The organism is Priestia sp. YIM B13489, assembly GCF_042787645.1.
GTDB lineage: Bacteria > Bacillota > Bacilli > Bacillales > Bacillaceae_H > Priestia > Priestia megaterium.
In genome coordinates this window covers 1374196-1604881 of sequence record NZ_JBHZOQ010000053.1, presented here as the reverse complement: position 1 = coordinate 1604881, position 230686 = coordinate 1374196, and the positions used below count along the sequence as shown (strand labels likewise).

The window sequence follows — 230686 nt, the reverse complement described above, 5'->3', positions numbered from 1 at the left end:
TAGAAACGGGTCCTTTTTGATTTGAGTATATAAATTCTTTTACTTCTACAATTGAGAGACCTAATGGATAAGCTTCTTTCATAAGACTTATCCATTCCTGATCAAGCCTACTATCTTCTTTTCTTAGCACTCACGATTCCTCCAACTTTCCTAATCGGAATTAATTAGGATCTAACATTTAATAACAAGCCATTAGAAATTGATACTATTAAATAAAGAAGTAGAAGAGATGGCTAAAAAACGAATTGAAATCCATAAAAAGCGAATGAAGTTATCTGAAGAGTTGGAAAGTAACTGGGATAATAAAGAACTCCAAGATAGAATCATCGAGTTAGAGGAAGAAAGCCAAAAACTCAAGAAAAAAATTGAAGATTTACAGGCTAACTTTTAAGTATTCTTTCAGGGTGCTTTTTTAGATGGGTTCTGGAAAGATATATGTTATACAGTAGAAAAGAGGTGACCTGTTAATCTTTGGCGAATTAAGGAGAGGAAACAAGTAGAGAAGGAGGACTTAATAGTGAAAGAATTAGTCATTAATGATGTTGTATTTGATGTAAAATACCTTACTACGTCTACAGCCAGCAAAGAAGAAGTGGGACTTGAAAAAAGAATTATTAATAATGGAAAAATGACTAAGGGAAGAGATCAAATTAAGTTTTCATTTTCTGTTTTAGGTAAACAAGATTATCAATTATATGATAACTTTTTTGAGAATACTCATTATACTGTTGTGATCCCGGAAACGAGTGAAATATTTATAACTCATAGTGTTTCGCATAGTACATTTTATCAAGGAGCTGAAGTAACGGATAACACAGAAGTGGTATTTAAAGTTACACTTACCAAATAAAGTGATTACCTATGTTTAAGCTCTCGCTCTAACATTTTTTAAAGAACTTGTTTAAGATTAAAATCCAGTTTGATTAAGTTCTATTTATTAGAAACACCTGTATGCCTACAATGTTTTTCTAAGGGGAGATCTCAGTGAGTAAGTGCAGTGGTTTTGCAATAATTTGCTTAAATAATAAAGATGAATTATTAATGGTCTCCCAAGAGAAACCCAACACACCAAAGCGTTGGTCTGTTCCTTCTGGTGCTATTGAAGACTATGAAAGGCTTGAAGATTGTTGTGTCCGAGAAATGTGGAATCAAACGGGTTATCAAGTAGAGATAGTAAAAAAGATACAAGAGAATAGGACAACTATCTATAATGTTGAAGTTCTCATGACCTATTTTGAAGTTAAAGTATTAGCTGGAGAGAAGAAAGTTCAGATCGTAGACTCATATTGCTGGCAACCGATATCTAAAATTAATCATTTAAACATGTTATTTGAAGATGAACGTAAGGTCGTACTAAATTATATAAAAAAGAGAAAACAGTTCATTTAATCTTGCTCAAGTATATTATTTTACCTCTATACACATGTATGGAGATTCGTTGTCTTTTGGAACAACTACAAAAATATATAGAGAGGAGGTCAAATAATTGATTGATACAACCATTAATTTAATGAGAATTGTCATGAATACTACTATGAGGAATAACTTAATCTTTATGAATCATTACCTTAAATCCAAGGACATTTTTTTATCTAGATCTAAGACACCATAAAAACTCCCCTCCATCGTAGGGAGAATAGGTTGCTTTCTTTTATTTGTCTACTATGGAGGGAACATCACCTCTTTTAAAATATTGTTTTTATAGCTAGGTACACTGCAACAATCGATGCAACGACTATTAGTTCATATTTGTCCTGAGTAACTATAAATAGTAAAACCTTAATGATAATTTAAATACTTTAAGTATTTACTTAACGAATTAAAAAACACTGATAAATATTTTTTCGGAAAAATAGGGTCGATTAAAACATATATTTTTAAAAGTATATGAATCTACAAATCTGGCCAGACTAATAATGTATTCCCCCTATTCCGATAAATTTAAAAACCCTTTGCCTATATAGGCAAAGGGTTCTTTTTTATGTAAATATTTCCCAAGGTGCACACCCTTGAAAACTGATAGTAAGATAGATACCAGATGAAAGTTCAGATATCGCTCTTTCGAAAGGGTTATTTGTTCAAGCCTCTTATATTTCTTACCCCACCCAACCGGATACTGTAGACAGCAAAAGCTATCTTAGTAGCTTTTCATTTTTTAGTAAAGATCCTCCTTTGGATGCCATTGAAATATCGCATTTATATATGAACATCCAAACCCATATCAGTGGCAGTAAGCTAGCTCTTAGTTTTGCTCAAACATCTCAAAGAGAAAAGATTCAAAATTGGATGTGAAGGGGGACTGAAATCTCGGAAAAACATGCGCAGATATTTGGAAAAGCACTTCTAGAAAATCATATTCAGCTACCGGTTCCCCATGATATTGCGATTAGTGACTTAACGACATCTATCTTCTCGGATCGACTAGCGATGTTTCAAATAAATTTTTTGAGCGCAGCAGGAACAGGTAACTACGCAACTGCAGCAGCTGCAAGTTAACGAAGTGATCTCGTTGTCACTCATGAAAGGCTATCAATTGAGATCGGTCGATATGCGAAAGATGGAGCTGATATTATGATCCATCATAAATGGCTTAAACAACCACCTCGAACACAAGATAAAGAACAACTCGCTAAGAAAAAAGAATAATCTCCAACCAAAATTATTAGTTTTTATCTAACAATTGAGTTGTAGTTCATTTTTTAGTAGCTTTTTTGTCTTTTTATTATGTACCTTATACAGATTTAGCTCCACTTGTATATAAATCCCATTATTATACATAATAATAAAAAATTACTTTCTTAAAAGGGGCTTTCGATAGTGAATAAAGAACAAGTCATAGAAATTTATCAAGATGTTCTAGATAAGAGGAGAAAGCGATTTCCAAATTATTTCTTTGTAGGAAGTGAAGGAAAGAAATACATGTGTTATATGACACGTTATCTCCTTGAGAAACACTTAACAATTCCCATTGATGAAATCCCTTCTCAAGTTGGCGCAAATACATTATGGTCCCATCGTCTAAGGCCACCTGCTATGCTATATGGATGGAATTATTACGAAGTTATTGATAATGCCTATCCAGGAAAATTTAAACCTTGGCAATTCCCACAAGCGCCTAATAAATATTGGAATGGAGAAGAAGGTAAGACAAGAGCTATTGAAGCAGTAAAATACGTAATAGAGGAGAAGTTAGAGCTCCCTATGAAAGAAATACCTTTTAAGGTTAATTTCCATTTTTTTAGACAGCATGGTTTAGGTGGTGCCTTTACCCTTTTAGGCTATTCTCCTTTTCAAATAGTTGAAGCAATTTATCCCGGTATTTTTAGGCCTTGGCAATTTGCTCATGTTCCTATGAATTGTTGGAAAAACGAAGAATATATTCGAGAGGCTATGGATCATTTTTTATTTAAACAGCTTCATTTTTCTTCTTATGAGGAGGCTTTTCTCCAATTAAAAGGAAATGATTTCACTGATTTTCAGTTAACAGGTCTTTTTCAAATGGCGTTTGATTCCAGAATGAATAACGTAAGGGAATGGATAAAAAAACAGCTAAAGAATGGAGATGCTGAATTATTTTATATGAATCTTGATTAATGAAAAAAACGATTGAAATGAATAACCTGTGAACTACATTCCTATTATTTTTATCTCCTATTTAAAAAATAGCGATTTATATGTATGTAGTTACTTGCTTTTCTTTTTCTTCTTCATAAAAAGATATAAGGATTCAGCAAAAAAAAGAAAAAGAAGAAAAAAGAGCACAAATAATTCAGCAACTTCCATTACTCGAAAAGGACTCACGGCGTTATACAACGCCTGAGAAACATCAAATCCTTGAAGAATATCAATACCTAACGAAAAGCCCATTAAGCATCCCATCATTAAAAGGCTAATACCTATGATTTTCATATCAATCACGCTCCATTTAATAGGTTTTTCTTTTTCTTCTATGATGATACATAAATATTTATTGTTAATTTTTACATAAAAAGTTTCTATATGGTTAAATTAATAAAAATTTAAAGAAGGGTGCTTAGATCTATGCCTTCGTTTTTTAAAGATCGCAAACCAAAAAAGAAACGATCACAGGGTGAAGAGAATCAAACTCCTGATCATCAAATAGAACGGATACAAGTTTCATTATCAGACAACCTTAATATGATTAAGCAGAAAACCGGAAATAGTTCAGATGTCGTTATTCGTGAGATAAAAATGGGAGGGGATTCCGACATAAAAACAGCAATTGTCTATGTAGAAGGAATTGTAGACAATCAGTCGATTCAAGAGTTTTTACTGCAATCTATGATGAAGGATGATCATAAAGAAGAATTAAATCAGTACAATGCGATAGACCTGCTTTCTAAAGATATAATGACAATTGGAAACATATCTTTTGTCACTAACTTGGATGATCTGTTTGCATCTTTAATGGCAGGAGATACTCTTATATTAGTGGATGGAGTAGATCAAGCACTGAGTGCTAGCACTAAAGGGGGAGACAAACGTTCCATCGCGGAATCTACTACTCAAATGGTGGTGCGAGGACCAAAAGGTGCCTTTACCGAGTCTCTTGGGACCAATACAGCTATGGTACGCCGCATCATTAAAACCCCTGATTTATGGATGGAGTCTTTAAAAGTGGGACGCGTAACAAAGACAGATGTGACATTTATGTACATACATGGCATTGCCAATGATAAAGTCGTTAAAGAGATTCGTCAGCGATTGAAGCGAATTGATATTGATAGCATTTTGGAATCAGGTTATATTGAACAACTAATAGAGGATCAAACATTCACCCCTTTTCCAACTATGTACAACACGGAAAGACCTGACGTTGTAGCAGGAAACCTACTAGAAGGGCGGATTGCTATATTTGTGGATGGAACGCCCTTTGTACTGATTGCACCTGCTGTGTTCATGCAATTCTTCCAATCAGCTGAAGATTATTATGCGCGTTTTGACATTGCAACCTCGATTCGGCTTTTGCGTATTTTTATGTTTATGATTTCGCTTATTGCGCCAGCTACCTATGTCGCTGTTACAACCTTCCACCAGGAAATGGTGCCAACAACGCTTATTGTGGCCATTGCGGCACAAAGGGAAACTGTTCCCTTTCCAGCATTTGTGGAAGCTCTTCTCATGGAACTAACCTTTGAAATTTTACGAGAAGCAGGGATACGCTTACCTAAAGCTATTGGTTCAGCCGTATCCATTGTCGGGGCCCTTGTAATTGGTCAAGCAGCCGTTCAAGCAAGTATTGTGTCACCAGCAATGGTTATCATTGTATCGATCACAGCCATTGCCAGTTTTGCCACACCTTCTTTTGATATGGCGATTTCAGCTCGCTTAATTCGGTTTTTGTTTATGATTGGCGCAGCAACATTTGGTTTCTATGGCATCATTTTATGCCTTTTAATGATGGTTGTACATTTATGCAGTTTACGTTCGTTTGGGGTACCTTATATGGCTCCATTTGCTCCCTTCATCCCTGTAAACAATGGAGATACCGTTATAAGATTACCGTGGTGGACACTGAGACAAAGACCGCGATTAATTACTGCTAACACGGTTCGAGAGGGAGCAAATCAATACCCACACCCTCCTGCATCTCGGGGAATGGTGAACCGGGACCTTGAAGAAGGTGACAACAATGAAGCGTAAGGGATTTTTTCTTTTGGTGATGATAACGATAACCATCTTGCTCACGAGTTGTTGGAGTAAAAAAGAGTTAACTGACCTTGCTATTGTCGCAGCCATGGGTATCGATGAAACGAAAGATGGAAGATTTCACATAACACTTCAGATTATCAATCCAGGAAACGTGGCAGGAGGTATGCAAGGAGGGGGAGGCAGTCAAAGTCCTCCTGTTACCATCTATTCGGCTTCTGGAGATAATATAGTAGAAGCAAGTAGACGGGCTTCAGGCAGAATCTCTCGACGATTGTATTATGCTCATACAAACTTAGTCGTAGTTGGAGAAAGACTGGCCAGAAAAGAAGGGCTTAATACGTTAATCGATGCTTTAGATCGGGATCCAGAATTTCGAAATACTTCCACTCTTGTGATTGCGAAAAACTCGACCGCAGCTGACCTTGTTAAAACATTAACCCCAGTTGATAAGATTCCAGCTAATAAGGTGCTAAAAACCTTAGAATTTACAGAAAGAAAATGGGGAGAGAACGTAAAAACATCACTCCAAGAAGTGATGAAGAGCATTGAATCTCCTGGAAGAGGAGCTGTCGTATCAGGATTCCGTCTAGTTGGGAATTCTCAGCAAGCACAAAAGCTGGATAACCTTCAGGAAAGTGCACCTGCAGCAACGCTTCGTGCTTCCGGAATTGCCGTCTTAAAACAGGGAAAGCTAGTGGATTGGCTGTATGGAAAACCAGCCAGAGGAACGGTATGGATTCTTAATAAAATTCAAGGAACGAATATTAATATTGATTGGGCAGGAAAGAAAGAAGCTATTGCTTATCAAACCGTACGACAAAAAACAAGTGTATCAGCCCAAGTGAAGAATGGGAAACCACATATTTCTGTTTATACACGTGTTGAAGGAGATATCGGTGACATGGAGGTACCTGTTGATATCACCAATCCGAAGGTTATTACAAAGTTCGAACAATCCTTGAGGAAAGAAATTAAAAAAGAGCTAAGGGTAGCTATTGAACGTGCACAAAAAAACAAAACGGATATTTTGGGATTTGGTGAAGTAGTTCATCGTACTAGGCCAAATCAATTTAAGAAATTAAAAAAGGAATGGAACGATGTGTACTTTCCCAAGTTAGATGTAGATATTAAAGTGGAAGCCTATATACGTCGAGCTGGCTTACGAAATAAATCGTTTCTTTCAGGGGTAAAAGAGAATCAAAAGTAAAAAAAGGAGGTGCCAGTGAATGGAGAAAGCTAAAATTAGTGCTAGTCAGCTCTTTATTTTAATGGTCCTGTTTGAACTGGGGAGTGCTTTACTGGTACCACTTGCAATAGATGCCAAACAAGATGCGTGGCTTGCGATTCTGCTTGGAATGGTATGCAGTTTCATTCTCTTATTAGTCTATCATAAGCTTTATACCTATTATCCCAACCTTTTGCCTACAGAATATATGCAAAGGATTCTAGGCAAAGTACTTGGAACCGTACTAGCCTTTGTTTACATTCTTTACTTTATGTATGATGCCTCAAGAGTTCTACGGGATTTTGGTGAGATGTTGTTAACTTTTGCCTATGCTGATACCCCTTTATTCATCGCGAATGCATTGTTAATGCTTGTCATTATTTATACCATTAGAAAAGGAATTGAGGTCATAGCTCGATCCGGAGAACTGCTTTTTATTTTTATGTATGTCCTTGCGGTTGCTGGTTTTATTTTAATTGTATCTTCTGGATTAATCGAGATTAAAAATTTACAACCTATTTTGGAAGAAGGTTTATTTCCTGTCCTAAAAGTGGTATTTACTCAAACTTTGTATTTTCCATTTACAGAAGTCATTGTATTTACCATGATTTTACCGTATTTAAATAATCCTAAGAAAGCAAAGGTGACCATGCTATGTGCAAGTGGATTAAGTGGAATCAATTTAATTATTACAATGCTCATTAATGTTTGTGTGTTGGGAGTTGATTTAACTGCACGTTCACAGTATCCACTTCTTAGCACAGTGGAGAGCATCCAAGTAGCTAATTTTTTAGAACGGCTTGATGTATTTTTTATGCTTGCCTTAATCATCACTATCTTCTTTAAAATCTGTGTACTATTTTATGCAGCTGTCGTAGGAACTGCTAGTCTGTTCAAGGTTAAATCACCTTCACGGTTATCGTATCCTTTAGGGCTCATCATTCTCTTTTTGTCCATTACCATTGCGAGTAATGTTCAAGAACATAACCATGAAGGACTGAAGGTGGCAATGCTTACTATCCACATCCCTCTAATTGGAATTGTTCCTCCTTTACTTCTTCTTGTAGCTTTCTTTAAAAATAGGAAGAAGCATGGGGAAAATACCTTTAACTAGCTAATTTTCATATGGAATATTGTCATCTCTGTTAAATTCCCCAGTAAAGTTCTTACCCGTGGAAAGAATACTTTTAGCCTAGAGTTAACCTTAAAGTAAATCTAGTATCTATTACATAACGTTCGAAAAATCGGAAGTGGTGAAAACAGTAAAGGCTAATCCAAAAAAATAAAATATTTCCTTAAATACAGTTGAAAAGGAAGGCGGATTGAATGGAGAAAGCTAAAATTAGTGCCAGTCAGCTTTTTATCTTAATGGTTTTGTTTGAGCTGGGTACTACTCTATTGTTACCTATTGCCATGGACGCAAAACAGGATGCTTGGTTTGCAATTCTGCTCGGAACAGTATTTAGTTTTGTTCTGTTTCTAGTCTATAATAAACTTTACTCGTACTATCCAGATATTTTACCTACAGAGTACATGCAAAAAATTTTAGGTAAATCCATAGGAAGCGTACTGGCCTTTCTTTATATCTTTTATTTTATTTATAATGTAGCAAGGGTTCTACGTGATATCGGCGAGATGCTGTTAACCTTTGCCTATTCTGATACCCCTTTGTTCATTGCCAATGCTTTATTGATTCTTGTTATTATTTACACAGTTCGCAAAGGTATCGAAGTAATAGCCCGATCAGGAGAAATCTTTTTTATAATCATGTATATCCTAGCCATTACTGGCTTTATTCTGATTGTATGTTCGGGGTTAATCGATATTACGAACTTACAACCAGTACTTGAAGAAGGGATATTCCCACCCTTGAAAGTTGTTTTTACTCAAATCTTGTATTTTCCTTTTAGTGAAGCAATTGTGTTTACAATGATTTTACCGTATTTAAAAAACCCAAAGAAAGCCAAAGTGACCATGTTATGTGCATCAGGATTAGCTGGCATCAACTTGACTATTGCCATGCTGATTAACATTAGTGTACTTGGGGTTGATTTGACTGAACGTTCCCAATTTCCTCTTCTTAGCACCATACAAAGCATCCAAGTAGCTGACTTTTTAGAACGTCTTGATGTGTTTTTTATGATTGCTTTAGTTACCGGTGGCTTCTTTAAGATAAGTGTGTTGCTTTATGCGGCTGTCATAGGAATGGCCAACTTATTTAAGATTAAATCACCTTCACGACTTTCATATCCTATAGGGCTTATGATTCTATTTATGTCAATGACGATTTCTAGCAATTTTCAAGAACACCTCCATGAAGGATTGGGGATAGAGATGTTTGTTTTGTATATTCCCCTCTCTGCGATTATTCCTCTTCTGCTACTTCTTGTTGCTTTTTTGAAAAATAGAAAGAAACAGAGAGGATAAAAGGTTCATTTTCCTGATTTTTCTTATGATGAAATAACTCTTACAATCCGTTGAATCCTTCTAAGCTAATGTTTATTAATGTGATTTTAAACTATGGGAGGTGTTTTTTTGTATACTTGGTTTTATGATTATTTCATCAACACAATTCTATTTCCTCTTACTTGTATAGGGATGGTAGCTATCATGTTGAGTGCGTATGCGTACTTAAAATTGAGGAAAGAAAATAATCAATAGTCTCTAGGAATTGTTGATTTTTAATATCGACTTTCTTCCCCCTTTAAAAAAGCTGATTATGTTTAGTTTACTTTTCGTCATATTATTAAGTAAAACTAAACGTATTTTATTAAAAGTAGTGTTACTGATTTTACTCCATGTAGACAAACACTATATTTTTTCCAATATAAGTAATATACAAAAATCTTTTTAAGAAAATACTTTAAACATTACTCAAGAATAGTGGATGTTTATGTGCAAATTAATAACTTGCAAAAGAGATATTTTTTATATTCCCAATAAATTTTATATTCAAAAAATTTTGTTGACAAATCGATTAGATAGATATAATATTGCATGTAATCAAATAATAATAAGCAAAGATTGGAAATATTAGAAGGATATATAAACTTGTCAGAGAGCCGGTGGTTGGTGAGAATCGGTAGTTATTACCTTTGAACTCATCCAAGAGCTACTCCCTGAACATTATAAGTAGGGGATGTCGGTTTTCTACCGTTATGAAGATAGGTGGTGATAGCTGCCGAAAATGAGTGGGTTAATTATGTAATGATTAATCAATTAGAGTGGTACCGCGAGCAACGCCTCGTCTCTATATTTTTATAGAGGCGGGGCTTTTTTTATACATTAATATGACAAAGGAGTGTTTCTGAAATGACGAGAAAAATTTGGATGTTTGATACGACTTTAAGAGATGGCGAGCAAGTTCCAGGGGCTAAGCTGAATCTGTATGAAAAACTAGAAGTAGCGCAGCAACTAAAGAAGATGAAAGTTGATATTATTGAAGCTGGTTTTCCCTCGTCTTCAGCTGGTGATTTTAATGCTGTGAAAGAAATTGCTATGAAAATAGGAAATACAGAAGACATGATCATCACAGCGTTAGCAAGAGCAGTAAAGGCTGATATTGAAGCTGTTTATAATAGTGTGAAATATGCTAAAAAACCGTTAATCCATATAGTTTTAGGCGCTTCAGACATTCATGTGGAAAAGAAGTTTGGGAAATCGAAAAGTCAAATTTTAGATCTCGGCGTTGATGCAGTAAAATATGCAAAAACATTTTTACCAGATGTACAATATTCAACGGAGGATGCGTCTCGCTCCGATTTTGAATATTTATGGGCAACGATTGAAGCCGTTGTAAAGGCAGGGGCTACCATTATTAATGTACCCGATACAGTTGGCTATGCCGAGCCGGAAGAGTTTGGTGAACTAATCTTTAAAATAAATGATCGCTTGAAAAATTTGAATGATAAAGTGCTTTTAAGTGTCCATTGTCATAATGATCTTGGTATGGCAACAGCGAATACGTTAGCTGCAATAAAAAATGGGGCAGATAAGGTTGAATGTACGATAAATGGCATTGGTGAACGTGCAGGTAATGCTGCACTAGAAGAGGTTGTTATGGCAATTAATACGCGTTCATCAGTTTATAACGCGTACACAAATATTAATACAAAAGAAATCATGAATACATCTAGGTTGGTAAGTAGTTTAATGGGACTTGAAGTACAAGTAAATAAAGCCATTACAGGTGATAATGCTTTTGCTCATTCTTCAGGTATACACCAAGACGGTTTATTAAAAGCAAGAGATGCTTACGAAATCATTAGTCCAATTGAAGTTGGTTTAGATGATATGGAACTTGTTTTAACCGCCCGTTCTGGACGTCATGCGGTGAAAAACGCGCTTGAGTCATTAGGTTTTAATGAGATGACTAATATACAATTTGAAGGGGTATTTGAAGGTTTTCTTGAATTGGCAGATGCAAAAAAGGAAGTATATAATCATGATTTATATGTCATCGTTGAGAACTATTGTGCAAAAAATGATATTCATAATCAGGATATGACGCATTATAGCGATCACTTTTATGAACTAATGGACTTGCAAGTGATTAGTAATACAAATTTCCCGTCTGCAAGTGTGAAGATTAAAAAGGGCGATCAAATATTGAAAAACAGTGCAATCGGGTCTGGCCCGATTGATGCTTTGTATTCTGCTATTACAGAAATTAGTGATTTAGATATTAAATTGATTGAATATAATATTAGCAGTGTATCAAGAGGTAAGGAAGCATTAGGGAAAGTGAAGATTCAAGTGGAATACAGAGGAGAAAAGTATGTTGCCAAAGCAACAGATACGGATATTATGAAAGCAAGTGCATTTGCGTATATCAATGCTGTAAACAGTATTGTGGTTGATACTTTACTTCCGATTGAATAGATAAAAGGTAATATTTAAGGGAATGTGCTTAGTTTGTTTGGGTAATTACTTCGGTCGACTTACATCGTTAACAGAAGGAGAAAAGGGATTAAATTATTGGTTAGATAGTTTTGCAGATGATTTTTCCTGAGTTTCTAAGTGGAAAAATAAAATAAATACCAATCTATATAAAGATGGTATATGGGTAGCTGAATATAAACGAATTCGAATTGTCGCCTTTAAGAAAAAGTAGGGATTTATTAATTAGGAGGTCTACCATATGGAAGGGAATATTGCCCGCAATCGGGCTGAATTAGCAGGGAAGTTAACAAACGTATTAGATTCCCGGTCACTAACATACTCCCATAAAAGGCTTGTAAGTATACTTAAGGAAGGTATGAAGGTTCTTGATTTAGGGTGTGGAACAGGAGCAATTACACGTGGAATAGCAGAATCATTAGGTCCAAAGGGGTGGGTCGTAGGAATCGATAGCAATCCCAATCTAATCGAAAAAGCTCGTCAAAATCATGGTAAAACTCCAGGATTAACTTTTGAAACAGGTGATATCTTTAATCTTACCTATGAAGGAGAATTTGATATTGTTACCTGTGCTAGGGTGTTAATATGGCTGTCCGACCCTTTGAAAGCATTGCAAATGATGAAATCTGCTGCCAAAATTGGTGGTCGTATTTTGGTCGTAGACTATAATCATAAAAAGATATCATGGGAACCGGCCCCTCCTTCAAGTATGACTTCTTTCTATTCTACATATTTGAAATGGCGTTCTGACGCAGGTATGAATAATGCAATTGCTGATGACCTTACTAATATGTTTCGGGAAATTGGTATTCAAGACATCATTATAACCCCTCAACACGAGGTATCTAACCGAACAGATTCTAATTTTAATACAAATATTGGGATATGGGCAGATACTGCTTCAAGTAGAGGAATTCAAATGGAAAGGGATGGGTATATTACTGAAATAGAATATATAACGGCGGAAAAAGAATATCGCGAATGGATGACTAAAGAGGCTCAATCTTTAACAATGTATATGTTAGCTGTAGAGGGTGTAAGAACTTTGTAAATGTATCTCTCATAAAACCTCCAATTTATATTAATAGATTGGAGGTTTTAGCTACCTATAAAATCTATTTCTCGGAAATAATATACGAAAATGATCTTTATGGAAAAATAAATAAGTACCTTGATAAAATAGGAGTACTTTTACGTATTTATTTCTTCTTTACCCTAAAGTAATTCTTTCTTTAACTTGTCAAAATCTCTTTTAGCTACTTTTTCAATCTTATCAAATAATTCATCACCTTTGATTAATCCTTTTTCTTCTAGTATTTCTTCTAAAGCTTTAAATCTTACTCTAGATAAAACAACCTCATTTACGGCATTAACCATCAACTTCTGATCTTTTGTAAGTTCTTTTTCTTTGGCTGGTTCTTGTTGTAACTTAATTCTAAATACGATTTTTGTGTCATCTGTTATCTCTGCTGCTTGATAAAAAGTACTGTGTGAAATATTTTTCATTTTAAGTTTCTCATTTGTATCAACAATAGTAAGTTCAAAATCGGGGCTCTCGAAAAATAAGTCATATAAGTTATAATCTTTTTTTCCTATAATCGAAAACGCAAAACCAATCTTTTTTAGCTGCTCACCTGTAGTGGAATGTGTAATTGTTTTTTCTTCGAAATTTTCAACGTTAAATTCAACATTATTGATAATTAATTGTTTCAATTCAACCACCTCTTTATCTATATGAATACGACGAGTCTTAAAAGATTCCCTGTTTTCTCAAAATAAAAAAGGAAACTGATGAATCAGTATCCTTAAAGAATTATTTAGAAAACCTTGCGCTTGGTAGGATAATTAATGAAGGTTGGTTGTAACGTCATATTCAAAGAAAAAAATTATACTGTTTTGTGGTTATATAACAATGGTACATATGAAATCAAGGAATAAGATTCATTAGGAAAAGTTAAATTAGTATCAGTTTCTAATTTTAAAGTGCTTAAAAAAACATCAGTTTTTTCTAATCCGATGTTTTTTAAGTATTTATACATTTAGTTTAAAGCGTTAGAAAAGATAGATTTTCACGAATGAGTTGTTAACTTTCGTAAATTTTGAAGGGTAACAAAACCTGCTTTAGTTCCATTACCAACTAGAACTAAAGCAGTACATACTCCAAATGTTGCTAGATTTGAATGAGCAATCAACTGGGCAGAACAAAAACGAATATTACTTCTTGCAAGCTCAACGGCTTTTACCTCATATTTAAAATCACTACCTTTACGATTACCATACGAGTGTCTCGTTCTAGGTAGATCTCCTCCGTAATCTAAAAACATGTTAGTTGAACTAGAATAAGATTTCATATGCAAATTTATAAGCTTGTCCAAATCTTGACTACACTTAATTGTTTTTTTATCTAAAAGTCCATAATTATTACCTAGATCAATTAATTCTTTCCTTTTTTTTGCAATACACTTTCGTAAGTCCTTTATTTGACCTACTGAATTGATTACCATTGACATAGCTTTTTCTCACCTCATCGCAATTTTTCAGTTTCTAGGAAATTTAGTAGGTCTATAATAAAAAGATAGAGCCAATAAAAAATATTATGAGCAATATAAGATAGAATGAAAACGGTTTCTACAAAAGATATCAAAAAATTACAAGAAAATACAAAAATTATAGACATTAATGAGCTATCCCATTCGAAAAAGTATACTTTTTCGAATGGGATAGCTGTTTTTCAAGTCATTTTTTCACGGTCTAAAAGGTGTACTTTTTGGGACTATCTATATTGGACAACCTTAATCATAAATTAACTATACATAGTTAAGGGGATTCTGGTGCATAAGTGTTGAAGTGTTGTTACTGAGAAGCTACCAGAAGAAAATATCCTTTATTTCGCGGGTCATTGTCCATTCATTGCAATTCTGAGCGTTTCTCATAATACTGTTTTAGTGAAGGAGTTGAGAAGATTGAAAAAAATCATATACTGGATTATTTTTATTTTGTTGATTTTAGCTTATGTGACTGACGTAGAAAACATTGACTTAAAGGATTTATTCTCTTCATCACAAGAGAGTAACACATCCTATGATAGATAAAGTGATTTATTTTCCGACTGATAAATACTCTAAAACTGCAGCACATATTGAACATACCATTAATAAAGGTAAGTCAGCTATTTGTACAATTAATCCTTATGGGGCAGAAGAGAACAGAAGCCAATCTTTAAAGAGGCTTCCTACTAAGTAAGGTTATGATAGAGATGAATTTTCAATGACATTTTGTGATGAAGGAGGAACAGGTGCAGAAATTGAGTATGGTAAGCCTGCTGATAATCGGAGCGCAGGTTCTTTGATATCTTATCAAGTCGATCAATTGCCGAGTGGAACAAAGGTTTTAATTCAGATAAAATAAAAAGAACAGGTATTGTAAGGGAATTAGACAAATTGGGATGTGTGAAAATTCAATATGAATTATGTAAAGCTTTTGGGATAGAAAATAATACAACACATTTAAAGCTACTTGTTACGGGAGGGTTTGTACAGGTACAGGAGAAATTAAATGATCAAACATTCTTATTCTCGAAGAAGAATTGAAAAGAAGGGCTCTACCCTTCATTACTAAAACAGATAGGAGTAATTAATTCAGAATTACGCTTCTATCTGTTTTTCCTTTTTTACAACCCACATCAGGAATTCCTTTTCTTGATTAGTTAGCTTTCTATTTAAGGATTGTTCAAACTGTAAAACTAATTCTATAAAGCGCTGCATGTTATCCATTTATGCTATAACTCAACTCCTTGAGTTTATCTTTAAGTATAGAATAAGGTTAAGTTTTTTATTTTGTCAAATTTTGTTGTGTCTTAATACTATAATTTATGAAGATGCATAAAGAAGCCATTATAAAGATATTTCAACTAGACGATTAGCTCTTTTCTTTGGATGTTATATTGAGGTTAACTATGAGAAGGAATGGAAGAGATATAAGCGTGAATTAACTTTTGTAGATCAAGTAATCTGGACCATCAAAAATTTATTTTGGAAATGAAACATGTTGATTTAAAGTAAATAGCGATTAATGGAATCTCATCATAAAACATACATACATAGATAGAACTGAATTAGATAAAAAGAGAGTAAACCATCTTTTTTATTTGTTTGCTCTGGGAGAAAGTCTTAATCATAGATAGGTGGTTCTGAGGCAAAAGTACTAAAATGTTGAAAAAGCACCCCTGAACGGGTGCTGTGAATTAAAGTAGTTCATCGTTCTGGTTTTTTAGGTACTTGCTTTCTAACTCTAATTGTTTCATTCGTCGTTGCAATCCTAAGTTCTCTAAGTCCTGTTCTAATTCAGAAGATAAATCAGTTTGTTCTTTAGCATTCTCCATTTGTTCTCTAGTAGTTGCCAACCTCTTTTGTTCTTTTGAATTCATATTAACAGCCCCTTTCTTATGACTTGCTAGATTCGACATAGCAGATGAAATATCCTGTAAAAAGCCATTTACCTAGAAATGCAACAGCAGCACAATACAAAAAAACATCCGTTTAGATAGGATGTTTTTATTCTACTCTTATTTCATTTTCATCTTTATAGCCTGCTCCTGGCGAGCTTCAATTTTTTCTTCAATCTTTTCCATGACCTTTTTATCTTCTAGTATTTTATGTCTGTTTTCATTGACTAGGTTTTGAAAAGAGGGTTTTAACTTTCTCATAGTGGCACTTCTTTCTTACTGTTTAATTTAGTCCGTATACAAGTATGATTATAACGGTTAAATGGAAAAAAGCAATTATTTGCTATCAATATCCCTATGTGTTAAACTATATTTAACTTGTTTTTGTTCGGTATAAGATTGAGAGAAGAAAAAATCTTAAACAGAAGTTTTTATCTTGAAATAGTATGATTGAGCAAGAGAGGTAATACATTTGTGGAGCNTTGAATTAATGATCGGTCTATGATAATATTTAAAACAGTAAATCATATATAAAATTTAAAATCACATATGTGATTCAGAAAGGATTTCTTCATGTCAGTAAAATCAGCAGAACGTGTATTAAGGGTATTTGAATTGATTGCTCAACACCCTGAGGGATTAACAGTAAAAGAGGTTAGTGATTTACTTTCGCTTCCGCAAAGCAGTACGTTTAACCTTGTGGGAACACTTCACAATGAAGGATATTTAAATCAGGACTCATTAAAGAGGTACAAGCTAGGGCCAAAGCTAATTCAAATTGGAACAGCGGCTATGGAATCATTGGATATATCTTCTGAAGGAAAGCCGCATTTAAAGAAACTGATGGAGGATGTTCAGGAAACTGTATTTATGGCTTTGTTGTCAGATGGGGAATTAGTCTATGTCGTTAAGATTGACAATAACCGTTCTATCAGAACAACAGCTCAGCCTGGTAACCGTAAGCCGCTCTATTGTACAGGGTTAGGAAAAACCTTTTTAGCTTTTCTTCCTAAAGATCAGCGAGAGCAGCTGCTTGAACATATAGAGCTACTGCCTATTACGGATTATACAATCACAGATAAAAAAGTGCTTAATGACAATCTAGATTCTTTTATTCAAATGGGCTATGCAATTGATGATGAAGAAAATGAGGAAGGGTTATTTTGCCTTGCTGCACCTGTATTTGGAGCAAAGGGAAGCATTCAAGCTGCTATTAGCGTAGCTGGCCCTAAGGAAAGAATGCTGAAACATAAGGACTTTATAGTAGAAAGGCTGCTTCAAACGTCAGCTAATATATCTTTTATCGCTGGATATGAAGAGGCAAAGAGATAAATGAAAAGAGGGGTAAGATGGATGTGATAAGCATGGGGGAAACAATGATTCTGTTTACCCCACACTCGAATGGAAAAATGAGATATGCTAAAGATTTTTCTTCGAAAATTGCAGGGGCAGAAAGTAATACGTTAATTGCCCTTTCAAAACTAGGTTATCAAACGGGATGGTTTAGCCGATTAGGCAAAGACGAGCTAGGAGAGCGGATTCTTTCAAGTATTAAAGGAGAAGGAATAGATGTAAGACATGTAATATTTGATGATAATGCTCCTACAGGTCTGTTTTTAAAACAAAAAACAAATGAAATGAATAGTAAAGTGTTTTATTACAGACAAGGTTCAGCAGCAAGCTTTATGAATCCGCGTGATATGAATGAAGAGTATATCTCTTCTGCAAAATACTTATATGTGACAGGAATTACACCTGCGCTGAGCGATTCCTGCCACGAAGCTATTTTTCAAGCGATGAAAGCTGCTAAAAAAAATGGTGTGAAAATAGTGTTTGATCCAAATTTGCGAAAGACGCTTTGGGATGAATCAGCTGCGCGCCAAACACTCATTAAAATGGCTACATATGCGGATATTGTCTTACCAGGAATGAATGAAGGTCAGTTTTTATTTGAGAAGGATAATCCTGAAGATATTGCATCAGCGTTTCATCAATTAGGTGCAGAACTAGTTGTTATTAAGCTAGGTGAAGAAGGAGCTTATTATTCAACTAAAAATGAATCCGCTTACGTAGAAGGTTTTAAAGTTGCTAGAGTGATAGATCCAGTAGGAGCTGGTGATGGGTTCGCCGCGGGGATACTATCGGGACTAATAGATAAATCCTCTTTAAAAGAATCGGTCAGAAGAGGGTGTGCTATAGGAGCTATGGTCGTAACCGTAGAGGGTGACATTGAAGGCTTGCCGGATAAAAAAGAGCTTTACGAATTTATGAATGCGATTACAAAAGAAGACGTTATACGATAAAAGAAAGGGGCTTACCAATGACGGATAGTTTATCACATTTACTAGAGCATAAAATCGTTGCGATTATTAGAGGAGCCAAACCGCAGGATGTAGTGAAAATTGCTTCTGCGCTTAATGACGGCGGTGTAAAAAATATAGAAATTACTCTAAATTCGCCGGACGCACTTTCAGCCATTAAAGAGGTTTCTACAGAGCTGGGTGATCAAGTGTTAGTAGGAGCAGGTACAGTGCTTGATCCTGAAACAGCACGTTCAGCTATTTTAGCAGGAGCAAAGTTTATCCTTTCTCCAACTGTTAACACGGAAACGATTAAACTAACGAAAAGATACGGTGCGGTGAGTATTCCAGGGGCTTTTTCACCTACTGAAATTCTAACGGCATATGAAAATGGGGGAGATATTATAAAAGTATTTCCTGCTAGGCTGGGTGCTAGCTATATTAAAGATATTCGAGGGCCGCTTCCCCATATTCCACTTCTTCCAACAGGAGGAGTGAGCTTAGACAATATTCAAGAATTTGAAGAAGCAGGTGCTGTAGGGTTTGGTATTGGAAGTTCTTTAGTTGATACAAAACGTGAAATTACTCATGCATACCTGCAGGAGTTAACACAAAAGGCTAAAGCATACGTAGCCGCAGTAAATCGTATAACGAAAGGGGAAAAAGTACATGAAAATTACTAATTATGAATTGTTCCAAGTGCCGCCACGCTGGTTATTTTTAAAAATAGAAACAGACGAAGGAATTGTTGGATGGGGAGAACCTGTTATCGAAGGAAGAGCCTCTACCGTTAAAGCTGCAGTAGATGAGCTGATGGAGTATCTTATTGGCAAAGATCCATTAAATATTGAAGATCATTGGAACGTTATGTACCGAGGCGGCTTCTATCGAGGCGGACCTATTTTAATGAGTGCCATATCAGGGATTGACCAAGCTCTGTGGGACATCAAAGGAAAATATTACGATGCTCCTGTACATCAACTGTTAGGCGGAAAAGCAAGAGAATCTATTAAAGTATATTCTTGGATTGGAGGAGACCGGCCTTCAGATGTAGGTGAAGCAGCAAGAGAAGTTGTTTCACAAGGATTTACAGCAGTAAAAATGAATGGAACAGAAGAGCTTCAATATGTGGATTCATATGAAAAAATTGATCAAGTAGTAGAACGTATTGCTGCTGTCAGAGAAGCAGTGGGACCTTATGTAGGAATAGGTATTGATTTTCACGGACGTGTACATAAGCCAATGGCAAAGATTTTAGCTAAAGAACTAGAGGTCTATCGCCCAATGTTTATCGAGGAGCCGGTTTTGCCGGAAAACAATGAGGCGTTAAGAGAAATTGCCAATCACGTATCCATTCCTATCGCTACAGGAGAAAGAATGTTTTCAAAATGGGAGTTTAAAAAGCTCTTAACGGACGGATACGTCGATATTATTCAGCCTGATTTATCACATGCAGGAGGAATTACAGAATGTAAGAAAATTATTTCAATGGCTGAAGCCTTTGATGTAGCGGCTGCACCTCATTGCCCGTTAGGACCAATTGCATTAGCTGCGTGTCTTCAAGTAGATGCAACGTGTCACAACGCATTTATTCAAGAGCAAAGCTTAGGCATTCATTACAACCAAGGCAGTGATTTACTAGATTATATTGTTGATAACCACGTATTTAAATACGAAGAAGGCTTCGTGAAAATTCCTGATGGACCTGGTTTAGGTATTGAGATTAACGAAGACCATGTTAGAAAAATGGCTGATATCGGCCATAATTGGCGTAATCCAGTATGGCGTCATAAAGACGGTTCTGTAGCGGAATGGTAAAGGGGAAACCATTTTAGTACAAAAGATCTGATTGGCAAATGACCGTCAGTCAGATCTTCTTCTTAAACTATTATATACAGGGGGATAAGGGAATGAAGGGGTATAGCGAAAAGCCGACTCGCATTAGATTTCGTGTTTTAGCATTTATTTTCGTAAGCGTTGTCATCAACTATATGGATCGAAGTAATATTTCTGTAGCTGCCACAGCCATGTCCAAAGATCTAAAGCTATCATCAGTAGAACTGGGTCTCATATTTTCAGCCTTTGGATGGGCTTATGCTGCTTTGCAAATACCAGGAGGGGTAATGGCTGACCGTTTTGGTGCTCGTGCTACGTATGCCTTTAGCTTAATTACTTGGTCTATAGTTACGCTGTTGCAAGGGTTTACTAAGGGATTTGTGAGTCTTTTTGGTCTGCGTCTAGCTACAGGAGCATTTGAAGCACCAGCTTTTCCGACCAATAATAAAGTAGTCACCAGCTGGTTTCCAAATCAGGAAAGAGCATCAGCTATTGCTTTTTATACTTCAGGACAGTTTGCAGGGCTAGCATTTTTAACACCTACACTAGTTACCATTCAGCACTTTTTAGGGTGGAGAGGTCTGTTTATTACTACCGGGATTATCGGTATAGCGTGGGGCATTATATGGTATATCTTTTATCGTGATCCTTCTCAGCATAATAAAGTAAATAAAGCAGAATTACAGCATATCGAAGAAGGTGGAGGCTTAGTTAAAGCTGCTGATACGAGAGGAGAAAGAGCAAAGTTCGAATGGGGAAATCTTAAAGAAGCCTTTTCTCACAGAAAGCTATGGGGCATCTACTTAGGACAGTTTGCCGTCAACTCTACTTTATGGTTCTTCCTTACATGGTTTCCAACGTACCTTGTGGAATATAGAGGGTTAGATTTCTTGAAATCAGGATTCTTAGCATCAGCCCCGTTTTTAGCAGCGTTTGTAGGAGTATTATTATCTGGCTTTGTATCTGACGCCTTAGTGAAAAAAGGAGTATCACTAGGGATTGCAAGAAAAACACCTATTATCGTAGGTCTGCTTTTATCAACTTCAATTATCGGAGCCAATTATGTAAATAGCACATCTCTCATTATCATGTTTATGGCTATTGCGTTTTTTGGAAATGGCCTAGCTTCTATTACATGGGTGTTTGTCTCAACGCTAGCACCTAAACACTTAGTCGGTTTGACAGGTGGAGTCTTTAACTTTATTGGAGGTCTAGCTTCTATCATCGTTCCAATTGTTATTGGTTTCTTAGCTAAAGGAGGAAACTTTGCTCCAGCGCTAGTATTCATAGCTGCATTGGCTCTTTTAGGAGCACTTTCGTATATCTTCCTTGTAGGAAAAGTGGAAAGAATTAAAGTGATTAAAGATAAAGAATTGAATCGAGATATTGTGTAAGGTTGTTTATAGTTTTATAGGAATCATACATCTGAAATTATTTGTGGCTGGATTAAAAGAGAATTCGTAAAAGTTTTATTAAAGATAGAGCATAAATTTTGTTGGAGACCAACGGGTTTATGCTTTTTTTACTTATAAAAAAGGATTTCAGTCCCTACAAGAATAAGATTATTAGGTTAGGTAGTAGTGATATTCATGAATACAAAAAACATGATAAAATATACAAAGTTTCTACCTTTTATTAACAATAGTCAAAGAATAATAGATAGAAAATGGTTATTAGAGAATGGAAGGTGTATTTATGAAAAAGGTTTTAACAACTTAAACTGTATTATTGCTAGCATTATCAGCTTGCAGCAGTAATCAAAACAAGTAAATAAGAGCAGACCTTCCTTATAGTAGGGCCTGTTTTTTTCTTTTTCTAAAAAGGAGCCGATGTTGTTTGTCCATGTGTCAAAGTCAACAGTATAAGCAGTCTTTATTCATAGATGATTGTTACAATACTAACAGTGCAGGTTCGATTAAAAGCCTAAGAAAGAAATAAAATCGGAGGTAGCAAAATGGGGAAGAGTGGAATGTTTAAAGATTTTAATTTTAAACTAGTGGTTGTTGAAGCTTTATTAGATCAAGACCCGTTATTTCTAAAAGAATTAACCGACTTAAAAGATAAGTATATGAATAATTTTGAATGGTATTCTGGAGCTAGACTCATTGTTGAAATTAAAGATTATTTAGAAGAGTTATCCTTGGAAAAAAGTGATTTGGAAAAGGTTGAATCCCTTTGCTTTGATGGAGGTAATGAAATTTATCATATTCTAAAGCCAGATTGGGATGGAGAAGACAGCTTATTTGACGTACTATCTGTTGAAGGATTTCAGAACTTAAAGAATCTAAAAACAGTGGACTATATTTCAATGTGTCATCTAGGAGTATTAGAACCATTCAAGGAAGCCGGAATTAAGATTGAGGATTAATGAGAAGGACGTTATTGTAGTAAGGGAAGCAATTCGTCTTTATGAAGAATAAAGAGAGAACCAGTAATGAAATATAATGTTCAAATTTATGAAGATAACCAAGGAATGCTTATGATAGATGTTCCTGATGAAATTTTTTTAGTTATAGATTTATTATTAAGTGATGTACAAGAAGATGGATCGAAAATATGGATAGATGTAATTAATAAAGTACTTTCAAAGCAATCTTCTTATGAAGAATTAATTGGAAATGCCTGTACTATAGAAATTAAATATGATGTAACAAAAATTGTGAATGAATATGCTGAAGAGGACCAAAAGCCGTATTGTCTAATTGAAACAGCTGAGCTAAAACAGATTCTGCTTAAATGGGATGATGCTGTTAGAAATAAATATGCGGAATAGAAATTAATTAATTTAAAAGTATGGTGGAGCCTTTATAGGAGATGAAGAAAAAATAAATCTCTTATAAAGGCTTCTTTTTATTTCTTTCTAGCTCACATAAAACGTATTATCGGCAGAAAAAGAGTACCTAATCACTTGTCGGTACTTTTTTCAGATATTAATACAGATTCATAGACAAACCAATAAACTAATGGTTATACGATAATCAAAATAAATCCATTTTCAAAAGAAATTTGTTAAGATTACAATATATGTATGGAAAGATTAAATGTTCATGTAGATACATTTGGCATACACAGAAAGGGGAAAAAATTTTGTCGATTTACCATAAAGTAATTGGAGATGGATATCCCATCATTATGTTGCATGGTTGGACACTTGACCATCAAGTGATGTTAAATGCAATGGAACCGTTATTCGAGAAACGAAGCCATTGGAAGAGAATATACATAGACTTACCAGGGATGGGGAAATCCGAGCCTCAATTGTCTATTCAGAACTCTGATAATATGTTAGAAGCGATATTACGTCTTTTGGACGAAATTATTCCTGACCAACAGTTTATTGTTTGTGGCAATTCATATGGAGGGTACATTGCGAGAGGTATAGTTCGTTCACGCCAGGACAAAGTTCGTGGATTACTACTAATGGCACCATTGATTATACCTGAATATGATGAAAGGGTGGTGCCCCAACAGACTGTTCTAAAGAAAGACAACGACTTGATATCAAGTCTGTCTTCAGAGGAAGCTGATGAATTTTGTTCCATGGGGGTAGTCCAAGGTCAAACTGAATGGGAGAGGTTTCAAAATGAAATTTTACTTCCTTCTAAACAAACAAATCATGAATTTGTAAATAACATTCGTCAAAATGGATATGGCTTTACATTTGATATTTCATTTAAACTTGAGCATCCCACACTCATTATAACAGGGCGTCAGGATAATGTAGTGGGATATCAGGATGCGTGGCAACTGATCGAAGATTACCCAAGGGCAACTTTTGCAGTGCTTGATATGGCTGGTCACAACCTACAAATTGAACAAACTGATGTATTTAACGTATTAGTGCATAACTGGTTAAACAGACTTGAACTGGACAACTTTTGATTGGTATAAGTTATCTTTATACTCATACTTAACATAACCAACATTATAGAAGCCAATTGAATAAGTAGAAAGCTACAACTAAAAATGAATGAAACAAACACCCTCAAGTTCTCTATACTGTTGAATTTGAGGGTGTTATGTCATATTTAAAGTATTAACTATTTTTCATTAATAGTAGAGACATTAATAGAAAACTCCTCAATAACTTAACCTCTATAAACACTAGCACATGTATCAGGTTTTGGTTCATAATAACAATGATTTTTAAATTGACCAGATGCAGGTTGACCGTACCATGTTGGAGGGCACGGAGCATGTGGATTAAAATACCACAGAGCAAATTTTGCTGGGTGTTGTCTCCAATAATCCAAATTCTGCTTTGCTAATCTTTTTTCAACACCTCTTGCTCTTTGATAAAACACATTGCCTTTTTGAACAGCTTCAAACGAATAATTCCCCCCCTGGACTTGATAAATGACTTGTGAAACGGTTCTTAAATTTTTAAAGTCTATACAATTTGCTGCAAGACGATTAACAATTACATTTCCCACATATAACATTCCTTGTCTTCCTTCACCTTCAGCTTCTGCTCGCATCATCCTTGCCATTAAGTTAATGTCTGAATTACTGTACTTTACTCTTGCCATTTATTCACCCCCAAAACATAGTATGAAAAAAAGCCTATATTGATGTCATTGTTTATAAGCTAGCAATGCTTAGCTTTCACATATCATCGCGCATATTTAATCATTACCATTAAATAAATTGATACTAATTGGCTAACGCAGTAGGTGATCGTTAGATGCTTATCGAATACGTTATAGGCAGTAACATTGTAAATCGAATGCCTCAAGTTTTAAAAATATGCCTTCGCAATAAATATCATCTCTCAGCCTGTACTAGTTACAAATCTGGCACTGATTCATTTGTGCAATTTACTAATATTAAAATTTTAAGGAGAGAGAAAATGGGAACATTATTTAATCAACCAACACGAAAAGATTATTTTGATAATGATGCTGTTAAATTTCTTGATACAGTAAAAACTCTTGCAAGAGATCATGGCCTGACAGTTGAAGAGACCTGTCGTGTTTTAGAACTATCTATGAAAATTGATGATTATGATCGCAAAGATGAACACATAGTAGCGTTAGAACGATTAATAAAAGATTTAATTAATGAAATTTCTATGTTAAGAGAAAAGTTATAACATATAAAGTAGAAAAAACATCTAGAGAGTAAGACGTTTCTTCTACTTTAAGATGGCTAAAACACAGTTAAATCAAAAAAGAGAAGGTTTTTAACCTTCTCTTTTTCTATATCATCTATGTTTAAATACTCTTTTTCATCCCGCATTCTCGACATTCACGTAAGAATACGCCACCCTTTACAGAACTTTTGAAGTAAGATGAATTGCAGTTATCGCATCNACCGTGTCAAACAAAGTACCGTTTTCTTTTATAGTAATCATTGGTTTAATGTTATTTGCATTATTTTTTGGAGCTGGAAATTTAATATTTCCTGCCATGCTTGGCCAGTCAGCGGGAGCAAATATCTGGTCAGCAAATGCAGGTTTTTTAGTTACTGGAGTAGGCTTGCCTTTACTTGGTGTACTAGCTTTTGGATTCTCTGGAAAGGAAGATTTACAATCATTAGCAAGTCGCGTACATCCTATCTTTGGTTTAGTATTTACAACTGTTCTTTATCTAGCTATTGGACCTTTATTTGCTATCCCACGAACAGGTAACGTCTCTTTTGAAATCGGACTTAAACCTTTCATTTCTGAAGGCTCTAGTTCTATAGCTTTACTTGTGTTTACTATTATATTTTTCAGCATTACATGCTTTTTTTCTCTCAATCCGGCGAAAATTGTCGATATTGTCGGAAAATTCTTAACGCCAATTAAATTAACATTCATTGGAATTCTAGTTCTAGTAGCTTTTATTCATCCTATTGGAAAATTTCAAGCACCCACAGAAAAATATGTAACAAACTCTTTTTTTAATGGGTTCCAAGAAGGATATCTAACAATGGATACTCTTGCATCTTTCGTTTTCGGAATCATTATTATCAATGCAATTAAAGAAAAAGGCGCTAAAACAAAGAAGCAAATTATAACTGTTTGTCTAAAAGCTACAGGAATTGCTGCTATTATTCTTGCAACTATCTATTCTGCCCTTTCGTACATGGGCGCTTCAAGTGTAGAAAAGCTTGGGCATTTAGATAATGGTGGTACGGTGTTAGCGAAAGTTTCTGATTATTATTTTGGAGAATATGGAGGATTACTATTAGGCTTAATGATCACAGTAGCTTGTCTGACAACTAGCGTAGGGCTTATTACTTCATGCTCTTCTTATTTCCATAAATTATTACCTTCTATTTCTTATAAGAAAATTGCGATTAGCTTATCCGTGTTTAGCGCAATCATCGCAAATGTTGGATTGAATCATTTAATTTCTTTTTCAGTACCTGTTTTAACAGTGCTCTATCCATTAGCAATCGTTCTAATCTTTTTGACTTTCCTTCATTCTTTATTTAAAGGATGTGCTGAGGTATACCAAGGCAGCCTATTCTTAACATTTGTTGTAAGCCTGATAGATGGATTAAATGATTTTGGTTTACACATCCCTGGTATTGACCAATTATTTACTTACTATCTTCCTCTTTACCATATTGGATTAGGTTGGATATTCCCTGCAATTATTGGAGGTCTTGCAGGTTATGGAGTTAACTTGTTTAAAAATAAAGAGCAATTTACTTCTAAATCAACAAGGTTAAATAAATAAATTCACTTTAATTCTTTGATTAAATTAAAGCATTTAGATGAACACTTTGAAGCCTCCTTTTATTACTATTTCGCACTTAGTATAAAATGAAGTTTCAATTAACTTCTAAATAAGGGAGTATAACTATGAAGAAAACGTCACAAGCTTATAGCTGTATGGATGCGTTAGTATTTAGATAAGATTAAAGAAGATTTAATGGAAGAAGATGAATTACTTAAAAATTCTCTTAAATAATAAAGCAAATGTAAAAAGAGGCTTTTACTTATACGAAGTAAAAGCCTCTTTTTACGCGTTTCTCTTGTTATATATGTTTTTGATAAAATATTATTAGATTCCTGTTCTTAGATATAAAAAAACTTCTATATCTCCCTTTTTTGATTTTTATAACATATACAATATCTAAAACTGATTAACATAAAACGATTTTATAGGAATAAATAAAACCTCAAGAAGTGTTACATACTTCTTGAGGCTTTATTGTAGTTATGTATTCTTTAACTTATTACTTGGTCATCTTGGTCATAGATAACGATTTTGTAAGAATCACCTTTAGAACGTTCCTTTATTTCTTTAGTTTGAAGAAAAGTATTTACTTCTCTTTTAATTTTTTCACTATACTCTTGAGAGCTGTCATCAGATTTACTGATAGGAGTAACAATAGCAACTGTAACAGGTTGTTTTAACGTAACCTCAGTCTTTTTATATGTTACATCTTTGTATTCTTTATTTTCTTGTAAATGTGCAAGAGCTTCACTTTCAATATCCAGCCATCGCTTCTCTTTTTCTACTTGTTTAACATTTCTCTCACGAACGTTAACTTTATAGGCGTTCAAACCGTTCTCTTTTAATTGACGTTTAATATCTGCTTTTACCTTGTTTACATCTTCAGTATCCTCTACCTCGACTTTTACATCTTTTGAGTCTGAACCAACACTTAGAACGGCATATTTATCAGATACATCCCTAAGAAGAGCATCTAAATCCTTATCTTTAGTGTTTGAAGTTGTATCAGCGTTCTGACAAGCTCCAAGTAATAATGCGAAACAACTAAGAAATACAATATTTTTTATTAATTTCATTCTTTCCTCTCCTTATAGATTTAATTGTTCTGTCTTAAACGAGCCATACGATTATTTCATAAAATAGAAAAAAATAGAAATATAATTTTTACTTATAAGTGAATACCATATACATCGCTAGTTTACATAAATACTCTTCCAGAACCCATAATAAAAAAGAACTCTTGATACAGGACAGAGGACTTCACCCTGTTTTTGAGACAGGAATCAAAACACCTTTTATACATATTCTCTCCTCTCTCAAAATAGTATTTTTAGGAAAAATATGATATTGTTTACATATGGTTATATTTTGGTACTTTATAATTGTGAATTCTGATAAAAAGCTACCTCGCTTGCCAATGCCGGGGGAGCTTTTTATTTTTGCTACAATTCTTCGAAAGGAGTATTTGATGTTATTAAAAACGCTAGTTACAGCATTTATTGGAGGTATTCTTTTTCCTTTGTCAACAAAATTATTTATGCAAAAAAGATCACTAACAAAGACATAAGTTATATTACAATGAGTTTGTCATTCGCTATTATCTTCTTCATTGTGCTTCTATTTACAAACACCTTCACTTAAAAAGAGCAGAAGACCTAAATATTTTCAGTCTATTAAGGAGTTTTTCAAATGAGTAATCACGAAAAAACTAAGAATAAAAAAAATATAATTTTAGGTATTATATATGCTCTAATTGTAATATTTGTATATGCATTTAATTTACCTCTACAGATAGCTTTATCTATACTTACTCTTGTCATAATCTTTGAACTTGTAACTTCAATAAAAGAAGATGACAAAGCTAAGAATGTTATAAACATTATTACTCTATGTTTATTTATACTTGGAATTGTTTTTCTCTAACTAATACTTACTAAAAAATAATAATAAAAACAGAACGAAGACTTCTTATAAATTAAGAAGTCTTCGTTCTGTTTGATCTTTCCAACTCTTGTTCCTTGCGTTTATCGTGCTTTTGAATATCTCCAACGTGTTTTAATTCAATATTGATATTGTCTGATATAGATAGTTCAAAAGGGTACAGCCTTTTGGACGCAAGAAAAACGAATGAGAAAACGTCTATTTGTCGTCACCTAGAGTAAATAGTAAAGCTATATTTTTTAGAATAAAGTTTATATATTTACTCTTTCATGCGAAATAAGTTTTTACTGTATTTTTGATTAAATTTACCTTATCAATCTTTAATAACTTCCCTTAGTTTCTTCTGACTAAATCGAAGGAAGCATATACTTTTAAAATGGTTCTCATCTATTTCATTTGGTTTGTTATCTATTGAACTATAAAAACCAGTTAATCCATTAGGAAAATGCATTAAGTAAATAACTCCTTTCAAAATGCTTAGATACATGTATTTTAAATCTATAAAGCATTCAATTCTAGCTACCATAAGGTCGTTTTCTAGAAAATAAAAAGCTGAAAGAGCCCCATCGTTGGTCTTTCAGCTTTTACTTTTATTAACTAAGTCAATATCCAAGGAACGTAACATATAAATACCGTTTCTTCTAATTCTGGTCGTGCAGTAGCTTCTTCATGAAAAAAGTAACCATGTTTATATACTAAACCTAGCCTTTTCTCGCTTAAAAAATTAAGTATTCCACCTGCTGCTTTATTTCTCCAAAGATGTAATTCCTCATTTTTTAAATAATCAACTATTAAATTTTTAGAAATGTCTTCTTCAGAAAATAAAATAACAGTATCTAAACTTTCAATTAGATATCTATTTACTAACCGCATTGCTTCAATACTATTATCAAACTTGTAGTCCCACTTATAAGCACCTACTTTGGATGCTGGCTCATACTTAGCTAAAAACCATTTTTTATTTACATTCATCTCTATATTTTCCTTTATAACCTTTATGTTTTGCCATCTAAATAGACTAAATCACAGGTTTATTCTATTTTAATTATATATCAAAATTGAGTTGGGAAACTTGAATATCATATACAAAGTTAGTTAACATAATCACTCTTTCCAGAAAACATATAAAAAACGATCCCTTGATAATCAAGGGATCGTTCACTTTTTGTTTTTCTTTTTTATCTTTGAAATACCATTGGTTATTGTACATTTTTATCACTTCTAGCTTAAACGAGATTGTAAAAGATCGTCCTTAGTGACCCATAAAAAATTCCCCTCCACGTACAGTGTCATCCTCACTCTTAAAGAGTAATTTTTTCACACTATATTTAGAGGGGGTAATACCAAATTTTACTTATTTTCTCGCATTACTTGAGCTACTTCAGTAAAAATTACGCCTAAGCCATGTGCACCTGCGTCCGGATAACCAAGACTTCTTTCTCCAACCGTACCAGCACGTCCCATACGTGCAACAATCTGTTCGGTTGATTTTGCTCCTTCAACAGCAGCTTCTGCTGCTTTGACAAGAGCATGTTTCATGCTTTCACCTTCAGCAGCACTTGATGTTAACGTATCTGCATAAGGTACTAAGGCATCGATTAAAGTTTTATCTCCCACAACAGCTCCACGTCCAAAAGAACGTTCTCCTGTTGCTTGAATTCCTTTTACAGACGCTTGGATCATTTCAGCAAATTCTGTTAAATTCAGTTCGGTTTTAGATTCGGCGTTCTTTCCAGCCGCGCGAAATGCTGATCCCCAAATAGGGCCTGATGCTCCGCCACAGTGCTCCATGATAACGATAGAACACGCCTCTAAGAAGTTTCCAATATCATTTGATTTATTTTCGAGAATTTCGTGCCATTCAGCTTTCAGCTGTTTGAACCCTTTAGCAACACTCATACCAAAGTCTCCGTCACCAGCATGGGAATCTAATTCACAGAATGGTATTTCATTTCTAATAATACATTCACTCATTTGGTCAACCATAAAAATAATATTATTCAACGTCAATCGATTTTCGGTTACTACGGAATATTCTTTGTTGGTTTGCACCTCATAGGACACTTTCGGGGCCTCCGCGGTACCGATGATTTCATTATAAGTGACAGCTGGTATTTCACCTTTGATTTTTAGCGCAGGAGTATCGCACTCTTCAGATAGGAGACTCTTTAAGTGTTCATCTAATTTCATAATTGAAATAGAAGCACCGGCCATATCGATGGCTGTCATATAGTTTCCGACAAACGTTCTTGCAATCGTTACGTTTCTACGTGACAATTCACGAATGACAGAATGATTTAATAAATATAGTTCTTGAAGAGGTGTGCTTCCAAATCCATTAATTAGGACAGCCACTTCTCCTTTCCCATCTTCTATCCCTACTTCTTTTAATAATGAAGTTACCGTACGCTCTGCGAGTTCGTCTGCTGAAATAATTTTTTCACGACGGATACCAGGTTCTCCATGAATACCAACGCCAAACTCCATCTCATCTTCTGCAATCTCAAAAGTAGGAGTTCCTTTAGCAGGAACTGTGCAGGAAGTTAGTCCAAAGCCAATGCTTTTAACATTCGCAATAGCGTTTTCTGCTGCCTCTTTCACTTTTGGTAGATCATAGCCGCGTTCTGCTGCAGCACCTGCTATTTTATGAACAAGAACAGTACCAGCTACTCCGCGTCTTCCAACTGTATATAAACTGTCCTGTACAGCAATATCATCATCTACTTTTACATAATCCACTTGAATTCCATCTTCTTCTGCTAGATAAGCAGCATTCTTGAAATTCATCATGTCACCACTGTAGTTCTTAATCACTAGTAAAGTTCCCTTATCGCTAGCTGTTTCTTTAATAGCTTGATAAATCTGTATTTGAGAAGGTGAAGCAAATACATCACCACAAACTGCTGCATCTAACATGCCCTTTCCTACATATCCAGCGTGAGCAGGTTCATGTCCACTTCCGCCCCCGCTAATTATACTTACTTTACTTTTATTAATTTGGTCTTTTTTAATGACTTTATATTTTTCAATTAAATTCAGTTCAGGATGTGCTAGAACCATCCCTTTACACATCTCAAGTACAACATCTTCCGGTTTATTAATAATTTTTTTCATTTTATATCAACCTCTTCTTATAATCATTTCCAATTTGATCTGCTGCAAGAATAGCTGCAGCTACTGACTCTGGATTAACAGGGAATGGCATAGAATAGATAGATTCCTCTGGAATACAAGCTTTATTAGCTACTTCCATTAACTCTTCTTGTGTAATTTGTTCCACTCCAATATCAGCGAGACAAACTGGAAGTCCTACTGCTAAACAGAAATCTAACACTTCTTCTATTTCCTCAGTTGGCGCATTTTCCAATACCAATTGTGCTAATGTACCAAAAGCTACTTTTTCACCGTGGAAGTAATGGTGCGCACTTTCTAAAAGAGTAAGCCCATCATGAATCGCATGTGCTCCAGCTAATCCACCACTTTCAAACCCTAATCCTGATAATAAGATATTGGCTTCAATAATGTTTTCTAAGGCTGGAGTAACAACATTATGATCGCTTGCAGCTTTTGCTTTAACCCCGTCCTCTAATAGAGTGTTGTAGCAATGTTCTGCTAACACTAATGCTGCATTTGTACCTTTTGCTGGTGAACATAAGTCCTCACGTACTCCACAAGGTAATCCAGCATTTACATTAGAGAAAGAACGTGCTGTTGCTCTTGCTTCGAAATAAGTGGATAACGCATCCCCCATACCAGATACTAAGAATCTAGTAGGTGCATTAGCAATGACTGTTGTATCAATTAATACAACACTTGGGCTTTGCTTAAAGTATGCGTAATCATCGAAAGCACCCCCTGGTGTATAGATAACTGCGGAATGACTTGTAGGTGCATCCGTAGCAGCGATTGTTGGGACGATAATTAATCCCTCTCCCTCAGCCACACATTTTGCTGTATCAATTGCCTTACCGCCACCTAAACCAATTGTACAATCACAGTTGTTTTCTTTCGCTATTTCCTGCAATCTAGAAATTTCTGGTCTTGAACATTCGCCATTGAATCCGCCTTCAAAAAATGTAATACCATATTTTTCTGCTGTTGCATCTAATTTGTCTTGTACACGTTTAATATCTTGAGGATGTGCTATTAAAAGTGCAGAAGTACCAAATGTTTTCACAAAATAACCTAAATTTAAAATTTCATCTTCGCCTTGAATATATTTTGAAGGACTAATAAATGCTTTTCTCATAAATAAAACCTCCTAATTAACTTTGTAATCCCTTACAATCGGAATTTTACTATCTTTTGTATAAGATTACATTAGTCTTAAGTGACGAGTTTTTACAACTTTTTATCGTATTTTTTTGCTCTCTTCATTTAATATGGTATTATTATGACATTATTTTAGGTAAAAATACTACTAAGTTCACGTTGAAAAGAGGTTACCTTTATCGCTGAACAATCTTTTATTTTACGAACTCAGGAATAAAATAAAGATATTCTCAAATAGGTAATCCAAACTACCGCACGGAAAGTAGAAGCAAGGGAGATAAAACATCATTGAAAACTACTTACATGAATTTAGATAAAATACTAGATTTAAAGAAATGGCGAAACCTTCAAGATTCGCTTGCGCTTGTTACAAAATTAGCGATTGTCACGGTTAACTATAAAGGAGTGCCCATTTCTCAACACAGTGGTGTACGTCCGTTTTGTGAGACTATGCGTAAAGATCCTAATACAGCAAAGCTTTGTGAAAAGTGCGATGCGCGGGGAGGATTAGAGGCAGTCAGAACCAATGCTCCTTATATCTATTTATGTCACTGGAATATTATCGATATTGCCATTCCCATTATAATTGATGATAAATATGTAGGTGCCATCATGGCGGGAGAAGTGAAAATTAAGGACGGTGACAAACATCCTCCCTTGGAACAAATGCTTACTGTTCCATCAAAGGGATTTGAACAAAATTTAAATAATAATGAGGAAATACAGCGTCTATATGATTCTATTCCTACTCTATCCTATACAGAAATTAACGACGCTGCTCAAATGTTATATAGGCTCTGTAACTACATTGTAGAGGAAGCTATGAATAAAAACTTAATTTTAGAAGTATATGAAAAGATGGCTCCAGTAAAAGAGGACCTTTCTACTGAAGACATTTCTTACGGTTATTCTCTAGATAATATTCAAAATATAAAAAAGGAATTAGCCAACACCGTTACTAATGCTTACGTAAAAACGTCTATTAACGATCACTTAGTTTGTAAAAACAAAGTATTACAGCCAGCCTTTGACTACATTTATAAGCATAAAAGAGAAAAAATATCTCAACAAAAGATGGCTGATTTATGTCACATTAGTACAGGTTATTTCAGCCGTGTATTTACCAAAGAAACGGGTATGAATTTTTCTGTTTTTATTTCTCTCAAAAAAATAGAGTGGTCTAAACAATTATTAGAAAAAACGGATTTGTCTATTGCACAGATTAGTGATGAATTGGGTTTTAACGATCCCGGGTATTACATCAAGACATTTAAAAAATATGAAAATATAACTCCTAACGTCTATCGGAAATATTATCAAGAAAAGCTGTAGAATTTTCAGTCCTGATGTAAGAAATGTATATAACTTTTCCATACTGATACTATTACTCTAAAAAGGGATACTCTCAGTATGGAAAAGCAAAATCTCTTTAAGTGGAAACACGATTGATTTTTATCTGAGTAAAATAAGAAATAAACAAGCAGCATAGTAAATAAACAAATTTTTTATTTACTCCATAGTTTTAATAAAGTAGTTTAATCATTTACTTCTCATTAATAATAACGTTTATTACGTATTCGTAATAAACATTAAAGTGATTTGGTCGTTTTGTTGTGAAAGAAACAAAAACTCGTTATACTGTATACAAATTAGGGAGGAGTTATTATGGATAAACGACAGCAGTTAATGAGTGAACTTATGGACTTGTGTAATGAGATAATCTGGCGTAATAAACCTGAAGTAGAATTGGCTTTAAAGGACTATACGTTGAGTGAAATAGAATTAATTGAAAATATCTCTCTAATACCAAATGCGAATGTAACAAGACTTGCAGCTGCAAGCTACATGACTCGAGGTGCTATAAGCAAGCTTACCAAGAAGCTAATAGCTAAAAATATTATAGAGAGTTATCAAAGTGTCGAAAATAAAAAGGAAATATATTTTCGACTAACAACCAATGGACAAAAAATAAATGATATCCATCAAAAATTACACCAATCTTTTCTTGAACGTGATAAAGAAGTATTTAAGCACATGCCCGATGAAGAATTTGACACTATTTTTCGTTTCATTGGTCGATATAGACATCATCTGAAAAATATCACTGAGTAAGTGGTATTTTTTTATGTTGTTTTATTGTTGACGAGGAAACAATAAAACGGTAAACTTGTGTTTGCTTCCTAAGAAACAATAAATTTAAAGGAGAATTATCGTGGATACTTCAATAAATAAACATCCCCTAACGTTTGGGTTTATCACTGTCTTCTTAACTGGTCTTGGATTGACTATAGTTAGCCCCGTTTTACCTTTTTTAGTAAAGACTTATACTAGTAGTCTCAGCAGTCAGGCTACTGCAGTAACATTACTTACGTCTATATACGCTCTTTCTGTCTTTTTGGCTGCACCAGTTTTAGGTGCGTTAAGCGATAGGTATGGTCGTCGTCCAGTATTAATTATTAGTCTTATCGGCTCTGCCTTTGGTTATTTTATCTTTGGACTTGGAGGTTCACTTTGGATTCTCTTCCTTGGCCGTACCATTGAAGGTTTGACAGGTGGCGAAGTTTCAGCGATTTTTGCTTACTTTGCAGATATTACCTCTTCAAATGAACGCACTAAGTACTTTGGTTGGATTAGTGCTGTTGTTGGGGTTGGCACTGCTCTTGGCCCTATAATTGGAGGTGCACTTGCGACTTTCGGAAACAGTGTTCCTATGTATGCTGGTACGGTTATCACATTGCTTAATGCCATATATGGCTATTTTTTTATGCCTGAGAGTCTTGAGAAGTCCAGACGCTCTTTCAGTATTTCTGTTAGAGAGCTTAATCCATTTATACAATTATCCAAGGTTTTTTCCTTTAAATCTGTTAAATGGCTGTTAATTGCTGGGTTCCTAGTTTGGATTCCTAACGGATCATTACAAGCTATCTTCTCTCAGTTTTCAATAGATACCTTTGCATGGCAGCCTATATTTATTGGTCTGACATTTTCTATAATAGGTGTACTTGATATCTTTTCACAAACAATCATTATGCCACGATTACTCAAATTCTTGACAGATAAAAAAATTGCTCTTTTAGGCATGATAAGTCAAATTATTGGTTTTATCCTTATTTCAATTTCAGCCCTTACAGCTTTTTATTTCGTCTTTATTGTTGGGATGATTTTCTTCGGGCTGGGTGATTCGGTCTTTGGGCCATCATTTAATGGTATGCTTTCAAAATCAGTTAGTGACAGTGAGCAAGGGCATATACTAGGGGGAGCCCAAAGCATTCAATCTCTAGCTCGGTTCATTGGACCAATTATTGGCGGTCAGTTGTATTCAGTAGTTAGCCACACTACTCCAGCCGTCATGGGTATGGTATTGATTGGTATCTCTACTCTCGTTTTATCAAAAAAGCATCGTTATAGTTAATAAAAAACAACCCTTAAACAAGAACAGAAGAACTGTCTCTTAACCGATGGGAGTTTTTTCTGTTTTATAAGTGTATACCTTATAAGCAGTTAGTTCACATAAACACTCTTTCCGGAACACACGCAAAAAGAGAATACTTGGAAATGAACTGAACCCAAAAAGTTAGACAATTTATATTTAAGCANCTCGTAGAGAGGTATTCATAACAGCACGCTCCTTTTCGTTAGAAGATAGCCACAAATTTATTTTCGTGTTGAAGACCAGTGAGAAGTGGGCGCTCTTTCGAGCCTGTCATTGTCTATAAAGACGACAGTATCCGTCCAGTTATACAATATTCTTGTTTTTCTGTTCTCTTTCGAGATAACGGCTTTCGCTTTTTCTCACGTCCCATACCCTCTGCCACTTCGTTTGACTTTACAGTCATCCTACTGCTTATGCAGATGACATAGGGCTTACCAAGTTCCACATTCCACAGATACGATAGGGGTAGGCAGGTTCTTTACTCCGGGTAAGATGCGGGACGCATCAGAGCAGCCTTATGATTCTACTTTTCCTCTTACCAAGACCCAAGCGAGACTTATGCATTATCTTGAGCTAACACTGACGAAGCTTACAAACCTTCACTTTCGTTTACCATACCTATCTTCTCCTAGCAGTATTCTGGACTATGCATTTGTCCTCTGGTTCCGCATTTCCTCATGCAACCGACAGGCTCGTTACCAAGAATGCCGTTTCGGATGGAGATCATCTCTGCGTCTAGATGAGTAGCGTTAGCTACACTGTAAGAAAGCGACTTCTTGTCGCACCATAAGTCGTGTTCTAGGTATTAACTAAAGAGTTATATATTATTAAGTTAAGCTGCTTACACTCTATTTACCTTAATGTCGTTTTTATATTTCTCAGCCCATTCATTAAAAGAAGTTAATTTAATATTATAAGGTTTCAATGAATTAATATTTACTGTGTATCCAACTTTATTATTCCATTCTTGAGATCTTACTAGACCATGCAAGATACCTTGTTCTTCAGCTTCTTGAGGACTAAGTGAAACAGATATAATACTTTCTCCTGTAACACTTGCCAGTATTTCTGCTACTTCTTTCATTGTCAAACTCTCTGAAGCCAACTCAATACTTTTTTTGTTGAATTTCTCAGAGTTGTCAAATGCAGCAATAGCATCTGCTGCAATTAAATCTAAACTTGTCTCTGCTAACATAGCCGTTCTTACTTCTCCTTGTTGTAAATGAGGAAACATAAAAGTAGATTTAGGTTGAGCAAAATTATCCATAATGAATGCTGGCTTTAGTATTGTCCAAGATGAAAATCCTTCTTTAAAACCTTTTCACAATGTGAGGGAGGAATGGAGATCACAACAAATGTATAGGTAGCTATTCGATAGATGAATGTTAGAGGTTTTCGTGTATAAATTTATAATATATTAACAAGAAAGCGCAAGACACAGTGTCTAGCGCTTTTTATTACAAAACTGTCATTTCTAAGTTTTAAAAGTCTTCAATTAATCCTTTTTTTATTCCTTTTACTACTGCTCCTACTCGTGAATCTACATCTAGTTTTCTAATAATAGAAGAAATATGATATTCTACTGTTCTTTTGCTAATCGAAAGATCCATACTAATTTCGTAATTAGTCTTATCTTTGGAAATTAAAAGAAGTATCTTTTGCTCTGCAGAAGTAAGGGCTTCAAAATCCTTTGTACTAATTTGGTTTTTAGAAAATAGTATATAACCCATATTGCTTTGACGGATAGCATTAGCTAGATCGAAAGCAGATCTTTCTTTTGTAATATACGCACTAGCGCCGGCTTTGAATGCTGCATTGTAGTATTCTTCATGATCATACCCTGATAAAATAACAACTTTTGTTTCTGGAAATTTAGATAATAGTTCTTTTGTTAACTCAATTCCGTTAAATTCTTTCATACGAACATCTGTAACTACTACATCAGGGGATGTAGTTCCTACAACTTCAAGTAAAGAAGAAGGATCACTGACCGTATCTATAATCTCAATGTCTTCTTCACTTTCTAGTAATCTTCTAATCCCTAACATTACAAGTAAATGGTCATCCACTAGTAGCGTACGTATACTCATCTTTATCCCCCCAGTCCAATGGAATAGTGAATGTGACGAAAGTACCTTGTCCTTTATCAGAAGAAATTCTTATACTCCCATTTAATTCGGCAATTTGGCGATGAATAGTTAATAAACCAAGGTGGTTACCTTTACTAAAATCAAAGAAATTGTCCGGGACATCAAATCCTATTCCATCATCTTTTACACTGCACTGGTAGAAACCATTCTCTTCTAAAATAAGAACCGTAATGTTTTTACCTTTTGAGTGTTTAACAGCATTGTTTAACAGCTCTTTTATTATACGATAAACTTGTATTTCATGATTTTTGGAAATGATTTTGAACTCACAATTAAATTGAACATGAATTAAAATACTATAGTTTAATTCAAATTCCCGTTTTAAAGACTGTAAACTTGGCTCTAGGCCCAAATCTTCTACGATGATAGGGTGAAGGTCATGACACATCTTTCGAATGTTATAAATCATTCCTTCAAGTTGATCATCCATTTCATCTAGTAAAGTCACTGAGAAATTTCTTTTTGTTTGCATTATTCTAACTTCATTTAATTGTAAAATCAGACTCTGAAGGATTTCATCATGTAAGAAGATAGACAATCTTTTCCTCTCGTTTTCTAGAGACTGAATTACTTGATGGTTAAATTGGTTCCAGTTCTTAACTCTTGTCTTGGTTCGACGTAGTTGCTTTTCATTAATATTGAGAATAGCTGCACTTGAAAGTATATCTGCTGATTCACATATTAGTTCTTTAAGCTCATTGAACTCTTTCCCTTGGAAGAGGGTATGGTTGTTTTTCTCACCTATCACAATAACACCTTGAACTAATTGGTTTATTGCGATTGGAAAACAGATTAAGTGATATTTTTCAAAATGCATATGTATATTCGGGGTTTGATCTTCAATAAGAAGTATATCTTTTTCAAGCTTATTTATTTCATTAAGAAAGTTAAATTGATTCATGGTTTGGAAAATGCCCGTCTCATGTAATGAATGATATATATTATTAGAATTCCATACAATGCATAAACCATTGATATCAAACTTCTGATGAATAACTTTTCCTATAATTTTTGCAAGGTTTTTAGCATGCTTTTCTTTGGACAATGTTTGGAAAAGTTCAATTTCATTTAGGTCCGTAGTCTCTTTATTTTTTGTCTTTTTATGTATAAAAGTGTTAATACCTAACTTATAAAGGAAAATCGAGGACCATGCAGACAAAAGGCCTACACTACATATCACAAATAATTCTCTATTAGAAAGATGCATGAATTGTTTAATTAAAATACTAAAAAGTAAAAAGTTAAGTATGTAAAAAAGCAATATATTAATCCACTTAGTAATTTCCAATTCGACTTCAATAATTTCATGTTTCACCAGTAGATAAGAAGTCGTCAGTGGAAAGACTACAATGCTGGGCAAACAATAGACAAAAGGTATTTGAGATTCTCCAAAAATTAATCCAGGTATTAAGTTGAATAAAAAAAGTGGACCAAAGCTAAAAACAATTCCGAAAATCAAGATATATAACTGATTTCTTACTTTTAATGAATTGGTTTTTAGATGCAAAGATATAAAGAAAATACATCCAGAAATACTAAGAAACAAGTTACCAATTAATAACACTCTGTATATGTAAAAAAAATTAGAATGCTCTACATAACCAAGGTAATTGCAAATTAAGTAAACTACAGATGATAGAGTTGAGAAAATTAACGATAAAAAAATTATAATTTTCACATACTTAGGTTTAGTCGAAACTGGGAAGTGAGCAAAGAAACTTAGTAATAGGTAAGAGAGCATAAATACACTAATGATCTCTATACTTTTGAAAACTGGTATATCTTGACTGGACAAAACAGAGGTAGAAATAGCAATACCAGAGACGGATGTTAATAAGAAGAAATTTTTGATTACGATTGATTTTTGTTTCTTAAAAAAGCTAAATAATCCAATGCTGAAAAATATCAGACTAATAACACTTACTACATAAAAAGAATGTAAAGTTGGTGAATCCACAAATTTTCTAAAATCACTTAGATATAAATAATATCCGTTCACTATAAAAATTATTATGTACAAAGTGCCTAAAGGCAAACAAATTAATAAATTATGTTTGTTCATGCTGTTGACTCCTTTGTAGAAATAAAGATTTGAAGTATTTCATTTCTGTCTTTGAAAGCTTAAAATGCTCTTCTAAAAGCTTAAATGCTTTCATGTAGTAAAACCTAGATAAGATATGACAATAATCGATAGAGCCTGATTGTTCTATGTACTCCCTTATCAACTGTCTTTTTAAAGGAGAGGTCATGATTTCTTCATCTTTTAACTTATGAAAAAAATCATCTTGTGTATCACAGCTATACTCATAAGCTTTTAAAAAAGGAAGATACGCTTTTAAATCTCGAAGATCACTTTTCTCGTCATTCAGTACGTCTGCAGCATCATTTCTCAATTGACCAGCTACACCTATATAATAAGTGATTTTTTTTAATATAACGTGTGAAGGATCGATAGCTTGGGCAATTATCTCTGTAAGTTTACCAGATTTTTGTTTAATCAGTTTAAAGTAATCTTCTTCAGTAGGTATAACTCGTTTATTTATAGAGAAACGGAAGTGAAGGTCTTGCCACTCGCCACTTCCCGACTCCATTATAAGGTTAAAGAGGCAATTGTCTTCATAAGAGGTTGAGATAGGTCTGAGGTAGGAGAAGCCTTTTGCCAGTAGATATTGAGAAATAAGTATAAGGTATCGATCTTCATTTTGAAAGGTTGGAAGATTTGGATCGTCACAATCACATATATCATCTACTATGTCTGCAGATAAGAATATACATTCGATACCAAAAGCCCTTTCAAAATCTTCCTTTGTCATTTTTCTTCTTTTCAAAAAATAAGAGAGAGTAAGGTATAATTCTCCCCATGAAAATCCTGAAAGTTCTTGGTTTAATAATTTTCCTCTTTTAGAGAGCTGCTTTAGAGCAAGAAAGTCTACTTCTGCTCTTCCATTTTGCTTATAGCTAGAAAGATGTTGTTTAATGTGGTCAATTAAATCACTTCTAAACCCATTCATTCCCAGCCTCGTTCCCTAGAACTATACTTCTTGCATATTCATTTAATATAACTTTTTCTTCAGATGATAGGGCATTCAAAGATGGACATAACTCATAATTTTCAAAGGTAAGGTTATTTTTTTTCATTTCCATTAAAAAACTCCATAGTGTTTTAGTCATAAGAAAAACCCTCTTTCTAGAAAATGGTTATTAAACTACTATAAGTAAAAATCTACAATAGAACTATTTATTTTTCAATACTATACTTTTATGTATTTTTTTGCATATGCGGAAATTTACAAAATCTTATTGCGGTATATACGGATTCTTTATAAAAAAGCGTCTGGTAAATTAAATGTATAAGACATAACGTCTTAATAAAAACTTTCTGGAGGAATANTTCTAATGATTTAAAGCCTTCACCTTGAATAGAGCTGAAATGTACGAATACATCGTCTCCGCCTTCAATTTCGATAAAGCCGAAGCCTTTGTCTGCATTAAACCATTTCACTGTACCTTGTTCCATAATTGTTGCCTCCTGGTGTGGAATACTCCACGCTTGTATTACTACCCTTGTCCAACCATACTATCTTAAGATAAAAAATTCTATGGAAGACATTTCTCTTCTCTCAATCTTATACCGAACAAAAATAATTAACTTAATCGTAACATACAGAATCAAAGATAGCAAATACAGGGAATGGGATAAATGATTGAATCATAAAAAGAGCCTTCTCTATGCGATACAAGGAGAAGGCTCTTTTTAAGTGTTCATATTTTGCGCAGCAGTTAATGCAGCTGCTGTTTATTTACTTTATTTTTCTGTTTGCTCTGTATTCCACCATAATGAATCTTTTGGATTTTCAACCGCTTCATTGTATTCAGATTTAGAAGCAACCGTTGGGTATGAACCTTTGAGTGATTTTCCTGCCGTGTTCGCAAACAAGAATAAAATCACGAAAAATCCGATGATGCTCACAATCGTTAAATAGAACGCTGGAGCCAAGTGATTGCCCGTTGCGTGAACTAACCATGTCGCAACCAATGGCGTCGTTCCTCCAAAGATAGACACTGAAACATTAAACGTGATCGCTAATGTACGGTAGCGAATATCTGTGTAGAACATTGTTGGCAGCGTTCCTGGCATTGTTCCTTCATACGTAGCAAGTAAAACACCTAGAATAAGAATACCGATTGAAACAAATACTAAACCATTTAAGTTGATTAAATAGAACGAAAAGGCTGACAGTAAGCTCAATCCGCCTAAACCGATTAAGAAAACTTTCTTGTTTCCGATTTTGTCGCTCAGTTTTCCAAACATAAGAGCAAGCGGCACCATTAAAATCATAACTGCCGTAATTAATACCGTACCAACTGTGTTTGATAAACCAATAATTTCATTCAAATAAGAAGGCATGTACGATAATAGCATATAGTTTGTAATGTTAAAGAAAGCCACGGCTACGAAACAAACAAACACATCTTTTTTGTGATTTTTTAAAATAGAGAGGAAGCTTTCTTCTTCAACTTCGTCTTCGTTGGAAAGTTCATTTTCAAAAATAGGTGTTTCCCCTAAACTTCTTCGTAAATAAAAACCAATAAGTCCTAAAGGCAATCCTAATAAGAAGGGAATTCTCCAGCCCCATGAGGCCATTTGTTTATCCGACAGAATAAAAAATAGTAAGCTAGCTAGCAGTGAAGCAAGAATATAACCAACAAGTGTACCGATTTCTAGTCCACTTCCAAGCACATTTCGCTTGTTATCTGGAGACGATTCTGCAATATACACCATCGCACCAGCATATTCACCACCAGTTGAAAAACCTTGAATAATTCGTGCAATTAATAAAAGGATGGGTGCCCATATACCGATTTGATCATATGTAGGTAACAACCCAATGAGTAATGTGGAAAAGGCCATTAAAATAATGGTAGTGGTTAAAACGACTTTCCTTCCTAACTTGTCCCCAATTCTACCGAATATAACACCGCCTAATGGACGCATTAAAAAGGCAATCGCAAATGTGGCAAATGTGAACACTAATTTGAGCTGATCATTTTCAACTGCACTAAAAAAGTTTTGACTAATAATTACGGCTAAATATGAGTACAAGCCAAAGTCAAACCATTCCATCGCGTTTCCTACTCCTGTAGCAAAGACGCTTTTTTTAGCTTTGTCAATATCTACGACGTTAATTTTTTTCTTATTAAACTTCATTTCATTACGTCACCTCCGCGGTATACGATTATACAAGACTGAGTAGCAAAGTCAAATTTGACTTACTGTATTTCACACTTAAATGTGTTGTAACTCTCTTTATTTTTAAGTAAAAAACAAAAACTATTCATGTGATGTTAAATATTAAAAAAGGTTATGGCTAAAGGGATTGAAGCCAAAAAATGCTGAGGAAGGAACGCTAACAAATAAATGAATTAAAACCAAAATAAACTTTTTTTATTTCAACGTACAATTCATTGCTATTTAAAAAACGATTTTCGCCTAAAATAGGGATCGTTTTCGATGGAATTACAGTCGCTGAAATAGTAACTTGTCGTTAAAGAGAGCGCATCTGGTTTACAATTTATTGGTATCAATTTCCACTCAGGTTATCTGACAATTATTGTTACAACCCATTAGATATAAGCTTTATTTTGTAATAGATACTCTGTTTCTATTACAAAAATTATGTAGCCTTAAAAATAAATATAAAGCTCGTTCTAACAAGTGAAGCAATGGATGATTCGGTCCATAGAATAAAACTTTAAGAGTTGGCTGGGGTCGAGGGATAAAAATTCAACTCCTTTCTCCGTATAATCGTTCGTGGCTTCAAGTAAGTTTTCTACTGTAAAAGCAAGCTGGTTTACAGTGCTACTTTTGGCATATTCTTCAACTTGCGTAATATGCCAGCTCCACTCCCTCACCACGCTGTTTTTCCGGATAGAAAGATACTCTCTTTCTTCTCTTAGATACCCTATAAGACGAACTTTAAACCTAAATACACCCATATAGTTTTGAACATAAAGATTCACACTTATTACATTTTTTTACATTTGGTAAACGTTTTATCTGCGTTAACATAAAAAAATAGACCTTCGCTTAGAAGAAGATCTATTTTTTTACTCGCTTTATTTTTTAGTAAGGCTGCCATTTTGCTCTAAAACAGGGACTTCAATATCTACCGTGTTTGGATATTTAACTCCAAGCCCTGTATTTAAAGCCACAACCGTTTCATTTTCTTTGATCCATCCTTCTTCTCGCAAACGGCGTGCAGCTAGAAATGTAGCCGCGCCTTCAGGACAAATAAACGAACCTTCAAGCTGCGCAACCTTTTTTTGTTCCTCCACAATCTTATCTTCATCCACCGCAATCGCACATCCATTTGTATTGTATACGGCTTCTAAAACTAAGAAGTCTCCAATTGCTTTTGGTACGTTAATACCAAAGGCAATGGTTGAAGAATCCGGCCAAAATTCAGATTCTTGTTTTCTTTCATTCCATGCTTTTACAATAGGCGCACAGTTTTCAGCTTGTACCGCAACTAAACGAGGAAGATCACCTTTAATCCAGCCAAGCTCTTTTAATTCATTTAACGCTTTATAGATGCCGATTAAACCAACCCCTCCTCCTGTTGGATATAAAATCACATCAGGAAGATTCCAAGAAAACTGTTCAGCAATTTCCAGGCCCATTGTTTTTTTACCTTCGATTCGGTACGGCTCTTTAAGCGTAGAAGCATCATATAGACCCCCGGCTTTAATAGCTTCACCGACAATTTTACCCGCATCGCTGATGAGTCCATCTACTAAGTAAAGGTCGGCGCCAGCGACAGCACACTCATTTCGTGTAATAACAGGCGCATCTTTTGGCATCACAACAGTTGCTTTTATGTCAGCGCGTGACGAATAAAGCGACCAAGCGGCTCCGGCGTTCCCATTTGTAGGCATCGCTAACTGTTCAACGCCCAGTTCTTTTGCTTTTGACACCCCTACAGCGGCGCCTCTAGCTTTAAATGATCCCGTTGGAATAATGCCTTCATCTTTCATATATAAGTTTGGAATGTCCATTTCTTTACCTAGCTTAGGCATTTTTATAAGCGGAGTCATCCCTTCTCCTAAGGAAACGACGTTTTCTGGATCTTCTACTGGAAGCAATTCATGATATCTCCATAGATTCGGTTCTCTGCTTTTGACATCTCCTGGACTTAGATTGTCTTTCAGTCTCTCTAAATCATACGCTACTAATAAAGGTGAGCCACATTCACATAATTGATGTTTTTCTTTTGGACTATATTCTTTTTTACATTTAGGACAATATAAGTGAGAAACATAACTAAACGGCATCATACACACTCCTTTAAATTCTGTAAACATACTACCCTATATATATTATAATTTATATTATTTTTATCAGAATTGTAAGGTATGATTTATCCATCATTTTATTGAATATTAATAAAAGCCTAAAAACCCCTGTTATAGTAGGGTTTTTAGGCTTCTTTCCACTTTGTTTATATTACTTTTTTAGATTTCCCCATCATTACCTCATCTGCGGATATGAACTTTTGATAGTTCTCTCCCTGTTCCTAAACAGATTTATTCATACTTTCTTTCTTAAAGATTCCTATTAACAGCGTAACAAGTCCTATTAAAAAGAAAAACGGAAACAATAACATCATTAATGCAACTCCCGCAAAACCTTCTTCCTGGCTAATCGCAAACAAAATCGAAACGACCCATGAGAAGAATGGAGCTATGATCAATATGGTTGTTGTTCCCCACACTATATATTTTCTTTTTGCTGATTTTCCTTGACTTAGTCCGCTTGCAAACATCAGACCTACTACTAAAACCGTTAACGCAACTCCAATTGCCATTTCATCACCGCCTTTAGCAGCTATTTTATTTCTGACTTTAGAGAGTTTTCTTTTTTGCCTCTTGGACGGAAATGAATACACTTGTAATAACGAGTAAGATCAAACCTTCTCCGATAATCATCAAACCTTTTATTTGAATGTCTAAAGCATCAAATCCGCTTATTTTGGCAAAAGAGTAAAGAAGTAAAAATAAACCGAACAACACCGTAACAAAAGAAATAACAAGGGCAACTATTCTTTTGTTAAACGCAATACTTATAAAAAGGAAGACCGTAAATACGATACTAATGGCCATACAATTAGTTAGAATAAAAGACATAAACACCCCCTTAAATACCTTTTTATTTCATTAATCTTACTCAAACCTAAACCCAATTCCACCATCTACAATAATGTTTTGACCCGTAACAAAAGAAGCGTCATCCGAAAGAAGCCACTTTACTGCTTTTGCCGCTTCAAGCGGATCACCAATTCTGCCTAGCGCGTTTAGCTTTTGATAGGATTGATTGAGCTTTGCTTTTTCACCTGAAGATAGATTTGAAAATCTTTCTTCTAACATAGGCGTACGAAATGCACCCGGGCAAAAAGAGTTAATTCTTATATTTTGATGGCCATATTCCTGAGCAACTGATTTCGTTAAAGCGATCACACCGCTTTTTCCAGCCGCATATACGCCAGTCCCCGCTGAACATAAAATCGCGTCCATTGACGATGTATTCACAATGATACCGCTGTTTTGTTTGGTCATTACCTGCAGCTGATACTTCATACAAAGCCATACACTTTTTAACGTAACGTTAATTAAATGATCAAAGTCCTCTTCTTTGAATTCATGTGTAGCACTAGAGGAAGCCTCAGTGTTAGCCGCATTGTTAAAGCCCACGTCAATTTTTCCAAATATAGAGTATGTTTGGCTAACAAGGTTTTTAACATCTTGACTATTCGTTACATCGGTTTTGATAAAAAGAGAGCGAGGAGACCACTTTCTTAATCTAGAAAGAGCTTCTTCTCCTTTTTCACTATTTCTAGAAGCGATCACAACATGCATGCCCTCTTTTGCGAGTAATTCCGCTGTTGCTAAACCAATCCCCGACGTTCCACCCGTAATAATACCTACCTTTTCTTCAAACATATCTTTCTCCCCTTTTGCGTTTAATAAGATCTCAACCAATTAAATTTAGCAACATTAGTCATAAGAGTTATTCAGCTTTGGAGAGATTAATACCTGCTTCGGAACTCTAAAAAGAGAGTGAGACCACAACTAAAGCAATTCAATCTAAAGGCGAACGAATTGGAGAAAGGAGCTAGTATAGGTCACTTGCTACACCGCTGTTGATTTCCGTGCAAGGCTTCGCTTTCCGCGGGCGGCCGGTGAGCCTCCTCGTCACTTACGTTCCTGCGGGGTCTCACCTATTCCACTTTCCCCGCAGGAGTCTTCGCCTTGCCCTCCAATCAACCGCTAGAAGCACCCACCCACATAAACGAAACCTACGTTCATCACAACAACAAAAAATCCGAACGAGTTTGATTCTCCATCAAGAATCTCCATTCATCGTTCAGATTTTTCTTTAACTAAAATACTGTTGTTGCAGTCTCTTTTGATTAGCTACTAATCTGATGTTGAGAAACTGATAAAGTAGATTTTCGATTCCATAAATAAAAGGCATATCCGCTTAAAAATAAAAGCAGCGCGTAATTAACAAGGAAAGAATCGTTAGCGTCGACAGGGCTTGTAAACTGGAGAAAATTATTTAAGCCGTGGAATGCAATCGTAATTCCAATCGATTGACCGTTAACGATCAGCAAAGCCAGCACCAACCCAATAACAAATGCAAATAAAATTTGAAAAATTGTATTTGCTACCGATTGACCGCTTAGTATATTCAAACTGTGCGTAAAGGCAAATAGAAACGATGATAGAAGAACCGCCACTTTATAGCTTTTTGCTAACAGCAGATTAAGGATAAATCCTCTAAATACCATCTCTTCTACAAATGCTATGACTAGAGTTTGGGTAAGCAAAATAAGAACAAGATCAGCAATGGAACTTCCGTGTACACCTTTGTTTCCAATGAGGATAATAAGCAAATACAAAAGAAGCGGAGAAAGAAACAGGATTCTCGTTCTAAACGACATGTTTTGTTGAAAGGAGAAAAAATGCGGCCACTTTTTTGTTTTTGTTAGATAAAATACTATTGCAATCGCCAAAGGGACGATTCCTAAAAACTGAAGATAATGTGCAGCAGGATGCGTCATGCTCACGTATGCACCGTTTACCACAAACCAAAAGATAACTAAGATTTCTAGGCCAATAACTTTCCACAAAAGCTTTGACTTGATCATCACTACGCCACCTTTCTGCTTTAGGCTTCATTGATAACCTATACTATTCGTTTTAAGGATTTTATATGTTTTCATCCTTTTATCATTTGAGCTCAAAGGCCATGTGAAGCAACGCTTTTTCCTTTTAAAATAAGAAGGTAGTTCCTTACTTTTTTAATGTAACTACACAAGGTACAAAAATACACAAAACCCTGCCCACGTGACATAATCACTGAACTCCATTTTTTTACCGCCTCTAACAAGTACACTAAGTACCCAATTGGAAATACTTCCTTCAGGCGTTTTGTGTATATATCTGCTGGCTAAAGCGTATGCTCCCACTCGAAATAAGTAATAGCTTACTAAACATAAAAAGGATATGGTCATAAAATTTAAATTTAACTCTTTCACCTGGTACACCTCATTATTTTTCTACTATTTCATAGGATAGCTTACGCAGCTTGTTCTTTTACCCTTGTTCGTAAAAGTCCTTTTTGATATCTCGCAAAAGTTTTAAGATACCTTTATAAAAACAAGCAATTAGCATTCCAGCCATGTTGGTTACCATCGTGATTGTAAGATTGCCGATAATCAGGCTAAGAAAAGTACCAAGAAACATGATGCCTATTCCGATATAAAAACCTGGGTGAAGCAGTTCATCGTCGTCTTCTTTTTCCTCTTCCCGAATATTTATTCTGCTTTGTAATGCAACATCACTTTTAATAAATTCATCAATGGTTGTTCCATAGATGTCCCCTAACTTTAAAAGATGCTGAATTTCGGGATAGCTCTGATTATTTTCCCACTTATGTATGTTTTGTACAGATACCCCCACTTGCTTAGCAACCTCTTCTTGAGACATTTTTTGTTCTTCTCTTAGTTTTTGTAACTGATTTCCTAACCTCAACCCATTCACCTCTATGACTATAGCAGCGTGTAAACAAAATTTGCTTGCACTACATTTTCTCGTTTCCTACAATTCTAACATATTGTGGTAAAAATGAAAGAAACAGTTAATAAGGCGTATACCAAAAACTGAAATGCCGGTAATAAAAAATAGTGAGAATTCTCATGTGTAAAAAATGAAAGAATGCACTTTTATCTCCATCCTTTTATTGTTTATACTAAATAGTGGATTGTACGAACGTAGAAATAAAAAAGGAGGCAAAATAACGATGGAAATGCTGCTTATTTATATATTTGTTATGGCTCTTATTGGACTCATTATTTGGAGAAAGATGAAAAAGAAAAATAAGCCCATTAAAAAGAATGGACTTGGTATATTAGCACCTATTTTTTTCATATTGATTGCATTTTCCCTTAGTCTAAGTCAGCTGATGCACATACCGGGCCAGCCCTTTCACTTACCACCCTACTGGGAAATGCTGATTGCTGGTGTATTAGGTGTTATATTTGGACTTATTATGCTTAGCCAAACGGACTATGAAGTAAGAGAAGACGGCTTCATTTACTCAAAGCCAAATAAAAATTTTAAATATGTGATTATTGCTATTATCTTCATAAGAATGGCTTTGAGCCAGTACTTTAAAGGGTTAGATTCGATAGACTTCGCGGTCTTAACGATGACGCTAGCCTTTATATATATTGTTATTTGGAGAGTTGGCAGCTATCTAAAATTTCGTAAATTAAACGGTGATAATTACAGCGTAAATGCTGGGTAATCATCAATATGAATGGTCCTTCTTTCTGCTTGGAAAGAAGGATTTTTTGTCATAGGGAGTAAAAGTACCGCCTGTTGTGTAAGACAATAAATATGTTGTATAATGCAATATGTGTTTTTTATAACGGTAGTCTATATATAAAAATAAAACAGATTAAATTAAAAATGTACCTGGTCATCCACTGTTTGATTTACAGGTAGATTATGAAAGGAATCATACTATGACATTTATCAATTCTGTAACAGGCCCAGTCAACGCGTCAGAACTAGGGCTAACGTTAATCCATGAGCATATGCGCGTTCGTTCTGAATCTGTTCACGCACAGTTTCCTCATTTATATAATGAAAAAAAAGAAATCGCAAAAGCAGTCGAACAAGTAAATCGCGCAAAGAAGCTCGGAGTCAAAACCATCTGTGATCCTACGGTGATGGAACAGGGGCGAGATATTCGTTTTATTGAAAAAATTGCCCGTGAAACGGACACTCAAATCATCGCAGCTACGGGAATTTATACGTATAACTACATCCCTACCCATTTTCAAACTCGTAGCATTGACTATATGGCAGATCTGTTTGTTCGAGATATCGAAGTCGGCATTCAAAACACGTCGATTAAAGCAGGCTTTTTAAAATGCGCTACAGATGCACCTGGCGTAACGGCCGATGTAGAAAAAGTAATGCGTGCCGTCGCACGCGCTCATAAAAAAACGGGCGTGCCGATTATGACCCATTCACACCCTGCAAGCGGCACAGGCTTAAAGCAGCTTGATATCTTACTGGATGAAGGCGCTAATCCGAATCAAATTCTGATTGGACATACGGGAGATACGGATAACCTTGAATATATTTCAAATATTTTAAAACAAGGGGCTTTTATCGGAATGGACCGCTACGGTTTGACAAGAGAATGTTCAACTGAAAATAGAAATAACACGGTCATTGAGTTAGCCAAACAAGGATACTCAAACCGCATGTTTCTATCACAAGACTACTGCTGTACAATGGACTGGTTTCCAGAAGGCGTAATTGAAGAACGTTTTCCAAAATGGTCAATGAGCTTTGTGTTAGAAGAAGTCGTGCCGGAATTAAAAAGAAAAGGCGTAACCGAACAGCAGATTCAGCACATGCTTTTTGATAACGCCCGCTGTTGGTTTGAAGGAAAGTAATTGAGATAGTCTTTTTCATTACTACTAAAACCCCCACTGTCTAAGCCTACAGCGGGGGTTTTTACGCGTATTATTTTATATGCTTACATTAACCAGTTTTTCTTAATAGCTTTTGTTTTTCTTGACTCTTTTTCACCATAAAGTGTACACCACACAGGCATAATCCAACGGCTATTCCTACTGTCAAATTTGTAAATACCGTTAACAAAAAAGTCGTGAGTAAAACCAGCGAATGAAATGATCTTTCTTTTATTACTTTTGCAAACTGTTCTTTTTTACTTATATTCCACGCTACGACCATCAAAACTGGAGCGAGACTGGCAAGCGCCACGTATGAAGCGTACGGAGCGAGCACTAGCAGCACAATCAACACAAAGATAGCGTGCGTGATTCCTGCAATTGGAGAGGAAGCGCCGTTTTTAATATTGGTAACCGTTCTTGCAATTTCTCCTGCTGCGGGAATACCTGAAAACATCGGCGTTACCATGTTTACGATTCCCTGGCCAATCAGTTCTTTTTTGCTGCTGTGCTTTGATTTTGTCATTTCATCTGCAACGCGAGCTGTCAGTAAAGATTGTAACCCTACAAGTATAGCAATGACAAATGCAGAAGGTAAAAGAGTGACCACCCTCTCCACTGTTATATCTGGAAACGCTGGCGCCGGGAAATGACGAGGTATCTCTCCGTAAATGGAACCAATGGTTTCAAACTGATTGGAAAAGAAAAAAGATGCCAAGCCCGTTGATACAATAATTCCAAGTAAATAAGACATTCCCAGCGACTTAGGCGAAAAGTAAAGAACAATTAAAATCGTAGCTAAGCACAATCCTGCTGTAGCGATACTATAGATGCTGATGAAGTGTAAATTACCAAAGATCTCTTTTATATTCAAATGAAAAAACTGAAATTTGTCAATCGCGTGCAGCCCAAGGAAGTTTGGTATCTGCCCGCTAAAGATAATCAGCGCAATTCCCGACTGAAATCCTATAATAATAGAGGGCGGAAAATACTTGATTAAAGCTCCTACTTTACATAGCGCAAAGATAATGAGGAGAATTCCAGACATAAAGCCGGCAATTAATAAGTTTTCATAGCCATATTGCAACACAATCCCTAATAAAACAGGAACAAATGCACCGGTAGGTCCCGCGATTTGAAACCTACATCCACCTAAAATAGCAATTAGCAAGCCCGCTACAATCGTTGTATAAAGTCCTGTAACAGGCGATATTCCAGAAGCTATCGCAAATCCTAACCCTAAAGGTATAGCTATAATGCCAACAACAATACCCGATAGTATATCTTTCTTCAAATGCTGCAAGGAGTAATTTCGAAAAACCTCTAGATTCATAAGTGTACATCAGCCTCCATTTTAAGTAGTGAGGTTACCCATTCGTATTTTCGTCATACAACCTTATTGAGCTTTCAACCATTCAAAATAAGGTGGGCTACTCGATTACTTTTATTTTAAAGGAGACAACTTACAAAAAAATAAAGAGGAAATTAGAAGTTTCTTAGCGAGTTATTAAAATTTTCTTAAAAATTTGCGTTATTTATTCTTTTAGTTATTTTTTTAGATGAAATTAGGTAAAACCTATATTTCTATATATCAGCCAAGACAGTTAGACCCTATAGTAGCTATAGAGTCGATGTGGCTAGACTGTACTTAGTTGGGGAGAATTTTTAAGGTCGAATAGACGACAGCGCTACCTCCATTGGTTTAACTATATTCGAATCCATAGGGCGCTTGGTTGCATAAGTCGTATTGATCACAAACTTGAACACTTTAAAAAAGTTGTCTCGTTTAGTGTTGACATATCATAGTTACTATAAAACACGTTATCGGAATCCTAAAAAGATATATAATACCAGTTCTTGTGGATCTTTTCTATTTCATCAAACTTCAGACCAAAATCGCCTGATGAAGGTTTACGGTTGTGTGGGTCATACACAAAACCTGAGAAATGGCCGAAGAGCCCAAGATTTGTAAAGAAAAGTACGGAGGTTGCCTTTCCTTTGGTTTCTACTGCGACCTCATCTCGACCTCTAGATACGCTCGCATACTCTTTCGGTAAATTAACTAGTGATGAGAGGTCGGGTTCATTGGGTAAAAAATTGAACGATGGGTAGTTGGCTTCATCCGGTTTCAGGATACCTTTTTGTATTTTAGCAGCCACTTCTTCTCTCTTCTGCTGATGGAGTTTAAAGTTTATGTCTAAATTAAGCTGCTCAAACGGAATGAAGAACCACAGCACAACGGTTATCACTTGAATGACTAAAGGCAGCCACTTTCTACTGCTAAACAGATAAATTCCTGTCCACAGCGTTAGTAGTAAAAAGAAAGGAATGACAAAGAATAACCATATATACGGACTTACGTATTTCCCTATCCGATCATCTAAATCCCATTGAAACAGTGACAATAAAAAAACAAGTAAACTACTACATAACGATAAAATTAAGGTTAAATGACGTTTCACATATTTCCCTCTCTCTGAAATAATTCTTTTTTAACCTTCATTCTTTATAATTCGTTATTTACTATAGTTCTATGAATCCGCTTTAAGAATTCTCTTATTATTCTAGAAAGACCATTATTAGCGTTATAAAAGTAGCCAAAAGAATAAGTTTTGTAATGCGGAGGAGCAAAGTTAACGACTACATATTGATCACTTCTAGATAAGCCGGCATCTGTTTTAAATGCGTAGTCAAATCCTATATTTATTGCCGTATTATTTTCCAATGTATTACGAATTGTATCTACATTATTGGTAGTAAACAAGATATCAAATGGTAATGAACTAAAACCTTTCATAAATTCCTGAATATATTTATCGTTATATAAAACAATTGGCTGGTTGAGCAACATCTCTTCAGTAATGAGTGTTTGTTTGGCTAATGGCGACTTCTTATTTACTGCAGCTACCATATGGCCATCTAATAACTTTTTAAATACCAAGTTCCGATACTTTGTTTCTTCTTTTTCTGTATAAGTAATAAAACCTACATCTACCTCCCCCTCTAGAACTTTATCTATAATATACTCGGTGCTATTTTCATAGACAGAAGCCTTTATGTTCGGATATTCTCTTTTAATTTCTGTTATTAAGTGAACGAGAATCTCCATTGGTCCTGGGTAGGTTGCAATCTTTATTTCACCATTCATTGTATTTGTATACGCTTCTGCTTCATCCATAAATTCTTGAATTTTCAATAAAGCAGAATTGGCCTTTTCAATTAACCTATGACCTTCTTCAGTTGGAATAGATCCTCTTCTAGAACGATGAAAAATCATTATATTTAGTTCTTTCTCTAAATTTTTTATAGATTGGCTTAGTGCAGGTAACGTAATATGCAGATTATTAGCTGCTTCTTTTAGTGAACCCGTTTTATCTATTTCCACCATATGTTTTAACTGTTCAATATTCATAATGCCCTCTTTTTCTTTTAGTTAAGTATTACTTAACAATCGTTAATATTAACTAAATTTACCATAAGGATATCTGATTGTATACTTATAGGTATAGTACTTATAGGTATAGTAAAAGAAATGACACAAGGAGATGTAGTATATGAAGGCGCTAAGATGGCATAATCAAAAAGATATTCGTCTTGAAGAAATAAATGAACCGGTTGTACAGGCTGGTCAGGTAAAAATGAAAGTTAAATGGTGTGGAATTTGCGGTAGTGATTTGCATGAATACTTAGGCGGTCCCATCTTTATTCCAGTTGATAGACCGCACCCTCTCACTAATGAGGTTGCTCCAGTGACGCTTGGACATGAATTCTCAGGTGAAGTAGTAGAGATTGGAGAAGGTGTAACTCGTTATAAAGTGGGTGATCGTGTGGTAGTTGAGCCAATCTTTGCTACACATGGACACCAAGGTGCTTATAACCTAGATGAACAAATGGGATTCTTAGGTTTAGCCGGAGGCGGTGGAGGTCTTAGTGAATATGTTGCTGTAGACGAAGAACTTTTATTCAAACTTCCAGATGATTTATCTTATGAACAAGGTGCTCTAGTAGAACCAGCGGCAGTAGCTCTTTATGCAATACGTTCAAGTAAAGTGAAAGCAGGAGACAAAGTTGCTGTATTTGGATGTGGCCCCATTGGACTTCTTGTCATTGAAGCGTTGAAAGCAGCAGGTGCAACCGATATTTATGCAGTTGAATTATCTCCAGAAAGACAAGCGAAAGCAGAAGAATTAGGAGCAATCATCATCAATCCTGCTGAAGTTGAAGATACGGTAGCTGAAATTGGTAGATTAACTGACGGTGGCGTAGATGTATCTTTTGAAGTAACAGGCGTACCTATTGTATTACGTCAAGCAATCCAATCTACAGGAATTGGTGGAGAAACTATTATCGTTAGCATATGGGAAAAAGGAGCAGAAATTCTACCAAATGATATTGTAATTAAAGAACGAACTGTTAAAGGAATCATTGGCTATCGTAACGTGTTCCCAGCGGTATTATCTCTTATGCAAAAAGGATACTTCTCAGCCGAAAAGTTAGTAACGAAAAAGATAGCTCTAGACGATGTAATTGAAGAAGGATTCGAAAGCCTGATTAAGGAAAAAAACCAAGTTAAAATTTTGGTTGAATCAGAACAGCGATAATAAGGATTTCTCTAGGCCACTGATAGTAATTAGTGGCTTTTCAGCTCTTTAATAGGATTCAGCCGAGATTTGTGCAGAGTTCCATCCACATAATTTGACAGTGTAGAAGAATTAACGAGTGAACTCCAGGACTATCCCCGTTGATTTAATTACATTCGAATCCATGGGATGCTTAGTTACATGAATTTCATAGATTACAGACTTTAACACCTAAAAAAGTTGTTTCATCTAATACTAACATATCAATAGGTTAGTTCATGAGGACTAGACAGATATAAAATACGCCACCTTTTCCAACAAAATAAAGAACTAGGGGCCATTCCGTAAACAACTTAGCTATGAAACTTTTTATTTTCTTTGTTCTTTTGATGCTCTACAAAAAATGAGACTGGGACTGTACCAATGCATATACCAATTGAAATAAACAGCGCCTGGTTCAGCTGAAAACTCGTATTTTCTACTGCTTTACTATAAATCATAAAACATACAAAACTTAAAAATCCTATGGCGAAAGGAATGAGCGCATGTTTGTACCATTTCATTGTATTAATCTCTCCTCTTTTATAACAGGATAAAGTTAGAAAAACCCCCAGCTTCCAAGGTTATGATCATTTCCAAATTATCACATCTTCTTTTCCTTCCTTTTCCTTCTTATATTCTTCTTAAACAAGTTTAGCCAAATAGTCAACAGTGCCTCTCCAGAACTTACGAGTCCTCTTGAAATCATACGAAAATAAAAAAAGCAGGATTTCTCCTGCTTTTGTGCATATGTAATTTCTCTTCACTATGTCAATTCAGCGCTTTTAGCGAGCATAAAAGCAGAGATACTAAACAAAACAATAAATAAAGAAGCGGCATGTAACAGGAAAAAAAGAAATTTTTGACCGCCTTTAATGAAGAGCGAATAAATCATTCCAAAGATTGTTACTAAGATTAAAAGTGCTGCTGCTATTTTAATTACTATAGCAAAGAAAGCTCCCGCAAATACAATTGACGGAATAAAAGATGCTGCAATAATGATATACAAAATCAGTGTAGCAATAAAAGCGTTTTTTGATACGTTTGAAGCCTGTTTAAACAAATTCCCCATATAATCCCCTTTCTCATTTTAAAACTGCATCTTTTACTATAATACATGTGCATAAAGGACACAATTAACTTTTGTAAAAGTGCTTATCACTTAAGCTTGATCACCAATCATATCCGTTATATTTTTGAGATCTTGTTTACTTAGTTTATCAAATGTTCTAGCTGTTTTTTTGTTTGAATTATTTGTTGATAAATAGCCTTAAAGAACGTTTCGTAGTCTTTACTTCAAAATCAATTCATACTAAAATTCTCTCTTCCGGTAGATAGACAGCGCAATAAAGTAAGAAGCAATATACATTACCATCCCAAAAAGAGTATATAAGATAGGAACATACAAAGAAGAAGCAACCGGTAAGCTTGATGCCGCTAATATCTCGACGAAATAGCCAACAGCTCCCTGTAAAGCAATCGCAACGAAAAGGCCTCCCATGCCCCCTCCAAGTACTATTCCGTCAGATTTCTCTGCTCCGAATAGGTAAAGAAGCGGATAAGCAATTGCACCAGCAAAAAGTACGATAAATGTACCAAACGAAACGATATTTATTATATCCTCTACTGCACTCTGGGAAATAAGCGAATACATTGAAAAAACACCATAGGATAAGATGGTTCCGCTGACGACAATTAAAAAATAAAAAACATAGTGACTCTGCACCACATTTTTTCGACTAATCGGAAGAGTAAGCACGTATTTGTCATAGCCGGTCTTACTTTCTAATTTGATCACTTCAAGCGCTGGCATTGCCATTAATAAAATAATTAACATCGCTATAATACGGTAAAATGAAGGATCCGCAAAATAAAAGATGACCGCAGAAATAACTATCGCAAGCCCTGTGTACGTCAAAAAGCTTCGGTGAATGAGGTAGTAGTTCGTTAACAATAGACCTCTCATTTACGTTTCACTCCTCGTTAAAAGCACACTTAGTTCTTCCATAGACATCGGTTCAGTTATAGTTTCATTTGGCAGCTGATGCTTATCTGATACTAATACGCGGATAGACGTATCATACGTTCTTTTTGCCACTATTACATCTTCTGGAAGTAAGTTCAGCTGTTCTTCATTCATAACGGCAATTGCATACTCCTGAAAAACTTTCTCTTTTTCTTCATTTAATAAAACCTCACCGTTTTTAATCACAACAAGGTGGCTCGCTATTTTTTCGACATCGCTCATAATGTGAGACGAAAGCAATATTCCGCTGTTTCCATCGCTGACAAATGCTTTTAATTCATCTAGTATTTGCTCTCTAGACGAAGGATCCAATCCTCCTGTCGCTTCATCTAACAGCAATAATTTAGCACGATGAGACAGCGCTACCGCTAGAGATAATTTCATCGACATGCCGCGTGAAAACGTATGTATTTTTTTATCTTCCGGCAGTGAAAAAGAATGAATCAACCGGTAAAAATCAGCTTCTTCCCAAGAATTAAATAGTTTCTTAAAAACGTTGTTTAACTGTTTTATCGTTAAAGAAACCGGCAGATTAATCGCATCAAACACGACGCCAATATCTTCTTTAATCGCGGCATCTGTATTCAAATTGTCTTCACCAAATATTTCTACAGTTCCGCTATCTCTCGAAATTAATCCTAGTACTGCTTTAAACGTCGTAGATTTCCCTGCTCCGTTATCACCAATAAATCCCACAATCGATCCAGGAGGTACATGAAATGAAACATCTTTTAAAACCTCATTTTGGCCAAACGATTTTGCCATGTTTCTAACTTCTAAAAGATTTGTCATTTGCTCACTTCACTTTCTCTATTAGTAGTTAGGTGTAATCATAGAAAGTAACTGATTTAGCCATTTTGACGGCACACGAAATCACCTTTTATTTACAAAAATGACTATTTAATACCAATTATAGCTAGTAAACTATAAAAAGTCGATGATAACATAAAGGTTTGCTGCCCCTTCGTTTGTTTTTGATGACCGTAATATGTATGACAACATCTGCCTGTACTATTATATTCACTTATTGAAAGCACAAATAAAAAAAAGGATCTGCTATATAAGATCCTTTTTTCTTCACTATAATTGATGACCCTGCTTTTTTTCTTTTTCACTTAATACGCAGTCGGTTATAAAACCAAGAATAAGTCCAAGGGCTACCGGTATTAAACCGCCTTTTGCTTCCATTTGAAAATTTTCCGGTTCATTTACATAAATCCACTGAACTGACAGTAACGAAATATGAAATGTGTTTCCGATAAAAAACAAAAGTGCTATCGTGCCAAATGTTACGCCGAATGAAATGATGTATTTCTTCACTGTACCCCCTCCTTTCATTAAAAGGCTAATCCCAACGGAGCAACCTCTTAGTTTCTTTATTCCACTTCAAACACTGCCTTTTCTTGAAAAAACTTCTTTAATACAAGAGACTGAAAAATCATAAACAAACTTCCCGTCATCCAGTATAAAACGAGACCGGACGGTGAAAATATTCCAAATGAAAGCACCATGAGGGGCGAAAGAATTCGAGATAACACCACGTGCGATTGATTCATTCCTTCTACATCACTTTGCATAACTTTTGACTGTAAGTACGTAGCAACTGCCGCCGCGATTGGAAGAATAAAATACGGATCTGCATGTCCTAAGTCAAGCCACAAAAAAGATGATGCGCTAATTTCATCTATTCGTCTAATCGCGTAGTACACGATTGAAAAGACAGGAAGCTGAACAAGTAAAGGAAGGCATCCCATAAGAGGATTGGCTCCATTTTCTTTAAGCAGTTTCATCATTTCACGCTGATATTGCTGCTGACTCTCAGGATCTTTATCTTTGTACTTCTCTTTTAGCTCTTGAAGCTGAGGCTGTATGCGTTTATTGCTCAGCTGATTTTTATATTGAAGAATGTTTAAAGGCGCCAGCAGCATACGTACGCCAACCGTCACAAGCATAATTGAAAAACCAATACTTTGATGAAGCCACGTATTTCCTATAAACAAAATGAGCAGTGAAAAAGGATAAATAAAATAGTGATCAAAAAAGTGAGTGTGCGAACTTTGAATCACGTTTGATGAATCACAGCCGGCAAGTAGAAAAATGGAAACAAAAATAAAGAAAAGCTTGTTTTTATGTTTTAACATTTGTATTCCTCCAGTATTTTTTTAGTTAAACGAAAAAAAATACTGGCGAATGAGGACCTTCATCATCTTGTTCACCTATTGCTTCTTGTCTGTGAACAGAATATACAAATTTAAATTTGTAATACACGCAGCATATGAGATCCTGAGCGCGTAAAAGATTCACGTTTTGTATAAGATACATGTCCTTTTGCTGCAGACAAACATGCTTATGTATTGTTTGAAATGTAGCTAATTTAATAGCAGCATGCACAAAGAATGCCGTCATAATCGCAAATGATAAATACAGAAAAGCATCCGGTATAAAAAATTCCATTTTTTCACATCCTTGTGGATTATTGTATCATATTTTCCTTAATTTAGGTTAAATGTTTTATGAAGCAGATTTAATCTAAGGTAGCCCGCAAAATCGATTTCCTTATAGGAGTCAAAAAATAAGTTTCTTTTTGTAGCTGTCATTATACGGTTGATGAAATGACGTATAGACAATATACCGGGGCACATATAATTCTAAAAATTTCTACTTTTATTAGCAAAAAGGATATTATTCCTTTTTATGGTATAATCAAAAATATCATTTATAGGGAGTGAATCTATTGGAAACTAATACAAAACCTCAAGTAAACACCCACTCTATTGTTTCTCTAACTCTAGGTATCCTATCCATTTTTATTCCAATCATCGGGTTTATTACAGGTATTATTGGCATTATCTTCTACAAAAAAGCATCAAACGAAATAGCTGCTTCCAATCAAGGCGGTAAAGGACTCGCAATTGCCGGGCTGATTTGCAGTATAGTCGGCGTGATTTCTCAGCTGTTCTTTGTATTAGGGATTATTACGTTTATGTTTGCGGGAACGACGGTGGGCTATGAATAAAACAGGTAAATTAAAAAATGTAAGAAAATCGTGATTTAGACAGGATTATTGGAATTTCTATATAAAAGAATAAAAGCTTGATTTTCCACTATCCGAAGATCAAGCTCTTGAAAGCTAAACATTTATTATGATTTATTGTTACTACACCTATAGCTTTTAATGTAAATTGCAAAGGAGAATAAAAAATTAAACCCATCGTTGAATCCAAAATAAAAGAAATCATAATTGTTCTACTTACTTTACTGCTAGTAATCTCTGTGTTGATTAACTGTTCTAGCTATTTTAATAGTACAGAGATAAAAACTTTGACCTCAAGATGTTATGATAACGGCGGAGAAGCCATGGTAGAAATACATAATCCAATTACCAATGACTATTCTTTTGAATGTAAATAACTGAGTTATAAAACAGCTGGTCACTTAACAAGCTTACTTAAAAGAGGGCTAACGATTTAGCCCTCTTCTATACGTTAAAATATAACTATGGTCTTAACCTTATAGGAAAGGTGCTAACCCTGTCCGTTTTAACTGGAGTTACGTATAAGATTATTGAAAAGATATACGAGAAACAGAGCAGCTACACCGAAGGACGAAAGGTAATTTTGAGCGGGCTTACTAGTCTGAATATTTATTCCTGTAGCCTGCTCAATAGAGAAGTATTTATAAAAAGAGAAACGTTTAAGTCCGTACATGTATTAGTAACTTTATATGTACTTGTAGACTACTTCTCCAACCAACTTTTAAGGGTGTTACTAAAAGCAGTTCATTCATTTGTCTATAGCATCTATCAGAAAAGACTTGGATAATTGACTTAGTTTACTATTTAGAATATAACTTAACTTTCAGCTGTTTCCCCCATTAACTTTTGTTCCTTTATACAACGAAGTACACGGAAACTATTTAATAGTAAGAAAGCGTTTGTATAGGAACAAATTGTTACATTAGAAGAGCATAATACACCATATGGAAATTGAGTGAGTCTTTAGTTACCTATATGTGGTATATTATTACTCGTTGAAAAAACATATAAAAATATTCGGGGGAAGTAAAATTTGAATAACTTATTAGCAAAGAAAGACTTAACAGCCGAGCAACTAGCAATGGTTCAATCAGAAATGAATAAAAAAAGTAAATCAAAAGGAATTGCTTATGCTTTATGGTTCTTTCTAGGTGGCCTGGGCGGACACCGTTACTATTCAGGAAACATTGGAATGGCAATTGCAATGACTTTAACGCTTGGTGGATTCGGAATCTGGGCTTTCATTGATGTGTTTATGATTGGCGGAGCAATTGAAAAGAAAAACGAAGAGATTGAATTTGAAGCTATTCAATTAGTGAAAACACTAAATAACTAATTAGAGGCGCACTAGCTCTCTTTTTTTAATAGATCAATGTATTTAAATTGAGTTCATGTAAATATAATACTAGAATAAACATCACAAAGAACAAACGGCAGCTGCTGTTTGTTCTTTTTATATGCTATTAAGAAAATTTATCATTAAAAATCCTCTGCAACGGCTACTCCATTTGCGTACGAGTAAGTAAACTGCAAGAGTTTTTGTCCATATCGATTCATAATTTCATCGTTGTACTTCTTATATACGTGCTACGAGAAAAGGTAGCCGGTAAAGAGAATAAACCCCGTAACGAGGATTAATACACCGCTAATTACCACTGTTAGAATACTTCTCAGAGCCGATATCCAATTGTTTATGCCGAAGAAACCTGCGATGCCGATGAAAAATAGAATAATTGCTAAACATAAATTTATATTCAATAATAATGAATGATAAAATGCGATGAAAAAGAACGCAACACACAGTAGTGTCAAGATAAATGACCAAAAATTGATAACTCGTGCCACTTCAACTAACCTCCCCTACTTTTGAAACTTTCACGTTTAACCACATTCTTAAATCATTTATTTCGAACCTGGCTTTAAACACTGCAAGAAAAAATCGCAAACTGCAGTTTGAATAAACTGCTTCTTTAAACTGCACAATAAATACTCTAATTCAAATTCCTGATAAAAGATCTTAGCAACAACCGATTTTAATTCTTCTACAGTTGGTTGTTCTGACACATATAGTTTATCTAACGCAAGGTTAAATGGAGAAAACAGCTGATCATCTTGATACCAGACGGAAATATCTTCACCTTTTATTCGGCAGCTAAACACACCTAGTATTTTTAAAAATGCCTGAACTTGATTTTCTTCAAACTCATGATCAATCGCAAACATAAAAAAAGGATGTTCCTCAGCGTTAATCATATGTTTCATCAAACTCATTTGATATTTTAATAGCTTTACTTCTTTTACTACGTCCAACTTCTTCACATCTTTCTTAAAAAAATCATCATACTATAATGCTATACTCTGTGAATTTTACCATAATATAGTAGTTACAATAAACCATTCATAGTACTTTTATCTATTTGTAATTAATTGGATAACAAGGTATATTGTTATAAATAGGAAATTACTTCATAAACTGAAAGCGAGGATACATATGGGCCTATTAATGATTGCTGCTATTATCACGTTATCCGTCATTTTGGATTACTTCATCTTTGACCATGATGATAAGCATTGGGGCTGGCTAAAAAAAGCTTCTAAACCAGTTAGAAGAAGTGTTATCGGCTGCTACTTGCTTATGTCATTTGTTATTTACGTCGGTTTAAGCCTTCCATATATCAAGCCTTTTTTATAAATATTAGTCTGCTTAAACTGGTTAGCCTGTAATTCTTACCCAGAAGTTACAGGCTAACCAACTCACTTCACCACCACTACAAATTGTTTATCTTCAAATGTAAACATTTCTCCTAATTCATAGATGTACTTCTTTTTATCTAATTTATAATGCTTTCCAAAATAAAGCGTTTTTAAGTTAATACACGTATCTAGACTTGAATCTTTTTCTTCCGCTTCATCACCGTCCAAGCAAGAATATAATTCAATGTGACAGCCCTCTATCAGGTGTTCTTCAATATAAGTAAACAACTCTCTTATTGATTTAGAATGTGCATCACAAGATACTTCGTAGATATATGGCAAGGTGAATGCGTGCTCTATGTCACTGTACCCGTCGGTTAAGTGATTGATACTAATACCGTACGCATCTTCTTCTTTCTCGTAGATTGTAATTAGCTTATCTTTCTTTTGATTTTGATTAAAAGGAGAAACTTCGGATAAAGGCACCGGCGTTTCTTTTGTGCCAAAGCTTCCTGTAGGCAATTCATAAGGAGAACCTATATAATGATGTATCGTCATATTGGTCACTTCGCTTTCTCTTTGCTTATGTAAAATACTATTATTCTATCACTCTTATTAAGATTACATACAAATACAAGAAAAATATGTATAATAAAACCAGGAGGTGACAACATGAAGAAACTACTGCCTTTTCTATTTTTAGCCGTTCTTTATTTGTATGACTCTTCATACAATCATACTGCTTTTTTACATAAACCGGTTGTTTCTACGTTTTTATACGTGGGTGCTATTTTAATCTGTGCGCTATTACTTGTAAATGTAAAAAAAGATAGAGCTGTTTAAGCAAGGAGATTACTATGAACTATAAAATTTTATTCTTTGACGTGGACGGAACTCTTACTCATCACGAAAACGGGATTATTTCCACCAAAACTCGAGAGATTATAAAAAGTTTAAAGCACAAAGGATTAAAAATCGTAGCCGCTACCGGAAGGCCTTTATCTCTGTGTGAAGAAGTTAAAGAATTAGGTATAGATACCCTCATTACAGCAAACGGAGCGTTTACTGTACATAATGAAGAAGTCATTCATAAGCTGTCCATGGATAAGCACGTCGCGCGCGAAGTCTTTGAATACGCGGCATCAGAAAAGCACGGACTTTCATTTTACACAAAAGAGCTCAGCATGAACGGTGTCAAAGATGATAACATCTTAAAAGCCCTGAAGGAAACATTATCGCTCAGTGAATATCCTCAAATTAATGAGCGTATTTATGACGAAGATATTTATTTAATGTGTCTGTATGGTGATGATAAAACCGTTGAGCAGTATACGCAGCGATTTCCTCAGTTACTATTTAAAAGATGGCACCCTTTTACCGTAAGTGTTCTTCAAGAAGAAATTACAAAATCGGTAGCTATCCTGAAGGTCTTAGACTATTTTAACATCGATCAATCCGAGGCTATCGCATTCGGAGACGGAGAAAATGACATCGATATGATAGAATTAGCCGGCCTTGGAATTGCGATGGGCAACGGATCTGATAAGTTAAAAAACGCCGCTGATTTTGTCACGAAGGAATCGGGTGAAGACGGGATTGAGTTTGCCCTTAAAAAATTTAAAGTCCTATAGAAAAGTGGCACGCCTAGACAACTTATCTAAGCGTGCTTTTTTCTTTCCATAAATGTTTCAGGATGTAGCTCCTCCGATTGAATGACAATGGCCGTCATACCGGTTTCACTTCCCGACGTATGCCACTCTCCTTTTTCCCACAGTGCTGCTTCTCCACGTTTAATGGGTATTCGTTTTTGATTCTCTCCTGTTACCCACCCTTCACCTTCGACTACGATAAATAGCTGAGAGATAGGAGCTTGATGATACCCTACCGTTCCTTCTCCGTCTATATACATAAAACCAATGATAGCTGCTTCATTTGTTTGACTCATTTTTACGTAAGTGGCTAAATGCGACTGATATTTTTCTACTTTTTTGCCATGTTCTTTACTGAATTTGTAGATTTTCAATATACATACCCTCTTTGTTTATTACGTTTTCTTATTTATTTTTATTGCGTTTAAGATACTCGGGCGGAGAAACAGACTCAACAAGTAAAGCACCGTCTAGCTGGTCACGCGGTACAAATAAAGTTGGCATGGTACCACTTTCTAAAAAGATAGTTTTAGTGAATATCCACTTGGTTCCTGAAGTTTTTTCAAGCTGTGAAAAATCTGTAAATAAAGCTGGTGACTGCACTTGATGCATATAGTCCTCTAGACTTTTTTTAGGCGGCTTCTCTATTTTATATGGCTGTCCCGTGTCCGTATGTATTTCACCTTCATACATAAATAACCCTAAGTAATAAGACTGTTCTTTTATTTCATTAGAAACGATTGCTCCTAGTGGTTCAAAGCCTGTAAACGTTTTATATTGTTTGAAAATATGAAGGTTATGTGCCCAGATAATAATCTTTTCATTAGGGTACAGTTCTTGACAAATCCATTCTAAATTTTCCTTCATTCGTTTTTCTCTTAGTTTTTTATACGTCCGGTGATTATGGTGAATATAATTGATAAAATACAAACGGTTTTGCAGGCATCGAATAATTATTTTAACTTTACATACAAGCTCTTGATTTTCAAGATGCAAAACGTATTCTTCAAGTAGATAAGCTTCTAAATCTCCTATTACTACGCTTGCTTTTTCTTTAAACTCTGCAAACTCACGTAGCATTTCTGCTGGAACTTTTTTTCTTCTCGCTTTATATTGCCCTAGCTGGTAATACCATTTATACACGCCTGCTTCAATGTATTCTATCTTTTCTATCATGTCTTCAGACACTACGGAACTCAGCTGCTGAACGAATTTTAGGAAAAGGTCAGGATTAGAAGAGGGATTAATATCTATTCCTATTAAACTTAAATCTGATTTTTTCATTAGCTGAAACAAAGACAGATTTTCTTTTGTTGCCCATAAAGAATAAATCGCGTTTTTTAAAAAGTCTTCATCTGTAAACTCCTTCTTTAACTCATTAGCGCTGAAGCATTCGGCTAAGCCGCTTTCAAATGTCAGTACGGTAAAATTCATTTCTTTATGTAGAAATTCTATTATTTTTGACTTCATCATATTATGTTCTCTTATGTTGTGACCGTTTTCTCCTAACCACACAATTCTCTTATCTTTTACTATATGACGGAGAAATTCAAACTCTTGAGGCGTACATTCAGCCGGTTCGCTTAAATGGATTGAGTTTTTAGATAGCCACTCCACAGAGTTTAAATACCTCTCTTTTCCTTTTGAAAAAATCCCCATATTCTATCCTCCTTCACCACGTTACCTATTACTTCCATTTTACTAAAATACAGCTAACACTTCACTATTTATGTCCAATAGCTGATCAGCAACAAAAAGAACTTATATATCTATAAGGTCCTGGCTTTCTAGAATCCTAGATTAAGCCCTTCTGAGCTTTCTCCAAATGCTCTTTAACTATTTTTTTAAACGCATGAGGATCATCTACGCGAATAGCGACCTGCTGGTATTTCTTTTTGATTCCCATAAAAAGCGTTGCTTCAATTGGAGACTTTAATGTTAGTAAAAGATCAGGATGAACGGTTTCAAAATCGCGTGCGATAAATTCAATCGTGGTGTTAGGGATTTTTTGCTCAAGAATGTTAGCGTCTTCTACTATCTCAGCAATGTCTCTAAATGGTAGCTCCATACGCTTAGCTAAACCAAATGAAATGTATAGATGATCATCATCGACTCGTAAAGGGTTAAGCCTTAATGCTTGAATGTCTCCTAAAAAGAAAACAATGCTATAAATATTAAGGATCAGTAAAACGACTGAAAGAATGATAGACGTATTGTGCAGCAGCCAGTGAAGCCCTAATGTTTCAATGACAATCGCATGAATAATCATAATTTGAAACGTAATAAAACTTGAGCGTTTATACAGAGTAAACGTATTCCCTTCAGTACTCGGCTGCTTCTTCCACGTTCCAAACGCATAGTAAAACATCAGCATTTCTGAACAAAGGATGTGTATAAAAGTTTGTTTGGGGAACTTTTCGTTTACAGCCCGCGAAAAAGAAAATAAAAGCGGCAAAGAGCTTGATTTGATCCTTCTCAAAATAGGCGGTACGTTTTTAACTAGCATAAACAGCAGTGAAAGTTCAAATAAAATGAGTACTCCTTCTATTCCAACACCGAGCCACATAACCGACTGAAAAGAAGCCAAGTATTCACTCGGAATGATAAAACGCGCCGCAATAAGGCCTGTGGCCATTAATACAATAAAATATTTCACGCTAAACCTACGCTGCCAGGCTAAAAACAAGAGCGGAGCGACAAGGCTTAAATCTAAAATAGAACCTACTACCACTCCGGTTAGATTAGCAGACAAAGACTGAAGTCCAAAAGAAGAATGATACAGCACGTAATTTGAGCTTATTACTAACAGCAGTAAGAAAAGAGCGACAAAAGAAACTGTTTTTTTATGAAGAACCAAACAACCCACCTCACTTTTAGTTGGCGAAACACAAAAATTCCTGTTACTTCCATTTTACCAATGGAGTTGATTTAAGTCACTTCATAACATGACTTTGTGTTATAAAATCCATTTAAAGATATCCACTCTTCTATAGCGGTTCTTATATACAAATAATTAACAATGTAAAAAGAGTTTTACATTTTTGGAACTGATGATACAATGATAATGTAAAATACTTTTTACATTTTTAACAAGGAGGAGTAAGAATGGATTGGGTTAAAATTGTGTATTCATTCATCCTGTTAGTTTGCGGAATTTTGATTTTTGTTTCATCATCTTCTCCAAAAGGTGATGAAAGGAAGAAGTTTATCAGCAAGAAGGCTCAATCATACGCATTTGTGGTAGTTATAGGTATGCTGATTTTAGAAGTTATAGAGTCCATTTATCGGACTTTTCAAGGGAAAAGTTCTTATGATGGCATTGGCATTTCGCCGCTAATATTTCTGACGATGATTTCAGTTATATATTTAATAACGTTTCTCGCGTACAGAAAAAAATACGGTGATTAAATGAACGATCACAAGTAAGAAATAAAGAAATTGAGCTCATATTTTCTGGTGAAACGATAAATATAACCTCACTTTATAATTAGCTTTTAATACAGCCTCTAGATGACATCCGACAGTAAATGAGCTTGTTATAAGTGCTTTTAAAAGTAATAACTAGACCTCCTACTGAGGTTTTTTTTATGCACTCTTAAAATAAAACATCTCCCGTAGCTAAAGTCAGGAGATGATATCATAAACGTTGAGTTCATTAGTGTTTTCTTACTTTCTATTCTGTTTCTCAAGTAAATCAATGATTCTATCATTTTGCTTAACGATTGTTTTTAGCTTTGCTTCTAATGAACACAACGTGATAAAGACGGCTATAAATCCTATAACGCCATAAAACATAACGGCTTCTCCCCTTTTTAAAACAATTAAGCATATACGCCCTACATCTCAAAAAAGCTATGTCTTTCCACTTTACAAACTCTAAGCGAAAACTTTTGATACCATTCTTTTTTTCCTTTGTGCTGGGCTGCGCGGTGGGCTGAGTTTTTTTTCCACATTTTGATTGATTTTAAGGAATCCCAATATGAAATGGTAATGCCTAAGTCTTTGTCCCTGGCACTTTCTATTCCTAGAAAGCCTTTTTGTTTAGATGCAAGCTCTACCATTTTGTCTGCCATGATTCCATAACCCTTCTCACCTTCTGTTCTTTCAGAAGCAAAAATAACGGCATAATAAGGCGGTTCGGGGGTTTTAGCAATTCTAGACATATTGATTTCCTCCTTTAAATAAAGTCAAATTAATAACAAAAAGAGTCTGATGTGAAGACTCTTTTACTCTTGATACGTAGAAGCTACTACTTTATATTTTTTCACTTTTGCTAGTTCTTTATCAGGGATTTGTGATGAAGTAGCGTCAAAAGGAATGGATTTTCCAGGAGTCAGCTGCGCTTCTTCGGATTGAAATATAGTTCCTATAAACTCATTTTGTTTTCCATATAAGGCTCCACCAACCAGAATGTATTCAGTAGGTTCTTTGGTATTGTTTGTAGCTGTTCCTTTGATATGTAGGATGTGATTCTCTTTTTCCTGACTCATTGCGTCGCCTTTAATTTTCAAGCTCTGTACATTACTTGCAGGCTTTATCGGATTAATCTTGACCTTTACATTATATGTATCTGGTTCTTTATTAATAATTCCTTCTGCTGAAATGTACCCTTCCTCGCCCGGCTTTAGTACATAGGGAGCAAGATGAACGTCGGGGTCACTTGGAATAATATGCGGATCAAGGACTTTTCCAGTTTTGTTTACATATTTTATAGTGGTATCATTCACATTAAGCGTTTTGTCACTTTCATTTTTTATAACCGCAGAATAGCTCAGTACGTTATCATGAGTGATGGAATCTACAAGTGTATAACTTTTTTCTTCTACTATTTTTATTTTTTTATCCTTTTTTTTCTCTTTCTTATGCTGGGCAGTGTCCGTCTCCTTGCTGCATCCAGCCAGAATGAACAAGAATGCTAGGAGTATTCCTAGCAGCAGTCTTACTTTCATGATGATTCCTCCATTTAATACTATTTTTTTCACAAATTCCATTATAATACTTTTTTGGATTTATCTAAAGGGGATTTCACATCTAATTAGAATTTGCTAAAACTATAATTAGATAAATATTCCATTTATATGATATAGTTTTTATATGTAAGTAATAAACAAATAGAAATGGAGTTTCAACATGAGGAACATAAGCAAGATAACAACGGGAACCATTACAATCGCTTTAGCGCTGGGGTTAATGGGGTGCAGTCACGCACGTTCAAACAATGAAAGCATAGATGGAAGCGAAGCAAAAAAAGAGCTGGCCATAGAGCTGAAATTTCTGCAAAACGAGTGTGAACGGTTAGTCAATAAAGACGGAAAGATAGAAGATAAAACGTTTCAAAGCTATAAAAACGATTTTAACCTTCTGTCTGCGTCTATCAATAGTACGTCAAAAGTAGAAACACAAAGTGATAGGGAATTAACAGAAAGCATAGCGCAATTAAAAAGAGATGTAGATGCATTAACAGAAAAAGAATACGTAAAATCCTATAAAAGATTTAATTCAAGCAAGACTATCTATGAAGTTACGCTCATGAACAATGTGCATGACGTTATAGATGCAACAAAAATTTCAGAAAAAAGCAATAACGTGTCAGATTCATTTAATGATAAACACTTCCATTCTTCTGAAGCACAGATAAAAAAAGATGTGAGGCCTGCGATTGATCATATTAACACCGTATCTAAATATAAAATAGAGCTCATGCAAGACGAAATCCAAAAGCATCGCGATAGTTTCACCAAGCTGCAGCTCGAACAATTAAAAAAAGCCACTCATAATTTTGATTTGTCTTTAGACAACCAAATTAAATCTATTCAAGCTTATAAACCTATAGGTGAAGATTATAGTGTAAGTAGAGAATTCAGCTATAAAGCATCTGAAAAGTATACCAATGCCTGTGTGTACATTACCGACTTTGAATCTAATTTAGGAATCGCCAAGGCCGGTGATTTTTAGAAAAGCTCTCTAAAAGTACTTTTAGAGAGCTTTTTTTGCTGTATTCATTACAAGCTCAAGTTTTTACTCCTTATGTTTTGTACATATTCGTTTTTTCTAAGTCAAGCGAAGCATCACATATAACCTGGGGATATCGGTGTTATATTTCACAAACAATAACCAAAATAAGGGTTTTAAAAGAGCTTTATAGCTCATTTATCGCGTAAAGAAACCTTATTATTTGATACATCAACTAATAAAGAGTAAAGTTTTTCTATAATAAAGAGTAAAAGCGAAAGGATGAGTAACATGTTTAAAGACGGTTATGTAAAAGTGAATAATGTAAATCTTCATTACGTGACAAAAGGTGAAGGCGAGCTTATGCTGTTTTTACACGGATTCCCTTACTTTTGGTATACGTGGCACCATCAGTTGGAAGAGTTTTCGAAAGATTACCGCGTGGTAGCTGTAGATATGCGAGGCTATAACTTATCAGATAAGCCGGAAGATATTTCTTCTTACAGCATGCCCCTTCTCATGGAAGATGTAAAACAGTTGATTGAAGCGTTTGGTGAAAAAGAATGTGTGTTAGTGGCACACGATTGGGGCGGCGCTGTTGCATGGGCATTTGCTTATACATATCCGCAGTATGTCAAAAAGTTAGTAATGTTCGATGCACCGCACCCTTACACATTTATAAGAGAGCTTGCTGAAAATCCTGCTCAACGGGAAGCAAGCAGCTATATGAGCTTTTTCCAACAGCCAAATTCTCAAGATGAGCTACTCGCAAATAATAGCGAAAAGCTAAGAAACATGCTGACAGAGCCAGGCATTAAAAAAGGCTATTTAACAAAAGAAGAAGAAGCTAAATATGTAGAGGCGTGGAACCAGCCGAATGCAATGAAATCCATGCTTAACTACTACCGTGCGTCTTCTCTTTATCCATTTGAAGAGCGCGTTCATAAACCTGTAGCCCTGCCGCATAAAGTATTTCAGTCTCCGACTTTAATTGTATGGGGAAATGCGGACCAAGCGTTTGAAAACAGTAATTTAGATGGCATTGAAGAGTACGTTCCAAATGTAACGATCCACCGCTTAGACGGTGTAGGACATGCCCCTCAGCATGAGCAGCCCCAAAAGGTGAATGAATTTATAAGAGACTTCTTACGCAAATAGAACCGAAAAAGACTGCAAGGTACGGTATACAACCGCTTTGCAGTCTTTTTTATAGATTATAAAGCATATTATCAACTATTCATTTCTATTATTGGATTATTTTTCAACGTTTTAATGGAGGTATACGTGATATAAATTTTACTGTACAGATGCAGTCCCCCCAAAGGAACATGTACATTTCTTTCTTACTTACCCTTTTTGGAACTGTCTTTTTTGAGGGTTCTTTTTATGGTTTTACTCTTTTCCCATCGGAAGAACAATCTTAAACAACGCTCCTCCCGTCTCTTTATTATCGGCTGTGATGCTTCCCCCGTGGTTTTTCACAATGGAATGAGCAATATAAAGACCTAGACCCAAGTTTCCGTGACCGCTTGTTCTCGATGCATCTTCCAGATTTTTACCGGATGCTAACTGGTCTAGAGCGCCGTCCCATATTAACTCTCCTTCTCTCATCACAACAATTTGATCACATACTCGCTGTAATTCATCCAGCAAATGACTAGAAATCAAAATCGTTTTGTTATAGTCCCGTTTTAAGGTAAAAAGCAGCTCGCGCAGTTCACGTACGCCCATTGGATCTAAGCCGTTGGCCGGCTCATCTAGTATCAACAAGTCCGGGTCGCCTAAGAGCGCTTGGGCAATTCCGAGCCTTTGCTTCATTCCAAGAGAATACGTTCGAACTTTATCGTTTTCTCTGCCGGTTAATCCCACAATATCAAGTACTTCTTTCACTAGGTGACGACATCTTACTTTTTTCAAAACGCTTTTTACATCTAAAATAATATTTTTCATATTAAATCCCTCCTATACTACGTGTAGGGGGGATTTATAAAGTTTATAAAAATTATTGTACAGGCTTTTTAGCTACGATATAGGATACAAGCGCGAATAAAAGCAAAAACACGGATAAAAACAAATAGCCCGCACCTTCAAAACCTCTTACCTCTACATAGCCAATATAAATAAGAACGACAGCAGCAATAACGGTTAGCATTGAAGGAAGCGTTCTAACGACTTTGTTCCATTTCATCTTTCTGAACAGCCAAGTTACAAGGAGTAAAAGCACAACTGGCAGCAGTGCAATCAGCAAAGAACCGCCTATCATCATAATCTATCAACCTCTCTAAATCCTTATCATTCACCTATAATAAAAATAATAAGCTTACGGCTCGGAAATACCATTTGCAATTGCTAATAAAAAAATCAAAGCAGAAAGCAAAACAAAAAAGATACTGTTTGCGATAATGCTAAACCACACAACGCTCGGCCTCTTTGTTCGAACTCCCAAAACTAATGCCACAATAAAGCCAACGTCTATCGCAAAAAACAGCCACAGCAGAATGGTCAAATCACCGGTTTCACTTGGGAAAATTGAATTTTGGGGAAGCAGCCGATTTGCAAAAAATACAACAAACGCAGCCGCCAGCAAAATAACTGTCAGTAAAATTGGCTTATTTTCCTTTGGAATACTCATTTCAAATACCTCCTAACTAAANATGTATTACCTTTCTTGCCCAATCATACTATTTCAAGATAAAAACTTCTGTTTAAGGTTTTTTCTTCTCTCAATCTTATACCGAACAAAAACAAGTTAAACATAGTGTAACACATAGAGATATTGATAGCAAATAATTGCTTTTTTCCGTTCTTCACTAAAAACAGTATTATGAGAAACGCTCAGAATTGGAACGAGTGGACAATCACCCGCGAAATAAAGAATATCTTCTTTTGATAGCTTCTCAGTACAACATTTCAACACTTATGCACCAGAATCCCCTTAACTATGTATAGTTAATTTATGGTTAAGTTTTTCCAATATAGATAGTCTCAAAAAGTACACTTTTTGGGATTGTAAAAAAATGACTTAAAAAAACAGCTATCCCATTCGAAAAAATATACTTTTACGGACTCCTAATTTTTAACTTTATTCTAACACTAAAGGAATAAAGTTAAAAAATTTATTGGAATTAATAAAATTACTTTAACGAAACTTAAACAAAAGGTTAATTAATACTTTTAATGAATTAATTTACTTTTAATTTATTTTTAACCATATTTTAATGATTCACTATAATTATTGGATTATAATGGAATCACCAAAGTGATTATCCTTCTTTCAACTTGCTTTCTATCTAAAGCAAGTCTTTTTATTTATCGGAATGAAAATGCCTAGAATGATATAGGTTGCACCGTATCCATATATTTCATTAGTAATCAGATTAAAATATATTTCAAATATACAGAGAAACGCTCTCTGAGGGAATGAACTTTGGTTTTACATATAATAAAATAAATAGTTCGACGTAAATTTGAGCAATTTAGAAGCTCTTATGTTCTTCTTATTATGGATTTTGAAACACTTGCTTTTTGAAATTAGTTAACCTAATGTCACTCTCAATAACTACAAACGCCTTTCATCAAGAAGTGTTTATAATGTGGTATTTTTAATAAACTTCATTTCTATATACAAACCAAAAGTTAATAACATATATACTGATAAAGAATGGAAATAGGAGAGGATAATCTTGACTAAAAATCATCCATATTTAGATGAGAAAGTTATGACTATAAAAATCGTTACTGAAATGACAGGTTTATCAGAAAGACAAGTTCGTTATTATGAAGAGCGAGAGCTTATTTTTCCAAAACGAAACTCTTCAGGTACCCGAATGTATTCCTTTTCCGACATTGAAAGGTTAATGGACATTGCAGAAAAAATTGAAGATGGTGTTAGAACACGGGAAATGCGTAAGGATTTATTTTAAAGTAGGTGAATTTGATTTGTTCTTTTAGTCTTTGTTCATGCTTACTCAATCTCTATATTCAATATTTACTGGGTTATTTTTATTCAGATTTTTTATAAATGTATATAAGATAAGACTTTTATGCACTCCATTATTATTTAGCCTAGACAGAAACATCGATACATAAGGGACGTATAAAGATGTCTATATTTTATAAAAATGACTCTGTTAGAACCCTTATTCCCATAAAGTTTCTCTTTTTCATATGTTCCTGAAAGAGTGATTATGGTAACTAGCATATTAAGTAAGCCCCTTTGTGTTAAACTGTACACAGAAACATGTATGAGTCTGGGGGCAATATAATGAAATGTGCAATAGGGATAGTTCTTATTGCTCAAGCTTTATTAACGTACTTAACTATTAAGACAGCATATACTCCTTACACCGTTAGAATATTAGATAGAAATACTGGAGTTATGAAAGTTTCCTATAGTTTCCCTTTAACGTACTGGTTAATCTTTATAGGTTTGGGCATCATGTTTTTAGTGGGAACATATTTAGTTTTTGCTAAAGAAAAGAAGCAGATCTTTAATTAAAGGTCTGCTTTTTATTTTTACCGATAAATGGTTTTATGTTAACTAATGATTAACAACAAGCATTAGTTACAGGTAGCTTTTCATTTGGCCCATCGCTGTTCTGGTGAACCTCACTATCAGATTTCGTATAAAAGAATTCCCATTCGTTTCCATCCGGATCTGTTACCCAAAACTTATCTTGCACAGCATAGCAGCAAGTTGTATCCATTTCTTCACGAGCAAAGAAGCCTTCTTTTTCTAATCGTGATTTATGAGAATGGATTTCTTCAGGAGTTTCTACTTGGAAGCCGAAATGATTCACTTGATTACCTTTTACTTCGTCTCGTACGTTTAAAGTGAAATTTAATCCTGGCTCATCTACTAAAAATTTAGCGTAATCTACTTTCGTTTTCACAGGTTGAACGCCAAATACCTTTTGATAAAACTCCATGGACGCCTCTAGATTCGTTACATTAATTCCTACGTGAACATATTTCATTTACACTTCCTCCTTCGCATTATAAACAATATTATTTTAAATATATTAATTTAAGAGCAGGAGCCGCTTTTACTTGTATCTTTTCTAAACAAGCAGCAAAGCTCCTCAGATAACAAGTGATTTACCTCTTTATCATGTAAATCATAATAGCTCCATGTCCCTTTTGTTTCTTTTGTGATAAGGTTTGCTTCTAATAAAATTTTTAAATGATAGGAAAGTTTAGATTGAGACATCCCAAAGAATTCAGTTAGGTCACATACGCATGTCTGTCCCCGCTGGCAGAGCTCATACATAATTTCTAATCTCTTTTGATCAGCAAGTGCTTTAAATTTTTGTTCGTACTGTTTAAATGGGTGCTTTCCTTCCTTAACTGTTTCCATTGTCATTCTCCTTCATCAACTTTTTTTGATTTAATGATCGAAGCTTTCGGCAGCTTTTTTAAAGTTACTATATGTAGTTTCCCCTCTTAGCATAGGATCTTGATGAAAAAAACGCTGAAAGATTAGGTTTTGTGCTTCCTTCTGGTCCATCCCTTGGGTGTTCATAACTAAATGAAAATAGGCTCGAAAGTACGTAACAGATAAGTTTCCAGAGTTGTTGACTCTCACTGCTTTCATCCTCACTTTCATAAATCAATTTTTTTTGATGTATTCATCATATCTGGAAAATTTAGATAAATCAAGGCATTAATCAACTTTTTTTGATTAATGTTTAAAATGTATATTTTCGTTGAATATATAATAAAATACTTATATAATTATATTTGAAAATAAGGAGGTGAGTCATAATGGATGTAAAAGCGCAGGTAGAAGTGGAAAAAGCAGTACAGATACTGAAGCTGCTTGGAGATAAGACAAGATTGTCAATGATGAAGCTGCTCCAAAATAACGAGTGCTGTGTTTGTGAGCTAGTTGAAATTTATAAAGCAAGTCAACCGGCTATTAGCCAACACTTGCGGAAGTTAAGAGCTATCGAACTCGTAAGTGAAAGACGAAAAGGACATTGGATCTTCTATTCCTTAAATAAAGAAAACAGCTATTATCAGTTTGTCCTTGATATACTCGATTCTTTACCAAGCGAAGATGAACGATTAAAAGAACTAGAAAAGCAAGGTTTACGTATTAATTGTTGCTAATAATAGGAGGTCTGTAAAGTGATATCAGTTATAGTAGCCTCCCTCATCTTCTTAGTGACATTGATTTTTGTCATTTGGCAGCCAAAGAACTTGTCTATTGGTTGGTCAGCATGTGGAGGCGCAGTATTGGCTCTTTTAGCAGGTGTGGTTGATTTCCATGACGTGCTGGATGTAACTCAAATTGTATGGAATGCAACATTAACGTTTATTGCAGTTATTATTATTTCCTTAATTTTAGATGAAATTGGATTTTTCGAGTGGGCAGCTTTACATATGGCGCGTACTGCAGGAGGCAATGGCGTTCGCATGTTCGTTTATGTATCCCTCCTTGGAGCTGTAGTAGCAGCATTATTCGCAAACGATGGAGCAGCCTTAATTCTAACACCTATTGTACTTGCCATGGTACGAGCACTTAAATTTGAAGATAAAATGGTCTTCCCTTTTATTATCGCCAGTGGATTCATTGCAGATACAACATCGTTACCTCTTGTAGTAAGTAACTTGGTCAACATTGTATCAGCTGATTTCTTTGGTATTCGCTTTTCTGAATTTGCATCACGTATGATTGTGCCAGATCTATTCTCACTTTTGGCAAGTATTGTTGTCTTATATTTGTACTTTCGTAAAAGCATCCCTAAGAAATACAATCTAGATGATTTACAGAAACCGGTTGAAGCCATTAAAGATAAGAAAATGTTCCGTTTATCAGGAATCGTTTTATTCATTTTAGTTCTTGGTTACTTTATTGGTGAGTTTTTCGATATTCCTGTTTCTATTATCGCAGGTATTATTGCGATTTTATTCTTAGGAATAGCAAGAAAGAGTCCCGCTGTTCACACTAAAAAAGTGTTAGCAGGAGCTCCGTGGGCGATTGTTTTCTTTTCGATTGGTATGTATGTTGTTGTCTATGGATTACGTAATGTAGGGCTAACTAAAGTATTAGCAAGCCTCATTCAAGCAACGGCTGACCATGGATTATTTGCTGCAACCATTGGCATGGGATTCATTGCAGCCATACTTTCATCGATTATGAACAACATGCCAACCGTGATGATTGATGCTTTGGCCATTGATGCAACTTCTGCAACAGGTACAATTAAAGAAGCCTTGATTTATGCAAATGTCATTGGTTCGGACTTAGGACCAAAAATTACACCTATTGGCTCTCTAGCCACTCTCTTATGGCTCCACGTTCTTTCGACAAAAGGAGTTAAGATTTCTTGGGGAACCTATTTTAAAACAGGTATTATGTTAACCATCCCAACATTGTTTATTACGCTTGTTGGTTTATATATTTGGTTATCAATTATTTCTTAACACATCACAAAGGAGATTTTACACATGTCTAAAAAAACACTTTATTTCTTATGTACAGGTAACTCTTGCCGTAGCCAAATGGCTGAAGGATGGGCAAAAAAATATCTAAATAATGATGAATGGGATGTACGCAGTGCAGGGTTAGAAGCTCATGGATTAAATCCCAATGCTGTAAAAGCAATGAAAGAAGCTGGTGTTGATATCTCAAACCAAACATCTGATGTCATTGACCCTGAAATTTTAAATAATGCGGATTTGGTCGTTACATTATGTGGCCATGCAGCAGATCACTGCCCAGTAACGCCTCCCCATGTGAAACGTGAACACTGGGGATTTGACGATCCTGCAAAAGCTGAAGGAACAGATGAAGAGAAATGGGCGTTCTTCCAGCGTGTACGTGATGAAATCGCTGAACGTATTCAGCGTTTTGCTGAAACAGGTAAATAATTAATCAAAAAGCAGTCTATTTGTGTAGACTGCTTTATTTCTTCTTAAGATCTGTTTTATAGTAACTAGGAATATCAGGAATGCGTTATTAGTCTAACCAGATTTATAGATTCATATATACCCAAATTTAAAAATGTAGATGGTAATCGATTCTACTTATATAAAAAGCTACCTTTCCCCTAATTTCTATCATTTGATAAGTAAATGCTAAAGTATAAACTTACTTTTTATAAATATAAGATATTCTTTTAGCTAGCTTGTAGAAAAACTTTCGCCTTTACAATTAGATGCGTTTATTGTATGATTACACAACAGGAACATTTGTTCGACACTAAGGGTTTAGAGATGAATAAAGGAATACCAGAGCAAACTAAGACAGTTAAACACAAAATTTTCTCGCACGGAGCAAAAACATTTGAGCCAACTCTTATTCTTTATCGAAATACCTTGGCGTTTATTGTAAACGTAATAACAATCGGAGGTTTCAAATTATGAATGATAAAAAAGCAGCACTAGATATGGCTCTAAAACAAATTGAAAAACAATTCGGTACAGGATCAATTATTAAAATGGGCGAAGGCACACATACAAAAGTTGAGGCATCTAGCTCAGGCTCATTAGCTTTAGATATAGCTCTTGGAATTAATGGTTATCCCAAAGGAAGAATTATGGAAGTTTACGGGCCCGAAAGTTCAGGTAAAACAACCGTTTCCTTACACGCAATTGCAGAAGTACAAAAAAATGGAGGCCGAGCTGCCTTTATTGATGCTGAACACGCACTGGATCCAGTTTATGCAAGAAAACTAGGTGTAGATATTGATGAGTTACTGTTATCTCAACCAGATACTGGTGAACAGGCACTTGAAATTGCTGAAGCATTAGTTAGAAGTGGCGCTGTAGATATTATTGTTGTTGACTCAGTAGCTGCATTAGTTCCCCAAAAAGAAATTGAAGGAGAAATGGGAGATTCTCACGTAGGTCTACAAGCTCGTTTGATGTCTCAAGCTCTTCGTAAACTATCTGGAGCAATCAATAAGTCCAAAACCATTGCCATCTTCATCAACCAAATCAGGGAGAAAGTAGGCGTTATGTTTGGAAATCCGGAAACAACGCCAGGTGGAAGAGCACTAAAATTCTACTCTTCCGTTCGTCTTGAGGTTCGCCGTGCTGAACAACTTAAACTAGGAAATGACATAGTTGGTAACAAAACAAGAATTAAAGTAGTCAAAAATAAAATGGCGCCTCCTTTCCGCATTGCTGAAGTAGATATTATGTATGGAGAAGGTATCTCAAGAGAAGGAGAAATCTTAGATATCGGTTCTGAAGTAGATATTGTTCAAAAGTCTGGATCTTGGTTTTCATATAATGAGGAGCGTTTAGGACAGGGACGAGAAAACGCTAAGATTTTCTTAAAAGAAAACCCTGAAATTAGAGAAGAAATTAGAAAAAGAATTATTGATTTCAAATATGGTGATAATATTAATAACGATAATGTTATAGATAACGATAGCGAAAACGAAAACCAATAAAGGCATAAAACACCTTTCCCACGGTTTGAACTGCACCCCATTATTAGATAAAAAAACTCTAATGATGGGGGTGTTTTTATGTCAAGGCTATTGATTTGTACCTAAATAAACACTGCTCATATAGAGAAACAGCATGAATCTTCTTGCAATCCATTTGTATATTTACAATGAACGCACCTTTCTCTTTGTTTCAATGAAATAAAAAGTATTGCTATTATTCTTAATAATTATTGGTTTAATAGGATTCCTAGCTTTTAAAGTTGTTAAAAGGTTAAAAAAGAAATAAGTAACAAAAAGGACCTGCTGTCAAAACAGCAGGTTCTTTTTAATAAGAAGATACATAATACCAGTTTTTATGTACTTTTTTTATTTGTTCAAAATCCCCGTTAAAATTGCTTTTTGAAGGTTTGTTATCGTTTGGGTTATATACAAACCCCGAAAAATTGTCTAGCATCCCACGGTATGTAAAGAAAAGAATTGATTTAGCCTTTCCTTTTGTTTCTACTACGATGTCGCCCCCACCTTTAGACAATTGAGTATACTTTTTAGGTAATTGAATAAGTGATGGACTATCAGATACATTAGGTTTAATAACACCATTTTCTATTTGAGTTGCAACCTCTTCTCTCTTATCTTGATGGATTTTAAAGTTGAGATCTAAGTTGACTTGATTGAATGGAAAGAAAAACCATAATAAGATAGTAATGAGCTGAATAACAAACGGCTGCCACTTTCTCTTTTTAAAAAGATGAATTAATGTCCATATAGTCATTATGATAAAGAAAGCATATACAAATAACCAAATAGGTAACATTAAAAATTCTGTTATCATATCAACCAGATCCCACTGGAACAAGGACACTAAAATAACGAAAAAACTACTAATTAACGATAAAAGCAACAATCGACTACATTTCACACATTTTCCTCTTCCTAAAATAATTCTTTTTTACCTTAAGTATAATTATATATTAAAATCCTTATAAAAGCGTATGTATAATTCATACATAATTTGTTAACACAATCACTCTTCCAGAAAACATTATAAAAAAGGACCCTTGACGAAGGATAGTTCTTCCAAGGATCCTTTTTCCGGAGTATGCAGCTTTTTATACATTGTTGACTGATCAACGTTTTCTCAGTAGGTGGATGAGAAACTAATGTATAAGAAGTGCACCTTTTATACATATGTTAATTTTAAAAAATATAGTATTTTCAGGTGAAACTGCCTCTTTTTTTAGTAAACCTTTATAAGATATTCTGATAACATCCAAATTTAAGATGATATACAAATTTCTATTCTGCATGCTTATAAACATCCGGTCTCAGGCTTTCAAATATTGGAATGTATGTTTGTTGTTCTGTAACTTTCTGTATATCAATTTCCGCTGTTATAATCTCTTCTTGATCTCCCCCCTCTTCTACGATGTTTCCATTGGGATCAATGACCATTGAATGCCCCGCGTATGTGTTGCCGACATGATTTTCATTACTCACTTTTCCCACGCTGTTACATGCAATGACATAAACACAATTTTCTATAGCTCTTGCCCTCAATAGTGTTCTCCAATGGTCTATATTTCTGGTAGTCCATTGTGCAACGTAGAATATGACTTTTGCACCTTGAGACGTTGGGTAGCGTGTGATTTCTGGAAAACGTAAATCATAGCATATAATTTGACTGGCTTTGATATTGTTAATCTCAAAGACATCTGGGACTTCATCTCCCCCTGTTAAATAATGATGTTCATCCAACATCGGCACGAGATGTATCTTATCTTTTTGATAGAGCAGCTTACCCGTTTTTGATATAGCAAAGGCTGTATTATAAATATTTTCATTTCTTTTATTTGAAACTGAACCTGCAATGATATTCACTTGATGGTTGATTGCTAAACGTTGAATAAAGGGAAAAGCTCTCTTTAAATCAATATCTGCTTTTTCTGCTACATTTTTTAAATCATAACCTGTATTCCACATTTCAGGTATCACAACAATCTCAGTATCTATATGCAGCTTTTCTTCAAATAAGGACTCAATGCGGTTTTCGTTTTGCTTAACTTCACCTTCTATAATCTCTGTTTGAAATAATTGTATTTTCATTTTTCTCCCTCTTATTCATATATAAATTTATAAATAGGATATAAATCACAGTTGTATTTGACATCTTCGCCATGTGATGAAGAAATAATAGAAGGTTTAATTTCATCTATAATTCGTCCGCTATTAATATTTTCACCCATATCAACTGTAAACTTTCGAATCGGCGGATGTAAGGATTCAGCATTAGAAAAGAATAAGTCTCCAGTTAGCAGCACATTGTCATCTTTATGGTGGTATATCACATGTCCTGGTGTATGACCGGGTGTTAAATACACATCTAAAGGTAACTTTTTAATGATGTTGTTACTTAGACTTTCAACTTGATGTTCCACCCCTGTTGTTTCCTTTTCTGCCTTATTTGGATATGGTTTTTCGCCATTGATAAAAGGCGCTTCAACTTCGTGGGCGTAAATAGGAATATTTAAATTATCTCTTAAATACTTGGCGCCATTAATGTGATCTAAATGGCCATGTGTGAGTAAAATACTTTTGGGGATACCTAAAGATTTTGCTATATTTAACTGAGTATGTGCATAGTCTTTCATTCCTGTATCAATGATATGAACACTCTCACCATCTAGCACGTACCATGTATTAATTTTGACAGGAATTCCTACAACAGTTTTGTAAGTAAGTTTGTAAATATGTCTAGAAATTTGGACAAATTCCAATCGATGCACCTTCTTTTGTTTTATTTGATAATATAAGTTTAGTAAGAAAAAATAGACGTAACAAGAAGGCACAATTTTGTTACTAGCCATTGAGGTGAAAAAATGTCAGACTTTAAAAGTGATCAATACGGTCCTTGTACGTTAACTGTAAAGCGTGCTTGTCCAATTGAGTTAACGATGCATATGATGGGTGGTAAATGGAAAGGTATTATTTTATCTTTGTTATCAAAATCACCCATGTATTATAATGCAATGCGCCGTGAAATACCGGGTATTACCCAGCGTATCCTTACACTGCAGCTTAGGGATATGGAAAAAAAAGGATTGATTAAAAGAGAAGAAACAAACGATAACCCTAAAAGGGTTTTATATTATTTAACAGATCTTGGAGAAAGTTTTGTTCCAATACTAAAATCTTTAGAGAAGTGGGGCAATGCTTATATAAGTCAGCAGGAAGAAGAATTAAAAAAATTGTAACGTTTTAAATAAACTCCTTAAATATATTTTATTTCTTTTTAATGACGCCTTGTTTTTTTATAATGTAAGTACTTAATTAAGTAGTATCCGCGAAACTATATTAACTTGAAAATGCAAACTTATTCAATGAGAAAAACCTTTACCATGGCGGTAAAGGCTCTTCCTATGCTCTTCCCTAATGGGAATCTCTTGTTATCTTTATCTCTATTTTTCATTAAGGTCTATGAAAATTGACTGTTTTCTCGTCATCTCCTGTTCGTTCAAACCATCCTCTAAAAGCCCAGTTATCATAACCTCCATCGCCTTCATTAATAAATGTTCCTTCTTCAAATACCCAGACACCATAGGTAATACCATCATAATCTACGGTGTCAAAATATTGAACACCTTGTAATTGATCTGAATTATACCCTTGGCTCAAATTCATAACCATTACATTGTATCGTTGACCTGATTCAAAGAATGCTTTTTCCATTGCTCCCTTGACGAAACCACTTCGATTGTCGGCTGTTTTAGCCGCATCTGCAATCGCTTGTCCTATGGCTACGGGATCAACTGTTACGTCTCCTCCAACTTCTGCAGCCTCTGCAGAGCCTGCAGAACCTCCTAAATTCGGTAGAGCTAATGGCGTCGCTAACACAGCTAAACCTACGGCAGAAGCTACAACAGCTTGTTTCGCTTTTCTCATTTGATCTCCTCCTATTTTTAGGTGATTATTAGAACATTTACCCTTTATTACCAAATTAAAACAAAAAAGATATTATAATTAAGAATGGGAGATGGATAATTTTATTCTTCTAAAGCTTTTGTCCAACCAAACCTAAGTTTATAAGTTTCTTTCTAAAAGCTCTCCTGCTTTTTCTGCCATTTCTCTCGGTGAATATGGCTTTTCATTTTTGAGCCACCACTCAACTACGCTGACGTACGCATTAGCAACAAATTCAGCAAGTAATAATTCATTTAGTTTTACATACAGCTTTTCTCTTTATAAATCTTTTTTGATCTTTACTCACGGGTGTTACCAATCGATTTGTTTCTTATCGCTGAAAAGCTTTTCATTGGGTTCTTCAGAGCCAATTGCTGCTAGCCATAAAATGAAAAGCGAGTAATCATTTGACAAGTTTCTTAAAACGGCATATATACGTTATGCTTATAACTTATTAAACCATTCATCATCAACAGGTTCTAGCCATTCTGTTTCTCCTGGTGTCATTGCTAAGTGCACAAACCAGCTATCCTTTGTGGCGCCATGCCAATGTTTCACATTTGGTGGGATGTTCACGACATCACCTTTTTTTATTAACTGTGCTGCTTTACCTTCTTCTTGATACCAGCCTTCTCCACCTGTTACTAATAATACTTGTCCAACTTTATGAGAATGCCAGTTATTACGAGATCCTGGAGCAAAAGTTACATTTCCAATAGATGTGTTAAGCGGCTTTTCGTCTGTAAATACCATTTTTAAATAGGCGTCTCCACTAAAATTGGCTTCCACTTTTTGTCCTAGTGGAAAGATTGTGCTATTACTTAATTCTTCATGCTTCATATTTCTTCTCTCTCCTTTTAAGCGTTATAAATTTTTTTAGCAATATTAAAAGCAGACCATGCTTTGGGCCACCCTGCATAAAACGAAAGATGAGTAATCACTTCTACAATTTCGTCTTTGGTTACTCCGTTTTTCTTTGCTTTTTGAAGATGCGGCGTTAATTGCTCAAAGTTTCCACCCGCAATTAAGGAAGAAACTGTAATCATACTTCGATCACGCGGAGATAACTCTTTCTCTCGCGCCCATACTTCGCCAAACAAAACATCATCATTAAGCTCAGCAAACTTTGGAGCAAATTCCCCTAACAGCTCTCGTCCTGCGGTTTGTTTTTCCGGCATCTCTCTCTCATCCTTTCTTTCTATTTTGATCGTTACAACAGATGTAGTATAAGACTTAAACTTAGGTTTAAGTCAACAAGAGAATGTCGATGTTTTAAGAAGAAATTCATTATTGACTTAAAGTCGACTTTAAATGATAAGTTCAATAGATATAAGGAGACAATACTAAAGAAAAAACAATTATATATAACTGACTTTAAGCATTCAGTATTAGTCCAAATAAATGATAGAAAAGGTGAATACGATGGCTTATTCAATTGGAGAATTTGCAAAAATCCTTGGCGTAACAGCAAGTTCCCTCAGATATTATGAAAGACAAGGTTTGCTTACACCTAATCGGGATGAGAATAATTTACGAAGATATACGGATGATGATATTGAATGGGGGAAGTTTCTCCTCCATTTAAAAGGTTCAGGCATGTTAATAACAGAGTTAAAACAATACACTAAATGGCGTGCAATAGGTGATAAAACAATACAAGAGAGATTACATCTACTTGAAAACCGCAAACACCTTGTACAACAGGAAATACAAACTTTACAACAGAGTCTAGACATTTTAAATCGTAAAATTGAATTTTATAACGATCGGTTAAGAGGCGAATTATATGATTTTGTTCTTTATCCAAATGAAGAATCAAACTCATAACATAAGACAATAGAAAACTTTTTCTATTGTCTTATGTTTAGGTGGAAATCTCTTTTCTAAAATGTATTTTTTTAATCTATTCGGCTAGTATAGGAATGAACAAAATTGCTTGTCCCCTTTTGATCGTCTGTTAGAAAAAGTTGAGGTAATTCATTCAACATGATAACCAACTATTATTTAATGGATTTAGTTGCAATATAACAAGGCATATATTCAGTGATTTTCCCTTTGTGGTGATGATCTTCATAAAGAGCTTGTAGAGTGAATCCAGCTTTTAGCTGTCCACCAATTTGAGTTTCTAAAGAATGACTAAACTGTACACCGCCGTTCTTTATAAGTTCTTCATCATTTTCTATCGTACTTTTAGTTCCGTCATAAGGTAATTTATGAACCACTTGTAATTCTTTCTCATCTTCTCCAAATAAATAGAGAGCAGGGTTTGCAAAGCCAGATAGCAGAACGCCACCTTTTTTAAGAACTCTAAAACATTCTTGCCAAACGTGTTCAACATCTTGAATATAGCAGTTTGATACGGGATTAAAAATCATATCGAACGTCTCATCTTCAAAGGGAAATGTCTTACTCATATCGCCTTTAACTAAATCAATAGAATAGCCTTCTCTAGCGGACACCATTTTTTCTAATTCTAATTGTTTATCAGAGTAGTCAAACACTGTAACTTCTGCATGCTGCGCTGCAAAGACTGGGCATTGCTGTCCTCCTCCACTAGCAAGTCCCAATATTTTTGCTTTTTTAAATGGAATAAACCAGTTATGTGGAACAGGCTTACAAGGTGTTAAGTAAATATCAAAAATACCTTGAGTTGCATCTGCAAAATCTTGATGATTAATAGCTAATGACCATTCTCCTCCAGCTGAAGCCCACTCATCCCACATTTTGGAGTTGATTTTTGTATAATTAGCTTTTTGTGACATAGTTACTCCCCCTTTATCTCTTTTAGTATTTTGTTTAATTTTACCATATCGCTAGAAGAATAATTTAGATGTACTAATTAATTTTTTCTGTTTCAGATAATTAATCTGTACTGGAGAAGTACTTAATAGATATTTTTTAAGATAAAAGCTTGTATATAAATAAGATACGAGTTTTATTTTTAATGGCTTGTCTCGAAGCTTTCAGCCATCATTAGATCATTTTTGTAGGCAGCCATTGCGAGTTCATATCTCACCTTTTGACCCGCTTCTACAAAATCAGCTTCCTTCACAAGGCCTGATACTGAATATTGGTGACCTTTAAAATCTACGTTCAGTTCAGTAATTTGATTGAATTGAAAGCTCTCTATAGGAATTCCATTCACATCTTTCAACAAATACTGGCCATATTTCTCGTTACATGTTTGTGCTACTTGCTCCATTACTTTGAAGGCATCTTCCGGATTTTGTCTATAGTTGAGAATAAGACTTTCATTTACCCGGCGTCTTCCTCGGGTTCCATTCTGAAGTTCCGTAATGTTGCTATATGAGACGGTATAGAGGTAGCCGTCATACTGACGAATCTTTAAGTAGCGCATGGTGATTTCTTCTATTTTTCCTTGGCGGTTTCCGTTGAGAATAACATAATCTCCGTGATGGATCTGACGTTCAAACAGGTAAGTCAGTCCCATTATATAATCACGGATAATATGCTGGAGGATTATTGCCAAGGCACTGGCCAACACTACTGAACTAGTGAGTATCTTTCCAAAGTCAAAGAAATGGCTAAGCACATAAATAAAGAAAAAAGCCAGGCCTACTACTCTTGTCACCTGATTAGAAAAATGCATTAAGGTTTCTTCTCGTTTTTCATCTAAAAAGCTCGTTTTATCAAAGAAAAGCTTAATGAATTTGCGAATAAAATAAACGATAAGTATAATCAGCAGCGCTACCGTTAAAACCTTTACGGGAAACTGCTGGAAGAATTCAGTGAAAACCAACTTACCCACTCCTTATTTCTAACACTATACCAAAAGAATGTACGTAAAGACAAAAATCTTCTGTTCTTCATAAACCTTAATGATAATAGCACGGTTTCATCAAAAAAAGAAGCGGTATCTATGCTTTTTGAAGGTCGGTATATTGATGATAATCTCTCAATTAATTGATATTAAAGGGGTGAGGTGAACTTTAATAGACTAATTTTCTTCGTTATTTTGTAGACTATTCTTATATATCTTTTGACTTTTGCAGACTTTCTAATAAAGACATTCCTATATGTTCATCATTATTTCTACCTAATCTATAATTAGCTAAAACGACGGACGCAACTTTATTTTCTTTATCAATCCCTAAAAATGAGCTGAAGCATCCTGTTCCACCGCCGTGCAACACTACATTATTATTTTTCTTTAAAAGCAACCATCCAAGACCCATATCAAATTTCTTTATTCCATTACCGTGTTTTTTATGACAAGAAGAAAGATATGGTTTATCTTCGTACATATTTATTTTTGCGTATTTAAGTAAATCTTCAGCCGTTGAGGATACTGCCCCCGCAGGTGATATAAAGTTTTCTTTGTCCCACTGCCAGTTGCCGCAACCATTATTTTTGCGGTCATAGCCCTGTAAATTATTGTGTGAAGTGCCTAAACAAGTATCCTTTAGTCCAAGCTCATTATGAAGAAAGTCATTCATAGTGTCCCAATATCCTTTGCCTGAGACAGTTCCTAACACATACCCAATAAGTGAAATACCGAAATTAGAATATTTCCATGAATAATCTACTTCTTTCAATTTAGTTCTTTCAATTAGCATTTTCATTTTGTTAAAATCCATATGCAACGGATTATTTTTGTTCAAATCACTTCCGCCAAAAATCAAACCTAAAATTATTTTAAAATATTCTCGTTTATTTAAAGGTAAGCTTCCTGAATATCCAGAAGAGTGAGTAGCGAGGCGGAGCAATGTAGGATAATACGTATCTTCTTTAAGTTCTTTTATGTATTTTTGTATAGAGTCGTTTAACGACACCTTGTTTTCAAATATGTATTTTGATAACAGCGATACAGTGAAAGTTTTCGTAATAGAACCAATTTCATAATGATATTTTTTTGCCGAGTCAATTTCACCGCTTTCATTATAGACTTTTATAATAGACTGATTGTCCGTTAAGTAGCCAACGGTTAGTTTCAAGTGCTTTTTTCCTTTACAGGTTTTATTAATTAATCGTAATGTTTCATCGCTGATTTCAAACATAATGATTGCTCTCCCTTATCCTTTATTTTTAAAATTTTAAAAGGATTAATCGATATGCTTTAAGTTAGATTAGCTTATCCAGTTTTTTTATATATTCTTTCTCATATTATCAATTGCTTGAACTCTTCGACTTTCAAGCTCCCTTATTACTCTAAACTGTAATTCATTGTGATCATCATCCATTTTGATGTTGCCTTCTTCTTCAAATCCATCATGTTCTTCCCCATCGAAGCTATAGAGTTTCTTTAAAAGCTTCCACATTATTTCCAACTCTTCAGTTGAGAACTTTTTAAAAAGTTCTTCCAAAAAGAAAATTCCTTTTTCTGAGACAACAAGCAGTGCTTCTTTTCCCGCTTTCGTAATTTTTACGTTAACTGCACGCTTGTCTTTACTGCTAGGAACTACGTCAACATAACCCTTCTTTTCCATAATGGTAATCAACTGTTTGACGCTTTGTTTTGTAGTTCCTAATTTTCTAGCAATATTATTCAACGTTGTTTCATCTTCAGGTAAATGTGCAATTGCCACCATCGCCATATGCTGTCTTGATGTTAAAAGTTCAAGAGATTTATCACCTTTTACTTGAATTTTATTTGCCAGAGAAAATAAGGTAGCGTAAGTTTGCTGCATCAAGAAAAGCTCTTTATAAATATCCATATTCACCCTCCATTTTAGACAGTGTATTGTCTAAAATGAGGATAGTACATTTTGGTAATTAAGTCAATATACTGTCTATTTTAATTTTGACTATTCTAAGGAGATTATTCTGTTACACTAAAGTAGGCAAAGAAATCATGATCGTTCGTAAGCAAAAGTTGTCCTTTCTTTATCCAATTAGATATACTAAAAAGGCACTCCAATTTAATACTGCTCTTAAAAAATGTAAGAAAATCGATATGAAGTAAAGGAGAAAAGACATGAACCAACACACACAACCTTTAAGCCCTATCGCCTTCCATCTTGGTCCACTTGAAGTCCATTGGTATGGAATTATCATAGGAATAGGCGCTTTCTTAGGCTTCTTGTTAGCCTCGAAAGAAGGAAAGAAACGAGGGATCTCTTCAGAAACCATCTCTGATTTACTTCTGCTAGCACTACCCATTGCTATCATTACTGCTCGAATTTACTACGTACTTTTTGAATGGAGTTATTATAAAGACCACCCAGGCGAAATTATAGCAATTTGGCATGGAGGCATAGCTATTCACGGTGGAATTATTGGCTCTGTATTAACAGCTATATGGTTTTGCAGAAAAAAGAATCTTTCTTTTTGGAAAATGACTGATGTTTTAGCTCCTAGCTTATTATTAGGCCAAGCTATTGGCCGGTGGGGAAACTTCATGAATCAAGAAGCACACGGCGGACCTGTTACACGTCAGTTCTTAGAAGCTTTACATTTGCCTGATTTTATTATTAACCAAATGTATATAAATGGAACTTACTATCATCCTACGTTTCTCTATGAATCACTTTGGAACATAATAGGTGTGCTTGTCCTAATCGTACTAAGAAAATCCTTGTTAAAAAGAGGCGAAGTCTTTCTTACTTACCTGCTATGGTATTCGATAGGAAGATTTTTTATAGAAGGACTGCGTACAGATAGCTTAATGTTAACCTCTCATATCAGAATAGCTCAATTAGTTTCTTTCCTTTGTGTGCTAGGCAGCTTGATTCTGCTATGGTATAGACGCAAAAAAGGCTTAGCAACTAGTAAGGCTGTCTTTCTCTCATAAGAACCGATATTTTTATGCAGTTTTGTAAAATTAGTAGTTGATGGACTATGTTTCAGATATCAAAACGTGTAATGAGAAATAAAAAACCAATAAAAGCAGCAAGTTGATTTTCAGTGAATCTGAAGATCAACTTGCTGCTTTTACGCATTAGTTATTAATATTTTTAATCTAAACTATGATTTATATATATTTTACTAATAATAAATCGTCTTTTATAGTTAAGGTATACACTTCTTGTGTGAAGCTGCACTTGATAAGAATTCATATTGGAGATGAAATGTATGATAAATATAAATAAAGCCCAAAAACGGACTCTATTCCCACGAACAAATGCCCAGACGTCACCTAATGTTTTTTTATGGGCTGAAGGAATTGCTTTTACTTTTCTTTTTGCTTTACTTGCTTATGGCTTAGCGAAATTCCAGGGGTTTAATCATATCGGTCCACTAGCCTGTTCAATTATAATGGCAGTCATTTATCGTCAAATTTTGGGGTACCCTGAAAAAATAAGATCTGGAATTGAATTTTCTTCTAAAAAGCTGTTACGCTATGCCATCATTTTATATGGCCTAAAGCTTAATATTGATGTTGTTATTCATCACGGATTAGGATTGTTGCTTCACGATGTGGGAACGGCTTTATTTGCAATTGTTTTAACGGTTTTTCTAGCCAAATGGATGAAGGCTGATAGCGGTTTATCCCTTCTTTTAGGGATAGGAACAGGAATATGCGGTGCTGCAGCTATCGCAGCTGTTTCTCCAATTATAAAAGCAAAAGAAGAAGATACAGCTATCGGAGCTGGTGTTATTGCTTTAGTGGGAACCCTATTTGCGATTGGATATACCATTTTAAGACCTTATATACATTTAACAAATATTCAATATGGAATTTGGTCAGGCGTTGGCCTCCATGAAATTGCCCATGTAGCTCTAGCGGCAGCACCGGCTGGACGCGACGCCCTAGCTATTGGCCTGTTGGCCAAGTTAGGCAGAGTGCTCTTACTTGTGCCATTAAGCTTTATCTTAATGTACTGGATGAAGCGAACAGGAAAAATTGAAAAGGATACTAAGATTGAATTCCCTTGGTTTTTAATAGGTTTTATAATCATGAGTATTTTTGGGAGTTATGTCGTTGGTAAGCACCTTATAATACCTAAAACGATCATGGATGATATTTCAACTCTAACTACCTTTCTTTTAACAATGGCTATGGTCGGGCTAGGGTTAAATGTAAGTTTGAAGGCTCTTCGAACAAAAGCATTAAAGCCGTTGATTGCGATGTTTATTACCTCTATACTCTTATCATTTCTTACGTTTTGGACGATGTAAAGACAAGTAAATTAAAATGATTAAGTAACAGCTACTACTTCCTATACAACTGTTAATGCGAAAAAAGTTTCTTATTTCTCAGGTTTTAAATCTCTTCCCAAATTTATGGATTAATTATAGAGAAATCTAAACCTATAACCTAGATACTAATGGCAGTTCCCTCCCTAATAAACGTTTTCAATTAAAAAACAATCTTTATTGCAGTAAGTAGTGATGTAATAAAGGTTGTGTTTGTATATACTAGGGGTTGTAGTGCTGGACTTGGTGTTGTTTTAAGAGCATCAAGCGGATAAAAAGCCGAAGCATCTCCTACCATGAAATGCAGTAAAGCAGTGAAACATTTAGAAAATACATTGACGCCCCTGAATCAGTCATGGTATAAACACAATAGGAGAGTTTAGCACTTAAAAGCATAAAAGCGATAAAGTTTAAAACAATATTTATATAAATAGAATACATAGGAGGAAACAACTACCATGGGACATAATAGCAAAATTATAGACTGTACCATTCGTGACGGAGGTTTAATTAATAATTGGGATTTTAGCGTTGGATTTGTGCAAGACTTATATAACGGCCTAAGCGCAGCCGGCGTTGAATACATGGAGATCGGTTATAAAAATTCACCTAAGCTTCTTCAAGCAACTGAGCCCAATCCATGGAGATTTCTTGACGATAACTTTCTCAAAGAAATTATCCCTGAGAAAAAGTTCACGAAGCTATCTGCCTTAGTAGATATTGGGCGTGTAGATCCAAATGACATTCTGCCACGTGAACAAAGTATGTTAGATATGATTCGAGTGGCATGCTATATCCGCGAAGTAGATAAAGGCTTAGAGCTTATAAAAATGTTTCATGATTTGGGCTATGAGACCTCACTTAACATTATGGCACTATCTAGCGTACCGGAAAATCAGCTTATTGAAGCATTTGAAATGGTAAAGAAAAGCCCTGTAGATGTTGTATATATCGTTGACTCCTTTGGAAGCCTAGACCCTGCGGATATTGAGCATCAAGTGAAAAAGTTTCAAGCCATGATTCCTAGCAAACAGCTTGGGATCCATACCCATAACAACATGCAGCTAGCTTTTGCTAATACATTAACTGCAATGCGCAGTGGCGTTACATTCCTTGATTCATCTGTTTATGGTATGGGCCGTGCAGCTGGTAACTGTAACACAGAGCTGCTTGTTAGCTACATCCCAAAACCAAGCTATGAAATGAAGCCGATTCTTGGCGTAATTGAAAAACATATGCTTGAAATGCGTCAAAAGTGGGAATGGGGCTATATCATTCCTTACATGATTTCTGGTGTACTGAATGAACATCCACGTGTTGCTATGGCTTACCGTGATAGCGAGGATCGTGACAAATTCGTAGATTTTTATGACAAAGTGACATCTCCAGAAGTTACTACGTCTCCATCATCAAGATAAGTTAAAATGCTAAAAGTACCTCTGTTAATCGGGGTACTTTTTTGTTTTTGTACAAAAAGCCCATGATTGTATAGCATCTACTTAAACTTTGATACCCTCGATCTCGACAATTAGCTAAATGTAAACAGTCGTGCTCTTCTTAAACTATTATTTATGTATGTAAACCGGCGTTCCAATGGGAACTACAGAGGAAAGTTCTAGAATATCTTCATTGTCCATTCTGACACATCCATGTGACATATCTCTGCCAATAGAAGCTGGATCATTAGTCCCGTGTATTCCATATGTAGGTTTTGATAGTCCCATCCATAAGGGACCAAATACAGCTGGAGGGGTAGTATCTTTATTAATGATTTTAAATTTTCCAGTTGGAGTTGGCGTAATCATTTTCCCTACAGCAATAGGATATGTCTTTACTAATTTAGCTCCATCATATAGTTTTAATTGATGCTGCTTTATTGAGACATCTATCCTTTTTGCCATGGCAGTACCTCCAACTTCTTATAAGTTACTATAAATAGAATTTTTTTATTGTTAACAACGTATATCGAATAACTGTTAACTGAAAAATATCTAAATTAATCCATAAAAACTAATGCTATTTATACCGTTCTAATAGTGAAAAATTTTTTTAAAAGCCAAGGCCCTGGCGTAAATCCAAGTGTTAATTGCCAAGCTCCTATTGCTTGCAAACCAAATTTACGAACTAACACCATTTTTTCACTCATGCTTCTTACATCTTCAAACCATACTTCATGCATCTGTCCCGCTTGATCTCTATACTGAAAAAATGGCGATTTGTACTCTTTTGAATATTGGATAGGCGACTGATATCTCATCGCTGTTTTAATCGCATCTTGATTGGATATAGCAGATGCTACTGTGCCGGGCTTGTAAGGAATTGACCAGTTATATCCATACAAAGGGACTCCAATGATAAGCTTTCTTCGCGGAACACTTTTTATCGCAAATTCTATTGTTTTTTTTACTTCAGTAATAGGTGCAACAGGCCCTGGTTCGCTGCCTGCATGATGCCAATCATATGCCATAATGAACATATAGTTAACAACGGCACCTATTCCACCGTAATCATATCCTTTTAACCAAGGAATATCTTCGCTTGTCTTCGCTGGAACCGCTATGGTCAGCACGTATCCGGCAGGTTTTAAACGTTCACCCAGCTGACGTAAAAATCCTGTAAAAAGATCTCTATCCTCAGCCTTTACACGTTCAAAATCAATATTCACCCCCCCGTAGCCTTTTCTAGATACTAAATAAAAAATATTATTAACAAGATTGTTTCTTGCCTGAGGATTATTTAAAACTTGATGGGCAAGATCCGAACTAAACCCTTCAGAAGTTAGATTAGTAATCGTAACTAACGGTGTAACTCGGTTTTTCCAAGTCGTTTCAATTGCTACTAAATCGTTTAAATCATTCATAATATCTCCATTGCTGCCAAAATGATATTCAAAGATAGAAATGGACGAGGAATAAGTTGCAAAATCAGTAATTAAATCGCGATCTAATTCTGGATTTCGAACGGCATAATACTCCAGTGTACCTGCAATATAGTCTGATATATTAGGGATTTTCATTTTCATTCCCACCTGCAAATAATTATAATGGACTGAAGGATTAGCTCTTTTTAATTGTTCTAAGGATACATAAGCTTTTTTAGCAATACTCCTCATCGTATCACCAGGTTGAACTGTGTATACATAAGAAGCTATAAGTAAGGCTTGACCTGGAACAACATTTGTTTCTTCTAAACCATTTACCCTCCTAAGCTGCGCAATGGGATAATCATATCTACTGCTTATTGAAGACAGGGTATCACCAGGTTGAACTATATGAACAAACATGTTTTCTCCTCCTATGTACTCTTTATCGAATTATGTTTTATTTCGTGACAAGTTTAAAGAAGCCATTCAATAAATGTATATGAGTATTGTTTGTATATATAACTGAGTTAAGTGAGGGGGAACCTCTTTACACACTCCCTCCTCTATTGCGCCCCTCATACGGGTAGAAATGTTCCAAAGATTACATCAAAATCTATATATCATAAACGTATGCTTTTAGCGTGCTTGAAAAAGGGTGATTATTTGTCGGGTAGGATTACGTTAAGAAATAAAACTATTTTAAACAATATAAACAACGCGGCGATTAATATTAGTCTTAATGAATAATTAAAATCGAAAAACCTTCTCCTCTGTTAGGTAGAAGGTCATTCGTGTAATTGAAATGTCAATGTAGTCTCTGTAAAAAAGAATTCAATTCTTTAAACGGAAGTGGAAGAATACAAGTAAATTTGAGTGACATGATTTATTTCAGAGCCGGGCTTCCATACCGCAGATAAATTAAAGTCCTTGACCTACTTTAACTTTATTTTCACCTGTACTCCTATAAGCCCATATGATAACCGGAATTAATATCAAAGACAGAATTCCTCCACTTAATGATAAAACAGCATAACTTGATTGAGCCACAACCATTCCGGATAAAGCTCCTCCGGAAGCTCCCGCTAAAGCAATTAAAACGTCTATAGTACCTTGTGTTTTCGCACGTGTTAATGGTTCTGTAGCATCCACTATTTGAGCTGTCCCGCTAATTAAACCTAAGTTCCATCCTAATCCAAGTAACGATAGAGCAACCACTAGAAGAACCATTGAATCACTCGGTGCCATAGCTGCTACCAGCCCAGCTAAAAGAAGGATAATTCCTGAAGTAATTGTCATCGCCGTTCGTCCAATTTTATCAATTAAGACCCCTGTAAATAATGAAGGAAGATACATAGAACCAATATGAAAGCCAATTACAACTCCTACTTCAGTTAGCCCGTGGCCATGATGTTTCATGTGCACAGGTGTCATGGTCATGATAGCAACCATTACAATTTGAGTAAGAACCATAACTGTGGCGCCAACAGCCACTCCTTTTTTGTTCGTTGATCGCTCAGTATTTATTAAATTTCTTTGAGCATCACGTTCTTGTTCATTCGCTTCTATTGCTCTTGCAATCAGTAACGGATCCGGACGCAGCATAATATAAAATACAAGACCAGCTACTATATATGCAACTGCTGCTAAAATGAAAGGTCCCGCAAGTGCTGGGGCACCAATAGAAAGAGCAAAATCTCCCATTACATTAACTAAATTCGGACCTGCAACGGCTCCAAATGTAGTGAAAACCATGGCCATACTAACAGCGGTCCCCCGTTGTTTTGCTTTGGCTAAATCTGTTCCTGCATAACGCGCTTGTAAATTAGTAGCTGTTCCTGACCCATAAACGAGGAGCGAAAGAAAAAGAAGAAAAACACTATTAAGAATGGCAGAAAAAATAACACCAATTGCTCCAACTCCCCCTAGAATAAAACCCGTCGTAAGTCCTGCACGACGCCCTTTTTTTTGAGAAAGCTTTCCTACTAACAAAGCAGCTCCTGCAGATCCTAAAGTAAATAGAGCCGTCGGTACTCCTGCATAGGCATCTGTACCAAGCATTTTCTGTGCAATAAGTGCACCGACAGTAACTCCTGCTGCCAATCCTGCACCGCCAAAGATTTGAGAAACACTTACAACAAATAAGGTTCGTTTATATAAAGCTTTTTGTTTCTCTGGTGAATTAACATATTCTTGTAAACAAGTTGATTGGGTGTCTGAAGCTTTTACATGATCCTCGTTTACCATCATAACCTTCCTTTCAGGAAACTCATTTTATTTTTGAAAATATTCTCCCTAGATTTGGATTATCATAACACGCATAAAAAAACCATACAATATTATAATTGTATGGCAAACAATATTATAAATAGTCGTTAAGTAAACGTTTAAGGATAATCAATCCTTGCTCAAGCTCTCCAATCGTTTTCGGTGCACAGACAGCGATCCTTACAGCTCTGTCTGGACAACTGTTTCCCACTACAAAGCGTTCTGCTGCATACACTTGTACGCCCTGCTGCGCAGCTAATGTTTCAAATTCAGCACCTGTAATCTTTTCTGGTAATAGTAACCAACGAAATATACCAGTTTCCATACCTAAACACGTGTAATTTTCTAAATGTTGATTTGCAATTCGATTTCTGAGAATAGCTTGTTGACGATGATTCTCTACTAAGGGTTCAAATTGATTTGACACAATAATACGTGCTGTTAGCTCTGCTAATAATGGTGAAACTGATATATTTAAATTATAAAGTGCTTTTGAAATAGGCTCTTTAAATCGACTAGGCGCTGCTACATATGCTAGTCGTAACCCTGGTGCTATTGATTTTGATAAACTCGCAATATAGATGACTTGTTCTGGTGCATATGATGCCACTGCTGGCATTGGTTGCTCATGATGGAGATGATACGTTGCATCTTCAATAATAAATTGGTTATATTTTTTTGCAATCACGGCAAGCCTTTCTCGGTTTTCAACGGACATACAGCAAGCAGTTGGATTATGGTAGTCTGGTATCAAGTAAATGCCTTTAATATTATCATTTTTACATGCATATTCAAAAGCAGTTGGACTCATTTCATAATTCTTTGATTTTATCGGTACTAATTGTACACTAAGCATAGCTGCAACCGTTTTTAAACCTGGATAAGTGTGATGATCAACCCCGATGCGATCTCCAGGCTGACAAAGACTCGCTAGTATTGCAGCAATTGCATTTTGTCCTCCATTTGCAAATAAAATGTGATCAACTGTTGTTTTGAATCCGCCTCTTCTCATCAGCTTTACAGCTGCATCTTTTTGCCAAAGACTTTCACCTGGCCTCCCATAACTAAACCACTTTTCGTAATCAGTCTCTTGTAGCATATCTTTTAGTAGAAGGAGAAGCGGCTCGTATGAATCATTGTCTGGCAGTGTCGCGCCCATTTCAATTAAGTGGCTAGGCTTTATATCTTCGAGTAAATACGCATTCGATAACGCATCATACGATACGAATGTACCGCTTCCAACAGTAGCACTTAATAAACCCTTTAGCTCGCACACTTTAAATGCTTTTGAAATCGTACTCAAATTTAAATCTAAATAATCGGCTAGCTCTCTCTGTGGAGGAAGTTTTGTTCCAGGTAATAAAACTCCCTTGATAATATCCTGTTCCAATTGTCCTGCAATGGCTTGGTAAATAGGCTTTCTTGTTTTATCAACAGATGGTTTCCAGCTCATCGGATAGTTTTCAAACGAATTAATCGGCATAGTATCCATCCTTTTTTCACACAATTATATACCTGTACTGTTTATATCACAATTATCATTATTAATAATTTCCAAGAATCTATGGTTTTTGAGACTTGATTATGATCAATTATTTTAACGATTAAATATAATTGATCATAATTTTCTACACCTTTTTCTCATGTTTCTAAGCCTCTTGTGACACTGCGAAGAAACATTTTTGTCCTACTGCTAAGAGTTAATAGAGGAGAAGCACATGCTGAAGGTACCAATTCACGCATGTGAAATATCTTAACCTTATCCTAGAGCCGGATCATCAGGGGATGATGTTTTTAGAAGCTATCTTCTATTCAATAAAGGAGTCTTTTGTAAAGAGGAAGTCCGTTCTTTCTTAAACTTTTTAAAATTTCTTGACCTTAATAGTGCTTAATGAAAAATAGATTTTTCAGTCTAGCTACTCATAAATCTATACAAATCTTTACCTACTGTTGTAGGTAAACGTTTACAGTTTAACTTGTCTTCCTTTTACTTATTTCTTTTTTTCCATTTTATAACCTGGATGTTAACGCCATGGTCTTCTTGAGATGATATGGTGAATTCGTCCATTAATTTTTTCACCCCTGATAAACCAACGCCTAACCCTCCTGACGTTGTATAGCCACTTTCCAGCGCTTTTTGAATATTTTTAATGCCAGGTCCTTTATCTATAGCTATTATTTTGAGTCCTATTTCAGGTTTTTTCTCTATTATTTCCATTGTAATTTTTCCGGTAGTGGCATATTTATATATATTTCTGGATAATTCTGAAATAGTCGTAATAATTCGGGCCTGATCAAGTGTGCTGAAGCCTAAGCAGTTAGAAAACATTCGCCCTTTCTGACGCGCTTCTACTATATCCACTTCAGTGTGTATCTCAACAGTTAAAGGTTCCTTTCCTTCATCCGATTGAAATAGCATAATTATCACCACTTTCTTTATTTTAATAGTAGTAAAAAAACAATAGGCCAAAAAGAAAGGTTATATAACCTTTCTTTTTGGCCTACATCTAGTTCAGTGCCTAGCTTATCAATGCCGTTATGAAGTTGGGTTTAAAATCAGAAGAATTGTACTTTTATCTTTATGAAAGTCCCATGCTACTAGTATATCTGTTACCTTTGAATCTAAAATTACTTCTAATGATTGACTATGTTCATGAAGTAGCCTTTTTTCGAGATTTCTTTTAGCCAATGTAAGGTTTTCTTCAAATCCTAATTGAACTAATTCTTTCTCTATATTTACCATAATACCTTCCCTGATTATAAGAAGTGTTCTCTGATCTAATAAATAAGAAGAAACATCGTGAGGGAATTTTTCTGCTTTTTGAGTTACTTCCTCAACTTCTTTATGTAGCAATTTCTGATTCTTATAGGAATGATTAGCTATGTTTTCTTTATCAGAATGGATCATGATAAACATCCCAGACTGCAGCTCTAAATTCCAATCATAATAAAATTCTTTAATATCTAAATGTATATTTAATTGTATATATCCTTTTATCTCTTCAATTAAAGTCTCCATTAACAAATCACGTGTTTTTTGAACATAGATAACTTGTTCCTTGTCTAACAAAACCTTTTCTAAAGGTAATAAAAAGGCTTTAAAATAAACGGTTATAAAAGGAGGAGAAATGACGGTGAATACACCTCCAGGACCTCTTCCAAAGTTTTCACGAAGTAACCTTCCCATATAGCTACTTAATTCTTTTTCCAGTTTCGTTTTATCCATAGATGGTGCACCTAGTTTCTAGTTTCATAAGGTATACTATTCGTGATGTTTTATGAAAAATCCTTCTTCCTCATAAGATCATTTTCGGTAATAAGAATTCACTTTTTATAAAGTGTAAACGAAAGGCATACTAGTATATCTTTAATAGATTGGTTTCTGTTTACCTTTGTATTTTCTGTGTTTCAAGATTCTTCTTTTATTTAAAATTCCAATTTTACTTCCATAGATAATGGTACTTAAAAGTAGTATATCCTTGCTAATTTCTTCTTTGTATAATTCATTGTCATACTTTTGGTAATCCTGCAACAATCGACGAAGCTCTTTTATAAACAATACAATCTCATGATTATCAGCCATCCCGACCAAATCCTTTCTGTTGGCACATCCTATTTTTAGGTGCTGTTTTAGGGAATTATTCCGTTACAAAAGGACTTACTCTTTTTAGACAACAAAAATAAGCCGAAAAAGAAAAGGTATGTCCTTTGCTTCCTCGGCTTATGTTTGGCACAGTGTGTCCAATTCATTACTGCCTCATTACTTTTTTGGTTTTAGGATAAGCGTAATAATACTATTATCCTTTTCAAAATCCCAATCTACAAAAATATCAAGAATGTCTGCATTTAATATCTCATCATAGTCATCGTTTTGTCGTAAGATTCCTTTTTCCAAAGGACGTTTAGAGATGCGTAAGGTGTCATCAAAACCCAACGAAATTAGCTGTTTTTCAATAGCCACCAATATTCCCTCGCGTACGATGACCAATGTACGATCGCTTAATTTATATGAAGAAATTTTTTCAGGTCCTTTTTGGGCAATCTCACTCATCTTTATAATTCGATCATGAATTGCTTGTTTTCCTGGGTAAGGGTCACCCTCAGTCAAATCGGCTTTCAAATCGTCCAGACACACTCCCACAAAAATTCCGGAGTGGTGATCTAAATTCCAATCATAATATAAGTGCTGTATGTCGAGGTCTGTAATCCCTTTAATTTGACCAGTGATTTGAGGTTCAAGAGTTTTTACCAACAGCTCTCTTGTAGTCATCACTTGAAGTTCTTCATTCTGATTTAACAGTACTTGCTCCATAGGTGATACGAAGCCACTGACATAAATAACAACATAAGGTTCATAAATCGTAACATGAACAGCCTCAGGGCCTTTTCCAAAGTTATCTCGTAACAATTTGCCCAAATTATTCGCCAGCTTTGTTTGCTGAGCTTTAATATCCATATTTCTTCATCCTTTATTAAGAAAGAAGCATCATATCCTCTTTCCATCATTTTATTGTACCATTATGAACGAATAATTTAAATATACAGAATAAATAAAAAATAAATGTTACAATACGTTTAACCTAATTATAGACGTTCAAAACCTCTTCTTTCTATTGCTTAGGAAGTATTTTGAATGTCACCGAAAAATTCGAATCCATTAGATTCGTATTGCTGTTTTCAATAAAGAAATTTATTATACGATAATGAACAAAATTTTTTTATTTCTTAGTAGCAATCTATATATTTTTGAAGGGAAGATCAATTGTTTGTAAAAGAGAATTAAGCTTTGGAAACGTGCAAAAAAGCCAAAGCTTTCTTAAAAAGCATTTGGCTGCTTGCTTATTTCTTTCTTGCTTTACTTAAATAAAAATCTACTAATCATTTAACAGACCTTTATTAAGAAAGAAGATCCTCCTCCCTGACCGCTTTCTTTCTTAATAACCCCATCTATTTAAGAGAGTAGCAGCACCGGTAGTACATCGGCGTTTGATGGATTCCTCCATGATTGAACCGGAACTATTTTGTTATAATTTTTTCAGCCTTCTCCCTTTAGCTCTACCAATTTTTTATTTAATCGCGGAGTGTACATAACTAGGAACCCTGATCGCCCGATAGTATAGATGATGAAAGCCAGCCATAGGCCATGATTATGCCAGATAGGAGTTGCTGTAATCTGTATAATGATATAGATAACCATCGCGTAAATCATAGAATTTCGAACGGGAACAATTTCAGTTGCTCCTGTAAAAACCCCATAAAGGACAAGGCCAAAACAAGCAACAAAGGGGTAGATGATAAGCCATACTCCATACGCAAGTGAAAGTTCAATCACATCAGGCAAATTCGTAAATAGCCCTATAACCTGCTTTTGAAAAAGTGCATATAAACTAGCTATAATAACAGCTGTTATTATCGACCACTGTCTAGACAAAGTAAGTGTTTTTTTAAATAATTCTTTATCATTTGACCCTACTGCTTTGCCAACTAGGATACTAGAAGCATTAGCAAATCCATCAAAGAAATAAGCCATTATATAGTGAATTTGAAATAATACAGCATTTGCAGCTAGAAATTCTGTGCCAAATGAAGCACCTTTTGCTGTGAACATATTAATAACGACTAATAAACAAATAGTTCGAATAAACAAATCCTTGTTAACATTAAACATCCTCTTCGTAGAATTTGTATCTATAAGTGCCTGAATTGATGGCATTTTCCATTTAAATGGAGATACTTTCAAAATAATGAATAATCCTAATATGAAGGCTGTAACTTCAGCAATCAAGGTTGCTGTAGCAACTCCTTGTACGTCAAAAGAAAAAACATGGACAAAAAGAATAGCTAAAAGCATATTTAAAACATTTGTTAGTATCTGTAAACATAAAGATTCTCTGATCTTGGCCATTCCCATTAACCAACCAAGAATTACATAGTTCATCAGTGTAAAGGGTGCTCCCCATATTCTAATTCTAAAATATTCTACTGCAAACCTGCTTACATCAACATCGGGAGAAATCACTAGGAGAGCCGTATGTTCAATCGGCCATTGTAAAAGAATAAAAAGCACCCCTACTATTAAAGCTAATAAAAACGGGCGGGATAAAGCAAGTACTCCCTGATCTGGATCGCTTGCCCCATTTGCTTGTGCAGCAAAGGCGGATGTACTAACTCTTAAAAAGCCAAATACCCAATATAACGTATTAAAAATAAGAGTTCCTACCGCAACTCCTGCAATATAAGCTGGAGCTGAAAGTTGCCCGACAACCGCGGTATCCACCGCACCTAATAAGGGCGTAGTCATGGTTGAGATTGTCAGGGGAATCGCCAAAGTAAGATACGTACGATGATTCATCCAACGGCCTCCTTCTATCGTTTCGAGTTAAACATAACAGCAATAGCCTCGATTACGTGGATGAAATCGAGGTCTTAAAATGCATGAGTATAGTAATATCTTTAAATTAAATATAATTGCTCTTTGTTCTAATCGAGCGAAAACGTGGATGCTCGGCAAGTATAGAACCTCTCATCTCTTTTACCACAGGATTTTCTGAAGTAAAGAACTCATTTTTCGAATTATAATATTCAATTAATTCTCCTTTTTCTAATACACCTAATGTATCGCTAATCATGCAAGCGGCTTTGATATCATGTGTAATAAAAAAATACGATAAGCCAAAGTCTTCTTTTAACTCCCTTAATAGTTCTAGAATAAGAGTTTGCGTAACCATGTCTAGACTGCTTACAGATTCGTCTAAGACAATGAGCTTCGGCTTAAGAGAGACTGCCCTTGCAATATTAATTCTTTGCAGCTGACCACCACTAAATTGATGTGGATATTTTTTCAAGTCCTTTTCACCGAGCCCTACTTTTTCTAATAATTCAATTACAGTTCGTTTTTGTTCAGCTAATGTTAATTTCTCATAGTTTTCTAACGGCTCTGCAATAATACGTTCGGCGGTCATTCGGGGATTAACTGCTGAGTATGAATCTTGAAAAACAACTTGAAGATCACGCCGAATTTTTTGGCGAGTGTACTTATCTACCGTATAGATGTCATGTCCTTGAAAAAGAATCTGTCCATGCTTTGGCTTTTCCAAACCAAGGATTACTTTTCCTAACGTACTTTTACCGGCTCCACTCGTACCCAGCATTCCTAAACATGTTCCTTCTTCAATAGAGAAGGAGATATCAGAAAGTACTTTCTTAGAACGATTTTGCCATTTAAAAAAAGTTCGGCTTCCGTAGCTATGAGTGACTTCGTTTACTTGTAATAAACTCACTTGTTCACCTCTTATAAAATGCTTTCCCCATATCAAATTAAGTTGGTCATAGGTTCTTCTAAATATAATGTTGGTCTTGCATTTAACAGCTTCTTTGTATACTCATGCTTGGGTGAATCAAACAGCTGAAATACACCTGCTTTTTCTACTATTTTCCCATGCTGCATAACGGCTACTTCATCTGCCATTTCAGAGACAACTCCTAGATCGTGTGATATTAATAAAATTGCTGAACCATATTCGGAACGAATTTTATCCAAATGACGTAGTACATTCTTCTGATTATTTACATCTAACGCGGTGGTCGGTTCATCAGCGATAATAACAGCTGGATGCAAGCTTGCTGCAATAGCAATCATTACTCGTTGAAGCATACCCCCACTTAGTTGAAAAGGATAGTATTTCAAAAGCTTGTCAGGATCAGGTAAGTTTACTTGTTTCATTGACTCAATAGCAAGCTCTGTTGCCTGTTTTTTATTCAAGCTCGTATGAGAGCGAATAGTCTCAACAAATTGGTGCCCAATAGTAAAAACTGGTGTAAAAGCATTCATCGGGTTTTGCATAATAAACGCTATGTCCTTGCCACGAATCTTACGCATTTCTTTCTCAGCTAAACCGTTTAATTCTTGTCCTTTTAGCATTATGCTCCCTTCAATTGTTGTTTCCTTACGATTAAGGAGCTGAAGAATAGACATACTTGTGACGGTTTTACCACAACCGCTTTCACCAATAAGACCAAGAATCTCCCCAGGCTTCAGTTCAAAATTGATATTTTGAACGAGAGTTGTAATACCGTTTTTTGCTTTTATTTGAACATGTAAATCTCTAACTTGTAATACTTTTGACTTGTCTGTTCCCAACTTTCTTCATTCCTTTTTAAAATCGACGTTTGACACCGTAACGCTCTGATAATGCTTCGCCTAATAGATTGAATGTAACAATAACAAGCATAATAGACAAACCTGGATAAAGCATCAGTTCCGGATTCGTCCGAATATATGATTTTCCTTCGTGAATCATTGCTCCCCATTCAGGTGTAGGAGACTGAACGCCTAATCCCAGAAAAGACATAGCAGATATATCCATGATTGCCCAGCCCATTTCCAATGTACCCATTACGACAAGCGGGGGTAACACATTGGGGATAATATGATTTTTAATGATCTTCCATTGAGAAGAACCACTGATCTTCGCAGCAGGGATAAAGTTCTGCTCTTTCAAACTAAGGGCCATTCCTCGGAACATTCTCGCGTAATAAACCCATTGTACAAGCATCAGCGCTAAGATTACTTGTGACAGTCCAGGACCAAATATACCAACCAATCCTAATACAAGAATAAGGCTTGGAAAAGCCATAACAGCATCGCAAAATCTCATTAAAACATGGTCGACCCAGCCACCTTTATAACCTGAAAAAGTTCCAATAATTAAACCAATGGCTAATGATGAAATAAAAATAAGTATAGCAAAACCTAATGAGATGCGTGCTCCATATAAAATACGTGACAAGTTACATCTTCCTAAATGATCGGTTCCTAATGGGAAATTCCAGCTTGGAGGCTGCAATTTATAAGCTAAATTGACGGCAATGGGATCATTTGGTGTAATCCAAGGGGCCAAAATGGCGATGATAAAAAGAATACCTAATATCGTTGAACATATGGGAATTACTTTTTCATTTTTTAATATCGTACGTATACTTGTTATCATCGATGTTGCCCTTCTTTCCTGGAAATACGCGGGTCGATATACATTTGAACTATATCTACAATTAAGTTACTCAAAATAAATAAACTAGCCGCTATTAGTACATAGCATTGTATAACAGGTATATCACGATTAAAAATAGCTTCAATGAAATAACGTCCAAATCCAGGCCAAGAAAAAACCGATTCAACGATAATTGTGCCCGTAAGTAATTTCCCAAGATTCATTCCAAGCCCAGTTATCATTGGAGAAATAGCAATTCTCAGCACATGTTTTGTCATAATCGTTTTTTCTTTAAGTCCTCTAGTTCGAGCAAATAGCACATATGGTTGCTGCAAGTTTTCAAGAACACTGGCACGTAATAATCTTGTATACATCGCTATTAAAGGAAGAGCTAGCGTAATGGAAGGCAGTACAAGATGCTGCCATGTCCCAATCCCTTCAACTGGAAAAAGGTTAAGCTTAACAGAAAAGAAAAAGACCAATATATAGCCCAGCCAAAAACTTGGAATAGATGCACCAAAAAAGGAAAGTAAACGACTAAAATGATCAATAGCGCTACCCTTCTTTACTCCCGCCAAAAATCCAAGAGGCACGCTGACGAACACGGCTATTAATATACTTGCTATAGCTAGTTGGATGGTCGCTGGTATTCGATATATAACCTCATCCCAAACCGGCTTATTCGAAACATAAGATATGCCAAAATCAAGTTGGCATATCTTCATAATAGAGTTTGCATATTGAATAAAGAATGGTTGATCTAAACCAAACTCATGTCTTTTTTGAGCTAAAATCTCATCAGTCGGCTGGATATGGGCTGCTGTTAAATAAGCTTCAGCTGGATCCACCGATGAAAGGTGAACCATTCCAGTCGTGAGAAGTGTGGCCAAAAGAAAAACTGGAATGATGGACATAATTCGTTTCAGTATATAATTGCCCATGAAAACCTCCTGCTAGTTACTGTTTGATGCTAATTCCTGTGAATGGATTCTCGTCACGATTAGCAGGGAAATTAAAATTCGTTACATTCTTTTGATAAATGGCTGTTTTCTTCATATACGAAATAGGAATAATAGCTCCTTGGTCTTGTATTGACTTTAAAATAGACGAATAGAGCTGTTGGCGCTCTTTTTCATCTGTTGTTTGAGGAACCTTCGCCATTTGTTTAATTAATTCATCTTTATTTGGATATGCTGAAATAGCTTCATTAAACCCATACCCTTTTGATGAGACAATGTTTAAAAATGTATGAGGATCATAAGGAGCACCAAAATTACTATAGAAATTAATATCAAATTTATTATCTTTAAATCTTTGAACTTGATCTGGTAGTTCAACTCCCTCAATGTTTAATTTCACACCAATTGCCGCCCATTCAGATTGAAGAGTTTCGGCCATTGCTTTTTGAATTGATTCTGCTGAATCATACATTAGGTCAATTTCAAGTAACTTTCCATCTTTTTCACGAACTGTTTTTCCTTTAGGGGGTTTCCATCCTGCTTTGTCTAATAGTGCCTTTGCTTTTTCTACATTATACTTTACCAACTTCACATCAACATCTTTCGTGTAAGGTAAATTTGTAGGTAAGATATGGTCTGCTTTTTCTTCTAAACCTGAAGTCACTCCTTTAACCAACGCTTCTTTATTAAAACCATAATGCAGGGCTTGTCTTACACGTTCATCTGAAAGCTGTTCTGTTTTTGTATTCATAACAAGCTGTCTTGTGGCAATTGGTTCAGAAACCCTAGTTTCATATTTTCCAGTAGACTTTAATTGCTTAAACGTGTCTAGACTGACAACTCCTTCTCCATAAATCATGTCCAAATCACCTTTTTCAAATGCGAGTACTCTCGTTTCCGCATCTGGAATAACTTTCACTTTGATTTTTTCTACTTTTGGAATCTCTCCCCAATAATTTTCATTTCGTTTATAAATAGCATATTCGTCTGCTTTATACTTTTCTAAAATCCATGGCCCTGTACCTATCGGTTTAACGATACCTTTTGAAGTATCACCATCTTTAGGAAAACCAGCTTCACCCAAGAAACGAACTGGTCGAACTACAGCTAGCTCTTGAATTGTTGGGTAATATGGTTCAGTCAATGTTAATTTAAAAGTATTTTTATCCACTACTTCTGTTTGAGCTATTTTTGTAATGAAACCCAACCAACTATGTAATTCTTTATTATTCAAAATAGTGTCAAAATTCTTTTTAACAATTTCTGCATTAAAATCTGTTCCATCGGAAAATTTTACACCTTCACGCAAATGAAACGTGTATACTTTACCATCCTCAGAGATTTCCCATGACTTAGCTAGATTTGGTTTTATCTTACCGCCGGCTTGATAGCTTACTAACGGTTCATATACCATAGATTGAGCAAATAATTGTGAAGGATTGTAGACATGCGGATTCATTTCTCCTACATCTCTCGGCCAAGCAATCGTAAGCATGTTATCATGATTGTCTTTCGATGTTGATTCCTCATTATTAGCGTTTGAACAACCAACTAATAATGTCGACAAAATTAAAATAAACATAAAAGTTAACTTAATTTTCAGACTAATTTTACCCTTAAACATAACGGTGTCTCCTCCTACTTGATGTTGATAATCGTTTTCAATTGTAAGCAGGATTCGCATTCTTGTCAATGTAATATTGAAAACTTTATTTTCAGTATTGTTATCTATCTGTGAAAGTAACTTTTCCGGACGGAATGCTTGCCCTTTTTAAAGAAAAACCCCTTGAGATTTAAGAAAAAATCAAAAGACTTAAGTATTTAAAAACTGTTCTACAAACCAAAGTAACGTTGACTGAACAGCTATTGTTAACATGTTAAAGAGATAAAAAGCTGCCTCGGAGCGTCAGGAGAGGCAGCTTTTTATAAAACTAGATATGAAATGTGTGTTAGTAAGTAAATTACAACATATTTTTTCATAAAAGCGATTTATTATAAAGATAAGCATATGTATAAAAGCTGCATAATTCGTAATCGTAGCCTTTCTTAAATCCCTTGTTTTCAAGGGATTCTTTTTTGTTTATATTCCAAAAAAAGGGATCTAGGTAACAGAAAATGTAATATATTACTTTTCTTTGCTAATCACGTGCTTTTTCTTGAGTATAAATCAGCTCTTAAAATCATCTAATCTAGTGAAAAATTCCTGAAGAAAATCATAAAATAACTTTTCTGTTGGAAGTAGTGCTCGTTCTTTTGGCGTAATAACGCCTACAGTCCTTGTTACGTTTGGTTCAACCAGTGGTATTTTAACTGTTGAGCGCGGCAAGCTATCGACTAGCGTGACTTCCGGCATGAGTGTTACACCTAAACCAGCAGAAACTAACCCTTTCAACGCATCGATATCATCCCCCTCAAAGGCAACATTTGGTGTGAAGCCAAGATTCTGACAAGCATTCACAACAATATCTCGAAAGACAAAACCCTCAGGTAATAAAACAAACGGTTCGTCTACTAGTTCTTGAAGTTTTACGGAGGATTCTTTTGCAAGGCGGTGGTGAATTGGCAAAAGAGCCACAATATTTTCCGTAAATAAAACTTTTTGTTCAAGTTTTTTTTCTTTGAGAGGAAGTGGACCTATCAGACCAAGATTAAAATCTCCTTTAATCACACCTTCAATTAATTTCTGGTAAAGCGCTTGTTTTAACTGAAATTTTGCTTCCGGATAGCGCAATCTAAATGCATAGATTACAGTTGGTAATGTATACGCTGCTAAACTTATCGGAAAAGTAATGCGTATTGTTCCTTTTTCAGGATCTAAATATTCCTTAACCTCACGTCTCGCATCGTCTATCACATTCATGGCATGTTTCATTCGTTCAAAAAATATTTTTCCAATTGGCGTTAAATGTACCCTCCTTCCTTCTCTGATAAACAAGTCAACTTCTAATTCATTTTCTAAATTTACTATTTGTCGACTTACCGAGGATTGTGCTACATGTAAAGAATGGGCGGCTTCAGTTACGTGTTCGCGTGTAGCAACCTCCATAAAATAACGGATTTGTCTAAAGTCCATTTTATATCCTCCTTATTAGTTAATGCATAAAACGCATTGATATTATCGTTTCTTTATATTGATTCGATCATTATTTCAATTATAAAATATTTTATACTAACAACCCTAAAAAATTACGACGAATTTTTTAAATTTTCATTATAAATCGATAAATAGGAGACGGATAAGTATGATAACAATTGAAAAAAATCAATCGACGAATACAGAAAGCGTGCAGAATTATGTTAATCAAGTATTTGAAACAGTAAAAAAACGAAATTCAAGTGAAAGTGAGTTTCATCAGGCAGTCAAAGAAGTATTCGATTCTTTAATACCTGTTCTTATTAAAAACCCTCAGTATATTAACCAAGCTATTCTGGAGAGAATCGTTGAACCTGAGAGAGTCATCTCTTTTCGTGTATCTTGGGTCGATGATATGGGAAATGTTAGAGTTAATCGAGGGTTTCGCGTCCAATATAGTAGCGCAATTGGTCCATATAAAGGCGGATTAAGATTTCACCCATCTGTCAACGCAAGTATTATTAAATTTTTAGGATTTGAGCAAATTTTTAAAAACTCTCTAACTGGTCAACCAATTGGTGGCGGTAAAGGCGGTGCTGATTTTGATCCTAAAGGAAAATCAGATGGAGAAATAATGCGTTTTTGTCAAAGCTTTATGCTAGAACTTAGCAAATATATCGGACCTGATACGGATGTTCCTGCAGGTGACATTGGTGTAGGAAGTAAAGAAATTGGCTTTTTGTTTGGGCAATATAAAAAAATGCGTAGCACCTTTGAAGCAGGCGTTCTAACAGGAAAAGGCCTTAGTTACGGTGGAAGTTTAGCTCGTAAAGAAGCAACTGGATATGGAACAGTTTACTTTGTTGAAGAAATGTTAAAAGATAATAATCTCAGCTTTAAAGGCAGTACAGTTGTTGTGTCAGGGTCAGGAAATGTCTCAATTTATGCAATTGAAAAAGCAATGCAGCTAGGGGCTAAAGTGGTCGCGTGCAGCGATTCGAATGGTTATATCTATGACGAAGATGGTCTTAACTTAGAAACAGTTAAACGGATTAAGGAAGTAGAAAAGAAACGCATAAGTACTTATGTAAATGATCATCCCGAAGCGGTTTACGTGGAAAGTTGTAATGGGATTTGGACAGTACCATGTGATATTGCTTTACCATGTGCTACTCAAAATGAAATCGATCAAAACTCTGCAGAATTATTAGTTTCCAATGGAGTAAAAGCAATTGGTGAAGGTGCAAATATGCCATCTACATTAGAAGCTGTCGAGATTTTCTTAGAGAACAATATTTTATTTGCCCCTGCTAAAGCAGCAAATGCTGGTGGTGTTTCTGTATCAGCATTAGAAATGGCTCAAAATAGCACTAGGCTTTCTTGGACTTTTGAAGAAGTCGATAGCAAATTACATGTGATTATGAAAAGCATATACCAAAATAGCAAGAAAGCTGCTCAAGAATACAACGCTCCTGGTAATCTTGTCGTAGGTGCAAACATTGCCGGATTTATAAAAGTTGCTGATGCTATGATTGAGCAAGGTGTTATTTGATACTTTATTAGGAGAATATACTAGTATGGATATCTTGAATTTAAAGGCTGTTAATAATGGGTGACTTACAGATAGTTTCTACAATTATAATTGCTGGTTTAATTGCACTTTCATATGCACTCAGCAGAAAAAAACCTACTATTAAATATATAACACCTCTAATTGTAGGAGTGGTTAGTGTTGGCGTTGTTATCGTAAGTTTCCTTATCGGAGGCTGGATTGGGATGAGAGTAGGAACAATTAGCTTTACTGCTTTTATCTCATCACTTATCTCCCTACTAATTATATCTATAGCTGAATCTGTGAAAAGAAAATTTAGTAAAAACATTCACCACTAAAGTATGTATAGCACATACAAAGTCAGTTTATATAATGCGGATGATTGGTAGAAAAAGAAGCCGTCAAATAATACCAAGTATAAAAGCCCTTTAAAACCTCAGTTCTAAAGGGCTTTTATACCTCTTTATTATTTAGAAGTCACATATTCATTCTTCCCTGCTCCCATACCGGCGATAAAAATAAAGATTGAAACTAAAACTAGCATCAATAAAGGGATAGTCCAGCTGTGTGTAATGTCGTGTAGCCCTCCAAATAACACAGGCCCTACAGCAGATAAAAGATAACCGAATGATTGAGCCATACCGGATAATTCTGCTGCCTCGTTAGTACTTTGTGTGCGTAAGCTAAAGAACATCATTGCCAAACTAAATACAAACCCGACTCCAATTCCAACCATAATAATCCACAATGGGATAAGGAGTGTATTTCCGTACAAGATACCGAATAATCCTCCAATAAGCAAAACAGCTGGAATGACTACTAATAAACGCTGATCTTGCAAACGGTCGGCTAAAATAGGAACGAGGAACGTAATAGGAAGTACAGCAAGCTGCATTAACGATAACATCCAGCCAGCGTCCTGAGTATTCAATCCTTTTTGTTCAAGAATTTCCGGCATCCATGTAATAACTGTATAGAAGATAAAGGATTGAAATCCCATAAACAATGTGACATTCCATGCTAATCTAGAACGCCATAAGTTAATAGATTCAACCTTTTGCACTGTTTGTTGAGACTTCGTAGACTTATGTCGATTTCGCAATTGTGGTAGCCAAATGAAAATGGTAAGAAGAGATAAAATCCCCCAACATCCAAGGGCTCCGGTCCATCCTAAACCTGATACTGAAGAAATGGGAATACTTATACCAGACCCAATAGCGCCGCATAAATTCATAGAAACTGCATAAATTCCTGTCATCATGCCTATCTTTTGTGCAAAGTTATGTTTAATTAGACTAGGTAACAATACATTTCCAATAGCAATAGATAAACCAATTAAGATCGTTCCTACAAATAATGTTTCTACTCCACCAAAAGAGCGTATTCCAATTCCGATTGTTAATAAGATTAAAGAAATAAATAGCGTAAACTCCATGCCAAAACGCCGAGCTAACTTGGGAGCAAAAGGAGATAGGAATGCAAAAGCTAGTAAAGGCACTGTAGTTATTGTTCCTGCTAAAGTATTAGATATTCCTAAACTGTTACGAATAGAAGCTACCAGTGGGCCCACAGATGTTAAAGGGGCTCTGAGATTAGCTCCAATTAGGATAATGCCTATAATCAGTAATCCTATTTTAGGATTTATATTTAGTTTTGGCTGTTCTAGTTGATTTGTTGTGTGTGGGATACCCATGGTAGTTATAGACCCTCCGTATATAATCTTAAAGTTTTTAAAATTAAGTAATATATTCATTTACTGTGCAGATTGCCATGGTAGCATCCACAAGTTTACAAAGTAGGTTCAATTAAAATCGGTATGAGAACTTACTTCAACTATTTGATGACCAGATGTATGTAAAAAATCTATCCTATGGTTATATAAATCAATTAACATATGATTTATGTGATGCTTCTAACATTGTTTTATGCAGCTGGATGTCAGCTTTTTCATAAGCTTTTCCCTGCTTTGTTTGTAGTCGGTCAGTATGTACGACAGATTGTATAGCCTCTCTCAATGCATTTCGGTTCACTTCAAATTGTTGCATTAAATTCGTTTCAGAAAGGATCTGTCTTCTATTTTCCCATATACTCTATATTCATTTAAGGATTCGATTTGGAAAACAACTTCTTCTACAAGTGACATACGATTTGCCTTTAATATATCAACTGTACATCCCTCTAATTTTTAGAGGGATTGGTTCACTGGTTATTTTAGCACATATATATGAGAGTATAAATATGGCTGCGGTATTAGACAGCTAAATGTATAAATACTAATACCTTGAGCAAACTATTCAAGATGCCTAAACGGCATCTTTTTTAATGCATATGATATACAAAACAAAGTTAACATAATGAAGGTTCTCCCCAGTTAATTGTTTATATAATGCTTCTGTTAAAAATCTAGTGCCATGAATAACACTTTAAACACTTTGTACGTTACTCATTTAATTTTTAACATAAAGAAATAAACATCCTAGAGAATCAGCTAAGTGTATAAATCTATATATTACATTCATCCCTGTTCCAAGAGAGAAAAAGATTCTAATGAAAGGAGAGCGTAAAGTGGAAATCATCGAAGTAAGCTGGCGTACAATATTATTATATGTTGTTATTATTATTATTTTTCGTTTTATCGGCCAACGAGGCATAAATCAGCTAAATGTCATTGACCTTGTTGTTGTGCTTATGATAAGTGAACTTGGAGTTGTTGCAATTGAGGATACGGGAGGTTCTTTACTTTATCAACTTGTACCTATTCTTATATTAACAGTTATCCAAATAGGCCTTACATATATCCAATTAAAAAGTCAAAAGTTACGCAGAGTACTAGATGGGCAACCTATTATTGTAATAAAACAAGGAAAGATTGATGAAAAGCAAATGAGGAAATCACGTTATAATTTGGACGACTTGCTTTTACAGCTTCGGGATAAAAATATAGGAGATATCCGTGAGGTGGATTATGCGATATTAGAGCCTTCGGGTACATTATCTGTATTTAAAAAACCAGAAAGCAAAGATAAATCAGGATCTGTATTTTTACTTCCCCTTGTTATTGATGGGATCATTCAAGAAAAGCATTTAAATCTAATAAATAAAAACTCTTCTTGGCTTTTCAACGAATTGAAACAAAGAGGATACAAAGACGTGAAACGTATTTTATATTGTAGTTTTTTAAACGGGCAACTTTTTGTGGATATAAAAAATGAATGATAAAAAAATCCAGGACGAAAATGGGTTTAAACTTGGCTAATTCTATAGAAAGCCATAAACTGCTGGAGCTATTGAATACAAGATCTTTAAAAGCTGTAATAGCCATGTGTTGTTATATATAAACTAAGAGCAAGCTAATTTTTATTAGCTTGCTCTTATCTATAAGATGAAGTACAAAAAGAGTTTTTTTTATTTATTAAGCTCAGCAGGAGCTGAAATATTCTCAAGAACTTTTCCTGTTTCTTTATTTGAAGTATTACTTACCGCTAAATCTCCCAGAGAAACCATTCCAATGAGTTTTCCACCTTCTACAATAGGAAGTCTGCGTATTTGATGCTGAGACATAAGATCTGAAGCCTGCTCTACAGACATGCATTTTGTACCAGTAATGACATCAGTGGTAATCATTTCAGATATTTGTGTATTCGTATTAAAATTATTAGCTAATCCCTTGACGACTAAATCACGATCCGTTATTAGGCCTATTAGTTTATCATTTTCACAAATTGGAATAACTCCTACATCTACATTCTTCATCATATTAGCTACCTCACCACATGAACTTTTAAGGTTACCTGTCTCAACATTAGAAGTCATCACTTCTGTTATATTCATAGCAACTCCTCCTTTATTTAATCATGGTCTTACTTCACTTGATTCCCGCACCTCATCTTCTAAAACGTCCATTTGAGTTTTAGGATACAAAGCTTTAGGTTTTAATGAGAAGAAAATGGTGAATGGATTTGAAAAATTCATCGCATTTTATTGGACAGTAAAAAGGTGTAAGAATAATAGGAAACGAGGTTTTAATAAAAGAGCACAATCCGTTGGTTCGTAATAAATTTATACTTCTCATCTTTATACTTTTACAAAAGAGTTATTCGAAGCTATTTTTCATTAAATTGAAATATTAAAACTATTATATAAATTGTATAATTTAGTAGTATAAAAACTACTAGGAAGGAATTACACACTATGTTATGGTTTATATCTGCTTTAGGGACAGCTGTATGCTTCGGAGTAAATAATACTTTATTTAAATGGGGTGCTCTTCAACATTTATCTAAAGTGTGTATTCAACTTTTCTTTTATTGGATTTCTTTTTTTATCCTCTTATTATTTACTCTTATTAAAGGAAGTTTTGAATTTCACATTTTACCTATTTTAACGGGGGCACTAATCGGTATATTAAATGCCAATGGCAATATCCAAATGTCGAAAGCCTTTGAGAAAGGACCTGCGAGTATTACATCTACCATTATTGCGATGAATACAGTCATTGTTGTTATAGCTACATCCTTATTATTTCCTCAATCCATTCCTTTAACAAATTGGATTGGTATCGTCATTATTATATTGGCAGCTTGTATTATTCAGTATCAACCAAACAAAACGGCACACATAGAGTATAAATTATGGATTTTGAGCTGCTGTTTAGCTCTTCTATCTATCGGCACAGTTGGTGTTATTATGAAATTCAGCACGTATCAGCACTTTAGCATGGGTGAAATGCTTGTTTCAATGTATGGTGGAGGAGCTGTCTATTTAAGTTTATTAGCTCGGAAAGAATTTAAACAATTAACTGCACATAAAATTGAAATAAAGATAGGTATACTAGTTGGTATATTAAGTACGATTGGTTACAGCTGTTATTTATTCGCCCTAAAGGAAGGTCCATCCAGCGTGGTTTATCCAATCATTAGTTTAAATTGTATTGTTGTTTTAATTGGGAGCTTAATTATCTTTAAAGAAAGACTTAAAAAATATCAATTAATAGGAATTATTCTTACTTTATGCGGAATCGTGTTGACTAAGATATAAGTTTTTGCACCAATACCGACAGAAGAACGAACATATAGTGAAATAGGTCTCCCTCTGTATGGCAACTGAAGATGTATATAGTATACATACATAGAAAAAACAGAAAAACTCCCCCAATGCGTTAAGGGAGTTTTTCTATTTTTAGGAGTTAGCTAAAGGATGATTCATCCATCTTGAGCTTTGTGCACCAATCTTGCCTTAATGCATCGATTGAATCGGTCGTTTTAGCTATGCTCTCTCTTCTAATCTGTTTTTATTTATTTCAACAGGTAACGTTAATGCCGCTAGTTTGCAGAACTTCTTCTAGCGCACTTTGCTCTTTATTGCTTAAAGGAACCATTGGCAAACGAACACCGCCAACTTGTATTCCATTTAGATTTAATGCAGCTTTTACTGGTGAAGGACTTGGCGCAATAAATAATGCTCTCATAATTGGAAGCAGATTGCGATGTGTAGCAGCAGCTTTTTGGACATCGCCATTTTTGAAGGCATTAATCATTTCTTGCATATCATTGCCAATGATATGGGAAGCAACTGAAATAACTCCTGCCCCGCCAATTGCTAATACTGGTATTGTTAACCCATCATCGCCGCTGTATAGTGTAAAGTCGCTAGGTGTTTTGCTAATAATCTCTGCCATGGCATCCAAGTTGCCACTTGCTTCCTTAATTGATACAACATTAGGAATCTCTGATAGACGAACAATTGTTTCAACAGAAATGTTAACTACGCTTCGCCCTGGGATATTGTAAAGCATAACTGGTAAAGAGGTTGACTGGGCAATCGTTTTAAAGTGCTGGTACAAGCCTTCTTGAGACGGCTTATTATAGTATGGAGCAACGAGCATAATACCATCGACTCCTGTTTCCTCTGCAAGTTTCGTTAAGCTAATCGAAGCTTGCGTGTTGTTTGAGCCAGTTCCAGCGATGACGTGGACTCTTCCCCCAGCAGCTTCTACCACACATTGGAATAATTTAATTTTTTCTTCTGTGGTTAATGTTGGAGACTCTCCAGTTGTACCAGCTACAACTAAGCTATCTGTGCCATTTGTAATTAAATGCTCAACTAACATTTTCGTCGCGTTAAAATCAATTTCGCCATTCTGATCAAACGGGGTAACCATTGCTGTTAATACTTGGCCAAAATTCATAACTACACACCCTTTATAAATTTTTAAAAATTAGAGGGGCTAGGGCCATTCATAAGAAACGCAAAAAAGCAGCAACGAGGGATTCGTTGCTGCAGTAGAAACAATATTTATCAAAAATAGTTTCCGTGCGTAAGATAGCCCTCCATACAGTTTCCCATATGACAGTTCTGTATTTATTCAACAGCAGAACCAGCTTCAAGAACATGAGATTCTTTCGGCTTCGGCAAATACCCCTTTCCACAATTGTCATTGGATCTCATTCTCCTCAAATTGTATACTTATGATCTTTGCGCCTCTATCCTCACTTCAAAAAATATTGAAATAAGAAAATATTTAATTGAATTTAATATAACAGTAAATTTCCTTTCACGCAAGAATCATTTAAGTATAATTTTATGGAAACCTTGTAATTAAGTCCTTACACTTATTTTTGAGAGAATGACTCCGGGTTATTGACTCAAACCCACAATCTCAGTATCACTCATATTACTATTTCACCTTTCTTTTTGCTATTCACCACATGTTTTAACTTACATATTATGCACATCATAAAAAGCCACCCGCTTAGAGTGACTTAGCATTAGGTTTATTCTTTACTTCATCAGGTACGTAATCTAAAAGTACGGATATTATTGTATTAAAATGCCATGGAGTAAGATTGTTGCCAGCACTTTCTTTTAACTCAGTTCTTAGCTTTTCACCCCATATAGGATATTTATTGTTGCTTTTTGCTTCCTCTAACATATAATCGACTACATTTAGTACTTTATAATATTCATTTTCTTTTGCGCTAATATAATAATCCCTTTGTTTATAGTTCATATCTCCAATCCCCTTTTGGTTATTTATGAACAATAAATTTTTTCATAAGATAGCATCAAATTTAGACTATATCTCTTATTTCCTTATAACATCTACATTGATTTAAATAGTTTATAATATCTTGGTTATTTACTTCTTTGATATTATCTCCAAAAAGTTCAACGGCACTTTCTAAATGTTCCCTTTTATTATCAATCGTTAGTACATATCGAAGTGCATCAACTACTGGTGCATTATGGTATGTACGACGAACGAAATACTCTTCGATTGCCTTATTTAAGTATTCTGATTCAGCCTTTCTAAATTTAGCTTCTGACCTTTGAAGGTTCTTTACCTCCATCTCTATCATAACCCCCTCATCCTCTCCAATTTAATTTACTATTTTATTCCCCTACTAGAAGTAAAATAAAACTTAGTTTGTATACAAATTAATATATTTTCTCAAAATAAAAAACACCTGTGAAGACAGATGTTTTTTGTAAACTTAACATATTAAAGGAGAAACGATTTGTCAGCAAAAGGAGGAATCTGATTAGGTACAGTATGTGCTCATTTTTCGTATTTATACGTATTCGAATTAAAGAATAAAATGAGGTTAAGCAAACCCATTGATGTTCGATTTTTGTAAGGTTAAAGGATAGATTAATTTTTGAGGGAATGAGTTGTAGCGTGTAGTCAAATTATTGTTGGGGAAATATAGCTTTATCTTTTAATTGATGCATTGCAGGGACATACTAAAAAATGAGGTGATAATATGGAAATAGATCGAGCTAAGCAAATTCTTTCTTCACCCAAGGAAATTGATGTTCATTACCACGGAGTTCCTATTTGGATTAAAAGTGTAGATGAAACATCAAGTATGGCTACCGTTCATGCGAGAGGAACACATGATGAAGACCGTATGGTTCCAGTCCTTGATTTAGAAGAAAAATAAAAAGTCATAAAGGAAGGATATGGAATTTTCATATTCTTTTCTTCCATCTCCAAATAGAACCGAATAACTAATACCATATTTCTCTAAGCTTTATTTATAAGAAAAAAGAGGTGCAGCATGAAAGAGAAAAAAGAACCACAATTCAGAAGTGGCGAGCTAGAAAATGCGGAACTAAAAGGCTATTATGGAATGGATCCTGAAACTAGCCTTCAATCTGTTAATTTTGCTACGACAGAGAACCCATACTTAAATGAACATTACCAGGAAGATTCTAAAGAAAATGAATAAAGAGGGAAGAAAATAACCGATCTTTATTTCTTTTCTTTAGTTATACATTCTTAATAAGTTGTCAATAAAAGGGGTTGCAGATACCATATTTCAATCTCGGCTTATTCTTACTTCTGCAAAGATATTACCTAACACATAACGAATATAAAGAACCAATTGTTTTACGCAAGTGGCTCTTTGCTACGTTAATTGAATACACTTGAATCCCTAATAAATAATGGCAAATAACAATTTATTAGGGATTTAGCTTATTCTTTAACTAATTTAACAAGCATATGAGCAAGATGATGTTGTTCTTCCTCATTTCCAACTTTCCATAACTCATGTAACAAGTATTGCTCTTCATTTTGTGGCTCCTCATGTGTTGCGAGATAATCAGCTATTTTTTTAGCTGCTAGAGCTAATTGATTATCATTTAACCCTAGTTTCTCACCTTTTGTGACTTTATCTCCTAAGTAACTTTTAAATTCGTTAAAACTAGAAAGGATGTTGTCTTTCTTCTCTTGACTCATTTCATTTAGTTTATCCTCTACTTTATTTTCAACGGTTTCAGTATTATTGTTCATTTTTCATTCTCCTTCCAATTAAGTATTAATGTTCTTATATGGTAAATCGCCCATTTACAGGTATATAAACATTTCGTAGCCTACTCATATATTAAGTAGAATAGTTAACGGGCTTCAACATAGTGAACACCTCTTTTTTGATGAGTTTAAATGGAAGATATTGGATATTTTAAAAAAGAAAAACTCCCCTAGTGCGTTAAGGGAGTTTTTCTTTTTTTNACACTAACTTTATTCGGAAATTCAGCATAGTCGTAAACTTTATCAAGGATGATTTTTTGCTACTCTTTCTCTTCTATATAGTAAGAAAGCAGTCTTTGAATAGTTAAAGGACTGCTTTTTTACTTCATTCTATAATGAAGCTAACTCTTTCTTCTTCGTTCACATGTGAAAAATAATTTCAAATCTGTATAGCAGAAAGGAATTTATAGAAAAGCTGTTAGGATTTATTTCCTTTAAATATGATCTTTCTTTTCTCCTGTTTAATCCGTTTTAACCGTAATTCTATCTTTTTATCTAACGCTCTATACAGTATTTCGCTAGTTGCACATATTAAAAATAGGATTAGAGTAATAATTGCAGCCTTTGGTACATGAAAATAGAAACAAAGTACGACTCCAAGTAGTGACATAGCGTAAATAGAGTTGGTTACCCATCTTCTACTTCTATGAGCTTCTAGGTTTCTCTCAAGTAATTCTTTTTGCCCTTCTTCTTTTTTTGTATCTTTTAAATGATGGTATGTAGAATTCATCGCTTTTTCTCCCCCATGAAAACTAATTGTAAATTATCTCTGTATTAAATATCCTATATGTTTCAATTAAGGAAAAATATGAGGTTTTTCCTTTTTCATATTATATACGAACGAACGTTCTTTTTCAATAAAAACTCTAAAGTTTTCCCGAATATGGATATTGCCTCTACTTCATCTTTCTACATTTTATAATTTAGGGGTCATTTACATAGTCATCCGTATTAAGTTTTAAATAGAAACCCACTGGGTACATGATATACACAATAAGGATGGAATTAAATGTGAAAAGAAGTTTTCGTTTAATTAAAATTTAAGGGGATGGGAAAATGGGAACAAGAAAACGAGTTGCAGGGACTTTTTATTCGGAGCAAGAAGCGATACATGCAATTAAGGGGTTAAAACATCAGGGTTATCGTGAAACAGACATATTAGTAGTAGCAAAGGATAGCAATAATACTTTACAGTTAGGGACTGAGACGAATGTAATGATAGAAGCTGGAACACCAGCTGTAAGTTCGTTGGCAGGTGTGATGATGGACAGCTTTCTTACCATGATGACAGGTGGAATGATTTCTACTACCCAAGCTGGTGGCCTAACTTCAAAACTTGTTAGAATGGGGATTCAAAACTTTACTGCAAAACAGTGTGAAATGGATGTAAAGGAAGGGAAAATCCTTGTCCTAATTGATGTGGATGAAACTCAAACAATTCCTTCATATACTACGGTTAGGGAGTCTCCATACGAGACAAAGGGGCATAGGTCAGTGCTACTTCGTGAAGAGCAACTTAATGTAAGGAAAGAGCGAGTTCAGACTGGGGAAATACAACTTCGTAAGGAAATTGTAGAAGAACTACGAACTATCCAGGTTCCAGTTATGCGTGAGGAAGTCTACGTAGAACGCCGCCCGGTCATAGACGGTCAGTATGATGGTAGCCCATTGACAGAGAACGAGATCATTCGTATTCCTATTATGGAGGAGCGAGTTGAAGTAACCAAGAGGCCTGTAGTTGTGGAAGAAGTCATCATTGGTAAGCGTAAAATTCAAGAGATTAAAGAGATGAAGGATACTGTTCTAAAGGAAGAAGCAAAAATTGAACAGTCAGAACTCCCCGCGATTCCTGAACTTGCTGACTCTGAAATCTATCAAAACATGGATAATCACGTAGATCAAAGTTACCAAGAAGTTGCAGCTGCAATTGCTTCTGATGCTTCAAAGGAGGAAAAAGTTAAACTTTCAGCCGATAAGAAACAAGAAGCTCAACTTAAAGTGACAACTTCTCCTGTTATCAAAGAGATTGAAGAGGTCACAGCCTCAGTAAACAATCAGAAACCAGAAAGTCATGTTGAAGATACGGATATTACTACTTCTGAAAAAGGGAAGAATAATGAGAAATCAACAAACAAGCAAAAGAAATAAGTATATCTCCTCTATGGTTTATAGCAAAGAGAATAATTAGGGATATTTAAGGAAGGGCTGCCTAGCTGTATTGGCAGCTTTTTTTATTTTTCTTTAAATTAACATAAGTAATGTTTTTAAAATCAAAAAGAATTAAAATAACCCATCAAAATGAGCATAAACAGGTAATAGAATAAAAGAAATGACTTTCATTACTGGAGGTCATTTCTTTTATTCCTAAAAGTCCTGGAGATTATATCAAATTTCAACAGGTATTCTCACTAAATTCTAGAAATATTACTTATCAAATAACTTAAAAATATTTCCAAATTTGATAAAAGAAGGTGATTGAATGGAGCGAAAGAAATTTATTGAATACATTGATAAGTTACTAGAACAATCTGATGCGTGGAGAAAGGATGCGGAGAAAAGAGAAGACTGGAACAGTGCTTGTTTTTACCAAGGTGAGGTCAAAGCTTATGAGAGAGTAAAGAGATTGGTTAATCAGCAGTTACATGTATAAATAAAAATTACAAACCTAACTCAGAAATGAGTAGGGTTTGCCTTATTTCTTTTTCTAGTTTACATAAGATATATTATAGGAACCAAATTATTTTAAGAAAAAGAGGCACTTATGATACAATAAAACATGAGCACGTTAAGTGTATAGGTAGAATGAAATCGTTTGGGCGGCTTAGGTCGCTCTTTTTTTATCTCAGTTAGTTAAGTATACTAATTATATTGAGACAGAATAAAAAAATAATGGTAGAAATTTGTATATAACTTATATGTGTTTTATAATGTATATAATAAATAAAATATCTTATAGTAAAGATGAAAAATCAATACTTGCATTTAACGCCAATAAGTTGGTTTGCAACCATTACATTTATCTTACAGTAAAGATGAAAATTCGATTCTTGCTTTTAGTGTGAGCAAGTTTGTTTTCAAACACATCTACCTTACAAAAAAGATGAAAAAGACCTGAGTTATCTCAAGGTCTTTTTTATTTGCCTACTTCAATTGAAGTTCTTTGAATGCTGTATAAGGAATTAAATCCTCTAAATCATATAATACGAGTTATGTAAACTAGAAAAAGAAATAAGATAAACCCTACTCATTTCTGAGTTAGGGTTTCCAAGTAATTCATGTACTCTATGTAATATCTTATTGTATCTACATACTCATTTCTACGATTAACATAATGTAAGCTAATCCTGTTTTTAATATCTTCACTAATTATTTTTTCGTTATTATAGATACCTTTTTTTTTCATATTTTCAAGCCTATTATTATACTGTTTAGCGGAGATTTTTTTTAAATGCAATTTAGTCCGCTTACTAGTATATACTTCAGTTAAGTACGTTTCAAAGTCCATACAAAACACCCACCTTTTTATAGCCTATCGCATGTTAGTAAAAGACAAATCAATACGCTAATTATCTTCATTTATAATTCGGAATCTATCTCTACAAATACTTCGTAAAATACTTCAACGAATAATTTGAATCACAATTCAACAAGTATTTCAAATAGTAGGCCAGATCCGTCTCTTCTTCCGATTCTTTTTCACTAATCTCTTCACTAATCTCTTGATCAGTTTCAGTAACAAGTATATGTGCAGGTAATAGCTTTTTGATTGAGTTATCTACATTCTGTGCATATTCTTGACCACGTTCCATCAATTCTTGAATATAATCAGGTAAGCTATCTAAAATGTATCGATTTTTATCCTGTTCTTCAGACATAATCATAGCATTTTCAATTATTGTTTCTGTAATAGTTCTATTAGTATGCATTGGGTGTTGATTACTAAACAACGAATAAAAAGGCATTTCTTCAATTTCCTCAAAATCAAAAGTTCTTCTACTCTGAGTGCCCTTTTTTTTATTTAAAAGGGTTTGCACATGTTTTGCATTCACGTACGTAAAACTAAATTCTTCAGGCTCCGAAAGATTTGTGGGCCATCTCCGTGTGCTTAAGTAAGGGAGTTGATTAGTACTATCCATATAAGAACCGTCTAAATAGTTGTAAACACAATAAAGTGGTATTGCTTTAGCCTTATCAGCCTTATATATCAGATTATCGACCTGTCTTTTACTTGAACCTGAACTTCCAATAGTTACTGCATTTTTATAATTGTGTGATAAATCGCACTTTCCATTATCATGCGGAGACTTCTTAGCTTGTACATAAAGGCCAACATATTTTCTGGTTTTAGTAGAATAAATATACCACAAAAAATCAGATCCCGTCTTTTTCTCCGTATTCTTATTACATTGAACATAGCTTGTGCTCATGCCACTCACGGGTGGAAGAATTGTCTTTAATTCTATAGAAAGTAAGTCTGTTATCGTTTCCTCTCCTATAGTTGCTTTAGCTTGGTTAGCCCGTTTTAAATACCAATAAAGATAATGTGTTATATCTCTTATTGTTTTTGATAAACTCATATTGATTCACCTTATTATTAGCAATGAAGACAACTGCTAATACCTTCTACTATTTTTATAATTCTATTTTAATATTAAAAAGAAAGAGCAACCCTAGAATGGGTGCCCTTGAAAGAAATAAAATGACTTCTTTTTAATGCTTTACAACGGTCACATACGTAAGTTTTCTCACATTATTCGAAGCATCCTTAGCAGTTACATTAAGTATAGTACCCTTTTTCTGTACCGGGATACTAACAGAGAATACTCCCTTCGAATTTGCTTTTGCATACCCAATTCGATTTTTCCCTACATTAACTGTAACAGTGGAATTAGCTTCAGCTTTACCAGTTACAACCTTATCATTATCATCTACTTTATTAACTGTTGGTTTGTTAGGGGGAGTAACATCTGACTTTACAATAGTTACATACGTAAGTTTACTCACATTACCCGAACTGTCTTTAGCGGTCACATTCAGTGTAGTTCCTGCCTTTTGAACAGGAATACTAACCGAGAAGGAACCATTTGAACTTGCCTTCGCATATCCAATTCGATTTTTCCCTACATTAACAGTGACAGTTGAACCTGCTTCTGCCTTACCTGTTACAACTTTATCGTTATTGTCTACCTTGTTGACAGTAGGTTTATTTGGTGCAACTGTGTCTTTAGCATCAGCTTGAAAGAAAGTTGAGATTCCATACACATCACCAGTTTCACTACTATTTAAATCTAGAACAGGTATGTAATATGTGCCTGCTTTATTAACTTTATATTCTTGGACTTCTACCCCATCATCATATTCAGAATCTAAGTATTCTAAATATCCATGATCTTGGTAATCATATTCGGTTGCCACAAATAATAAATCAATATCGGAAGGAGTATCTGTTACCCCACCTACTAATAGGGTACCTTTTCCAGATACATATACCTTATAAAAATCTATATCGAAAGTATCGTTAAACTGTCCAAATGTCATTCTGTCATTTAGTAATGTGTCTGCTATTTTGAAATCATCATTGGGCTCACTCTCATACATTGGCGACCCACTACTACCACTAATACTGGAAGCATTTGATTTTTTTGCTGAAAAAGACTTCGGAGTTTTTAATGAGTTCAAAGTTTTCTCTTTAAAATCATTAAGTACACTAGGACTAATTACGTTATGATTGAGCAGTTTATTAGTCTCTAATTGACCTTCAATTGCTTTCTTTGAAGCCTCGTAAGTATTGCTATCCGCTTGAGCTGTACCTACTGATAATGAAGAAGCTAATAGTCCTACAGATAATAATGAGATAATACCCTTTTTCTTCATCGAATCTCTCCCCTTGGTTATATATGACCATCAACTTGCTATGACTATGATACTATTAATTTTCCAACATAACCATCTATTCTCACATTCAAATTTCGACAAAAAAGACAGCCCCTATAGTAGCAGCTGCCAATGTATCATCGTCTAGTTTTATTATTCTTCTGGGGTTCAACTTCAATCATTTGCATTTGGAAAATTTAATTTTCTGTGATACCTAGCTCACGCATTTCATCCTGCAGTGTACGCCATTCTTCAATTTTAATTCTTTTCTTTCTTCCATTTCTTAATGTAAATTCTCTAAAACAGGTCACCTTACTAACTCCTTTTAACGAGTTTCTTCTACTTCTATATGTATATAGCATTATTTCAACCAATCTTCTGCATACTCTTTTTGATAAGGGTCATTATAGTTTATTTTAGCCGTACCATTTTCATCTACTTTAATAGCCTTATTAGGCGCTTTATTTAATAACTGAGGAATATCAATACTTGATGCTAATAACTGATTGGTTTTATTGATGGATTTTTCATTTTTCTTCTTCACTCATAATCCTCCCCGTTATAACTTTCTCCTTCTTCAACTGCTTTATTTACATAGATTTCATCTGCTTTTTCTTCCGTAATATCAAAGTATTCAGCTGCAGCTTTTATTACTTTTGGATCATCTATCTCTGGTATGTAATTTTCACCGTGGTTTGTAATTTCATCAAATTTATCTTCCATGTATTGATACACAGCATCCTCTAAGGTAAGAACATCTTCTTCTTCATTTTCATTATAATTAGGATCTGGTAATATGCCATCGGGATCTTTGTAGTAGGTCAAGTCTTCCCTTTTGTATTTTACATCATCACGTACTAAAACTTCATCACCATCATAGCTATCAATTTTCATGGAATATGGATCTTTTTTAGTTGATGTAGCTGAAACTACTTTTAAGGTACCAAATTCACAATCTTTTCTTCCACAATAGTCACTTATATCTTTATCCATATCCTGAACAGTTCTTGAAAGGATATTAAGTATGCCTAGAGGGTTGTTGTCGTAGAACGTGTTATCTACCTTCGCTTTGACATTAATTTTATACTTATCTTCTTCTTTATAGGAATATGAAACACTGTTCGTACCATCTGCTAAATAGTCAGCTAACTTAGAATCCTCGATAGATGAATCTGTATCTAACTTAATCGAATTTATCTCTGGTTCAGATGAACATCCATTAAGAAGTAGAACAAGACATGGCGCAGCTGCATAAGCTAATATTTTTTTCATGCGATTCCCTCATTTACGTTTTATCATTATTTCTAATTTTACAGTTAATATAAGGAAAATAACACTACTTTTTCCACATTTCACTCACATAAAAAGAGCAGCTTAACGCTACTCTTCTTGTATATACGATTAAGGCATTGGTATAGCCTTAATAGCCTCTATAAATTGCGTTCCAGTAGTTGCTAATGCTGTACCAGCACCAGCTAATCCTGCCACATTAGTTAATGCAGTTGTTGCTCTTCTAATTAATGAAGGCTTTACTTCCTCGCCATTCTCAACTTTTTCAGCTATTTCCTGTACATGATCAATAGCATCTTCTTTTAAATCTGTATCGGCAATCTGCGAAATATTTAAAAGCTGAATAAGGTCCTTAGCAATTGACTGTAGACCTTCACTATCTTGATTGTGGGTCTGATTTAATGTTGTATTACCATGAACATCCCCTTCAGTAAACATTAAATTTCCTACAGAACCAGTTACTACGATTTTTGCATTTGGATTTCCGTGAATGCCCATAATTATCGCTTTCTCCTCTAAATAAGAGGTAATTTGATCAACTAGTAATCTAATTACTTCTCTATTGAAATTTTTAATAATGTTGGCTCCCTTATATCTCCCATACGGAAAAGCAAAATCCCAATACGACAAATTGTTTTCTGTAACATACTTAAGAAGCTGATATATATAACTAACTTCTTCATGTGGATCAATGGGAAGGTCAAATTTTTCTTCTCCATTTTTTTCTTCAATAATTTTATTGAAGTCGTATACTTGGGTATGCGTTCTTTCAATAAAATCCTTAATTATGGGTTCTTTGTCTATTACAATAATAAACCTTTTAGTTAAGCGTAAAGCTTCGTCTATATCAGTTGCACTGAGCATTTGCCCATAAGCCATTCTGAAATTTTTAGATATAATTTGAAAATCCTCATGTGACATAACTTTTTCCATTTAATTCACTCCACAATACGGACAATATGGGCCCGTACTAGCCTTTACAAGAGTAGAAACCTTTGCTTTCTTCGAACAACATTGAAATTCCACAATATCGTAGTCTTTTTTCTCAAACAGCGGTTGAGGACTATTGCTCGCTTTTAAAGGCTTCCCTGGTTTAAATGTGATATTTTTATTTCCCTTAAAGGTCTTACCAAAACCCTTTAGAGCTTCATTAATTAAATCCATTGCATATTGTTCTGCTTCCGCATTTGCATTCTCAATAATATCTTCAGTAAGGAACTCAGAAGGTTCTTGAGGAATTCCACAAGAAGAACAGAAAATTTGCAACACATGGTCTTCTTCTACGTCTCCTGGTACAAGCTTAAATTCCTCATTACACAGGCTACATTCGAAAGTAGAAAAACCATCATGGTCGGTTTGCTTAGTTATCTCTATTCTTTTTTCCACTAACATTTCCCCTCTCTTATACATCAAATATAGATTTGAAAAAATATGCTGCATTTCTACAACCTTGGATATATTTACTTATAATTATAACAAAAAAAAGAAAGTAGTCGCGACGGACCACTCTCAAAGTGAATACTCTAAACAATCTTTCATGTAATCACTTCTCCTTACAAACGAAAAGAGCAACCATCATATACTGGCTGCTCTCTCCTAGCAAAAATGCACTCACACAAATGTGTATGTGAACGTATTAGTGTTATACTATATCCGTAATAAAAAAGGAATAATTTCTATTTACCCTGATACATTATTAATCGCTCTTTTGCTAAATTAATTAATTCCTTTAACTCTCTAACGGACTGCTTGTTATTACAATCACTTAATAAATCTATTGTGTCTTGCAAAAATTGTTCTCTTCTTTTTACTCTTTTATATTCAGCTCTATATTCTTCTGCCATCCTTGCTATTCGAGTAGAACCCTCACGAGGAGTCGCAACTCTTTCAAAATTTGAGACGCGAGGCTTTGTTCCTTTTTCATCAAACGTAGCATTGTCTGGATTCCTATTCCTCAATCCTGATTGACCCAAAATACTCCTTGCCGCCCGTTCTCTTCCAGTGGCCATTATCATTTCCCCTCTCTGCAATTGAGATTTGAAATAAACCGTCCTGTATAGATTCAATAACAGTAAAATAAATCCTTCTTTAAATATTTAGGTGCAGTTAAATAAAGTCTTTGTTATTTTTTGAGTGGATAGGCAAGCTTACTGCAGTAGCTACATAGTATTTAAAGAATCTTAACTTCATTATCTAATTAGTAGCTAGTTCAGTATCACTACCATTAAGTATTTTTGCACCAGAACCATAATAACAGCCATGAAATGGTCTGTTATTATTTTAATCCAAATATTTCTGTTAGCATTCTGTTTTAACACCTACCATTAAAAATCTTGTTCCTTCCACAACAATCCAATTTCTTGTTCTCGCTGCAAGACTTTCTCCAAATAACGTTCCGTTGTTTTACGGTCACTATGTCCAAGCTCTTTTTGAATTAGAAAAATATCAGCTCCCTGCTGCCTACTATAAATCGCATAAAAATGACGAAAATAATGCGGCGTAATCCTGTCATTGCGTTCTTTTATAAAAGGTAATTCGGTTCGTTCAATGATACGCACAATATAATTACTTAAGTTTTTATATTGATAATAGTCTCCATCTTTAGTTGGAAATAATGGACCTTGATCACTTGAATTTAATGCTGTACTGACATGACGTCGTTCTCGAAAAGAAAGAATGCGTTCATATAACGATGGATGAAGTAACTTATCAAATTTCTTTCCACCCTTCCCTACTCCTCTTAGTCGATAATGGCCACTTAAACTGTCTAGATATACATCTCCCCATGAGGCTTTAGCTACTTCTTGTACGCGCAACCCTGTCATCGCCAACATCGTTAACAATCCATAATTAATAGGGTGGTCTTTGTAGTAATCTAGGAGCTGTTTGACTTCATGGTAATACAAATCTCGATTCGGAATTTCTTGCTCAGATAGTGAAGTGCTTAAGATTTCTTTGTGTAATGGATGCTGAATATACTTAGTTTCATATAGCCATTTCATAAAACTTTTTAAAATCGTCATTTTTGCGTCTAAAGTTGCAGGTGAATAAGGTTTCCCACCCTTACCTAACAATGCGGTGCTTAAATACGTCTGATAGTTTCGAATATGCCAAGGACGTAGGTTTTTAAAAATAGTTTCTTCTATATAATCGTCTACATCTTGGCGTAGGAATGATTCACTTTCTACAGCATACTGATAAAACTGCAGCAGTATCCGTAAGTATTCGGTTTTTGTGTTTTCTTTTCGTTCTCGATCTTTTCGAATATGTTTTCGTTGATGGACATAGTAGTACATCATTTCTTCATCTGTAAAATCACTAAACATTTCTTCGTTTTTTCGCTGGTGATGCTCATTTCTTTCTTCTAATGCATCATAATACGTACTATCTAGCATCAATGAGACGATTTTGTTAAAATCCACTTTTCTTTCCCTTACTTCTGTTCCTATACGCACTAATGAGANTTAGATAAGTTGTTCGGATAAAAAGAAGGCTTGAGCCGTATGACGGGAAATCTGTCACGTACGGTTCTTAGGGGGGCGAGCGCTTGTGAGAGTGCCTGCCTACCCGACTAAACTAGAAAAAGAAATAAGCTCTTTTTTATTTAATATTTTATTTGGAGTTGCAGCCAGAAGACTGAGCCACCCTCTTCCTTTCTGTCATGTTGATTACACCTGTTCGCTATTTATTTTTATCAAAACATATTCGTATCATACAGTTGGCAAGCACCCATGAATTTTTCACATAGAAAAAAGCACCCTCATCGTTAATGGCATTGGAGAATAAGGGTACTTCTTGAGAATTTAAGTTTTCTATACTAAAGTATAAAAAAGATTAGGTCTATAGTTATTATAACACACAAACTGATAGGTTGTCATACAAATTTGAATGTAGAAGAGCACTCCTCCATTCAAATAACAGGAGTGCTCTTTAACATGGGCATAAATATTTCTATCATTTTGTAACTTAACAAAATATCTTTTTTAAGAAAGCATATAAATTTTTATAGTTTTATATTTCTGAATTCTTAGATTAACCATCTTTTTTCTTTAGAAGCTTTTTATCCTATAAAAGAATAATAGTTCTTACAATATAATGTTTTCCTCATTATGCATATCCGATATATGACTTCGTTGTCCTGGTTTCACAAATATCATAGATACCATTCCAATTATTACAGCAATGGCAGCAGCAGTAAACATAGCATTATACCCATGTGTCGCAACAAGGCTTCCTGTTAGCGTAGGCGCAATGATAGTTGCCAGGTTTGCAATAAAATGAGTTACTCCCCCAAAAGTTCCTGCTTTATTGGGCTCTGTATCAAGAACAACTGTCCAATAGATCGAATTGGGTAGATAATTAAAGGCATTACCTATACACATTAATAAAAGCACTGAGGCCGCGCTTCCAACCGTTGAGATCAGCATAAAACAAATAGCTGTAAAAAATAAGCAGACTACTGTGAACCAGGATCTAGCTATACGCAAATTTCCAGTTTTCTCACGTAATTTATCCGAAATTTTCCCTCCTATTAATCCTGTAACAATAGCACCTACCCATGGAATCATACCTATATACGAAAGAGAAGCTAAAGAATAATTAAATTCATCTTGCAGATATTTTGGAGTCCAAGTTAGTAATAGGATATTGACATACAAAAATGCAAAGTACCCAATAGCGTTCATGACTAATGTAGGGTTTTTAAAAAAATAATACCAAGGAACATTTTGGGGATTTGTTTTATCTAATTGTAATTCACCTTTTATTAAATTATCCGTGCTTCGAATTTTTTGAAGTTCAATTTTTGAAACTATCGGATGATCTTCAGGTAAATTTGTAAATATTTTTCTCCATATTAATACCCAAATAAAACCTAATAAGCCAAGAATAATAAATGTTACCTTCCAATTAGTGAACGTGAGAAGCCCCACTACAATAGGTGCCGTGACCAATGCTCCAATTGGAGTTCCAACTAAGCCAAGTGCTACAGAAAAACCTTTTTCTTTTGGGGACACCCAATTTGCCATTGTTCGGTTCATTGTAGATAAAGTAGGCCCTTCAGCCAGACCAAATAAAACACGAAATACCGCAAAAGCAGCTAATGCAGAACCTCCAAAAAATGCTGCACCTATGTGACCAGCAAATATAGTGCCAATTTCAAATATTGACCATGTAGTTCCAGCAAGAATCCACATAAACTTAGGACCTTTCTTATCTGCTAATGCTCCTCCAAATAGTGCTCCGAAAATATAACCATAGCCAAAATAACCCAAAATTGCTCCCCAGCTTACTGGATTTAAGTTGAATTCTTGAATAATTTCAGCCTGAGCGTATGAAAGTGCTCCTCTATCTATGTAATTTATGATGGTTATAATAACAATCATAAAAATAATAAAGTAGCGATAATTATTTTTCACCAATTATTTCTCTCCTCTCTTATTTGGTCACTCTTCTTACTGAGATAGAAAGCTTCATAATAAATGTCTAGAAATTTGGCACTTTCAAAAGAATAAGGAGGTCAATATTTTATTTCCTACTTGCAAAGCCTGTTAAAAAATTTAAGAATACATGAACTCCTGCTTTAATAGTAATTCCTGATTTATCACGTAAGGGATCTAAACATACAATATCCATCGCTTGGACTAATGGGTGTGAACCAGCAATATATATCGCTTCGAACAATTCATCGGTTCTCATTCCTCCTGTAGTTCCTGCTGGTACACCAGGGGCATAAGCGATATCAAGAACATCCATATCTACTGTAAGATAAATGGCATCCACTTTCTTAGCTAAATCGTCTAAGGCTTTTTCAACTGTATTAGAGATTCCTGTTTTTCTAGCTTGAAGTAAGGTCACGTAATTAACCTTGTGGGTATCTGCATACTCTTTGAGAGATTTAGAGTTATAAAACCCATGCAGGCCAATATTCCAAACGTTTTTGCCTTCAACGTTACCACTCTCAATTAGGTTTCGAATGGGCGTTCCATTTGATGGTCCGTTATCTTCTAAACTGCGTAAATCGAAATGTGTATCGAATTGAAGAATGCCTATACGTTGTTCTGGATGCGACTCTTTCCAGCCTTTTACTAACATAGCCGTAATCGAATGATCTCCCCCTAACATGATAGGCAGTGTATGGGGGTGATATTTCCGCATTGAAATCATTGCTTCTTTAATATACTGATGAGAAAGTGAAATATCTGTTACATGCTGTTTGACATCGCCTAAATCTAAAACCGATAAGGAGGTCAAATCCGTATCATATTCAATGTGATACGGATTAAACGATTTCCATAGTTGCCTCATGGCAAGGGGTGTTTCACTTGCCCCTGAGGCACTAATAGAAGATCTCGAAAGAGGGACTCCCAAAACGGTTACATCTACAGCTTGAAAATCTATTTCATCTTGCACTTCAAAAGTCTCGATCCAATCACTTACCTTAGGTTCAGTTGAACGCTGTCTTTCCCAATGAAAAGAGGGACGATTAAGTTGTGGGTACGGGTACGTCACGTAAGACCCCACCTTCCACAATCACTTGTCCTTTTTTAATCACAGTATCTACAAGGTTCACTGCATAGTTATATTGCAACGTTTGATAATTTGGTGCATCAAATAAAACAAGGTCCCCTTTCTTTCCTACTTCGATACTCCCAACTTCATCAGCTCTTCCAATGGCATGAGCTGCATTAATTGTACATGCTGTTAGGACTTCGGCTGGCGTCATCTTCATCGTAAGACATGCTAGATTCATAATAAAAGGTAATGATTCAGTAGGTGATGACCCTGGGTTACGATCAGTTGAAAGGGCAACCGGAACTCCAGCTTCAATCATCTTTCTTGCATTCGCAGGCTTCTCCATTAAAAAGAACGCTGTACCTGGCAACAAGACTGCAATAACCCCACTTTTAGCCATTTGTTTAATACCTTCATCAGATGCATGTAATAAATGGTCGGCTGAAACAGCCCCTACTTTTGCTGCAAGTTCTGCACCGCCAAATTGAACAATTTCATCTGCATGTATTTTTGGCTTTAATCCGTAGACTTTTCCTGCCTCAAGAATTTGCTCCGACTGTTCAACTGTAAAGACTCCTTCTTCACAAAAAACATCGCAAAACTCAGCTAAATTTTCTTCTGCAACTCTTGGAATCATTTCCTCTATCACTAAACGAACAAATTCGTCTGGGTTTTCTTTATATTCAACTGGAACAGCATGAGCTCCCATGAAGGTAGAAATTAAATCAACAGGGTGTTTTTCGTGTAGCTTTTTTGCTGCTCGTAGCTGTTTCAATTCATCTTCCAGTGTCAAACCATATCCACTTTTCGCTTCAACCGTCGTAACTCCATATTGTAGAAAACGATTCAGGCGTTTAGAGGTTTCTTGGATCAGTTGTTCTTCTGTAGCTTCTCTTGTACTTGTTGTTGTTTGAAGAATTCCTCCGCCTGCTTTTAGGATATCAATATATTTAGCTCCGTTTAATCGCATCTCTAGTTCCTTTTCACGACTGCCCCCAAACACAATGTGAGTATGAGCATCAATTAGACCTGGAGTAACAATCTTTCCTGAAGCATCAATCGTATTTATATGTCCATTCAAAGTATGAATATAGCGTTCTGCTTCAACATCTGATCCAACAAATGTAATCAACCCATTTTCCACTACAACACTACCATGTTCGATAATACCGATATCGGACATATCTTGAGCGCGTTTTGGTTCTTTAGTTCCGCCCCTAACTGTAATCAGTTGTGAAGCACATTTAATATACGTAATACATGACATAATGCTCACTCCTTTTCTTTTAGTCTAATGTTGGAATGTTCATGCCCTTTTCTTTGGCAGTTTGAATGGCTAATTCATAGCCTGCATCTAAATGACGAACTACGCCCATACCAGGATCTGTTGTTAATACGCGTTCAAGACGTTTAGCCGCATCTTCCGTACCATCTGCTACTACGACCATACCTGCGTGAAGAGAATATCCCATGCCTACGCCACCACCATGGTGAACAGATACCCAACTTGCCCCTGCGGCTGTATTAACTAGTGCATTTAAAATAGGCCAATCTGCTACAGCATCACTGCCGTCTCTCATCGCTTCTGTTTCGCGGTTTGGTGAAGCAACAGATCCCGCGTCTAAATGATCTCTACCAATAACAATAGGTGCTGAAAGTTCTCCAGATGCAACCATTTCATTAATGATTTTTCCAAATCGTGCACGTTCTCCATATCCTAACCAACAGATACGTGCCGGTAATCCTTGAAATTCAATTTTTTCTCTCGCCATTTTAATCCAGTTACAAAGATGGGTATTATATGAGAATTCACGTAAAATAACTTCGTCTGTTTTATAAATATCTTCTGGATCACCTGATAAAGCTACCCAACGGAAAGGTCCTTTTCCTTCACAGAATTGAGGACGGATATAAGCAGGTACAAAACCTGGAAAGTTGAACGCGTCTTTTACGCCTTCATCTAACGCTACTTGACGAATATTATTTCCGTAGTCGAAAGCAATGGCTCCTTCTTTCTGCATATCTAACATAGCCTGAACATGAACAGCCATACTCGCCTTAGACTTCCTTACATATTCTTCAGGGTTTTCAGTACGTAATACTTCCCCTTGCTCTAAGGTAAAGCCTACTGGAAGATATCCATTTAATGGATCATGTGCGGATGTCTGATCTGTTACAATATCTGGAATAAATCCGCGTTTAATCATTTGAGGAAGTACTTCAGCTGCGTTTCCAACCAAACCAATTGAGAGTGCTTTTCCTGAGTCCTTTGCTTCTTGTGCTAGAGCAATGGCATCATCTAGGCTTTCTAACACAACGTCACAATAGCGTGTTTCAATTCGTTTTTCAATACGTGTTCGGTCAACATCAATTCCAATGACTACGCCCCCTGCCATTGTAACGGCTAATGGCTGAGCGCCTCCCATGCCTCCTAATCCAGCTGTTACGGTAATGGTACTTTCGAGACTACCATTAAAATGTTGTTTCGCACATTCAGCAAATGTTTCATACGTACCTTGTACAATTCCTTGACTTCCAATATAAATCCAGCTACCGGCTGTCATTTGCCCATACATCATTAATCCTTTTTTATCGAGTTCATGGAATTTTTCCCAATTTGCAAAGGCCGGAACAATATTGGAGTTAGCTAAGAGTACACGTGGTGCATCTTTATGAGTTTTAAAAACAGCTACTGGTTTTCCAGACTGTACTAATAATGTTTCATCCTCTTCTAGATCTTTCAAAGTGGCTACGATACGATTGAATGCATCCCAATTTCGAGCTGCCTTCCCTATTCCCCCATATACAACTAGTTTCTCCGGATGTTCTGCTACTTCTGGATCTAAATTGTTCATTAACATACGAAGAACTGCCTCTTGTACCCAACCTTTTGTATTTAATTCCTTTCCATGAGGCGCCTTAATTACTTTTTGTTCAGTAGTCATATTTCTTCCCCCTATAAATAAATTCAAATAATTTTAAACTGTTTTTTAAAATTTATTCTCATAGATAATTACTTGTAATCTGGCCATATTTCATACGGGTTTACTTTACGCAGGAAATCTCGTAAATCTTTATAATTGAGAAAAAGAAAGATTGATACCCTAATATTTTAATAAGTTTATGCTAGAGTTTTATAATAAAAACGACTTTACACGTTCATTAACGTACCATTTCGTAATTAACTTCTTTTACAACCCCTTTTAAATCAGCAGCCAATTTTTCAATATCACGTGAGAAGATTCGATCTTTTGTAATTGTTGGAACAGATTTTCTAATTCTTGAATAAAGTTTCGTTGTTTCTGGAGCTAACTTACTTACACCTCTAATATCAGCAGCCTGAGCAGCACAGATAGCTTCGATGGCAAGTACCCTTCTACTATTTTGAATAATTTGATAAGCATGGCGAGCAGCAGTTGTTCCCATACTCACATGATCTTCTTGATTAGCAGAAGATGGAATAGAGTCTACACTAGAAGGATGAGCTAACGTCTTATTTTCCGAAACTAATGAAGCAGCAGCATATTGAGTAATCATTAAGCCTGATTGAAGACCAGGGTCAGGACTTAAAAATGCCGGTAAATCACTTAGTTGGGGATTCACCAATCGTTCGATACGTCTTTCAGAAATATTTCCTATTTCAGACATTGCAATTCCAAGAAAGTCCATCGCAAAAGCAATAGGTTGACCATGAAAGTTTCCACCGGAAATAACATTTCCACTGTCCGAGAAGATTAGTGGATTATCGGTTGCTGAGTTTATCTCAATCGATAGTTTCTCTTTTACATAATTTAAAACTTGTTGAATAGCACCATGGACTTGTGGGATGCATCGTAATGAATACGCATCTTGAACTCGAATTTGTCCTTGAGTAGTTGTTAGTTGACTACCGTCAAGGTAAGAAAGAATTCGTTCAGCCACTTGTTTCTGTTCAGGGTAAGGTCTTACAGAATGAGATTCTGGTGTGAAAGCGTCAACAATTCCTTGTAAACCTTCTAATGTTAGGGAAGCAATTCCATCTGAAAGGTCAGCTAACTTTTGAGCCTCCATATAAGCAACCACACCTACAGCAGTCATAGCTTGGGTTCCATTGATTAAAGCAAGCCCTTCCTTAGCTTGCAATTTGATTGGTTGAAGACCTGCTAATTTCAATGCTTCTGCACCTGACATTTTTTCACCATTAAAAACGGCTTCTCCTTCTCCAACTAATAATAGGGCTAAGTGCGATAGAGGAGCTAGATCACCACTTGCTCCTAGCGATCCTTGACTAGGAATAACTGGAACGATATTTTGATTTAAACAATCTATTAATAACTGCAGTGTTTCTAGACGAATTCCTGAATAGCCTTTCGCTAATGCATTAGCTCTTAGAAGTAACATAACCTGGCTTACTTCTATAGGAAATGGCTCCCCAAGCCCACAAGCATGGCTTCGAATTAAATTGATTTGTAAGTCAGCTAAATCATCCTTTGAAATAACTGTGTCACTGAATTTCCCAAACCCTGTGTTCACACCGTAAATTACCTTGTTATTGGTAATACTATCCTCCACTAAAGCTCTACTTCTTTTGATATTTTCTAGAGCGTGATCACTAATTTTAACCGAATAACCTTCAAAAATAACTTGATGAATTTGTTCATAGGTTAATGAGTTACCGTCTATTTGAACAAACATTCTAATCACTCCTTCTTAAATTAAAAAGTCTTATTGTTTTTTGAACATAAAAAGGGGCTATATCAAAAAAGAAACAAATCTTTTTTAATATAGCCCCCTATAAACTAAACTGAATAAACTATGGGCTTTAAATACAATTTTAAAATCTAAAACAAACATAACTAACAATGCTAAATAAATCTATACTTTAAGGTCTAAAGCTTAAAGCAACTAATGTGTCTGAAACTAGTATCCCTTTATCTGAATAATTTGTCAATTGTTTTTTTAAAGATTTAAAATTATTTATTTAAATTGCTTTGAATAGATTTTTTTAGATATGGTTAAACCCAAAACCTAATGCATCATGTTCAAATCCTTTTTTTGGAGCCCCTATAGTTCCATAAACGCATACACTAATCCATTCTCCACCATAACCAGAGGAGTCGATATTTCCTCTGACAATTGAAAAAGTTAAACCAACTGTACGTAAAATATCGCCTAACTGTAAAGTCCCCCTACTTACTCCCTGAATTGCCTCCAATATTGCATGATAAAGAGCATGGACTTCCCTATACGAATTAGCATTTATAATATGGTTATTTTTAGCACTTGTTTCAACAGCAGCAACTACTTTTGATAGCTCCATAGCCCCCACTTTTCCAACTGTATAGTTATAACCCCTTGAGTCCAGTTCTTGTTCAACTTCTTTCACCAGTTCAGTATTATGCAAGAGAACCAATAAAGAAGTTAACTTACCCATTGAAAAATTATTCTTTTGTTTAACCTGATTGCTCATAAGATGTTCCCCCTTTGTGCTTCCCTTACTACTAGATTAGTATATACTGAAGAGTATATTAGGTGTCAACCCAGCCTTTGGTAGCGCATACATTTCTGCATTGACAACTATTTATTCGGTAGATATACTAAAAATAATTCTGAAAATTCTAGATAATATAGCCTTTAGTGGATGAATTAAATTTTAGTTAACGGAGGATCTTAATAAAAAGATGGAAATATAAAAATCAGGTATGATGTTATTTTTTAGAATAGGGTTTTCTCCAAGAGAGTAGATCAGATACCTATCAAACTTAAAAATATTACTTATATAAGTTTATTTAGGCGTAGTTAAGCAAATAAGACAAGACTCCAATTTAGTTATTAGTTTATAGAATGGAACTTGGCAAAAAGGAAATTAGTATTTTTGCGAAGTTTTTTTGTGTTGGAAAGACTTATAGTAACTTGGAAAGGAAAGTTGGATTATATTTTTTGAGGTTTTAATAGATATTTTAAAAATCATAAAGAAACTATATTCATTCAAAACATATTTAAAATTATGTCCAACCAATCTGCTCATTTAAATTTTTAGTTTAAAGGAGAACCCTGCTTATAACATAAAAATAATTAAATCATACTATTAGGAAGAGGGTTATACATGCATAGTAAAAAAATAGAAGTATCCAATGAGCTTCAAAGAAATATGAAAAGCAGACATTTATTTATGATTTCAATCGGTGGAGTAATTGGAACAGGCCTTTTTCTAAATTCGGGTCATATTATCAATGAAGCAGGTCCTGGTGGGGCTATATTAGCTTACCTTGTTGTGGGTTTCTTAATGTACTTAGTTATGCTTTGTCTTGGTGAATTGACCGTATCTATGCCGGTGACAGGATCATTTCAAGCCTACGCAACAAAATATATAGGACCTGGAACAGGTTTTACTGTGGGGTGGATGTACTGGTTGAATTGGGCAGTTACAGTAAGTGTTGAATTCACAGCATCTGGATTATTAATGCAGCGCTGGTTTCCTGATATTCCTGTTTGGGTTTGGTGTGCTATTTTTGGAACTTCTTTGTTTATCATTAACTCTCTGTCTACTCGCAGTTTTGCAGAAACAGAATTTTGGTTTTCAAGTATTAAAATCGTAACCATTTTATTATTTATTATAATTGGGGCAGGTATAATTTTTGGATTTCTTGATACTCATGGGGCAAAAAACCCAGTTCAAAGTGTTTCTACCATAATGAATAATGGAGGACTTTTTCCAAATGGATTTAGTAGTGTTTTCTTTGCCATGATTGGAGTTGTTTTTTCTTTTCAGGGAACCGAATTGATTGGTATTGCAGCTGGAGAATCTGAAAATCCACATAGAGAAATCCCTAGAGCTATTAAAAATACGGTTTGGCGAACAGTATTTTTTTATGTAATTTCCATGCTTATCCTCGTTAGTTTAGTCTCCTGGAAAAAAGCAGGATCAGTAGATAGCCCATTTGTCTATGTTTTCGACAATGTTGGGATACCGTATGCAGCAGATGTGATGAATTTTGTTATTCTCACTGCGGTTTTATCGGTTGCAAATTCAGGATTATATGCATCCACACGAATGTTATGGGCTATGAGCCGCGAAGGATTTGCTGGGAAATCTTTTTCGAAATTAAGCCAAAAAGGGGTACCATTACGCGCATTAAGTGTAACTTTTTTAGTAGCATGTCTATCCCTCTTAACAAGCTTCATTGCTGCTAATACTGTTTTTCTAATTTTAGTATCGATTGCTGGCCTAGCTGGCATCACTGTTTGGATGTTAACTGCCTTATCTCAATTAAATTTCCGTAAAGCTTATATTGCGGAAGGAAATGATATTAATCAATTAAACTTCCGTACACCTCTGTATCCTATTGTTCCAATTACCTGCTTTGTACTCTGTTTAGTAGTCATTGTTAGTATGGCTTTTGTTGATTCTCTCAGGGCTGCTTTATATTGCGGTCTCCCATTTGCAATTGGGTGCTATGCCTACTATTACTTACGTATTCATAAGAAAATAGATAAGGAAAAAGATACAATAATATTAAAGAGAAGTTCTGGGGAATAGACCTAGTGGGAATTATATTCTTCCTTTAATTAATGAATCATTGAGTAAATCAAGATGTTTTCATTATCTCTTTTTGATTTTTTAGCAGATTTTATCCTTGGATAAGATCTGCTTTTTAATTACACTAATAAACATTATACACAAATTAATCCATCAACCCTTTTTATAAAACATGTGATTAAACTTTGCCATCTGAATATGGGTTACCTCTATATTTTTCAAAAGACCTTTATTCGTGTATTCTAAAATAAAAAGTGCATCTGAGATTTCTTATGATATTTACCATGTGCTTCGGAACGAGATATTATGGGTATCGATTAAGGCTTATGTAAACCTCGTTAATAATTTAATACAAATCAAAAAGATAGAATAGATCCTGATAATTAGGCCTATTTTCTTTTAGTCTCCACCTATAAAGTTAATTTTCCACCGTGATAACAATAATAATTTTCTGCTTTAAGATTTTTAATCTTTCTTAAAGACTGTTCTGCTTCCTTAATATTTAAACAAAAGTATGGATTAGCGATAGCCAATGCATGATTCTCATTAACAGCTGCATCACCCGTAATTACACTCTTTAAACTTGGAAAATATAATGAAATATGTCCGGAAGTATGCCCTGGTGTTGCTACTACTCTACATTTGTTATCTAAAATCATATCGCCATCAAGTACCTTTTCATCAATAGAAACATGATTTAAAGTCTTTAATTGCTGTATAAACCATTTACCAAATTCAATTTTTTCATTTGACATAGTTTTGAGCATTTTCTCGGCTTGAATCAACCTCTCTGACTTCATTGCCCCACTTATATATTTTGATTCGGTTTCACTGGCAATAATATTGACCCAAGGATACTTTTCTTTGAAGTCATATAAGGAACCTATATGGTCATCATCATAATGAGTAATAATTATATTCTTTAACTCCTTTATTTCATATCCTTTTTTTGAGATTTCTTTACTAATTAAAGTTAAAAAACCCGTATACCCTGTATCGACTAAGGTTAGTTCATTATTCAATATAATTAGGCTAGGATAAATGAGATTTTTTTGTCCATTAAATTCAAATTCAATTGGTAGTTCTACTATTTTCACTTTTCTCCCTCCATACTACTCATTTGTGAATCATTGGGTAATCGAATATACTCTACATTTATTTTTCGTCTCTTTCTTTCTTTTCTAATTCTTATAAATTATATCACCGTTTTTTATGTTAATTTCACATATCAATTAGATATTGAAACCCCTTATACTTTTTCTAATCATGATAGTCACTCTAAAATTCATCTTAAAATCACATTAAAAATAGATGAAAATAGTAGAAATTTATAAATTTAGTAGTATAGTAACAGCTACATAAGCTCTCTAAGAAAGAAACTTTATTATAAATTAGCTATATTATATTAATAAAGACAGGAGTAATTGTAATGAAAAAATTGACCTTAATATTTGTATTAATATTTGCAATAGCTTTACCAAATGTTGCTCAGGCAAAAGGATTTAGTGGTCATAGTTCTTTCAGTCACAATTCTTCGTTCAGTTCTCATTCAGGTAGGGACACATATTCAAGTGGCACTTATCATTCTGGATATAAGTCTCCGTCAAGCAACGTTACAAGAACACCATCATATACTAGGTCTCACACGACATATAACCAGACCCAGCCTTCACGAGCAAAAAGTATACTGACTCATGCTGCAGCTTTTGGAACAGGTGCGTTTTTAGGGCATATGCTTCATCCATTTGGTGGGAATTATAACGGTGCATATGGAAATAATCCTTCACATGGATTTTCTTTTTTAGGAATTCTTGTAGATATACTTGTGATTTTAGTCATCATTTGGGTAGTTAAAAACATCTTTACAAGAAGAAGATATTAAGGAGAAATTTAGAATGGAAGTACTATTTAACGAACAAGATATTGTGGATAGCGTTTGTATTTATATTGCTCTAAAAGAAAGAATTGAACCTGAACAGGTAGAAGTAGATTTGGAGCTTCATCCTTCCCTTGGGATTACTGCTTCCACCTTAGCATTAGGACGTACAGCGCGATTGCATGAACAAGACATCATTGATGCTGTTGCAGTATATTTACAGGACTATCACCAGTTCGTCGCGAATCATCTACAAGTTAATTTATCTTTTTCAGAAAAGAATGGATTTACTGCATCTATTCAAGTATTAAGTAATTAGTTTTGACATGAGACTTCCCAGCATTTTCGTACTGGAAGCAATAAGTTATCTCATTATAAGTTTAATTTATTATAAAAAAAATATATATGTGAAATAAAAAGAAGCCTCAGTCTTTAAAAAAGAAGGCTTCTTTTTAATGAATTTCTTCTATATTACGTCGGTTTTATTATGACACGGATTTAAGTTCCTCTGTTAAACGTAAAAAAGCTTGTTTATCTTTATTCTTTAAAGACTGGTCTATTGCTTTAAGGATCTTACTTCTTTTGAAGTCGTTCATCATCTGATCCAAAAACAATTCAGCCAACATTTCATCACGTAAACTTGGATCAACTTCGTTAAGTACATTATTTTCCATTAAAAATCAACCCCTTTATCTTTGCTCCTTTTTAAACAGTATGCTCCTTTTTGACGTTGTTTATACGAGATTGATAGATAAAGAGAAATAATGAATATATTTACCCCACGTATTGATAATCCTCTTGTTATTCTGATTGTTATTTCATACTTATAAACCCTAAAGCGAGCACAAAAACTGTTTTATTTATTTGTTGAAGGAGATCTACAAACTAACTTTTAAGAATATAGGTTCTGACAGTCATGTTTAACGACGGCAAACCACTAACTTAATCTATTTTCCTATCAGAAAAGTTCGTAAAGATGTAAAGTTTTCAGAAGACGTTCGTAATTTATTTTCAAACTTAATCGAACGATGAAAATGACAGGTTTTCTATATAAGAGAAAAGTTCGTAAACGTATACTTTTACGGACGGTGTGTGCTGTAATCTTAGTAAATTGATATTAAGGTAGCCCTTAAAATAATTAAGAATAAAAAAGCTAAGTTTCTTATTCATAGGATTAAGAAACTTAGCTTTTTTTTATCTAGATACTTTTATAACTGTACCATTTACATTGATTGCTTTGATTTTTGATAAATCTAAAGGAGAAGAAGATAGAAATTTAGCTTTAACGCTTTTATTATCACTAAAGTTTTGTAACGAATCGAGTGATTGAATGCTGCCATTATTCATTTTAACACTCACTTTTATGTTATCAGTGTCTTTAAAATACCCTTTTCCGTATAGCGTTACACCTAGTGATGAAAGAGTCATTTTAGTTGCTTGCCAACTGCCAAAGTCTTCATTAAAGCNTAGAAGAGAAAGAGTAGCAAAAAATCATCCTTGATAAAGTTTACGACTATGCTGAATTTCCGAATAAAGTTAGTGTCCAATGCGATAACTGCAGTTCCTCTTACTTCAAAAGTTCTATAAAAGGTGGCATTTTTCTACGTGAATGTCGAGAGTGTGGCATGAAGAAAAGCATTTAGGTGGTATTTAGACTATAAAAAATAGCATGGTTTGAAGGGTAGTTGGTATATTTTTATGTGTATATAGAAAATAAGCCACCCAAGGATATCCAAAGTAGGTGGCTTATACGATAAACTTAATATGGAGCACGCTTTAAAAATTAATTTCTGTCAAAAAGAGAGCTGCCAGATATACCTGGGTTCGTCATTTCATAGGGATTTAAAATTAACTCAAGCTCCTCCTCAGTCAATACGTCATATTGCAAACATAGTTCTCGTACCGACTTTCCATTTAAAATAGCCTCTCTAGCAATTCGTGCTGCTACTTCATATCCGATATGTGGATTTACGGCTGTAATAATCCCTACACTTTTTTCTACATACTCTTTTAAACGTCCCTCATTTGCTTCAATGCCTCTTAGACAATGGTCTGTGAAGACGTGGAATGCGTTATTCATAATACTGATTGACTGAAGCAAGTTAAATACAAGAACAGGCTCCATCACATTTAGTTCAAGTTGACCTGCTTCCGATGCCAGGCAAATTGTATGATCATTACCTATAACTTGAAAAGCTACTTGATTAATCATTTCAGGCATGACAGGATTGACCTTTCCAGGCATAATAGATGAACCAGGTTGACGAGATGGTAGTATAAGTTCAGCTAATCCTGCACGAGGACCAGACGCCATTAATCGGATATCATTTGCAATTTTAGACATATTAATCATGCACACTTTTAAGCTAGCAGAGACTTCTGTATAAGCATCTGTATTTTGAGTCGCGTCTACAAGATGATTGGCCTTCTTAAGTGGTAAACCACTGATATTTGCTAGATATCTTACAACATTTTCGATATAACGTGGATCTGCATTTAAACCCGTTCCAACTGCAGTTGCTCCCATATTAACCTCATATAAATGTCCATAGGATTGCTTAATACGTTTCATATCGCGCTCAAGAACACGACTATATGATTCAAATTCTTGACCAAGACGGATTGGAACCGCATCCTGTAGGTGAGTACGTCCCATCTTTATAATAGAATCAAATTGTTCTGCCTTTTTCTGAAATACACTGTGCATATAATTCATTGTTTTCAGTAACTTATTTAACAGATTAAGCGTTGCAATATGGATAGCAGTTGGGAATACGTCATTTGTTGACTGTGACATGTTTACATGACTATTAGGGCTTAAATCGGAATAAGAACCTTTCTTATGACCAAGTAACTCTAAAGCTCTATTTGCAATAACCTCATTTGCATTCATATTCATTGAGGTCCCCGCGCCACCCTGTATTGGATCAACAATAAATTGATTATTTCTTTTTCCTTCAATAACCTCGTCTGCTGCTTCAATAATTGCATTACCCAACCCATCATATAACCTTTTTGTTTCCATATTAGCAAGAGCAGCAGCTTTTTTAACAATTCCTAATGCTTTAATGAGTTCCGGGTGAATCTGGTAACCTGTTATTGGAAAATTCTCAACTGCACGTAATGTTTGAATTCCATAATAAGCGCTGACAGGCACTTCTTTCGTTCCTAAGAAATCTTTTTCAATTCTTACATCTTGTTTTTCAATCGTTCCCATATCTGTCATAATATTGATCTCCTTCTTTATAAACAAATAAATTATTTTAAGCTACATCTGATTTTTTAATAGAATCTGTATAATGCTTTGCTTTTTCTTTATCGAATCCACCTTCCCACTTAGACATCACAATAGCAGCTAATGCGTTACCTACTACGTTGACAGATGTACGAAGCATATCTAAGATGCGATCAATGCCAGCAATGAATGCCATACCTTCTAAAGGTAATCCCATTGAGCCCAATGTTGTTAATACAACAACAAATGATGCTCCTGCAACTCCTGCCATTCCCTTAGAAGTCAACATCAATACAATTAAAAGTGTAATTTGTTCTATGAAAGATAAATGAATGCCATACATTTGTGCAATAAAAAGGGCAGCAATGGCTTGGTAAATGGATGATCCATCAAGGTTAAAGGTATATCCTGTCGGAATAACAAATGATGTAACAGCTTTCGGACAACCAAAGTTCTCCATTTTAGTCATTAACCTTGGCAATACTGCTTCAGAGCTTGCGGTTGTAAACGCTAAAATTAACTCATCTTTTAAGATTTTTATAAGGACTAAAACATTAGTTCCAGCCATTTTTGCAATAATACCTAATACTACAAAAACAAAGAAAATCATGGTCAGATATATAACGAGTACTAACTTTCCTAAAGGGATTAATGAACCAATTCCAAACTTCGCCACATTCAAACCAATTAAAGCAAATACGCCAAATGGAGCAAATTTCATAACTAAGTTTGTCATCCAAAACATGGATTCTAGTACACCTTCAAAAAAGTTTAAAACTGGTTTGCCTTTTTCTCCAATTGCTGCAACTCCTAGACCAAATAAGACTGAGAAAAAGATAATCGCTAATAAATTTCCTTCAGTCAATGATTGGAATATATTAGTTGGGATGATATGAACGATTTGAGCTGCTACACCTGCACTCTCAGTCGTTTTAGATGTTTCTTCATATTTGGATATATCACCTTTCTCAAGGTTTCCCATATCTATACCAGTACCTGGATGGAATAAATTTGCGGCCAATAAGCCCACTGCTAATGCAATTGTAGTCACAATTTCAAAATAAAGAATGGTTTTTCCACCTAGTCTTCCTAACTTTTTAATATCACCTACACCAGCTATAGATACGATGAGTGCGGATACAACGATAGGAATAACAATCATTTTAATTAGGTGAAGAAAAATATCCCCTAAAGGTTGAAGAATGGCCATCACTGTATTATTTCCATAAAAAATAGCGCCTATAGCAATCCCGAACGCAAGTCCAATAAATATTTGTGTAGCTAATCCTAATTTCTTCATAGTTGTAACCCCTTTCAATTTGCAGTTCATTAAAACACTTAAAGAGAGCCTATGCTTAGGCTAGCGTCTATAAAAAAAGACAATAATTAAAAATAAGTCCAATGTGTAAATATTCTTTAAAATAAATGGTAATCATATAATTTGAAATTAACTCCCCCCTCCAGTAAAGCGTTTAAAATACACTTTTTCGGCTCACCTTATATACCTGAGCATATAGTATCGTTTATAAAGAGATTTTCTATTATCCTTTTAACCTTTTTGAAATCCTGTTTATTGTCTAACATTCACATAAATCTAGTGACAGTCACTTATAGATTTATATGAATGTTAGACAATAATACCCTAATCTATTATTCTCCCATTTCAGGTAAAGAAGTATCTTCTTCTTTATCTAGTGTCTAGAGATAAGGTAGCAATAACACTAGATATCTCTATAACTTGTTAAAATAATTAAATCTCTTAAAATGTTTTTCTTTTAATAAAATGATATCGCTTTCAAAAAATCTCAATCGTAGTAACTACACATATCTTCTCCGAAAGCTAAAGAAATTTAGTATTTATTCCAGGTGTAACTTAATTAACGAAACTACAGCATTAAGTTGGGGTATCTCCTTCAATCTCTTCATACTGTAATCTCATTATAATAAACATGCGTTTCTTGCATATAGGTAATGAATGGAATCAAAAAATGATAATAACGAAAAGTGTATTTTAAATTTCATGTTCTCTTTTTGCGTACTTCAGTTACATTATATTTATATACAACAGATAAATCAAGAAGATTATTATTCATTTCGCGTACATTTTATTTAGACAAGCCTCATAGAAGTGAAAAATATTTAAATAACGACGAACTGTTATTTAAATATTAACCTTTCGTAGCGTGAAAGAGTCTATGCCTTTAAGAAATACTATAAGCAAGGTCATTGCATAACAAAGAAAGGATTCATTCAGTTTGTTGATTCTCTTGGGGATTTATTTATTTTTATTGATGATGTATTTGAGTTAAAGAATAAAATGAGATTAAGCGAGCTCATTGATGTTCGCGTGGCTTAGTTCCTGAAGAAATCGTGTGCAGGAATCACTTAATTGGGTAGAGGTACATTCATATACAATTTTAGAGTCTACACGTTACGTGACGGTTCAAAGAGAATCATTTAAACAGGAACTCCAAAGAGCAGGTATTCAAGAAACGCAAATTTTTCAGGTGCAACTAGTGGAAAAAACAAAGTAATTTTAACATACACCTTTTATATAGACCTAATTGTGTTAGTCAAATAGAAAGGAGTGATCAACCTGGAAGAAATAAAAGAGCAAGGATCGATTTTGATAAAGTGTATGACTATGCTAAATTTCCGGATAAAGTTAGTGGCCGTTGCGATAACTGCAACTCAGCTTACTTCAAAAGCTCCGTAAAAGCTGACGTTTTCTTACGTGAATGTAGAGAATGTGGTATGAAGAAGAGTATATAAAATATAAATATATGATAACCAGGCCTTTCAGAATTTAAAGGGGCCTTTTGTTTATGTTCAATAAGGTTGAGTAATAAATACTTCAGTTTAAGTGAGGAAGCTAATCCCTAATCTATAAAAAAAGCGCATATTCTAGATCCGTTTACTCCTGACCTACTGCAGTAAAGAAGCATATCCTTACTTTATTTTTAAATATTTTTCATAATAATAAGCGACCCTATATACCGTAAACAAAGTTACTAAGGTCGCTTATACTATATTTTGATTTATTATTTTTTTGTCTGCTTCTTTATAATAAAATATCTGTAATCTCATTAATCTTCTGACAGAATTTCACTATAATTATTAATTTGATCGAACAAATAAGTAAGATAAGAATCTAGTTCAAATTGATTACCATCAACAAAATCATATAGCATAGAATTATTTTCTTCTCTCATTTTTAGTCACTCCAATTTAAGTTTTTTTGATTTTATACATGATGACCATGATTCTTTTTTTGACCCATTTTTCTTAAAAGAAAGCTTACAATTAATACTAAAATGATTGATCCAATAATTGCTGGGATGATTGCAAAACCGCCAATGACTGGCCCCCAACTTCCCAAGATAAGGCCGCCTAACCAAGAACCAATAAAGCCAGCGATAATATTACCAATAATACCTCCAGGAACATCGCGTCCTGTAATTAAACCGGCGAGCCATCCAATAATTCCACCTACAATTAGCATCCATAGAATCTCCATTAATACTTCCCTCCTTCTAAATTATTTAATTGACTTTACCCTTCACTAAAACTCATTAACCTTGTTATTTTTTTCCTGATTAGAGCTTTTCTCTTATATAAAAGGACATCTTCTCATTTCTCGACTGTTTCATGAAAAAGATAAGCGATTAGGACAAGCCCTCAGCATATAAAAACCCAGCACATATTCTATGACCATCTAGTCATCACCTAGTGCGGTAGCTACTTAGTATTAAAAGAATAACTACTTCGTTTGGTAATCAGTATCTATTTCAGTACCGTTGCCACGTTAATATACGTTGTGGATGTACAGTTCTAATTAGCCACTTTTCCTTTGTTAATCCGGATTACATGTTATCTTTCCATATTTCAATGCATCATAGATAGCTCGCCCATCACTTAAACTCGTTTCTGAATATTCAAAGGGTAAGAGCGAGAAAACAATATAATAAATAGAGAAATAAACAAATTGGTAAGAAAAGAGATTCTTTGAGAGAACACCCAACATAATTAAACCATACACAAGAAGTATAGACGCTAAATTAGCTATGGTACCTCCAGCATAAACACAAGCATGAGTAAACCGATTATCATACTTTAATTTTTCGTAAATACAAAAGGAGTGCAAAAAATAAATAGATTTTATTTTGATTTTTTTCCACCTAAAAATCGTTCTCCCTTGTCCAATGGTAAAATCGACCCTTCCACCTAAAATAATAGCCATAAATGAATGCCTTAGTTGGTGAATAACAGACACAAGTGGAATGACAATTAAAAAAGAAAATAATAATTTCGGCATATCACTCCATCCAAACATACCTGTCTCCCCTTTATCCCAAAATAATCTTACATTTGATATTCCACATTTTCTTCTATCAAAACCGGTAATTTTATGAGGGCTTTATAAGAGAATGGTGCTTTTCTATGCTTTGTGTTTATGATTTTCATTAGGTTAATTAAATAATTAAACCGGACCTTCTTTACAATAAAAAGAGCTACCTCCAAATAGAAAAAGGTAGCTTGCTCTACTCAAGAAAGAAATTACAGATGTTCATCGGGTTAAAACAATTTAAGTATTTTAAACTGATAAAAAATCAGTAGCTTTTCTTGTCTTTTTAATATGTATCTCATAGAGATTTAGCCTTACTTGCATATAAATTCCATTATTATACACAATGATAATAAAATATAATTTCTTAAAAGGGGCTTTCGATAGTGAAAAGAGAACAAGTCATTGAAGTTTATAAAGATGTTCTAGAGAAGAGGAGAAAACGATTTCCAAATTATTTTTTTGCAGGTAATGAAGGGGAAAAATATATGCGCTACATGACATGCTACTTACTTGAACAACACTTATCGATCCCCATCGTTGAAATCCCTTTGCAAGTAGGAGCAAATACATTATGGTCTCATCGTCTTAGACCCCCTGCCATGCTATATGGATGGAATTATTATGAAGTCATAGATAATGCTTACCCAGGAAAATTTAAACCTTGGGAGTTTCAACAAACTCCTGATAAATATTAGGACGGAGAAGAAGGAAAGAGAAGGGCCATTGAGGCGGTAAGATATGTAATAGAGGGAAAAATGAAGATTCCCATGAAAGAAATACCCTCTCAAATTAATTTTCATTTTTTTAAACAACATGGTTTAGGGGGCGCCTTTACCCTTTTAGGCTATTCTCCTTTTCAAATAGTTGAAGCGATTTATCCTGGTGTCTTTATCACGTTGAGATAAACGGAAACTCATCGCTGCTCCTCCTTCTCTAATAACCCAAAGATGGAATGTGATACCACTTCTAGTTCTGGTTCAGGATCTTTCACGAGCGTTTTATAAGGTGAAAGGATTTCCTTACAAGCTTCCTCATCTAAGAAGTAGGCTTGAAACTCTTTCACTTCATTAATTTTAATTTTCATACGCCCCCTGGCTGCAGCATCAATTTCTTCTGCACCTAGTACTCCAGCTACTTTCGCATTTGTAGCATCGGCTTGCCTACCAGAAATCCTTACACGCAAATTCGCTTTTAACGCAGAGTTTAATAAATCGGCATCGGGACGCTGCATGGCAATAATCGTATGAACACCTAACGCACGACCTTGGCTGGCAAACTGTTGGATCATCTCCACAAGATCCGTTTCTCTCTTCACGATGGACATTTCATCAATTACCACAACGATACGAGGCAGCTTAAAAGGTAGCCTGCTGATATGCGTCACACCATGCTCTAACAATAAATCGCCTCTTCGATACATTTCAGCTCGTAATAAAGCAAAAGGTTTTCTCATATCCTTGGCTTCAAAGCAAAGCGCATCTACATGCTCAATCCCATGAAATAGCCCTAAATCAGCTCGTTTAAGATCGACCAATACTAATCGCAACTCATCAGGCGATGTATATTTCACCCATGTTGTGAGGATCACACGCATGAGACTGCTTTTTCCGGCTCCAATTTCGCCAGAAATCAGTATTGTTTCCAAATCCGCAAAATCCCATGAAACGGGGTTTCCATAAATATCTTGACCAATGCATACCGGAAGCTCCATTTTTTCAATATAAGGATGAATACTTTCATAACTATAATTAAGCATCTTAGGTAGGCTTTTGTGATGAACGGTAATGCTAAAGTTCTTTAAGCTGCCGTTTATTTCGATATTGCTGCCTAGCACTTGTCGTAATGCCCATCTTTTTTTATTTAAAAGTTCAGGATCAATGCCATTTAGTAAGGAAAAAGCATACCGAGTGTAGGTGAGCTGATGATCGATCCGATGGATCTTCGGAAATTGATAGGAGGTACGATCCCCACGCTTTATGACCCGATAAATCTCTGCCGTACGAAACGCTTTAATAAGCTTTCCACGCAATTTTAGTTTCTCAAACATCTAGAACCCTCCCTAAAACATAAATGTCGCAAAGAAGTAAAATAGAGCCCCATAAAAGGTGAAAGGCAAGATAAAGCGCATTACTTTTGAGAACTGATCAACGAGATCAATGACACCCCATCGCTCTAATATTCGTTCGATAACAGCAATCCCTAAGACAATGCCTCCTATGGTCAGAATAGTGGGGTCAAGCATAGCTAGTGGACTAAATGGGACAAAGGAATAAGCCTTGAGGGGACGAGATCTTGTAAGAGGTGGTTTGTGAGGTGGAGGTAATATTTTCCGGAAGGTAAATCCTTTTGTTTTTCTCATGTTGGTACCTACTTTCATTCTTTTTATTTTTTCGCTTTTCATGTCTCAGTTATTTCAGCTCAACACATCTGGTCGCCCCCTTCGCCTCTTCGGCTCAGCTCCCTTACAGATTCGATGAAGGGCTTCACAAGGCGTATAAAGCTTGTATTAACGCGGTAGCGATACTGAACTAGATACTGATTAGATAATGAAGTCGTAATTCTTTAGATACTATGTAGCTACTTCAGCAAGCTTGCCTGTCCAGTCGAAAAATAAAAAAGAACCCTTACTGCAGTAGGTAAGGGATAGCTGATTATGTAAGAAGTAATGGGTTTTCATATGGTAGGGGTTGTCCTATTGAATGGTTGATTTTATAAAATGGACGAGGAGTCCGGAGATCTCATGATTGCTTATTTTCAGAGAAACAATGTTCACCTTATGAATAGTAAAATAAAAATAATGTAAAAAAAGAGAAGAATAATGAAACTTTCTCTATGTCGAGATGACTCTAATTAACGAGAGGAGGGATGGCACTGTGAAACATGATATACATACAGTAAAAAAAGCAATTAATGGAGACGATAGGGCTTTTGAAGAATTACTTTTTCAAGAAGAGAAAATGCTCTATTATAAAGCTCTTTCGTACGTTGGAACAAAAGAAGATGCTCTTGATGTTATCCAAGAAACAGCATGTAAAGCATTTCTCGCAATAGGTCATCTACAAAAGCCAGAATATTTTTCAACTTGGTTATTTAGAATTCTTATACGTGAGTGTTACAAGCTATTAAAGAAACGAGAACAAATTGTTCCTTATGAAGAACATGAATTATTAAAGAGGTTAGATCAGAAACAGGAAAAAGAAATAGAATCTTTTCATTTAAGTGAGGCATTATCTAAACTTAAGTCATCTTATCAAACGTCTATTATCTTATTTTATTATCATGATTTATCCATTCAGGACATTTCGGATGTGATGGAAAAACCAGTTGGTACAGTAAAAACGTATCTACGTAGAGCGAAGAAACAATTAAAAATTGAGTTAGAAAGGAGCTATAAATTAAATGAAAGAATCTCATGAGCAGGTAGAAAACTTCCCCAAAGAACAGGTTCGATCAGCTATTCAAGCAGGTATTAGTCAAGCAGAATTACAAATGAATGGCAACAAGGTAAGTTATAAATATAACCATAAAATCAGTAATAAAAAAAAGAAAGGCTTATATGCTATGTCCAGTGTGGCAGTCGCTTTTGGACTATTAGTTGCTTCTTCTTATCAATCCCCAGCTTTAACAAGCACTTTGTCTCAAATACCTATTATTGGTTCTGTTTTTGCAGATTCTAATTCCGTTAGTTTGAAACAAGCTCAAAAAAAAGGATTGACCAGCCAGATTGGAGAAACACAGACTGTTAATGGAATATCTGTTACGCTTGATGAAATTCTATATGACCAAAATGGCATTAGCCTTGGTTATATCATAAAATCAGAAAAAAAATTAGGAGAATACTATTTTGGTGCTGGTATGGATTTCACCATAAATGGAAAATCACCTGACGGATCCTCAGGTTCCTATGGGGAAAAAGTTCAATCAGCAACAACTCGAACGGCCATTCAAGAGATAAACATATCTGAAGATATGCCAAATTCTTTTGAGCTTGGGTTAATCCTGCATGGTAAGAATGGAGAAACGTGGTATTTCTCAAATCCAGTCAAAAAAATCACGGATATTAAGAAGGTTCCTATCCATCATTTACAAAATGTGGACGGCATTGCTCTTAAAGTCGAAGATTTATCCTTAAGTAAAACAGGTATGAGTATAGCTTATGAGAGTACTGAAAAAGGAGAGGACTTTGAACTAAGCAGAGCTGGAGATATAGAATTCCGAGTAATTGATCAAGATGGGAAGGAGATTGCAAGCCATTCTGGTGGGGCAGAAGGTCAAAGGGTGAAAGATAAACTAGTATTTAAAAGTAATAAAAAGTTTGATCCAATTAACTCACATGTTACTGAATTGACCGTTACTCCTTATTTATCTCTTCCAACAGAGGGTGGGGGAGTTGAATTTGGTGAAAAGGGCGAATCAAGGGATATAGGTTTCAAAGGTGGGTCTTTGAAACCAGTCAAATTTAAATCCTTTAAAGTGAAAATACCCAAATAAGTTTATTTAAAGAAAACAAAGAAAGAGAAGGATTGAAGCCTTCTCTTTTTACTATATGATTATCTATACCTAGATACTCTTCCTCCTGCCACAATTTCGACATTCGCACAGGAAAACGCCACCTTTTACTGAACTTCGAAGTAAGCTGAGTTACAGTTGTCGCATCGGCCACTAACTTTATCCGGAAATTCAACATAGTCATACACTTTATCAAGATCTATTTCTTGCTGTTGTTTCCCTTTCATATTAATTACTCTTTTCCAATTAACCCTTGTTAGGTTATTACAAGAATTGGAGGTGAAATTATCTTATATAAAATGAACATCAATTAGCTCATTTTATTTTTAATTATCTTTCCTTATACATAAAAAGCTTCATTTTTATCTATAGTTTACGAAGGTTGGACGATAAATTCATTTTCTTTTGAAATGTCAAGTTGATAAAAATCTTAAAACAGTCCATTTTACTACTATTTACCTCCGTATTGTCACGATACTTTCTATATAACGTGACTTTTTTCACTTTTATAAGTAAAAATATTCAATTTTGCTGTATCAACAGATGGTTTCATATAGTAAAATTAATTTTGCTATAAAAGAACACTACATATGAAAATACATTTGTAAAAGGGGATAAAACAATGAAGAGTCGTGTTATCAAGATTGTTTCTTCGCTAGCTATAGGAATAGGAATTGCTGTAGCTCCTGCTTCCTCATACGCAGCAACGCCTAAAACCATGAAAGTACACTACATTGATGTAGGTCAAGGAGATAGTATCTATATTAAAGCTCCTAATGGCGAGGACATTGTTATTGATGGTGGAAACAAAGGGAAAGGAAATGCAGTTGTAAGTTATTTAAAGAAACAAAAGGTCGATGATATAGAAGTATTAATTTCAACTCATCCTGATGCTGATCACATTGGTGGGCTAGATGAAGTTATTAATGCATTCAAAGTAGAAAATGTTTATGCTCCCAAAGTAAGTAATAACACGCAAGCTTACAAAGACTTTTTAAATGCCGTGAAAAAGAAAAAATTAACGATTAAAACCGCACAAGCAGGTGTAAAGTTACCTGTTAAAGATGTAAATGCACAAATTGTAGGGCCTACCAGAATGTATGCCAACAGTGACTTAAATGACTGGAGCGCTATTGTCCATATGGCTTACCAAAAGAATACATTTTTATTTACAGGGGATGCTGAAACAAAAGCAGAAGCAGACATGATTAAGGCAAAGAAAACAATACGTGCAGATGTACTTAAAGTTGGCCATCATGGTGCCAAAACGTCTACAAGTAAGAATTTCTTAGATGCTGTAAAACCTAAGTATGCAGTCATCAGTGTGGGTAAAAATAGTTATGGACACCCTACTTCTCAAGTTGTGAACTTACTAAAAAACTCTAAAGCAAGTATTCTGCGAACAGACCAAAGTGGTACAATTATTATTACTGGGGATGGAACATCTTATTCTGTTAAAAAATCGAGGTAATTATGAAAAAGATAAAAGGTATTATTGATCGATTTGAAGAGGGATTTGCTGTTGTTGAAATCGAAGGAAAGACAAAGGACTACCCTAAAGATATTTTCCCTAAGAATACACAAGTTGGAGATGTCGTTTATATTACAGGTAATCAAGTGAAAATTGATAGACAAGAAACTCAGAAAAGAGCAAAAGAAATTGAAAGTCTAATGAATGAGATTTGGGAAGATTAACAGCTCATTCATTAGATCTTGTTCTGGCGTGAAAACTGTTCATTCTCGTCACACTAAGCCCCAATATTGAATATTTATTTTACAAAGTACAAAGCTAATAATTAGTCAAGTCTACTTTGTGTTTCTATTTTAATTACTTAGCTTGAATACATAGAGATTGTTTTTACCTAACCCGGTAGATATAAAAAACGCTTAAATTAACTTTTTAAGCGTTTTTTGCATTATTTCAATTCAATCCTTAGTACGATTCAGAGATAATGAGCTTATCTTCGACAAAAATACAAGGTTTTCTCGTTTCTGATACAAATTAGTTCTAAATTTATAAAACATTAATTATGTTTGAAGATATAACTCAAAAAATGACCATACTTCTTCCACACTTAACATACAATTCTTCATTTCCAAAAATTAAATGTTGCTTACCTGTTAATCAAATTATGAGGTACTTATCTACTTATCACCAAAAACTCATTTAGTGATTATTAGAGCTCTTATTATTTCGTTCCAGTAACTCTTAAAATCCTTATTGTTCTTTGTTTTCTCCTCTTTCTTAACAGGCTGTTTACTATTATCCATTCTATTTACCATACTCCTTCAATAGTTGTTTAATCAAGTAGGAATATAAATTTTTTTATATGAAAGTTTATAATGCTGCTTATTGAAAAGAAATTTTATTCAAACTTTAATAGAAGTGAGCCCCATTATAGGTAAAGGCATCACTTCTACTTTAAATTAGTTTCAATTATTTTTGTTTGATATTTTATTTACGAGATATCAATCTATCTATAGTTCGCTGATCAATACCCTGTTTTTCGCCAATTCCAGCTCCTACAAAAAACAAGGCACTTTCTGTTCTACCATCAACCCCTAAAAACTTCTCTACCTCTGTATCTTGAAATGCTCCTGTAATCCATGTTTGATAACCTAGAGCTGTAGCACAGAGTTGAAAAGTTTGAGAAGAGTGACCTATATCAAGGAGAACATTTCTATACGCACGAGAATGTTGGTATTTCCACCAAGCTTTATCAAATCTTCCTGAGATAAATATACCTACGGCTAATCCTGCAGAGAAGTATTGATCGTATAATAAATCGATCATCTTATCCTCGAATTCGCCCTCTTTTAGGCGAGTGAGCTTATGATCTTGAGGTCTATAATGATATAAACCTGGTAATAGACCTTCTACATGAAAGACTAACAAATAAGCTTCTTCGGGATGCAATCCGCCACCAGATGCACTTGCCTTACGCATTCCTGTGGCAACTAAACCATTTTCAGAGAGCTCATTCCACTCTTCACCATGTATAAGACCAAATGACGTAAATAGTAATGTGGATAAATAATTTAATGGCATGGTTTCACCATTAAACACCCTACAGGTTTGTCTATCTTTAAGCACGTTAATAAATTTCCCTTCTTCATACAGAGAAATGTCCGGCTTAGGTAATTCAATTATCGTTCCCGGATGTTCAGTAAATAAATTAGGTTGTTTATCAATAATACCTTCACAAAAATCAAGATATTCATCTACCCATTCATCGGGATTGGAGAGTTTTTTTTCAGTAAGTGGAATATTCTGAGTTCCTTTATGAAAGATGTGTGATAAAACATCCCATCCCCACTTTTCTTCAGTAGGAATTTCTCTTACTAAAAGATTAGCTTCTAATAGTTCTTTATCAATAGAGTTGGTATCGGTAACTGATCCTTTTGACCATTCTAGGAGTCTATTTAAATAGTCAGATTCCAGAGCATACTGTTCATGGTTATTATAATCCCATAATACAAATTCTCCATTCTCAATTTGAATAAATAAATTAGGGTTTAACGTATACATTTTAATAATTCCTTCCTAAAAATATTTATATGTAAATTAAATTTAGACTAAATAAATTAATAATAACCAAGCTCCTGAGAATAGTGATTCAGTGGCTTGGTTATTTTCAGTTATGCAAATATTATTTGCTAGCTAATACAGGCATTAAAGCGCATGTACGTTTTACTTCACGAGTAACTTTTTTCATTTTAGGCCCCTCCCCCGTATATGTATTTTTACTTAGTCATGCAAACATTATTTGCTAGCTAATACAGGCATTAAAGCACATGTACGTTTTACTTCACGAGTAACTTTTTTCATTAAATCCAACTCCTTCTATTAATGTATTTATCTACCATGTAGACAACCTTATGATAACACAGAAAAACAAAAAATCAATATAAATAAACTAAAATTTTAAAATTATTAATATTTTCTGTCTTTTTAAATAACTTGTGCCAGATATGACAATTTAAGAAGTTTTAAACTTATATATTCTATATAAATGAAAATATAGGTTTTTATCCCAATTAATAATCACTATATTAACACAAAAAATGGAATAATAAACATAAATAAACTAATGATTTAAAATTATTAATATTTTCTGTTTTTTTATTGGGTTATTTGTAATATACTAAAAAAAGGTAATTTTTCTTATTTTAGGGAGGTATTCAATTGTGAAATATGATTTTAATGAGACTATCTTGAGGAAAGGTTACAATTCCAGAAAATGGGATGATGTTAAAGAATTATTTGGTGATGATGAGATTCTTCCTATGTGGATTGCAGATATGGACTTTAAAGTTTGTCCTCAGATTGTTGAAGCAATTACCAATAGAGCAAGTCACGGAGTTTTTGGTTATGCAACTCGATCTGACTCTTACTATTCTGCTCTTATAACCTGGTTGGAAAAGCGCCATTCATGGAAAGTAAAAAAAGATTGGATTACTTTTAGTCCGGGCGTATTACCAGCTTTAAAGTTAATAATCGAAACTTACACTAAACCTGGAGATAAAATTATTTGTCAGCCTCCAGTGTATCCTCCTATATTTGAAACTATTAAAGAAAGTGGAAGAGTCTTAGTAGAAAACCCCTTGATTTATGACGAACATAAAAGAAAATACTATATGGATATAGAAGATTTTTCGAGCAAAATTGATTCTTCAGTTAAGCTATTTATCTTGTGTAACCCACACAATCCAATAGGTAAAGTTTGGGATAAAGAAGACCTCATTAGATTAGGAGAAAAATGTCTAGCAAATAATATGATAATAGTTTCAGATGAAATACATTGTGATTTAGTTTTACCAGGATTTAAACATACTCCTTTTGCTACCTTGTCAGATAACTTAGCCAATAATTCTATTACATGTTTATCTCCTAGTAAAACATTTAACTTAGCTGGATTACAAACAGCCAATGTTATTATTCCCAATAAGGAGTTAAGAGAAAAATATGTTCATACATTAAATAGTTATTATCTCGCTAAAACCAATACTTTTGGAATAGTAGCATTAGAGGCAGCTTACAATAACGGGGAGAAATGGTTAAATGAATTAATTTTATATTTAAAGGATAACTTTGAATACCTTAAGAAATTTATAAACTATAATATCCCACAAATTAAGGTGATAGAACCAGAGTCTACTTATTTAGTATGGTTAGACTGTAGAAAGTTAGGTTTGAACGAAAAACAATTGGAAAATTTCATGTTGAAAAAGGTAAAGATAGCAATGGATGAAGGCTATATATTTGGGACAGAAGGTAAAGGTTTTGAAAGAATTAACATAGCATGTTCTAGACAGACATTAGAAGTAGCTTTAAACCGTTTAAATAATGCTGTTAAAAATCTAATGAAGGTGCCTAATTAATTGGGAGGATTATCAATGAATGTTTTTAAAGTATTTGGGCTATTTCGTCAATCTATTTTTAGAAATTTTTTCTTTGCATCATTAGCCTCCTTTTTAGGCGAAGGTATTGTAACTCTAACGATTATAGTTGTAACTTTGAAAGAAAGTAATTCTGTTATGTCTATAGGTTATATGCTTATATTGACTATATTACCATCTGCTATTTTAGGACCGATTATAGGGGCTTTAATAGATAAAACTAATAAAGCAAAGTTAAGTATTATTTGTTCGATTCTGAGAGCTGTGACTATTGTTTTACTCCCTATAGCTATGTATTTAGGTTTTTTTAATGTTTTTGTGCTTTATCTTTCAATTTTTCTCAGTTATATTGCTTGGTACATATTAATGCCTACTTTAGAAAGCATTATAAAAGATGTAATTGATGAAGATAATTATTTAAAAGGGGTGTCCTTTCTTCAGGCAGCATGGCAAGTGGGTATGCTGATGGCAGGGTTATTGGCGGGTAGTGTTATGAACATCGCTGGAGTAGAATTAACTTTAATGATCGCTTCTGTCACTTATATAGTAGGAGCAATCTTCTTTTATAAAATCTACAAAGTTTTTGAATATAAACCTATAAGTAAAATAGGGGAAACACATTCAATAGTACAAGAGTACTTTACTGATATAAAAGAAGGCCTCAACTATTTAAAGGGTAATAAAAAAATATTATTTTTTAGTTTAACATCTTGTATAGTTCTTCCCTTCTTCTATGCAATCAATATTCTTTTAGCACCTTTCAATTATCAAATGGTTACAGGAAATGAATTTACACTTGGATTTATTGATAGTGGCGCTGGTATCGGTAGTTTACTATCTGCAGCTTTTTGTTTAATCATATCTTCAAGAAAAAAGATATCTTTTTATTTGCTGTGCTCATTGTTATTACTTGGGGGCTCCACAGTTATATTTAGTATGCAAACACAATATTTTATGGCTTTTATATGTTATATAGTATTAGGCTTTTTTATAGGCAATGTAAAGGTATTATCTAAGTCTATTATATATAAGTACGTAAACGAAAAATATATTGGTAGAACTATGGGAACAATCTCAATGACAAGCTTAGTACTTACTATTATTTATACTTTACTTATAGGTTACTTAGGAGATATTTCTGTACATCTTGCTTATTTAATTACTTCACTTTCTCTTTTGGTTCCGGCTCTATTTTGTTTATTAGGTAAAGTTCTAGACGACAGACAGATTAAGGTGGAAACTAAAATTAACGCGTCTTAATTGAATTGAAGAATTTTAAAAATCTTCAGTAAAAGTATATTTCTTTGAAGGAGAATAAATTCATGGAAAACCTTTCACCTGTTATTCTATTGGATAAGCCATATATCTCTGATTTATTGTTAGAAACGATTAAAGAATTAAATGTGCCAGCTTTTTTATGTAATAAAGATATTATACCTAATAAACAATACACTTCAATGTTTATTAGTAAAGAGCAATTAACAAATAAATTAAAGGAGAATAGCCTTGTATATTTGAATTCTGAAAATGCAATTTCCTGCTTACTTGATTATAGTTCAAACAAGGAATTTACAAAAACAACTCAACTTCTTAAGAATAAGGTTAAATTTCGTGAAATGACTAAAGATATGTATCCAAATTTTAATTTCAAAGGTATTAGTATAGAAAAATTAGCAAACTTAAATAGGAAGGATTGTATATTTCCGTTCATCTTAAAACCATCTGTTGGCTTTTTTAGCATGAATGTTTATAAAATAAATAATTTTGATGAATATAAAAATGTAATAAAGAATATAGAAAACGAGAGGAAAAAAGCTGAATTTCTCTACCCTAAGCATGTAATAGATAACAGTGAATTTATCATAGAAGAATATTTAGCTGGAGAAGAATTTGCAATTGATGCATATTACAATTCTGAAGGAAAACCAATTATATTAAATATCTTAAAACATCTTTTCTCCTCAGAGGATGATACTAGCGATCGTATATATTACACTCATAAAAATATCATTAATCAATACCTAAATCAGTTTACAAAGGAACTAGATAAATTAGGGAAGATATTTAATTTAAAAGGATACCCTGTACATGTAGAATTTAGGGTAATAGATAACAAAACAATAGTTCCAATTGAAATAAACCCCTTACGATTTGCAGGGTGGTGTACATCAGAGCTTATGAAATTCGCGTTCAACCTTAATCCATACGAATATTATTTCAAACAAAAAGAGCCTTCTTGGAATGAAATTTTTAAAGGAAGAGAAAATAATTATTATTCAATTAATGTTGCTGATATACCCAAAAGTATAGACATTAGCGATATTGTTTATGTAGATTATGAAAGATTTTCAACATCTTTTAGTAACTTATTACAAATGAGAAAAATAAACTATAAAGAATATCCTGTTTTTGCTTTTGCTTTTGCAGAAACAAGGAATTTTGAAGAAATGGTACGTTTTTTAAAAGAAGATTTATCAAAATACTTAATTACTAAGCAACAAAATTCGCTTGAGTCTAATATTTTTACTTGATAGTAGTATAAGAGATCATAAGACCGCAAAATTTTCTTGAAAGAGCACTTTGCAGCCCTATGATCTCTTGTTTTGATTAAATAAAAAACGAATTTTTTCTCTAAACCAGGTAAAATAAGATGGTACTCATGGTACCATCTTTCTGTAAATAAAATTAGATCAAATAGATTGATTCCACTGAAATAAATTTCGCTTTCTATACTACTTGTGAACTTTTTTAAATACTTATATTGCTATATATAAGTTTGAATAACTAATTGAAGATATTTTCAGGTTTTGAATCAGGATCCTTTTTTTATATCTTCATGGTATTTTTTATGATTGGTGCTGGTTGAGAGTTATAAACTTTAGAATGAGGAGGTACAGAACTAGTTATGCATACGTTTCCTCCAATTATAGAGTCATGTCCAATTACAGTCTTTCCTCCAAGAATCGTTGTTCCAGCATATATAACAACATTATCCTCTATGGTAGGATGTCGCTTTAATTCCTTTATGATATTGCCTTGGTGATCTACTGAAAAGCTTTTAGCACCCAAGGTTACACCTTGGTATATTCTTACATTCCTTCCTATTGTACATGTTTCACCAACCACTACACCTGTCCCATGATCAACGAAAAAACGCTCTTCAATCTTTGCCCCTGGATGAATATCAATTCCCGTTAACCGATGAGCATATTCTGACATTATCCTAGGGATTATTGGGATCCCTAGAATAAATAATTCATGTGATATTCTGTGTGTACTTATTGCCTCTATGGAGGGATAGCTAAGTAAGATTTCTTCCATGGTAATTGCTGCAGGATCTCCATCATAGGCTGCTTGAATATCACTTTGAAGTTTTTTTCTGATTTCTGGAAACTTATTTATTATTTTCATAACCATTTGATCTACTTTAAATTCATAGAAATCATTATTACTTTGATCTTTATCATTATTTATTAGTACTTTATTAATTAGATTTTTTAGCTCTAAAGCTACCATTTTTAATTTCTTGTCGATTAAAATATTGATTTTAGTATTATTGATTGGTAATTTACCGTAGGTGTTAGGGAACAGTGCAGAACGGTAGTGATGAAGTATCTTATATATTTTTTGTTTATCAGCAAACTTTATATTTTCTTCTATTTTAAAAAAACTTTTGTTTATACTTTCAAGTGAATTTGCAACCTTAGCAATTTCATTATTGAAATATTCATTTTCTTCCATTTAATTAAGCCTCCGCAAAAGTTACCAGATATATAATGAATACTTTTCAATCAATTTATAATGCTATAGATAGTTGGGAACACTATTTTATTTTCAAAAGGTAAACTGAATAATGTTCCCTAAAATTTATATATTTTATCTTCCTTTACTTAGTTTTACAGAACAGGCTCCTTTTCATCTTGTAGATATGCAAATGACCAATTTTCAACAATTTCTCCGTAGTTAACCATTTTCGGAGAACTAGGTACAAAGAGGTTACTCATACCTTTTTCTTTACGATAATCTTCATTATAAACAGTATGATGGTACCTGTCCCCTCTATCCGGAAATATAGTTAAAATATTCGTACCTTCTGGTACCTGCGAACTTATCCAACGAGAAACAGCATAAACAGCTGCGGAACTATTACCTGCAAAGATTTTTTCATGTTGAGCTAATTCTAAAGTAGCTGAGAAACATTCTTCATCATTGAGCCAATGAACTTCATCTATTATTGAAAAGTCTACATTGCGTGGTACTACACTATTTCCATGTCCACCTTGTAAACGATTAGGTATATCAGGTTGATTAAAAATCACACTGCCTACAGCATCCACGGCTACCACACGTAAATTTGGGTTATTTTCCTTTAAAGCACGTGCTGTTCCACAAAGTGAACCACCACTACCTGCAGAAGCTACTAGAATATTAATTTCAGGCAACTCTTTAAGGACTTCATTTGCTAAACTTTCATAAGCTCTTGGATTATCAATATTCTCGTACTGATGAGGACAGAAAGCATTAGGATTATTACGAAGAAGCTCATCTAATCTATCGAGACGGGCACTTTGCCAGCCACGATCAGACATCTCATGAACTGTTTCTATCTTACACCCCAGAGCTTTCAATTTAGCAATAGTTAGTTTATCAGTACGTGGATCAGTCACAATATGAACATCATGTCCTAAATAAGTACCTACCAACGCAAGTCCTAGCGCCATAGTTCCAGAGGAACTTTCAATGATTGGAGTGCCGTCTTTTAAATCTCCATTCTTTTTTGCCTCCATAATAATTTGTTTTGCAGCCCGATCTTTCATACCAAAAGGATTTAACATTTCTAATTTTGCATAAACTTTTCCTACGGCTGATTGGTTTAGCCTAAGTTCTACTAAGGGGGTGTTTCCAATTGCTTCTATTATATTTTCTCTAAACATCATTATCTTCCTTTCCAATTTTAAGCTTTTAAATTGATTATTAACTTTGTGAAGGTTTTTTAAATCGGTATATAAATAAGGTAATATTAAGATAGCATTTGATTAACATCAGTTTCTTTTTTCTCTATTATCCCCCCCTAAAATTCCGGAAAAAACAATAATACTCCCCCTGAAAATTGTACTTATATACAAATATTGGCGGAGTGCTAATTTTGAAAAGAGACCGGCTAAGTGGATCAAGATATATGATAAATCCTACATGCTTAGCTTGTAAGGACTTTATTCCAGAAAAGGCTAAATACTAAAGTAGCATGTATTATTCCCATTGAAATAAGTATTCCCCACTGATTTAGAGGGAAAAATGAAAAGCTGCTATCTCCTGTCCAGATCTGCCAAATTATCCAGGGTATTAATAATAATGTACCTATACCTTCTGATGAAAAAATCTTCTTTTGTGAATTCTTCAATCTAATTTCCGTCTTCAATTGTTAAATATACTCTCTCTATACTTCTCCCCCTCGTGTTTCTCTTAACTGATATTTTGCCAATATCCTGCGTTTGCCTTACATGTGTACCACCACACGGAATGCGTATATCGCCACAAACCCACACTAGTGCTTCTGGTTCACCCTCTACGGGAAAGTTACTTATAGGAAGATTATCTTCCACTATTGAATTTGCAAGCCTTTCTACTTTATCTAACTCTTCACGATCAAGACGACGATCTGGACTAAAAAAGTCGAATCGAGCTTTGTCTTCAGCAATTCTACATCCTTTCACATGCATCTTTCCGAAAGTTTCAAATGCATAATAATAAACAAGATGAGCTGCAGAATGCATTCTCATTAGCTTATGCCGTCTTTCCCAATTAATCTTCGCTCGAACTTTCATTCCCTCGGCTAAATCTTTTACGGGTTCTTTTAAAATATGTACAATTTCTGTACCAACCTTTATAACGGGGAAATCTTTATGAAAAAATTGCTTCCCACCAATTTTTTGTGTATCAATGACTTCATAATCTTCAATCCATCCCTGATCACCGAGTTGTCCTCCACCCTCAGGAAAAAAAACTGTCTGATCTAAGAAAATTTTATTTCCATCTACTTTAGTAATAGTAGCCGTACATTCCTTCAGATAAGGTTCTTCGAGAAAAAGTTTCTGTACCACATAAATCCCTCCAATAAAATTATTTGGATAAACTTTCTTTACTTAATACATTAAATTCTTGGATTATTGCTTTTGGAAACAAACCTTCAAGCTTACTTTTAGCTAATTCAATTTTTGCATAATTTTTAAAATCAAATAACAAGGATATAATCGATCCACTATGGGCTACCGCAACTCCATAAGCTTCTAATTCAGGGATCAGATTAATAATATTATTCAACTCTTTTTTATAGTGCCGGCGTTGATTTACAAGAGCACTTATCGTTGTAGCCTCTCCTAAAAGTTGAATATCCCGATTTTTAATTCCACGTATTGCTAGATGATAGGCTTTAAAAATTTGTTTTTCTTCTTCTTGTGTATAGGGTATTCTCTTAAATTCAACTGTATCTACAGTACCTCCAAAATCAATAGTTACTAAACTCATGGGCATTATAGGACCTATCTCTTGAAGTAATTTTCCTTCAAAAAAGTCATACACCACTGAGGATTCATACATTACTCCATCTGAAGGCTCAATAGAAACGGAAATTTTTGATATTTGCCAAGGGGTAATGGGATAATTACAGAGTTTCGAAACTGCACGACATACTGCTACAATATCGGCACTACTACTAGCCATTCCTTTTCCTTCAATCAAATCCGATTCGATATTAAGGGAAACTCCCAAATCCTTATTAATTAATCCTAATTCTTTTATATAGCTAAGCAATATTTCTGCAGCCTTTGCAGCTTTTTTCTTGTAACTAGGGCTAACTATGATTTCTCCTCCACTTATAAATGTTGCTTCAACATTAGAATGCAGAGATACAGGAAAAGTGATCATAAAATTCTGACCATCGATACAACCCTGAACAAGCTCTCCACAGGTTCCGAATGCACTTTCTGTTACACTAAGTGTTTTGTTTAAACTTACTGGAATCATAAGAACGTCACCTTTCTCTGTAATTTAATATTATTTTTTATATTCAGTATCAGCAGAAGTTGAAAGATGTAAGCAAATAGTTTTTTTAGAATAAATATAAGGTAAGTTGTCTTGAGATTAAAGAATTACTAGTAATAAACTTTCTGATAACAAAGATTAGTAAAAAATTTTTTTCGTAAATAGATTTTTAAAATTTCAAAAAATAATAATTTTAAATAAGATTTGTGGATTTTTAACGATTATTACTTAATAAACCATTAAACCATAATTAAATTCGAATATAAAATAACATAAAATTGTATTAGTTGGAACCAATGTAAATATTTACAAAACCATACTACATTAAAAAAAATAATATGTAAATTAAATTTTTTAAAATTTTTTAAATATTTTAAATATAATGAATTCCGATAGGAATTATTTATTTTCTTCTATATTAATGAGAGAAAAGGGTAAATTTTTTAAAATGATTGCTATTCTATTTTCACTGCAGAGAGCAATATTAAAGAAAATTATAATAGATTTATAGTTGATACAACCTTATAATTGTATAAAAAAGGAAGTGTGTTATGCCGATTAATTCTTTTGAAAACTATCCGATGAGCTGGAAGCCATCATTTGATAAAACTAAAAAACCAATTTATCAATCACTGGCCGGACAATTAAAACAAGACATTCTAGATGGGAATTTATTACCAGGGACAAAACTTCCGCCGCAGAGGGAGCTGGCCGATTATTTAGACTTAAATTTAAGTACCATTTCAAAAGCTTTTAAAGTGTGTGAATTAAAGGGGCTATTAAGTGCAAGTGTTGGGAGTGGCACATTTGTATCCTATGATGCGTTATCAAATGCATATTTACTTGCAGATACAAAACCAAAGCATTTAATTGAAATGGGAGCAACGCTACCTGATAATGTTTCATATGAGCCACTAGTCCTCCAACTGAAAAGTATGGTGCAAGATACGGATTACGAAAAATGGTTTGGATATGGTCGGACAGGAGAAAGTATTTGGCAAAAAGATGCAGCTATAAAGATAATCCGAAGAGGTGGGTTTGAAACAACAGTTGATCAAATCTTATTTGCAAATGGCGGTCAAAATGCAATAGCTGCCATACTGGCGGGTCTTTGTCAGCCTGGAGATCGTATTGGTGTTGACCATCATACTTATCCGGGCTTAAAGACTGTTGCGGCAATGCTAAGTATACAATTAGTACCGATTAAATCAGAGAATAATCAATTTAATCCAAAAGCCTTTGAACACACATGTAAAAATGACAATATTAAGGGCGTTTACTTGATCCCAGATTATCATAATCCAACTACTTCCTGTATGTCTGTTGAGAACCGAAAAAGGATTGGAGCAATTGCAATAAAGTATAATCAGTTCATTATTGAAGATGCGACTTATCATCTACTCAACCAAAATCCACAACCAGCAGTCGCATCATTTGCCCCAGAGCAGGCCATCTATATTGCAAGTTTATCGAAAGCAATAGCACCGGGTCTACGACTAGCGTATGTAGCAGTGCCACGTCAATTTAAAGAACCAATTTCAAAGGCGCTTTATAATTTAAATATTTCAGTTTCACCTTTGCTAGCAGAACTCGCAGCGCGAACTATAGTATCTAATCAATTTGAAACCTTAATAGATGGGCATCAGCAAGAAGCAATTCGTAGAAACCAACTTGTGAACCGATATTTGGCAGACTATACGTGTTTAGGTGTAGATACAGGAATTTTTCGTTGGTTATTATTGCCAGGAAAAATGACAGGCGCGGAATTTGAATACCTAGCTGCACAGCAAGGGGTACAAGTGTATGCAGCTGAACGTTTTGTAGTTGGCAATAGTTGCCCAGAACGAGCTGTAAGAGTATCTGTTTGTGCGTCAGAAACACTTGAAGAGCTTGAACAAGGATTGATTATTCTTAAACGTTTACTAAAAGATATTATCTAATATTGTTCGCCATACAATTATTATATTGTATGGTTCTTTTTTACATGTTAAGATTATTTAAACCTATTTGGATAAACATGGAATGAGGATAGGGAGTATAAATATATATAGTTTGCTTTCTAGAAAGGGAGGTTAGATTATGTTACATAAAGATAGTGTAAAAGAGTTAGATAGACAATCAACTTACATTCATTCTGCAGAAAAACAAGCACAGCTGTACAAGAGAACATTATTAATTGTAGGTCTTTCACAAATCTTTGGAGGTGCCGGTCTTGCTGCGGGGGTAACTGTAGGAGCACTTCTTGCCCAGCAAATGCTTGGGACAGATGCAGTAGCAGGGTTACCGGCTGCTATATTTACTCTAGGATCAGCAGGAGCTGCTTTAATAGTAGGAAGGCTGTCTCAGCGATATGGACGCCGTGTCGGGCTTGCGACAGGTTTTATAGCTGGGGGAATTGGATCAATTGGGGTTGTCATTGCAGCAATTATAAATAGTATCTTTCTTCTATTCGTTTCTCTACTTATTTACGGAGCAGGGACAGCAACCAATTTACAAGCTCGTTATGCAGGGACAGATTTAGCCAATTCAAATCAACGAGCAACTGCTGTAAGTATGGCTATGGTTTTCACTACATTTGGAGCAGTTGCAGGACCAAACTTAGTAGATGTAATGGGAAAGTTATCATTAGCTATTAATGTTCCAGCACTTGCAGGACCATTCATTTTAGCAGCTTTCGCTTATATTTTAGCTGGGCTTGTATTTTACGTACTGCTTCGTCCGGATCCCTTACTGATAGCAAAGGCAATAGAAAAAAATAGACAAGAACTTGACAATCAAAATAATTCAGCACTTCCTCGACATGCAAATAATAAAAGAGGAATAATCATTGGTGCTACAGTTATGGTACTTACTCAAACCGTCATGGTTGCTATTATGACCATGGCGCCTGTACACATGGAACATAATGGCCATGGTTTAAGTGCAGTAGGAATTGTTATTGGTGCTCATATAGGTTCCATGTATCTCCCTTCACTAGTCACAGGAATTCTAATTGATAAAATAGGTCGAACTGCAATGACTATTGCTTCTGGAGTCACTTTACTTTTGGCAGGTCTTGTAGCAGCTATGGCAACAAGTGGGTCGATGGGTCTCATGGTGATTGCTCTTTCTTTACTTGGACTAGGATGGAATTTAGGTCTGATAAGTGGAACTGCTCAAATTGTTGACTCTACAGAACCATTAACACGCGCTAAAACTCAAGGGACCATAGATGTCTTAATTGCATTAACAGGTGCATCAGGTGGTGCTCTATCTGGAATGGTTGTTGCTCATTCAAGTTATGCAATTCTATCATTAAGTGGAGGTATTTTATCTCTAATATTAATTCCAGTTGTAATATGGGCCCGTGCTGGCAAAAAAGAAATTATACTTAAAGTAAATAAAGAACTTTAAATACAAAATGAGTAAATTAATTAGTTTATCTCTAATTAGATTAATAGGAAGATAAAAAGGACTTTTAATTTTAAGGTCCTTTTTTATTTCTATAGAAAATGCATCTCATATATAGTTCTTATGACCAGTTTCTTCTATATTATATTGTTTTTATTAAAATAAAAATTTACGTTCTTCTATTAAACGTAAAAAGCTTCTTTATCTCTGTTCTACAAAGGCCAATCAATTAAATTAAGAAACTCAATTTTCTTTAAGTTCTTCATAATTTCTCAAATTTTATATACTTAGTAGAAAAAGCTTCTTCCTTCATAACTTTTACAGTTGTAAATTCTTTTCTTTTCTATCGGTTATAAGCTTCAATAAATTCTTGACTGACTTTAGCTTTAGGCCGTCCAAACGATATACCCTTATTCAATGCAGCACCAGTCCCCCTCCCGTTGGCGCTTGCAAATACGATTCTCTTTAGGCCATCCAAGACATAATTTGCAGAACTAGGTCCGCAATAAATGTTCTGAGATTTTTCTTATACTGAGTAGTATCTAACAAAGACATATCCAAGACTACAATGTCTGCCTCTATCTTCTTTATTATCGCACTCCACTCTTGTAAGATTGCTTCCTTATTAAGACTAAAACGATCTAGTGAAGGGATGTAAAGAATATTTCCTTTACAAATCATTCGTTTTAGTATTTGATATTGTTCTCGATTGAATTTTCCCACTTTATTTATTGATAAAAATATCAAGAGGAGAAATGTCCACTTCCTATATAGATTGAAATTGACGCCCTTTACCTTGACCTTGGCTACTCACACATATATATCCAAATCTTCGGTTTTCCATTTTTCTACTCATTTTTTCCTCTTATTTCACCAAAAATATCCGTAAAAGTGTATGGATTTTAGAAGACGTTCGTAATTCATTTTCAAACTTAAACGAATGATAGAAATAATAGATTTTTCATACAAACTAACAGTCCGTAAAAGTATACTTTTATGAACATACTCTATTTATAGAAGTGAATGAAAAAATCCTACATCAAAATAATGTAGGATCTTTTTGTGTTGTCATGCGGATCATCTTTGTTTAAATTATTTGCTGTAAAATTCTTGTTGAAATGATATACATTAATTATTTACTCCTTACCTAAATCCCATTTAATAATATGACCTGCTTGGGTAAGGCCTCCTCCGAATCCGTAGAGTAAGAGAACGTCTCCATCTTTTAATTTCCCTTCGTTTATCCCTATTTGTAGGGCTAGAGGAATGGAAACGGAAGAAGTGTTTCCCATGTACTCGACACTAGTTAATGTCTTCTCAACTGGAAACTCTGATCTTTCACATATAGACTCAACCATTCGTAAATTGGCACTGTGTGGAACAAACCAATTTACTTCACTCTTTTGTAGGTTTGCTTGTTCTAGCAATTCAGCCATACCTAAAGGAATTGTTCGAGATGCCCACTTATATACTTCCCTTCCGTTTTGCACCATCTTGCCACTCGAACTCAAAAGTTGTCCATGCATGGTAGTAGATAAATTGGTGCGGTATACATGTTTACCTCCCTTTCCATTTGTACCAATATGCGTAGCAATAAAACTTGGGCGCTCTGCATCACTTTCGACCAAAACAGCTGCAGCCCCATCCCCAAATAGAACACACGTAGTACGATCCGTGTAATCTGTAACCTTCGATAACGTTTCTGCAGTTACGACTAAAACTTTATGATGAAGTCCAGATGTAATAAAGGCGTTTGCCATGTGTAATCCATATGTAAAACCAGCACAGGTAGCGTTAAAGTCTAGAGCCCCAGTCGCAGGAATATCAAAGTAATCTTGTATTTGGGCTGCTACGCTCGGAAATGCATAGTCCGGTGTGGTAGTTGAGACAATGATACATCCTACATCCTTTAAATCTTTCTGATATTGCTTCACTAAGTTTTCAATTGCTTTAATAGCTAGGTCAGAAGAATATTCGTTTTCATTAGCAATTCTTCTTTCCTTCATGCCAGTTCGTTTCACAATCCATTCATCGTTCGTATCTACAATTCGTTCTAAATCGTCATTGGTAAGTCTTTTTTCTGGTACGTATGTACCTATTGCTGTAATACGTGCAGTTGATTTCATTATATTCACCCTTCTTTTTTACCAAGATATATAAACTGATATTAGTACTAGGTACTAATAAAGTCAATGATTTTATATGAAAAAAATGTAAATTAGGCTTATGTAGACCTAATAATAAAAATAAAATCCTTTAAAACTATTGATGTTAAAGGATTTTTGTTTTTTATAAATTACATTATGGTAACTAAAAATGTATACTTTTACGGACTGTGTGTGTTGTAATCTTAGTAAATTAATATTAAGGTAGCCTCTGAAATAATGAACAATAAAAAAGCTAAGTTTCTTACTCATAGGAGTAAGAAACTTAGCTTTTTCTTTTATCTAGATACTTTGATAACTACACCATTTACATTAATTGCTTTAATTTTCGATAAATCTAAAGGAGAAGAAGGTAGAAATTTAGCTTTAACACTTTTATTGTCACTAAAGTTTTGTAATGAGTCGAGTGATTGAATGCTTCCATTTCTCATTTCCACACTAACTTTCATATCGTCAGTATCTTTAAATTGGCCTTTTCCGTATAGTGTCACACCTAGTGATGAAAGGGTCATTTTAGTTGCTTCCCAACTGCCAAAGTCTTCATTAAAGATCAGACTTTTTTCGCTTTCTACAGAATGCAATTTAAATGTAGTACTCCAATCACCCTTTGTATAATTACCATTAGATACAAGGTCTCCCATAAGCTTTAACTTACTAAGATCTTTACTATTTACATCAAAAATATATTCTACGTAGTTATTTCCGTAAACAGTTTCCCCTGATTTATCTACTCCATAAGAGATGTTAGAAGAAGCATTTATCTTCTTTCCCGAAGGATCAACTAAATAAAAATCTCCATGGCTATCTATATCTTCATCGGACCACTTTGTTTGAACGTGAAGTTGACCATTCACAAATCCAATATTTGATACATGCATAAATTTTATTTTGGGCAGAGAAAGAATGGTTTCGTTAGGCTTTAAGATTTCTATACTTTCTCCCGTGTCGAGTTGGTCAGTAATTTCCCCACCTCCTCCGGATGTACTATCTGTGCTAAGAGAGATTGTATCTACATTTTTATTCTTTAGCTCCGACAGATCAGTATCTATCTTGATTCCCTCATGCTTATGCTTTTGGCTAAGGAAAGAGCTTATTCGCAATTTGATTTTTTTATGATTAAAGTTTGTGCCTCCATTTGCTTGAATTCGTAATGTGGCTGTATTTGTATCTTTATCGTAGTCAACAATTTGGCTATTAAACATATGCCCGTCAGTTAATGTGTAATCATAAAGATCCAGCGTTTTATCAAGGCGATTACCTGTTAAATCTTGCATCGTAACGTAAATAACAGCCATTTCGTCATCGTTCATGGCACCTATAACCTTCATTTTTATTCCTTTATCTTCACTAGTGGTTTCAATAGGTTGAAGAAACAAGGCAATGTCGGGACTAACAAGAGATAGTAAGTGGTTGAAGCTTGGAAATGTCGCTGCGCCTACACCTGCGGAACCTATAAGGAATAAAGCTGCGGCAGCCGGAAATACAATTGCTTTTTTAAACGTTCTTCTGGGTTGCTCTGATTTAGCCTTTTCTACACCGAGTTTGGCTCTCATATGTAATTCTTTTGGAATTTCAATTTGTTCAAGTTCTTGTTTTAGTTTATTCTTCATAAATACCAACGCCTTTCACTTGTTTACGAAGTTTAGCTAAAGCACGATATAAAATAGATTTGGCCGTGCCTAAAGGAATGGTCAACGTCTCAGCTATTTCCCTAAAAGAATAGCCTTCATAAAATCGTAAAATAACAACACTTTTTTCATCTTCATTTAATTCTTCCACTAATTGATGAAGGGATAATGTAAGGGGAATATCTTCAATATCTGAACCGATAATTTCCTCATGTTCTGGATGTAATTGAACGACCTTGCTATTCTTTCTTAGATGATCGATTGCACACCTAATGGTAATCTTGATTAACCATGTCTTAAAGTATTCTGGCTTTTTTAATGTATCTATGTTTTTAAAAGAACGGTATGCTACCTCCTGAACCACATCTAAGGCATCGTCCTTATTTTTAACATAGACATAAGCCATTCGATAAATATCTTGTTCATATGTCTGGAAAAGCTTCAAAAAAGCTTTGTCATTACCTTTTTGAGCTTTTTTAACAATCCTAATAATTGAAATCCTTCCTCTCTGCTTTTTCCTTTTATACTTATTAGACAATGTTAATTGGAGTTTGGCCTAAATTTTTATAAAAAAGACGAAAATATATAATTGGTATTTGCCGTTGCTTTCGTTAGAGATTAATGTTTTATGAATTTTTTAATTACCTTTTTATTAAAATAATTTAACGCATACAATATAGTGCTATGAGGAAACTACTTAAAATGCCTTTAGATATCTAAGATGAACTTCTAATATGCTACAGAAAAAGCTACTGATTCGCGACGAACCAGTAGCTTTTTCTATCCTTTTTATTTATTGTCATTAGTTATTTCCAAAGAGATATTCTGGTTCCCAATTTTATTACCCAAATAAGTAAATAAAATGGTACTACACGTAATCATCGTTACAATAACTGCTGCTAGTACTTTATAGTCGATAATTAGCTTTCCAGGATCTACGAGTAATAAAATATAGGTTAATATAATCCCTAATACTATTCCTATGATTAATCCAATTATGATATAGGTAGTAACCTGTGAAAGGACTATGTTTCGAATTCCTTTAGGCTTAACGCCCATTGTACGCAGTACAGCATATTCTTTTCTTTTTGAGTAGATATTATTTGCCAGCGAATTAAATACACCAACCATTGTACAGACAACCAAAGTTGCTATTACTACTATAAAGATACCCCAACGTTGATAAAACATGGATGTAGCTTGTTTAACGGATTGTTCATAGTTACTGATTTTAATTTCAGGAAACTGACTCTTTATTCCCTCAAGCTCATTGACTGCATCTTTTATATGTGTAGAATCTACATAAAGTGAATAGAAATCAACATCCATCAATTTTCCATTATTCCAATCCAGATAGGCATCCGCACCATTTAACATCTGCTTCTCTATAGAAGTAACGATATAGCTTCCATTTGGCTCAACAGCTTGTTTAGCTTCAGAGAACTCTCCTAATTGAACGGTTTGTCCTACTTTTAAATGATTTTGTTTTGCAAAACGCTCAGATATGATTAAGCTATTATCAGCAGGTTTACTTTTTAATTGAGACATTAGCCCTTGTGTTTGTAACCTTTCTAAATCAACTACTGCATAATCTATATTTATATTTTTGTCCTCTTCTTGTAAATACGCCAATCCTAAAGTGCTAAAATTACTAACAGACTCCACATCCGGTAACTTTTCTACTGCTTTAGTCAATTCTCTAGAGTTTATTTTTGTATTAGAAAGTCGAGTTTCAACAACAATAGGAGTTCGAAAATCATTTTTTAAACTCTCCTGTTCAGTTACTTGAATAGTCCTTAAGGTAACAGATCCAAACACAGCAATAATCATTAAGGAGCTTATTGTTAAAACAATCATTGTATTTTTTTTGACTTGAGGGATTAAATTTTTAATCGCTATGTAATATTCCTGGCCAAATATTTTTTGTCCAAAAGGTAATAGTCCTTCTAAAATTTGGGGTAACCATACAGGGAAAATGATAAAGAACGCCAATAGGATAACAACAGCAGCTATTAGTAGGAAAAAGACCCCATACTCACCCCTAGTTGGCAGCACTTGACTAGCTATTAGTAAGAATAAAGATACACCTATTAAAATCTTAAAAAGAATGACTCTAACTTTAGAATAGCCAAAATCTAAACGCTCATTTTTCTGCATAACCTTAAGAGGTAATATTTTCGCGCTTCTATAAGATGGTATCAATAAAAACAATTGAATGATGATAAAGATACATAAAGCGATAATAAGTGCAATTCCTAAATGAAACTGTGTTGGAGATGAAGAAATCTTAAAGAATTTGCCCATCCATGCATAAACGTATTTTTGACTTAAAAAAGTTACTAACAGGCCTATGCATATACCTGAAAAATTAATAATGATACTTTGAGTGAAAATTAATTGGCTTATTTGCTTTGTAGTGGCTCCTAATGAGCGCATAATAGCAAATTGATTTTTCATTTTATAAAGTAGTAACTCAAAGTTAGAAATAATTAAGAGTGAAGTCACTATTAACACTAAGAAGAATAATACAATAACAAACACTTGTAAGGATTGGAGATTATTCTTAACAAATGGATCTTGCTCTGCTACATCGATTCTTAAATCTTTGTCATACGATTTAATTTGATTCGACAATGTTAATACATTCGTGCCCTTTTTTGCTTTAATTAATAAGTAGGTAGCATCTGCATGTACATGCTCATTTAATCTGTTGTACTCTTTGGCTGTTTTCTGATTCATTAGGATCATGTCAGGAGCAATACCTGTAGCATCAAGGTCATTTATGACTTCTACTAAGGTAAAGGAGTGACCTTGAATAGACACTTTGTCTCCAACCTTAGCATGTAATGTTTTAGCTAGCGCTTTATTCATCGCTATAGAATCATCGTTTAAAAACTGTTTGAAATGATAACGACTCTTTGCCAAGTCACTGTTTTCTACACCTGCTGTGTAGGTAGAAGAGTTAATCTTATCTAGGGTAACATGCGTGATTGATACTCTAGATAGTTGCTCCACGTTCTTATTTTGTGCTATCTGCTCTGTTAAGCTAGGTGAAACAACTTTACTTTGATCGATGTTAAACCCCACAGATAAATCCATATCTCCATACATCTGCTTCAATTCATGTTTTAGAGTACTTTGAGCGTTAAATGAAAATAAAACCATGCTTAAAGTCAGCATGACTGCAATAGCGATACTAAGTATGGAGGAAAATACAATAAATTTATTGGTACGAAAAAGTCTAAATGCAAGTCCTTTCAATGATTTCATACTACTTGCCTCTTCGTAATCAGCTTAAACTTCTCCAAGATATATTCTAAATCGTTATGCGCATTACACTTGTATTCATCTACAATATAGCCATCATGAAAAAATAGCACACGATCTGCATACGTGGCCACGTGAGGGTCATGCGTGACTAACAAAATACTCTGTTTAAGTCTTGTTTTTGTGTCTACTAAAGCATTTAAAATGTCTACAGATGTATTAAAATCTAAATTTCCTGTAGGTTCATCAGCTAAGATGATAGGAGGTTCTGTAATAATGGCTCTTCCTATAGCTACACGTTGTTGTTGTCCACCTGACAGCTGAACAGGTCGATGAGATTTCCATTCTGTCAGTCCTATAAGTTCCATCACTTGATGTACCTTTGACGTAATGAGTCCTTCTTTTACTCCTTTTAGAATTAAAGGAAGGGAAATATTCTCCTCTACGGTTAAATCTTTTAACAAATGAAAGGACTGAAAGATAAAACCAATATTGTCTCTTCTATATAACGAGGCTTGAGGTTCCTGGAACATTTCTTTTGAATACTTTCCATTTACCTTAATAGATCCCGTTGTAGGTTCATCTAACGCACCTAAAATATTTAAGAGCGTACTTTTCCCTGAACCACTTGTCCCCATTACAGCAACCATTTCTCCTTTATACAGTTGAAAAGAGATATCTTTTAGTGCTTCTACTTGTTGCTGTTCACTCTTATAAATTTTTGATAAGTCTTTAATGTCTAATACTGTTTGTTTACTCATGTATTCACCTCGAAGTATGTTTTCATCACAAAAAATAAATCTGACCTTTCTTGTTGCAAGGAAACGTGTTCTGAACCCTTTGCCACCTACAAGTAGTACGTCTATAAATGGAAAAAGTTTCATAATTGCGTAAAAATAACTATAAATTTTTATCATCTGCTTTTTATATAGCTTCTTTTATTACAAAATTTTTTCCGATAACATGTCTTATGTTAACTACAAAAGTATACTTTTACGAACTTATAGAAAACCTATATTTTTATTAAATTGGTGTAAAATCGCTTTATATGACCAATGGAAATGAATAACTACCTAACATATGATATGATGGATAATTAAGGAATAAATGTATAGCTAGCGAGGGAATTTCAAATGAGAAAGTTGAAAGAATCTTACTCTTGGGTTGTAGCAGGGCTCCTGTTGTCTAGTGCCTTTGTCAATTTTGTTTGGAAAGGAAAAACTTGGCCAGGATACTATACTTTGTGTACATTATTGATATTAATCATTATAAAGATAATGCTATATAACTATGAAAAGAGTGAGAATGAAAAAAAGTAATACATCACACTTTAGGTTTGCTGTATTACTTTTTTATTTGGCCATAATTTGCTAACACCTTACATTGTGAATGAGGTAGTTACATATAGAGGAATGAAAAAGGAGGCTAAGTGTGGGATTATTTTTTAGAAAGATTGACCCTGATAAAGATAGTAAATATAGACAATGGTTAAATTCCATGTTGCCAGTCGCGATGCTAATAAACTTAATAAATAGTTTGTTTCTAAATTGGGGATGGCTTTATTGGACAATGGCCATTGTAATTGGCATACTGGCTATTTTAATATTTAAGGAATATAAAGATGAGAATTAAAGGCTGCATAAAACATCTGTTTTTTATACAAAGAATTTAAATTTGGGACTTAAAGAAAGACTGTCAAATCAATAATGTATAAAAAGCTGCATAAAGCATAAATTCAAAAAGCAAACGAGCCCTTGTGTACCAAGGAATCGTTTTTTTGCTTGGTTCCGGAAAGAGTGATTATGTTAACTGATTTTGTATATTATATTCACTTTTCATATTAGCATTCGAAACTTTTATTAGTAAAAAAAAGAAAGAACAACATAACATTTTCTTCCTGTGATAGCATCAATTTAAGTAAATTCATAAATAAATTAGGGAGAGATCAGAATGACAGTTCGCTTAGTGAAAGGATCAGATTATTATATACTATCACCGTTAATCAACGAATGGTGGAATGGAAGACAAATGTCTGACTTGTTGCCAAAGCTTTTTTTTTGATCATTTTAAAAATACTAGCTTTATTGTTGAAGAAGAAGGTGAAATCATAGGCTTTTTAATTGGATTCTTATCTCAATCTTATTCGAATGAAGCATATATTCACTTTGTTGGAATTCATCCGCAGCACAGGGGAAAAGGTATTGGGAGACATTTATATAATCAATTTTTCGACGTAATTAAACAAAATGGCCGTAATATTGTTCGCTGTGTGACTTCTCCTGTGAATAAAGCTTCAATTGCTTATCATACTAAAATGGGTTTTGAAATTGAACAGGGGAATAAACCTAATCAAGATAAGGTTCTATTTGTAAAGTACTTGAATTAATTCAAGTACTTTTTCTATCGATAATTTACATTATGGTGCGACAAGAAGTCGCTTTCTTACAGTGTAGCTAACGCTACTCATCTAGACGCGAAGATGATCTCCATCCGAAACGGCATTCTTGGTAACGAGTCTGTCGGTTGCATGAGGAAATGTGGAAACAGAGGACAAATGCATGGTCCAGAATACTGCTAGGAGAAAATAGGCACGGCAAACGAAAGTGAAGGTTTGTAAGCTTCGTCAAGGTTAGCTCAAGATAATGCACAGCTTTGCTTGGGTCTTGGCAAGAGGAACAGTAGATTCATAAAGCTACTCTGATGCGTCCCGCATCTTGCCCGGAGTAAAGAACCTGCCTTCCCCTATTGCATCTGTAGAAAGTGAAACTTGGTAAGCCCTATGTCATCTGCATAAGCAGTAGGATGACTGTAAAGTCAAACAATGTGACAGAGGGTATGGGATATGAGAAAAAGCGAAAGCCGTTACCCTGAAAAGGAACAGGAAAGCAGAATGATTGTATAACTGGACGGATACTGTCGGTTTTACAGACAATGACAGGCTCGAAAGAGCGCCCACTTCTCATGGGTCTTCAACACGAAAATAAATTTGTGGCTATCTTCTAACGAAAAGGAGCGTGCTGTTATGAATACCTCTCTACGAGCGTCGGCGCACGTCTCGCATAAAGATTGGTACTCTATTGATTGGAGTATTATACAAAAATATGTAGCGAAGTTACGACAAAGAATTTATCGTGCCGAACAACAAAATCAACAAAGAAAAGTAAGGAAACTTCAACGTTTACTCCTTCGGAGTAAAGCAAATTTACTGCTTTCTATTCGCAGAGTAACACAACAGAATAACGGTAAGCGAACACCTGGTGTAGATGGCTATACGGCCTCAAAACCAAATGAACGTATCAAACTTTATCAACAACTAGTTCAATGCAATGTCTTTCGTCATCGTCCAAAGCCAGCAAAACGAACGTTTATTCCGAAGAAAAACGGAAAGCTAAGACCTTTGGGTATTCCTACGATGCGAGACCGAGTCTATCAAAACGTAGTAAAAAACGCACTTGAACCCCAATGGGAGGTCAAATTTGAACCTACTTCCTACGGTTTTCGTCCCAAACGAAGTACACATGATGCAATAAGTAATCTGTTTAAGAAGCTTAACACCAATAGCAAGAAAAAGTGGGTATTCGAAGGAGATTTTTTAGGATGTTTCGACCATCTTAATCATAAGTGGATAGTGGAACAAACATCTATGTTTCCGGGAAACATTCTCATTAAAAGGTGGCTTAAAATGGGATACATAGAGCAGGATATGCTTCATACGACAACAGAAGGAACCCCTCAAGGGGGGATCGTGTCTCCACTTCTAGCTAATATCGCTTTATGCGGTATGGAAGAAGAGATTGGTATTGTTTATAAAAAGACATACAAACCAAACGGAGGATATAAAATCGACCCCAAATGTAAGATAGGACGTGTTCTCTACGCAGATGACTTCGTCATCGTAACGGAAACGAAGGAAAGCGCGGAAAGCATGTATCGAAACCTCGCTCCTTACTTACAAAAACGAGGAATTACACTTAGTATGGATAAAACTAGGGTTACACATATTGAGGACGGGTTTGATTTTCTTGGCTTCTCGCTGCGTCAATATAATACGGGACAAGGAAAGAAATTATTTATCAAACCTAGCAGAGAAAGCATTAAAAAGGCTAAAAACAAGATAAAGGATACGTTCTCTGTGATGAGAGGACGACCAGTAAAAGAAATAATACGTGTTTTAAACCCGATTATTCGTGGCTACGGACAGTATTGGGAACATGTCGTATCCAAAAAGACTTACAGCTACATGGACAATTATATTTTCCTAAAAGTGAGAAAGCATTTGAAACAATTGCATCCAAAGAAGTCGAGAAAATGGATTAGCCAGCGTTATTTTAAGAAGCCCCACCACGGTGGGAATAATAAATGGATTCTCACATGTCCAGTTACTAACATTCAATTGTTAAAGATGTCCTGGATTAAGATAGAACGGCATGTCATGGTAGCCTATAAAAACAGCCCAGATGATCCAAGTCTAAGAGAGTATTGGGAAAAAAGAGACCGTAAGGTCTTTAATAGCGAAAATACTTTAGATAGGATGAAACTCGCAAGAAAACAAGGATATCGTTGTGCGTTGTGTAAACAAACTCTACAAAATGGAGAAAAAGTTACAGTACGAAACCTAGAGGTTTCTACAGGTGAATTTGCTAAACTAGTACATGTACCGTGTATTAGATAAGTTGTTCGGATAAAAAGAAGGCTTGAGCCGTATGACGGGAAATCTGTCACGTACGGTTCTTAGGGGGGCAGGCGCTCGTGAGAGTGCCTGCCTACCCGACTTGACAGTTATAAAATCAAAAAGGGGTACCGTTAGTTCTTAAAAGAAAAGAACCAACGGTATCCCTTTCTTAAGAACAGCAGGTAACATTTATTTTTAGATTCTTTATAAAAGTTATCTTTTCATAAGTATTTCTTAAGAATTGTTAAGGTTTTTCCTCGTATCGTATTAAGATTTTAGCATTAAACTACTGTTTATAACCTATCATCTGAAGAAACGAGGAGAAATAGATGAATGCCATGCATTTCATTCAAGAATATATGAGACACCCGCGTGCAGTTGGCGCTATTATGCCGAGCTCTAAATCATTAGCTAAGAAAATGATGAAGCCTATACCATTTGAGGAAATAACGTGTATCATTGAGTATGGTCCAGGAACAGGCGTATTTACAGAAGAAATTGTTCAAAATAAACGGAAAGACACCATTTTCTTAGCGATAGAAGCCAATGAAACATTCTATAACATATTAAAGAAGAAATATGGACATATCGAGAATGTGTACATTATTCATGACTCTGCTGAGAATATAAGTGACTATTTAAAACAATATGGCATTGAAAAAATAGACTATATCGTATCTGGATTGCCTTTTACAAGCTTACCAGGAACTATTTCTACACAGATTTTAAATGAGACAGGATCTTTGCTGGGACCAGAAGGCAAGTTCATTACATTCCAGTATTCGAAAGTAAAACGCTCTTTCTTTGAATCCTTTTTTACTACGATTCAGTATGAAAAAGTGTATAGAAATGTTCCACCAGCTTATGTATTCGTATGTAACAACTAATCCTACTCCTGTTCTCTAGTTTATATTGAATTTAAGAATAGAAAGAGTGAAGAAACATGTCAGAAAGAACCATCCTTATTGTCGACGATGAAGACGAAATCAGAAATCTTATGTCCATTTATTTAAAAAATGAAGGATATCAAGTAGTAGATGTACCGGATGCTGCAACAGCTATGGATATGTTAAAAAAACAAAAAATTGACCTGATTATTCTAGATGTGATGATGCCCGGGATGAATGGGATAGATACTTGCTTAAAAATCAGAGAAGAATATACCATGCCCATTATTTTTTTATCAGCTAAATCAGAAGACATGGATAAAATTCACGTTCTGGCCAGTGGAGCAGAAGACTATGTTACAAAGCCCTTTAACCCATTAGAACTGATGGCGCGTGTAAAATCTCAACTTCGTCGATACTATATGGCCCCTGAAAGAGAGGTTTCTTCCCACTTCTTAGAAAAGGGAGACTTAAAAGTGGACGGAAGAACAAATGAAGTGTTTGTAAGAGATCGAGAGGTTCGTTTAACTCCTAAAGAATTTCAAATTCTCTCTTTGTTACTTCAGCATCAAGGACAAGTATTTAGTATTCAACAGATTTATGAAACTGTATGGAAAGAACTCTTTTATAAGTCGGATAATACGATTATGGTCCATATGACAAAAATCAGGGACAAGATAGAAGAGAATCCTAAAAAACCAATCTATATTCAGACAGTATGGGGCGTAGGCTATAAAGCATGAAAACAAAAAATAATGCAGATAAGATTGGACGCCCATCAGTCAATTTGAACACAAAGTTATTCCTTATCTTTATTCTCTCCTTGGTCATATCTATTTTTAGCTTTTTTCTTTTCATCTTTATCAATCCTCAATTTGGGGATATTCGCAACCAACAAATAGAGCAACAAAAAGAGGAAGAGACCATTAGAAAGCTCCTTGCCCAACTCACTCATTCCTTGGAAGAGAAGCACATGAGCTTAGATGATATAGATCACATTGCTTCAACGCTAAATCCTATAACGGATGCTCATCCTAATTTAGGGTTCTTAGTAGCAAATGCCAAAGGAGACGTTCTTTTTCATTCAAATAACCAAAAGATAAAAAATACCAATATACAATATTTACTTAAACAAAAGCTTGAAGATGAACCCACGGATAATCAATCATTTAATACACATTATTCTTCTTTTATATCGCTCCTTTCCCTTCAAGATGATATCGGATACCTCGTTATTGAAGGACCTTCTTTTGATTCTATTTTTAGTCCGAATAGATATATTTATCAAGTCTATATGGAACTTGGAGGTAGTGTGCTCATCTTTTTTGCCTTGTTTCTATTATGGACAAGGCCTATTACACGGTATATTAAGCAGATTGAAGAGGGAATCAACAGAATTGTGAACAAAGATTGGACGTATTCCATTCCCGTGAAAGGTAAAAATGAACTGTCATTCTTAGCTAAAAACATCAATTGGATGACCGAACAAATGAGGCAAAGGTTTGAAAAAGAACGTAAAGTTGAACAAGCAAAAAATGAATTAATTACGAATCTCTCTCATGATTTACGAACTCCACTGACCTCTATTATTGGATATCTGACACTTGTGAAAGATAAACAGTATAAAAATAGTGAGGAGCTAGAAAAATACATTCAAACCACCTACCGCATTTCATTCAAATTAAAAAATTTATTGGATGAACTATTCGAATATACAAAGTTGTCTTTACCTGACGTAGACATGCAATTTCAAGAAGTTGACTTAGGTGGAGTCCTATATCAGCTTGTAGGAGAGTATACTCCCATGTTTGAAAATCGTGGGCTTTCCGTAAAAGTAGAGATTCCTGATGAGGCTGTTTTTATCTCCCTAGATATTGAGAAAATGATTCGCGTTTTCGATAATTTACTCTCGAACGCTGAGAAATACAGCCATGAAAGTGGAGATATTGAGATAGACCTCTATACTAACGACAAACAAGTTATTACACGCATTTCTAATACTACAGATCAACTTAATTCAGAGGAATTAAGTTGTCTGTTTGATAAGTTTTATCGAATGGATAAAGCACGTTCTAGCGAAGTGGCAGGATCGGGCATTGGTCTTTCCATTGCCAAACGAATTGTTGAACTTCATCAAGGAGAAATATGGGCGGAAAGTGAGAAAGAAAAGATAACGATGTATGTTGCATTGCCTTTTTCTCATGATAAAGAAGAGAAAGAGACCATTTATAAAGATTTATGAACTAATTAGATTAGCAGTAGAAATGATGTTTACACCAATTTCTGATGATGTTCTCATGCTAACTTTTTATGAAAAACACCTTCGAGTGATTACCAGGTAATCACTCGAAGGTGTTTTCTATTATTTTATTAAAACCGTTGTATTAGCCGGAATCACAAGCTGATTCTTGACTTTTTTAGCACCTTTTTCACTAGCAAAAATTAATTTACCTTTTGCTGCTACAGATACTTTTACCGGTTGATTTGAAATATTATGATACACGCTAATCGAGTTGTCTTTATACGTACGGCTATAGGCAACAACTTCTTTACTGTCTACTAAAATAGATTGAAGCGTTCCTTTTACTAACTCTTCATGCTGCTGACGCACGCGAATCATTTCACGGTAATGATTTAACAAAGAATCCTTTTGTTTGGTTTGTGCTTCTACAGACACGCCGTTGCCGCCTTTGTTATATACAGGTGTTTCCCAGCTGGTTTGTCCAAGTCCGTTTCCTTCGTACCAGCGGAACGGTTCACGGATTAACTCATCAGGCTTTTCACCGGTCATGCCAATTTCTTCACCGTAATAAATATACGGGTTGCCAGGAAGCGTAAGTAAGATAGAAGCAGCTGATTTTGCTTTGTTCACATCGCCGCTCAGTTCACTCATGACGCGGTTTTGGTCATGGTTGGTTAAGAAAATGCCGTCAATTTTATTTGGATTGTATGATTTGAACAGCTCATCCGTTGCCGCTGCTGCAGTGGCGATTCCTTGATCATTTCCTGCTTTTACAGAACTGACAATTTTCCCTGCTAAATCAAAGTTAAATAGGGAATCAAGCGATTGATAGTAAGGAGCTACCACTTCAGGCTGATCCCATACTTCACCCGTTAGATATACGTTAGGGTTTTCTTTTTTCATCGCATCTCTAAACTCATTCCACCACAGAATATTTTTCTTAGCGCCTTCAGGCGTTTGACCTTTAAAAATATGAAGCGCAGCATCTAAGCGGAAGCCATCAACGCCTTGCTTTAGCCAAAACTTTCCGACGTTAATCATTTCTTTTCTTACTTCAGGGTTATCGTAATTTAAGTCAGGCATTCCTTCCCAAAACGTTCCGTAAAAATACTCTCCGTTTGGAGCTTTATGCCATACTTGCTGTCCCCAAGATCCTTTTTCATTCAAGTCGGTATTTTTATCAGCCCAAATATAGTAATCTCTGTACTTGCTGTTTTTATCTTTTAACGCAGCTTGAAACCAAGGGTGTTCGCTGCTCGTATGATTCACAACAAGGTCCATAATGACTTTTACGTCTCGTTTGTCTGCTTCTTTCATCAGCTTGCGAAAATCTTGCAGATTTCCGTACTGCGGATCAATGTTATAATAATCCGTTACATCATATTTATGATAGCTAGGAGAAGGGTTGACTGGCATCATCCAAATCCCGTTTACTTGAAGATCATTCTTTGTATGAGAATTTCCGTCATTTAAATAGTCCAGCTTTTGTGTAAGACCTTTTAAATCACCATGTCCATCTTTATTTGCATCGTAAAAAGAGTTTACATACACCTCATAAAAGACACCGTTTTTATCTGCTGTTGGAGCTTTACCTTTATGTACAGTTTCGGCGTGAACGCCTGTTGATAAGCTAGCAGCCAGCGGCAGTGTTAGAGCTAAAGCTGTCCATTTTTTCCCTTTCATCGTTTCATCCCCTTTTTTTGCAATCGTTTGCATAAATTGACTACAATTGAAATATAGCACCTATTTGAAAACGATTACAACGAAAATTTCATTTTGATTATTTTGAACTAGTAATTATTCTGACAACCTAGTTATTTACTGTGTCTAATGACATTAAGCGGCTGCGTTATATTAAGGCTATAGATAGAAGATAGCAATAAAATAAGGGATTATTATCCAAGTGAAAATAATGACTATGTCAAATATTCTGACAATGTTGTTGTTCAATTCATCATCTCGTGCTAAAATCCAAATATAACTGAAAAACGGTACTGCGGTTCCGAAAAACGGAACTTGAAGTATCGATGCAGATAATAAAGCTTGAATTTCATTTACTATCTGCAAATGATTACGCTTACATTTAAGGGGTTAAGGGGGAAGAATGCATTGATTAAAGTAGATTTAAACTGTGATTTAGGGGAAAGCTTTGGTTCTTATCGTATTGGCAATGATGAAGCCATTTTAGAGCACGTGACGTCTGTGAACGTTGCCTGTGGATTTCACGCAGGGGATCCGAGCGTTATGAGAAAAACGGTAAAATTGGCCGCTGAAAAAAAAGTGCAAATTGGGGCTCATCCTGGTCTGCAGGACCTTATTGGTTTTGGACGCAGAAACATGAATATTTCACCTCAGGAAGCCTACGATATCGTGATCTATCAAATTGGGGCATTAAACGGTTTTTTGCAAGCAGAAGGGTTATCAATGCAGCATGTAAAACCTCACGGTGCACTGTATAACATGGCTGCTAAAAACGAAGCGTTGTCTGAAGCAATAGCAAAAGCTGTTTACAACGTAAATCCTGAGCTGATTTTATTTGGGTTATCTGGAAGTGAACTGATTCAAGCAGGTAACAGAATTGGTTTAAAGACGGCTAACGAAGTATTTGCAGACCGTACCTATCAGTTAGACGGTTCTCTCACTTCTCGTACAGAACCAAATGCTTTAATTGAAAATGACGACGAAGCTGTTTCTCAAGTTATTACAATGGTGAAAGAAGGGAAGGTAAAATCTCAGCAAGGTAAGGATGTAGAATTGCAGGCAGATACGATTTGCATCCATGGAGACGGAGCTCACGCACTTGAATTTGCCCGTCATGTCAACCGTTCTTTACGAGCATCAGAAGTGGTAGTTAAGGCTATTTCAAAATAAAAACTACATACAATCAGGAGGAAGATGATATTGGAGCCAATTAAAAAATCAACACCTCAGCAAAAGCTTTCGGCTGCGCCTAAAGTAAACTGGACGTTAATGCTTGGAGCCGCTTTTTTAATGGCCACATCGGCTATTGGACCAGGCTTTTTAACTCAAACTACCGTATTTACACAAAATTTAGCTGCAAGCTTCGGATTCGTTATTTTAATTTCAATTATTCTTGATATTTTTGCTCAAACCAACGTATGGAGAATTATTGCCGTTTCTGAAAAACGAGGACAAGAAATCGCCAATATGGTATTTCCTGGATTAGGATACGTGCTCGCTATTTTAATTGTTATTGGAGGACTTGCTTTCAATATTGGAAATATTGCCGGTGCGGGGCTTGGATTAAATGCGATTACGGGTATTTCTCCAACAGCTGGCGCTGCAATTAGTGCAGTTATTGCTGTATTAATCTTCGTTGTAAAAGAAGCTGGAAAAGCAATGGATCGCTTCACGCAAATTGCAGGTTTTGTCATGATTGGGCTGATGCTATATGTAGCCGCTACCACTTCACCTCCCGTTGGAGAAGCTGTAGTGAAATCTTTTACACCTGACAAAATCGACATCATTGCGATCGTTACGCTTGTTGGAGGAACAGTCGGTGGTTATATCACCTTTGCTGGTGGACATCGTCTTTTAGATGCCGGCGTAAAAGGCATCGATTCTTTACCTCAAGTAACAAAAAGTTCTGTAACAGGAATTCTTATCACTTCCGTTATGCGAATCGCTTTGTTTTTAGCTGTACTTGGCGTTGTGTCTAAAGGTTTACAAATTGACCCAGCCAATCCTCCAGCATCCGTGTTTCAGCTCGCAGCAGGAAACGTCGGGTATAAAATCTTTGGTATTGTTATGTGGTCTGCCGCTATTACGTCTGTGGTAGGAGCTGCTTATACATCTGTTTCGTTTATTCAAACGTTTAGTGAAAAACTTAATAAAAACTCAAACTGGATTATTATTGGATTTATTATTATTTCAACTCTGTCATTTGTCTTAATTGGAAAACCTGTAAAAGTTCTTCTTTTAGTTGGAGCAATCAATGGATTAATTCTGCCGATCGCTCTTGGGACTTTACTGGTTGCTGCATACAAAAAAAGCATCGTTGGCGAGTATAAACATCCTTTATGGCTTACCATTTCTGGTGTACTTGTCGTTATTGTAATGGCTTTAATGGGCGGCTATACGTTAATGGATCAACTTCCTCAATTATTTAAATAAAACAGTGAGCCCGCACGTAAGTTGCGTGGGGGCACTGATGGGAGAGAGAAACATGACAACCCTTTCGCAACTAAATCCAGCTGAACTTCGTCAGCAAATCCGTAACAACCAGCTTATTCAACCAACAGCAGGCATGGCAAATGGCTATGCTCAAGCTAATTTAGCTATTTTACCAAAGCAACAAGCTTTTGACTTTCTATTGTTCTGTCAGCGTAACCCTAAATCGTGTCCTCTTTTAGATGTCACAGACGCTGGATCTCCGGTGCCGAAGTTTGCAGCTCCGTCGGGAGATATTCGTACAGACATTCCAAAGTATCGAATCTATGAAAATGGGGAACTAGTAAAAGAAGTAACCGATATCACAGATTACTGGACAGAAGATATGGTAGCTTTCCTTATCGGCTGCAGCTTTACATTTGAACACGCACTGTTAAACAACGACATACCTGTTCGTCACATTGAAGAAAATTGTAATGTTCCTATGTATAAAACAAATATTTCATGCGCTGAAGCGGGAATATTCCATGGCTCGACGGTAGTTAGTATGCGGCCAATTCCTCAACAAGATGTAGTACGGGCAGCCCAAGTAACTTCACGTTTTCCAGCTGTGCACGGAGGACCTATTCACATTGGAAATCCCGCTGCGATAGGCATTGAAGACCTTCACTCTCCGGATTTTGGCGATGCTGTTTCAATTAAGGAAGGGGAAGTGCCCGTATTCTGGGCTTGTGGTGTAACCCCTCAAGCAGTAGCAATGGAAACAAAACCTTCTATTATGATTACACATGCTCCGGGGCATATGTTTATCACAGATATTCGAGATGAAAAACTAGGTGTTTTATAAAAGAAAGAGGTGTAGATATGAATCAAACCGTAACAAAAGCATCGGCTGTTATTTCTCCGCTTGGCGACTCAGCGCTTGTAATAACGTTTGGAGATAGCATTCAATACGACATTCATAAACAAATTAAAGCGTGTAAAGATTCGATAGAATTAAATCCTTTTCCTGGATTTATCGAATGCGTGCCGGCATTTACGAACCTGACAATCTTTTATAACCCCCTTGAAGTTGTAGCAGCCGTGAAAAAGAAGGAGAAAAAAGAATTTGTTTCTCCTTTTGAAGTAGTGTCCTCTATCATTCAAAGTAAACTAGAAAACGAACAGACAGAAAAAGCGTTAAACCATCGTACGGTTTCTATTCCAGTTTGCTACGGAGGAGAGTATGGACCTGACCTTGAATATGTCGCTCGTCACCATAACTTAACAACTGAAGAGGTAATTAGTATTCATTCTGAAGGCGAATACTTAGCATATATGATTGGATTTGCTCCTGGATTTCCATTTCTCGGAGGGTTATCTGAAAGAATTGCTACGCCTCGCCGGCCATCTCCTCGCACCTCTATTCCTGCTGGCTCGGTTGGTATTGCGGGAATGCAAACAGGGGTGTATCCTATTTCCACTCCCGGAGGATGGCAGTTAATTGGTCAAACGCCCGTTAAATTATTTTTGCCGGAACAAAACCCACCAAGTTTGCTGCAGGCTGGAGATATTGTAAAATTCGAGCCTATCTCTAAAGAAGAGTATCAAGAACTACGGGCAAAGGAGGGAGAAAAATGAGTATAAGAGTTAGTAAAGCCGGGTTATTAACGAGCATTCAAGATTTAGGAAGAAGAGGGTTTCAGCAGCACGGTGTAATTGTAAGCGGTGCAATGGATTCTTATTCCCTTCGAATTGCTAATTTACTAGTTGGTAACGATGAAAATGAAGCGGGACTTGAGATTACGCTAATGGGACCTACCCTTGAAATAGAAAGTGATTGTTTAGTAGCGATCACAGGAGGCGATTTAACTCCTTCGGTCAACGGAAAGCCAGTACCTATGTGGAAACCTTTATTTATTCTAAAAGGAAGCACTTTATCATTTGGTCCTTGCAAAACTGGGTGTCGTTCCTATCTATCTGTAGCAGGAGGATTTGCTATTGATGAAGTGTTAAATAGTAAAAGTACGTATTTAAGAGGTGAAATCGGGGGCTACAAAGGAAGAGCATTACAAACAGACGATGTTTTACCTCTATCTGTTCCTGCTGTTTCAAAGCCTGCTTTTCTTTCAAATGAAGTGATAAACGGAGTATATACTTCTTCATGGTCCGTAAATTATAAAGAATTTGTTCATTTTACAAAGAAACCAGGTGTCCGCGTTATGAACGGCAGTCAATTTGATTTATTTACAGCTGAAAGCAAAAGTCATTTTATGAAAGAGCCTTTTAAAGTATCGAATCAATCAGATCGAATGGGCTATCGAATGGATGGACCTTCTCTTCAGCTTCAAGAAAAAAAAGAGTTATTGTCTGAAGCCGTTTCACAAGGTTCTGTTCAAGTCCCCCCGGATGGAAATCCCATCATTCTGTTAGCGGACCGTCAAACCACGGGGGGATACCCTAAAATTGCTCAAGTCATCACAGCGGATTTACCGCTTTTAGCTCAAGTAAAGCCTGGAGAATCCATTTACTTTTCTCACATTTTGCTTCACGAAGCTGAAAGAATCTATTTAGAAAAAGAACAGATGCTTCAAGAATTGAAGATTGCTATTAACCTTGCGTCAACTAAATAACACAAAACGGGAGTGACAAGAAATGATAAACGTACGTGAATTGCAAGAAGTTGTTTCATTAATGAATGAATCTGGTATTCAAAAGCTCCATATTGAACATGAAGGAACAAAAGTTGTCATTGATAAAGCAGGAATTCCTTTAGAGGACACAGCTGTTACAGAAGTGAAAACAGCTGAAGTAAAAGCCGATGCCACTGAGCAAGCGCCTCAAGATTCTATGTCTGTAAACGCAGCAGAAAACAATGAAAAGCAAATTTTATCACCAATGGTCGGAACGTTTTACGCCAAGCCAGAAGCAGACGCCGATCCCTTCGTTCAAGTAGGACAAACAGTTGAACGTAAAGATGTTGTATGTGTGATTGAAGCGATGAAGCTGTTTAACGAAGTCGATGCGGGAATAGAAGGAGAAGTGCTTGAAATTCTTGTGAAAGACGGGGATGTTGTAGAGTTTGGACAGCCATTATTTACCGTAAAATCACACTAAAATATACATACTGTCAGGAGGAGTCATTATGTTTAAAAAGATCTTAATCGCAAACCGCGGCGAGATTGCAGTTCGTATCATTCGGGCTTGTAAAGAGATGGGGATTGCAACCGTGGCGGTTTATTCAGAAGCAGACAAAGATGCACTTCACGTGAAGCTAGCAGATGAGTCATTTTGTATTGGCAAAACGTCTTCTAAAGAAAGCTACTTAAATATTCGTAATTTGCTTACCGTAGCGCAAGTAACCAAGGCAGACGCTATTCATCCAGGATACGGATTTTTAGCTGAAAATGCTGATTTTGCTGAGATGTGTGAATCCTATGACGTTACCTTTATTGGTCCAAAAGCAGAAGCTATCCGTAAAATGGGAGCAAAAGCTGTAGCACGAGATACAATGAAACAAGCCGGCGTGCCTATTGTACCTGGAACGGAAGGACTGATTGAAGATAGCAGCACCGCTATGCCAGTAGCAAGAGAAATAGGTTATCCGATCATCGTAAAAGCCACAGCGGGCGGTGGCGGAAAAGGAATGCGACTGGCTCATAGCGAAGAAGAGCTAGAAAAAGCAATTCGTCAAGCTCAGCATGAAGCAGAAACTGCCTTTGGAAACGGCGGCGTATATCTTGAAAAATATTTAGAAGAGCCAAAACACATCGAAATTCAAATCATTGCGGATGAAGAAGGGAATGTGGTTCATTTAGGTGAACGAGATTGTTCGATTCAACGCCGTCATCAAAAGTTGGTAGAAGAAGCTCCGTCTCCTGCGGTAGACGAAAACCTTCGTGCTAAAATGGGCAAAGCGGCGGTCTCGGCGGCTAAAGCAGTTGATTATACAGGTGTCGGAACAGTTGAGTTTCTATTAGATAAGCACGGGCATTTTTACTTTATGGAAATGAATACACGAATTCAAGTTGAACATCCTGTTACAGAACTTGTAACAAACATTGACTTAATTAAAGAACAAATTTCAGTAGCAGCAGGCTACCTGCTATCATTTGCTCAGCAGGACATTCAGTTAAAGGGATGGGCAATTGAATGCCGGATCAATGCAGAAAATCCGGCTAAAAACTTTATGCCTTCTCCTGGAAAAGTCGAGATGTATTTACCTCCTGGCGGCTACGGGGTTCGTGTAGATAGCGCCGTTTACCCTGGCTATGAAATTTCCCCATTTTATGATTCAATGGTGGCGAAATTAATTGTAACGGGGAAAGATCGAAATGAAGCGATTCAACGAATGAAACGCGCACTCGAAGAATTTATCATTATCGGTATTCATACAACCATTCCTTTTCATTTAGAATTACTGAACCATCCTTCTTTTAAAGAAGGGGATTTCACAACCAAATTTCTAGAAAGTAATCCTATTTCAATTAAAGAACTAGAAACGGTGTAAGAAAGGAAAGTGCTCTTATAAGGGAGTGCTTTCCTTTTTTTCTTCATGTATAATAAAAAGAACATATGATTAGCTAGTAAGCTATACGTCTATCAAATACATGTATTCGCACAAATAAGGGAGAAGGTTTTATGCAAGCTAACAATAAAACGGTTGTTAAATCCATGCAGATTCTCACGCTTTTTATCAAGCACCCTAAGCTGACCTTCACAGAAATGATGGAATATTCAGGCGTTCCGAAAACTTCTTTGCACCGGATGGTTGGTTCGCTTGAAGAGATGGGATTTTTAACAAAAGATGCGCAAGGATACTATTCGCTAGGACTTTTATTCTTGCAATTTGGTCAGCTGGTGGCTAATCGCTTAGATATTAGAAATATCGCAAAGCCTGTAATGGAAACGCTCCGAGACGAAGTAGAAGAAGCGGTTAATTTAATTGTACGAGATGGGAATGAAGCTATGTATATTGAAAAAGTAGATACGCTTCATCCAGTGCGTCTCTACACATCAATTGGAAGGCGTTCACCTCTTTATGCGGGAGCTTGTTCACGCATTATCTTGGCGCATTTACCCGAAAAAGAACAAGAGGAATATATTACTCAAACGGAGCTGGCTCCAATAGGCATTGGAACAATTACAGATCAAAAGAAACTAAGAAATGTATTAAAAGAAGCAAAAGAAAAAGGGTATACCATTAGCACCTCTGAATTAGAAAACTTTACAACATCCGTGAGCGCGCCGATTGTAAATCATCAAAATGAAGTGGTTGCAGGCATTAGCGTAGCGGGAATTGAAGCGAGATTTCAAGGAGACAGACTGCCGTTCATTATTCAAAAAGTAACAGAAGCGGCGAGCCTAATTTCTGAAAAACTAGGTTATCAAGGATCATTAAAGTAGCATACATAGAAAAATGGAGGTAGACAATTGAAACGATTAGAAGGTAAAACAGTCGCACTCGTAGGTCAGCGGAAAGTAGAAGAAATCAGCAAAATTGTTGAAAACCTTGGCGGGACCCCGCTTGTACGACCTGCACAAGGAACAATCTTTTTAGATGACACACATTTAGAAGCAGATATTAAAGAACTGGTAAAAGGAAATTATGAATGGTTTATTTTTACGACAGGGGTCGGTACAGAAATTCTTTACAAAACGGCAGAAAAGCTAGGGCTGGCCGACGAATTTCTGTCTTCTTTACAAGCAGCTCATATTGCTGCACGCGGGTATAAAACCGTAAATATGTTAAAAAAACTCGGTGTTACTCCAACTGTTCGAGATGATGATGGAAGTACAGCGGGACTAGTCAGGGCGCTTCATTCGTTTTCTTTTGAAGGAAAGCATGTAGCGCTTCAGCTTCACGGAGATCCTGCACCAAAATTAATTGACTTTCTTTCGAATCAAAAAGCCCAATTTAAAGAGATTTTACCGTATCAGCATATTCCGCCACAAGCAGAAGTCATGGAACAGCTTATAAACGAATTAATAAGCGGAAAAATTGATGCTGTTAATTTCACAAGCGCTCCGCAGGCCCGCTTTTTATTTTCATTTGCAAGAGAACACGGACAAGCTGATCACATTCGAGAACTTTTTAAAAGCTCTGTAGTAGCTGTATCCGTAGGAAAAGTAACCGCTGCTGCTTTAAAAGAAGAAGGAGTAGATCGTATTGTTATTCCTGATCAAGAAAGAATGGGAAGTGCAATTGTAGCTTTAGAACATTATTATCAGCAGCGTGATTAACAAAAGACCTTCTCACCTCACCGTGAGAAGGTCTTTTGTATGACTTCATCCGAGCGTTGTCGAATATTGTTTGATAATTACCTATCACCCTTTTTTTAAACACGTGCAAACAACAGATAAACATAGATTTGTTACTATTTCAGAAAATCATTTTCAAATACTGTAAAAATAGCAGAAAAAGGTAAAAAATAGACGTGGATGTTAAAAAATTATTACGTTCTCTTTAGCAACAACTTATATCCAACCAGCTTAAAAAATCTTGATCGCCTATTTTATCATGTTAAAAACAGTGCTGTGTAAAGTCCGGTAGATTATTTATTTTAACAGGGATATAAAGGTATATTTTTGCAGGTGAAAGATGAATGTATACACAAGCTTTAAATGTTACATTACTGAAATACAATTGTAATATTGTTATTCTTTTTTTCAACGTTTATCGTGGTATAATTTTCGTAGATTTTCATTAGCATATTTAGCTATTTATCGACAAATACAGTGAACTTTACATAAATTGTAAGACTTTTATACATATTGATACATAATTAGAAATTACTAGTTTAACAGAGCGAGAAAGCGGAGGAATTCATATTGAAAAAGAAAATGCTTTTACTTAACACAACGGTTTTATTAGGCCTGGGAGGAGTTTTATCAACTCCAGCGTATGCCTCTACCATTCAGGATATGGAATCACAAAAATCGCAAATTCAAAATCAGCGTCAAGATGTGCAATCTAACATCAAAGCAGCTTCTGATGAATTAACACGCCTTCAAGCAGAACAAGATCAAATGAAAGCACAGCTTGAGCGATTAACAATAGCAGAAGAAGAAAACAATAAAAAAGCCCAAAAAACAGAAGCCGATATTAAAGAAACGTCTAAACAAGTAGAGCAGCTTGAAAAAGAAATTAAGCTGCTTCAAGAAAAACTTGAAAAGCGAAACGATATTTTAAAAGATCGTGCACGTTCCCTCCAGGAAAGCGGCGGTAACGTAGAGTATTTACAAGTTTTACTTGGTTCTTCAAGTTTTGGTGATTTTGTAGACCGCGCGCTAGCTGTTTCAACTATTGTAGATGCAGACCGTGGTATTTTAAAAGAAACTAAAAATATGCAAGACGAATTAAAAACAAAACAAGCGGATGTTAAGTCTAAGCTTGCTAGCTTAGAAGACATGAAGGCAGAACTGGATGAAATGACTGTCCAGCTAGCAGCTCAAAAGAAACAAAAAGATGCATTGGCAAAAGAACTAAAAGATAAAGAAGCAAAAAATGAAGAACTAAAAGCTTCTCTACAATCAAAAGACAGCTCTCTTGCAAATGAACAGTCTACGCTTGAACAAAATATTAAAGATCAAAAAGCTGCAGAAGAAGCAGCAAGAAAAGCAGCTGAACAAGCGGCTAAAGAGGCAGCCAAGAAAGCAGCTGAGCAAGCTCAAAAAGCAGCGGCTGCACCAGCTGAAAAAGCCGATTCATCTTCTGTTAAGGCAGAAGCACCAAAAGCAAGCAGCAATGATGTGGCACCTACAAGCGCTCCAGCTCCAAAAGCTAGCAATGTTGTAACAGTAGGAAACCGCTGGATTGGAAACTCTGCTTACGTATTTGGCGGTGGACGCAGCCAGTCTGATATTAGCCACGGCTTATTTGACTGCTCGTCATTCGTACACTGGGCATATTCTCAAGTTGGCGTTAACCTTGGACCTCTTGGATCTGTAAGTACAGAAACGTTAAAGCATGCTGGAACACAAGTGTCTTCTAGTCAAATGCAGCCTGGCGATCTTGTTTTCTTCGATACATATAAAAAAGACGGCCACGTTGGCATTTATGTAGGAGGCGGCAAGTTCATCGGTGCTCAAAGCTCAACAGGTGTTGCAATTGCAAACATGAGCAGCGGCTACTGGAAACAAAAATTCAACGGACGCGTAGTTCGTATTTAATAGGGTATAGTAAAAAGAAAACATCCCATCTGGATGTTTTCTTTTTATATTGTAAGGAGCGTATGACTATGAATTCTATTTTTGATCATATACACCCCAACTTAGATATTTTATTTGTCGGGTTTAATCCAAGCATCCGTTCAGGTGAAACGGGTCATCATTTTGCGAATCCAACCAATCGCTTCTGGACGATTCTTCACAAAGCAGGTTTGACAGATCGTAAATATCATCCGGAGGAAGATCACTCGCTGCTCCAGCTGGGGTACGGTTTAACAAATATTGTAGAGCGTCCTACAAAAGCAGCTGATGAGATTACCAAAGAAGAATATGCAGAAGGCAGAGAAATCTTAAAGAAAAAAATAGCTACATATACGCCTAAAATCGTTTGCTTTGTTGGAAAAGGTGTCTACCAGCAGTACAGCGGACGCAAGCAAGTAAAGTGGGGTAAACAAGAGAAATCGATGGTATCAGGAATAATGGACTTTGTTGCCCCGTCTTCGAGCGGGCTCGTTCGATTGAAAGTAGATGAAGTAGTCGCCATTTATGCAGAGCTTCCGACGTTGTTGCGTACATTAAAATAGAGAAAGCCCTAGGGCTTTCTCTATTTTGTAAACGAAATATCAATTTGAATAATTTCTGATCGGCTCCCGATTCGAAGCGGAGGACCCCAAAAGCCAAATCCTGAAGAGACAATGGTATGCAGTTGGTTATTTTGCTTGTAGCCCCAATCAATTTCAAATAACCGCTTTGTGATTAAATGATTAGGTGCCATTTGTCCTCTGTGAGTATGGCCGCATAGAAGTAAATCCACGCCTGCTTGTTCCGCTTCTTTTAAAGAAAGCGGCTGATGATCCATCGCAATGACAGGAAGAGAACGATCCGTTTCACTCGCTAAATCGAAAAAGCTGTCTCGATTTTTGTCCGTCTTGTCTTTTCTGCCTATTAAATACAAGCTATCACCTATATTTAACACTTCATCCATTAAAATAGGGATGTTCATTTCTTTCATTCTCTCCACAAACTGAGGGATCTTCCCGCCGTAATACTCATGGTTTCCCAAAATTCCATACGTGCCTAAAGGCGCTTTGAGCTGCTTCATCATAGAATCCATTTCTTTTTTAAAGAATACGTGGGGATCATCGTCAATAATATCTCCAGGAAGTAAAATAAGATCCGGCTGTATCTTTTGTACATGAGTGATTAACCGCTGCAAATGTTTTTTGCCGGACAATGTGCCAAAGTGCATATCAGATGCTACAGCAATGCGAAGGTTTTTCCGATTCGTCTTTTTAGCAAGCGAAATCGTATATTTTCTTACCACAGGACTGTAAGCATTATACGTACCGTAAGCAAAAATGAATGAAAAAGCGGCAATTACGAAAAATCCAATTGAATCGATAGCTGTAGAAAGCGAAGCGCCTAGAAGAGTAAGGATATAGACGGCTAAATTACTTATAGGAAGCAAAAGAACCGAATATTGAATAAATCCTAACCAGTACGATCCCACAATTTTAAATATGCTCACTTGTTGAAACGCACGACTGATGATAAAGGAATAAGCAAAAAAGACAACGATCACTGTAAGAATCCATTTGTTTTCCACTTCAAACATTGTGTGAAACCACATCCAAGCGTTCCATCCGATGTACAGAACGAATAAATTATATAAAATAACAACTAAAATAGACCTTACTAACACACTTACTTTCATACGCTAACCTCTTTTCTTTCATCCGTAATTCCACTATAGCTCATTTTTATTGCTTCAACAAAATTTTATCTCTTCTTCTTATCAATAAAATTTTTGCTTGTCACACAAACGAAAAAACACACCTATAAAACAAGGTGTGTTTTTTGTATTAATGATGGTGATGCGCGTGGTGAAGGCTGCTAATCACAAATTCAGGCTCTGGAACGTGGAAATATTGAATCCATACGCCTTCTAAAAATTTCTCGCGTTTATCTAAAACGATATCGATATCTTTATCTGTTTTTACGATTTCATCATGTTCAGTCGGCGTATCGAATTTCCAATCATAATGCGCGTGATCACCGTGGTCGATAGTTACATATACACGAATCATTTTTCCTTGACCTTCTGGGCTAGCCAATGCATTTTTTAACACTTTTGCTGCGTTTCGATTAATTTTTACTTCCATTTTGAAAACTCCATTCTGTAACTTGGTATGTAACGTATTTTCGCAAACTTAAACGAAAAAGAGAAATTTTTTGCCTGACGCTCCGGATAGAGTTGCTTCATTCCAACGCAATACGCTACACTACACCATATTGAATGAAAAAGGAGCGTATCATAAATGAAGATTGTTATTTTAGGTGACACTCATATTCCAAAAAGAGCGAAACATTTTCCGAAAAGACTCTTAGCCGAACTGAAAACAGCTGATGCTATTATTCATACGGGGGATTTTCAAACGATAGATGTCTACAATGACCTGCGTGTGTTTGCTCCTGTACATGGGGTAATTGGAAATGTAGACAGTGAAGAGCTTCAGCAAGTACTTCCATCTTCATTACTTCTTCCGTTTGACGACGTTACGATTGGCGTAACCCACGGTCATGGCAAAGGAAAAACGACTGAAAAACGTGCACTTTTGGCATTTGAACATGAACAAGTCGACGCAGTAATTTTTGGTCATTCTCACATTCCTCTTCATAAACAAATTGGTGATATTACGTTGTTTAATCCAGGTTCCGCTACTGACAAGCGGCGGGAAAAGCAATTTTCGTTTGGACTTCTGTACATACAAAAAAACACGCTGCGTTTTGAACATGTTTTTTATGATTCTAAAGACTAAAACAAGAGAGGACTCTTGTTTTAGCATTTTTACGTTGTATGGTCTAAATGAGCAATATATTCGTGAAGCTTATTTTCTTCGTAATCATTTAAGTCATGCATCGGAATAACCTGCTGAGTTTGAGGATCCGTTCCTCGTACTTCCGCAATTTTTACTCCTTCTTTATAGATATTAAAAATATCTTGTTCTTCCCCGCGCTGAACCTTTTCTGTTTCAAACATTGAAAAAGACTTGCTGTTTTTACTTTCTTCCATTAAAATCACCTACTTTTTTTATCGTACTCTTATCTTTTCACTCCCATTGTTAATTATGTATACACTCGATGACTAAAGGAATATGAAGTCTTGCCGATAGAAAGAAAGTGCACGATCACTTTTAACTACAGAGAGAGAGGCTACATAGCATGGAGAGAGTAAGAAAAAAAAGGTCCCTTAATAACTTTAAGACAAAGCTGGTGCTAGCATTTGCAGCGATCTTATTGGTGCCATCTGTTACGATAGGTGTATCAGCTTACATAACGGCGAAACATGAAATTGAAAACCAAATTATTAACACAGCACAGCAAAATGTACAGTCTATTAATTCAGTGATTGACGATACCATTGGACCAAAAATTCATGATGTAGAGTTTTTTGCATCAGTGGTAAACAACGAGCGCTACAATGAAAAAGATATGGCTACTTTAAGGGGAAATTTTAACTTATATGCTTCGCTTCATCCAGAGGCTATCAGCATTTTTACAGGAAATCAGCAGGGAAAGTTTATTCAATCGCCTAAAAAAGTGCTACAAGCAGGCTATGATCCCAGAAAACGAGATTGGTACAAGCTAGCCATGCAAAACAAAGGAAAAACAGTTGTCACTGAACCTTATCCATCAGCCTCTACAGGTCAGACCGTTATTACTGTAGCGAAAACATCGGCGGATGGCACAGGGGTTATTGCTTTAAATTTAGATATTAGCCGCATTAATAAAGCTGTCAGCAAAGTAAAAATCGGAGAAAAAGGATATCCATTTCTTTTAGATGGAGAAAGAAAATATATTGTTCACCCTGCGGAAAAAGCAGGTACAAAAGCGACAGATTCTCTTTTTGACAAGCTTTATGCAAAGAGCTCTGGGTCTTTTGAATATACCTTTAACGGGGATGAAAAAAAGATGGTCTTTACGACAAATAAAACAACAAGCTGGAAAGTTGCAGGCACTATGTATTCATCAGAAGTTAGTGAAGCTGCACAGCCTATCTTTTACAAAACACTATTTATCATTGTAGTTTGTCTGATAATCGGGAGTCTTACCATTTTTGTGGTGTTGCAATCGATTATTAAACCGCTCAAACAGCTTAAGAATCAGGCTCTGAGCGTTAGTGAAGGAGATCTGACAACAGCGATTACCGTCAATTCAAAGGATGAAATCGGCGAGTTAGGGTATGCTTTTAGTCAGATGCAAAACAATCTTCGCACATTAATTCAAAATGTTGAAATGAGTGCAGAGCAAGTGGCTGCTTCTTCAGAAGAGCTAACGGCCAGCTCACAGCAAACGAGCGCTGCGACTGAACAAGTATCAGTTGCGATACAAGAAGTGGCTTCTAGCGCGGAAAAACAAACGGCTGTTATTGACCAAAATGCAGCTTCTTTAGATGAGATTGTACAAGGAGTTTCTACTATTGCTCAGCGTACAGAAGCTGTTTCTCAGCTATCAAATCACACAACGTCTGAAGCTGTAGAAGGCGAAAAAGCCGTGAGAGAAACGGTCGAACAAATGGAATCCATTTCTCAATCCGTTGAGCTATCTAATACAACGATTCGTACTTTGTTTCAACGTTCAAAAGAAGTTGGAACCATTTTAGAAGTAATCAGCGGTATTGCTGCTCAAACAAATTTACTAGCCTTAAATGCTGCAATCGAAGCGGCACGAGCTGGAGAACATGGAAAAGGATTTTCCGTTGTAGCAGCGGAAGTGAGAAAGCTGGCAGAACAATCACAAGTGTCCGCGTCTCAAATTTCTGAGCTTATTCAAGCTATTCAACAAGATACTCAGGAATCTGTAAATACAATGGAGCAAGTTACAAACAAAGTTGAAGAAGGACGAACAATTTCACAAACGGCTATTCAAAAATTTGAACAAATTCTAAGCAGCATGAATGAAACGACTCCGCAAGTAGAAGAAGTGGCTGCGACTGCTCAGCAAATTTCAGCAGCGGTTGAAGAAGTGGCTCGTACAGCAGGTGAAATGGCGATCCTTGCTAAAGGAAATGCAGCTACATCTGAAGAAGTGGCCGCATCAACTGAAGAACAGCTGGCTTCAATGGAGGAAATTGCTGTTTCCGCACAATCTCTGTCTCAAATGGCAGAACAATTAACAGCGCTCATTAGCAAATTTAATTTGTAAACTTTCGTCAAATCGTCATAGACCTCTTTTATATTGGAAAAAGTAGAACATACACACATGAAAGAGGTGACAGTATGATGGAGCAAACAAAAATGACCTTTGAGCCAGCTTCAATTAACGATGATATGCACGCGAAGCTGAAACAGCTAGAAGAGCAGTTTCAACAAACGTTAGGAAAAAGAGTAGCTTTAGTTGCATACGAAGCTGAAAAATAAAGAAACAAAAAAGAAAAGACGCTAGGTCTTTTCTTTTTTTGTTTCAATAAGGTTAACATACATTAAATTACAAGTTTTTTTCATATACTTTCTCAAAATGAATTATAATATAGTGTAAAATTACACTTTTATAGTATTATTTCACTTTTAATATGGTATAATTTCACAAAAATAAAGAAAGGAGCTTACAGTTTGTGATGAAGAAAAACGTGTTGTTAGGAACTTTTTTATCTTTTTATCTAGTAGGTTCATATGCCTCCTATCATATTTATAAACAGCAGCAAAGCCGTCCTGTAACGAAAGATGTTGCTCGGCTTCTTCCTACAAAAGTCAAAGAAATAAAGCACGGAACAACTGAAAAACAGCTGAAAGATTGGGTGAAAACCGCTTCACAGCATCATGAAAAAATAGCGATTTCAGGCATGCAGCACAGTCAAGGAGGGCAGACGTATTATCCGAATGCTATTTTACTTGATATGAAGCAGTACAATAAAATTGTAGATTACAAGCCACGTCAAAAAGAAATTACGGTTCAAAGCGGGACAACGTGGAATGATATTCAGCAATATATACATAAAGACGGCCTTGCTCTTCAGGTTATGCAATCACAAAATATTTTTACCGTTGGAGGTTCTATTAGCGTGAACGTACACGGCAGAGATATTCGATACGGTTCTTTAATGGATACGGTAAAATCTATGCGTCTCCTGCAGGCCGACGGGTCTATTATCGAAATTAGCCGGACAAAACACCCTGAGCTGTTTTCTTTAGTAAACGGAGGCTACGGGTTATTTGGAGTCATTTTAGATGTGACGCTTCGTTTGACGGACGATGAATGGTACGAAGATGAAATTATCCGCTTAGATTATAGACAGTATACAGCGTATTTTAAAAACTACGTACAGCATAACCCTGACGTTCGTATGCATATGGCGCGTATTTCTGTTTCTCCTAATCAATTGCTAACAGATATGTACGTCACAAACTATCGCTTATCTTCTCAAAATACTTCTACTGTAAAAGAACCGCTCAAAACAGAAAAAATAGTGGCACTTCCTAAATTTATGCTAGGACTGTCTCGTTACAGTGACTGGGGAAAAGATATGCTGTGGGAAACACAAAAGGCTTATTTTTTAAGACAAAATGGACGGCTTGAAACAAGAAATAATGTTATGCGTTCTGAAAGTGATTTTATGGAATACGAAAGTGCTAGCCGGACGGAAGTTTTACAAGAATACTTCGTTCCGGTTGATGAATTTGCTTCTTACATCGATGATTTACGCGAAGTGTTAGCAACAGAGAAATTAAATTTACTGAACATTACTGTTCGCTATGTAGAAAAAGACAATAAAGCCGTCATGTCTTATGCAAAAGACGACATGTTTGCTCTCGTTTTCCTTATTAACCAGAAAAAAGACCATCAAGGCATGGCTGATATACAAAGAGTTGTCAGAAAAATGGTGGATGTAACGCTGCAGCACCAGGGAAGCTATTACTTGCCTTACTACGGCTACCCAAGCAAGAAGCAATTAGAAGAGGCTTACCCTCATACAACCGCCTTTTTTAATTTAAAAAGAAATTATGATCCAAAGGAAACGTTCGTTAATTTATTTTATAAGGAGTATGGAAAATGACGTACAAACAACTCTTACACTCACAAAGCCTGATGATTACTGCAAGCAGTATTGTTTTTCCTTTTTACCTTTTACTGCTTCGAAATCTTGGCGATAGTTATTCACAATTTGGCTTAGCTTACGGAATTTTTGCTTTAACCGCAGCTTTGAGTCACCCTTTAATCGGTTCATGGAGTGACAGAGTAGGAGAAAAGCGCTTGCTCATTTTATATACGTTTGGGATGGCGGTTGTTATGCTTGTGATTCCCGTTCTATCAACTATTACGCAGGTGTATATCATTCAAGTTATAATGGGGCTACTTGGAGCTCTTCAAAAAACAGCAGAAAAAATAGCGTTATCTAGGCAGACAGATCGTGCTCATACAGGAAAACAAGTAGGACACTATCATTTATGGACCTCTATATGGGCAGCTTTAGCCGTGATTGCAACAGGGTATATCATTGATTTCCTTACAATCGGCAGCCTTTTTTACATCACTTCGTTTATGTATGTAGCGGCAGGGGTATTAATATGGCAAAAACCAAAAACAGTCGAGCTTGAACGCCACCATTCGCTGTAAAAGCATATATGGACAGGTCACTTGAATTTTTTAGTTTGTATTATAAGATACTATAAAAAATTTATGTTCTCCCGATATAAGTACTGAAAGGAGAAACGTTTATGCAAGGTATAAGTATATCAGGGCAAGATGCATGGTCTTCTATTATAGTATCGTTCGCTATTTTCATCATTATATGGGGTCTGATTCCAGGCTTAACTATAAAGTATGTATGTAAAAGTCAAACACTAGGTATAGCAAGTTTTTTTGTTGGTATTGCCTATGGGGTTAAAGCAGGTCATTTCCTTATTTAAATACGATTTGGTGTAAGTAAGGAAGCTTGGACCGCTATTAGCTAAGTGGGAATCCCTTTTGTTTCCTGTTATTTTTTTAGAGCAATTCTCCATAATAACAGTTAAAGAGGTGAATCCGATGACAGATAACAATGTTGGGTTTGGAGTTAGTGGAGGCGAAGAGACGAGAAAAAAATCTACTGTTTCTAGTGAAGCTCCTATATCTAGTGATGTACAACAAAATCAGAAACAAGATAACTACGAAAAGCTTAGCCACCAACTAAATTCATTATCTGATGATGAATTTAGAGCAGATCGTGATGAAGATTAAGGGTTTCCTATCAAAAAAGGATATTTAAATTAAATAAAGTATTATGAAAGTAAACTAATTGGATTCCATGGCTTTAACGTGATAGCATTAACTACTGGTACAAACATACCACTTGACTATTTTGACATGCTATTTTGTCAAAGTTCTTAGTTATTTCTTTGATAACTGAGAATCCATTTGTAACCTTTAAGTAGAGATATAAAGGTAATCCTTCACTTTAATAAGTGAAGGATTTTTTTTATCATTTCGTAATGGTTTTGCGATGATTTGGATTAACGGGGATAAAACAGATACATTGTATACAATGTAAACGTCGTCATGTATAATGTAACTTATTCTTAGTTGAAAACTTGAATGAGCAAGGGAGACATACTCGAGATAAGCGGAGGCATACACCAGTGTCTAAGAAAATACATGATTTTAATGATATTATCCGAAAGCTGCGCAAAAAACTTTTTGGAAAAGGTCCAGAACGAATTCATACTGTATTTGTTCAAAATATGGCTATTTCAACTTTGTACGGCAACTTAACGCCAGCTGAACAATTTATCGCGAGAACAACCGAAGGTAAAGAGACGGTACATATGGCAAGAACAAAGCTTATTCAAAACCTTTACGTTTCATCTCCTCCAGAGGGGCTTGAAGACTTGTTAGGAGCTAAGCTGGAGTACTTATTTTCTGATATCAAAGTAGAAGAAGATATCGCTGTTTCTGTGTTTGTGTTTGAAACCAATATTCAGTAGAACAACGTAAAATACATAATTTAATTAAATGAAAGAGAAGTAGGATCTGCTTGTTTTTTATTTGATTTTATTATAGATAATGATGACTGATATACTGTAAAGAAAGTGCAGGATTATTAGGCAGCATTCAAAAACCTTGTGTAAAAGGTGTTTTTGAGTGCTGCCTTTTTTAGTTAAGGAGGAGTTTTATGGCATTTCACAAGCCGGATAAAATGTTAAACATCGCTTTAGAAGCGGGGGTTTCAAAAACGAAGCTATCCCTTTCTTCCATTCTCATGCTTGGGTTTTTAGGAGGCGCGTTTATTGCGCTTGGTTTTTTACTAGATGTACGCGTCATTGGTAATTTACCGGCTGAATGGGGAAGTTTATCGAATCTTTTAGGAGGGGCCGTCTTTCCTGTAGGTCTTATGCTGGTCGTACTTGGGGGAGCGTAGCTTATTACGGGGAATATGATGTCTGTTTCCATTGCCCTGTATGCAAGAAAAATTTCACTTCGTCACTTGTTTCATAACTGGTTTTGGGTCACGCTTGCTAACTTTTTAGGTGCTGTGTTTATTGCATATTTCTTTGGACATATTGTAGGTTTAACAGAAACAGGGCCTTTTTTAGATAAAACGATAGCAATTGCTCAAGTTAAAATTGATGATTCGTTTTTTAAAACGCTTATTTCTGCTGTGGGCTGCAACTGGCTTGTATGTTTAGCTATTTGGCTTTCATACGGCGCTGACGATGTTACGGGGAAAATTCTTGGTATTTGGTTTCCGATTATGGCATTTGTTGCGATTGGCTTTCAGCACGTTGTAGCCAATATGTTTATTATTCCCGCCGCTATTTTTGCAGGTCACTTTACATGGATTGATTTTATTGCAAATATTATCCCTACCTTTATTGGAAATATGATAGGAGGAGCTGTATTTGTAGGCCTTATTTATTTTTCTTCTTATCAACGGAAACAAAAAGAACAATTAAAAAAAGCTTCTTAAGCGGTTTTATCAGTTGTCATAAAAAAAAAGCAGTCTCTTAGTAAAGAGGCTGCTTTTTTGATAATGAAAGGTGAAAAAATGTACTTTTAACAATTTATGTATGATAACATATAAAACAATTAAGGTTCGGTAAAGGGTCAAGTTCGTTTTTTATTCCCATAATAATATTATGGTTAACTAGATGGTAGAGAATACATTGGCAAGGGAGAGAAAGAAAGAGTGAATATTGGTATAGGATTGATTCTGCTATCTGTCGCACTACTATTTCTTATATCAGGAATGTTTTTACGCAAAAAGAGAAAAAAGGTATGTAGCAACAGTTTGTTAATCGCAGGAACATTGATTTTATCAGCAGGTCTATTATTAATCACTGGTGTATATGATCTGTATGCAAATCATATTTAATAGCGTATTAAAGGAGAGTGAAAAAATTGAAGTTCATGTTTGCTGTTTTATTGATTATATTTGGCAGCATTTTAGTTGGGTTGACCAGTAACAGTCTAGGCGCGACAGGTAATAACATCATGCATTTATCTGGAATTGGGTGCTTTATAGCAGCTATTTTTATAGTGAAAGGCAAAAAAGATATTAAACGCCGTACAAAAAGGGAATGCGATGTTTAATCACGCATTCTTTTTTGGTGTGAGCAGTTCTAGGCCTTTGTCGTCCACTTTTTCTTAAGATTATTATAAAATAGAAAGTAACAGCTATACATGCAGCAGTAAGGTGGTATTTAATATAATGAAACAATCTAGCAAAACGATCGGTATCGTAGCGCATGTCGATGCAGGAAAGACAACGTTTTCCGAACAGCTTCTTTATCATACCAAAAGTATTAAACAACGAGGAAGAGTCGACCACAAAGATTCCTTTCTTGATACCCATACGATTGAAAAAGAACGAGGAATTACGGTATTTGCCGATCAAGGAACTTTTTCATATAACGGTTCTACTTACTATTTAATTGATACGCCTGGCCACGTCGATTTTTCACCTGAAATGGAACGTTCTATTCAAGTGATGGACTATGCAATTGTTATCTTAAGTGCAGTAGAAGGAGTCGAAGGCCATACAGAAACCGTTTGGCAGCTGCTTCAAAAACATCGTGTGCCCGTATTCTTTTTCATCAATAAAATCGATCGTGTAGGAGCAAATCCTGAACGTGTTATAAACGATATTAAACATAACTTAACCCCCGATGTTTTTGACATAACGTCAGAGCTTATAGATGGCTCGTTAAGTGAGGAACTTATTGAATTTATAGCTGAAAAAGATGAAGAGCTTTTAGATGCATTTATGGAAGGCAAGAATGATCAAGCTTATTGGAAAGCAGCTATGCAAAAGCTTATTCAAACCAATCAGCTTTTCCCGTGTGCTTGTGGTTCAGCTTTACAAGATATCGGCATTGAAAGTTTTTTAGAGAAGCTCGATTTGCTAACAGAAACTCGCTACTCGAAGGAAGAAGCATTTTCAGGTCGTGTATATAAAATTCGGCACGATGAAAACGGCATGCGCATCACGTTTATCAAAGCTCTAAGCGGGACAATGCAGGTGCGTGATAAAGTGGCTTATGAAAAAAACGGAGAGCTATACGAAGAAAAAATCACTCGAATTCGTGCTTATAACGGAAGTACATTTGAAAACGTAAATGAAGGTTCAGCTGGCGAACTTTTTGCGGTTACAGGGTTGTCTTCAGCATCGATTGGAGACGGTCTTGGAACATTAAAAGAAAGCCGCTCCTACGAACTTTTGCCTACGTTAAAATCAAAAGTTGTTTTTGAGCCTTCTGTTCATCCAAAAGAAGGAATTAAACTTTTTCAATTATTAGATGCTGAAGACCCTTCTTTACATGTGACGTGGGAAGAAAGGACTCAAGAGCTTCATATTCATGTGATGGGAGCAATTCAGCTAGAAGTTCTCGAAAAACTGATAAAAGAACGTTTTAATATAAACGTACAGTTTGAAGAACCAGAAATTTTGTACAAAGAATCCATTCAAAATACAGTGATGGGATACGGGCATTTTGAACCGTTGAAACACTATGCAGAAGTTCATTTGAAAATAGAAGCAGCGGAACGAAACAGCGGAATTACTTTTGAAAATGCTTGTCACGCCGACGATTTATCCGTGGGGTATCAAAATCTAGTCCGTCAGCATATATTTGAAAAGCCGCATCATGGTTTGTTAACGGGTTCACCTATTACTGATATAAAAGTGACATTATGTACTGGACGAGCTCACAACAAGCATACAAGCGGAGGAGATTTTAGAGAAGCAACGTACCGTGCACTGCGACAAGGGTTAGAAAAAGCAGAAAATATTGTGCTAGAACCGTATTATGATTTCAAAATTAAAGTAGATATTGATCAAATGGGGAGGGTATTAGCGGATGTTCAAAGTGCAAACGGTCGCTTTGATTCCCCTGAAACAACCGAAAACAAAGCGATTATTACAGGCAAAGTTCCTGTTGCTACTTTTATGACCTACGGTTCGACGCTAGCATCTTTTACGCATGGAAAAGGAGCGATGTCTCTGTTATTCGGAGGGTATGAACGCTGTCATAATGAAGCAGAAGTGATTGAACAAATCCGCTACAATAAAGAGGCGGATCCCGAATACAGCTCATCATCCGTCTTTTGCGCCAAAGGACAGGGCTATACGGTTTCTTGGAAGGAAGCAGAGGAAAAAATGCACTGTTTATAAAAAGCACTGTAGCGATTGCTACAGTGCTTTTTTCGTAGCAATCTTTGCAATCTTTCAACAGCTGTTTTCTCCATACCTTTACAATAAAAACCACATTATAGTATAGTTTACTTATATTTCCAAAAAGAGGTGACAGAAACGTGGATGCTACTGTTAATACAACTAAAAGCGGTATAATAGGTGGGATTCTTGGAGGAATTTCACTTTTATACGTCATTATTAATACTTTATTGATCCTTAACTTTTTTATAGGACTTATTGCGGCTGAAAAGCTTCAAGGACTGCCTATTATCGCACCTATCTTTTTAGTTCCGCTCATGATTGTTCCTGCAATTATTGGGTTTTTTATAAAAAAAGACAAGCTCTGTCTATGGGCGATTATTTTAAATATCATCTTGTTTCTTGTACCAATTGGCTACCATGTTATCGGTACATTAGTATTTGGCCCTTAATTAAAAAAACGAACAAACTTCAATATAAAGTTTGTTCGTTTTTTTATATCATATAACCTTCTATAACCACTATTGAGCGGGAGCAGTAGCTGTACTGCTGTTTTCGTCTTTCACCATCATCCTTACGCCTTGTACAACCGCAATTCCTTCCCACTTATCAAGATCAGGTTCGAGAAATTCTAAAGCAAACGTGTGGGGACGTAATGACAGAAAGGAAGAGAGTGTGCGGACTTGAATAATAGGAACGCCGGAACGCAAAACGTCGAATTTGCGATCTGTTATATTCCCAGTAATTTCATATGTATCGCCATCGTTTCTGATATAAAGATACTTCTTTTTAAAAAAAGTAAATTTTCGCTGAATCATGCCAACTTCATTTCCGTGGGAATCAGAAATAATCAGCTTCGGCATAAGGGCAAACATTTTAGATTTACCTGTAAATATAATTTCTTCGTCCTTTAAAATCTCAAATTTATTAGCAATAGATAACTTATATGCGACATTTCCAATAACGTCTTGTGATTCATTATAGATAGGAGATTCACCTAACTCGAAAAACTTATCTTGCAAGATAATCCCTTGTTTCTCCATTTAAAAACCTCCTTTTACAATATATTACCATATTTTACACCTTTTGAGTTTGGTAAGACAGTTTTCATGGGTATTATTAAATAAAGTTCATCCTTACGTGCTACGGATAATGAGAAGAATGAAAATAGGTTTCAAAGCTCATAATGTGTAAAGGAGACCTGCTTGTTACAACACCAGGTGGAACGTAAAGTAATTTGTTAGATATACATAAGGAGATGATACTTTATGCCTCAATGGCACCCGCATCGTGAACAAAAAAATTTACCTGATGAATTTCCTGTTAATCCGCTTTTTTCTCGACAAGGAGAAGTGACGATTCCAAGGCTGCGTATCAGTGATCAAGGTATGCTTCCAGAAACAGCTTATCAAATCATTCATGATGAAATTGCTTTAGACGGAAATGCCCGTTTAAATTTAGCTACGTTTGTTACTACGTGGATGGAACCTGATGCAAAGCGTTTGTACGGAGAGTCTTTTGATAAAAATATGATTGATAAAGACGAGTATCCGCAGACAGCGGCTATTGAAGAGAGATGCGTACGTATTTTAGCGGACCTTTGGAATTCACCTAATCCTGATACAACGATGGGCGTTTCTACTACAGGCTCATCTGAAGCATGTATGCTTGGCGGACTGGCTTTAAAAAGACGCTGGCAGAAACTGCGTAAAAGTAAAGGGCTATCAACAGACCGCCCGAACATTGTATTTAGTTCATCCGTTCAAGTAGTGTGGGAGAAGTTCGCAAACTATTGGGACGTAGAACCTCGTTATGTGAACATTAATCCAGATCATCCTTATTTAGATGCAGAAGGCGTCATTAATGCGGTTGACGAAAATACAATTGGCGTCGTACCGATTCTTGGAGTGACGTATACAGGAGTTTACGAACCAATTGCTGCTATCGCAAAAGCTTTAGATGAGTTACAAGAAAAAACAGGGTTGGATATACCTATCCATGTAGACGCTGCTTCTGGAGGTTTTATCGCTCCATTTCTCCAACCAGACCTTATCTGGGATTTCCGCTTGCCGCGAGTAAAGTCCATTAACGTATCAGGACACAAGTATGGTTTAGTTTACCCTGGTTTAGGGTGGGTGATTTGGAGAGAAAAAGAAGACTTGCCTGAAGATCTTATTTTTCTCGTTTCTTATTTAGGAGGCAACATGCCAACTTTTGCGCTCAACTTCTCTAGACCAGGAGCACAAGTTCTTTTACAGTACTACAATTTCTTGCGTTTAGGTAAAGACGGCTATTATGCCGTGCAAAAAACCTCCCAAGAAAACGCGCTGTTTCTCAGCAAAGAAATTGGAGAAATGGAAGCGTTCGAAATTCTTGCTGATGGTTCAGATATCCCGGTTCTTGCTTGGAAACTGAAAGAAGGATATACACCAAACTGGACGCTTTATGATTTGTCTAGACAACTGCGTACGTATGGATGGCAAGTTCCTGCTTATCCACTACCTGCAGACATGGAAGAAATAACAATCATGCGCATTGTCGTTAGAAATGGATTTTCAAGGGACCTGGCTCATTTATTTATGGTTAATTTCAAACAAGCCGTTGAATTTCTTAACTCATTGGATAGACCTGTTCTTAAAGACACGAAATACGACAATGGATTTCATCATTAACATTTGTTACGAAAACACAAAGACGTGTTATGAAAAATTGCATGGCTTTGTGTTTTTTTATGCATAAAAAGATAATTTTTTCAAAAAATTCCAAAAACAACACAAGAAAATATTCTTATATTTTCTTAATTTTGGTATAATAACCCCTAAGGTTTTATAGTTCTTTAGAATTATATAAAACCTAAAAAAAGATAAAAAAAGGGGATAATAGTCTATGAAAATGTTGAAAGTTGCTTTGGGTATTCCGCTGTTAGCTATATTGCTAGCAGCCTGTAGCGAGGAGTCCAGTGAAACTGTATCGCAAAAAGAAGAGCCTACAGAGAAATCAACAGCGGTTCATACGAAAGAAAATGGCAATAAAACGGCTGTAAAAGAATCATCGCCAAATACATTACAAACAAAAGCATCAACCATTAAAAAAGCAGTTAATTCTAAAGAGGCTGATCGCGATTACTTATTAAACGTAATGAATGGTTATCAGTATATCCAAGTAGGTGACAATCAGTATATTTACTATGGTATTAATCAAGAGCAAAATGTTTTTTGTATGATGGAAGTTAATTTTGACGCCAGTGGTGATTATGTAGAAAACATCAATTTTGTTGATAATGCTTCAGAAGAACAAATTGCTTTGCTTCAAAACCAAATACAAGAACAACAAAAGCAATTATCAGACCTTGAACAGCAACAAATGGAAAAGGAATTAGATGATTACTATGCGCAGATAGAAGAAGACCGACAAAAAGAAGAAGAGGCGCAGGCCAAAGCTGATGCAGAAGCTGAAGCTCAGGCAGAAGCAGATCGCAAAGCGGAAGAAGAACGTTTAGCAGAAGAAGAGAAGAAACAGCAGGAGGAAGAGGAAGCTCAGGCAAAAGCGGATGAGGAAGAAGTTCAGGCTGATTCAGAAGATGAGGTCCAAACGGAATCGGAATCAGAACCAGAGCAAGAAGAAGATACAGAAGCAATTGAGGAAGAGGAACCAGCCGAACAAACAGTTTCCCAAGAGCAAGCTATCCAGCTAGTTCGTGATCAGCAAGGCATATCTGAAGATTCACCTCTCCTTGTAACATATGATTACGTTGACGATTCAGGAAACTATATTATCCATGTTTATGAAAATGTTGTGGATAATGAAGAAACAGGAGAGGAACATACAGCTACACAAGATTGGTATCAAGTAAGTCCTAGTGATGGGTCCATTACTGATGTTACGGTAGATGGTTACTAATAGAAAGAAAAAAAGAAGCGTTCCTAAAAAGGAATGGCTTCTTTTTTTAAGGTATAATTTTTATTTTATAGGAATCCTCTGAAAAATGGAGCGATGATATAGATGAAATTGAAAGTTGTTACTGCTTTGCTATTAGTAAATATTTTATTAGACTTGGAGGACCACTTTTGCACAAATTAAAATACATTTCGTTATTTATGTTTACTTTTTTATTTTTACAAGGATGCGAAGAAAACTCGAATTCTATGATTCGAAGTGAATCAGCTAGACCTGAAGGAATAAAAGAAGCAAAAAAAGAGAAGGAAAATATGACAGTGGTTTATGATAAAGCAAAATGGCATTATGAGGGAGACTTTCCAGAAGGGTTAGATGATAAACAAGGTTTTGTACATACGGGAATGTATCTGGGGTGGATTATTGAGAACCATTTATATAGCAAAGAATTTAAAGAAGCGGCTGCTAATGAAATCATCAAATTTAAACAAAAGAAAATGACAGGAACTGAAATATACATGAACTGGGATGGTGTATTTGTAAGTGATATGTTAAATGAGGAGGGTAATGCCTTTACAAAATCCTATTTTGACTTTAAAGACGGTGTTTATTTGGATGATTATGAAGAAGTATTTCCTCATGTGAAATCTCTTTACGAAGTGAAAGACACATGGGGAAATTATGAAACGTTAAAACCGAAACTTAATGAGCGTTTTAATAGCTGGAAACATAAAAAAACAACGACCAAGGGGAATACGATGTTTACAATTGACGATTATATTAGTTCCTTAAAAGAAAATCTTCAAAAAAATGAACATGTATTGATTGCAAACATAAAAGAGATACAGACTTTTCATTATTATGAAGGAATTGATTTGCTGGACTTTGAGATTTTTATGCAACCGTTTGATTTGTCTATTATGATGTTTTCTATGGATGATGAAGCGAATGAAGTTTTTTATGAAGGAAATGACAGAAAGATTTTTTCAGGTAGTCATCCTTTATTTGACGAGACTCAATACTATGATCTTCCTGCTGAAAACTCGGACGCTTTTTGGGAGTTTTATGAGCAAAATGAAGAATCCATCTCTGCTGCTGAAGAAGAAACTATTGTAAGGTGGTTTGTTTCCTGCTGGAATAAAGCGGGTGGCAAAAGCTTTGAATTGCCTGTCTATTTAGGCTTCCATGATGATATAAAATCTTTTGATTTACACAAGAACAAGTGGATAGATAGTGAAGAAAAATGGGCTAAATAGCTGAGTAAAAGTAGATTTACATACCCACTAAACCTAGTGAAAATAAATAAGATCAAAGCAAGCGGGAAGTTTTTATTCATTTCTAATTTTAAATTAAGTTTATTTTCCGCTTTCTTATAATATAAAGGGTGACTAGCTTTGAGGATTGTAGAGACGACTATTTTTACCATCGAACCTGATGATAATTGTTTAAATATCATTGATGCAGATTACAAAGATGAATATGGACTGGTCTTAGTTCAAAATTTTGATAATGAATCCTAGAACTAAGGGAGAAAAGCACAATTTGTTTATTATGAATATCGATGGAGAAGTCATACGGTCATTCTATTGTGGAGATGCTGTGCAAGACGTAGCGGTTAGTAAAGAAGGAATATGGTGCAGCTATTTCGACGAAGGCGTTTTTGGTGAAGGGATATCAACAGAAGGGTTAGTATTATTTGATAATACAGGTTCCCCAACTTTTCAATATCACACTCATTTACCAGATGCTCCATCCATTGCAGATTGTTATGCAATTTGCAGAGGTAAAAATACGACACTTTGGTTATATCCATATACAGATTTTGAGTTAATTGAAGTAAATCCCGAGAAGAATTCTTTTATTGCACATCAAACTCCTGAAACGTTACATGGATCACAAGCAATAAGTATTAGAGGAGAATATAGCTATTTTTACAGCCCATACAACAAGGAAGGAACTTTATACAGTTGGAAAGCAGAAGACAGTGGTGCTAAAAAAATAGGTAAGTTAAGCGGAACCCTTAGAGGACTAGATACAAGGCAAAAAGCTCATTTTATAGGGATTGAGGAAAAGAGCATAAAAGTTTACACCATCATCAACCCGAAAGAGTATTAAAACATAAAATTCGACTTACACAGATGCGTTTATTCAAGGGTTAGAATCTATTTTAACTCAGTATCCAATTAAAGAAATTTAAATTATATAAATCAAAGAGGTAATGTATTTTATGAAAAGTTGGTTCAAAAAACATTCTACTAATAAAAAACATGAGGATAGCAATACATATTGGCAATTAGATAATGTTTATGAAAGAAACAAAGAATCTCCTTATACATTTTACAAGCCAAGCAAAGCGGTGACGGATAAATTAAAAGCGGGAGACCTGGTGAAGTTAGTTTTCTTTAGTGATTCAGATACAGCTGGTTACAAAGGAGAAAGAATGTGGGTGGAAATTACGGATAGAAACAAAGAGAACTTTGTTGGAAAGCTTGATAATGAACCTTATCATTTAAAGGGCTTAAAACTTGGTCAAATCCTGCATTTTGGCACTGAACATATTTGTGATACTGAATATGAAGACGATGACGCTGCAAAGATGGACTATTACTTTAATACCCTCGTAACAGTTAGCAATGATGTTTTAGAAAGAAACGAGTTTAATTTTCTGTTAAAGGATAAACCAAATGAACCAAATGATTCAGGATGGGTTATCTTTAGCGGATACGAAGACGATGAATTTACTAGTAATCCAAATAATTTTCAAATTGTAGCTCTAGGAGTTGCTTTAAATGTTGATGACTCAATTTTAGCTTTTATAAATAAATCACCGCTATGTGCTTACGAAAGAAATGAGTTTGGGAAATTTGATAGAATTCATGACTACGATTGGGAAACATACCTTAGTGAGTGAAAGCTTGCAACTAGTAACTTGAAAAGTTTGTATGACAAGCGAACGGAGGGGAAGAAGTTGTTCTTTTTCCCTTTCTTTGCGCTTCTACATCAAATATAGCTACTTGAAACTCGGGATACAAAATTGTAAAGTTCTAGGATAAACCATAAGGAGTTACTTGATTACATATAAAATGATACGTACTGGCGTATTCAGGCGATTGTGATTAAGTGAGCGGTCATTTTAACCATTTCTAAGATATAATCTATAGCTTGTACTATTTCACATTTGACTTTAAAAGCATCATTCAGTCGATTTTTAAGAGTTCTGTTTACAGCTCCAAATTAAAATCATGAGAGTAAAACCAGCTGACTTGAAAACAAATCTACACACTTTAAAGAAAAAGCAAAAGGTGATAGACATTCCAAGGTTCTAAGAGCAAGGGAGACCCTAACGATTTTATTTCTTTTTCTAGTTTACATAATATATATTCTAGGAACCAATAGGTAAAACGCGAATTCTGTCTCATAAACAAAGTATACTTATAATAGTGAGACGGAATTTAAAAATGAGATAGGGTTTGTATTTATATGATTTAACTCACTAAACTAATTATCAACAATATTTGTTCAATTAGAACAAATGCGGATATGATTTTATAGAATGCATATTGATTTCACCAGATTGTTTTTAAGTTTGATCAGTTCGATTTATATTTATAGATTTTGAAAACAAATGAGTTTACTTGTAGGATTTAGATTTTATACTTATTTATTTTTTCTCATCGTATTCTCAATGAACTCTTTGCAAATTGATAAAATCTGTTTACGTTTAATCTTTTAAGGATTTATTTGCTACAGAACGTATATTTTTCATTTAGTACATATGTTTGCATTAAATGGATTTTTATTCATTTATAAAAGTGAAAACCTCGTATTTCCTGTAATAAAATACACTAATTAGTATTTTTATTCTGTCTGATTTCTTGTTAAAATCACTAAAAACCCCTTTCTTATCAGCTTTTTAGTGATTTTAGTTGTAGTTTCCTTTTTCATCGGGTATAATATTAAACAAATAGATGACGGTATAAATTGGATGTCATTATCCAGTTTTAAAGGAGCGATACTCATGAACATTACAATTTATTATGGAAATCATGAAGATAAAACAATTCATACAATGGATTGTCACGTAGATATCGATTTAGATGATGAAGATATGGTAGCTTTAACAGAAGCTCGTTAATGAATATATAAAAGGCTGTGGATGCTTTTCATCTGCAGCCTTTTATTTTTTGCTCCCCCTCTCCTCTTTAATTTCTACTAACCGCTACGTTTTACAAACCTTAGTTACTTTTATTATAAAATTTCAAATTCTCCGTTAACTTCTCTTTACTTTTCGACACATTTTTTGTATCATTAGATAAGAACGTATGTTCGTTTTATTTTCATCGTATTGATGATCACAAGGAGTGTTTTTGAATGACGGTACGAAAAAGAAAAAGAAAGAAGCTCCCTCCTACCCTATCCAATACAGGCTTTATTGGAGCAACGTTTGCTGATACAAATGAATTAGCACGCAATGAATATCACTTTCCTCGTAAGCAAATGAAAATTACCCATCATGTCTTAGATGCCTTGCTTCAAGGGGCAACGCACTTATTTCAACAGCATAAAGTTGAAGCCGCTATCTCATGCGTGTACCTTCCTAAGTACAAGAAGATTGGTTTAGTCCTTTCTAAACAGCCTTTTGGCCGCAATGAAGGCATTGGGTATTTTATTAATTACTTAAAGGAAATCGGACATATTGAGTGGGATGAAAAAACGAAAGACTACGAAATACATAATACGAGTTTTATCGGCGTGGTATTTGCAGATCTAGAAAAAATTGCTAAGTTCACCTTCGACTTTGAGCTGGAATTGCTGTCGAAATTCGTTAAAGATTTAATTATTCCTGCCAAAGAGCTGTTCTTGCAGCATAATGTAAAAGCGTATCTCTCCGGCGTTGAAAATGAAGATCAGCATAAAGTAGGGTTTGTTTTATCGATCAAGCCTTATGATGAACGTAAGGAAGCAGACTTATATTTTGTGGAGTATTTAAAAGAACGTGGTTTATACGAAGAGGACGAGTCTGAAGAAGAGCTAGTACCTATTCATACAAAATGGAGCTTATTTAAATAACATACGTTATACCCGCTGTCTTAATACTTAATAAGATAAGCGGGTCTTTTTTTGCTTTTTACTAAAACTCAAAACAAATTAGTAGCAAGTACTAATAGTTAGTAATATAATAATAGTAATGATAAAAAATCATTGATATCTATAATATAAGGAGTCGTTTTTATGATTCAACTAAAAGATTTAGTTCCAAGTGAACATTACAACTTAACAGAGGAAATTGAAAAACATGCATCCGATCAGCTTGCGTTAAAGTGGCAGGACGCTGACGGTGCGCGTGAGGAAATTACATATAACCAGCTGTTAGCAAAAGCCAATAAAGTGGCAAACGGGTTAACAGAGCTAGGTTTAACAAAAGGCGATCATGTCTTGGTTATTGCACCTCGCCTTATTGAATCGTACGCTATTTACTTAGCATGCTTAAAAGCAGGTATTATTGTAATTCCTTCTTCAGAACTATTACGCGCAAAAGATATCCAATATCGTTTACATCACGCTGAAGCAAAAGCGATTATTTCTTACCATCCTTTCTGCAATGAGATCGATAAGATTGAAAACTTCCCTACTTCTCTACAACATAAAATTACGTTTGGTGCTGATGTTACGTCATGGACGCGCTTAGAGTCACTTACAGCGGCTGCATCAGAACAGTTCCAAGCAGCTAAAACAACTAAGGATGATACGGCATTCCTTCCTTATACATCTGGTACAACAGGACAGCCAAAAGGCGTTGTTCATACTCATGGATGGGCTTATGCTCACCTTCGTATCGCAGCTGCTGAATGGTTAGATATTAAAAAAGGCGATACGGTCTGGGCAACAGCAGGTCCTGGTTGGCAAAAATGGATTTGGACTCCGTTTTTATCTGTACTTGGACAAGGTGCAACAGGCATTATCTATAACGGACGTTTTGAACCTAAAAAGTTTTTAGAAATTTTACAGGATGAAAAAGTAAACGTACTGTGCTGCACGCCAACAGAGTACCGCTTTATGGCTAAAATTGATGAGCTTGAACGTTTTGACCTGTCTCACCTTCATAGCGCTGTATCTGCCGGAGAACCGTTAAATGAAGAAGTGATTAATGTGTTTAAAAAATATTTTAATATCCAAGTACGTGATGGATACGGTCAAACAGAGAATACTCTTTTAATCGGTACATTAAAAGGTGTAAAAACAAAGATTGGTTCAATGGGTAAACCGATGCTTGAAGGGTTTGTAGAAATCATTAATGAAGACGGCGAACCTTGTAAGCCTGGAGAAGTTGGGGACATTGCCGTTCGTAGAGACCTCCCTTCTCTTTTCAAGCACTACTATAAAGACATGGAGCGCACTGAGAAAACGTATAAAGGAAACTACTATTTAACAGGTGACCGCGCTTCTAAAGATGAAGATAACTATTACTGGTTCCAAGGACGCGGAGATGATATCATTATCAGTTCCGGCTATACAATTGGGCCATTTGAAGTTGAAGATGCATTAATTAAGCATCCAGCGGTGAAAGAATGTGCCGTTATAGCTAGCCCAGATGCTGATCGCGGCCATGTTGTAAAAGCGTATGTTGTTCTTGTCGATCATGTAAAAACAACAGATACAGGTTTTATTAAAGAGCTGCAAAATCATGTAAAGGCTCTAACTGCACCTTACAAGTATCCTCGCGTAATTGAATTTATTGATGAATTGCCAAAAACTAATTCAGGTAAAATTCGACGTGTGGAACTTCGTGAACGCGAGCAACAAAAAGCATAATAAATGAAAAAAAGACGTATCCTAACAGATACGTCTTTTTTTATTAGATAGCACGCTGTGAAGTACGAACATCCACCGTTAAAACACCGGTATTTACGTTTGCGTACGCTTTAATGATGACAGGGTAATCTTTGTTGTTTGTAAACTTAAAATCAGGTCCTCCCCACGATACAGTTGCATCTCTTCCTGCTGGTACATAACCTACATGTTTTGAATGGTGAGATCTAGCTGTCACTTGAAGACCAGCGCCGTCAATAGCATTAAATAGCGTAGAAGATGTTTGGCAGATCCCTCCGCCAATTCCCATCACCAGCTGTTTGTTGATGATTTCAGGAGCAGGCTGATAGCCTCTTTCTGCTGTGCGCTCCCCAACTGTTTGATTATAAGAAAATGAATCTCCAGGACCTAATACAACGTTGTTAATCGCTTCTGCGGATAGCTGAACATTTCTGTTTCGACTTGTATCACTTGGACGAAAACGTGTAGAATAGGAAGCTAACGATACATCAGCGATCCCTTGAGCAGATGCTGCCGTTACATTTGGAGCGGTTTCGTAAATCGGAACCTTCACATCCAATTGTTTCGCATTTAAGTTCTGTAGATTTTTAACAAGCTCTGCTTCTTTTAAAATGATTTGTTTGGAACCGCCGGTTAACGATCCATTTGCATCCATTTTTATGTTTTGCATAGGCGTGTCGATCCCTTTTGCCAGCTCAGACGCTAAATGCTTAATTTCTTGGTCGTATACGTCTTTATCCTTGTAATGAACCGGCTTGAATTCTTTCATTACTTTTCCTGTGCGGGAATCTTTCAGCTGATACGTCAGGTCTTCGACTTTAAGGACTGGTTTTTTCTTTTTCTCAGTCTTTTTTTCTGCTTTTTTCGCTGCTTGTTTTTGTTCTATCGCGGCTGTTTGCTTTGCAGAATGATTGGTATACATGCTGTACGCAATAAACGCACTAACAATTGTCGCGCCAAGCAAAAGCGCCCCTAAGACTTTCTTCATGTAATTGAATCCCCCCATATCTCGGCTTTACCTCAATATGTTTTTTCTATAAAAATATGTATACATTCATTTTATACAAACATCTTGTAAAAGACGATCTGCCAAAGTGAACAATCACCATTTTTTATATTTTTTTCTTTGTTCAACACATGAGGTAAAGCCGAATGATGTTCATAGACCCCATTTTTTCTTATGAACTCAATAGAAAACAAATGTTGTATGCGTTTCCTGTTATTACTATTCTTATATATAATAGCACGAAAACAAGGATTTTTTAACGAATTATGGTAATTATTTTAAAATTTTTCTGACAATTTCCGCAGTGTTGTTCATTTTTCTATGGGCATTATACATGGTATAATGGTAAAAATGGAATTTGTTTTATGAGGAGGATTTACGCTTGACTGAACGTTATAGCAAAGAAGAGATTAGTCATCAGCTAGAAAGTATAGATCATGTAAAAGAAGCTCTTTTAAAATATAAAAACACCGTAATCGGTGAGAAATATGATTTGCTTCCCTACCATTTAACTTCAACAAAAGAGGCAATCTTAAAGACCATTCACGATAAAAAAAGCTGTATTGTTAGCGATATCACAAAAGTACTTGGGCTCTCACCTGGTGCTATCACCATTGTATTAAATCAATTAGAAGATGATGAGCTTGTGAATCGTATTTATAAAAAGCAAAACCGCCGAAGCGTGTGGGTAGAGTTGACGGAAAAAGGCGAAAAAGTTGTCGAAATATTGCAAGCTACTCGTGTCGATTTTTGGTCAGATTTACTTTCACACTTATCAGAAGAAGAAAGAGATCAATACTTTCACATTATGAAAAAAATATCTCAAAAATTACAGCAATAAATATAAAAAAAGCGGCTATAAAGGCCGCTTTTTTTATTATGCGTGTGCTAAGGCTTGTTTTTTCACTTCGTTTTTCAACACTTTTCCTACGCTGTTTTTAGGAAGTGATGAAACAAATACAACAGTTGGTACTTTATATGGTGCTAATCGTTCTTTACAGAAGTTCACTACATCTTCTTCAGTTAAAGCAGATGCTTCTTGTTTAACAACAAATGCATATGGAACTTCGCCGTACACATCATCAGGCATGCCGACAACTGTCGCTTCTAACACCCCATCTGCTGCTAGGACAACTTCTTCTACTTGATCTGGGTAGATGTTGTCTCCTCCATATACAATTACATCTTTATAGCGTCCTTCAATGTAAAGAAATCCGTCCTCATCTAATCGACCTGCATCGCCCATCGCTAACCAGCCATCTTGTAAGACAGCGTTTGTTGCTTCTTCGTTTTGCCAGTAGCCTTTAAATAGATAAGGGCTTCGTACAAGTACTTCACCTTTTTCTCCAGTTGGAACTTCTTGACGTGTTTGGGGGTCTACAATTTTAACTTCCACATGTGGAGCAGGTTTTCCAGCAGAGCTTACTTTCTTCCATCCCATTTGAGGATGCCATGAACTGATAATCCAAGCTTCTGTGCTTCCGTACCCTTGAGCTAAAATCATTCCGTTACGATCATATTGTTCAATTAAAGACTCTGATACTTTTGTTCCGCCTGACACAGCAAGTTTTAGAGGGAAATCATAGTGATCTCCTTTTTCAAGCTCTTCTACAATGTATTTTAATGCCGGTGGTAGTGCAAACAGCATTTTAATGTTCTCTTTTTCAATTACCTCAATTACTTTAGCTGGATCTGTTTCTTCAGAACATACCATTGTATTTCCTGTGTTGATGCACATAAATAAAATGCTCATCGAACTCATGTGGAAGAATGGATGAACAAACAAGTAGCGCATGCTTTTATCAATATTTGCACGTTCTTCCTGGCCGCCAGAATTTAAAAAGGCACTTACTGATCCGTGTGCAATCATACATCCTTTTGACTTACCTGTTGTACCTGATGTGAACATCATCAATGCTAGATCTTCAGGAAGTACTTCAGGAAGTGCTTCTGGTGTGTTTGTGTCATACGCTGAGAATTGAGTTGTAAATTCTTTTGCATCCTCAATTTTTAACGTAAAGCTAAGTTCATCCGTTTGTTCCGCTTTTTCTAATACAGACGTAAATTCGTTGTGGTGGATAATCGCTTTTAACTGTCCGCTCTTAATAATGCTATCCAGTTCATAAGGTGTCATGCTCTTACTTAATGGAACAACGACTGCTCCCACTTGTAAAATCCCCATTGTAACGACTGGGTAAGCAATGCTTGTATGAGCTAAAATACCAATACGATCTCCTTTTTGAATGCCTTTCTCTAAGAAGTAATGAGACAATTGATTTACTTTTTCATAAAATTCATTAAATGTATAACGTTCATTATGTTCAACTAGTGCTTCATGTTGAGGAGAAATCTCTGCACGTTCTGCGACTAAGTATTGTAATGTGTTCATTTTATCCTCTCCCTTGTCCGCTCGGACTAAATATTTCGTTCGTGAATATTTTAATGACTAAAACATAATAACAAAAAATTTTTCCGAAGTAAAAGTTTAAAATTATCAAAATGTGTTTATATAGGTTGTATCGGGAAATGTTAAAAGAGATGCTGTTTTTAAGAAGTGTTGTATTACCAAGGGTTTGATAAAATTTTACAAAATTCAAACAGTTCAGACACTGGGTTTAACGAACTATTTTTTTCCTTTTTTTGTTTGTAAATTAGTTTTTATTTCTTGTTTTTCATTTTTTTAATATATTTTCTTACTTTCCCCTTATTCACCGGATTTTGAGCTCATTTATTGAATGAAAACGGTGAATATGAAACAATAATATATAAGCATTTGGATTTGAAAGGAGCAAATTTAGACATGAAAGTTCTTGTAATTGGTGCGAATGGTCAAGTAGGCCAACATATTGTAAACATTTTGAATGAAAGTGATGTGCACACTGTACGTGCGATGGTTCGTAAAGAAGAACAAGCAAAAGAACTTGAGGCAAGAGGTATCGAAACGGCTTTTGCAAGCTTAGAAGGCACTGTACACGAAATTAAGGAAGTGATGAAAGGCTGTGACGCCGTTATCTTTAGCGCAGGATCAGGCGGAAATACAGGCCATGATAAGACACTTTTAATTGATTTAGACGGTGCGGTAAAATCGATGGAAGCTGCAGAAGATTTAGGTATTAAACGATTTGTCATGGTAAGCGCACTTCAAGCACATCACCGTGAAAACTGGAATACTTCACTAATTCCTTACTATGTAGCCAAACATTATGCAGATAAAATCTTAGAAGCAAGCGGATTAACATATACAATTGTTCGACCAGGCGGATTGTTAAACGAACCAGGAACAGGACGTGTAGATGCTGGGGAGAACAAAGAGCGCGGATCCATTCCCCGCGAAGATGTAGCGCGTGTGGTAGTTGAAACGCTAAGTGAAGATCATACATTCGGACGTTCTTTTGATTTAGTTTCAGGCGATACGCCTATCGCAGAGGCTATTCAATCTATTTAATATAAAAAAAGCAGCGAATCCGTATTCGCTGCTTTTTATTTATCATTTAGTACATGTATTAAATGATAAATCACTTTTGCTGTCAGTCCCCATATGACTCGGTCTTCATAGTAATAAAAATGTTCTTCCATCTCTCTTGTTTGCCAATTATAATTTTCACCACCAATAATCGCGTCATAAGGAAAATTATGTTCGGGTTCTACTCTGAAATGGATATTGTGTATATCAGGTTCGGTACGCTGAAAAAAAGAAAGAGGCACGGTAAATACTTCTGCTACTTCCGAAGGATTCGGTCGAAGTTCAAGCGACTCATCAATAAAACCTACATAAGGATAAATGATTGTTCCAAATTGAGAAACAATATAATCTAAAGCTTGTACTTGCTGAATAGATTCAGGCGTAATCCCTAACTCCTCGGATGTTTCACGGATAGCCGTTTCTTTTTCGTCTGCATCCGTCTTCTCGACACGCCCTCCTGGAAAACAAATTTCTCCGGGCTGTCTTCGTAAATCGAGCGCTCTTACCTCAAATAAAACATGCAGCTCCCCTTGTTTTTCAATAAGCGGAACAAGAATACCGAAGCGAGAAAACTGCTCCATTCCAAGAATTGTCGGTATCCGATTTTCTAACTTAGCTATAATACGGGATGTATCCATACGTCCACTTCCTTTCACAAAATGAATTATCAAAAGAATAGCGAGTTATAAGCTGCGATGTCAACTAACCTGCAAAAGAAAGCTGTTATCTTTAGTATATGAAGAGATCCATTCAATTGACACTACAATTGATAAAAATATATAACATGGATATAAATAAAAACAGATAGCATCGGCTATCTGTCTTTTTGTTTTGTTTTTAACAACCCATAAATAAGTAAAAAGAATGCAACCACACTGATAAGCAATCCTCCTACTTGCTTATCAGTGAGTCCAAAACGAAGCTGAAGCCAAAAGATAACCAAGCAAATCAAAATGACGCTGGTAGCTAAATAAAAGTAAATGCTGTAGAAAAACGGGTTCGTTCTTTTTCGTTTGTAGACAAGTAGTGAGATGCCTATATACGTACCCAATAGTGTGAGTAATACAACAACTTCCGTTAATGTTCTCACCGCATTCTCCCCTCTCCCTTTTTTCTTCTATACCCCGTTTCTTCTTTCATCAAAAGGAAGTTTGACTAAGGTATTTACAAAAAAACGCTCTTATGCCATAAGGCGTTTTCCTTCAATACGCTTTATCCTGGTTTGTATTATATATCAAGAGCAAAGGTAATGACCGCTTCACAAGCCAACTCGCTATCTACAAATGCTTTTCCTTTTCCTCTTACAATCTTTCCGCGCTGCTTGAGAACCTCAAATTCTAAACGCAGGGTATCTCCTGGCCTTACTTGACGCTTAAAACGACATTCGTCTATTCCCGCTAAAAAGGCAAGTCTTCCTTTTTGTTGGTCATCCGCAGCCATGGCAAATCCACCGAGCTGGGCAAGAGCTTCGACAATAAGTACCCCTGGCATTACCATATAGTCCGGGAAGTGGCCTTGGAAAAAAGGTTCATTTGCTGTTACTTGTTTAATCCCTATCGCAAGCTTTCCTTCTTCTTGCTCTAAGATGCGATCAACAAGTAAAAAAGGATAGCGGTGTTGAATGGTATGTTTTATTTGTTTTATATCTTTCATATGTATCGCTCCTTTTTCTTATAATAAGGGGTCCTTGCCGTCAAATGCAGGAAACGTATCTGGATGAAGAAGCGCCGCGAGTTTTTTTAACCCTAACAGCAACCTAGGTGAAGGACGACAATACAGCCATTCTTCTAGTACATGTACGCGATGTTCTTTAATGGCACACATATCGGACCAATCGGGTCTTTTATGTAAAATAGTCGGATTTACTTTGTTTGTCTGCACGCCTACCCAAGCCAGACAAATATGTTGTGGATTTCGTTTAAACACTTCTTCCCAATTACTCTGTACATTTGCTTCTTTATGATCAGCAAATATATTATCTCCTCCCGCTAACTCACTAATTTCAGTCAGCCAGTTTGCTTTGCCAGGAGTAAAGACAGGTTTTGGCCACCATTCCCAGTATACAGTGGCTTTTTCATCAATTTGATTTGCAATCCCTTTATATGTAGAAAGAAACTGATCATAACGCTTTAACAGTTCAGCTGCTTTTGTTTCAATGTTTAATCGCTGACCTAAATCCTGTAGATTTTGACGGATATCTTCTAGCGAATTAGGATTATATACGACATAAGGAAGCTTTCGTTTTTTAAGTTCTTCAATATTTCGCTCCATTCCAGGAACGCTTAGTGATGCTAGGACTAAATCGGGTTTAGCTTCTTCCACCGCATCCATATTAATAGATAAATCGGGACCTAAACGCGGCAGACCTTGAATAGACTGCGGCCAATCGGAATAATCATCAATTGCTACGAGCAAATGCTCACATTTTAAATACGCTATTAGTTCTGTATTGCTTGGACAAAGCGAAACAATTCGCATAGTTCCCCTCCTGCATTCATTTCTTTTTTTCTATTATACAATAGATCCAAATATAAAAAGCAGAGACTTTCACTGAAGTCCCTGCTTTTGGTGCTCTTTATCCGCCCATCGCGTGATAAAAGAAGTAAAAGAAAACTAAACAGCCAAGTGAACTAATGCTTGTAGTTAAAATGCCGATTGAAAGCAACACCTGTCCGTCTTTTTTTTGTTTATATCGCAGCATATAATAAAAAGCTAAACAGGTGCCAAGAAGTAAATAAATAGCCCATATGTAAGGTAGATTCTTTAGCTGAAAGATGTATCCTTGATTAAATAATAAACAGTAAATAAAAAAAAGATTTACGATAAAAAATATAGAAAGTACACTTTTCTTCATCTATTAAACCCT

231 protein-coding genes, 10 pseudogenes, 1 riboswitch and 1 other annotated feature (1 of these 243 cut by a window edge) are annotated in these 230686 nt (G+C 35.2%); of the genes and pseudogenes, 112 read left to right on the top strand and 129 right to left on the bottom strand.

Annotated elements, in window-relative coordinates:
* Positions 1-130: the 5' portion of an anti-repressor SinI family protein gene (locus tag ACFX4W_RS14050; RefSeq protein WP_116733225.1), read on the bottom strand. It extends 5 nt beyond the left edge of the window; the window shows 130 of its 135 coding nt (coding positions 1-130); its start codon is at positions 128-130; its stop codon lies off the left edge, out of view.
* Positions 131-229: 99 nt separating this feature from the next.
* On the opposite strand from ACFX4W_RS14050, the gene ACFX4W_RS14045 reads away from it, so the two are divergent.
* From ACFX4W_RS14045 to ACFX4W_RS14025, 5 genes and pseudogenes are all read left to right on the top strand, one after another.
* On the top strand, positions 230-391 hold the full coding sequence (locus ACFX4W_RS14045; protein ID WP_157842269.1) for a hypothetical protein: 162 nt from the start codon (positions 230-232) through the stop codon (positions 389-391).
* 126 nt (positions 392-517) lie between these two features.
* Complete coding sequence (locus ACFX4W_RS14040; protein WP_052500342.1) at positions 518-850, top strand: hypothetical protein; 333 nt, start codon at positions 518-520, stop codon at positions 848-850.
* 134 nt (positions 851-984) lie between these two features.
* On the top strand, positions 985-1389 hold the full coding sequence (locus ACFX4W_RS14035) for an NUDIX hydrolase (RefSeq protein WP_043981741.1): 405 nt from the start codon (positions 985-987) through the stop codon (positions 1387-1389).
* A 915-nt stretch (positions 1390-2304) separates the two neighbouring features.
* Positions 2305-2646 (top strand): annotated as a pseudogene (locus ACFX4W_RS14030) (DUF3231 family protein).
* Between the two features lie 171 nt (positions 2647-2817).
* Positions 2818-3594, top strand: a complete 777-nt coding sequence (locus tag ACFX4W_RS14025) for a DUF4046 domain-containing protein (protein WP_043981740.1) — start codon at positions 2818-2820, stop codon at positions 3592-3594.
* Between the two features lie 90 nt (positions 3595-3684).
* On the opposite strand, the gene ACFX4W_RS14020 is transcribed toward ACFX4W_RS14025, so the two are convergent.
* Positions 3685-3909 carry a YczF family membrane protein gene (locus ACFX4W_RS14020; RefSeq protein ID WP_043981739.1) on the bottom strand — a complete coding sequence of 75 codons (225 nt, stop codon included), beginning with the start codon at positions 3907-3909 and terminating at the stop codon, positions 3685-3687.
* Positions 3910-4041: 132 nt separating this feature from the next.
* On the opposite strand from ACFX4W_RS14020, the gene ACFX4W_RS14015 reads away from it, so the two are divergent.
* The 6 genes from ACFX4W_RS14015 (at position 4042) to ACFX4W_RS13990 (ending at position 12848) form a co-directional block, all read left to right on the top strand.
* Positions 4042-5664, top strand: coding sequence for a spore germination protein (locus ACFX4W_RS14015; protein ID WP_377559585.1), 1623 nt, complete (start codon positions 4042-4044; stop codon positions 5662-5664).
* Positions 5654-6880: a Ger(x)C family spore germination protein gene (locus tag ACFX4W_RS14010; RefSeq protein ID WP_043981737.1), complete on the top strand. Its 1227-nt coding sequence runs from the start codon at positions 5654-5656 to the stop codon at positions 6878-6880. The genes ACFX4W_RS14015 and ACFX4W_RS14010 overlap by 11 nt, the downstream gene beginning before the upstream one ends.
* A 19-nt stretch (positions 6881-6899) precedes the next feature.
* Complete coding sequence (locus ACFX4W_RS14005; RefSeq protein WP_043981736.1) at positions 6900-8012, top strand: GerAB/ArcD/ProY family transporter; 1113 nt, start codon at positions 6900-6902, stop codon at positions 8010-8012.
* Positions 8013-8224: 212 nt separating this feature from the next.
* Positions 8225-9325: a GerAB/ArcD/ProY family transporter gene (locus tag ACFX4W_RS14000; RefSeq protein WP_043981735.1), complete on the top strand. Its 1101-nt coding sequence runs from the start codon at positions 8225-8227 to the stop codon at positions 9323-9325.
* A gap of 584 nt (positions 9326-9909) precedes the next feature.
* Positions 9910-10153 (top strand) — a binding site (T-box leader).
* Positions 10154-10210: 57 nt separating this feature from the next.
* Positions 10211-11779, top strand: a complete 1569-nt coding sequence (locus ACFX4W_RS13995; protein WP_377559582.1) for a 2-isopropylmalate synthase — start codon at positions 10211-10213, stop codon at positions 11777-11779.
* A gap of 259 nt (positions 11780-12038) precedes the next feature.
* A complete protein-coding gene (locus ACFX4W_RS13990; RefSeq protein ID WP_043981733.1) occupies positions 12039-12848 on the top strand; it encodes a class I SAM-dependent methyltransferase in 810 nt (269 codons plus the stop codon).
* Between the two features lie 164 nt (positions 12849-13012).
* Here ACFX4W_RS13990 and ACFX4W_RS13985 read toward each other — a convergent pair whose 3' ends face one another.
* From ACFX4W_RS13985 to ACFX4W_RS13970, 4 genes are all read right to left on the bottom strand, one after another.
* The gene (locus ACFX4W_RS13985) at positions 13013-13510 is read right to left on the bottom strand and encodes a hypothetical protein (protein WP_035335339.1); all 498 of its coding nucleotides are present in this window, start codon (positions 13508-13510) and stop codon (positions 13013-13015) included.
* A 356-nt stretch (positions 13511-13866) separates the two neighbouring features.
* Positions 13867-14307 (bottom strand): aspartyl-phosphate phosphatase Spo0E family protein, encoded by a 441-nt coding sequence (locus ACFX4W_RS13980; protein ID WP_025751378.1) that lies wholly within the window; start codon positions 14305-14307, stop codon positions 13867-13869.
* A gap of 1733 nt (positions 14308-16040) precedes the next feature.
* Complete coding sequence (locus ACFX4W_RS13975) at positions 16041-16223, bottom strand: hypothetical protein (RefSeq protein WP_025751379.1); 183 nt, start codon at positions 16221-16223, stop codon at positions 16041-16043.
* 138 nt (positions 16224-16361) lie between these two features.
* Entirely contained in the window at positions 16362-16502 is a 141-nt protein-coding gene (locus ACFX4W_RS13970; protein WP_080781676.1) for an FbpB family small basic protein, read from the bottom strand.
* Between the two features lie 312 nt (positions 16503-16814).
* Between ACFX4W_RS13970 and ACFX4W_RS13965 the strand changes: the two genes are divergently transcribed.
* From ACFX4W_RS13965 to ACFX4W_RS13930, 8 genes are all read left to right on the top strand, one after another.
* The gene (locus tag ACFX4W_RS13965) at positions 16815-17573 is read left to right on the top strand and encodes an IclR family transcriptional regulator (protein WP_043980955.1); all 759 of its coding nucleotides are present in this window, start codon (positions 16815-16817) and stop codon (positions 17571-17573) included.
* A 17-nt stretch (positions 17574-17590) separates the two neighbouring features.
* The gene (locus ACFX4W_RS13960) at positions 17591-18544 is read left to right on the top strand and encodes a sugar kinase (protein WP_043980957.1); all 954 of its coding nucleotides are present in this window, start codon (positions 17591-17593) and stop codon (positions 18542-18544) included.
* Positions 18545-18561: 17 nt separating this feature from the next.
* Positions 18562-19224, top strand: a complete 663-nt coding sequence (locus ACFX4W_RS13955; protein WP_043980959.1) for a bifunctional 4-hydroxy-2-oxoglutarate aldolase/2-dehydro-3-deoxy-phosphogluconate aldolase — start codon at positions 18562-18564, stop codon at positions 19222-19224.
* Entirely contained in the window at positions 19211-20359 is a 1149-nt protein-coding gene (gene dgoD, locus ACFX4W_RS13950; RefSeq protein WP_028409932.1) for a galactonate dehydratase, read from the top strand. Before ACFX4W_RS13955 ends, dgoD begins: the two co-directional genes overlap by 14 nt.
* A gap of 92 nt (positions 20360-20451) precedes the next feature.
* Positions 20452-21771 carry an MFS transporter gene (locus tag ACFX4W_RS13945; RefSeq protein ID WP_322552338.1) on the top strand — a complete coding sequence of 440 codons (1320 nt, stop codon included), beginning with the start codon at positions 20452-20454 and terminating at the stop codon, positions 21769-21771.
* 560 nt (positions 21772-22331) lie between these two features.
* Positions 22332-22745: a DUF6892 domain-containing protein gene (locus ACFX4W_RS13940; protein WP_043980963.1), complete on the top strand. Its 414-nt coding sequence runs from the start codon at positions 22332-22334 to the stop codon at positions 22743-22745.
* A gap of 66 nt (positions 22746-22811) precedes the next feature.
* Positions 22812-23150 (top strand): hypothetical protein, encoded by a 339-nt coding sequence (locus ACFX4W_RS13935; protein ID WP_043980965.1) that lies wholly within the window; start codon positions 22812-22814, stop codon positions 23148-23150.
* 314 nt (positions 23151-23464) lie between these two features.
* On the top strand, positions 23465-24259 hold the full coding sequence (locus ACFX4W_RS13930) for an alpha/beta fold hydrolase (RefSeq protein WP_043980967.1): 795 nt from the start codon (positions 23465-23467) through the stop codon (positions 24257-24259).
* Positions 24260-24465: 206 nt separating this feature from the next.
* On the opposite strand, the gene ACFX4W_RS13925 is transcribed toward ACFX4W_RS13930, so the two are convergent.
* Entirely contained in the window at positions 24466-24906 is a 441-nt protein-coding gene (locus ACFX4W_RS13925) for a cell wall hydrolase (RefSeq protein ID WP_028409572.1), read from the bottom strand.
* A gap of 320 nt (positions 24907-25226) precedes the next feature.
* On the opposite strand from ACFX4W_RS13925, the gene ACFX4W_RS13920 reads away from it, so the two are divergent.
* On the top strand, positions 25227-25469 hold the full coding sequence (locus tag ACFX4W_RS13920; RefSeq protein WP_043980969.1) for a hypothetical protein: 243 nt from the start codon (positions 25227-25229) through the stop codon (positions 25467-25469).
* A 121-nt stretch (positions 25470-25590) separates the two neighbouring features.
* On the opposite strand, the pseudogene ACFX4W_RS30740 reads toward ACFX4W_RS13920, so the two are convergent.
* A pseudogene (locus ACFX4W_RS30740) lies at positions 25591-25695 on the bottom strand (DUF8096 family protein); the annotation flags it as partial.
* Here ACFX4W_RS30740 and brnQ point away from each other — a divergent pair.
* Positions 25693-27045 (top strand): branched-chain amino acid transport system II carrier protein, encoded by a 1353-nt coding sequence (gene brnQ / locus ACFX4W_RS13915; protein WP_043981872.1) that lies wholly within the window; start codon positions 25693-25695, stop codon positions 27043-27045. The pseudogene ACFX4W_RS30740 and the gene brnQ sit on opposite strands and share 3 nt — an antisense overlap.
* Positions 27046-27539: 494 nt before the next feature.
* Here the strand turns inward: brnQ and ACFX4W_RS13910 are convergent, their stop codons facing one another.
* Complete coding sequence (locus ACFX4W_RS13910) at positions 27540-28124, bottom strand: DUF4030 domain-containing protein (RefSeq protein WP_043981871.1); 585 nt, start codon at positions 28122-28124, stop codon at positions 27540-27542.
* Positions 28125-28737: 613 nt separating this feature from the next.
* Between ACFX4W_RS13910 and ACFX4W_RS13905 the strand changes: the two genes are divergently transcribed.
* Positions 28738-28971 carry a hypothetical protein gene (locus ACFX4W_RS13905; protein ID WP_043981869.1) on the top strand — a complete coding sequence of 78 codons (234 nt, stop codon included), beginning with the start codon at positions 28738-28740 and terminating at the stop codon, positions 28969-28971.
* Between the two features lie 615 nt (positions 28972-29586).
* Here ACFX4W_RS13905 and ACFX4W_RS13900 read toward each other — a convergent pair.
* The 3 genes from ACFX4W_RS13900 to ACFX4W_RS13890 form a co-directional block, all read right to left on the bottom strand.
* The gene (locus ACFX4W_RS13900) at positions 29587-29961 is read right to left on the bottom strand and encodes a hypothetical protein (RefSeq protein ID WP_043981868.1); all 375 of its coding nucleotides are present in this window, start codon (positions 29959-29961) and stop codon (positions 29587-29589) included.
* 378 nt (positions 29962-30339) lie between these two features.
* Positions 30340-32103: a dihydroxyacetone kinase subunit DhaK gene (dhaK, locus tag ACFX4W_RS13895; protein WP_043981867.1), complete on the bottom strand. Its 1764-nt coding sequence runs from the start codon at positions 32101-32103 to the stop codon at positions 30340-30342.
* Position 32104: 1 nt separating this feature from the next.
* On the bottom strand, positions 32105-33238 hold the full coding sequence (locus ACFX4W_RS13890) for a glycerol dehydrogenase (RefSeq protein WP_043981866.1): 1134 nt from the start codon (positions 33236-33238) through the stop codon (positions 32105-32107).
* Positions 33239-33549: 311 nt separating this feature from the next.
* Here ACFX4W_RS13890 and ACFX4W_RS13885 point away from each other — a divergent pair, with 311 nt between their 5' ends.
* The 3 genes from ACFX4W_RS13885 (at position 33550) to ACFX4W_RS13875 (ending at position 36673) form a co-directional block, all read left to right on the top strand.
* The gene (locus ACFX4W_RS13885) at positions 33550-34593 is read left to right on the top strand and encodes a PocR ligand-binding domain-containing protein (RefSeq protein ID WP_116733231.1); all 1044 of its coding nucleotides are present in this window, start codon (positions 33550-33552) and stop codon (positions 34591-34593) included.
* A 333-nt stretch (positions 34594-34926) separates the two neighbouring features.
* Positions 34927-35373 (top strand): MarR family transcriptional regulator, encoded by a 447-nt coding sequence (locus ACFX4W_RS13880; RefSeq protein ID WP_280559448.1) that lies wholly within the window; start codon positions 34927-34929, stop codon positions 35371-35373.
* A 100-nt stretch (positions 35374-35473) separates the two neighbouring features.
* A complete protein-coding gene (locus ACFX4W_RS13875) occupies positions 35474-36673 on the top strand; it encodes an MFS transporter (protein WP_280559447.1) in 1200 nt (399 codons plus the stop codon).
* Between the two features lie 862 nt (positions 36674-37535).
* Here the strand turns inward: ACFX4W_RS13875 and ACFX4W_RS13870 are convergent.
* From ACFX4W_RS13870 to ACFX4W_RS13805, 14 genes and pseudogenes are all read right to left on the bottom strand, one after another.
* Complete coding sequence (locus ACFX4W_RS13870; protein WP_483879990.1) at positions 37536-37982, bottom strand: NmrA family NAD(P)-binding protein; 447 nt, start codon at positions 37980-37982, stop codon at positions 37536-37538.
* A 193-nt stretch (positions 37983-38175) separates the two neighbouring features.
* A complete protein-coding gene (locus ACFX4W_RS13865) occupies positions 38176-38784 on the bottom strand; it encodes a response regulator transcription factor (RefSeq protein ID WP_080781677.1) in 609 nt (202 codons plus the stop codon).
* A complete protein-coding gene (locus ACFX4W_RS13860; protein WP_043981764.1) occupies positions 38756-40906 on the bottom strand; it encodes a sensor histidine kinase in 2151 nt (716 codons plus the stop codon). Before ACFX4W_RS13860 ends, ACFX4W_RS13865 begins: the two co-directional genes overlap by 29 nt.
* Positions 40893-41855: a polyprenyl synthetase family protein gene (locus ACFX4W_RS13855; RefSeq protein ID WP_043981765.1), complete on the bottom strand. Its 963-nt coding sequence runs from the start codon at positions 41853-41855 to the stop codon at positions 40893-40895. The genes ACFX4W_RS13860 and ACFX4W_RS13855 overlap by 14 nt, the downstream gene beginning before the upstream one ends.
* The gene (locus ACFX4W_RS13850) at positions 41842-42015 is read right to left on the bottom strand and encodes a hypothetical protein (protein ID WP_165574753.1); all 174 of its coding nucleotides are present in this window, start codon (positions 42013-42015) and stop codon (positions 41842-41844) included. The genes ACFX4W_RS13855 and ACFX4W_RS13850 overlap by 14 nt, the downstream gene beginning before the upstream one ends.
* A 220-nt stretch (positions 42016-42235) precedes the next feature.
* Positions 42236-42361, bottom strand: a pseudogene (locus ACFX4W_RS13845) (cold-shock protein); the annotation flags it as partial.
* A gap of 288 nt (positions 42362-42649) precedes the next feature.
* A complete protein-coding gene (locus tag ACFX4W_RS13840; RefSeq protein ID WP_043981284.1) occupies positions 42650-44053 on the bottom strand; it encodes an MFS transporter in 1404 nt (467 codons plus the stop codon).
* 908 nt (positions 44054-44961) lie between these two features.
* Entirely contained in the window at positions 44962-46176 is a 1215-nt protein-coding gene (locus ACFX4W_RS13835) for a threonine synthase (protein WP_377559569.1), read from the bottom strand.
* Between the two features lie 242 nt (positions 46177-46418).
* A complete protein-coding gene (locus tag ACFX4W_RS13830) occupies positions 46419-46709 on the bottom strand; it encodes a hypothetical protein (RefSeq protein WP_162214645.1) in 291 nt (96 codons plus the stop codon).
* Between the two features lie 37 nt (positions 46710-46746).
* Complete coding sequence (locus tag ACFX4W_RS13825; protein WP_377559567.1) at positions 46747-47028, bottom strand: hypothetical protein; 282 nt, start codon at positions 47026-47028, stop codon at positions 46747-46749.
* Positions 47029-47064: 36 nt separating this feature from the next.
* On the bottom strand, positions 47065-47841 hold the full coding sequence (locus ACFX4W_RS13820) for an SDR family NAD(P)-dependent oxidoreductase (RefSeq protein WP_377559565.1): 777 nt from the start codon (positions 47839-47841) through the stop codon (positions 47065-47067).
* Between the two features lie 470 nt (positions 47842-48311).
* On the bottom strand, positions 48312-49052 hold the full coding sequence (locus ACFX4W_RS13815) for a CPBP family intramembrane glutamic endopeptidase (protein ID WP_043981275.1): 741 nt from the start codon (positions 49050-49052) through the stop codon (positions 48312-48314).
* Between the two features lie 162 nt (positions 49053-49214).
* Complete coding sequence (locus tag ACFX4W_RS13810; protein ID WP_043981273.1) at positions 49215-49442, bottom strand: hypothetical protein; 228 nt, start codon at positions 49440-49442, stop codon at positions 49215-49217.
* Positions 49443-49500: 58 nt separating this feature from the next.
* Positions 49501-49947, bottom strand: a complete 447-nt coding sequence (locus ACFX4W_RS13805; protein ID WP_277813729.1) for a helix-turn-helix domain-containing protein — start codon at positions 49945-49947, stop codon at positions 49501-49503.
* 259 nt (positions 49948-50206) lie between these two features.
* Here ACFX4W_RS13805 and ACFX4W_RS13800 point away from each other — a divergent pair, with 259 nt between their 5' ends.
* Entirely contained in the window at positions 50207-50713 is a 507-nt protein-coding gene (locus tag ACFX4W_RS13800; RefSeq protein ID WP_043981270.1) for a CcdC protein domain-containing protein, read from the top strand.
* Between the two features lie 220 nt (positions 50714-50933).
* On the top strand, positions 50934-51878 hold the full coding sequence (locus ACFX4W_RS13795; RefSeq protein WP_043981268.1) for a phosphotriesterase family protein: 945 nt from the start codon (positions 50934-50936) through the stop codon (positions 51876-51878).
* Between the two features lie 88 nt (positions 51879-51966).
* On the opposite strand, the gene ACFX4W_RS13790 is transcribed toward ACFX4W_RS13795, so the two are convergent.
* The 3 genes from ACFX4W_RS13790 to ACFX4W_RS13780 all read right to left on the bottom strand — a co-directional run bounded on the left by ACFX4W_RS13790 (position 51967) and on the right by ACFX4W_RS13780 (position 55308).
* Positions 51967-53229, bottom strand: a complete 1263-nt coding sequence (locus ACFX4W_RS13790; RefSeq protein WP_043981267.1) for a SulP family inorganic anion transporter — start codon at positions 53227-53229, stop codon at positions 51967-51969.
* Positions 53230-53728: 499 nt separating this feature from the next.
* Positions 53729-54358, bottom strand: coding sequence for a hypothetical protein (locus ACFX4W_RS13785; protein WP_043981265.1), 630 nt, complete (start codon positions 54356-54358; stop codon positions 53729-53731).
* A 44-nt stretch (positions 54359-54402) separates the two neighbouring features.
* Positions 54403-55308, bottom strand: a complete 906-nt coding sequence (locus ACFX4W_RS13780) for a LysR family transcriptional regulator (RefSeq protein ID WP_028409434.1) — start codon at positions 55306-55308, stop codon at positions 54403-54405.
* 142 nt (positions 55309-55450) lie between these two features.
* Between ACFX4W_RS13780 and ACFX4W_RS13775 the strand changes: the two genes are divergently transcribed.
* Positions 55451-56497: a 2,3-butanediol dehydrogenase gene (locus ACFX4W_RS13775; RefSeq protein ID WP_377559559.1), complete on the top strand. Its 1047-nt coding sequence runs from the start codon at positions 55451-55453 to the stop codon at positions 56495-56497.
* 332 nt (positions 56498-56829) lie between these two features.
* Here the strand turns inward: ACFX4W_RS13775 and ACFX4W_RS13770 are convergent, their stop codons facing one another.
* From ACFX4W_RS13770 to ACFX4W_RS13740, 7 genes are all read right to left on the bottom strand, one after another.
* Entirely contained in the window at positions 56830-57039 is a 210-nt protein-coding gene (locus ACFX4W_RS13770) for a hypothetical protein (protein ID WP_043981264.1), read from the bottom strand.
* A 242-nt stretch (positions 57040-57281) separates the two neighbouring features.
* Positions 57282-57587: a hypothetical protein gene (locus ACFX4W_RS13765; RefSeq protein ID WP_377559557.1), complete on the bottom strand. Its 306-nt coding sequence runs from the start codon at positions 57585-57587 to the stop codon at positions 57282-57284.
* Positions 57588-57827: 240 nt separating this feature from the next.
* Positions 57828-58481 carry an ABC-2 transporter permease gene (locus ACFX4W_RS13760; protein WP_043981261.1) on the bottom strand — a complete coding sequence of 218 codons (654 nt, stop codon included), beginning with the start codon at positions 58479-58481 and terminating at the stop codon, positions 57828-57830.
* The gene (locus tag ACFX4W_RS13755) at positions 58482-59333 is read right to left on the bottom strand and encodes an ABC transporter ATP-binding protein (RefSeq protein ID WP_237074331.1); all 852 of its coding nucleotides are present in this window, start codon (positions 59331-59333) and stop codon (positions 58482-58484) included.
* 288 nt (positions 59334-59621) lie between these two features.
* Positions 59622-59861: a hypothetical protein gene (locus ACFX4W_RS13750; RefSeq protein ID WP_043981257.1), complete on the bottom strand. Its 240-nt coding sequence runs from the start codon at positions 59859-59861 to the stop codon at positions 59622-59624.
* Positions 59862-59917: 56 nt separating this feature from the next.
* Positions 59918-60682, bottom strand: a complete 765-nt coding sequence (gene yidC / locus ACFX4W_RS13745; RefSeq protein WP_043981255.1) for a membrane protein insertase YidC — start codon at positions 60680-60682, stop codon at positions 59918-59920.
* 25 nt (positions 60683-60707) lie between these two features.
* Positions 60708-60995, bottom strand: a complete 288-nt coding sequence (locus tag ACFX4W_RS13740; RefSeq protein ID WP_043981254.1) for a hypothetical protein — start codon at positions 60993-60995, stop codon at positions 60708-60710.
* Positions 60996-61275: 280 nt separating this feature from the next.
* Here ACFX4W_RS13740 and ACFX4W_RS13735 point away from each other — a divergent pair, with 280 nt between their 5' ends.
* Positions 61276-61557 carry a DUF4190 domain-containing protein gene (locus tag ACFX4W_RS13735; RefSeq protein WP_043981252.1) on the top strand — a complete coding sequence of 94 codons (282 nt, stop codon included), beginning with the start codon at positions 61276-61278 and terminating at the stop codon, positions 61555-61557.
* Positions 61558-62608: 1051 nt separating this feature from the next.
* Entirely contained in the window at positions 62609-62911 is a 303-nt protein-coding gene (locus ACFX4W_RS13730) for a TM2 domain-containing protein (protein WP_176526488.1), read from the top strand.
* Positions 62912-63477: 566 nt separating this feature from the next.
* Here ACFX4W_RS13730 and ACFX4W_RS13725 read toward each other — a convergent pair.
* Positions 63478-63885, bottom strand: a complete 408-nt coding sequence (locus ACFX4W_RS13725; protein WP_043981250.1) for a DUF1878 family protein — start codon at positions 63883-63885, stop codon at positions 63478-63480.
* A 181-nt stretch (positions 63886-64066) separates the two neighbouring features.
* Here ACFX4W_RS13725 and ACFX4W_RS13720 point away from each other — a divergent pair, with 181 nt between their 5' ends.
* The gene (locus tag ACFX4W_RS13720; RefSeq protein WP_043981248.1) at positions 64067-64267 is read left to right on the top strand and encodes a hypothetical protein; all 201 of its coding nucleotides are present in this window, start codon (positions 64067-64069) and stop codon (positions 64265-64267) included.
* A 62-nt stretch (positions 64268-64329) separates the two neighbouring features.
* Here the strand turns inward: ACFX4W_RS13720 and ACFX4W_RS13715 are convergent, their stop codons facing one another.
* Positions 64330-64827, bottom strand: a complete 498-nt coding sequence (locus ACFX4W_RS13715; protein WP_043981633.1) for a hypothetical protein — start codon at positions 64825-64827, stop codon at positions 64330-64332.
* Between the two features lie 114 nt (positions 64828-64941).
* Here ACFX4W_RS13715 and ACFX4W_RS13710 point away from each other — a divergent pair, with 114 nt between their 5' ends.
* The gene (locus ACFX4W_RS13710) at positions 64942-65112 is read left to right on the top strand and encodes a hypothetical protein (protein ID WP_165574875.1); all 171 of its coding nucleotides are present in this window, start codon (positions 64942-64944) and stop codon (positions 65110-65112) included.
* Between the two features lie 14 nt (positions 65113-65126).
* On the top strand, positions 65127-65900 hold the full coding sequence (locus tag ACFX4W_RS13705; RefSeq protein ID WP_043981246.1) for a Cof-type HAD-IIB family hydrolase: 774 nt from the start codon (positions 65127-65129) through the stop codon (positions 65898-65900).
* A gap of 26 nt (positions 65901-65926) precedes the next feature.
* On the opposite strand, the gene ACFX4W_RS13700 is transcribed toward ACFX4W_RS13705, so the two are convergent.
* The 3 genes from ACFX4W_RS13700 to ACFX4W_RS13690 all read right to left on the bottom strand — a co-directional run bounded on the left by ACFX4W_RS13700 (position 65927) and on the right by ACFX4W_RS13690 (position 68784).
* Entirely contained in the window at positions 65927-66292 is a 366-nt protein-coding gene (locus ACFX4W_RS13700; protein ID WP_043981244.1) for a cupin domain-containing protein, read from the bottom strand.
* A 31-nt stretch (positions 66293-66323) separates the two neighbouring features.
* Positions 66324-67577: an erythromycin esterase family protein gene (locus tag ACFX4W_RS13695; RefSeq protein WP_043981242.1), complete on the bottom strand. Its 1254-nt coding sequence runs from the start codon at positions 67575-67577 to the stop codon at positions 66324-66326.
* A 136-nt stretch (positions 67578-67713) separates the two neighbouring features.
* Positions 67714-68784 carry a beta-carotene 15,15'-monooxygenase gene (locus tag ACFX4W_RS13690; protein ID WP_237074329.1) on the bottom strand — a complete coding sequence of 357 codons (1071 nt, stop codon included), beginning with the start codon at positions 68782-68784 and terminating at the stop codon, positions 67714-67716.
* Positions 68785-69023: 239 nt separating this feature from the next.
* Between ACFX4W_RS13690 and ACFX4W_RS13685 the strand changes: the two genes are divergently transcribed.
* Entirely contained in the window at positions 69024-69326 is a 303-nt protein-coding gene (locus tag ACFX4W_RS13685) for a hypothetical protein (protein WP_043981238.1), read from the top strand.
* 428 nt (positions 69327-69754) lie between these two features.
* Here the strand turns inward: ACFX4W_RS13685 and ACFX4W_RS13680 are convergent, their stop codons facing one another.
* Together ACFX4W_RS13680 and ACFX4W_RS13675 are read right to left on the bottom strand one after the other, a co-directional pair.
* Positions 69755-70081, bottom strand: coding sequence for an antibiotic biosynthesis monooxygenase family protein (locus ACFX4W_RS13680; RefSeq protein ID WP_237074328.1), 327 nt, complete (start codon positions 70079-70081; stop codon positions 69755-69757).
* A 63-nt stretch (positions 70082-70144) separates the two neighbouring features.
* Complete coding sequence (locus ACFX4W_RS13675; RefSeq protein ID WP_237074327.1) at positions 70145-70867, bottom strand: FxLYD domain-containing protein; 723 nt, start codon at positions 70865-70867, stop codon at positions 70145-70147.
* 181 nt (positions 70868-71048) lie between these two features.
* Between ACFX4W_RS13675 and ACFX4W_RS13670 the strand changes: the two genes are divergently transcribed.
* Complete coding sequence (locus ACFX4W_RS13670; protein WP_280560025.1) at positions 71049-71873, top strand: hypothetical protein; 825 nt, start codon at positions 71049-71051, stop codon at positions 71871-71873.
* 288 nt (positions 71874-72161) lie between these two features.
* Positions 72162-73028, top strand: a complete 867-nt coding sequence (locus tag ACFX4W_RS13665) for an alpha/beta fold hydrolase (protein WP_237074325.1) — start codon at positions 72162-72164, stop codon at positions 73026-73028.
* Positions 73029-73262: 234 nt separating this feature from the next.
* Here ACFX4W_RS13665 and ACFX4W_RS13660 read toward each other — a convergent pair whose 3' ends face one another.
* The 3 genes from ACFX4W_RS13660 to ACFX4W_RS13650 are packed head-to-tail and all read right to left on the bottom strand — an operon-like array spanning position 73263 to position 74502.
* Positions 73263-73820, bottom strand: coding sequence for an ATP-binding cassette domain-containing protein (locus ACFX4W_RS13660; RefSeq protein WP_372482304.1), 558 nt, complete (start codon positions 73818-73820; stop codon positions 73263-73265).
* Positions 73821-73872: 52 nt separating this feature from the next.
* Entirely contained in the window at positions 73873-74136 is a 264-nt protein-coding gene (locus ACFX4W_RS13655; RefSeq protein ID WP_237074324.1) for a YesK family protein, read from the bottom strand.
* Between the two features lie 54 nt (positions 74137-74190).
* Positions 74191-74502 carry a hypothetical protein gene (locus ACFX4W_RS13650; RefSeq protein WP_162214660.1) on the bottom strand — a complete coding sequence of 104 codons (312 nt, stop codon included), beginning with the start codon at positions 74500-74502 and terminating at the stop codon, positions 74191-74193.
* A 1087-nt stretch (positions 74503-75589) separates the two neighbouring features.
* Between ACFX4W_RS13650 and ACFX4W_RS13645 the strand changes: the two are divergent.
* Both ACFX4W_RS13645 and ACFX4W_RS13640 read left to right on the top strand, forming a co-directional pair.
* A pseudogene (locus ACFX4W_RS13645) lies at positions 75590-75787 on the top strand (MerR family transcriptional regulator); the annotation flags it as partial.
* A 347-nt stretch (positions 75788-76134) separates the two neighbouring features.
* Positions 76135-76368 carry a hypothetical protein gene (locus ACFX4W_RS13640; RefSeq protein WP_043981855.1) on the top strand — a complete coding sequence of 78 codons (234 nt, stop codon included), beginning with the start codon at positions 76135-76137 and terminating at the stop codon, positions 76366-76368.
* 49 nt (positions 76369-76417) lie between these two features.
* Here the strand turns inward: ACFX4W_RS13640 and ACFX4W_RS13635 are convergent, their stop codons facing one another.
* Together ACFX4W_RS13635 and ACFX4W_RS13630 are read right to left on the bottom strand one after the other, a co-directional pair.
* The gene (locus ACFX4W_RS13635) at positions 76418-76846 is read right to left on the bottom strand and encodes an ArsI/CadI family heavy metal resistance metalloenzyme (RefSeq protein WP_043981854.1); all 429 of its coding nucleotides are present in this window, start codon (positions 76844-76846) and stop codon (positions 76418-76420) included.
* Positions 76847-76896: 50 nt separating this feature from the next.
* A complete protein-coding gene (locus ACFX4W_RS13630; RefSeq protein ID WP_043981853.1) occupies positions 76897-77226 on the bottom strand; it encodes an ArsR/SmtB family transcription factor in 330 nt (109 codons plus the stop codon).
* A 407-nt stretch (positions 77227-77633) separates the two neighbouring features.
* On the opposite strand from ACFX4W_RS13630, the gene ACFX4W_RS13625 reads away from it, so the two are divergent.
* The 4 genes from ACFX4W_RS13625 (at position 77634) to recA (ending at position 81274) form a co-directional block, all read left to right on the top strand.
* Positions 77634-77981, top strand: a complete 348-nt coding sequence (locus tag ACFX4W_RS13625; protein ID WP_028410070.1) for an ArsR/SmtB family transcription factor — start codon at positions 77634-77636, stop codon at positions 77979-77981.
* Between the two features lie 18 nt (positions 77982-77999).
* Positions 78000-79298, top strand: coding sequence for an arsenical efflux pump membrane protein ArsB (locus ACFX4W_RS13620; RefSeq protein ID WP_043981851.1), 1299 nt, complete (start codon positions 78000-78002; stop codon positions 79296-79298).
* A 24-nt stretch (positions 79299-79322) separates the two neighbouring features.
* Positions 79323-79745 (top strand): arsenate reductase (thioredoxin), encoded by a 423-nt coding sequence (gene arsC, locus ACFX4W_RS13615; RefSeq protein WP_043981850.1) that lies wholly within the window; start codon positions 79323-79325, stop codon positions 79743-79745.
* A gap of 491 nt (positions 79746-80236) precedes the next feature.
* Complete coding sequence (gene recA, locus ACFX4W_RS13610; RefSeq protein ID WP_043981848.1) at positions 80237-81274, top strand: recombinase RecA; 1038 nt, start codon at positions 80237-80239, stop codon at positions 81272-81274.
* Between the two features lie 325 nt (positions 81275-81599).
* On the opposite strand, the gene ACFX4W_RS13605 is transcribed toward recA, so the two are convergent.
* From ACFX4W_RS13605 to ACFX4W_RS13595, 3 genes are all read right to left on the bottom strand, one after another.
* Entirely contained in the window at positions 81600-82193 is a 594-nt protein-coding gene (locus tag ACFX4W_RS13605) for a hypothetical protein (protein ID WP_280559440.1), read from the bottom strand.
* Positions 82194-82570: 377 nt separating this feature from the next.
* Positions 82571-83377 (bottom strand): carbon-nitrogen family hydrolase, encoded by an 807-nt coding sequence (locus ACFX4W_RS13600; RefSeq protein WP_280559439.1) that lies wholly within the window; start codon positions 83375-83377, stop codon positions 82571-82573.
* 11 nt (positions 83378-83388) lie between these two features.
* Positions 83389-84048: an MBL fold metallo-hydrolase gene (locus tag ACFX4W_RS13595; RefSeq protein ID WP_097823753.1), complete on the bottom strand. Its 660-nt coding sequence runs from the start codon at positions 84046-84048 to the stop codon at positions 83389-83391.
* A 102-nt stretch (positions 84049-84150) separates the two neighbouring features.
* On the opposite strand from ACFX4W_RS13595, the gene ACFX4W_RS13590 reads away from it, so the two are divergent.
* On the top strand, positions 84151-84525 hold the full coding sequence (locus tag ACFX4W_RS13590; RefSeq protein ID WP_162214028.1) for a winged helix-turn-helix transcriptional regulator: 375 nt from the start codon (positions 84151-84153) through the stop codon (positions 84523-84525).
* Positions 84526-84739: 214 nt separating this feature from the next.
* On the opposite strand, the gene ACFX4W_RS13585 is transcribed toward ACFX4W_RS13590, so the two are convergent.
* From ACFX4W_RS13585 to ACFX4W_RS13570, 4 genes and pseudogenes are all read right to left on the bottom strand, one after another.
* A complete protein-coding gene (locus tag ACFX4W_RS13585; protein ID WP_043981843.1) occupies positions 84740-85213 on the bottom strand; it encodes a hypothetical protein in 474 nt (157 codons plus the stop codon).
* A gap of 138 nt (positions 85214-85351) precedes the next feature.
* Positions 85352-85474 (bottom strand): annotated as a pseudogene (locus ACFX4W_RS13580) (TetR-like C-terminal domain-containing protein); the annotation flags it as partial.
* 201 nt (positions 85475-85675) lie between these two features.
* Positions 85676-86071, bottom strand: coding sequence for a cupin domain-containing protein (locus ACFX4W_RS13575; RefSeq protein ID WP_097823756.1), 396 nt, complete (start codon positions 86069-86071; stop codon positions 85676-85678).
* A 17-nt stretch (positions 86072-86088) separates the two neighbouring features.
* Positions 86089-86409, bottom strand: coding sequence for a carboxymuconolactone decarboxylase family protein (locus ACFX4W_RS13570; protein WP_274157118.1), 321 nt, complete (start codon positions 86407-86409; stop codon positions 86089-86091).
* A gap of 244 nt (positions 86410-86653) precedes the next feature.
* Between ACFX4W_RS13570 and ACFX4W_RS13565 the strand changes: the two genes are divergently transcribed.
* Entirely contained in the window at positions 86654-87058 is a 405-nt protein-coding gene (locus ACFX4W_RS13565; RefSeq protein ID WP_280559438.1) for a MerR family transcriptional regulator, read from the top strand.
* A gap of 173 nt (positions 87059-87231) precedes the next feature.
* On the opposite strand, the gene ACFX4W_RS13560 is transcribed toward ACFX4W_RS13565, so the two are convergent.
* The 4 genes from ACFX4W_RS13560 to ACFX4W_RS13545 all read right to left on the bottom strand — a co-directional run bounded on the left by ACFX4W_RS13560 (position 87232) and on the right by ACFX4W_RS13545 (position 90906).
* A complete protein-coding gene (locus ACFX4W_RS13560; protein ID WP_043981839.1) occupies positions 87232-87993 on the bottom strand; it encodes a class I SAM-dependent methyltransferase in 762 nt (253 codons plus the stop codon).
* 179 nt (positions 87994-88172) lie between these two features.
* Positions 88173-89000 carry a mechanosensitive ion channel family protein gene (locus ACFX4W_RS13555; RefSeq protein ID WP_230184391.1) on the bottom strand — a complete coding sequence of 276 codons (828 nt, stop codon included), beginning with the start codon at positions 88998-89000 and terminating at the stop codon, positions 88173-88175.
* A 220-nt stretch (positions 89001-89220) separates the two neighbouring features.
* A complete protein-coding gene (locus ACFX4W_RS13550; RefSeq protein WP_280559436.1) occupies positions 89221-90249 on the bottom strand; it encodes a serine hydrolase domain-containing protein in 1029 nt (342 codons plus the stop codon).
* Positions 90250-90336: 87 nt separating this feature from the next.
* The gene (locus ACFX4W_RS13545) at positions 90337-90906 is read right to left on the bottom strand and encodes a MarR family winged helix-turn-helix transcriptional regulator (protein WP_043981836.1); all 570 of its coding nucleotides are present in this window, start codon (positions 90904-90906) and stop codon (positions 90337-90339) included.
* Positions 90907-91166: 260 nt separating this feature from the next.
* On the opposite strand from ACFX4W_RS13545, the gene lgt reads away from it, so the two are divergent.
* From lgt to ACFX4W_RS13530, 3 genes are all read left to right on the top strand, one after another.
* Positions 91167-91982: a prolipoprotein diacylglyceryl transferase gene (lgt, locus tag ACFX4W_RS13540; protein WP_237074766.1), complete on the top strand. Its 816-nt coding sequence runs from the start codon at positions 91167-91169 to the stop codon at positions 91980-91982.
* 281 nt (positions 91983-92263) lie between these two features.
* Entirely contained in the window at positions 92264-93310 is a 1047-nt protein-coding gene (locus ACFX4W_RS13535; RefSeq protein WP_280559435.1) for a YeiH family protein, read from the top strand.
* Positions 93311-93786: 476 nt separating this feature from the next.
* Positions 93787-94746: an aldolase catalytic domain-containing protein gene (locus ACFX4W_RS13530; protein ID WP_377559542.1), complete on the top strand. Its 960-nt coding sequence runs from the start codon at positions 93787-93789 to the stop codon at positions 94744-94746.
* A gap of 147 nt (positions 94747-94893) precedes the next feature.
* Here ACFX4W_RS13530 and ACFX4W_RS13525 read toward each other — a convergent pair whose 3' ends face one another.
* From ACFX4W_RS13525 to gltC, 15 genes are all read right to left on the bottom strand, one after another.
* Positions 94894-95229 carry a L,D-transpeptidase gene (locus ACFX4W_RS13525; RefSeq protein ID WP_013082624.1) on the bottom strand — a complete coding sequence of 112 codons (336 nt, stop codon included), beginning with the start codon at positions 95227-95229 and terminating at the stop codon, positions 94894-94896.
* A gap of 119 nt (positions 95230-95348) precedes the next feature.
* The gene (locus ACFX4W_RS13520) at positions 95349-96611 is read right to left on the bottom strand and encodes a glycoside hydrolase family 18 protein (protein ID WP_043981832.1); all 1263 of its coding nucleotides are present in this window, start codon (positions 96609-96611) and stop codon (positions 95349-95351) included.
* Positions 96612-97109: 498 nt separating this feature from the next.
* Positions 97110-98438 (bottom strand): MFS transporter, encoded by a 1329-nt coding sequence (locus tag ACFX4W_RS13515; protein ID WP_280559434.1) that lies wholly within the window; start codon positions 98436-98438, stop codon positions 97110-97112.
* A gap of 112 nt (positions 98439-98550) precedes the next feature.
* Positions 98551-99939: an aminotransferase-like domain-containing protein gene (locus ACFX4W_RS13510; protein ID WP_165575299.1), complete on the bottom strand. Its 1389-nt coding sequence runs from the start codon at positions 99937-99939 to the stop codon at positions 98551-98553.
* 504 nt (positions 99940-100443) lie between these two features.
* Entirely contained in the window at positions 100444-100875 is a 432-nt protein-coding gene (locus tag ACFX4W_RS13505) for an anti-sigma regulatory factor (protein ID WP_043981829.1), read from the bottom strand.
* A gap of 117 nt (positions 100876-100992) precedes the next feature.
* Entirely contained in the window at positions 100993-101682 is a 690-nt protein-coding gene (locus tag ACFX4W_RS13500; RefSeq protein WP_043981828.1) for a Na-translocating system protein MpsC family protein, read from the bottom strand.
* A gap of 141 nt (positions 101683-101823) precedes the next feature.
* Positions 101824-102039 (bottom strand): hypothetical protein, encoded by a 216-nt coding sequence (locus tag ACFX4W_RS13495; protein ID WP_097823773.1) that lies wholly within the window; start codon positions 102037-102039, stop codon positions 101824-101826.
* A gap of 177 nt (positions 102040-102216) precedes the next feature.
* Positions 102217-102912, bottom strand: a complete 696-nt coding sequence (locus tag ACFX4W_RS13490) for a Na-translocating system protein MpsC family protein (protein ID WP_043981826.1) — start codon at positions 102910-102912, stop codon at positions 102217-102219.
* Positions 102913-103491: 579 nt separating this feature from the next.
* Positions 103492-104808, bottom strand: coding sequence for an MATE family efflux transporter (locus tag ACFX4W_RS13485; RefSeq protein ID WP_165575300.1), 1317 nt, complete (start codon positions 104806-104808; stop codon positions 103492-103494).
* A gap of 106 nt (positions 104809-104914) precedes the next feature.
* Positions 104915-105736 carry a nickel import ATP-binding protein NikE gene (gene nikE, locus ACFX4W_RS13480; protein WP_162214016.1) on the bottom strand — a complete coding sequence of 274 codons (822 nt, stop codon included), beginning with the start codon at positions 105734-105736 and terminating at the stop codon, positions 104915-104917.
* A 32-nt stretch (positions 105737-105768) separates the two neighbouring features.
* Positions 105769-106596, bottom strand: coding sequence for a nickel import ATP-binding protein NikD (gene nikD, locus ACFX4W_RS13475; RefSeq protein WP_043981823.1), 828 nt, complete (start codon positions 106594-106596; stop codon positions 105769-105771).
* Between the two features lie 16 nt (positions 106597-106612).
* On the bottom strand, positions 106613-107446 hold the full coding sequence (gene nikC, locus ACFX4W_RS13470; protein WP_043981822.1) for a nickel ABC transporter permease subunit NikC: 834 nt from the start codon (positions 107444-107446) through the stop codon (positions 106613-106615).
* The gene (gene nikB / locus ACFX4W_RS13465) at positions 107443-108387 is read right to left on the bottom strand and encodes a nickel ABC transporter permease subunit NikB (protein ID WP_043981821.1); all 945 of its coding nucleotides are present in this window, start codon (positions 108385-108387) and stop codon (positions 107443-107445) included. Before nikB ends, nikC begins: the two co-directional genes overlap by 4 nt.
* A 16-nt stretch (positions 108388-108403) precedes the next feature.
* On the bottom strand, positions 108404-110029 hold the full coding sequence (gene nikA / locus ACFX4W_RS13460; protein ID WP_377559536.1) for a nickel ABC transporter substrate-binding protein: 1626 nt from the start codon (positions 110027-110029) through the stop codon (positions 108404-108406).
* Positions 110030-110572: 543 nt separating this feature from the next.
* The gene (gene gltC, locus ACFX4W_RS13455; RefSeq protein ID WP_280559433.1) at positions 110573-111478 is read right to left on the bottom strand and encodes a glutamate biosynthesis transcriptional regulator GltC; all 906 of its coding nucleotides are present in this window, start codon (positions 111476-111478) and stop codon (positions 110573-110575) included.
* 169 nt (positions 111479-111647) lie between these two features.
* Here gltC and gdhA point away from each other — a divergent pair, with 169 nt between their 5' ends.
* Positions 111648-113030 carry an NADP-specific glutamate dehydrogenase gene (gene gdhA, locus ACFX4W_RS13450; protein ID WP_043981818.1) on the top strand — a complete coding sequence of 461 codons (1383 nt, stop codon included), beginning with the start codon at positions 111648-111650 and terminating at the stop codon, positions 113028-113030.
* Positions 113031-113086: 56 nt separating this feature from the next.
* On the top strand, positions 113087-113368 hold the full coding sequence (locus ACFX4W_RS13445) for a YesK family protein (RefSeq protein ID WP_043981817.1): 282 nt from the start codon (positions 113087-113089) through the stop codon (positions 113366-113368).
* Positions 113369-113496: 128 nt separating this feature from the next.
* On the opposite strand, the gene ACFX4W_RS13440 is transcribed toward ACFX4W_RS13445, so the two are convergent.
* Together ACFX4W_RS13440 and ACFX4W_RS13435 are read right to left on the bottom strand one after the other, a co-directional pair.
* A complete protein-coding gene (locus ACFX4W_RS13440; RefSeq protein WP_043981816.1) occupies positions 113497-114723 on the bottom strand; it encodes a CynX/NimT family MFS transporter in 1227 nt (408 codons plus the stop codon).
* 190 nt (positions 114724-114913) lie between these two features.
* Positions 114914-115096: a hypothetical protein gene (locus tag ACFX4W_RS13435; RefSeq protein ID WP_377560535.1), complete on the bottom strand. Its 183-nt coding sequence runs from the start codon at positions 115094-115096 to the stop codon at positions 114914-114916.
* A 499-nt stretch (positions 115097-115595) separates the two neighbouring features.
* On the opposite strand from ACFX4W_RS13435, the gene ACFX4W_RS13430 reads away from it, so the two are divergent.
* Complete coding sequence (locus tag ACFX4W_RS13430; protein ID WP_043981815.1) at positions 115596-116246, top strand: DUF421 domain-containing protein; 651 nt, start codon at positions 115596-115598, stop codon at positions 116244-116246.
* Between the two features lie 189 nt (positions 116247-116435).
* On the opposite strand, the gene ACFX4W_RS13425 is transcribed toward ACFX4W_RS13430, so the two are convergent.
* A complete protein-coding gene (locus tag ACFX4W_RS13425) occupies positions 116436-116861 on the bottom strand; it encodes a CBS domain-containing protein (RefSeq protein ID WP_043981814.1) in 426 nt (141 codons plus the stop codon).
* Positions 116862-117221: 360 nt separating this feature from the next.
* Here ACFX4W_RS13425 and ACFX4W_RS13420 point away from each other — a divergent pair, with 360 nt between their 5' ends.
* Entirely contained in the window at positions 117222-118067 is an 846-nt protein-coding gene (locus tag ACFX4W_RS13420; protein ID WP_043981813.1) for a DMT family transporter, read from the top strand.
* 262 nt (positions 118068-118329) lie between these two features.
* On the opposite strand, the gene dapA is transcribed toward ACFX4W_RS13420, so the two are convergent.
* From dapA to ACFX4W_RS13405, 3 genes are all read right to left on the bottom strand, one after another.
* Positions 118330-119217, bottom strand: coding sequence for a 4-hydroxy-tetrahydrodipicolinate synthase (gene dapA, locus ACFX4W_RS13415; RefSeq protein WP_280559431.1), 888 nt, complete (start codon positions 119215-119217; stop codon positions 118330-118332).
* 127 nt (positions 119218-119344) lie between these two features.
* Positions 119345-119523: riboswitch (Lysine riboswitch) on the bottom strand.
* Between the two features lie 258 nt (positions 119524-119781).
* Positions 119782-120039 (bottom strand): hypothetical protein, encoded by a 258-nt coding sequence (locus ACFX4W_RS13410; protein WP_043981811.1) that lies wholly within the window; start codon positions 120037-120039, stop codon positions 119782-119784.
* Positions 120040-120100: 61 nt separating this feature from the next.
* On the bottom strand, positions 120101-120388 hold the full coding sequence (locus ACFX4W_RS13405) for a hypothetical protein (RefSeq protein WP_043981810.1): 288 nt from the start codon (positions 120386-120388) through the stop codon (positions 120101-120103).
* Positions 120389-120793: 405 nt separating this feature from the next.
* Between ACFX4W_RS13405 and ACFX4W_RS13400 the strand changes: the two genes are divergently transcribed.
* Entirely contained in the window at positions 120794-120973 is a 180-nt protein-coding gene (locus ACFX4W_RS13400; protein WP_043981809.1) for an H-type small acid-soluble spore protein, read from the top strand.
* Between the two features lie 117 nt (positions 120974-121090).
* Entirely contained in the window at positions 121091-121261 is a 171-nt protein-coding gene (locus ACFX4W_RS13395) for a hypothetical protein (RefSeq protein WP_165575304.1), read from the top strand.
* A gap of 248 nt (positions 121262-121509) precedes the next feature.
* Here the strand turns inward: ACFX4W_RS13395 and ACFX4W_RS13390 are convergent, their stop codons facing one another.
* Both ACFX4W_RS13390 and ACFX4W_RS13385 read right to left on the bottom strand, forming a co-directional pair.
* Positions 121510-121827: a DUF3243 domain-containing protein gene (locus tag ACFX4W_RS13390; protein ID WP_014460657.1), complete on the bottom strand. Its 318-nt coding sequence runs from the start codon at positions 121825-121827 to the stop codon at positions 121510-121512.
* 436 nt (positions 121828-122263) lie between these two features.
* Positions 122264-122575: a hypothetical protein gene (locus ACFX4W_RS13385; RefSeq protein ID WP_028408938.1), complete on the bottom strand. Its 312-nt coding sequence runs from the start codon at positions 122573-122575 to the stop codon at positions 122264-122266.
* Positions 122576-122901: 326 nt separating this feature from the next.
* On the opposite strand from ACFX4W_RS13385, the gene ACFX4W_RS13380 reads away from it, so the two are divergent.
* A complete protein-coding gene (locus ACFX4W_RS13380) occupies positions 122902-123993 on the top strand; it encodes a YsnF/AvaK domain-containing protein (protein ID WP_165574756.1) in 1092 nt (363 codons plus the stop codon).
* Between the two features lie 331 nt (positions 123994-124324).
* Positions 124325-124495, top strand: a complete 171-nt coding sequence (locus ACFX4W_RS13375) for a hypothetical protein (protein WP_165574757.1) — start codon at positions 124325-124327, stop codon at positions 124493-124495.
* Between the two features lie 946 nt (positions 124496-125441).
* On the opposite strand, the gene ACFX4W_RS13370 is transcribed toward ACFX4W_RS13375, so the two are convergent.
* From ACFX4W_RS13370 to ACFX4W_RS13335, 8 genes are all read right to left on the bottom strand, one after another.
* Positions 125442-126422, bottom strand: coding sequence for a DUF6615 family protein (locus ACFX4W_RS13370; protein WP_377559530.1), 981 nt, complete (start codon positions 126420-126422; stop codon positions 125442-125444).
* A gap of 133 nt (positions 126423-126555) precedes the next feature.
* Positions 126556-127719: an Ig-like domain-containing protein gene (locus ACFX4W_RS13365; RefSeq protein ID WP_377559529.1), complete on the bottom strand. Its 1164-nt coding sequence runs from the start codon at positions 127717-127719 to the stop codon at positions 126556-126558.
* Positions 127720-128080: 361 nt separating this feature from the next.
* Positions 128081-128263, bottom strand: coding sequence for a hypothetical protein (locus ACFX4W_RS13360; RefSeq protein WP_377559527.1), 183 nt, complete (start codon positions 128261-128263; stop codon positions 128081-128083).
* On the bottom strand, positions 128260-128991 hold the full coding sequence (locus tag ACFX4W_RS13355; RefSeq protein WP_377559524.1) for a hypothetical protein: 732 nt from the start codon (positions 128989-128991) through the stop codon (positions 128260-128262). The genes ACFX4W_RS13360 and ACFX4W_RS13355 overlap by 4 nt, the downstream gene beginning before the upstream one ends.
* 129 nt (positions 128992-129120) lie before the next feature.
* A complete protein-coding gene (locus ACFX4W_RS13350) occupies positions 129121-129942 on the bottom strand; it encodes a hypothetical protein (RefSeq protein ID WP_377559522.1) in 822 nt (273 codons plus the stop codon).
* Positions 129943-130395, bottom strand: a complete 453-nt coding sequence (locus ACFX4W_RS13345; protein WP_377559520.1) for a hypothetical protein — start codon at positions 130393-130395, stop codon at positions 129943-129945.
* A 290-nt stretch (positions 130396-130685) separates the two neighbouring features.
* Positions 130686-131018: a hypothetical protein gene (locus tag ACFX4W_RS13340; protein ID WP_377559517.1), complete on the bottom strand. Its 333-nt coding sequence runs from the start codon at positions 131016-131018 to the stop codon at positions 130686-130688.
* Between the two features lie 315 nt (positions 131019-131333).
* Positions 131334-132431 (bottom strand): tyrosine-type recombinase/integrase, encoded by a 1098-nt coding sequence (locus ACFX4W_RS13335; protein WP_377559516.1) that lies wholly within the window; start codon positions 132429-132431, stop codon positions 131334-131336.
* A 127-nt stretch (positions 132432-132558) separates the two neighbouring features.
* Here ACFX4W_RS13335 and ACFX4W_RS13330 point away from each other — a divergent pair, with 127 nt between their 5' ends.
* On the top strand, positions 132559-132744 hold the full coding sequence (locus ACFX4W_RS13330; RefSeq protein ID WP_377559513.1) for a hypothetical protein: 186 nt from the start codon (positions 132559-132561) through the stop codon (positions 132742-132744).
* Positions 132745-133094: 350 nt separating this feature from the next.
* On the opposite strand, the gene ACFX4W_RS13325 is transcribed toward ACFX4W_RS13330, so the two are convergent.
* The 6 genes from ACFX4W_RS13325 to hutP form a co-directional block, all read right to left on the bottom strand.
* Positions 133095-134429, bottom strand: a complete 1335-nt coding sequence (locus ACFX4W_RS13325) for an MFS transporter (protein ID WP_377559511.1) — start codon at positions 134427-134429, stop codon at positions 133095-133097.
* Between the two features lie 106 nt (positions 134430-134535).
* Positions 134536-135519, bottom strand: coding sequence for an agmatinase family protein (locus tag ACFX4W_RS13320; protein ID WP_098792348.1), 984 nt, complete (start codon positions 135517-135519; stop codon positions 134536-134538).
* Entirely contained in the window at positions 135494-136789 is a 1296-nt protein-coding gene (gene hutI / locus ACFX4W_RS13315) for an imidazolonepropionase (RefSeq protein WP_340448732.1), read from the bottom strand. Before hutI ends, ACFX4W_RS13320 begins: the two co-directional genes overlap by 26 nt.
* A 19-nt stretch (positions 136790-136808) precedes the next feature.
* Positions 136809-138467, bottom strand: a complete 1659-nt coding sequence (gene hutU / locus ACFX4W_RS13310) for a urocanate hydratase (RefSeq protein ID WP_043981761.1) — start codon at positions 138465-138467, stop codon at positions 136809-136811.
* 217 nt (positions 138468-138684) lie between these two features.
* A complete protein-coding gene (hutH, locus tag ACFX4W_RS13305) occupies positions 138685-140196 on the bottom strand; it encodes a histidine ammonia-lyase (protein ID WP_043981760.1) in 1512 nt (503 codons plus the stop codon).
* 310 nt (positions 140197-140506) lie between these two features.
* Positions 140507-140971, bottom strand: coding sequence for a histidine utilization transcription antiterminator HutP (gene hutP, locus ACFX4W_RS13300; protein ID WP_028408945.1), 465 nt, complete (start codon positions 140969-140971; stop codon positions 140507-140509).
* 636 nt (positions 140972-141607) lie between these two features.
* Here hutP and ACFX4W_RS13295 point away from each other — a divergent pair.
* Complete coding sequence (locus ACFX4W_RS13295) at positions 141608-143041, top strand: amino acid permease (RefSeq protein WP_043981759.1); 1434 nt, start codon at positions 141608-141610, stop codon at positions 143039-143041.
* Positions 143042-143451: 410 nt separating this feature from the next.
* On the opposite strand, the gene ACFX4W_RS13290 is transcribed toward ACFX4W_RS13295, so the two are convergent.
* The gene (locus tag ACFX4W_RS13290) at positions 143452-144138 is read right to left on the bottom strand and encodes an MBL fold metallo-hydrolase (RefSeq protein ID WP_377559509.1); all 687 of its coding nucleotides are present in this window, start codon (positions 144136-144138) and stop codon (positions 143452-143454) included.
* 332 nt (positions 144139-144470) lie between these two features.
* Here ACFX4W_RS13290 and ACFX4W_RS13285 point away from each other — a divergent pair, with 332 nt between their 5' ends.
* Positions 144471-144923, top strand: coding sequence for a hypothetical protein (locus ACFX4W_RS13285; protein ID WP_043981757.1), 453 nt, complete (start codon positions 144471-144473; stop codon positions 144921-144923).
* A gap of 13 nt (positions 144924-144936) precedes the next feature.
* Entirely contained in the window at positions 144937-145236 is a 300-nt protein-coding gene (locus ACFX4W_RS13280) for a DUF2653 family protein (RefSeq protein ID WP_043981756.1), read from the top strand.
* 166 nt (positions 145237-145402) lie between these two features.
* Here ACFX4W_RS13280 and ACFX4W_RS13275 read toward each other — a convergent pair whose 3' ends face one another.
* Positions 145403-145591 carry an IDEAL domain-containing protein gene (locus ACFX4W_RS13275; protein WP_043981755.1) on the bottom strand — a complete coding sequence of 63 codons (189 nt, stop codon included), beginning with the start codon at positions 145589-145591 and terminating at the stop codon, positions 145403-145405.
* 520 nt (positions 145592-146111) lie between these two features.
* Entirely contained in the window at positions 146112-146345 is a 234-nt protein-coding gene (locus tag ACFX4W_RS13270) for a hypothetical protein (protein ID WP_377559507.1), read from the bottom strand.
* Positions 146346-146407: 62 nt separating this feature from the next.
* Here ACFX4W_RS13270 and ACFX4W_RS30735 point away from each other — a divergent pair, with 62 nt between their 5' ends.
* Entirely contained in the window at positions 146408-146560 is a 153-nt protein-coding gene (locus tag ACFX4W_RS30735) for a DUF8096 family protein (protein WP_473453317.1), read from the top strand.
* A 140-nt stretch (positions 146561-146700) separates the two neighbouring features.
* Here the strand turns inward: ACFX4W_RS30735 and aspA are convergent, their stop codons facing one another.
* Together aspA and ACFX4W_RS13260 are read right to left on the bottom strand one after the other, a co-directional pair.
* Positions 146701-148134 (bottom strand): aspartate ammonia-lyase, encoded by a 1434-nt coding sequence (gene aspA, locus ACFX4W_RS13265; protein ID WP_322552765.1) that lies wholly within the window; start codon positions 148132-148134, stop codon positions 146701-146703.
* A 46-nt stretch (positions 148135-148180) separates the two neighbouring features.
* Positions 148181-149452, bottom strand: a complete 1272-nt coding sequence (locus ACFX4W_RS13260; RefSeq protein ID WP_377559505.1) for a cation:dicarboxylate symporter family transporter — start codon at positions 149450-149452, stop codon at positions 148181-148183.
* Between the two features lie 1319 nt (positions 149453-150771).
* Between ACFX4W_RS13260 and ACFX4W_RS30730 the strand changes: the two genes are divergently transcribed.
* Positions 150772-150924: a DUF8096 family protein gene (locus tag ACFX4W_RS30730; protein WP_473453315.1), complete on the top strand. Its 153-nt coding sequence runs from the start codon at positions 150772-150774 to the stop codon at positions 150922-150924.
* Positions 150925-151238: 314 nt separating this feature from the next.
* Here ACFX4W_RS30730 and ACFX4W_RS13255 read toward each other — a convergent pair whose 3' ends face one another.
* The 3 genes from ACFX4W_RS13255 to ACFX4W_RS13245 form a co-directional block, all read right to left on the bottom strand.
* Positions 151239-151364 carry a hypothetical protein gene (locus ACFX4W_RS13255; protein ID WP_277603634.1) on the bottom strand — a complete coding sequence of 42 codons (126 nt, stop codon included), beginning with the start codon at positions 151362-151364 and terminating at the stop codon, positions 151239-151241.
* A gap of 32 nt (positions 151365-151396) precedes the next feature.
* A complete protein-coding gene (locus tag ACFX4W_RS13250) occupies positions 151397-151669 on the bottom strand; it encodes a GlsB/YeaQ/YmgE family stress response membrane protein (protein WP_028408939.1) in 273 nt (90 codons plus the stop codon).
* 336 nt (positions 151670-152005) lie between these two features.
* On the bottom strand, positions 152006-152485 hold the full coding sequence (locus ACFX4W_RS13245; RefSeq protein WP_377559502.1) for a hypothetical protein: 480 nt from the start codon (positions 152483-152485) through the stop codon (positions 152006-152008).
* Positions 152486-152883: 398 nt separating this feature from the next.
* On the opposite strand from ACFX4W_RS13245, the gene ACFX4W_RS13240 reads away from it, so the two are divergent.
* Both ACFX4W_RS13240 and ACFX4W_RS30725 read left to right on the top strand, forming a co-directional pair.
* On the top strand, positions 152884-153195 hold the full coding sequence (locus tag ACFX4W_RS13240) for a DUF4046 domain-containing protein (RefSeq protein ID WP_241771388.1): 312 nt from the start codon (positions 152884-152886) through the stop codon (positions 153193-153195).
* A gap of 15 nt (positions 153196-153210) precedes the next feature.
* Positions 153211-153405 (top strand): annotated as a pseudogene (locus ACFX4W_RS30725) (DUF4046 domain-containing protein); the annotation flags it as partial.
* An 8-nt stretch (positions 153406-153413) separates the two neighbouring features.
* On the opposite strand, the gene ACFX4W_RS13235 reads toward ACFX4W_RS30725, so the two are convergent.
* Positions 153414-154547 (bottom strand): FtsK/SpoIIIE domain-containing protein, encoded by a 1134-nt coding sequence (locus ACFX4W_RS13235; protein WP_377559173.1) that lies wholly within the window; start codon positions 154545-154547, stop codon positions 153414-153416.
* A 12-nt stretch (positions 154548-154559) separates the two neighbouring features.
* Entirely contained in the window at positions 154560-154859 is a 300-nt protein-coding gene (locus ACFX4W_RS13230) for a hypothetical protein (RefSeq protein ID WP_377559174.1), read from the bottom strand.
* 514 nt (positions 154860-155373) lie between these two features.
* On the opposite strand from ACFX4W_RS13230, the gene ACFX4W_RS13225 reads away from it, so the two are divergent.
* On the top strand, positions 155374-155916 hold the full coding sequence (locus ACFX4W_RS13225; RefSeq protein ID WP_377559175.1) for a sigma-70 family RNA polymerase sigma factor: 543 nt from the start codon (positions 155374-155376) through the stop codon (positions 155914-155916).
* Entirely contained in the window at positions 155900-156991 is a 1092-nt protein-coding gene (locus tag ACFX4W_RS13220; RefSeq protein WP_377559176.1) for a DUF4179 domain-containing protein, read from the top strand. Before ACFX4W_RS13225 ends, ACFX4W_RS13220 begins: the two co-directional genes overlap by 17 nt.
* Before the next feature lie 69 nt (positions 156992-157060).
* Here ACFX4W_RS13220 and ACFX4W_RS30720 read toward each other — a convergent pair.
* Positions 157061-157236: pseudogene (locus tag ACFX4W_RS30720) on the bottom strand (DUF8096 family protein).
* A gap of 395 nt (positions 157237-157631) precedes the next feature.
* Between ACFX4W_RS30720 and ACFX4W_RS13215 the strand changes: the two are divergent.
* Positions 157632-158480 carry a ComEC/Rec2 family competence protein gene (locus ACFX4W_RS13215; RefSeq protein WP_483879982.1) on the top strand — a complete coding sequence of 283 codons (849 nt, stop codon included), beginning with the start codon at positions 157632-157634 and terminating at the stop codon, positions 158478-158480.
* A 2-nt stretch (positions 158481-158482) separates the two neighbouring features.
* Complete coding sequence (locus ACFX4W_RS13210; RefSeq protein WP_377559177.1) at positions 158483-158704, top strand: DUF3006 domain-containing protein; 222 nt, start codon at positions 158483-158485, stop codon at positions 158702-158704.
* Between the two features lie 760 nt (positions 158705-159464).
* Here the strand turns inward: ACFX4W_RS13210 and ACFX4W_RS13205 are convergent.
* Positions 159465-160538 carry a SagB family peptide dehydrogenase gene (locus ACFX4W_RS13205; RefSeq protein WP_377559178.1) on the bottom strand — a complete coding sequence of 358 codons (1074 nt, stop codon included), beginning with the start codon at positions 160536-160538 and terminating at the stop codon, positions 159465-159467.
* Positions 160539-161197: 659 nt separating this feature from the next.
* Here ACFX4W_RS13205 and ACFX4W_RS13200 point away from each other — a divergent pair.
* The 3 genes from ACFX4W_RS13200 (at position 161198) to ACFX4W_RS13190 (ending at position 164940) form a co-directional block, all read left to right on the top strand.
* Complete coding sequence (locus ACFX4W_RS13200) at positions 161198-162391, top strand: MalY/PatB family protein (protein ID WP_377559179.1); 1194 nt, start codon at positions 161198-161200, stop codon at positions 162389-162391.
* Between the two features lie 15 nt (positions 162392-162406).
* Positions 162407-163669: an MFS transporter gene (locus ACFX4W_RS13195; protein WP_377559180.1), complete on the top strand. Its 1263-nt coding sequence runs from the start codon at positions 162407-162409 to the stop codon at positions 163667-163669.
* Between the two features lie 62 nt (positions 163670-163731).
* Entirely contained in the window at positions 163732-164940 is a 1209-nt protein-coding gene (locus tag ACFX4W_RS13190; RefSeq protein WP_377559181.1) for an ATP-grasp domain-containing protein, read from the top strand.
* Positions 164941-165235: 295 nt separating this feature from the next.
* On the opposite strand, the gene epsC is transcribed toward ACFX4W_RS13190, so the two are convergent.
* From epsC to ACFX4W_RS13170, 4 genes are all read right to left on the bottom strand, one after another.
* Positions 165236-166150, bottom strand: a complete 915-nt coding sequence (gene epsC / locus ACFX4W_RS13185; protein WP_377559182.1) for a serine O-acetyltransferase EpsC — start codon at positions 166148-166150, stop codon at positions 165236-165238.
* Between the two features lie 155 nt (positions 166151-166305).
* Positions 166306-167343, bottom strand: coding sequence for a cysteine synthase family protein (locus tag ACFX4W_RS13180; RefSeq protein ID WP_377559183.1), 1038 nt, complete (start codon positions 167341-167343; stop codon positions 166306-166308).
* 468 nt (positions 167344-167811) lie between these two features.
* Positions 167812-168510, bottom strand: coding sequence for an alanyl-tRNA editing protein (locus tag ACFX4W_RS13175; RefSeq protein WP_377559184.1), 699 nt, complete (start codon positions 168508-168510; stop codon positions 167812-167814).
* Positions 168511-168529: 19 nt separating this feature from the next.
* On the bottom strand, positions 168530-169432 hold the full coding sequence (locus tag ACFX4W_RS13170) for a GHMP family kinase ATP-binding protein (RefSeq protein WP_377559185.1): 903 nt from the start codon (positions 169430-169432) through the stop codon (positions 168530-168532).
* Between the two features lie 569 nt (positions 169433-170001).
* Here ACFX4W_RS13170 and ACFX4W_RS13165 point away from each other — a divergent pair.
* Both ACFX4W_RS13165 and ACFX4W_RS13160 read left to right on the top strand, forming a co-directional pair.
* Entirely contained in the window at positions 170002-171390 is a 1389-nt protein-coding gene (locus ACFX4W_RS13165; protein ID WP_377559186.1) for an aminotransferase-like domain-containing protein, read from the top strand.
* Between the two features lie 139 nt (positions 171391-171529).
* Complete coding sequence (locus ACFX4W_RS13160; RefSeq protein WP_377559187.1) at positions 171530-172843, top strand: MFS transporter; 1314 nt, start codon at positions 171530-171532, stop codon at positions 172841-172843.
* 1133 nt (positions 172844-173976) lie between these two features.
* Here ACFX4W_RS13160 and ACFX4W_RS13155 read toward each other — a convergent pair.
* The 5 genes from ACFX4W_RS13155 to ACFX4W_RS13135 form a co-directional block, all read right to left on the bottom strand.
* Positions 173977-174966 carry a ketoacyl-ACP synthase III gene (locus ACFX4W_RS13155; RefSeq protein ID WP_377559188.1) on the bottom strand — a complete coding sequence of 330 codons (990 nt, stop codon included), beginning with the start codon at positions 174964-174966 and terminating at the stop codon, positions 173977-173979.
* A gap of 317 nt (positions 174967-175283) precedes the next feature.
* The gene (locus ACFX4W_RS13150; protein WP_377559500.1) at positions 175284-176615 is read right to left on the bottom strand and encodes a DUF4179 domain-containing protein; all 1332 of its coding nucleotides are present in this window, start codon (positions 176613-176615) and stop codon (positions 175284-175286) included.
* Positions 176605-177132, bottom strand: a complete 528-nt coding sequence (locus tag ACFX4W_RS13145; RefSeq protein ID WP_098548504.1) for an RNA polymerase sigma factor — start codon at positions 177130-177132, stop codon at positions 176605-176607. Before ACFX4W_RS13145 ends, ACFX4W_RS13150 begins: the two co-directional genes overlap by 11 nt.
* Positions 177133-177422: 290 nt before the next feature.
* On the bottom strand, positions 177423-179903 hold the full coding sequence (locus ACFX4W_RS13140) for an FtsX-like permease family protein (protein WP_377559200.1): 2481 nt from the start codon (positions 179901-179903) through the stop codon (positions 177423-177425).
* Complete coding sequence (locus ACFX4W_RS13135; RefSeq protein ID WP_308358887.1) at positions 179900-180661, bottom strand: ABC transporter ATP-binding protein; 762 nt, start codon at positions 180659-180661, stop codon at positions 179900-179902. The genes ACFX4W_RS13140 and ACFX4W_RS13135 overlap by 4 nt, the downstream gene beginning before the upstream one ends.
* Positions 180662-181331: 670 nt before the next feature.
* On the opposite strand from ACFX4W_RS13135, the gene ACFX4W_RS13130 reads away from it, so the two are divergent.
* The 6 genes and pseudogenes from ACFX4W_RS13130 to ACFX4W_RS13105 all read left to right on the top strand — a co-directional run bounded on the left by ACFX4W_RS13130 (position 181332) and on the right by ACFX4W_RS13105 (position 187701).
* The gene (locus ACFX4W_RS13130; RefSeq protein WP_218812993.1) at positions 181332-181532 is read left to right on the top strand and encodes a hypothetical protein; all 201 of its coding nucleotides are present in this window, start codon (positions 181332-181334) and stop codon (positions 181530-181532) included.
* Between the two features lie 318 nt (positions 181533-181850).
* A pseudogene (locus ACFX4W_RS13125) lies at positions 181851-182286 on the top strand (GNAT family N-acetyltransferase).
* Positions 182287-182922: 636 nt separating this feature from the next.
* Complete coding sequence (ltrA, locus tag ACFX4W_RS13120) at positions 182923-184572, top strand: group II intron reverse transcriptase/maturase (protein WP_377559498.1); 1650 nt, start codon at positions 182923-182925, stop codon at positions 184570-184572.
* A 329-nt stretch (positions 184573-184901) separates the two neighbouring features.
* Positions 184902-185459, top strand: a complete 558-nt coding sequence (locus ACFX4W_RS13115; RefSeq protein WP_237074944.1) for a class I SAM-dependent methyltransferase — start codon at positions 184902-184904, stop codon at positions 185457-185459.
* Positions 185460-185515: 56 nt separating this feature from the next.
* Positions 185516-186202 carry a response regulator transcription factor gene (locus ACFX4W_RS13110; RefSeq protein WP_237074943.1) on the top strand — a complete coding sequence of 229 codons (687 nt, stop codon included), beginning with the start codon at positions 185516-185518 and terminating at the stop codon, positions 186200-186202.
* Positions 186199-187701 carry a sensor histidine kinase gene (locus ACFX4W_RS13105; RefSeq protein ID WP_237074942.1) on the top strand — a complete coding sequence of 501 codons (1503 nt, stop codon included), beginning with the start codon at positions 186199-186201 and terminating at the stop codon, positions 187699-187701. The genes ACFX4W_RS13110 and ACFX4W_RS13105 overlap by 4 nt, the downstream gene beginning before the upstream one ends.
* A 120-nt stretch (positions 187702-187821) precedes the next feature.
* On the opposite strand, the gene ACFX4W_RS13100 is transcribed toward ACFX4W_RS13105, so the two are convergent.
* Positions 187822-189417 (bottom strand): alpha-amylase family glycosyl hydrolase, encoded by a 1596-nt coding sequence (locus ACFX4W_RS13100; RefSeq protein ID WP_308115087.1) that lies wholly within the window; start codon positions 189415-189417, stop codon positions 187822-187824.
* Positions 189418-189810: 393 nt separating this feature from the next.
* Between ACFX4W_RS13100 and pxpA the strand changes: the two genes are divergently transcribed.
* From pxpA to mug, 11 genes are all read left to right on the top strand, one after another.
* A complete protein-coding gene (gene pxpA / locus ACFX4W_RS13095) occupies positions 189811-190572 on the top strand; it encodes a 5-oxoprolinase subunit PxpA (protein ID WP_377559495.1) in 762 nt (253 codons plus the stop codon).
* A gap of 99 nt (positions 190573-190671) precedes the next feature.
* Positions 190672-191835 (top strand): NRAMP family divalent metal transporter, encoded by a 1164-nt coding sequence (locus tag ACFX4W_RS13090; RefSeq protein ID WP_225049783.1) that lies wholly within the window; start codon positions 190672-190674, stop codon positions 191833-191835.
* A gap of 52 nt (positions 191836-191887) precedes the next feature.
* Complete coding sequence (locus tag ACFX4W_RS13085; RefSeq protein ID WP_043982606.1) at positions 191888-192679, top strand: putative hydro-lyase; 792 nt, start codon at positions 191888-191890, stop codon at positions 192677-192679.
* 17 nt (positions 192680-192696) lie between these two features.
* On the top strand, positions 192697-193452 hold the full coding sequence (gene pxpB / locus ACFX4W_RS13080; RefSeq protein WP_043982604.1) for a 5-oxoprolinase subunit PxpB: 756 nt from the start codon (positions 192697-192699) through the stop codon (positions 193450-193452).
* Positions 193449-194444, top strand: coding sequence for a 5-oxoprolinase subunit C family protein (locus ACFX4W_RS13075; protein WP_043982603.1), 996 nt, complete (start codon positions 193449-193451; stop codon positions 194442-194444). The genes pxpB and ACFX4W_RS13075 overlap by 4 nt, the downstream gene beginning before the upstream one ends.
* A gap of 22 nt (positions 194445-194466) precedes the next feature.
* Positions 194467-194928 carry an acetyl-CoA carboxylase biotin carboxyl carrier protein gene (gene accB / locus ACFX4W_RS13070; protein ID WP_043982602.1) on the top strand — a complete coding sequence of 154 codons (462 nt, stop codon included), beginning with the start codon at positions 194467-194469 and terminating at the stop codon, positions 194926-194928.
* A gap of 28 nt (positions 194929-194956) precedes the next feature.
* Complete coding sequence (gene accC, locus ACFX4W_RS13065; protein WP_043982601.1) at positions 194957-196321, top strand: acetyl-CoA carboxylase biotin carboxylase subunit; 1365 nt, start codon at positions 194957-194959, stop codon at positions 196319-196321.
* A gap of 131 nt (positions 196322-196452) precedes the next feature.
* Entirely contained in the window at positions 196453-197217 is a 765-nt protein-coding gene (locus tag ACFX4W_RS13060) for an IclR family transcriptional regulator (protein WP_043982600.1), read from the top strand.
* A gap of 27 nt (positions 197218-197244) precedes the next feature.
* Positions 197245-198054 carry a uroporphyrinogen-III synthase gene (locus tag ACFX4W_RS13055; protein WP_043982599.1) on the top strand — a complete coding sequence of 270 codons (810 nt, stop codon included), beginning with the start codon at positions 197245-197247 and terminating at the stop codon, positions 198052-198054.
* 588 nt (positions 198055-198642) lie between these two features.
* Positions 198643-199983, top strand: a complete 1341-nt coding sequence (locus ACFX4W_RS13050; protein ID WP_097823338.1) for a coiled-coil domain-containing protein — start codon at positions 198643-198645, stop codon at positions 199981-199983.
* Positions 199984-200051: 68 nt separating this feature from the next.
* Positions 200052-200564 (top strand): G/U mismatch-specific DNA glycosylase, encoded by a 513-nt coding sequence (gene mug / locus ACFX4W_RS13045; RefSeq protein ID WP_377559491.1) that lies wholly within the window; start codon positions 200052-200054, stop codon positions 200562-200564.
* A gap of 20 nt (positions 200565-200584) precedes the next feature.
* Here the strand turns inward: mug and ACFX4W_RS13040 are convergent, their stop codons facing one another.
* The gene (locus ACFX4W_RS13040) at positions 200585-201694 is read right to left on the bottom strand and encodes a metallophosphoesterase (RefSeq protein ID WP_237074938.1); all 1110 of its coding nucleotides are present in this window, start codon (positions 201692-201694) and stop codon (positions 200585-200587) included.
* A 148-nt stretch (positions 201695-201842) separates the two neighbouring features.
* Positions 201843-202142: a hypothetical protein gene (locus tag ACFX4W_RS13035; RefSeq protein WP_013083290.1), complete on the bottom strand. Its 300-nt coding sequence runs from the start codon at positions 202140-202142 to the stop codon at positions 201843-201845.
* Between the two features lie 156 nt (positions 202143-202298).
* On the opposite strand from ACFX4W_RS13035, the gene ACFX4W_RS13030 reads away from it, so the two are divergent.
* On the top strand, positions 202299-202799 hold the full coding sequence (locus ACFX4W_RS13030) for a metallophosphoesterase family protein (protein WP_043982592.1): 501 nt from the start codon (positions 202299-202301) through the stop codon (positions 202797-202799).
* A 29-nt stretch (positions 202800-202828) separates the two neighbouring features.
* Here the strand turns inward: ACFX4W_RS13030 and ACFX4W_RS13025 are convergent, their stop codons facing one another.
* Positions 202829-203053, bottom strand: coding sequence for a hypothetical protein (locus ACFX4W_RS13025; protein WP_043982590.1), 225 nt, complete (start codon positions 203051-203053; stop codon positions 202829-202831).
* 149 nt (positions 203054-203202) lie between these two features.
* On the opposite strand from ACFX4W_RS13025, the gene ACFX4W_RS13020 reads away from it, so the two are divergent.
* The 12 genes and pseudogenes from ACFX4W_RS13020 to ACFX4W_RS12965 all read left to right on the top strand — a co-directional run bounded on the left by ACFX4W_RS13020 (position 203203) and on the right by ACFX4W_RS12965 (position 213078).
* Entirely contained in the window at positions 203203-205185 is a 1983-nt protein-coding gene (locus tag ACFX4W_RS13020; RefSeq protein WP_377559490.1) for a methyl-accepting chemotaxis protein, read from the top strand.
* A 77-nt stretch (positions 205186-205262) separates the two neighbouring features.
* Entirely contained in the window at positions 205263-205400 is a 138-nt protein-coding gene (locus ACFX4W_RS13015; protein ID WP_014459963.1) for a hypothetical protein, read from the top strand.
* A gap of 197 nt (positions 205401-205597) precedes the next feature.
* The gene (locus ACFX4W_RS13010; RefSeq protein ID WP_377560533.1) at positions 205598-207034 is read left to right on the top strand and encodes an FAD-binding protein; all 1437 of its coding nucleotides are present in this window, start codon (positions 205598-205600) and stop codon (positions 207032-207034) included.
* Positions 207031-207594 carry an MFS transporter gene (locus tag ACFX4W_RS13005; RefSeq protein WP_013083286.1) on the top strand — a complete coding sequence of 188 codons (564 nt, stop codon included), beginning with the start codon at positions 207031-207033 and terminating at the stop codon, positions 207592-207594. The genes ACFX4W_RS13010 and ACFX4W_RS13005 overlap by 4 nt, the downstream gene beginning before the upstream one ends.
* Positions 207595-207695: 101 nt before the next feature.
* The gene (locus tag ACFX4W_RS13000; RefSeq protein ID WP_025751820.1) at positions 207696-207887 is read left to right on the top strand and encodes a hypothetical protein; all 192 of its coding nucleotides are present in this window, start codon (positions 207696-207698) and stop codon (positions 207885-207887) included.
* 118 nt (positions 207888-208005) lie between these two features.
* Positions 208006-208197, top strand: coding sequence for a hypothetical protein (locus tag ACFX4W_RS12995; RefSeq protein WP_014459966.1), 192 nt, complete (start codon positions 208006-208008; stop codon positions 208195-208197).
* 398 nt (positions 208198-208595) lie between these two features.
* Entirely contained in the window at positions 208596-208940 is a 345-nt protein-coding gene (locus ACFX4W_RS12990; RefSeq protein WP_043982585.1) for a Na-translocating system protein MpsC family protein, read from the top strand.
* A gap of 188 nt (positions 208941-209128) precedes the next feature.
* Positions 209129-209923: pseudogene (locus ACFX4W_RS12985) on the top strand (formate/nitrite transporter family protein).
* A 219-nt stretch (positions 209924-210142) separates the two neighbouring features.
* The gene (locus ACFX4W_RS12980; protein ID WP_080781700.1) at positions 210143-210328 is read left to right on the top strand and encodes a hypothetical protein; all 186 of its coding nucleotides are present in this window, start codon (positions 210143-210145) and stop codon (positions 210326-210328) included.
* 35 nt (positions 210329-210363) lie between these two features.
* Positions 210364-210546, top strand: a complete 183-nt coding sequence (locus ACFX4W_RS12975) for a hypothetical protein (RefSeq protein ID WP_241771402.1) — start codon at positions 210364-210366, stop codon at positions 210544-210546.
* Between the two features lie 118 nt (positions 210547-210664).
* Positions 210665-212626: a GTP-binding protein gene (locus ACFX4W_RS12970; protein WP_043982583.1), complete on the top strand. Its 1962-nt coding sequence runs from the start codon at positions 210665-210667 to the stop codon at positions 212624-212626.
* Between the two features lie 140 nt (positions 212627-212766).
* Positions 212767-213078: a hypothetical protein gene (locus tag ACFX4W_RS12965; RefSeq protein ID WP_043982582.1), complete on the top strand. Its 312-nt coding sequence runs from the start codon at positions 212767-212769 to the stop codon at positions 213076-213078.
* Positions 213079-213147: 69 nt separating this feature from the next.
* Here ACFX4W_RS12965 and ACFX4W_RS12960 read toward each other — a convergent pair whose 3' ends face one another.
* Positions 213148-213669 carry an LURP-one-related family protein gene (locus tag ACFX4W_RS12960; RefSeq protein ID WP_043982581.1) on the bottom strand — a complete coding sequence of 174 codons (522 nt, stop codon included), beginning with the start codon at positions 213667-213669 and terminating at the stop codon, positions 213148-213150.
* Positions 213670-213894: 225 nt separating this feature from the next.
* Here ACFX4W_RS12960 and gad point away from each other — a divergent pair, with 225 nt between their 5' ends.
* The 8 genes and pseudogenes from gad to mbcS all read left to right on the top strand — a co-directional run bounded on the left by gad (position 213895) and on the right by mbcS (position 223333).
* Positions 213895-215298, top strand: a complete 1404-nt coding sequence (gad, locus tag ACFX4W_RS12955; protein ID WP_377559486.1) for a glutamate decarboxylase — start codon at positions 213895-213897, stop codon at positions 215296-215298.
* 214 nt (positions 215299-215512) lie between these two features.
* The gene (locus ACFX4W_RS12950) at positions 215513-216526 is read left to right on the top strand and encodes a hypothetical protein (protein ID WP_043982578.1); all 1014 of its coding nucleotides are present in this window, start codon (positions 215513-215515) and stop codon (positions 216524-216526) included.
* Positions 216527-216834: 308 nt separating this feature from the next.
* Positions 216835-217257: pseudogene (locus tag ACFX4W_RS12945) on the top strand (DUF7832 domain-containing protein); the annotation flags it as partial.
* Between the two features lie 657 nt (positions 217258-217914).
* Complete coding sequence (locus tag ACFX4W_RS12940) at positions 217915-218040, top strand: hypothetical protein (protein WP_272911206.1); 126 nt, start codon at positions 217915-217917, stop codon at positions 218038-218040.
* 22 nt (positions 218041-218062) lie between these two features.
* On the top strand, positions 218063-218635 hold the full coding sequence (locus ACFX4W_RS12935; RefSeq protein WP_052500356.1) for a hypothetical protein: 573 nt from the start codon (positions 218063-218065) through the stop codon (positions 218633-218635).
* Between the two features lie 112 nt (positions 218636-218747).
* Positions 218748-219431 (top strand): immunity protein Imm33 domain-containing protein, encoded by a 684-nt coding sequence (locus ACFX4W_RS12930; RefSeq protein ID WP_043982577.1) that lies wholly within the window; start codon positions 218748-218750, stop codon positions 219429-219431.
* Between the two features lie 1460 nt (positions 219432-220891).
* Positions 220892-221590 (top strand): hypothetical protein, encoded by a 699-nt coding sequence (locus tag ACFX4W_RS12925; RefSeq protein ID WP_043982576.1) that lies wholly within the window; start codon positions 220892-220894, stop codon positions 221588-221590.
* 162 nt (positions 221591-221752) lie between these two features.
* Positions 221753-223333: an acyl-CoA synthetase MbcS gene (gene mbcS / locus ACFX4W_RS12920; protein ID WP_165575104.1), complete on the top strand. Its 1581-nt coding sequence runs from the start codon at positions 221753-221755 to the stop codon at positions 223331-223333.
* Between the two features lie 43 nt (positions 223334-223376).
* Here mbcS and ACFX4W_RS12915 read toward each other — a convergent pair whose 3' ends face one another.
* Positions 223377-224339 carry a VanW family protein gene (locus ACFX4W_RS12915; protein ID WP_043982574.1) on the bottom strand — a complete coding sequence of 321 codons (963 nt, stop codon included), beginning with the start codon at positions 224337-224339 and terminating at the stop codon, positions 223377-223379.
* A gap of 400 nt (positions 224340-224739) precedes the next feature.
* Between ACFX4W_RS12915 and ACFX4W_RS12910 the strand changes: the two genes are divergently transcribed.
* Entirely contained in the window at positions 224740-225198 is a 459-nt protein-coding gene (locus ACFX4W_RS12910) for a MarR family winged helix-turn-helix transcriptional regulator (protein ID WP_013057155.1), read from the top strand.
* Between the two features lie 36 nt (positions 225199-225234).
* Here the strand turns inward: ACFX4W_RS12910 and ACFX4W_RS12905 are convergent, their stop codons facing one another.
* Positions 225235-226746, bottom strand: a complete 1512-nt coding sequence (locus ACFX4W_RS12905) for a class I adenylate-forming enzyme family protein (protein ID WP_043982572.1) — start codon at positions 226744-226746, stop codon at positions 225235-225237.
* Positions 226747-227157: 411 nt separating this feature from the next.
* Between ACFX4W_RS12905 and ACFX4W_RS12900 the strand changes: the two genes are divergently transcribed.
* On the top strand, positions 227158-227802 hold the full coding sequence (locus ACFX4W_RS12900; protein WP_043982571.1) for an SDR family oxidoreductase: 645 nt from the start codon (positions 227158-227160) through the stop codon (positions 227800-227802).
* 35 nt (positions 227803-227837) lie between these two features.
* Here ACFX4W_RS12900 and ACFX4W_RS12895 read toward each other — a convergent pair whose 3' ends face one another.
* The 5 genes from ACFX4W_RS12895 to ACFX4W_RS12875 all read right to left on the bottom strand — a co-directional run bounded on the left by ACFX4W_RS12895 (position 227838) and on the right by ACFX4W_RS12875 (position 230674).
* Positions 227838-228458: an NUDIX hydrolase gene (locus ACFX4W_RS12895; RefSeq protein WP_043982570.1), complete on the bottom strand. Its 621-nt coding sequence runs from the start codon at positions 228456-228458 to the stop codon at positions 227838-227840.
* Between the two features lie 176 nt (positions 228459-228634).
* Positions 228635-228910, bottom strand: coding sequence for a hypothetical protein (locus tag ACFX4W_RS12890; protein WP_016764214.1), 276 nt, complete (start codon positions 228908-228910; stop codon positions 228635-228637).
* Between the two features lie 137 nt (positions 228911-229047).
* Positions 229048-229473: a 3-hydroxyacyl-ACP dehydratase FabZ gene (fabZ, locus tag ACFX4W_RS12885; RefSeq protein WP_028408452.1), complete on the bottom strand. Its 426-nt coding sequence runs from the start codon at positions 229471-229473 to the stop codon at positions 229048-229050.
* Positions 229474-229491: 18 nt separating this feature from the next.
* Complete coding sequence (locus ACFX4W_RS12880; RefSeq protein ID WP_043982569.1) at positions 229492-230298, bottom strand: cobalamin-binding protein; 807 nt, start codon at positions 230296-230298, stop codon at positions 229492-229494.
* A 97-nt stretch (positions 230299-230395) separates the two neighbouring features.
* The gene (locus tag ACFX4W_RS12875; protein ID WP_043982568.1) at positions 230396-230674 is read right to left on the bottom strand and encodes a hypothetical protein; all 279 of its coding nucleotides are present in this window, start codon (positions 230672-230674) and stop codon (positions 230396-230398) included.
* Between the last annotated feature and the right edge of the window lie 12 nt (positions 230675-230686).

What these genes read in the sequence shown, in the direction of transcription:
- gad (WP_377559486.1), top strand. Translation starts at nt 213,895, where the DNA reads ATGCCTCAATGGCACCCGCATCGTGAACAAAAAAATTTACCTGATGAA.
- ACFX4W_RS13775 (WP_377559559.1), top strand. Translation starts at nt 55,451, where the DNA reads ATGAAGGCGCTAAGATGGCATAATCAAAAAGATATTCGTCTTGAAGAA.
- ACFX4W_RS12975 (WP_241771402.1), top strand. Translation starts at nt 210,364, where the DNA reads ATGTTTGCTGTTTTATTGATTATATTTGGCAGCATTTTAGTTGGGTTG.
- ACFX4W_RS13575 (WP_097823756.1), bottom strand. Translation starts at nt 86,071, where the DNA reads ATGAAGCATGAAGAATTAAGTAATAGCACAATCTTTCCACTAGGACAA.
- dhaK (WP_043981867.1), bottom strand. Translation starts at nt 32,103, where the DNA reads ATGAAAAAAATTATTAATAAACCGGAAGATGTTGTACTTGAGATGTGT.
- ACFX4W_RS13665 (WP_237074325.1), top strand. Translation starts at nt 72,162, where the DNA reads ATGTTTAAAGACGGTTATGTAAAAGTGAATAATGTAAATCTTCATTAC.
- ACFX4W_RS13705 (WP_043981246.1), top strand. Translation starts at nt 65,127, where the DNA reads ATGAACTATAAAATTTTATTCTTTGACGTGGACGGAACTCTTACTCAT.
- ACFX4W_RS13210 (WP_377559177.1), top strand. Translation starts at nt 158,483, where the DNA reads ATGAAAAAGATAAAAGGTATTATTGATCGATTTGAAGAGGGATTTGCT.
- ACFX4W_RS13715 (WP_043981633.1), bottom strand. Translation starts at nt 64,827, where the DNA reads ATGACGATACATCATTATATAGGTTCTCCTTATGAATTGCCTACAGGA.
- ACFX4W_RS12900 (WP_043982571.1), top strand. Translation starts at nt 227,158, where the DNA reads ATGAAAGTTCTTGTAATTGGTGCGAATGGTCAAGTAGGCCAACATATT.
- ACFX4W_RS13840 (WP_043981284.1), bottom strand. Translation starts at nt 44,053, where the DNA reads ATGAAGTTTAATAAGAAAAAAATTAACGTCGTAGATATTGACAAAGCT.
- ACFX4W_RS13920 (WP_043980969.1), top strand. Translation starts at nt 25,227, where the DNA reads ATGGGAACATTATTTAATCAACCAACACGAAAAGATTATTTTGATAAT.
- ACFX4W_RS13380 (WP_165574756.1), top strand. Translation starts at nt 122,902, where the DNA reads ATGGGAACAAGAAAACGAGTTGCAGGGACTTTTTATTCGGAGCAAGAA.
- ACFX4W_RS14000 (WP_043981735.1), top strand. Translation starts at nt 8,225, where the DNA reads ATGGAGAAAGCTAAAATTAGTGCCAGTCAGCTTTTTATCTTAATGGTT.
- ACFX4W_RS13445 (WP_043981817.1), top strand. Translation starts at nt 113,087, where the DNA reads ATGGGTGACTTACAGATAGTTTCTACAATTATAATTGCTGGTTTAATT.
- ACFX4W_RS13010 (WP_377560533.1), top strand. Translation starts at nt 205,598, where the DNA reads ATGAAGAAAAACGTGTTGTTAGGAACTTTTTTATCTTTTTATCTAGTA.
- ACFX4W_RS13530 (WP_377559542.1), top strand. Translation starts at nt 93,787, where the DNA reads ATGGGACATAATAGCAAAATTATAGACTGTACCATTCGTGACGGAGGT.
- ACFX4W_RS13400 (WP_043981809.1), top strand. Translation starts at nt 120,794, where the DNA reads ATGGAAATAGATCGAGCTAAGCAAATTCTTTCTTCACCCAAGGAAATT.
- ACFX4W_RS13800 (WP_043981270.1), top strand. Translation starts at nt 50,207, where the DNA reads ATGGAAATGCTGCTTATTTATATATTTGTTATGGCTCTTATTGGACTC.
- ACFX4W_RS13420 (WP_043981813.1), top strand. Translation starts at nt 117,222, where the DNA reads ATGTTATGGTTTATATCTGCTTTAGGGACAGCTGTATGCTTCGGAGTA.
- ACFX4W_RS13275 (WP_043981755.1), bottom strand. Translation starts at nt 145,591, where the DNA reads ATGGAAAATAATGTACTTAACGAAGTTGATCCAAGTTTACGTGATGAA.
- fabZ (WP_028408452.1), bottom strand. Translation starts at nt 229,473, where the DNA reads ATGAAAGATATAAAACAAATAAAACATACCATTCAACACCGCTATCCT.
- recA (WP_043981848.1), top strand. Translation starts at nt 80,237, where the DNA reads ATGAATGATAAAAAAGCAGCACTAGATATGGCTCTAAAACAAATTGAA.
- ACFX4W_RS13710 (WP_165574875.1), top strand. Translation starts at nt 64,942, where the DNA reads ATGAAGAAACTACTGCCTTTTCTATTTTTAGCCGTTCTTTATTTGTAT.
- ACFX4W_RS13545 (WP_043981836.1), bottom strand. Translation starts at nt 90,906, where the DNA reads ATGGATATTTATAAAGAGCTTTTCTTGATGCAGCAAACTTACGCTACC.
- ACFX4W_RS13020 (WP_377559490.1), top strand. Translation starts at nt 203,203, where the DNA reads ATGGAGAGAGTAAGAAAAAAAAGGTCCCTTAATAACTTTAAGACAAAG.
- ACFX4W_RS13585 (WP_043981843.1), bottom strand. Translation starts at nt 85,213, where the DNA reads ATGAGAAAAGCGAAACAAGCTGTTGTAGCTTCTGCCGTAGGTTTAGCT.
- ACFX4W_RS13205 (WP_377559178.1), bottom strand. Translation starts at nt 160,538, where the DNA reads ATGTATACGTTAAACCCTAATTTATTTATTCAAATTGAGAATGGAGAA.
- accC (WP_043982601.1), top strand. Translation starts at nt 194,957, where the DNA reads ATGTTTAAAAAGATCTTAATCGCAAACCGCGGCGAGATTGCAGTTCGT.
- hutH (WP_043981760.1), bottom strand. Translation starts at nt 140,196, where the DNA reads ATGTTTGTTCAAATAGACGGTAACTCATTAACCTATGAACAAATTCAT.
- ACFX4W_RS13390 (WP_014460657.1), bottom strand. Translation starts at nt 121,827, where the DNA reads ATGAACAATAATACTGAAACCGTTGAAAATAAAGTAGAGGATAAACTA.
- ACFX4W_RS13040 (WP_237074938.1), bottom strand. Translation starts at nt 201,694, where the DNA reads ATGAAAGTAAGTGTGTTAGTAAGGTCTATTTTAGTTGTTATTTTATAT.
- ACFX4W_RS14015 (WP_377559585.1), top strand. Translation starts at nt 4,042, where the DNA reads ATGCCTTCGTTTTTTAAAGATCGCAAACCAAAAAAGAAACGATCACAG.
- ACFX4W_RS13270 (WP_377559507.1), bottom strand. Translation starts at nt 146,345, where the DNA reads ATGACTCTTTCATCACTAGGTGTAACGCTATACGGAAAAGGGTATTTT.
- ACFX4W_RS13680 (WP_237074328.1), bottom strand. Translation starts at nt 70,081, where the DNA reads ATGTCTAGAATTGCTAAAACCCCCGAACCGCCTTATTATGCCGTTATT.
- ACFX4W_RS13425 (WP_043981814.1), bottom strand. Translation starts at nt 116,861, where the DNA reads ATGAATATAACAGAAGTGATGACTTCTAATGTTGAGACAGGTAACCTT.
- hutP (WP_028408945.1), bottom strand. Translation starts at nt 140,971, where the DNA reads ATGAGCAATCAGGTTAAACAAAAGAATAATTTTTCAATGGGTAAGTTA.
- ACFX4W_RS13880 (WP_280559448.1), top strand. Translation starts at nt 34,927, where the DNA reads ATGGATAAACGACAGCAGTTAATGAGTGAACTTATGGACTTGTGTAAT.
- nikC (WP_043981822.1), bottom strand. Translation starts at nt 107,446, where the DNA reads ATGATAACAAGTATACGTACGATATTAAAAAATGAAAAAGTAATTCCC.
- ACFX4W_RS13935 (WP_043980965.1), top strand. Translation starts at nt 22,812, where the DNA reads ATGAAATATAATGTTCAAATTTATGAAGATAACCAAGGAATGCTTATG.
- mbcS (WP_165575104.1), top strand. Translation starts at nt 221,753, where the DNA reads ATGATTCAACTAAAAGATTTAGTTCCAAGTGAACATTACAACTTAACA.
- dgoD (WP_028409932.1), top strand. Translation starts at nt 19,211, where the DNA reads ATGAAAATTACTAATTATGAATTGTTCCAAGTGCCGCCACGCTGGTTA.
- ACFX4W_RS13090 (WP_225049783.1), top strand. Translation starts at nt 190,672, where the DNA reads ATGCTTGGAGCCGCTTTTTTAATGGCCACATCGGCTATTGGACCAGGC.
- ACFX4W_RS13590 (WP_162214028.1), top strand. Translation starts at nt 84,151, where the DNA reads ATGTCAGACTTTAAAAGTGATCAATACGGTCCTTGTACGTTAACTGTA.
- ACFX4W_RS13740 (WP_043981254.1), bottom strand. Translation starts at nt 60,995, where the DNA reads ATGGAATTTTTTATACCGGATGCTTTTCTGTATTTATCATTTGCGATT.
- yidC (WP_043981255.1), bottom strand. Translation starts at nt 60,682, where the DNA reads ATGTTAAAACATAAAAACAAGCTTTTCTTTATTTTTGTTTCCATTTTT.
- ACFX4W_RS13495 (WP_097823773.1), bottom strand. Translation starts at nt 102,039, where the DNA reads ATGGCTGATAATCATGAGATTGTATTGTTTATAAAAGAGCTTCGTCGA.
- ACFX4W_RS13105 (WP_237074942.1), top strand. Translation starts at nt 186,199, where the DNA reads ATGAAAACAAAAAATAATGCAGATAAGATTGGACGCCCATCAGTCAAT.
- ACFX4W_RS13510 (WP_165575299.1), bottom strand. Translation starts at nt 99,939, where the DNA reads ATGCCGATTAATTCGTTTGAAAACTATCCGATGAGCTGGAAACCATCT.
- aspA (WP_322552765.1), bottom strand. Translation starts at nt 148,134, where the DNA reads ATGGGAACGATTGAAAAACAAGATGTAAGAATTGAAAAAGATTTCTTA.
- ACFX4W_RS12960 (WP_043982581.1), bottom strand. Translation starts at nt 213,669, where the DNA reads ATGGAGAAACAAGGGATTATCTTGCAAGATAAGTTTTTCGAGTTAGGT.
- accB (WP_043982602.1), top strand. Translation starts at nt 194,467, where the DNA reads ATGATAAACGTACGTGAATTGCAAGAAGTTGTTTCATTAATGAATGAA.
- ACFX4W_RS13625 (WP_028410070.1), top strand. Translation starts at nt 77,634, where the DNA reads ATGGATGTAAAAGCGCAGGTAGAAGTGGAAAAAGCAGTACAGATACTG.
- ACFX4W_RS12915 (WP_043982574.1), bottom strand. Translation starts at nt 224,339, where the DNA reads ATGAAGAAAGTCTTAGGGGCGCTTTTGCTTGGCGCGACAATTGTTAGT.
- ACFX4W_RS13640 (WP_043981855.1), top strand. Translation starts at nt 76,135, where the DNA reads ATGAAATGTGCAATAGGGATAGTTCTTATTGCTCAAGCTTTATTAACG.
- ACFX4W_RS13635 (WP_043981854.1), bottom strand. Translation starts at nt 76,846, where the DNA reads ATGAAATATGTTCACGTAGGAATTAATGTAACGAATCTAGAGGCGTCC.
- nikB (WP_043981821.1), bottom strand. Translation starts at nt 108,387, where the DNA reads ATGGGCAATTATATACTGAAACGAATTATGTCCATCATTCCAGTTTTT.
- ACFX4W_RS13355 (WP_377559524.1), bottom strand. Translation starts at nt 128,991, where the DNA reads ATGAAAAAAATATTAGCTTATGCAGCTGCGCCATGTCTTGTTCTACTT.
- ACFX4W_RS13150 (WP_377559500.1), bottom strand. Translation starts at nt 176,615, where the DNA reads ATGAAGAATAAACTAAAACAAGAACTTGAACAAATTGAAATTCCAAAA.
- ACFX4W_RS13505 (WP_043981829.1), bottom strand. Translation starts at nt 100,875, where the DNA reads ATGCTATTTCAATCGGATGAAGGAAAGGAACCTTTAACTGTTGAGATA.
- hutI (WP_340448732.1), bottom strand. Translation starts at nt 136,789, where the DNA reads ATGTCATGTATTACGTATATTAAATGTGCTTCACAACTGATTACAGTT.
- ACFX4W_RS14010 (WP_043981737.1), top strand. Translation starts at nt 5,654, where the DNA reads ATGAAGCGTAAGGGATTTTTTCTTTTGGTGATGATAACGATAACCATC.
- ACFX4W_RS13975 (WP_025751379.1), bottom strand. Translation starts at nt 16,223, where the DNA reads ATGAATTCAAAAGAACAAAAGAGGTTGGCAACTACTAGAGAACAAATG.
- ACFX4W_RS13375 (WP_165574757.1), top strand. Translation starts at nt 124,325, where the DNA reads ATGGAGCGAAAGAAATTTATTGAATACATTGATAAGTTACTAGAACAA.
- ACFX4W_RS12930 (WP_043982577.1), top strand. Translation starts at nt 218,748, where the DNA reads ATGAAAAGTTGGTTCAAAAAACATTCTACTAATAAAAAACATGAGGAT.
- ACFX4W_RS13260 (WP_377559505.1), bottom strand. Translation starts at nt 149,452, where the DNA reads ATGAAGAAATTAGGATTAGCTACACAAATATTTATTGGACTTGCGTTC.
- ACFX4W_RS13925 (WP_028409572.1), bottom strand. Translation starts at nt 24,906, where the DNA reads ATGGCAAGAGTAAAGTACAGTAATTCAGACATTAACTTAATGGCAAGG.
- arsC (WP_043981850.1), top strand. Translation starts at nt 79,323, where the DNA reads ATGTCTAAAAAAACACTTTATTTCTTATGTACAGGTAACTCTTGCCGT.
- ACFX4W_RS13860 (WP_043981764.1), bottom strand. Translation starts at nt 40,906, where the DNA reads ATGAACAAACATAATTTATTAATTTGTTTGCCTTTAGGCACTTTGTAC.
- ACFX4W_RS13035 (WP_013083290.1), bottom strand. Translation starts at nt 202,142, where the DNA reads ATGGAAGTAAAAATTAATCGAAACGCAGCAAAAGTGTTAAAAAATGCA.
- ACFX4W_RS13350 (WP_377559522.1), bottom strand. Translation starts at nt 129,942, where the DNA reads ATGGAAAAAGTTATGTCACATGAGGATTTTCAAATTATATCTAAAAAT.
- ACFX4W_RS13830 (WP_162214645.1), bottom strand. Translation starts at nt 46,709, where the DNA reads ATGGCAATTGGAGTTGCGTTAACGGTTTTAGTAGTAGGTCTGATGTTT.
- ACFX4W_RS12995 (WP_014459966.1), top strand. Translation starts at nt 208,006, where the DNA reads ATGACAGATAACAATGTTGGGTTTGGAGTTAGTGGAGGCGAAGAGACG.
- ACFX4W_RS13220 (WP_377559176.1), top strand. Translation starts at nt 155,900, where the DNA reads ATGAAAGAATCTCATGAGCAGGTAGAAAACTTCCCCAAAGAACAGGTT.
- ACFX4W_RS12880 (WP_043982569.1), bottom strand. Translation starts at nt 230,298, where the DNA reads ATGCGAATTGTTTCGCTTTGTCCAAGCAATACAGAACTAATAGCGTAT.
- ACFX4W_RS13850 (WP_165574753.1), bottom strand. Translation starts at nt 42,015, where the DNA reads ATGACTAAAACACTATGGAGTTTTTTAATGGAAATGAAAAAAAATAAC.
- ACFX4W_RS13515 (WP_280559434.1), bottom strand. Translation starts at nt 98,438, where the DNA reads ATGATGGTAAACGAGGATCATGTAAAAGCTTCAGACACCCAATCAACT.
- ACFX4W_RS13025 (WP_043982590.1), bottom strand. Translation starts at nt 203,053, where the DNA reads ATGGAAGAAAGTAAAAACAGCAAGTCTTTTTCAATGTTTGAAACAGAA.
- ACFX4W_RS12970 (WP_043982583.1), top strand. Translation starts at nt 210,665, where the DNA reads ATGAAACAATCTAGCAAAACGATCGGTATCGTAGCGCATGTCGATGCA.
- ACFX4W_RS12895 (WP_043982570.1), bottom strand. Translation starts at nt 228,458, where the DNA reads ATGGATACATCCCGTATTATAGCTAAGTTAGAAAATCGGATACCGACA.
- ACFX4W_RS13955 (WP_043980959.1), top strand. Translation starts at nt 18,562, where the DNA reads ATGACGGATAGTTTATCACATTTACTAGAGCATAAAATCGTTGCGATT.
- ACFX4W_RS14005 (WP_043981736.1), top strand. Translation starts at nt 6,900, where the DNA reads ATGGAGAAAGCTAAAATTAGTGCTAGTCAGCTCTTTATTTTAATGGTC.
- ACFX4W_RS13195 (WP_377559180.1), top strand. Translation starts at nt 162,407, where the DNA reads ATGAATGTTTTTAAAGTATTTGGGCTATTTCGTCAATCTATTTTTAGA.
- ACFX4W_RS13060 (WP_043982600.1), top strand. Translation starts at nt 196,453, where the DNA reads ATGCAAGCTAACAATAAAACGGTTGTTAAATCCATGCAGATTCTCACG.
- ACFX4W_RS13650 (WP_162214660.1), bottom strand. Translation starts at nt 74,502, where the DNA reads ATGAGTATTCCAAAGGAAAATAAGCCAATTTTACTGACAGTTATTTTG.
- ACFX4W_RS13780 (WP_028409434.1), bottom strand. Translation starts at nt 55,308, where the DNA reads ATGAATATTGAACAGTTAAAACATATGGTGGAAATAGATAAAACGGGT.
- ACFX4W_RS13085 (WP_043982606.1), top strand. Translation starts at nt 191,888, where the DNA reads ATGACAACCCTTTCGCAACTAAATCCAGCTGAACTTCGTCAGCAAATC.
- ACFX4W_RS13720 (WP_043981248.1), top strand. Translation starts at nt 64,067, where the DNA reads ATGGGCCTATTAATGATTGCTGCTATTATCACGTTATCCGTCATTTTG.
- ACFX4W_RS13180 (WP_377559183.1), bottom strand. Translation starts at nt 167,343, where the DNA reads ATGTTTAGAGAAAATATAATAGAAGCAATTGGAAACACCCCCTTAGTA.
- ACFX4W_RS13820 (WP_377559565.1), bottom strand. Translation starts at nt 47,841, where the DNA reads ATGTTTGAAGAAAAGGTAGGTATTATTACGGGTGGAACGTCGGGGATT.
- ACFX4W_RS13140 (WP_377559200.1), bottom strand. Translation starts at nt 179,903, where the DNA reads ATGAAATCATTGAAAGGACTTGCATTTAGACTTTTTCGTACCAATAAA.
- ACFX4W_RS13110 (WP_237074943.1), top strand. Translation starts at nt 185,516, where the DNA reads ATGTCAGAAAGAACCATCCTTATTGTCGACGATGAAGACGAAATCAGA.
- ACFX4W_RS13970 (WP_080781676.1), bottom strand. Translation starts at nt 16,502, where the DNA reads ATGAGAAAGTTAAAACCCTCTTTTCAAAACCTAGTCAATGAAAACAGA.
- ACFX4W_RS13155 (WP_377559188.1), bottom strand. Translation starts at nt 174,966, where the DNA reads ATGAAATCAACTGCACGTATTACAGCAATAGGTACATACGTACCAGAA.
- ltrA (WP_377559498.1), top strand. Translation starts at nt 182,923, where the DNA reads ATGAATACCTCTCTACGAGCGTCGGCGCACGTCTCGCATAAAGATTGG.
- dapA (WP_280559431.1), bottom strand. Translation starts at nt 119,217, where the DNA reads ATGAATTTTGGCCAAGTATTAACAGCAATGGTTACCCCGTTTGATCAG.
- ACFX4W_RS13940 (WP_043980963.1), top strand. Translation starts at nt 22,332, where the DNA reads ATGGGGAAGAGTGGAATGTTTAAAGATTTTAATTTTAAACTAGTGGTT.
- gdhA (WP_043981818.1), top strand. Translation starts at nt 111,648, where the DNA reads ATGATAACAATTGAAAAAAATCAATCGACGAATACAGAAAGCGTGCAG.
- ACFX4W_RS13280 (WP_043981756.1), top strand. Translation starts at nt 144,937, where the DNA reads ATGGAAGTACTATTTAACGAACAAGATATTGTGGATAGCGTTTGTATT.
- ACFX4W_RS13235 (WP_377559173.1), bottom strand. Translation starts at nt 154,547, where the DNA reads ATGTTTGAGAAACTAAAATTGCGTGGAAAGCTTATTAAAGCGTTTCGT.
- ACFX4W_RS13790 (WP_043981267.1), bottom strand. Translation starts at nt 53,229, where the DNA reads ATGAATCTAGAGGTTTTTCGAAATTACTCCTTGCAGCATTTGAAGAAA.
- gltC (WP_280559433.1), bottom strand. Translation starts at nt 111,478, where the DNA reads ATGGACTTTAGACAAATCCGTTATTTTATGGAGGTTGCTACACGCGAA.
- ACFX4W_RS13675 (WP_237074327.1), bottom strand. Translation starts at nt 70,867, where the DNA reads ATGAAAGTAAGACTGCTGCTAGGAATACTCCTAGCATTCTTGTTCATT.
- ACFX4W_RS13115 (WP_237074944.1), top strand. Translation starts at nt 184,902, where the DNA reads ATGAATGCCATGCATTTCATTCAAGAATATATGAGACACCCGCGTGCA.
- nikA (WP_377559536.1), bottom strand. Translation starts at nt 110,029, where the DNA reads ATGTTTAAGGGTAAAATTAGTCTGAAAATTAAGTTAACTTTTATGTTT.
- ACFX4W_RS13670 (WP_280560025.1), top strand. Translation starts at nt 71,049, where the DNA reads ATGAGGAACATAAGCAAGATAACAACGGGAACCATTACAATCGCTTTA.
- ACFX4W_RS13890 (WP_043981866.1), bottom strand. Translation starts at nt 33,238, where the DNA reads ATGAGAAAAGCATTTATTAGTCCTTCAAAATATATTCAAGGCGAAGAT.
- ACFX4W_RS13600 (WP_280559439.1), bottom strand. Translation starts at nt 83,377, where the DNA reads ATGAAAATACAATTATTTCAAACAGAGATTATAGAAGGTGAAGTTAAG.
- ACFX4W_RS13755 (WP_237074331.1), bottom strand. Translation starts at nt 59,333, where the DNA reads ATGACAAATCTTTTAGAAGTTAGAAACATGGCAAAATCGTTTGGCCAA.
- ACFX4W_RS13535 (WP_280559435.1), top strand. Translation starts at nt 92,264, where the DNA reads ATGATAAATATAAATAAAGCCCAAAAACGGACTCTATTCCCACGAACA.
- ACFX4W_RS13005 (WP_013083286.1), top strand. Translation starts at nt 207,031, where the DNA reads ATGACGTACAAACAACTCTTACACTCACAAAGCCTGATGATTACTGCA.
- ACFX4W_RS13295 (WP_043981759.1), top strand. Translation starts at nt 141,608, where the DNA reads ATGCATAGTAAAAAAATAGAAGTATCCAATGAGCTTCAAAGAAATATG.
- ACFX4W_RS13765 (WP_377559557.1), bottom strand. Translation starts at nt 57,587, where the DNA reads ATGGGGAATTTGTTTAAACAGGCTTCAAACGTATCAAAAAACGCTTTT.
- ACFX4W_RS13170 (WP_377559185.1), bottom strand. Translation starts at nt 169,432, where the DNA reads ATGATTCCAGTAAGTTTAAACAAAACACTTAGTGTAACAGAAAGTGCA.
- ACFX4W_RS13190 (WP_377559181.1), top strand. Translation starts at nt 163,732, where the DNA reads ATGGAAAACCTTTCACCTGTTATTCTATTGGATAAGCCATATATCTCT.
- ACFX4W_RS12925 (WP_043982576.1), top strand. Translation starts at nt 220,892, where the DNA reads ATGACGGTACGAAAAAGAAAAAGAAAGAAGCTCCCTCCTACCCTATCC.
- ACFX4W_RS13835 (WP_377559569.1), bottom strand. Translation starts at nt 46,176, where the DNA reads ATGCCGTTTAGTTATGTTTCTCACTTATATTGTCCTAAATGTAAAAAA.
- ACFX4W_RS13160 (WP_377559187.1), top strand. Translation starts at nt 171,530, where the DNA reads ATGTTACATAAAGATAGTGTAAAAGAGTTAGATAGACAATCAACTTAC.
- ACFX4W_RS13550 (WP_280559436.1), bottom strand. Translation starts at nt 90,249, where the DNA reads ATGTTTGAAATCAGCGATGAAACATTACGATTAATTAATAAAACCTGT.
- ACFX4W_RS13960 (WP_043980957.1), top strand. Translation starts at nt 17,591, where the DNA reads ATGGATGTGATAAGCATGGGGGAAACAATGATTCTGTTTACCCCACAC.
- ACFX4W_RS13490 (WP_043981826.1), bottom strand. Translation starts at nt 102,912, where the DNA reads ATGGATATTAAAGCTCAGCAAACAAAGCTGGCGAATAATTTGGGCAAA.
- ACFX4W_RS14045 (WP_157842269.1), top strand. Translation starts at nt 230, where the DNA reads ATGGCTAAAAAACGAATTGAAATCCATAAAAAGCGAATGAAGTTATCT.
- ACFX4W_RS13500 (WP_043981828.1), bottom strand. Translation starts at nt 101,682, where the DNA reads ATGGATAAAACGAAACTGGAAAAAGAATTAAGTAGCTATATGGGAAGG.
- ACFX4W_RS13770 (WP_043981264.1), bottom strand. Translation starts at nt 57,039, where the DNA reads ATGAAATGGTACAAACATGCGCTCATTCCTTTCGCCATAGGATTTTTA.
- ACFX4W_RS13395 (WP_165575304.1), top strand. Translation starts at nt 121,091, where the DNA reads ATGAAAGAGAAAAAAGAACCACAATTCAGAAGTGGCGAGCTAGAAAAT.
- ACFX4W_RS12950 (WP_043982578.1), top strand. Translation starts at nt 215,513, where the DNA reads ATGAAAATGTTGAAAGTTGCTTTGGGTATTCCGCTGTTAGCTATATTG.
- ACFX4W_RS13910 (WP_043981871.1), bottom strand. Translation starts at nt 28,124, where the DNA reads ATGAAATTAATAAAAAATATTGTATTTCTTAGTTGTTTCGCATTATTA.
- ACFX4W_RS13565 (WP_280559438.1), top strand. Translation starts at nt 86,654, where the DNA reads ATGGCTTATTCAATTGGAGAATTTGCAAAAATCCTTGGCGTAACAGCA.
- ACFX4W_RS13410 (WP_043981811.1), bottom strand. Translation starts at nt 120,039, where the DNA reads ATGAACTATAAACAAAGGGATTATTATATTAGCGCAAAAGAAAATGAA.
- ACFX4W_RS13230 (WP_377559174.1), bottom strand. Translation starts at nt 154,859, where the DNA reads ATGAGAAAAACAAAAGGATTTACCTTCCGGAAAATATTACCTCCACCT.
- ACFX4W_RS13075 (WP_043982603.1), top strand. Translation starts at nt 193,449, where the DNA reads ATGAGTATAAGAGTTAGTAAAGCCGGGTTATTAACGAGCATTCAAGAT.
- ACFX4W_RS13030 (WP_043982592.1), top strand. Translation starts at nt 202,299, where the DNA reads ATGAAGATTGTTATTTTAGGTGACACTCATATTCCAAAAAGAGCGAAA.
- ACFX4W_RS13980 (WP_025751378.1), bottom strand. Translation starts at nt 14,307, where the DNA reads ATGTCAATGGTAATCAATTCAGTAGGTCAAATAAAGGACTTACGAAAG.
- ACFX4W_RS13340 (WP_377559517.1), bottom strand. Translation starts at nt 131,018, where the DNA reads ATGGCCACTGGAAGAGAACGGGCGGCAAGGAGTATTTTGGGTCAATCA.
- ACFX4W_RS13900 (WP_043981868.1), bottom strand. Translation starts at nt 29,961, where the DNA reads ATGAATGTAAATAAAAAATGGTTTTTAGCTAAGTATGAGCCAGCATCC.
- ACFX4W_RS13760 (WP_043981261.1), bottom strand. Translation starts at nt 58,481, where the DNA reads ATGAGAGGTCTATTGTTAACGAACTACTACCTCATTCACCGAAGCTTT.
- lgt (WP_237074766.1), top strand. Translation starts at nt 91,167, where the DNA reads ATGAACCAACACACACAACCTTTAAGCCCTATCGCCTTCCATCTTGGT.
- epsC (WP_377559182.1), bottom strand. Translation starts at nt 166,150, where the DNA reads ATGGAAGAAAATGAATATTTCAATAATGAAATTGCTAAGGTTGCAAAT.
- ACFX4W_RS13385 (WP_028408938.1), bottom strand. Translation starts at nt 122,575, where the DNA reads ATGAATTCTACATACCATCATTTAAAAGATACAAAAAAAGAAGAAGGG.
- ACFX4W_RS13795 (WP_043981268.1), top strand. Translation starts at nt 50,934, where the DNA reads ATGACATTTATCAATTCTGTAACAGGCCCAGTCAACGCGTCAGAACTA.
- ACFX4W_RS13685 (WP_043981238.1), top strand. Translation starts at nt 69,024, where the DNA reads ATGGATTGGGTTAAAATTGTGTATTCATTCATCCTGTTAGTTTGCGGA.
- pxpB (WP_043982604.1), top strand. Translation starts at nt 192,697, where the DNA reads ATGAATCAAACCGTAACAAAAGCATCGGCTGTTATTTCTCCGCTTGGC.
- ACFX4W_RS13255 (WP_277603634.1), bottom strand. Translation starts at nt 151,364, where the DNA reads ATGAGAGAAGAAAATAATTCTATGCTATATGATTTTGTTGATGGTAAT.
- ACFX4W_RS12905 (WP_043982572.1), bottom strand. Translation starts at nt 226,746, where the DNA reads ATGAACACATTACAATACTTAGTCGCAGAACGTGCAGAGATTTCTCCT.
- ACFX4W_RS13405 (WP_043981810.1), bottom strand. Translation starts at nt 120,388, where the DNA reads ATGATAGAGATGGAGGTAAAGAACCTTCAAAGGTCAGAAGCTAAATTT.
- ACFX4W_RS13365 (WP_377559529.1), bottom strand. Translation starts at nt 127,719, where the DNA reads ATGAAGAAAAAGGGTATTATCTCATTATTATCTGTAGGACTATTAGCT.
- ACFX4W_RS13520 (WP_043981832.1), bottom strand. Translation starts at nt 96,611, where the DNA reads ATGTTTGTTCATATAGTTCAACCTGGTGATACCCTGTCTTCAATAAGC.
- ACFX4W_RS13660 (WP_372482304.1), bottom strand. Translation starts at nt 73,820, where the DNA reads ATGAAAAATATTATTTTAGATGTAAAAAGCGTTTTGAAAAAAGTAAGA.
- mug (WP_377559491.1), top strand. Translation starts at nt 200,052, where the DNA reads ATGAATTCTATTTTTGATCATATACACCCCAACTTAGATATTTTATTT.
- ACFX4W_RS13855 (WP_043981765.1), bottom strand. Translation starts at nt 41,855, where the DNA reads ATGAATGGGTTTAGAAGTGATTTAATTGACCACATTAAACAACATCTT.
- ACFX4W_RS13165 (WP_377559186.1), top strand. Translation starts at nt 170,002, where the DNA reads ATGCCGATTAATTCTTTTGAAAACTATCCGATGAGCTGGAAGCCATCA.
- hutU (WP_043981761.1), bottom strand. Translation starts at nt 138,467, where the DNA reads ATGACTACTGAACAAAAAGTAATTAAGGCGCCTCATGGAAAGGAATTA.
- ACFX4W_RS13570 (WP_274157118.1), bottom strand. Translation starts at nt 86,409, where the DNA reads ATGCCGGAAAAACAAACCGCAGGACGAGAGCTGTTAGGGGAATTTGCT.
- ACFX4W_RS13285 (WP_043981757.1), top strand. Translation starts at nt 144,471, where the DNA reads ATGAAAAAATTGACCTTAATATTTGTATTAATATTTGCAATAGCTTTA.
- ACFX4W_RS13000 (WP_025751820.1), top strand. Translation starts at nt 207,696, where the DNA reads ATGCAAGGTATAAGTATATCAGGGCAAGATGCATGGTCTTCTATTATA.
- ACFX4W_RS13485 (WP_165575300.1), bottom strand. Translation starts at nt 104,808, where the DNA reads ATGAATCATCGTACGTATCTTACTTTGGCGATTCCCCTGACAATCTCA.
- ACFX4W_RS13965 (WP_043980955.1), top strand. Translation starts at nt 16,815, where the DNA reads ATGTCAGTAAAATCAGCAGAACGTGTATTAAGGGTATTTGAATTGATT.
- ACFX4W_RS13825 (WP_377559567.1), bottom strand. Translation starts at nt 47,028, where the DNA reads ATGTCTTTTATTCTAACTAATTGTATGGCCATTAGTATCGTATTTACG.
- ACFX4W_RS13695 (WP_043981242.1), bottom strand. Translation starts at nt 67,577, where the DNA reads ATGGGGATTTTTTCAAAAGGAAAAGAGAGGTATTTAAACTCTGTGGAG.
- ACFX4W_RS13135 (WP_308358887.1), bottom strand. Translation starts at nt 180,661, where the DNA reads ATGAGTAAACAAACAGTATTAGACATTAAAGACTTATCAAAAATTTAT.
- ACFX4W_RS13250 (WP_028408939.1), bottom strand. Translation starts at nt 151,669, where the DNA reads ATGGAGATTCTATGGATGCTAATTGTAGGTGGAATTATTGGATGGCTC.
- ACFX4W_RS13015 (WP_014459963.1), top strand. Translation starts at nt 205,263, where the DNA reads ATGGAGCAAACAAAAATGACCTTTGAGCCAGCTTCAATTAACGATGAT.
- ACFX4W_RS13995 (WP_377559582.1), top strand. Translation starts at nt 10,211, where the DNA reads ATGACGAGAAAAATTTGGATGTTTGATACGACTTTAAGAGATGGCGAG.
- ACFX4W_RS13815 (WP_043981275.1), bottom strand. Translation starts at nt 49,052, where the DNA reads ATGATCAAGTCAAAGCTTTTGTGGAAAGTTATTGGCCTAGAAATCTTA.
- ACFX4W_RS13945 (WP_322552338.1), top strand. Translation starts at nt 20,452, where the DNA reads ATGAAGGGGTATAGCGAAAAGCCGACTCGCATTAGATTTCGTGTTTTA.
- ACFX4W_RS14020 (WP_043981739.1), bottom strand. Translation starts at nt 3,909, where the DNA reads ATGAAAATCATAGGTATTAGCCTTTTAATGATGGGATGCTTAATGGGC.
- ACFX4W_RS13215 (WP_483879982.1), top strand. Translation starts at nt 157,632, where the DNA reads ATGAAGAGTCGTGTTATCAAGATTGTTTCTTCGCTAGCTATAGGAATA.
- ACFX4W_RS13990 (WP_043981733.1), top strand. Translation starts at nt 12,039, where the DNA reads ATGGAAGGGAATATTGCCCGCAATCGGGCTGAATTAGCAGGGAAGTTA.
- ACFX4W_RS13630 (WP_043981853.1), bottom strand. Translation starts at nt 77,226, where the DNA reads ATGGAAACAGTTAAGGAAGGAAAGCACCCATTTAAACAGTACGAACAA.
- ACFX4W_RS13655 (WP_237074324.1), bottom strand. Translation starts at nt 74,136, where the DNA reads ATGATGATAGGCGGTTCTTTGCTGATTGCACTGCTGCCAGTTGTGCTT.
- ACFX4W_RS13865 (WP_080781677.1), bottom strand. Translation starts at nt 38,784, where the DNA reads ATGAGTATACGTACGCTACTAGTGGATGACCATTTACTTGTAATGTTA.
- ACFX4W_RS13560 (WP_043981839.1), bottom strand. Translation starts at nt 87,993, where the DNA reads ATGTCACAAAAAGCTAATTATACAAAAATCAACTCCAAAATGTGGGAT.
- ACFX4W_RS13370 (WP_377559530.1), bottom strand. Translation starts at nt 126,422, where the DNA reads ATGAGTTTATCAAAAACAATAAGAGATATAACACATTATCTTTATTGG.
- ACFX4W_RS13525 (WP_013082624.1), bottom strand. Translation starts at nt 95,229, where the DNA reads ATGGCAAAAAGGATAGATGTCTCAATAAAGCAGCATCAATTAAAACTA.
- ACFX4W_RS13440 (WP_043981816.1), bottom strand. Translation starts at nt 114,723, where the DNA reads ATGGGTATCCCACACACAACAAATCAACTAGAACAGCCAAAACTAAAT.
- ACFX4W_RS13245 (WP_377559502.1), bottom strand. Translation starts at nt 152,485, where the DNA reads ATGTTTGGATGGAGTGATATGCCGAAATTATTATTTTCTTTTTTAATT.
- ACFX4W_RS12875 (WP_043982568.1), bottom strand. Translation starts at nt 230,674, where the DNA reads ATGAAGAAAAGTGTACTTTCTATATTTTTTATCGTAAATCTTTTTTTT.
- ACFX4W_RS13905 (WP_043981869.1), top strand. Translation starts at nt 28,738, where the DNA reads ATGAGTAATCACGAAAAAACTAAGAATAAAAAAAATATAATTTTAGGT.
- ACFX4W_RS13100 (WP_308115087.1), bottom strand. Translation starts at nt 189,417, where the DNA reads ATGCAAACGATTGCAAAAAAAGGGGATGAAACGATGAAAGGGAAAAAA.